Source organism: Delftia sp. WSY_10, assembly GCF_043104705.1.
Taxonomy (GTDB): Bacteria; Pseudomonadota; Gammaproteobacteria; order Burkholderiales; family Burkholderiaceae_C; genus Comamonas; species Comamonas tsuruhatensis.
In genome coordinates this window covers 57,672-246,428 of the sequence record NZ_JBICKY010000021.1, presented here as the reverse complement: position 1 = coordinate 246,428, position 188,757 = coordinate 57,672, and the positions used below count along the sequence as shown (strand labels likewise).

The 188,757-nt window shown below is 68.1% G+C and carries 154 protein-coding genes, 14 tRNA genes and 1 other RNA gene (1 of these 169 cut by a window edge); 70 read left to right on the top strand and 99 right to left on the bottom strand.

Annotated elements, in window-relative coordinates; translation table 11 throughout:
- From ACF8ML_RS12190 to folC, 30 genes are all read right to left on the bottom strand, one after another.
- Positions 1 to 5,192: amino acid adenylation domain-containing protein (locus ACF8ML_RS12190; protein WP_392408083.1), on the bottom strand; the 5,192-nt coding region annotated here is incomplete at its 3' end.
- 10 nt (positions 5,193 to 5,202) lie between these two features.
- A complete protein-coding gene (locus tag ACF8ML_RS12185) occupies positions 5,203 to 9,885 on the bottom strand; it encodes an SDR family NAD(P)-dependent oxidoreductase (RefSeq protein ID WP_392408082.1) in 4,683 nt (1,560 codons plus the stop codon).
- Positions 9,885 to 15,245 (bottom strand): amino acid adenylation domain-containing protein, encoded by a 5,361-nt coding sequence (locus ACF8ML_RS12180; protein WP_392408081.1) that lies wholly within the window; start codon positions 15,243 to 15,245, stop codon positions 9,885 to 9,887. Before ACF8ML_RS12180 ends, ACF8ML_RS12185 begins: the two co-directional genes overlap by 1 nt.
- Before the next feature lie 20 nt (positions 15,246 to 15,265).
- Complete coding sequence (locus ACF8ML_RS12175) at positions 15,266 to 16,255, bottom strand: TauD/TfdA family dioxygenase (protein WP_016450666.1); 990 nt, start codon at positions 16,253 to 16,255, stop codon at positions 15,266 to 15,268.
- Positions 16,252 to 16,941, bottom strand: coding sequence for a 4'-phosphopantetheinyl transferase family protein (locus tag ACF8ML_RS12170; protein ID WP_392408080.1), 690 nt, complete (start codon positions 16,939 to 16,941; stop codon positions 16,252 to 16,254). The genes ACF8ML_RS12175 and ACF8ML_RS12170 overlap by 4 nt, the downstream gene beginning before the upstream one ends.
- Positions 16,919 to 17,662: a thioesterase II family protein gene (locus ACF8ML_RS12165; protein WP_034363656.1), complete on the bottom strand. Its 744-nt coding sequence runs from the start codon at positions 17,660 to 17,662 to the stop codon at positions 16,919 to 16,921. The genes ACF8ML_RS12170 and ACF8ML_RS12165 overlap by 23 nt, the downstream gene beginning before the upstream one ends.
- A 5-nt stretch (positions 17,663 to 17,667) precedes the next feature.
- Positions 17,668 to 17,955, bottom strand: a complete 288-nt coding sequence (locus ACF8ML_RS12160; RefSeq protein WP_392408079.1) for an MbtH family protein — start codon at positions 17,953 to 17,955, stop codon at positions 17,668 to 17,670.
- A 150-nt stretch (positions 17,956 to 18,105) separates the two neighbouring features.
- The gene (locus tag ACF8ML_RS12155) at positions 18,106 to 18,630 is read right to left on the bottom strand and encodes a sigma-70 family RNA polymerase sigma factor (RefSeq protein WP_392408078.1); all 525 of its coding nucleotides are present in this window, start codon (positions 18,628 to 18,630) and stop codon (positions 18,106 to 18,108) included.
- 719 nt (positions 18,631 to 19,349) lie between these two features.
- A tRNA-Asp gene (locus ACF8ML_RS12150) sits at positions 19,350 to 19,426 on the bottom strand.
- Positions 19,427 to 19,470: 44 nt separating this feature from the next.
- A tRNA-Glu gene (locus tag ACF8ML_RS12145) sits at positions 19,471 to 19,546 on the bottom strand.
- A gap of 38 nt (positions 19,547 to 19,584) precedes the next feature.
- Positions 19,585 to 19,660 (bottom strand) — tRNA-Ala (locus tag ACF8ML_RS12140).
- A 126-nt stretch (positions 19,661 to 19,786) separates the two neighbouring features.
- A complete protein-coding gene (locus tag ACF8ML_RS12135; RefSeq protein WP_016450797.1) occupies positions 19,787 to 20,122 on the bottom strand; it encodes a P-II family nitrogen regulator in 336 nt (111 codons plus the stop codon).
- A gap of 16 nt (positions 20,123 to 20,138) precedes the next feature.
- The gene (locus tag ACF8ML_RS12130) at positions 20,139 to 23,228 is read right to left on the bottom strand and encodes an efflux RND transporter permease subunit (RefSeq protein WP_016450796.1); all 3,090 of its coding nucleotides are present in this window, start codon (positions 23,226 to 23,228) and stop codon (positions 20,139 to 20,141) included.
- A gap of 4 nt (positions 23,229 to 23,232) precedes the next feature.
- Positions 23,233 to 24,450: an efflux RND transporter periplasmic adaptor subunit gene (locus ACF8ML_RS12125; protein ID WP_016450795.1), complete on the bottom strand. Its 1,218-nt coding sequence runs from the start codon at positions 24,448 to 24,450 to the stop codon at positions 23,233 to 23,235.
- A gap of 41 nt (positions 24,451 to 24,491) precedes the next feature.
- Positions 24,492 to 25,946, bottom strand: coding sequence for a TolC family protein (locus ACF8ML_RS12120; protein ID WP_392408076.1), 1,455 nt, complete (start codon positions 25,944 to 25,946; stop codon positions 24,492 to 24,494).
- 226 nt (positions 25,947 to 26,172) lie between these two features.
- Complete coding sequence (locus tag ACF8ML_RS12115) at positions 26,173 to 26,541, bottom strand: hypothetical protein (protein ID WP_017407525.1); 369 nt, start codon at positions 26,539 to 26,541, stop codon at positions 26,173 to 26,175.
- 278 nt (positions 26,542 to 26,819) lie between these two features.
- Positions 26,820 to 26,896 (bottom strand) — tRNA-Asp (locus ACF8ML_RS12110).
- A 44-nt stretch (positions 26,897 to 26,940) separates the two neighbouring features.
- Positions 26,941 to 27,016, bottom strand: a tRNA-Glu gene (locus tag ACF8ML_RS12105).
- Between the two features lie 39 nt (positions 27,017 to 27,055).
- Positions 27,056 to 27,131, bottom strand: a tRNA-Ala gene (locus ACF8ML_RS12100).
- 13 nt (positions 27,132 to 27,144) lie between these two features.
- Positions 27,145 to 27,221, bottom strand: a tRNA-Asp gene (locus tag ACF8ML_RS12095).
- Positions 27,222 to 27,265: 44 nt separating this feature from the next.
- Positions 27,266 to 27,341 (bottom strand) — tRNA-Glu (locus ACF8ML_RS12090).
- 71 nt (positions 27,342 to 27,412) lie between these two features.
- Positions 27,413 to 27,489 (bottom strand) — tRNA-Asp (locus ACF8ML_RS12085).
- 44 nt (positions 27,490 to 27,533) lie between these two features.
- Positions 27,534 to 27,609, bottom strand: a tRNA-Glu gene (locus tag ACF8ML_RS12080).
- A 38-nt stretch (positions 27,610 to 27,647) separates the two neighbouring features.
- Positions 27,648 to 27,723 (bottom strand) — tRNA-Ala (locus tag ACF8ML_RS12075).
- A gap of 70 nt (positions 27,724 to 27,793) precedes the next feature.
- Positions 27,794 to 29,200, bottom strand: coding sequence for a glutamate--tRNA ligase (gltX, locus tag ACF8ML_RS12070; protein ID WP_047218421.1), 1,407 nt, complete (start codon positions 29,198 to 29,200; stop codon positions 27,794 to 27,796).
- A complete protein-coding gene (locus ACF8ML_RS12065; RefSeq protein WP_016449260.1) occupies positions 29,197 to 30,411 on the bottom strand; it encodes an O-succinylhomoserine sulfhydrylase in 1,215 nt (404 codons plus the stop codon). The genes gltX and ACF8ML_RS12065 overlap by 4 nt, the downstream gene beginning before the upstream one ends.
- Before the next feature lie 220 nt (positions 30,412 to 30,631).
- Positions 30,632 to 32,140: an amidophosphoribosyltransferase gene (gene purF / locus ACF8ML_RS12060; protein WP_074921434.1), complete on the bottom strand. Its 1,509-nt coding sequence runs from the start codon at positions 32,138 to 32,140 to the stop codon at positions 30,632 to 30,634.
- 133 nt (positions 32,141 to 32,273) lie between these two features.
- Positions 32,274 to 32,765, bottom strand: a complete 492-nt coding sequence (locus ACF8ML_RS12055) for a CvpA family protein (RefSeq protein WP_016451425.1) — start codon at positions 32,763 to 32,765, stop codon at positions 32,274 to 32,276.
- A 55-nt stretch (positions 32,766 to 32,820) separates the two neighbouring features.
- Entirely contained in the window at positions 32,821 to 33,744 is a 924-nt protein-coding gene (locus ACF8ML_RS12050) for an SPOR domain-containing protein (protein WP_026062261.1), read from the bottom strand.
- A 71-nt stretch (positions 33,745 to 33,815) separates the two neighbouring features.
- Complete coding sequence (gene folC, locus ACF8ML_RS12045) at positions 33,816 to 35,138, bottom strand: bifunctional tetrahydrofolate synthase/dihydrofolate synthase (protein ID WP_016449256.1); 1,323 nt, start codon at positions 35,136 to 35,138, stop codon at positions 33,816 to 33,818.
- Between the two features lie 79 nt (positions 35,139 to 35,217).
- On the opposite strand from folC, the gene ACF8ML_RS12040 reads away from it, so the two are divergent.
- The 4 genes from ACF8ML_RS12040 to argG all read left to right on the top strand — a co-directional run bounded on the left by ACF8ML_RS12040 (position 35,218) and on the right by argG (position 38,359).
- Entirely contained in the window at positions 35,218 to 35,595 is a 378-nt protein-coding gene (locus tag ACF8ML_RS12040) for an ArsC family reductase (RefSeq protein WP_392408075.1), read from the top strand.
- 127 nt (positions 35,596 to 35,722) lie between these two features.
- Positions 35,723 to 36,463 (top strand): glycine zipper 2TM domain-containing protein, encoded by a 741-nt coding sequence (locus ACF8ML_RS12035; protein WP_016449254.1) that lies wholly within the window; start codon positions 35,723 to 35,725, stop codon positions 36,461 to 36,463.
- A 123-nt stretch (positions 36,464 to 36,586) separates the two neighbouring features.
- Positions 36,587 to 36,904 (top strand): pyrimidine/purine nucleoside phosphorylase, encoded by a 318-nt coding sequence (locus ACF8ML_RS12030; protein ID WP_012206574.1) that lies wholly within the window; start codon positions 36,587 to 36,589, stop codon positions 36,902 to 36,904.
- A 120-nt stretch (positions 36,905 to 37,024) separates the two neighbouring features.
- Positions 37,025 to 38,359, top strand: a complete 1,335-nt coding sequence (gene argG, locus ACF8ML_RS12025) for an argininosuccinate synthase (RefSeq protein WP_016449252.1) — start codon at positions 37,025 to 37,027, stop codon at positions 38,357 to 38,359.
- A 232-nt stretch (positions 38,360 to 38,591) separates the two neighbouring features.
- On the opposite strand, the gene ACF8ML_RS12020 is transcribed toward argG, so the two are convergent.
- Positions 38,592 to 39,491: a LysR substrate-binding domain-containing protein gene (locus tag ACF8ML_RS12020; protein WP_392408074.1), complete on the bottom strand. Its 900-nt coding sequence runs from the start codon at positions 39,489 to 39,491 to the stop codon at positions 38,592 to 38,594.
- A gap of 137 nt (positions 39,492 to 39,628) precedes the next feature.
- Here ACF8ML_RS12020 and ACF8ML_RS12015 point away from each other — a divergent pair, with 137 nt between their 5' ends.
- Entirely contained in the window at positions 39,629 to 40,498 is an 870-nt protein-coding gene (locus ACF8ML_RS12015) for an MBL fold metallo-hydrolase (RefSeq protein ID WP_392408073.1), read from the top strand.
- A gap of 98 nt (positions 40,499 to 40,596) precedes the next feature.
- Positions 40,597 to 40,959 (top strand): SPW repeat protein, encoded by a 363-nt coding sequence (locus ACF8ML_RS12010; RefSeq protein WP_016451422.1) that lies wholly within the window; start codon positions 40,597 to 40,599, stop codon positions 40,957 to 40,959.
- A gap of 112 nt (positions 40,960 to 41,071) precedes the next feature.
- Here ACF8ML_RS12010 and murB read toward each other — a convergent pair whose 3' ends face one another.
- Positions 41,072 to 42,172 carry a UDP-N-acetylmuramate dehydrogenase gene (murB, locus tag ACF8ML_RS12005; RefSeq protein WP_151019342.1) on the bottom strand — a complete coding sequence of 367 codons (1,101 nt, stop codon included), beginning with the start codon at positions 42,170 to 42,172 and terminating at the stop codon, positions 41,072 to 41,074.
- Positions 42,173 to 42,276: 104 nt separating this feature from the next.
- Here murB and ACF8ML_RS12000 point away from each other — a divergent pair, with 104 nt between their 5' ends.
- From ACF8ML_RS12000 to ACF8ML_RS11990, 3 genes are read left to right on the top strand one after another with little or no spacing between them, the layout of a single operon-like run.
- Positions 42,277 to 42,762 (top strand): YajQ family cyclic di-GMP-binding protein, encoded by a 486-nt coding sequence (locus ACF8ML_RS12000; RefSeq protein WP_012206580.1) that lies wholly within the window; start codon positions 42,277 to 42,279, stop codon positions 42,760 to 42,762.
- Positions 42,763 to 42,798: 36 nt separating this feature from the next.
- Positions 42,799 to 43,464, top strand: a complete 666-nt coding sequence (locus ACF8ML_RS11995) for a TIGR02281 family clan AA aspartic protease (protein WP_016449247.1) — start codon at positions 42,799 to 42,801, stop codon at positions 43,462 to 43,464.
- 40 nt (positions 43,465 to 43,504) lie between these two features.
- Positions 43,505 to 44,494 (top strand): HD-GYP domain-containing protein, encoded by a 990-nt coding sequence (locus ACF8ML_RS11990; protein ID WP_016451420.1) that lies wholly within the window; start codon positions 43,505 to 43,507, stop codon positions 44,492 to 44,494.
- A gap of 45 nt (positions 44,495 to 44,539) precedes the next feature.
- Here ACF8ML_RS11990 and ACF8ML_RS11985 read toward each other — a convergent pair whose 3' ends face one another.
- From ACF8ML_RS11985 to ybaK, 7 genes are all read right to left on the bottom strand, one after another.
- On the bottom strand, positions 44,540 to 46,300 hold the full coding sequence (locus ACF8ML_RS11985; RefSeq protein ID WP_392408070.1) for an FAD-dependent oxidoreductase: 1,761 nt from the start codon (positions 46,298 to 46,300) through the stop codon (positions 44,540 to 44,542).
- The gene (locus ACF8ML_RS11980) at positions 46,279 to 47,823 is read right to left on the bottom strand and encodes a polyamine aminopropyltransferase (protein WP_034363641.1); all 1,545 of its coding nucleotides are present in this window, start codon (positions 47,821 to 47,823) and stop codon (positions 46,279 to 46,281) included. Before ACF8ML_RS11980 ends, ACF8ML_RS11985 begins: the two co-directional genes overlap by 22 nt.
- A gap of 87 nt (positions 47,824 to 47,910) precedes the next feature.
- On the bottom strand, positions 47,911 to 50,055 hold the full coding sequence (locus ACF8ML_RS11975) for a TonB-dependent receptor (RefSeq protein ID WP_392408068.1): 2,145 nt from the start codon (positions 50,053 to 50,055) through the stop codon (positions 47,911 to 47,913).
- 187 nt (positions 50,056 to 50,242) lie between these two features.
- The gene (locus ACF8ML_RS11970; RefSeq protein WP_016449242.1) at positions 50,243 to 50,461 is read right to left on the bottom strand and encodes a DUF350 domain-containing protein; all 219 of its coding nucleotides are present in this window, start codon (positions 50,459 to 50,461) and stop codon (positions 50,243 to 50,245) included.
- Positions 50,462 to 50,479: 18 nt separating this feature from the next.
- Positions 50,480 to 52,012 carry a DUF4178 domain-containing protein gene (locus tag ACF8ML_RS11965; RefSeq protein WP_016449241.1) on the bottom strand — a complete coding sequence of 511 codons (1,533 nt, stop codon included), beginning with the start codon at positions 52,010 to 52,012 and terminating at the stop codon, positions 50,480 to 50,482.
- A 98-nt stretch (positions 52,013 to 52,110) separates the two neighbouring features.
- A complete protein-coding gene (gene plsY, locus ACF8ML_RS11960; protein ID WP_392408066.1) occupies positions 52,111 to 52,794 on the bottom strand; it encodes a glycerol-3-phosphate 1-O-acyltransferase PlsY in 684 nt (227 codons plus the stop codon).
- A 168-nt stretch (positions 52,795 to 52,962) separates the two neighbouring features.
- Positions 52,963 to 53,457, bottom strand: coding sequence for a Cys-tRNA(Pro) deacylase (gene ybaK, locus ACF8ML_RS11955; protein ID WP_012206589.1), 495 nt, complete (start codon positions 53,455 to 53,457; stop codon positions 52,963 to 52,965).
- Between the two features lie 57 nt (positions 53,458 to 53,514).
- On the opposite strand from ybaK, the gene ACF8ML_RS11950 reads away from it, so the two are divergent.
- The 4 genes from ACF8ML_RS11950 to ACF8ML_RS11935 are packed head-to-tail and all read left to right on the top strand — an operon-like array spanning position 53,515 to position 55,054.
- The gene (locus ACF8ML_RS11950) at positions 53,515 to 54,063 is read left to right on the top strand and encodes a DUF2975 domain-containing protein (RefSeq protein WP_016449239.1); all 549 of its coding nucleotides are present in this window, start codon (positions 53,515 to 53,517) and stop codon (positions 54,061 to 54,063) included.
- Positions 54,060 to 54,218, top strand: coding sequence for a hypothetical protein (locus tag ACF8ML_RS11945; RefSeq protein ID WP_200903732.1), 159 nt, complete (start codon positions 54,060 to 54,062; stop codon positions 54,216 to 54,218). The genes ACF8ML_RS11950 and ACF8ML_RS11945 overlap by 4 nt, the downstream gene beginning before the upstream one ends.
- A 3-nt stretch (positions 54,219 to 54,221) precedes the next feature.
- Positions 54,222 to 54,437: a helix-turn-helix transcriptional regulator gene (locus tag ACF8ML_RS11940; RefSeq protein WP_013801570.1), complete on the top strand. Its 216-nt coding sequence runs from the start codon at positions 54,222 to 54,224 to the stop codon at positions 54,435 to 54,437.
- On the top strand, positions 54,434 to 55,054 hold the full coding sequence (locus ACF8ML_RS11935) for a hypothetical protein (protein ID WP_047326810.1): 621 nt from the start codon (positions 54,434 to 54,436) through the stop codon (positions 55,052 to 55,054). The genes ACF8ML_RS11940 and ACF8ML_RS11935 overlap by 4 nt, the downstream gene beginning before the upstream one ends.
- A gap of 37 nt (positions 55,055 to 55,091) precedes the next feature.
- Here ACF8ML_RS11935 and ACF8ML_RS11930 read toward each other — a convergent pair whose 3' ends face one another.
- The 3 genes from ACF8ML_RS11930 to ACF8ML_RS11920 form a co-directional block, all read right to left on the bottom strand.
- A complete protein-coding gene (locus ACF8ML_RS11930) occupies positions 55,092 to 56,153 on the bottom strand; it encodes an aldo/keto reductase (protein WP_047326809.1) in 1,062 nt (353 codons plus the stop codon).
- Between the two features lie 104 nt (positions 56,154 to 56,257).
- Complete coding sequence (gene hppD / locus ACF8ML_RS11925; RefSeq protein WP_133072531.1) at positions 56,258 to 57,352, bottom strand: 4-hydroxyphenylpyruvate dioxygenase; 1,095 nt, start codon at positions 57,350 to 57,352, stop codon at positions 56,258 to 56,260.
- Between the two features lie 21 nt (positions 57,353 to 57,373).
- The gene (locus tag ACF8ML_RS11920) at positions 57,374 to 58,798 is read right to left on the bottom strand and encodes an amino acid permease (protein WP_392408065.1); all 1,425 of its coding nucleotides are present in this window, start codon (positions 58,796 to 58,798) and stop codon (positions 57,374 to 57,376) included.
- Between the two features lie 320 nt (positions 58,799 to 59,118).
- Between ACF8ML_RS11920 and ACF8ML_RS11915 the strand changes: the two genes are divergently transcribed.
- Complete coding sequence (locus ACF8ML_RS11915) at positions 59,119 to 59,766, top strand: TetR/AcrR family transcriptional regulator (protein WP_016449233.1); 648 nt, start codon at positions 59,119 to 59,121, stop codon at positions 59,764 to 59,766.
- On the opposite strand, the gene ACF8ML_RS11910 is transcribed toward ACF8ML_RS11915, so the two are convergent.
- From ACF8ML_RS11910 to ACF8ML_RS11895, 4 genes are all read right to left on the bottom strand, one after another.
- The gene (locus tag ACF8ML_RS11910) at positions 59,739 to 60,650 is read right to left on the bottom strand and encodes a LysR family transcriptional regulator (RefSeq protein WP_016451411.1); all 912 of its coding nucleotides are present in this window, start codon (positions 60,648 to 60,650) and stop codon (positions 59,739 to 59,741) included. The genes ACF8ML_RS11915 and ACF8ML_RS11910 overlap by 28 nt on opposite strands.
- Before the next feature lie 83 nt (positions 60,651 to 60,733).
- Positions 60,734 to 61,825 carry an ABC transporter ATP-binding protein gene (locus ACF8ML_RS11905; protein ID WP_012206598.1) on the bottom strand — a complete coding sequence of 364 codons (1,092 nt, stop codon included), beginning with the start codon at positions 61,823 to 61,825 and terminating at the stop codon, positions 60,734 to 60,736.
- A gap of 6 nt (positions 61,826 to 61,831) precedes the next feature.
- Positions 61,832 to 63,571, bottom strand: coding sequence for an iron ABC transporter permease (locus tag ACF8ML_RS11900; RefSeq protein ID WP_012206599.1), 1,740 nt, complete (start codon positions 63,569 to 63,571; stop codon positions 61,832 to 61,834).
- 109 nt (positions 63,572 to 63,680) lie between these two features.
- Positions 63,681 to 65,009, bottom strand: a complete 1,329-nt coding sequence (locus tag ACF8ML_RS11895) for an ABC transporter substrate-binding protein (RefSeq protein ID WP_212645417.1) — start codon at positions 65,007 to 65,009, stop codon at positions 63,681 to 63,683.
- 209 nt (positions 65,010 to 65,218) lie between these two features.
- Between ACF8ML_RS11895 and ACF8ML_RS11890 the strand changes: the two genes are divergently transcribed.
- Positions 65,219 to 66,196, top strand: a complete 978-nt coding sequence (locus ACF8ML_RS11890) for an alpha/beta fold hydrolase (RefSeq protein WP_047326805.1) — start codon at positions 65,219 to 65,221, stop codon at positions 66,194 to 66,196.
- A 65-nt stretch (positions 66,197 to 66,261) separates the two neighbouring features.
- Here ACF8ML_RS11890 and ACF8ML_RS11885 read toward each other — a convergent pair whose 3' ends face one another.
- Positions 66,262 to 68,796, bottom strand: a complete 2,535-nt coding sequence (locus ACF8ML_RS11885; protein ID WP_047326804.1) for a penicillin acylase family protein — start codon at positions 68,794 to 68,796, stop codon at positions 66,262 to 66,264.
- A gap of 185 nt (positions 68,797 to 68,981) precedes the next feature.
- Between ACF8ML_RS11885 and ACF8ML_RS11880 the strand changes: the two genes are divergently transcribed.
- Positions 68,982 to 69,362: a hypothetical protein gene (locus ACF8ML_RS11880; protein ID WP_034363630.1), complete on the top strand. Its 381-nt coding sequence runs from the start codon at positions 68,982 to 68,984 to the stop codon at positions 69,360 to 69,362.
- A 130-nt stretch (positions 69,363 to 69,492) separates the two neighbouring features.
- On the opposite strand, the gene ACF8ML_RS11875 is transcribed toward ACF8ML_RS11880, so the two are convergent.
- The 4 genes from ACF8ML_RS11875 to ACF8ML_RS11860 all read right to left on the bottom strand — a co-directional run bounded on the left by ACF8ML_RS11875 (position 69,493) and on the right by ACF8ML_RS11860 (position 74,246).
- The gene (locus tag ACF8ML_RS11875; RefSeq protein WP_016449226.1) at positions 69,493 to 70,242 is read right to left on the bottom strand and encodes a sterol desaturase family protein; all 750 of its coding nucleotides are present in this window, start codon (positions 70,240 to 70,242) and stop codon (positions 69,493 to 69,495) included.
- Positions 70,243 to 70,261: 19 nt separating this feature from the next.
- Positions 70,262 to 71,254 carry an LD-carboxypeptidase gene (locus ACF8ML_RS11870; protein WP_392408064.1) on the bottom strand — a complete coding sequence of 331 codons (993 nt, stop codon included), beginning with the start codon at positions 71,252 to 71,254 and terminating at the stop codon, positions 70,262 to 70,264.
- Between the two features lie 352 nt (positions 71,255 to 71,606).
- Positions 71,607 to 72,926 (bottom strand): tRNA adenosine(34) deaminase TadA, encoded by a 1,320-nt coding sequence (gene tadA / locus ACF8ML_RS11865; protein ID WP_047326914.1) that lies wholly within the window; start codon positions 72,924 to 72,926, stop codon positions 71,607 to 71,609.
- Positions 72,927 to 72,986: 60 nt separating this feature from the next.
- Positions 72,987 to 74,246 carry a branched-chain amino acid ABC transporter substrate-binding protein gene (locus ACF8ML_RS11860; RefSeq protein WP_047218406.1) on the bottom strand — a complete coding sequence of 420 codons (1,260 nt, stop codon included), beginning with the start codon at positions 74,244 to 74,246 and terminating at the stop codon, positions 72,987 to 72,989.
- A gap of 465 nt (positions 74,247 to 74,711) precedes the next feature.
- On the opposite strand from ACF8ML_RS11860, the gene ACF8ML_RS11855 reads away from it, so the two are divergent.
- On the top strand, positions 74,712 to 76,718 hold the full coding sequence (locus ACF8ML_RS11855; RefSeq protein ID WP_016451402.1) for a U32 family peptidase: 2,007 nt from the start codon (positions 74,712 to 74,714) through the stop codon (positions 76,716 to 76,718).
- On the opposite strand, the gene ACF8ML_RS11850 is transcribed toward ACF8ML_RS11855, so the two are convergent.
- Together ACF8ML_RS11850 and ACF8ML_RS11845 are read right to left on the bottom strand one after the other, a co-directional pair.
- Positions 76,682 to 76,963, bottom strand: a complete 282-nt coding sequence (locus ACF8ML_RS11850; RefSeq protein ID WP_012206611.1) for a hypothetical protein — start codon at positions 76,961 to 76,963, stop codon at positions 76,682 to 76,684. The genes ACF8ML_RS11855 and ACF8ML_RS11850 overlap by 37 nt on opposite strands.
- A gap of 10 nt (positions 76,964 to 76,973) precedes the next feature.
- Positions 76,974 to 79,316, bottom strand: a complete 2,343-nt coding sequence (locus ACF8ML_RS11845; RefSeq protein ID WP_392408061.1) for an FdhF/YdeP family oxidoreductase — start codon at positions 79,314 to 79,316, stop codon at positions 76,974 to 76,976.
- A gap of 128 nt (positions 79,317 to 79,444) precedes the next feature.
- On the opposite strand from ACF8ML_RS11845, the gene ACF8ML_RS11840 reads away from it, so the two are divergent.
- On the top strand, positions 79,445 to 79,903 hold the full coding sequence (locus ACF8ML_RS11840; RefSeq protein ID WP_013801551.1) for a GNAT family N-acetyltransferase: 459 nt from the start codon (positions 79,445 to 79,447) through the stop codon (positions 79,901 to 79,903).
- A gap of 12 nt (positions 79,904 to 79,915) precedes the next feature.
- Here the strand turns inward: ACF8ML_RS11840 and ACF8ML_RS11835 are convergent, their stop codons facing one another.
- Positions 79,916 to 82,666 carry a LuxR C-terminal-related transcriptional regulator gene (locus tag ACF8ML_RS11835; RefSeq protein WP_392408060.1) on the bottom strand — a complete coding sequence of 917 codons (2,751 nt, stop codon included), beginning with the start codon at positions 82,664 to 82,666 and terminating at the stop codon, positions 79,916 to 79,918.
- Between the two features lie 177 nt (positions 82,667 to 82,843).
- Here ACF8ML_RS11835 and ACF8ML_RS11830 point away from each other — a divergent pair, with 177 nt between their 5' ends.
- From ACF8ML_RS11830 to ACF8ML_RS11760, 15 genes are all read left to right on the top strand, one after another.
- Complete coding sequence (locus ACF8ML_RS11830) at positions 82,844 to 83,626, top strand: SDR family NAD(P)-dependent oxidoreductase (protein ID WP_016451398.1); 783 nt, start codon at positions 82,844 to 82,846, stop codon at positions 83,624 to 83,626.
- Between the two features lie 134 nt (positions 83,627 to 83,760).
- Complete coding sequence (locus ACF8ML_RS11825; protein ID WP_392408059.1) at positions 83,761 to 84,945, top strand: acetyl-CoA C-acetyltransferase; 1,185 nt, start codon at positions 83,761 to 83,763, stop codon at positions 84,943 to 84,945.
- A 69-nt stretch (positions 84,946 to 85,014) separates the two neighbouring features.
- A complete protein-coding gene (locus tag ACF8ML_RS11820) occupies positions 85,015 to 85,839 on the top strand; it encodes an ABC transporter ATP-binding protein (protein ID WP_074921417.1) in 825 nt (274 codons plus the stop codon).
- A complete protein-coding gene (locus tag ACF8ML_RS11815) occupies positions 85,823 to 86,548 on the top strand; it encodes an ABC transporter ATP-binding protein (protein ID WP_012206618.1) in 726 nt (241 codons plus the stop codon). The genes ACF8ML_RS11820 and ACF8ML_RS11815 overlap by 17 nt, the downstream gene beginning before the upstream one ends.
- A 5-nt stretch (positions 86,549 to 86,553) precedes the next feature.
- Positions 86,554 to 87,426, top strand: a complete 873-nt coding sequence (locus ACF8ML_RS11810) for a branched-chain amino acid ABC transporter permease (RefSeq protein WP_392408058.1) — start codon at positions 86,554 to 86,556, stop codon at positions 87,424 to 87,426.
- A 130-nt stretch (positions 87,427 to 87,556) separates the two neighbouring features.
- Entirely contained in the window at positions 87,557 to 88,585 is a 1,029-nt protein-coding gene (locus ACF8ML_RS11805; RefSeq protein ID WP_238002196.1) for a branched-chain amino acid ABC transporter permease, read from the top strand.
- Positions 88,586 to 88,614: 29 nt separating this feature from the next.
- Positions 88,615 to 89,493, top strand: a complete 879-nt coding sequence (locus tag ACF8ML_RS11800) for an enoyl-CoA hydratase-related protein (protein ID WP_392408057.1) — start codon at positions 88,615 to 88,617, stop codon at positions 89,491 to 89,493.
- A gap of 156 nt (positions 89,494 to 89,649) precedes the next feature.
- Entirely contained in the window at positions 89,650 to 90,858 is a 1,209-nt protein-coding gene (locus ACF8ML_RS11795; protein WP_338500180.1) for an ABC transporter substrate-binding protein, read from the top strand.
- A 34-nt stretch (positions 90,859 to 90,892) separates the two neighbouring features.
- Positions 90,893 to 92,545: a long-chain-fatty-acid--CoA ligase gene (locus tag ACF8ML_RS11790; protein ID WP_392408055.1), complete on the top strand. Its 1,653-nt coding sequence runs from the start codon at positions 90,893 to 90,895 to the stop codon at positions 92,543 to 92,545.
- A 134-nt stretch (positions 92,546 to 92,679) separates the two neighbouring features.
- Positions 92,680 to 93,762: a CaiB/BaiF CoA-transferase family protein gene (locus tag ACF8ML_RS11785; protein ID WP_012206624.1), complete on the top strand. Its 1,083-nt coding sequence runs from the start codon at positions 92,680 to 92,682 to the stop codon at positions 93,760 to 93,762.
- Positions 93,763 to 93,771: 9 nt separating this feature from the next.
- Positions 93,772 to 95,334 carry a long-chain-fatty-acid--CoA ligase gene (locus ACF8ML_RS11780; RefSeq protein WP_017406340.1) on the top strand — a complete coding sequence of 521 codons (1,563 nt, stop codon included), beginning with the start codon at positions 93,772 to 93,774 and terminating at the stop codon, positions 95,332 to 95,334.
- A 25-nt stretch (positions 95,335 to 95,359) separates the two neighbouring features.
- Complete coding sequence (locus tag ACF8ML_RS11775) at positions 95,360 to 96,508, top strand: acyl-CoA dehydrogenase family protein (RefSeq protein WP_047218395.1); 1,149 nt, start codon at positions 95,360 to 95,362, stop codon at positions 96,506 to 96,508.
- A 77-nt stretch (positions 96,509 to 96,585) separates the two neighbouring features.
- The gene (locus ACF8ML_RS11770) at positions 96,586 to 97,476 is read left to right on the top strand and encodes an SDR family oxidoreductase (RefSeq protein WP_252652184.1); all 891 of its coding nucleotides are present in this window, start codon (positions 96,586 to 96,588) and stop codon (positions 97,474 to 97,476) included.
- A 17-nt stretch (positions 97,477 to 97,493) separates the two neighbouring features.
- Positions 97,494 to 98,306, top strand: coding sequence for a crotonase/enoyl-CoA hydratase family protein (locus ACF8ML_RS11765; protein WP_392408053.1), 813 nt, complete (start codon positions 97,494 to 97,496; stop codon positions 98,304 to 98,306).
- Between the two features lie 259 nt (positions 98,307 to 98,565).
- Positions 98,566 to 99,303 (top strand): 3'-5' exonuclease, encoded by a 738-nt coding sequence (locus tag ACF8ML_RS11760; protein ID WP_392408052.1) that lies wholly within the window; start codon positions 98,566 to 98,568, stop codon positions 99,301 to 99,303.
- On the opposite strand, the gene ACF8ML_RS11755 is transcribed toward ACF8ML_RS11760, so the two are convergent.
- The gene (locus ACF8ML_RS11755; protein ID WP_227472559.1) at positions 99,300 to 100,358 is read right to left on the bottom strand and encodes a diguanylate cyclase; all 1,059 of its coding nucleotides are present in this window, start codon (positions 100,356 to 100,358) and stop codon (positions 99,300 to 99,302) included. The two genes, ACF8ML_RS11760 and ACF8ML_RS11755, sit on opposite strands and share 4 nt — an antisense overlap.
- 435 nt (positions 100,359 to 100,793) lie before the next feature.
- Here ACF8ML_RS11755 and ACF8ML_RS11750 point away from each other — a divergent pair, with 435 nt between their 5' ends.
- Positions 100,794 to 102,083, top strand: coding sequence for an O-acetylhomoserine aminocarboxypropyltransferase/cysteine synthase family protein (locus ACF8ML_RS11750; protein ID WP_034395982.1), 1,290 nt, complete (start codon positions 100,794 to 100,796; stop codon positions 102,081 to 102,083).
- A gap of 63 nt (positions 102,084 to 102,146) precedes the next feature.
- Here the strand turns inward: ACF8ML_RS11750 and ACF8ML_RS11745 are convergent, their stop codons facing one another.
- The 4 genes from ACF8ML_RS11745 to ACF8ML_RS11730 form a co-directional block, all read right to left on the bottom strand.
- Entirely contained in the window at positions 102,147 to 103,211 is a 1,065-nt protein-coding gene (locus ACF8ML_RS11745) for a hypothetical protein (protein ID WP_392408051.1), read from the bottom strand.
- 86 nt (positions 103,212 to 103,297) lie between these two features.
- The gene (gene egtB / locus ACF8ML_RS11740) at positions 103,298 to 104,608 is read right to left on the bottom strand and encodes an ergothioneine biosynthesis protein EgtB (protein ID WP_046241878.1); all 1,311 of its coding nucleotides are present in this window, start codon (positions 104,606 to 104,608) and stop codon (positions 103,298 to 103,300) included.
- Positions 104,595 to 105,653, bottom strand: a complete 1,059-nt coding sequence (gene egtD, locus ACF8ML_RS11735; protein ID WP_046241879.1) for an L-histidine N(alpha)-methyltransferase — start codon at positions 105,651 to 105,653, stop codon at positions 104,595 to 104,597. The genes egtB and egtD overlap by 14 nt, the downstream gene beginning before the upstream one ends.
- Positions 105,654 to 106,015: 362 nt before the next feature.
- Positions 106,016 to 106,630, bottom strand: a complete 615-nt coding sequence (locus tag ACF8ML_RS11730; RefSeq protein WP_016449200.1) for an OmpW family protein — start codon at positions 106,628 to 106,630, stop codon at positions 106,016 to 106,018.
- 230 nt (positions 106,631 to 106,860) lie between these two features.
- Between ACF8ML_RS11730 and ACF8ML_RS11725 the strand changes: the two genes are divergently transcribed.
- The 5 genes from ACF8ML_RS11725 to ACF8ML_RS11705 all read left to right on the top strand — a co-directional run bounded on the left by ACF8ML_RS11725 (position 106,861) and on the right by ACF8ML_RS11705 (position 113,547).
- Positions 106,861 to 107,376 (top strand): sigma-70 family RNA polymerase sigma factor, encoded by a 516-nt coding sequence (locus ACF8ML_RS11725; RefSeq protein ID WP_016449199.1) that lies wholly within the window; start codon positions 106,861 to 106,863, stop codon positions 107,374 to 107,376.
- Complete coding sequence (locus tag ACF8ML_RS11720) at positions 107,373 to 108,410, top strand: FecR family protein (RefSeq protein WP_392408050.1); 1,038 nt, start codon at positions 107,373 to 107,375, stop codon at positions 108,408 to 108,410. Before ACF8ML_RS11725 ends, ACF8ML_RS11720 begins: the two co-directional genes overlap by 4 nt.
- A 102-nt stretch (positions 108,411 to 108,512) precedes the next feature.
- Positions 108,513 to 110,984 carry a TonB-dependent siderophore receptor gene (locus tag ACF8ML_RS11715; RefSeq protein ID WP_392408049.1) on the top strand — a complete coding sequence of 824 codons (2,472 nt, stop codon included), beginning with the start codon at positions 108,513 to 108,515 and terminating at the stop codon, positions 110,982 to 110,984.
- Between the two features lie 283 nt (positions 110,985 to 111,267).
- A complete protein-coding gene (locus ACF8ML_RS11710; RefSeq protein ID WP_392408047.1) occupies positions 111,268 to 112,809 on the top strand; it encodes a hypothetical protein in 1,542 nt (513 codons plus the stop codon).
- Between the two features lie 117 nt (positions 112,810 to 112,926).
- Positions 112,927 to 113,547 (top strand): glutathione S-transferase family protein, encoded by a 621-nt coding sequence (locus ACF8ML_RS11705; protein ID WP_016449195.1) that lies wholly within the window; start codon positions 112,927 to 112,929, stop codon positions 113,545 to 113,547.
- A 35-nt stretch (positions 113,548 to 113,582) separates the two neighbouring features.
- Here ACF8ML_RS11705 and ACF8ML_RS11700 read toward each other — a convergent pair whose 3' ends face one another.
- Complete coding sequence (locus tag ACF8ML_RS11700) at positions 113,583 to 113,918, bottom strand: type II toxin-antitoxin system YafQ family toxin (RefSeq protein ID WP_047326786.1); 336 nt, start codon at positions 113,916 to 113,918, stop codon at positions 113,583 to 113,585.
- On the bottom strand, positions 113,918 to 114,214 hold the full coding sequence (locus ACF8ML_RS11695) for a type II toxin-antitoxin system RelB/DinJ family antitoxin (protein WP_043790100.1): 297 nt from the start codon (positions 114,212 to 114,214) through the stop codon (positions 113,918 to 113,920). The genes ACF8ML_RS11700 and ACF8ML_RS11695 overlap by 1 nt, the downstream gene beginning before the upstream one ends.
- 262 nt (positions 114,215 to 114,476) lie before the next feature.
- Here ACF8ML_RS11695 and ACF8ML_RS11690 point away from each other — a divergent pair, with 262 nt between their 5' ends.
- Positions 114,477 to 114,731, top strand: a complete 255-nt coding sequence (locus tag ACF8ML_RS11690) for a hypothetical protein (RefSeq protein ID WP_016449192.1) — start codon at positions 114,477 to 114,479, stop codon at positions 114,729 to 114,731.
- A 33-nt stretch (positions 114,732 to 114,764) separates the two neighbouring features.
- On the opposite strand, the gene ACF8ML_RS11685 is transcribed toward ACF8ML_RS11690, so the two are convergent.
- The 8 genes from ACF8ML_RS11685 to ACF8ML_RS11650 form a co-directional block, all read right to left on the bottom strand.
- Complete coding sequence (locus ACF8ML_RS11685; protein WP_016449191.1) at positions 114,765 to 115,571, bottom strand: hypothetical protein; 807 nt, start codon at positions 115,569 to 115,571, stop codon at positions 114,765 to 114,767.
- Between the two features lie 32 nt (positions 115,572 to 115,603).
- A complete protein-coding gene (locus tag ACF8ML_RS11680; RefSeq protein ID WP_016449190.1) occupies positions 115,604 to 116,236 on the bottom strand; it encodes a hypothetical protein in 633 nt (210 codons plus the stop codon).
- A gap of 318 nt (positions 116,237 to 116,554) precedes the next feature.
- Positions 116,555 to 117,532, bottom strand: coding sequence for a DUF808 domain-containing protein (locus ACF8ML_RS11675; RefSeq protein WP_392408044.1), 978 nt, complete (start codon positions 117,530 to 117,532; stop codon positions 116,555 to 116,557).
- A 128-nt stretch (positions 117,533 to 117,660) separates the two neighbouring features.
- Positions 117,661 to 118,893, bottom strand: coding sequence for a VWA domain-containing protein (locus ACF8ML_RS11670; RefSeq protein WP_392408043.1), 1,233 nt, complete (start codon positions 118,891 to 118,893; stop codon positions 117,661 to 117,663).
- The gene (locus ACF8ML_RS11665; protein WP_392408041.1) at positions 118,890 to 121,475 is read right to left on the bottom strand and encodes a DUF5682 family protein; all 2,586 of its coding nucleotides are present in this window, start codon (positions 121,473 to 121,475) and stop codon (positions 118,890 to 118,892) included. The genes ACF8ML_RS11670 and ACF8ML_RS11665 overlap by 4 nt, the downstream gene beginning before the upstream one ends.
- Before the next feature lie 62 nt (positions 121,476 to 121,537).
- Positions 121,538 to 122,620 carry an AAA family ATPase gene (locus ACF8ML_RS11660; RefSeq protein WP_016449186.1) on the bottom strand — a complete coding sequence of 361 codons (1,083 nt, stop codon included), beginning with the start codon at positions 122,618 to 122,620 and terminating at the stop codon, positions 121,538 to 121,540.
- Between the two features lie 66 nt (positions 122,621 to 122,686).
- The gene (locus ACF8ML_RS11655) at positions 122,687 to 124,441 is read right to left on the bottom strand and encodes a DUF5691 domain-containing protein (RefSeq protein WP_392408040.1); all 1,755 of its coding nucleotides are present in this window, start codon (positions 124,439 to 124,441) and stop codon (positions 122,687 to 122,689) included.
- A complete protein-coding gene (locus ACF8ML_RS11650) occupies positions 124,438 to 125,898 on the bottom strand; it encodes an SWIM zinc finger family protein (protein ID WP_343739495.1) in 1,461 nt (486 codons plus the stop codon). The genes ACF8ML_RS11655 and ACF8ML_RS11650 overlap by 4 nt, the downstream gene beginning before the upstream one ends.
- A 481-nt stretch (positions 125,899 to 126,379) precedes the next feature.
- Here ACF8ML_RS11650 and ACF8ML_RS11645 point away from each other — a divergent pair, with 481 nt between their 5' ends.
- Entirely contained in the window at positions 126,380 to 127,699 is a 1,320-nt protein-coding gene (locus ACF8ML_RS11645) for a putative DNA modification/repair radical SAM protein (RefSeq protein ID WP_392408039.1), read from the top strand.
- A gap of 15 nt (positions 127,700 to 127,714) precedes the next feature.
- Positions 127,715 to 128,554: a TIGR03915 family putative DNA repair protein gene (locus ACF8ML_RS11640; RefSeq protein ID WP_392408037.1), complete on the top strand. Its 840-nt coding sequence runs from the start codon at positions 127,715 to 127,717 to the stop codon at positions 128,552 to 128,554.
- A gap of 78 nt (positions 128,555 to 128,632) precedes the next feature.
- Here ACF8ML_RS11640 and purL read toward each other — a convergent pair whose 3' ends face one another.
- A complete protein-coding gene (purL, locus tag ACF8ML_RS11635; protein ID WP_392408035.1) occupies positions 128,633 to 132,664 on the bottom strand; it encodes a phosphoribosylformylglycinamidine synthase in 4,032 nt (1,343 codons plus the stop codon).
- A 179-nt stretch (positions 132,665 to 132,843) separates the two neighbouring features.
- Between purL and map the strand changes: the two genes are divergently transcribed.
- Entirely contained in the window at positions 132,844 to 133,659 is an 816-nt protein-coding gene (map, locus tag ACF8ML_RS11630) for a type I methionyl aminopeptidase (RefSeq protein ID WP_016450769.1), read from the top strand.
- An 89-nt stretch (positions 133,660 to 133,748) separates the two neighbouring features.
- Positions 133,749 to 136,382, top strand: coding sequence for a [protein-PII] uridylyltransferase (locus ACF8ML_RS11625; RefSeq protein WP_279494809.1), 2,634 nt, complete (start codon positions 133,749 to 133,751; stop codon positions 136,380 to 136,382).
- An 80-nt stretch (positions 136,383 to 136,462) separates the two neighbouring features.
- Here the strand turns inward: ACF8ML_RS11625 and ACF8ML_RS11620 are convergent, their stop codons facing one another.
- Positions 136,463 to 137,956 carry a nucleobase:cation symporter-2 family protein gene (locus ACF8ML_RS11620; RefSeq protein ID WP_016450767.1) on the bottom strand — a complete coding sequence of 498 codons (1,494 nt, stop codon included), beginning with the start codon at positions 137,954 to 137,956 and terminating at the stop codon, positions 136,463 to 136,465.
- Positions 137,957 to 138,247: 291 nt separating this feature from the next.
- Positions 138,248 to 138,787: a peptide deformylase gene (gene def, locus ACF8ML_RS11615; RefSeq protein ID WP_034368832.1), complete on the bottom strand. Its 540-nt coding sequence runs from the start codon at positions 138,785 to 138,787 to the stop codon at positions 138,248 to 138,250.
- 262 nt (positions 138,788 to 139,049) lie between these two features.
- On the opposite strand from def, the gene ACF8ML_RS11610 reads away from it, so the two are divergent.
- The 4 genes from ACF8ML_RS11610 to ACF8ML_RS11595 all read left to right on the top strand — a co-directional run bounded on the left by ACF8ML_RS11610 (position 139,050) and on the right by ACF8ML_RS11595 (position 139,880).
- The gene (locus ACF8ML_RS11610; protein ID WP_016450765.1) at positions 139,050 to 139,469 is read left to right on the top strand and encodes a YbaN family protein; all 420 of its coding nucleotides are present in this window, start codon (positions 139,050 to 139,052) and stop codon (positions 139,467 to 139,469) included.
- An 86-nt stretch (positions 139,470 to 139,555) separates the two neighbouring features.
- Positions 139,556 to 139,631: transfer RNA gene (locus ACF8ML_RS11605), tRNA-Asn, on the top strand.
- A 52-nt stretch (positions 139,632 to 139,683) separates the two neighbouring features.
- A tRNA-Asn gene (locus tag ACF8ML_RS11600) sits at positions 139,684 to 139,759 on the top strand.
- Positions 139,760 to 139,804: 45 nt separating this feature from the next.
- Positions 139,805 to 139,880, top strand: a tRNA-Asn gene (locus ACF8ML_RS11595).
- Positions 139,881 to 139,924: 44 nt separating this feature from the next.
- Here ACF8ML_RS11595 and ACF8ML_RS11590 read toward each other — a convergent pair.
- Entirely contained in the window at positions 139,925 to 140,251 is a 327-nt protein-coding gene (locus tag ACF8ML_RS11590) for a hypothetical protein (protein ID WP_392408034.1), read from the bottom strand.
- Between the two features lie 237 nt (positions 140,252 to 140,488).
- Between ACF8ML_RS11590 and aat the strand changes: the two genes are divergently transcribed.
- The 3 genes from aat to ACF8ML_RS11575 all read left to right on the top strand — a co-directional run bounded on the left by aat (position 140,489) and on the right by ACF8ML_RS11575 (position 142,972).
- Complete coding sequence (aat, locus tag ACF8ML_RS11585) at positions 140,489 to 141,274, top strand: leucyl/phenylalanyl-tRNA--protein transferase (RefSeq protein WP_392408032.1); 786 nt, start codon at positions 140,489 to 140,491, stop codon at positions 141,272 to 141,274.
- On the top strand, positions 141,271 to 142,020 hold the full coding sequence (locus ACF8ML_RS11580) for an arginyltransferase (protein WP_016451368.1): 750 nt from the start codon (positions 141,271 to 141,273) through the stop codon (positions 142,018 to 142,020). Before aat ends, ACF8ML_RS11580 begins: the two co-directional genes overlap by 4 nt.
- A gap of 127 nt (positions 142,021 to 142,147) precedes the next feature.
- Positions 142,148 to 142,972 carry an IclR family transcriptional regulator gene (locus ACF8ML_RS11575; RefSeq protein WP_016447410.1) on the top strand — a complete coding sequence of 275 codons (825 nt, stop codon included), beginning with the start codon at positions 142,148 to 142,150 and terminating at the stop codon, positions 142,970 to 142,972.
- Between the two features lie 88 nt (positions 142,973 to 143,060).
- Here the strand turns inward: ACF8ML_RS11575 and ACF8ML_RS11570 are convergent, their stop codons facing one another.
- From ACF8ML_RS11570 to ACF8ML_RS11540, 7 genes are all read right to left on the bottom strand, one after another.
- Positions 143,061 to 144,158, bottom strand: coding sequence for a serine hydrolase (locus ACF8ML_RS11570; RefSeq protein WP_016447411.1), 1,098 nt, complete (start codon positions 144,156 to 144,158; stop codon positions 143,061 to 143,063).
- 119 nt (positions 144,159 to 144,277) lie between these two features.
- Positions 144,278 to 145,816 (bottom strand): 2-isopropylmalate synthase, encoded by a 1,539-nt coding sequence (locus tag ACF8ML_RS11565; RefSeq protein WP_016447412.1) that lies wholly within the window; start codon positions 145,814 to 145,816, stop codon positions 144,278 to 144,280.
- A gap of 98 nt (positions 145,817 to 145,914) precedes the next feature.
- On the bottom strand, positions 145,915 to 147,600 hold the full coding sequence (leuA, locus tag ACF8ML_RS11560) for a 2-isopropylmalate synthase (RefSeq protein ID WP_016451367.1): 1,686 nt from the start codon (positions 147,598 to 147,600) through the stop codon (positions 145,915 to 145,917).
- A gap of 226 nt (positions 147,601 to 147,826) precedes the next feature.
- Positions 147,827 to 148,660, bottom strand: coding sequence for a CDP-diacylglycerol--serine O-phosphatidyltransferase (gene pssA, locus ACF8ML_RS11555; RefSeq protein ID WP_012206663.1), 834 nt, complete (start codon positions 148,658 to 148,660; stop codon positions 147,827 to 147,829).
- Between the two features lie 210 nt (positions 148,661 to 148,870).
- Entirely contained in the window at positions 148,871 to 149,887 is a 1,017-nt protein-coding gene (ilvC, locus tag ACF8ML_RS11550; RefSeq protein WP_034365514.1) for a ketol-acid reductoisomerase, read from the bottom strand.
- A gap of 73 nt (positions 149,888 to 149,960) precedes the next feature.
- The gene (ilvN, locus tag ACF8ML_RS11545) at positions 149,961 to 150,452 is read right to left on the bottom strand and encodes an acetolactate synthase small subunit (RefSeq protein WP_012206665.1); all 492 of its coding nucleotides are present in this window, start codon (positions 150,450 to 150,452) and stop codon (positions 149,961 to 149,963) included.
- Between the two features lie 154 nt (positions 150,453 to 150,606).
- Positions 150,607 to 152,388, bottom strand: coding sequence for an acetolactate synthase 3 catalytic subunit (locus ACF8ML_RS11540; protein WP_016447415.1), 1,782 nt, complete (start codon positions 152,386 to 152,388; stop codon positions 150,607 to 150,609).
- Between the two features lie 277 nt (positions 152,389 to 152,665).
- Between ACF8ML_RS11540 and ACF8ML_RS11535 the strand changes: the two genes are divergently transcribed.
- From ACF8ML_RS11535 to ACF8ML_RS11510, 6 genes are read left to right on the top strand one after another with little or no spacing between them, the layout of a single operon-like run.
- Positions 152,666 to 153,238 carry an RNA polymerase sigma factor gene (locus ACF8ML_RS11535; protein WP_016447416.1) on the top strand — a complete coding sequence of 191 codons (573 nt, stop codon included), beginning with the start codon at positions 152,666 to 152,668 and terminating at the stop codon, positions 153,236 to 153,238.
- Positions 153,235 to 153,693, top strand: coding sequence for a DUF3619 family protein (locus ACF8ML_RS11530; protein ID WP_016451366.1), 459 nt, complete (start codon positions 153,235 to 153,237; stop codon positions 153,691 to 153,693). The genes ACF8ML_RS11535 and ACF8ML_RS11530 overlap by 4 nt, the downstream gene beginning before the upstream one ends.
- A 20-nt stretch (positions 153,694 to 153,713) precedes the next feature.
- Positions 153,714 to 154,565, top strand: a complete 852-nt coding sequence (locus ACF8ML_RS11525; RefSeq protein ID WP_016451365.1) for a DUF3106 domain-containing protein — start codon at positions 153,714 to 153,716, stop codon at positions 154,563 to 154,565.
- A gap of 22 nt (positions 154,566 to 154,587) precedes the next feature.
- Positions 154,588 to 155,130 (top strand): RDD family protein, encoded by a 543-nt coding sequence (locus tag ACF8ML_RS11520; protein ID WP_016447419.1) that lies wholly within the window; start codon positions 154,588 to 154,590, stop codon positions 155,128 to 155,130.
- Positions 155,131 to 155,168: 38 nt separating this feature from the next.
- Entirely contained in the window at positions 155,169 to 155,582 is a 414-nt protein-coding gene (locus tag ACF8ML_RS11515; RefSeq protein ID WP_047326777.1) for a diacylglycerol kinase, read from the top strand.
- Positions 155,579 to 156,172, top strand: a complete 594-nt coding sequence (locus ACF8ML_RS11510; RefSeq protein ID WP_016451364.1) for a TIGR00730 family Rossman fold protein — start codon at positions 155,579 to 155,581, stop codon at positions 156,170 to 156,172. The genes ACF8ML_RS11515 and ACF8ML_RS11510 overlap by 4 nt, the downstream gene beginning before the upstream one ends.
- A gap of 88 nt (positions 156,173 to 156,260) precedes the next feature.
- On the opposite strand, the gene ACF8ML_RS11505 is transcribed toward ACF8ML_RS11510, so the two are convergent.
- Positions 156,261 to 156,599: a P-II family nitrogen regulator gene (locus ACF8ML_RS11505; RefSeq protein WP_012206673.1), complete on the bottom strand. Its 339-nt coding sequence runs from the start codon at positions 156,597 to 156,599 to the stop codon at positions 156,261 to 156,263.
- 71 nt (positions 156,600 to 156,670) lie between these two features.
- Complete coding sequence (locus ACF8ML_RS11500; RefSeq protein WP_392408031.1) at positions 156,671 to 158,320, bottom strand: NAD+ synthase; 1,650 nt, start codon at positions 158,318 to 158,320, stop codon at positions 156,671 to 156,673.
- A gap of 86 nt (positions 158,321 to 158,406) precedes the next feature.
- Between ACF8ML_RS11500 and ACF8ML_RS11495 the strand changes: the two genes are divergently transcribed.
- Positions 158,407 to 159,633: a GNAT family N-acetyltransferase gene (locus ACF8ML_RS11495; protein WP_047326775.1), complete on the top strand. Its 1,227-nt coding sequence runs from the start codon at positions 158,407 to 158,409 to the stop codon at positions 159,631 to 159,633.
- 3 nt (positions 159,634 to 159,636) lie between these two features.
- On the opposite strand, the gene ACF8ML_RS11490 is transcribed toward ACF8ML_RS11495, so the two are convergent.
- The 4 genes from ACF8ML_RS11490 to ACF8ML_RS11475 form a co-directional block, all read right to left on the bottom strand.
- Positions 159,637 to 161,463, bottom strand: coding sequence for a methyl-accepting chemotaxis protein (locus ACF8ML_RS11490; protein ID WP_016447424.1), 1,827 nt, complete (start codon positions 161,461 to 161,463; stop codon positions 159,637 to 159,639).
- Positions 161,464 to 161,963: 500 nt separating this feature from the next.
- On the bottom strand, positions 161,964 to 163,733 hold the full coding sequence (locus ACF8ML_RS11485; RefSeq protein WP_047326774.1) for a methyl-accepting chemotaxis protein: 1,770 nt from the start codon (positions 163,731 to 163,733) through the stop codon (positions 161,964 to 161,966).
- A 180-nt stretch (positions 163,734 to 163,913) separates the two neighbouring features.
- Entirely contained in the window at positions 163,914 to 164,441 is a 528-nt protein-coding gene (ppa, locus tag ACF8ML_RS11480) for an inorganic diphosphatase (protein WP_013801496.1), read from the bottom strand.
- A 147-nt stretch (positions 164,442 to 164,588) separates the two neighbouring features.
- Positions 164,589 to 165,131, bottom strand: coding sequence for a DUF962 domain-containing protein (locus ACF8ML_RS11475; RefSeq protein ID WP_047326773.1), 543 nt, complete (start codon positions 165,129 to 165,131; stop codon positions 164,589 to 164,591).
- A gap of 62 nt (positions 165,132 to 165,193) precedes the next feature.
- On the opposite strand from ACF8ML_RS11475, the gene ACF8ML_RS11470 reads away from it, so the two are divergent.
- From ACF8ML_RS11470 to ACF8ML_RS11430, 9 genes are all read left to right on the top strand, one after another.
- Positions 165,194 to 166,033 (top strand): Crp/Fnr family transcriptional regulator, encoded by an 840-nt coding sequence (locus ACF8ML_RS11470; RefSeq protein WP_047326772.1) that lies wholly within the window; start codon positions 165,194 to 165,196, stop codon positions 166,031 to 166,033.
- Positions 166,034 to 166,094: 61 nt separating this feature from the next.
- On the top strand, positions 166,095 to 167,528 hold the full coding sequence (locus tag ACF8ML_RS11465; RefSeq protein ID WP_016447428.1) for an aldehyde dehydrogenase family protein: 1,434 nt from the start codon (positions 166,095 to 166,097) through the stop codon (positions 167,526 to 167,528).
- Positions 167,529 to 167,601: 73 nt separating this feature from the next.
- Entirely contained in the window at positions 167,602 to 168,201 is a 600-nt protein-coding gene (locus tag ACF8ML_RS11460) for a DUF2889 domain-containing protein (protein ID WP_016447429.1), read from the top strand.
- Between the two features lie 24 nt (positions 168,202 to 168,225).
- Complete coding sequence (locus ACF8ML_RS11455; protein WP_392408030.1) at positions 168,226 to 169,011, top strand: SDR family oxidoreductase; 786 nt, start codon at positions 168,226 to 168,228, stop codon at positions 169,009 to 169,011.
- A gap of 65 nt (positions 169,012 to 169,076) precedes the next feature.
- Entirely contained in the window at positions 169,077 to 170,213 is a 1,137-nt protein-coding gene (gene moaA / locus ACF8ML_RS11450; RefSeq protein ID WP_016447431.1) for a GTP 3',8-cyclase MoaA, read from the top strand.
- 62 nt (positions 170,214 to 170,275) lie between these two features.
- Positions 170,276 to 170,971 carry a molybdenum cofactor guanylyltransferase MobA gene (gene mobA / locus ACF8ML_RS11445; RefSeq protein WP_074921390.1) on the top strand — a complete coding sequence of 232 codons (696 nt, stop codon included), beginning with the start codon at positions 170,276 to 170,278 and terminating at the stop codon, positions 170,969 to 170,971.
- 29 nt (positions 170,972 to 171,000) lie between these two features.
- A complete protein-coding gene (gene glp, locus ACF8ML_RS11440) occupies positions 171,001 to 172,338 on the top strand; it encodes a gephyrin-like molybdotransferase Glp (protein ID WP_047326770.1) in 1,338 nt (445 codons plus the stop codon).
- Between the two features lie 14 nt (positions 172,339 to 172,352).
- Positions 172,353 to 172,685 (top strand): thioredoxin family protein, encoded by a 333-nt coding sequence (locus tag ACF8ML_RS11435; RefSeq protein WP_392408029.1) that lies wholly within the window; start codon positions 172,353 to 172,355, stop codon positions 172,683 to 172,685.
- A gap of 46 nt (positions 172,686 to 172,731) precedes the next feature.
- Positions 172,732 to 173,463, top strand: coding sequence for a TetR/AcrR family transcriptional regulator (locus ACF8ML_RS11430; protein WP_392408028.1), 732 nt, complete (start codon positions 172,732 to 172,734; stop codon positions 173,461 to 173,463).
- Positions 173,464 to 173,510: 47 nt separating this feature from the next.
- On the opposite strand, the gene ACF8ML_RS11425 is transcribed toward ACF8ML_RS11430, so the two are convergent.
- The 7 genes from ACF8ML_RS11425 to ACF8ML_RS11395 form a co-directional block, all read right to left on the bottom strand.
- Positions 173,511 to 174,488, bottom strand: a complete 978-nt coding sequence (locus ACF8ML_RS11425) for a tripartite tricarboxylate transporter substrate binding protein (protein WP_026062757.1) — start codon at positions 174,486 to 174,488, stop codon at positions 173,511 to 173,513.
- Positions 174,489 to 174,542: 54 nt separating this feature from the next.
- Positions 174,543 to 175,364, bottom strand: coding sequence for a TauD/TfdA family dioxygenase (locus ACF8ML_RS11420; RefSeq protein ID WP_016451352.1), 822 nt, complete (start codon positions 175,362 to 175,364; stop codon positions 174,543 to 174,545).
- A gap of 38 nt (positions 175,365 to 175,402) precedes the next feature.
- The gene (locus ACF8ML_RS11415) at positions 175,403 to 177,646 is read right to left on the bottom strand and encodes a molybdopterin cofactor-binding domain-containing protein (RefSeq protein WP_392408026.1); all 2,244 of its coding nucleotides are present in this window, start codon (positions 177,644 to 177,646) and stop codon (positions 175,403 to 175,405) included.
- On the bottom strand, positions 177,624 to 178,070 hold the full coding sequence (locus tag ACF8ML_RS11410) for a (2Fe-2S)-binding protein (RefSeq protein ID WP_017404538.1): 447 nt from the start codon (positions 178,068 to 178,070) through the stop codon (positions 177,624 to 177,626). The genes ACF8ML_RS11415 and ACF8ML_RS11410 overlap by 23 nt, the downstream gene beginning before the upstream one ends.
- 51 nt (positions 178,071 to 178,121) lie before the next feature.
- Entirely contained in the window at positions 178,122 to 179,207 is a 1,086-nt protein-coding gene (locus ACF8ML_RS11405) for a porin (protein ID WP_034365538.1), read from the bottom strand.
- A gap of 223 nt (positions 179,208 to 179,430) precedes the next feature.
- On the bottom strand, positions 179,431 to 179,877 hold the full coding sequence (gene rnhA, locus ACF8ML_RS11400) for a ribonuclease HI (protein WP_016447441.1): 447 nt from the start codon (positions 179,875 to 179,877) through the stop codon (positions 179,431 to 179,433).
- Positions 179,874 to 180,683: a class I SAM-dependent methyltransferase gene (locus tag ACF8ML_RS11395; RefSeq protein ID WP_017404536.1), complete on the bottom strand. Its 810-nt coding sequence runs from the start codon at positions 180,681 to 180,683 to the stop codon at positions 179,874 to 179,876. Before ACF8ML_RS11395 ends, rnhA begins: the two co-directional genes overlap by 4 nt.
- A 19-nt stretch (positions 180,684 to 180,702) precedes the next feature.
- Here ACF8ML_RS11395 and gloB point away from each other — a divergent pair, with 19 nt between their 5' ends.
- Together gloB and ACF8ML_RS11385 are read left to right on the top strand one after the other, a co-directional pair.
- Positions 180,703 to 181,476 carry a hydroxyacylglutathione hydrolase gene (gene gloB, locus ACF8ML_RS11390; protein ID WP_016447443.1) on the top strand — a complete coding sequence of 258 codons (774 nt, stop codon included), beginning with the start codon at positions 180,703 to 180,705 and terminating at the stop codon, positions 181,474 to 181,476.
- Positions 181,476 to 183,014: a transglycosylase SLT domain-containing protein gene (locus tag ACF8ML_RS11385; protein ID WP_016451348.1), complete on the top strand. Its 1,539-nt coding sequence runs from the start codon at positions 181,476 to 181,478 to the stop codon at positions 183,012 to 183,014. Before gloB ends, ACF8ML_RS11385 begins: the two co-directional genes overlap by 1 nt.
- 67 nt (positions 183,015 to 183,081) lie before the next feature.
- Here the strand turns inward: ACF8ML_RS11385 and ACF8ML_RS11380 are convergent, their stop codons facing one another.
- The 5 genes from ACF8ML_RS11380 to dnaX all read right to left on the bottom strand — a co-directional run bounded on the left by ACF8ML_RS11380 (position 183,082) and on the right by dnaX (position 188,020).
- Positions 183,082 to 184,167, bottom strand: coding sequence for an ABC transporter substrate-binding protein (locus ACF8ML_RS11380; RefSeq protein WP_016447445.1), 1,086 nt, complete (start codon positions 184,165 to 184,167; stop codon positions 183,082 to 183,084).
- A gap of 84 nt (positions 184,168 to 184,251) precedes the next feature.
- Positions 184,252 to 184,683, bottom strand: a complete 432-nt coding sequence (locus tag ACF8ML_RS11375) for an MAPEG family protein (protein WP_016447446.1) — start codon at positions 184,681 to 184,683, stop codon at positions 184,252 to 184,254.
- Between the two features lie 45 nt (positions 184,684 to 184,728).
- Positions 184,729 to 185,319 (bottom strand): recombination mediator RecR, encoded by a 591-nt coding sequence (gene recR / locus ACF8ML_RS11370; protein WP_017404532.1) that lies wholly within the window; start codon positions 185,317 to 185,319, stop codon positions 184,729 to 184,731.
- Positions 185,320 to 185,465: 146 nt separating this feature from the next.
- Positions 185,466 to 185,798 carry a YbaB/EbfC family nucleoid-associated protein gene (locus ACF8ML_RS11365; protein ID WP_012206701.1) on the bottom strand — a complete coding sequence of 111 codons (333 nt, stop codon included), beginning with the start codon at positions 185,796 to 185,798 and terminating at the stop codon, positions 185,466 to 185,468.
- Between the two features lie 47 nt (positions 185,799 to 185,845).
- Positions 185,846 to 188,020, bottom strand: a complete 2,175-nt coding sequence (gene dnaX / locus ACF8ML_RS11360) for a DNA polymerase III subunit gamma/tau (RefSeq protein ID WP_047326740.1) — start codon at positions 188,018 to 188,020, stop codon at positions 185,846 to 185,848.
- Between the two features lie 100 nt (positions 188,021 to 188,120).
- Here dnaX and ffs point away from each other — a divergent pair.
- An RNA gene (gene ffs / locus ACF8ML_RS11355) (signal recognition particle sRNA small type) lies at positions 188,121 to 188,217 on the top strand.
- Positions 188,218 to 188,282: 65 nt separating this feature from the next.
- Here ffs and ACF8ML_RS11350 read toward each other — a convergent pair.
- A protein-coding gene (locus tag ACF8ML_RS11350; protein ID WP_047326739.1) for a TIGR03862 family flavoprotein crosses the window boundary here: on the bottom strand, positions 188,283 to 188,757 show its final stretch. Its footprint extends 902 nt past the window's final position; only the last 475 of its 1,377 coding nucleotides appear in the window; the start codon falls outside the window, past its right edge; the stop codon is at positions 188,283 to 188,285.

The following is a 188,757-nucleotide window of genomic DNA, read 5'->3' as shown; positions in this document are numbered from 1 at the left end:
GCCGAGACTTCAACCTGCGGATCGGTATCGGGTTCGCCCGACAGGTCCAGCATGTCGATCTCCAGTACCTGCAGCGCAGCAGCGCCGGGAATGCGCTCGCGCACCGCCGCCTGCGTCAGCACCAGGGCAATGCCACTGTCCTCGACCATGTGCGCCAGCCGGTCGGCCGGGTAATCCGGGTCCAGCGGCACATAGGCGCCACCGGCCTTGAGGATGGCCAGCAGTCCCACCACCATCTCCACCGAGCGCTGCATGGCAATGCCCACGCGCGTCTCCGGCCGCACGCCCAGGGCGATCAGGCGGCGGGCCAGGCGGTTGGCCTGGGCGTCGAGTTCGGCGTAGCTGAGAACGTGGTGCTCGAAGGACAGCGCCTGCGCCCCGGCCCGCGCCAATGCCTGGCTGGCGAAGCGGCCGTGCAGCGTCTGCGCTGCGGCCGGCCGGCCGGCAGGCAGGGCAGCGGCGCGGCCCCATGCCTGCTGCCTGTGCAGTTCGGCCGCGCCCAGCAAGGCGACTTCGCCCACCTTGCGGGCCGGATCATCGGCCAGCGCCTGCAGCATGGCCACATAGTGGCCGGCCAGCGCGCCGATGGTGGCGGCCTCGAACAATTCGCGGGCATAGGTCAGGCGCAGATGCAGGCAGCCCTGCGCATCCTCGGTGGTGTCCACGGTCAGCTCGAACTGGGCGCCCTGGCCCTGCAGCGCATATTCCTGCAGCTCCAGCCCAGGCAGTTGCTGCAGCGCGCTGCGGTCCTGGCGCTGGTGGTTGAACAGCACCTGGAACAGCGGCTGGGTGCCGGCGTTGCGTTCGGGCTGCAGCGCCTCGACCAGTTGCTCGAAGGGCAGGTCCTGGTGGGCCTGCGCGCCCTGGGCGGCCTGCCGGGCCTGGTCCAGCAGCTGCGCCAGTCCCATGCGCCCGTCCAGCGTGGCGCGCAGAACCTGGGTGTTCACGAAAAAGCCCACCGTGCCCTGCGTTTCCACCCGGTGGCGGTTGGCAATGGGCACGCCCACGCGAATGTCTTCCTGGCCCGTGTAGCGGTGCAGCACGGCCTGCAGGCCCGCCAGCAGCAGCACGAACAGCGTTGCGTCCTGCGCCTGGGCGCGGCGGCGCAGGCTGCCGACCAGTTCGGCCGGCAGCTGCAGGCCATGGCTGGCGGCCACATGGTCCGCGCCGGGCCGGCGCGGGTGGTCGGTGGGCAGTTGCAGCACGGGGTGCGTGTCGCCCAGCTGGGCGCGCCAGTAGGCCAGTTGCCGCTGCCGCTCGCCGGCCTCCAGCCACTGGCGCTGCCAGGCCGCGTAGTCGGCGTACTGCAGCGGCAGGGGTGCGGCCTGCGGCACCTGTCCCTGGCACCGTGCGCGGTACTGCTGCACGAATTCATCCACGATGATCTGCATGGACCAACCGTCGGAGACGATGTGGTGCAGGGCCACGACCAGCAGATGCGCCTCGGCCGACTCCCGGATCAGGCCCACGCGCAGCAGCGGCCCGGCCTGCAGGTCGAAGGGCCGGCGGTGCACGGCGGCCGCCGCCTCGTGCAGTTGCTCCTGGCGCTGCGCAGCGGGGAGTTCGGACAGATCCGTTTGCTCGACCCGCACACCGCCCTGTGCGGCAATCACCTGCACCACCTGCCCGTCCCCGCCCATGCGGAACACCGTGCGCAGCGACTCGTGGCGCGCCACCAGCGCGTCGAAGCTTTGCTGCAGCGCCAGCACATCGAGCGTGCCCAGCAGACGCAGCGCGCCGCTGATGTGATAGGCCGTACCGGCCGGCTCCAGCTGCCACAGGAACCACTGGCGCAATTGCGCAAAGGACAGCGGCAGCGGGCCACTGCGGTCGGCCCTGGGCAGGGGCGCCGCGCCTTCGGTCTGCTCAGCCCCGGCGACCGACCCCTCCACCAGCCGTGCCACACCCGCGGGCGTCTTGCCCGTGAACAGCTGCTTGGGCGTGAGCTTGACGCCGCGCTTGCGGGCGCGCGCCACCAGCTTGAGCGCGAGGATGGAGTCCCCGCCCAGCGCGAAGAAGTCGTCATGCCGGCCCGCGCGCTCCAGGCCGAAGAGGTCGGCCCAGACGGCGGCCAGCGCCTGCTCGGCCTCGCCTTGGGGCGCCTCGAACAGGTCGGCGGCCGCCTGCTCCGGCACGGGCAGGGCCTTGCGGTCGATCTTGCCGTTGGCCGTCAGGGGCATGCCTTCCAGCACGGTGATGCTGGCGGGCACCATGTATTCGGGCAGCGCCTGCGCCAGCGCTGCGGCCCACCCCGGCCTGTCGGCGGGAACGCCCGCCTGGGGCACGGCATAGGCATGCAGCTGCATGCGCCCGTCCCCACCCGCATCCCCATTCCCGTCCAGCCGCGCCACGACTTCGGCCTGGGCCACGCCGGGCACGGCCTGCAGCGCCAGCGCCACCTCGCGCAGCTCCACGCGGTAGCCGCGCACCTTCACCTGGTCGTCCATGCGGCCCAGGAACTGCAGGCTGCCATCGGCCAGCATGGTCACGCGGTCGCCGGTGCGGTACAGGCGCTCGCCCGGCTGGAACGGGCTGGCCACGAAGCGCTCCGCCGTCTGCCCGGGCCGGAGCTGGTAGCCGCGCGCCAGGCCCGGCCCGCCCAGGTACAGCTCGCCGCTGGCGCCCAGGGGCACGGGCTGCAGGTCGGCATCCAGCACCAGGGCGCGGCTATTGGCCAGCGGCCTGCCCACGGGCAGGCTTTCGCCGCCGCGCAGCGCCTCGTCCGCCTCCTGGGTGAGGATGCCCACCGTGGTTTCGGTGGGGCCGTAATGGTTGAGCACGCGGCAGCCGGGCCTGAGCGCGGCGATGCGGTCGATCAGCGGCCAGCGCGTGGCCTCGCCGCCCAGCACCAGGCGGCTGGCAGGCAGCACGTCAGCGGGCATGCCGGCATTCAGCAGCCCCTGCAGATGGCTGGGCACGATCTTGAGCACGTCCACGCGGTGCTCCGCCATGTAGCGCGCGAAGCCGTCGGGGTCGAAGGCCAGTTCGGGCGCCATCAGATGCAGCGCGCGCCCCGAGCACAGCGCGCCGAACAGCACGGTGTGCCCCAGGTCCGCCGCCACGGTCGAGACCATGGCCATGCTGCGCGCCGCCTCGGGCAAGTCCAGCCGCTGCAGCACGGCCTGCACATAGTGGGCCAGCGCCCCGTGGCTGACGACCACGCCCTTGGGCTGCCCGGTCGAGCCCGAGGTGTAGATCACATAGGCGCCCTGTGCGGAATGCGGCGGCGCGGCCGGCGGCGCCTGCCCCGCAATGCACGGCTCCTGGCAGGCATTCAGGTCCAGGCTCAGCAGGGGAACGCCCGCGTCCCAGGCGGGCGCCTGCTGGCAGAGCATCAGCACCGCGCCGCTGTCGCGCAGCTGCCAGGCCAGCCGCTGCGCCGGCAGGCCGGGGTCCAGGGGCACACAGGTGCCACCGGCCTTGAGCACGGCAAGCAGGCCCAGCACAAAGGCGCAGCTGCGCTCGGCATGCAGGGCCACGCGCACATCGGCCCCCACGCCGCGCGCCACCAGGGCCCGGGCCAGCTGGTCGGACTGCCGGTCCAGCTGCGCGTAGCCCAGGGCCGAGCCTGCGTCCCTGACCGCCGTGCCATCGGGATGGGCCCGCACGGCGCGCGACCAGAGCTCCAGCACGCTGTCGGCGCCAAAGGCCTGCACCGGGCCTGCAGACTCCGACACGCGGCCTGGCAGCGACAGCTCGCACAGCCTGGGCTGCCTGTCGCTGATTGCGCCGGTGACCTGCCGCGCAAGGTCCTGGAACGCGGCGGCCATGTCACGCACCACGGCTTGGTCGAACAGTTCATGGGCGTAGATCAGCACGCAGTCGATGCCGTCCTGCCGGTCGGTGAAGTCCAGGCTCAGGTCGAAATGCGCCTGGCCGCTGGAGACGGCCTGCATGGCGATCTCCAGGCCGGCGATGTGGCGCGCGGCCGAGGCATCTTCCTGCTGGGTGCACTTGACCTGGAACAGCGGGTGAACGCCCGGCTGGCGGGCCGGCTGCAGCGCCTCGACCAGCAGGTGGAACGGCAGGTCCTGGTGGGCCTGCGCGCCCAGCACCGCCTCGCGCACCTGCGCCAGCAGCGCGCCGAAGTCCTGCGCGGGATCGATGTGCGTGCGCAGCACCAGCAGGTTCAGGAAGTAGCCGATCAGCCCATGCGTCTCGGCCTTCTGGCGGTTGGCCACCGGCGTGCCCACGCGCAGCTCGCGCGTGCCGCTGAAGCGGTACAACACCAGCTTGAGCAGGGCCAGCATCACCATGAACAGCGAGGCGCCATGCGCGCGGCCCAGGGCACGCACGCGGGTGGCCAGCGCGGCGGGCAGCGTGAACTCCAGGCGCTGCTCCTGTGCTTCCTGCACGGCCGCCCTGGCCTGCTTCATCGGCAGGGCCAGGGCCTCGTGCTCGGTGCCCAGCCGGGCGCGCCAGTAGGCCAGCTGCCGCTCGCGCTCACCGGCATCGAACCAGCGGCGCTGCCAGACGGCATAGTCGGCGAACTGCAGGGCCATGGCCGGCAGGCGCGATGGCTGCTGCGTGCGCAGGGCCTCGTACAGGTGGAACAGCTCCTCGACCACGATGCCGTTGGACCAGCCATCGCCCGCAATGTGGTGCAGCGACAGGCCCAGCACATGCTCCTGCGCGCCCAGCCGGCACAGGACGGCGCGCAATGGCGTTTCCATGTCCAGCGCAAAGGGCTGGCGGGCCAGCAGCAGCACCTGGCGCTGCGCCTCGGCCTGCGGATCGCCGTCCGTCCATGCACCCAGATCGACATGGCGCAGGGGCACGGGCGCGGCGGGCTGGATGGACTGCCGGGGCTCGCCGTCCTCGCCGGCCGGATAGCAGGTGCGCAGGATCTCGTGGCGCTCGGCCAGGGCCTGCAGCGCCTGCTCCAGCGCCCACGCATCCAGCGGCCCCTTGAGCGACAGCGATCCCACCATGTTGTAGGCGGGGCTGGCGGGCTCCAGCCGCCAGGTGAGCCAGAGGCTGCGCTGGGCGGGGGACAGGGCAATGGCCAGCGTGCGGTCGCAGCGGGTGATGGTGTGGGCCGTGTTGCGGGTGTCGCCGTTCGGCAGGCCACCTGCGCCACCTGCGTCGGATGCAGCGGGTGCGCCGGATGCACCCCGGAGCCTCAGGGCCAGTGCGGCACGCTGCGCATCGGACAGGCGGGACTTGCGGGAATCGAGATCGTTCAGGGACATGGTGGTCTTCTCACGCAGATGCGAAGGCGGCAAGGGCATCGCCTTCATCGGTAACGGTGGCCTCGATCTCCTCGATCAGCCGGGTCTCCACCAGCACGGCCAGCTCGCCGACGGTGGGGGCCTTGAAGAAGGCCGCAGGGTGCAGCTCGACACCAAAGCGCTTTTTCACGCGGCCCAGGATCTGCAGGGCCAGCAGCGAGTCGCCGCCCAGCTCGAACAGGTTGTCGTCCACGCCCACCGGGGCAATGCCCAGCATGTCGGTCCACAGCGCGGCCAGGGCCTGCTGCAGTTCGCCTTCGGCCGCGACGTAGGCGGTCTGCAGCGCCGGGCGCGGATGGCCGCCACGGGCCTGCGATCCGTTGGCAGGTTCGGCGACGGCTTCGGCGGCAGGTTCTGCCAGCGCATCCACCAGCCCGGCATCGATCTCGCCCAGGCGCTGCCGCAGGTCGGTGGTGGAGATGACCACCTGGTGCGGCACATCGCCGTTGACGATGCGCTCGAACACCGCTGCCGCTTCTGCGCCGCTCCAGCCTATGCCCTCAGGAATGCGCATGCCGGCGGCCATGCCCAGGTCACGCCAGGCGTCCCAGTCCACGGAGATGACGGGCCAGGCGCGCTGGCGGCTGGCCAGTGCCGCCAATGCATCCATGCAGGCATTGGCGGCGGCGTAGTCGCTCTTGCCCAGGCCTGCGGTGAGGCTGGAGATGGACGAGCACAGCAGCACGAAGTCCGGCGCCTGCACGTCCTGCGTGCCCAGCGTGCCCAGCAGGTCCAGCAGCAGCCGGGTGCCGCGCAGCTTGGGGGCGAATACGCGCTCCACGCTGTCCCGCGTGCGGGTGGCCAGCATGCCGCTGTCGGCATGGCCTGCGGCATGGACCACGCCATGCAGGGCGCCAAAGCGCTGGTGCGCCTGCGCCAGCGCCGCCTGCACCTGCGCGGCGTCGGCCACATCGGCGGCCAGGGTCAGCACCTGGGCGCCCTCGGCCTCCAGGGCCAGCAGCTGCAGCAGTTGCTGGCGCAGGGTGCTCGGCTGCCCGTCATCGGCGGCCAGTGCCTCCCATTGGCTGCGTGCTGGCAGCGCCGTGCGGCCCAGCAGCACCAGGCGGGCCTGCCAGTGCGCGGCCAGATGCCGGGCCAGCGCCAGGCCCACGCCGCCCAGGCCGCCCGTGATCAGGTACACGCCCTGCCTGCGCAGGCGCGGCGCCGCGGCGTCCTGCCATTGCAGGGGCTCGTAGGTCTTGCGCCAGCGGTGGGCACCGCGCAGGGCGATGGCCGTGTCGGCCGTGCGAAGCCCATGCGGCGCGCGGGCTTCGTCCAGCAGCTGGCGCGCCAGCCGGGCCTGCATTGCGGGCGAACCCGCCTGCACCACATCGACGAAACGGCAGTCGATGGACGGGCATTCCTGCCCTATCGCCTTGCAAAGCGGCAAGACGGCGGCCATCTCGGGGTTCAGCGCTTCCGCTCCGGTCACATCTTCCGAACCGCCTGCGGCCACCAGCAGCAGCCGCCGTGTGCGCGGGCCTCCAGCGCCGTGCGCACGGGCCTCCAGCGCCTGCGCCAGGGCCAGCACGCTGTGAAAGCCGCGCTCCAGCGGCGCAGGGGCGGCCGCGTCCATGGCCCACAGGTGGTAGATGGCGCCCACGGGGCCGAACTGCGCCTGCACCGCATCGAGCAAGTCCTCGCAATCGCGGCGCTCGCCGGGGCGCACGGCATGCCGGCCCGGGGCCAGGCAGGCGGGGGCGGCGCCCGCTTCCACGCAGACCACATCGGCGCCCTGCGCGCGCAATGCGTGCACCAGGGCCTCGGCCGTGGCACTGCCGTCGCCAAACACCAGGGCCACCTGGGCTGCGGCGGCAGCGGTGCCTGCCGCCAACTGCAGAGGACTGCGCTGCCAGGCGGCTGCGTAGAACGGACCCGCAGTCGCCGAGGGACCTGCCGTGCCTGCCGCTTTCGGTGCATCGCCACCCTGCCCCGCAGCCTGCACCCAGAAAGAGCGGCGCTGGAAGGCATAGGTCGGCAGCGGCACGCGCCGGCCTGGCAGCCCGCCCCGGCAGGCAGTCCAGTCGATGTCCACGCCCGCGCACCACAGTCCGGCTACGGCCTGCGCCAGCAGCTGCGCGCTGCGTGCGGTCTGCTGGGGATGGGCCTGGCTGGGCCAGATGCCGGCCGCCGTGGCGGCGCGCGCATGCTGGCGGGCCAGGGCGACAAGGGCCTGGCCGGGGCCCACCTCCAGCAGCACGCGGCCCGGCACGCTCAGCAGCTCGTCCAGCCCGTCCGCAAAGCGCACGGTATGGCGCAGGTGGCCGGCCCAGTAGGCGGGGCTCATGGCCTGCTCGGCCGTGATGGGCTTGCCGGTCACGCTGGAGATGAAGGCCAGGCGCGGCGCATGCCGGGGCACGCTGGCCACCACCTGCTCCAGCTGCGCCAGCAGGGGCTCGGTCATGGCCGAGTGCGAGGCCACGGCAATGTGCAGCCGGCGGGCGGTGATGTCGCGCGCGCGCAGCGCCCCTTCGGCCGCCTCGATGGCGGCCAGCGGGCCGGACAGCACGCACAGGCGTTCGCCGTTGACGGCACCCAGGTCGCAGCCCGCATCCAGCAGCGATTGCAGCTCGGCCTCAGCCAGGGGCACCGAGGTCATGGCGCCCTGAGGCAGCGACTGCAGCAGGCGGCCGCGCGCCGCGACGATGCGCAGGGCATGCGGCAGCTCGAACACGCCGGCCAGGCAGGCCGCCACATACTCGCCCAGGCTGTGGCCCAGCATGGACACGGGCTGCACGCCGCGTGCCATCCACATCCGGGCCAGCGCATAGCCGATCACGAACAGCGCCGGCTGGGCCTTGTCCATGGCGGACAGCGCCGCGTCGGCCTCCACCTCTTCACCCGGGGCGGGGAACAGCCACTGGCGCAGGTCCCAGCCTGTTTCGGCCTGCAGCAGCTCGCAGCAGCGGTCCACCTCCTGCCGGAATACACCGCCGTCGCGGTACAGGTCCAGGCCCATGTTGGCGTGCTGCACGCCCCCGCCCGGGAAAAGAAAGACCACGCCGGGCGGCTGTGCCGGCACCTCGGTGGCCTGGCCTGGCGGCGCAGCAGCAGCAGCAGCAGCAGCAGAGAGGTGCAGGCCCTCCACCGCCATGCCCATGCCGTCGGCCACCACGGCACGGCGATGGCCGAAGGCGCGGCGGCCCTGCTGCAGGGTGTGGGCCACATCGTCCAGCGACAGGCCGCTGCCGGCCTGCTGCAGATGGGCAGCCAGGCGGCGCGCCGACTCATCCAGCGCACGGGGGCTGCGAGCGGACAGCGGCAGCACCTGCCAGCCCCGGGCTGCATCCGCCTGTGTAAGGGAAGGGGCGGCAGAGGTGGCAGGGGCGGCAGCAGCCTCCTGCAGCACCACATGGACATTGGTGCCGCCAATGCCGAAGGCGCTCACGCCCGCGCGGCGCGGTGTGGCCGCCTGGGGCCAGGGCCTGGCCGCGGTGTTGACATGGAAGGGACTGCGCTCGAAGTCGATCTGCGGGTGCGGCCGCTCGAAATGCAGGCTGGGCGGCAAGGTGGCATGCCTGAGCGAGAGCACCGTCTTGATCAGGCCCGTGACACCGGCGGCCGCATCGAGATGGCCGATATTGGTCTTCACCGAGCCGATGGCGCAGTAGCCCCTGCGCTGCGTGCTGGCGCGAAAGGCCTGGGTCAGCGCCGCGATCTCGATGGGGTCGCCCAGCGCCGTGCCCGTGCCATGGGCTTCCACATAGCCGATGGTGTCGGCCGGCACGTCCGCCAGGGCCTGCGCCGCGCGCACCACGGCGGCCTGGCCGTTGACGCCGGGCGCCGTGAAGCCCACCTTGTCTGCGCCATCGTTGTTGGCGGCGCTGGCCAGGATGACGGCGTGGAGGGTGTCGCCGTCGCGCAGCGCATCGTCCAGGCGCTTGAGCACCACAATGCCCGCGCCGCTGCCCTGCAGCGTGCCTGCGGCCTGGGCATCGAAGGCGCGGCAATGCCCGTCCGGCGAGAAGATGGCGCCGGCCTGGTAGCGGTAGCCGCCGTTTTGCAGCAGGTTGAGCGAGACGCCCCCGGCCAGCGCCATGGCGCATTCATGGCCCAGCAGCGCCTGGCAGGCGGTGTGCACCGCCATCAGCGAGGTCGAGCAGGCCGTCTGCACGGTGACGGCCGGGCCGCGCAGGTCCAGCTTGTAGGCCACGCGCGTGGCCAGGGCATCGGCCATGTTGCCGCTCATCAGACCCAGCAGATCGGCGACGTGGGCGCCAGGGCCCGGCGCATGGCGGGGCAGCAGATGGCGCATCAGGTAGACGCTGGCGCCCGTGCCCGCATACACGCCGATGGCGCCGGGATAGCGCCGGCCCTCGTAGCCCGCATGCTCCAGCGCCTGCCACGCGCATTCCAGGAAAAGGCGGTGCTGCGGGTCCAGCTGCTCGGCATCGCGCGGGGTGTAGCCGAAGAAGTCGGCATCGAAGAGGTCCATGCCGGCCAGCGGCACGCCGGCCTTCACGTAGCCGGCATCGTCCAGCAGGGCCTGGGGCACGCCCAGGGCGCGCAGCTCATCGTCGCTGTAGCGCTTCACGGACTCGACGCCGTCACGGATGTTGGCCCAGAAGCTGTCGATGTCGTCGGCGCCCGGAAAGCGCCCGGCCATGCCGATGACGGCGATCTCCAGGCCGGTGGTTTCGGAGGAAGAAGACATCAGAGGGTCCTTTCGATGTGGCGCTTGCGCTGCAGCAGCGCCTCGCGGCGGCGCTGGGCCGCGTCCATGCCGTCCCGGGCGGCGGCCGCCTGCGCGGCGCCCTCGCCCTCGCCCTCGCCCTCGCTATCTGCGCCCTGCTCGATGCACCGCGCCAGGGCCGACACCGTGGGGTGCTTGAAGAGATCGACCAGGGACAGCTCCCGGCCCAGCCGCGCCTCCAGCAGGCCATGCACGCGGATGAGCTGCAGCGAATGCCCGCCCAGGTCGAAGAAGTTGTCGCTGGCGCCTATGCGCTCCACGCCCAGCACCTGGGCCCAGAGGGCGGCAATGGTCGCGGCCACGCCGCCTTCGGGCGGCTCGTAGGCCTGGTGCTCCAGGGCCGGCAGGGCGGGCGCCTCGGGCAGCGCCTTGCGGTCCACCTTGCCATTGGCGTTCAGGGGCAAGGCATCCAGCACGGTGATGGACGAGGGCAGCATGTAGTCGGGCAAGGCTGCGGCCAGCGCGCTGCGCAGCGCGGCCATGTCCAGGGTCTGCCCCTGCTGCACCGAGACAAAGGCGGCCAGCCGCGCGCCGTCGGCCGCCTGGCGGGCCACCACCACAGCCTCGCGCACGGCGGGGTGGGCCAGCAGTTGCGCCTCCACCTCGGCCAGCTCGATGCGAAAGCCGCGGATCTTCACCTGGTGGTCCACGCGGCCCAGGTAGTCGATCTGGCCGTCGCCGCGCCAGCGCACCAGGTCGCCCGTGCGGTACAGGCGCTCGCCCGTGCGGCTGGCGGGATCGGCGACAAAGCGCTCGGCGCTCAGGCCCGGCCGCCGCCAGTAGCCGCGCGCCAGGCCCACACCGCCCAGATACAGCTCGCCGGCCACGCCGCGCGGCACCTCGTTGAGCGCGGCATCCAGCACATGGGTGCGCAGCCCGGCCACGGGGCGGCCTATGGGCACGGACAACGCGCCCTCGTCCCGGCAGTCCCACCAGGTGACCTCGATGGCCGCCTCCGTGGGGCCGTAGAGATTGAGCAGGCGGGTGCCGGGGAAGGCCTGCAGCACGGCCGCCTGCAATTCGGCGGAAAGGGCCTCGCCGCTGCAGATGATGCGCTGCAGTCCCTGGCAGGTGGCGGCCGCCGGGTGCGCCATGAAGGCCTGCAGCATGGACGGCACGAAGTGGATGGTGCTGACCTGGTGGCGCGCTATCAGCTCGGCCAGGCGCCGGGGATCGCGGTGGTCGCCGGGGGCGGCCAGCGCCAGGCGTGCGCCGGTGGTCAGCGGCCAGAAGAACTCCCAGAAGGAGATGTCGAAGCCGAAGGGCGTTTTCTGCAGCACCGTGTCGCCCGGGCCCAGCGGCTGGTGCATCTGCCCCCACGCCAGGCGGTTGCACAGCGAACGGTGGCGGTTGGCCGCGCCCTTGGGCCGGCCCGTGGAGCCCGAGGTGTAGATGACATAGACCAGGCTGTCGCCATGCAGAGCAACGGCCGGGTTGTGGGCCGGCATGTCCTGCAGCCGGGACGCCAGGCCCGGCACATCGACCAGTCGGGCCCTGCAGCTGGCCGGCAGGCGGTCCCGCACCTGCGGCTGCACCAGCACCAGGGACACGCCGCTGTCCTCCAGCATGTAGGCGATGCGGTCGGCCGGGTGCTCGGGGTCGATGGGCACATAGGCCGCGCCGGCCTTCATGATGGCCAGCAGCCCCACGACCATCTCGATGGAGCGCTCCATGGCAATGCCCACCGGCACGCCGGGCCGCACGCCCGATGCGATCAGGTGATGCGCCAGTTGGTTGGCGCGCGCATTGAGCTCGGCGTAGCCCAGCGTGGCCTCACCCAGGCACAGGGCCGGGGCATCGGGGCTGCGCGCCACCTGCTGCTCGAAGCGGCGGTGCACGATGTCGCCGCCGTGCAGGACCTGGTCATTGCAGCTCCAGGCCGCCAGTTGCTGGCGTTCGTCGGGACCCAGCAGCGGCACCTCGTCCACGGCACATTGGGGCTGCCGGGCGAGGGCCTCCAGCATGGCCGCATAGTGGGCGGCCAGGCGCTGCATGCTGCCCGGCTCGAACAGCTCGCGGGCATAGACCAGGCTGATGCCCAGGCTGCCATCGGAGCGCTCGCGCACTTCCACGGTCAGCTCGAACTGCGCATCTGCGGCCGCCAGCGGCTGGCCGGCCACGGTCCAGCCCGGCACCTGCTGCAGCGCGTGCCAGTCCTCCACCAGATGATTGAAGAGCACCTGGAACAAGGGGCTGTGCGCCAGGCTGCGCTGCGGCTGCAGCGCCTCCACCAGCTGCTCGAACGGCAGCGCGTGGTGGGCCTGCGCGCCCTGCGCCGCCTCGCGGGCCTGCTGCAGCACGTCGGCCAGGCGCATGCGCCCGTCGATGCGGTTGCGCAGCACCAGGGTGTTGACGAAAAAGCCGACCACGCCCTGCAGGTCGGCATGCGCGCGGTTGGCCACGGGCACGCCGACGCGGATGTCCTCCTGCCCCGTGTAGCGGTACAGCAGCGCCTGCCATCCTGCCAGCAGCAGCGTGAAGAGCGTGTCTGCCTGCTGGCGGGCCTGCGCGCGCAGCGCCTGCAAGGTCGCGCCGGACAGCTCGAAGCCGTGCCGTCCCGCCCGATAGCGTGCCAGCGCCTGGCGCGGATGGTCGGTGGGCAGGGCCAGCACAGGCTGGGCCTCGCCTGGGGGCACCTGCAACCGTTCCAGCCAGTAGGCCAGCGAGGTCTGCTGGCCTTGCTGGGCCTGTTGAGCCTGCTCCCGCTGCCAGACGGCGTAGTCCACATACTGCAGCGCCGGGCCGCTGTTCGGGGCGCCGGAATACAGCGCCGCCAGATCGTCCAGCAGGATCTGCATGGAGGCGCCGTCGGAGACGATGTGGTGCATCACCAGCGCCAGGATGTGCTCATGGGCCTGCAGCCGCACCAGGCCAGCCCTGGCCAGCGGCCCCTGCTGCAGATCAAAGGGCTGGGCGCACAGCGCCTGCAGCCATTGGGCGGCGTGCTCCTCGCGCTGCGCGGGCTTGCCCTGCGCGGCCTGCGCGGCATCCAGCCACTGCGGCTCCAGCCTGCCCTGGGGGTCCAGGCGCTGCTCGACCTCCCCATCGGGCCGGGCGTTGAATACCGTGCGCAGCGAACCGTGCCGTTCGGCCAGGCCCTGCACGGCCGCACGCAGGGCGCCTGCATCCAGCGGCCCGGTGATGCGCAGGGCGCCCTGCACGTGGTAGGCCGTGCTGCGCGTATCCATCTTCCAGAGAAACCATTGGCGCTGCTGGGCCGGCGTCAGCGGCAGGGGCATGGCGCGACGGGCCTCGGCCAGCGGGGCAATGCGCTGCAGCGCCATGCCCGGCTGGCGCTGTTGGCGCAGCCGGTCGATGTCCTGCGCCTGGTCGCGCAGCCGCGGGTGCTCGAAGACCCGCCCGGCCGGATACTCCAGGGACCATTGCCGGCAGATGCGCGCGGCCAGCCGCACGGCGGCCAGGGAGTTGCCGCCTTGCGCGAAGAAGTTGGCCTCGCCGACCGGCCCGGGCTGCGCATCGCCACCGAGCACCTCGCGCCACAGGCCGGCCAGCGTGCCTGTGGTGGGATCTGCCGCGCCCGCCTCCTGTGGTGCCTGGCTGCCGCCGTCCGCGAAGCGGCCCGACTCGAACACGGCCCAGGCATCCAGCGTGCGCGCGGACCAGCCCTGGCGGCAGGCTGCGCGCTGCAGCTTGCCGCTGGAGGTGCGGGGCAAGGCGCCGGGGTTGAGCAGCACGACAACCGTGGGCGCCTCGCCGCACTGCGCGCCCACGGCGGTGCTCAGGGCATCGACCAGGGCCTGGGCCGGCACCAGTTTTTGCATGCCGAATGAGACTTCGGCAGCAATGCCTATGCCTTCCCGGCCATCGATGTCCACCGCAAACGCGGCCACGCGCCCCTTGCGCACGGCTTCGACCTCGGCCTCGACCACGCGCTCGATGTCCTGCGGGTAGAGGTTGTGCCCGCGCACGATGATCAGGTCCTTGATGCGGCCCGCCACATGGACCTGCCCGCCGTGCACGAAGCCCAGGTCGCCCGTGCGCAGCCAGCGCCGGCCTGCATGCTCGACAAAGGCCTGCTGCGTTTGCTGCGGCTTGCCCCAGTAGCCCTGGCTGATGCTGGGGCCGTGCGCCCAGATCTCGCCCACGCGGCCGGGCTCCAGCACCTGCAGGCTGTGCGGATCGACGATGTTCACCGCATGGCCGGGAACGGCGGGGCCGCAGCCCACCAGCGCGGTGGTCTGCGAGGCGCCGGGGCTTTCCTCGGCCCGGCCCTGGCCCAGGGCCCCGGTATCGAAGGACGTGATCGTGGCGCCCGCGCCGCAACTGCCGCCGGTGATGAACAGGGTGGCTTCGGCCAGGCCGTAGCAGGCATAGGCCGCGTCGGGCCGCAGGCCGCAGGCGGCAAAGCGCTGCGCGAAGGCCGTGACGGTATCGGCACGCACGGGCTCGGCGCCGGTGTAGGCCAGCCGCCAGCTCGACAGGTCCAGCTGCGCCAGCTGCGACGGCTTGATGCGCTCCAGGCACATGCGGTAGGCGAAGTCGGGGCCGCCGCTGATGGTGGCGCGGTGGCGCGAGATCAGCTCCAGCCAGCGCACGGGGCTTTCCAGGAAGAGGCGCGGCGAGGTCAGCACCAGCGGCAGCCCGCTGTACAGCGGCTGCAGCAGGCCGCCGATCAGGCCCATGTCGTGGTACAGCGGTGCCCAGGACATGAAGCGGTCGCCCGCACCGATGTCCATGCGCTGCTGGATGGCGGCCTCGTTGGCGATGAGGTTGCCGTGGCTGACCATCACGCCCTTGGGCGCCGAGGTGGAGCCCGAGGTGTATTGCAGGAAGGCGATGTCGTCGGCAGCCGGCGCATGGGGCCGCCAGGCGTCGGCATCGGCCAGGTCCACCTGGTCGGCGGCCACGGCGGCAATGCTGCCAAAGCGCGCATCGGCGCCGGGCAGGGCCTGCATCACTTCAGCCGTGCTGATCACGCAGGCCGCATCCGCGTCGCCCACGATGCCCAGCAGCCGCTCCAGGTGCTGCACGCGCAGCGATTCCAGCGGCGGCACCGGCACGGCGATCACGCCCGCGTAGAAGCAGGCCAGCATGCTGGCGGCGTAGTGCTCGTCGTTGTCCATCATCACCAGGGCGCGCGCGCCCACGGGGCACAGCTGCTGCAGCCGGGTGGCCAGCGCACGCACGCGGCGGTCGAACTCGCCATAGCTGTGGCTGCGCTCGACCACGCGGCCGTCCTGCACGGCGGCCACGGTGAGCCAGATGTCGTCGGGCCGCTGCTGCGCCAGGCCCCTCAGATGCTCGACCAGGCTGGCCGGCGCCCGGCCTGCTGCCGCGATTGCACTTTGTCCACTCAGCATGTCAGCTGCCTCCCGGGTTCTCAGAAACGGTCCAGATTGCTGCGCGGCTCGGCCATGGCGACGATGACCTTGCGCGGCCCCTTGAAGGGCGAGCGGGCATGGGCCACGAGCATGTTGTCCAGCATCAGCACGTCGCCCTGCTCCCAGGGGAAGCTGACGGTCTCGGCGTCCAGCGCGGCGCGCACCTCGGCGAAGATGTCGTCGCCGATGGTGGAGCCGTCGGCAAAGAAGGTGTTGCGCGGCAGGTTCTCGATGCCGTAGACCTCCTCCAGCACCTCGCGCTCCTCGGGCTCGCGCGCCGAGATGTGGAACAGGTGGGCCTGGTTGAACCAGACCATTTCGCCCGTGACGGGGTGGCTTTCCATGGCCTGGCAGAGCTGGCGCGTGCGCAGGCCGTCGTCTTCCTTCCACTCCCAGTCCATGCGCGCATGGCGGCAGAAGGCCTCGACCTCGGCGCGGCTTTCGGTGTTGAAGACCTTCTGCCAGGGCACGTCCATCTCGCCGAAGTTGCGCACGTACAGAATTCCGGGCTCGAACAGCTCGCGGATGCGCGCCGGAATGCGGCGGTAGACCGCACGGCTGTCGGCAATCGGCGTCTCGCCGCCCTCGGGCGATGCGGTGACGCAGTGGAACCAGATCTTCATGGGCCACTCGCGCGTGTAGGCCTGCTCGTTGTGCAGCGGAATGCTCTGGTGGGCCGGGTATTCGGTGGAGGTGTAGACGCCCGCGCCGCTGGAGGCCTCGACCGCGCTGCGCGGCGTGGAGGCGAATTCGTACTTGAGCAGCGGATGGCCGAAGGCCGAGGCAAAGCGCTGGAAGGTCTCCACATCGGGCACGCCAAAGCCGCGCAGCAGCACGCCGCCCGTGGTCAGCAGGGCTTCGTCGATGTCGCGACGCAGCGGCGGCAGCGCGGCCAGCAGGTCCTGGCCCGGCTGGGCGGGCGTGATGAGCTGGGGAAGCAGCGAGCCCGCGGGGGCCTTGCGCTCGAAGCGCTGGAGGGTTTCGTTCATGTCGATTCCTTGGTGCGCCACGCAAGAGCTGCCGCGTAGCCCGGCGGCGCTGGCAGCGCCATCGCTTGAAAACCATTCCAGTCGGGGACCGCGCAGGCGATGGCCAGCCGTCCGTCCCCTCCCGGGCTGATGCCGATGGAGCGCAGGTGCTCGGCCACGCCAATGCCGATGGCCTTGAGCACGGCCTCCTTGCCCACCCAGCGCTGGTAGAAGGCCGCCAGCCGATCAGGCGCACGGCGCACGCTGGCGCGTTCCTGGTCGGTGCAGACGGCGTCGAGCATGACCTCGGCATCGAGGTCGGGCTTGTGCTGCTCTATGTCCACGCCCAGGTGCAGCACGCCACCGGGATCGGCCAGCGCGATCAGCGCATGGCCGCCCGAATGCGAGACGTTGAACACAGGCGCCCTGTGCGGCTCGTCATCCACGAAGGGCTTGCCGTGCGTGCCGATGGCCAGCGGCACATCGGCCGGGCAGCAGCCCAGCCTGCGCCCCAGCAGCCGCCGCGTGGCAGCGCGCGTCTGTGCGAAGCGCAGCCGGTCGGCGGCCCGCACGAAGCGCGCGGCGCGACCGCGCTCCTCGGGGGTCAGGTACGGCAGGCTGTCGCTCAGTTCGGCCGACAGGTCCAGGTCCAGCCTGAAGACCTCGATGCCCTGGCTCATGGCCTCACGCACGGACACGAGCTGCATGGATTTCCCCCTGGAGTGACTGGGACCCGGCCAGGCGCTGCGCCAGCACGGCCAGCACATCGCCTTCGCGCTGCCTGATGAAGAAATGCCCGCCCTCGAACCAGTCCAGCGTGAAGGCCCCGGCGGCCTCCTGCGACCAGGCCTGGACGCGGGGCGCCTCGATGTCGTCCTGCCGCCCCGCAAAGACGTGCACCGGCAGCGGCAGGCCCGCAGCGGGCACATGGCCGAAGCTCTCGCAGACGCGGTAGTCGGACCCCAGCACATCCAGCGTGATGCGCATGAGCTCGGGGCTGGCAAACACCTCTTCGGGCGTGCCGCCCTGCCTGCGCAGATCGGCAATCAGCGCCGCATCGTCGCCCTTGCCCGCAAAGCGCTCGGGATCACGGCAGGCCGGTGCCGGGCTGCCCGAGGCAACCAGGGCCAGCGGCAGCTCCCTGCCTTGCTCGCGCAACTGCCGCGCCATGCCGAAGGCCAGCAGCGCGCCCATGCTGTGGCCCAGCAGCGCAAAGCGGCCGCGCATGGCCTGGCGCTGCTCGGCGCACAGCAGCGAGACCAGCTGCCCGAAGTCCTCGACCGCAGGCTCGCCCAGCCGGCTGCCCCGCCCCGGCAGCTCCACGGGCGCAATGCGGATCCAGTGGGGCAGCAGCCTGCGCCAGCGCAGGTACATGGTGGCGCTGGCGCCTGCGCACGGCAGGCACAGCAGGGTCAGCGGCGCGTGCATGCGCGTCAGCCCGCTGCGGTTTCGGTATCGGTATCGGTATCGGCCTTGTGCAGCGCGGCGCCGGAGCCCGCCTGCTCCTGCTGCTGCATCCACACGCGCAGCGACTTGGGCCGCATGTCGGTCCAGGTGGCGTCCACGTACTCAAGCACGGTTTTCTTGTCGCCCTTCACGCCCTCCACGGCGGTCCAGCCGCCGGGCACGGCCTTCCAGTGCGGCCAGATGGAATACTGTTCCTCGTGGTTGACCAGAACGATGAAGGTTTCGTCTTCGCGGTCGAAGCAGCTTGTAGACATGCAGGCGTCCTTGTGCAGTTGAACATCGGCGAAGCCAGTTCCGGATCGCGGCGATCCGGTACTGCGCCTCTGTTGAACATGACGTTCCAAACCCGAAACTGTTCACGCCGCGTGCGCGCCGGTTCCGGGTCGTGCGCGGGGCTGCACCGTTCAATGGTGGTCCAGCAGCGAGCGGTGGACATGGATGGCCTTGCAGGCGTCGGCAATCCTGGCATTCACCAGGCCCAGCGCGCACTCCATGTGCTCGGCGATCTGGCGCTGGGTGAGGCCCTTGATGCGGTACAGCTCGAAGGTCTCGCGGGTCTTGGGCGGCACCTCGTCCAGGGCCTGGTCGATCAGGCGTATGGCCTGGGACTCGAACAGGCTGCGCTCGGGCGAGCGGCCGTCCGGTATCTCCAGCGTCTCCACATTCACGCCGTGGGTGCGGTAGGTGTTCTCGCGCTCCTGGCGGCGCAGGTAGTCCAGCGCCATGTTGCAGACGGCGCGCGTCCAGTAGGCGGCGGGCTTGGCGATCTCGGCATCGCTGCGCATCTCGGCAACGCGCAGATAGGTGTCCTGCACGGCCTCGTCGGCCAGTTCGGGATTCCTGAGAATTCTTCGCGCGACCCTCACCAACTGTCCACGCGAAGCAATGAAGACCTCTTCCAGCGAAGAATGTGTGTGATTCAAGGACACGATGCAGTTCCTCTCGCAAGCTAGGCAAGAACATCAAGGGGAAATGTCGACCGCAGGTCGATGGACGGCCGGCGTGCCGCCCGTGCAATAGGGCGGAGCGGGCCTCGGCACAGGCGGCAAGCGGCGGCACAACCGCTGACCGCAGGGCATCAGTGCGCGCCGATGCGCATCGGCGTGACTTGGGAGGCAGGCCTAGATCGGCCTCGTGACGGCCTCAGGGCGGCGGCCGCCCTCGCCGGATCCATGCGTCCTGCAACAGGATCGGCAAGGGCTGTGCTGCCTTGCAGACGTGCTGAAACTTGAACCGGGACCATGGCATGCAGTGGCGCTCCTTTGACGTTTTCCAACATTGAAATGAGAAGCATTACAAGTTCCGGCGACAGGACCGGGCCTGGAATGGCTGCTCACACCTGCCTGGAAGACGTCCCGCCAGTGCAAACGGAGACACGGCTATCGGCTGTGGAAAATCGGCAGGCATCGCCTATGGCGCATCGCATCACCATGGCTTTCCCTCGCCGTGGATGATGGGCCTGGATCATGACGGACTGGTGATGCCCGATACATCGGGATGGAAGCAGGAACTGCCTGCAGCGCAGGCCCCTGCCATCGCACTGGGCAGGCCCCATCGAGACGCGGCCCGCAGCGAAACTGCAGACGAAAAAAAGCCACCTTGCGGTGGCTTCTTGTCTGCGCAAACGCTGCGGTTTGCACAAGGAATCTGGCGGAGTGGACGGGACTCGAACCCGCGACCCCCGGCGTGACAGGCCGGTATTCTAACCAACTGAACTACCACTCCTGGCAGGCAACTTTTGCGCTCTTGCGAGCCAAGTGCTGCAAACTTGGCGACCCTACGGGGATTCGAACCCCGGTACTCACCGTGAAAGGGTGATGTCCTAGGCCTCTAGACGATAGGGTCAATCCTAGAACTTGCGTAAATACTCAAGTCTCAATTTTTGGTGGAGGTAAACGGGATCGAACCGATGACCTCTTGCATGCCATGCAAGCGCTCTCCCAGCTGAGCTATACCCCCTTGCTGCAACGTTGCACTGCTTCGTTGCTGCGATTCAAAAATTGTAGCACAGCGTTTTTGGGGCAATTCCGGAATGCATGACTTTTTTATGTCGCCCTGCATTCCGGCGCCCTGCTGCAGCCCGGGTCAGGCCAGGCTTTGCCCATCGCGTATGCGGTGGATCTCGGCGATGTCCACCACCCAGACCAGGCCGTCGCCGACCTGGCCCGAGTGACAGGCCGAGGTGATGGCCGCGCGGATGGGCTCGACCATGGATGCCTCGGCCAGCACGCAGACCATGATCTTGTCGGAAAAGTCGGTCAACTCCTCCTTCACGCTGCGCTTGTCGATGGCCGCCGGGGCCGTGAAGCCCTCGGCACGGAACAGCGTCACGCCGGGGAAGTTGGGAATGGCGCGCAGCGCGTCGCGCAGGCGCTCCAGGCGGCTGGGGCGCACGATGGCCCGGATTTCCTTCATGGTCATTGCAGTGTCTCCTTCATCAGGCTTCCAGCGGTTTTTCGTCAAACCAGCGGTACAGGGTCGGCAACACCACCAGCGTGAGCAGGGTGGACGAGATCAGGCCACCGATCACCACGATGGCCAGCGGGCGTTGCACCTCCGAGCCGGGGCCGGTGGCGAACAGGAAGGGCACCAGGCCCAGCAGCGCGACGGTGGCCGTCATCATCACGGGGCGGAAGCGCTGCACGCAGCCTTCGCGCACGGCCTCGGCCACGTTCATGCCATCTTCGCGCAGCTTGCGGATGCAGGAGACCAGCACCACGCCGTTGAGCACCGCAATGCCCCACAGCGCGATGAAGCCCACCGAAGCCGGCACGCTCACGTATTCGCCCGTGACGAACAGGCCTATCAGTCCCCCGATGGAGGCGAAGGGCAGCACCAGGATGATCAGCCCGGCCAGCTTGACCGAGTTGAACAGCAGGAACAGCAGGAAGAAGATGGCCACGATGGTCAGCGGCACGATGATCTGCAGCGTGCCCATGGCGCGCTCCATGTTCTCGAACTGGCCACCGTACTTGAAGTAGTAGCCATCGGGCAACTGCACTTCACTGTCGATGCGCTGCTGCACTTCGGTCACGAAGCCGCCCAGGTCGCGCCCTTCCACGTTGGCTCCCACCACCACGCGGCGCTTGCCGCCTTCGCGGCTGATCTGCGCGGGGCCGTCCACCAGCTCGATGCGGGCCACGCTGCTCAGCGGCACCTGGGCGCCCGTGGCCGTGGTCAGCAAGGTGGCGCCGATGGCGGCGGGCGAGCCGCGGAACGGCTCGGGGAAGCGAACCACCACGTTGTAGCGGCGCTCGCCCTCGTAGACCGTGGTCACTTCCTTGCCGCCGATGGCCGACTCGATCACGCCCTGCACGTCGGTGACGTTCAGGCCGTGGCGGGCGATCGCCTTGCGGTCGATATCCACGGTCAGAGCCTGCTGGCCTGAGAGGCGCTCGACGCGGATGTCCGTGCTGCCCGGCACGCTCTTGAGGATGCGTGCGACCTGCTCGGACACGTCGCGCAGCTCGCTCAGCTCGTCGCCGAAGACCTTGATGGCCAGTTGCGAGCGCACGCCCGTGACCATTTCGTCCACGCGCTCGGAGATCGGCTGGGACAGCACGATCTGCACGCCCGGGATCGAGGACAGGCGCTGGCGGATGTCTTCGTCGATCTCGTCCTGGGTGCGGTCGGACTCGGGGTCCAGCAGCACGATGGGGTCGGACTCGTTGGGGCCTGCGGGATCGGCCGGCGATTCGCCGCGTCCGAGCTTGGAGACCACGCTGAGCACGCCGGGCACTTCGGCCACGGACTTCATCGCCGCCATTTCCATGCGGATGGACTCGTCCAGCGAGATGCTGGGCACGCGGTTGATCTGCGGCGTCAGCGCCCCCTCCTTCATGGTGGGCATGAAGGACTTGCCCAGCAGCGGGAACAGTCCCAGCGAGCCCAGCAGCAGCGCCACGGCCACGGCCAGCGTGGCGCGGTTGCGCGCGGTGGCCAGGTCCAGCAGGCGCAGGTAGTGGCGCTTGAGGAAGGCGATCAGGCGCGTGTCATGGTCCGCGCCGCCCTTGAGGAAGTACGAGCACAGCACGGGCGACAGGAACAGCGACACGGCCAGCGAGACGGCCAGCGAGATCGCGATGGTCAGCGCCAGCGGGCCGAACATCTTGCCTTCGATGCCTTGCAGCGTCATCAGCGGCAGGAACACCAGGATGATGATGGCGATGCCGAAGATGGTGGGCGTGGCCACCTCGGTGGTGGCCGACAGCACGGTGCGCACGCGTGCGCCCATGCTGTCGCCGGCCTGGCCGAGCTTGTGGAACACGTTCTCCACCACCACCACGGTGGCATCGACCATGAGGCCGATGGCGATCGCCAGCCCCCCCAGCGACATGAGGTTGGCCGAGATGCCCCAGCGGTTCATCATGATGAAGGTGGTCAGCGGCGTGATGATCAGCGTGGCCACCACGATCAGGCTGGAGCGCACGTCACCCAGGAAGATGAAGAGCACCACGACCACGAGCAGGATGCCCTCGATCAGCACCTTGCCCACGGTCCACAGCGCCGAGTCGACCAGGTCGGTACGGTCGTAGTAGGGAACGATCTGCAGGCCGCCGGGGAGCATGCCCTTGGAGTTGATCTCCTGCACGCGCTCCTTCACGCGGGTGACCACCTCCTTGGCATTGCCGCCGCGCATCATCAGCACGATGCCGGAGACGCCTTCGGTATAGCCGCCCTTGATGATGGCGCCCTGGCGCACTTCCTGGCCCAGCTGGACCTCGGCCACATCGCGCACGAAGACCGGCACGCCGCCTTCCTGCTTGAGAACGATGTTGCCGATGTCATCCAGCGACTGGACCAGGCCCACGGCGCGGATCAGGTACTGCTCGGTGACCTGGGGCAGGATGCCGCCGCTGGCATTGGCGTTGTTGTCGGCGATGGCCTGGACCACATGGCGCACGGACAGGCCGTAGTGGCGCAGCCGGCCGGGATCGACCTCCACCTGGTACTGCTTGACGTAGCCGCCCTGCGAGTTGATTTCGGCCACGCCGGGAATGGAGCGCAGCAGCGGGCGCGCCACCCAGTCCTGGATGGTGCGGCGCTCGGTCAGCTCCTCGGGCGTGAGGGCCCGCTTGCCGTCGTCGGGATGGTCCAGCGTGTACTGGTAGACCTCGCCCAGGCCCGTGGACACCGGCCCCAGCACGGGGATGATGCCTGCGGGCATGCGCGGCGTGACCTCCATCAGCCGCTCGGTGACGAGCTGGCGTGCAAAGTACACGTCGGTGGCATCGGTGAAGACCAGGGTGATGATGGACAGGCCGCTCTTGTTGAGCGAGCGCATCTCCACCAGGCCCGGCATGCCGGTCATGGCGATTTCCAGCGGCACGGTCACGAAGCGCTCGATTTCCTCGGGCGAACGGCCTGGCGCCTCGGTGGCCACCTGGACCTGGACGTTGGTCACGTCAGGAAAGGCATCCACCGACAGGTTCATGGCGGCGCGCAGGCCGAAGCCGCACAGCACCAGCGAGAGCACGATTACGATGAGCCGCTGGCTCAGTGCGGCCCGGATCATGGAAGCGATCATGGGCTTACTCCAGCTCTGCGCGCTTGCGCTCGTTGTTCAGGTGGAAGGCACCCGTGGTGACGATGACCGTGCCATCGGCCACGCCCTTGTTCACGGGGCGCATGCCGCCGCTGGCGGTGCCCAGCTCGACGGGCGTGAGGCGGTAGTGGTTCTCGCCCTTCTTGACGAAGACATGGTCGCGGTCGTTCTCGCGCACCACGGCCTCGGCCGGCACGGCCAGCAGCTGGCGCACCTCGCCCTGGATGCGCATGGTGGCCAGCATCTGGGGCTTGAGGTCGCGCTCGGGGTTGTCCACCTGGGTGCGGATGGTGACGGTGCGGGTCTCGGGCGTGACGGTGTCGCCCACATGCACGATTTGGCCGGACAGCACGCGCTCGCCCAGGGCGGGCACGGCGATCTCCACGGCCTGGCCGGCACGCACGCCGCTGGCCATCTGCTCGGGGATCGCGCCCACCACCCAGACGCTGCTCAGGTCGGCCACGGTGAACAGCGGATCGCCGGGCTGGGTCACCTGGCCGGAGCTGACCTTGCGCTCGATCACCACGCCGGCCCCTGTGGACAGCACGGCCGCATGCGACTGCAGCGTGCCCTTGTCGCGCAGCTGGGCGATGGCGCTGTCGGGAATGCCGATCAGGCGCAACTGGTCGCCGGCAGCGCGCTGCTCGGCGCGCGCAATCGACAGCTCGGACTCGCGGCGCTGCAGCTCGGCCGAGCCGATGACGTCGGCGGCTATCAGCTGGCGCGCGCGCTCCACGCCGCGCTCGGCCAGCGTGGCGGCGGAGTGTGCACGCAGATAGGCCAGCTGGGCGGTGGTCAGCTCGGGGCTGGCCACGCGGGCCAGCACCTGGCCCGCGCGCACGCGGTCGCCCACTTCGACCAGCACTTCGGTCACGCGTCCCGTGGCGGCCGCGCCAATGCGGGTGACCTGGCGCTCATTGGCCTCGATGCGGCCGGACACCTCCTGCAGCAACGCGATCTGCGCCTGCGCCACGGGCTTGACGGCGAAGTTGGGCGCCATCTCGGCGGTCACGCGGACCTCCATCGGGTCCTGCTCCTGCGCAGCGGCCGCTGCGGGCGCCGCCTTGGCTTCGGCCTCTTCGTTCTTGCCGCAGGCGCTCAGCGCCAGCGTTGCGGCCAGCAGGCCGGCCAGGGCCAGGGAGTTCACCAAGGTGCTGCTGCCTGCGCGGGCGGCGATGGGTTGCGGATGCATATTCAAGGACATGTTCGTTTCTGATTTCGGGTGTGAGGCAGGGACGGCGCGCTTCACGGCGCGGACGGATCGTCGTAGCGGCCCGCCAGGTATTCGAGCTGTATGCGCGCCGCCTGCAGCTGGTAGCGCGCGTCGAGCAGGTCTGCACGGATGGAGCGCAGCACGCGCTGCGCATCGAGCACATCGAGAATGCCGCGCTCGCCGAAGCGGTAGGCGGCCTCGGCCACGCGCAGGGCCGACTCGGCCTCGCGCACCGAACCCTGGCTCAGTGCCTGGGTGCGCAGTCGTGCCATCTCCAGCTCCTTCCAGGCCTGCAGCGTCTGCTGGCGCAGCTCGATCTGCCGGCCTTCCAGCTGCAGACGCGCGCGCTCCAGCTCGGAGGCCGCCTCGTCGATCGGGCCGCGGTGCTGGTCGAGCAAGGGGATCTGGATGCTCACGCCCACCGTGTTCAGGCGCACGTCGGGCTCGCGCGTCTGGCCGTAGCGCAGCTCCACGCCCGGCCAGCGCGAGGCCTTGGCACCGTCAAGCCGCGCCTGGGCACGCTCGACCTCCGCCTTGAGCTGGCGCAGTTCGGGATGCTCCATGGGATCGATCTCGCCCATGTCCTCGATGCGCAGCGGATCCTCCAGCGACACATCCAGGCGGAAGCGCACGGGCAGCTGGCCTGCGGCCAGGCGGCCCAGCGCCAGCTGCGCCTGCTCGGCACGCAGCCGCGCAGTCTGCTCCTGCTGGCGCGCCTGGATGATTTCGGCATCGGCCTTGATGATTTCGTAGCGGGCCGCCTCGCCGCTGTCCACGCGGACGCGGACGCGCTCATGGGCCTGCTCCAGAAGGCGCACCGCCTCCTTGGCGGCCTCGACCTCCGCCTCGCGCAGCACCATCTCGTAGGCGCGCAGCCGCACCTGGGCCACCAGCGCATTGCGCGTGGTCGCCACGAAGTGCACCGAGCCCTGCTCGCCTGCCCTCGCGGCCTCCACGCGCGCACCTCGCACGGCGGGGTTCTCGATGGGCAAGGCCACGGCCCAGCCCTGCACCGTGCCGGCTGCCGCGCCCGGAACGCGGGCGCTGTTGCGGCCCTGGTTCCATTCGAGCTTGGGATTGGGCAGCGCCGAGGCGCTGACCACGCCTGCGCGCGCCGTGGTCCGGGACTGCTCGACAGCGCGCAGATCGGGGTTGTGGTCCAGCACGGCGCGAACGACCTCGTTCAGGCTCAGCTGGGGCAGGCGCTGTGCGGCGGCCGAAGCCACCGAAGGCGCCTCTGCGGCCGAACCGGCCTTCGGCACGATCGGCGTACGGGACGCCGCGGCCTCGGCGGCCTCGGCGGCGGCCGGAGCCGCCTGCGTCAGGGGCGCCTGGGACGCCTGGGGCTTGCCAGGGGGGTGGGACTGCGCCGAAGCGCCAGCACCCCAGCCCACCAGCAGGCTGCAGATCGCGCCTTGCAGGACCTTGCGCGAACAGGATGGAAAACGGGCGGGGGCCATTCCCGCCAATACCGTTGGATTCACCATGGCATGCATCTGCCGCAAAGCGACAGTCGAGGGGTTGAGTAAGAGATGGGCCCTTCCCTGCGGACCACGCGGGAACGGGCATGGCCGCGCCGTGCGCAGTCAGCGCGCGGACGACGGCATGGCGTGCACGCCAGCAAGGCGCGCACGAGCAGTGATCAGGCAGTGGGATGCGTCAGCCGACAAGGGGCGCAAGGGGCACAAGGCATGCCTGCGCCGCAATATGCGGTCAGCCGAGCAGGGAAGGTCTTGGAGGGCGCAGCAGCTGGCCCGGGGCGGGCGACAGGTGCGCCTGGGAATAGGTCGAAGGCGGGGCCCACAGCGACACCACCTGCACGGCGATGGGCTCGGGCGGCCAGTACATCTCGGCGGAACGGTCCTCGCCGCAGGCCAGCAGGGCCAGCAGCTGGCGCTTGTTGCCGCTGTGTGCCGTCAGCTCGGCAAACTCGGTCTCGTCGTCTTCCTCCACTTCCGCGAGTTCCTCGAGGAATTCCTCATCGATGGTCACGACGGGATGGTGCGCCAGCAGGCCATCGCCTTCCAGTCCATCGGAAGATGCCGAAGCTGCCACCTGCCCGCAGAAAATGGACAGCAGCATCAGCAACGAAAAGACAAACGATGGCGCAAGGCGCATGGAGCGGGGCAGACGAGTCGGTGAAAGATGGACGCCCTGCAAACAGGACACCGTCTATTGTTACGAATGTTGAGGGAAAGTTCCGGGTTTGCCCTTAAAAAATCTGGGCAATAGATCGTGTTTTGTGCACAAAGGCTTTCCATGTGAAGAAGTCACACCAAAAACCGCAACAACCAGAAACAAAAAAGCCACCTTACGGTGGCTTCTTGTCTGCGCAAACACGAGGGTCTGCACAAGGAATCTGGCGGAGTGGACGGGACTCGAACCCGCGACCCCCGGCGTGACAGGCCGGTATTCTAACCAACTGAACTACCACTCCTGGCAGGCAACTTTTGCGCTCTTTCGAGCCAAGTGCTGCAAACTTGGCGACCCTACGGGGATTCGAACCCCGGTACTCACCGTGAAAGGGTGATGTCCTAGGCCTCTAGACGATAGGGTCAATCCTAGAACTTGCGTTACAAACTCAAGTCTCGATTTTTGGTGGAGGTAAACGGGATCGAACCGATGACCTCTTGCATGCCATGCAAGCGCTCTCCCAGCTGAGCTATACCCCCAAGAATCCGATACTGGCGGAGTGGACGGGACTCGAACCCGCGACCCCCGGCGTGACAGGCCGGTATTCTAACCAACTGAACTACCACTCCTGGCAGACAGCTTTTGTGCTCTTGCGAGCCAAGTGCTGCAAACTTGGCGACCCTACGGGGATTCGAACCCCGGTACTCACCGTGAAAGGGTGATGTCCTAGGCCTCTAGACGATAGGGTCACAGCCTGTGATCCGCCGATAAAAAAGCGCCTTCGTGTTTCAAAGGCGCTTACATACCAAGCGACAAATTTTGGCGGAGTGGACGGGACTCGAACCCGCGACCCCCGGCGTGACAGGCCGGTATTCTAACCAACTGAACTACCACTCCTGGCAGACAGCTTTTGCGCTCTTTCGAGCCAAGTGCTGCAAACTTGGCGACCCTACGGGGATTCGAACCCCGGTACTCACCGTGAAAGGGTGATGTCCTAGGCCTCTAGACGATAGGGTCAATCCTAGAACTTGCGTTACAAACTCAAGTCTCAATTTTGGTGGAGGTAAACGGGATCGAACCGATGACCTCTTGCATGCCATGCAAGCGCTCTCCCAGCTGAGCTATACCCCCTTCATGCTGCAATCGCTGCTTCTTGTTAGTTGCTGCGTTTGCATCAGAGACTCGAATTATAGACAGGTTTTCAGCGGTTTTTCAAACGCGCCAGAATTTTTTCACGACCCAGCAGCTCCAGCACCGCGTCCACCGAAGGCGTGTGCGCCGTGCCCAGCGTCAGCACGCGCACCGGCATGGCCAGTTGCGGCATCTTCAGGCCCTGGGCCTTGAGCACTTCCTTGATCAGGGCAGCAATGGCTTCCTTGCTCCACTCCACCGAGGCGATGCCTTCGGCGAAGGCGTCCAGGGCGGGCGCCACGGCGTCGGTCACGTGCTTTGCCAGGTCTTCGGCGTTGCGGTCGAAGGCGTCCACATAGAACAGGCGCACCCAGCCGGCCAGATCGACCAGGGTTTCGCAGCGGTCCTTGAACAGGGCGCAGATGCGCGGCAGGCGGTCGTCTGCGTCGAGCAGGGCCTGGTCCAGACCGGTCTTGAGCACGAAGGGGCGCACCAGCTCTGCCAGGGCCGCGTCGTCCAGGGCCTTCAGGTGCTGGGCGTTGACCCAGCGCAGCTTGGCCTCGTCGAACTGGCCAGCGCTGCGGCCCAGGTGGTCGAGGTTGAACCACTCCAGGAACTGGGCGCGGCTGAAGATTTCGTCATCGCCGTGGCTCCAGCCCAGGCGGGCCAGGTAGTTGACCATGGCGTCGGGCAGGTAGCCTTCGTCGCGGTACTGGGTGACGGCCTTGGCGCCGTTGCGCTTGCTCATCTTCTCGCCCTGCTCGTTGAGCACGGTGGGCAGATGGGCGAACACGGGCACGCTGGCGCCCAGGGCCTCGAAGATGTGGATCTGGCGCGGCGTGTTGTTGACGTGGTCGTCGCCACGGATGACATGGGTGATGGCCATGTCCATGTCGTCCACGCAGACGCAGAAGTTGTAGGTGGGCGTGCCATCGGGGCGCGCGATCACCAGGTCGTCCAGCTCGCTGTTCTGGAACTCGATGCGGCCCTTGCACTTGTCTTCCCAGGCCACGACGCCGCCCTTCGGCGTCTTGAAGCGCAGCACGGGACGCACGCCTTCGGGCACGGGCGGCAGCACCTTGCCTTCCTCAGGGCGCCAGGTGCCGTCGTAGCGCGGCTTTTCCTTGTTGGCCATCTGGCGCTCGCGCAGGGCGTCGAGTTCTTCCACGCTCATGTAGCAGGGGTAGACATGGCCCGAAGCCTGCAGGCCGGCCAGCACCTCCTTGTAGCGGTCCATGCGCTGCATTTGATAGAACGGACCTTCGTCATGGTCCAGCTGCAGCCAGGCCATGCCTTCGATGATCACGTCCACCGAGGCCTGGGTGGAGCGCTCCACGTCGGTGTCCTCGATGCGCAGGATGAAATCGCCGCCCGTGGCGCGCGCAAAGGCCCAGGGATACAGGGCCGAGCGGATGTTGCCCAGGTGGATGAAGCCCGTGGGAGACGGGGCAAAACGGGTACGTACTTTTTGTGTCATTGCAGGGTATCCAGTCCGCGGGAGAGATCGTTCTTGAGGTCGCCCAGGTATTCCAGTCCGACGGAGATGCGCAGCAGGCCCTGGCCGATGCCGGCGGCACGGCGCTGCTCTTCGCTCAGGCGGCCATGCGAGGTGCTGGCCGGATGGGTGATGGTGGTCTTGACGTCGCCCAGGTTGGCCGTGATCGAGCACACCCGGGTGCTGTCGGCCACATGGAAGGCGTTGGCGCGCAGCTGTTCGGCGCCCTCGCCCACCACGTCGAAGGACAGCACGCCACCGCCCATGCCGTTTTGCTGGCGCATGGCCAGCTCGTGCTGCGGGTGGCTGGCCAGGCCCGGGTAGTAGACGCGGGCGACCTTGGGATGGGCCTCCAGCCAGGTGGCCAGCTCCAGCGCGGAGGCGCTTTGCGCCTTCACGCGCAGGGACAGCGTCTCCAGCCCCTTGAGCACCACCCAGGCGTTGAACGGCGCCAGGTTCAGGCCGCCGCTGCGCAGGAAGGTGCCCATGACCTTGTCCACCAGTGCCGTCGTGCCGCAGACGGCGCCCGACATGACGCGGCCCTGGCCGTCCAGCAGCTTGGTGCCGGAGTGCACGACCAGGTCGGCGCCGAACTTGGCAGGCTGCTGCAGCACGGGCGAGGCAAAGCTGTTGTCCACGGCCAGCAGCGCGCCATGGGCGTGCGCCAGCTCGGCCAGCGCGGCGATGTCGCACAGGTCGGTCAGCGGGTTGGTCGGCGTCTCGGCGAACAGAAGGCGCGTGTTGGGACGGATGGCCGCCTTCCAGGCCTGCACATCGGTCTGCGAGACAAAGCTGGTCTCCACGCCGAAGCGCGCCATCTCGCCGCCCAGCAGCTTGATGGTGGAGCCGAACATGGACTGCGAGCAGATCACATGGTCGCCGGCCTTGAGCGTGGTCAGCGCCACGAGCAAGATGGCCGACATGCCCGTGGACGTGGCCACCGCGCATTCCGTGCCCTCCATGGCGGCCAGGCGCTGTTCGAAGCTGGTGACCGTGGGGTTGGAGGTGCGGCTGTAGGTGTAGCCGGGCTCTTCATTGGCGAAGCGGCGTGCGGCCGTTGCACAGTCGGGCTGCACGAAGCTGCTGGTCATGTACAGGGCTTCGCTGTGCTCACCCCACTGGCTTCGCTCCACGCCCACGCGCAGGGCCAGCGTATCGGGATGCAGGCCTTCGGGAAGTGTCTTGTTGGTCACGTTGATAGTCCTTGGGGATCGGGCGCAGACCGCCAGCGGTGGCGGTGCCCGGAAAAAAGGAGCTAGAAGCACTTGTCACCTGGGGACTTGCTGGGCGTTGCAGCCTGCAGTCCTCCAGCACCAGCGCTTTTAGCTCATTTGTCAAAAAAGGGCGGGCCTCAGGCCCGCCCCCGTATTGTCACTGAAGCCCAATCGCTCGGGCTCGGGCTCGGGCTCGGGCTCAGGCTTCCTGGGCGTTGGGCAGGGACAGGCGCGAGGCGTCGCTGGACTCTTCCTCGCCGCCGCGGTTGCGGCCTTCATTGAGTGCCGTGACTTCGTCCTCGGAGATGTCGCCCGTGATGTAGACGCCGTCGAAGCACGAGGCCTCGAAGCCCTGCACCTGCGGGTTGATCTTGCCCACGGTCTGCTTCATGGCGGCCACGTCCTGGTAGATCAGCGCGTCGGCACCGATGACCTGGCGGATTTCCTCGACCGTGCGGCCATGCGCCACCAGTTCGGCGCGCGTGGGCATGTCGATGCCGTAGACGTTGGGATGGCGCACCGGAGGAGCGGCCGAGGCCAGGTAGACCTTGACGGCGCCGGCGTCACGCGCCATCTGCACGATTTCCTTGGAGGTGGTGCCGCGCACGATGGAGTCGTCCACCAGCAGCACCTTGCGGCCCTTGAACTCGCTGCCGATGGCGTTGAGCTTCTGGCGCACGGATTTCTTGCGCGAGGCCTGGCCCGGCATGATGAAGGTGCGGCCCACGTAGCGATTCTTGACGAAGCCTTCGCGGTAGGGGATGCCCAGCAGCTGGGCCAGCTGCATGGCGCTGGGCCGGCTGGATTCCGGAATCGGGATGATGGCGTCGATCTCGTTGGGCGGCACGGTGGAGACCACGCGCTTGGCCAGCGTCTCGCCCATGTTCAGGCGCGCCTGGTAGACGGAGATGCCGTCGAGCACCGAGTCCGGACGGGCCAGGTACACGTACTCGAACACGCAGGGGTGCAGCTCGCTCTTTTCGGCGCACTGGCGGGTTTCGACCTGGCCGTCGCTGTGCACGAACACGGCTTCACCCGGAGCGACATCGCGCTCGAGCTGGTGCAGCGTGCCTTCCAGGGCCACGGATTCGCTGGCCAGCATCACCGTGCCGTCGGCGCTGCGGCCCATGCACAGGGGACGGATGCCGAAGGGGTCGCGGAAGGCCAGCAGGCCGTAGCCCGCAATCAGCGCGATCACGGCGTACGAGCCCTTGATGCGCTTGTGCACGGCGCTGACGGCCTGGAAGACGTCTTCGCTCTTGAGCGGTGCGCCGCTGCTGGCGCGGGCCAGCTCGTGGGCCAGCACGTTGAGCAGGACTTCGGAGTCGCTCTCGGTGTTGGTGTGGCGGTGGTCGGTGTCCGACAGTTCCTCGCGCAGCTGCTTGGCGTTGGTGAGGTTGCCGTTGTGCACCATGACGATGCCGAAGGGCGCGTTCACGTAGAAGGGCTGGGCCTCTTCCTCGCTTGTCGCGTTGCCGGCCGTCGGGTAGCGCACCTGGCCCAGGCCCACCGTGCCCGGCAGGGCGCGCATGTTGCGGGTGCGGAACACGTCGCGCACCATGCCCTTGGCCTTGTGCATGAAGAACTTGCGCTCCTGCTGGGTCACGATGCCGGCGGCATCCTGGCCACGGTGCTGCAGCAGCAGCAGGGCGTCATAGATCAGTTGATTCACGGGCGCGGTGCTGACTACACCAACGATTCCACACATAGTTGCGTTCCATCCGTTTGCGAAGGTCGCCCTTCGCTGTCTGGGCCGTAGCAGCCACCCATTGGCCACGCCTGCGCCCGATTTCTCTATCCAAACTGTTTCTGCCAGCCGACTCCTGCGCTGCAGCGCCTTGTCATGCAGCCGGCAGATAGCGTCCCCATTCCTGCGGCAGCTGCGGCAAAACCGCAGCCAGCGCCTGCATCAGCCACGGCGCCAGGGCTGAATCCTGCCACCACTGCCCCTGGTGCAGCGGCGTGTAGCTGATCACCATTGTTGCCACCAGGGCCAGCAGCGCCCCGCGCAGCACGCCGAACAGCGCGCCCAGCGTGCGGTCCACGGGCCTCAGGCCCACCGCCTCGATCAGCCGGCGCGACAGCCAGGACACCAGGCCCCAGCCGAACAGCGCCAGCACGAACAACAGCACAAAGCCTGCGGCATAGCGCAGCTGCATGTCCCAGTCCTGCATGGGCAGCCACAGCGCCACATCGGCAGCCCAGATGCGTGCCACAACGAAGGCCACCAGCCAGCCGAGCAGCGACAGCACCTCATACACCAGCCCGCGCCAGGCGCCTAGCAGCATCGATGCCAGCACGCAGGCCAGCAAAACCCAGTCCACCGTGGACATACGCTATCTCTGTGCGCCTGTGCTGCTTTGCAAGATCAAGATGTACGTCACCGCCTCAGAGCTTGAGCACCGACGCCGGCAGGCCCTGGCCCTTGACGCGCGCCGCCGCCTTGTCGGCTTCGGCACGGCCGTTGAACGGGCCCACACGCACACGCGTGCGCTTGCCGTCCTTGGTGTCCACCACCTGCGTGAAAGTCTTCAGGCCCGCCAGCTCCAGCTTGGCGCGGATTTCCTGGGCCTTGCCGGCATCGGAGAAGGCGCCGACCTGCACGATGAAGCGCTCGTCCGTCGCCGCAGCAGCCGCCGGTGCGCTGCGACCTTCCAGCAGGGCCCGGGCACGCGCGGCGTCGTCGCTCCTGGACGGCTCGGGCTTGGGTTCGGGCTTTGGCTTCGGCTCGGGTTTGGGTTCGGGCTTGGGCTCCGGCTTGTGTTCGGGTTTGGCCGGCTCGGGCTTGGGCCTGGGTTCCGGCTTGGGCTCGGGTTTGGTCTCAGGCTTGGCGGCGGGCTTGGGCTCAGGCTTTGCCTCCGGCCGGGTCTCGGGCTTTGCTTCCGGCTTGACCGGAGCCACCTGCGAGACGGCCGGCGCCACGGGCACGGAAGGCCTGCCCATGGGAACCTCTTCCTCGTCGGCGCCCAGCGAGGCCTGGGCCGGCACGCGGCCTGCCGGGGATGCGGCGCCCTGGTGCGGATGGGCGTCCACGGCATTGGCGCCGGGCACGACCAGAGGAGCGACCTTGTCGCGGTCGGGAATCTCGATGGGGATGTCCACGGGAATCGGACGCGGCTGGGTGTCGAACAGCAGGGGGAAACCCACCACGCCCGCCAGGACCAGCACGGCAGCGCCGATGAGGCGGTGGCGCGCCCGGCGGCGCATGACATCGACGCTTTCCGCCTGTCCCAGCCGTGTGGGCCGCCTCGATGCGGACGACGAATCACCGTCGTCTTTTTTGCCGGGCCAACGAAAATTGAAAAATGCCATGGAGTGCGGACTCGTTCAGATCGGCCACCACAGGCAGCCACGATGGCCGTTTGCGGTGCGGATCACTGGATTCAGGTGCCCAGATGCTTGGCGTTCAGCCGGGGCGGGCCGTCCTGCAGCACGCCGCCCACCGTGAAGAACGAGCCAAAGACCACGATTCTATCAGTGGGACCTGCTGCAAGAACCGCGGCATCCAGCGCCAGCTGCGGGTTTGCAAAGGTGGCCAGCGAGATCTCGCGCGGCACGCCCGGCGCGGGCGGCAGGGCTTCGATCTTCTGGCGCAGCACCTCGGCGCTCTCGGCGCGCGGCGTGGGCAGGTCGGTCAGATACCAGCGGTCGATCAACGGGGCAATCCTGGCCAGCATGGGCGCCAGGTCCTTGTCGTGCATGGCGCCGAAGACCGCATGCGTGCAGGGAAAGTAGCCCATGGCATCGAGGTTGGCCGTCAGCGCCGCCACCGAATGCGGGTTGTGCGCCACGTCCAGCACCAGCGTGGGCTGGCCCGGAATGATCTGGAAACGGCCCGGCAGCTCGACCATGGCCAGCCCCGTGCGCACGGCCTGGGCCGTGACCGGAAGGCGGCTGCGGATGGCCTCGAGCGCGGCCAGCGCACCCGATGCATTGACCAGCTGGTTGGCGCCGCGCAGCGCCGGATAGGCCAGACCGGCATAGCGCCGCCCGCGTCCGGCCCAGCCCCACTGCTGCTTGTCGCCCGAGAAATTGAAGTCCTGGCCCAGGCGCCAGAGATCGGCGCCAATGGCCTGTGCATGGTCCAGCACGCTTTGCGGCGGCATGGGATCGCTGACCACCACAGGCCGGCCGGCGCGCATGATGCCGGCCTTCTCGCGGCCGATGCTCTCGCGGTCCGGCCCCAGGAATTCCACATGGTCGATGTCGATGCTGGTGATGACGGCGCAATCGGCGTCGATCACATTGGTGGCATCCAGCCGCCCGCCCAGGCCCACCTCGAGAATCGCCACATCCAGCCTGGACTGGCTCATCAGCCGCAGGATGGCCAGCGTGGTGAATTCGAAATAGGTGAGCGCCACTTCCGTGCCCTGCACGCGCGCCTGCTCCACGGCCTCGAACTGCGGCAGCAGCTCGGCGGCCTTCACGATCTCGCCGCCCACGCGGCAGCGTTCCTCGAAATGCACCAGATGCGGCGATGTGTAGACGCCGGGGCGAAAGCCCGATTGCAGCGCCACGGCCTCCAGCATGGCGCAGGTCGAGCCCTTGCCGTTGGTGCCCGCCACCGTGATCACGGGGCAGTCGAAACGCAGGTCCAGGCGCTGGGCAACTTCGCGCACGCGATCCAGGCCCAGCGCAATATTCTTGGGGTGCAGGCGCTCGCAATAGGCGAGCCATGCATCCAATGTGGGAAATGAGGTGTGCATACTGCGCGCTATTGTTACCCAGGGACAGTGTCCTTATGGGGTCCTCGCCATCCATTGACTGCGGCAACTGCAACCAATCATGACCACTGCAAACACTGTGACGCTCTACGGCATTCCCAATTGCGACACCGTCAAGAAGGCCCGCGCCTGGCTCACCGACCAGGGCATCGCCTACGAATTCCACGACTTCAAGAAACAGGGTGTTCCCGCCGAGCAGTTGCCCGCCTGGATGCAGGCTGTCGGCTGGGAAAAGCTGCTCAACCGCCAAGGAACGACGTGGCGCAAGCTCGATGCCGACACCCAGGCCGGCGCCCAGGATGGGGCCGGTGCCGCAGCCCTCATGCAGCAGCAGCCCAGCGTCATCAAGCGCCCGGTCGTCCAATGGCCGCAGGGACGCATCACCGTGGGTTTTGCGCCCGACGCCTGGGCAGAGATGGCCCACGGGGGCAAGCGCTGACTCTGCCATCAGGCCTGGAACAGCTTATTACGTGGATTTACGCGACCGCAAACTGCTTTCCAGGCCCGAGGAATACACTTGCATGGAGCCTGGCAGGAAATACCGCCAGCGCAACAGGAGTGCAATCATGAAATCCCTGGTTCTTTTGACGCTGGCGGCCACGACCGCCACCGTGGCCCTGGCCCAGGAGCAAGGCCGGGTGCTGTCGGTGACCCCGGTGACCCAGCAGGTGGCCGTGCCCCAGCAGGTCTGCCGCGATGAAAACGTCTATACCGGCCAGCGCACCTCGGGCGCGGGCGCCGTTCTGGGTGCCCTGGCGGGCGGCGTGGTCGGCAACGCCATCGGCCATGGCGGCGGACGCGCGGCCGCCACGGCGGCCGGCGTGATCGGCGGCGCCATGCTGGGCAACCAGGCCGAGGCCACGGGCCAGCCCCAGTACCAGACGGTGCGCAACTGCACCACCCAGACCTACTACCAGAACCGCGCCGTGGCCTATGACGTGGTCTACGAGTACGCAGGCCGCAACTACACGACGCGCACCACCACGCCGCCCGGGGACTGGATCGCGCTGAGCGTGCAGCCCGCCGCCAACAGCGCGGCCTATGGCAGCAACGGCTACTACGGCACCAACCAGCCGCCCCAGGCCGCGTACTCCACCGCACCCGTGCCGCCGCCCGTGGTCTACCAGAACAACTACTACGACGGCGGTGGCTACTACGCCCCCCAGCCTGTGCAGCCCGTGTATTCGGCCGGTGACTATGTGGCTCCCGTGGTGATTGGAGCAGCCCTTGCTGCCGGCGTGTACTACGCCTCGCGCCCCAGCTATCACGGCTGGCGCGGCGGCTACCGCCACGGCTGGCGCCGCTGAGACGGACCTGCGCATGCAAAGCCCCGACAAGGGGCTTTTTGCATGGCGGCGGCCAGCACGTACGGGCAGCGGCCGGGTGCTGGCCTAAAATGGGCGGTTTAGTCCACCCTCTGCCCAGCTTCCATGACCACCGAAACCATCTCTGGCATCACCCTGACCACCAAGGCCAATGTCTATTTCGACGGCAAATGCATCAGCCATGGCTTCACGCTGGCCGATGGCACGAAGAAGTCTGCGGGCGTGGTGCTGCCCAGCCAGCTGACCTTCGGCACGGCCGCCGCCGAGATCATGGAATGCGTGGCCGGTTCCTGCGAGTACAAGCTCGACGGCTCGGACCAGTGGCTGACCTCCAAGGCCGGCGAGTCCTTCCAGGTGCCTGCGAACTCCAAGTTCGACATCCGCGTGACCGAGGCCTACCACTACATCTGCCACTACGCCTAAGAGCGCCTGAGCGCCTGGGCAGACCGACGCATTCGACCTGACGGCGCCCAGACGCCTTCCGTGTTTTCCGGCAGCCGCGTCCCGCACGCCAGCCGCCATCGTTATTGAGAGAAGCATCGTATGGAAACCATCCTGCAAAACGTCCCCGTCGGCCAGAAGGTCGGCATCGCCTTCTCGGGCGGCCTGGACACCAGCGCTGCCCTGCGCTGGATGAAGAACAAGGGCGCCCTGCCCTACGCCTACACGGCCAACCTGGGCCAGCCCGACGAGGCCGACTACGACGAAATCCCCCGCAAGGCCATGGAGTACGGCGCCGAGCAGGCCCGCCTGATCGACTGCCGCGCGCAGCTGGCCGGCGAAGGCATTGCCGCCATCCAGGCCGGCGCCTTCCACATCTCCACGGGCGGCATCACCTATTTCAACACCACGCCCCTGGGCCGTGCCGTGACCGGCACCATGCTGGTGGCCGCCATGAAGGAAGACGACGTCAACATCTGGGGTGACGGCTCGACCTTCAAGGGCAACGACATCGAGCGCTTCTACCGCTACGGCCTGCTGACCAACCCCGCTCTGAAGATCTACAAGCCCTGGCTGGACCAGACCTTCATCGACGAGCTGGGCGGCCGCGCCGAGATGTCGGCCTTCATGACCAAGGAGGGCTTCGGCTACAAGATGAGCGCCGAGAAGGCCTACTCGACCGACAGCAACATGCTGGGCGCCACGCACGAGGCCAAGGACCTGGAGTTCCTGAACAGCGGCATCCGCATCGTCAACCCCATCATGGGCGTGGCGTTCTGGAAGCCCGAGGTCGAGGTCAAGGCCGAGGAAGTGTCGGTGACCTTCGAAGAAGGCCGCCCCGTGGCCCTCAATGGCAAGGAAATCGCCGATCCCGTGGAGCTGTTCCTGGAAGCCAACCGCATCGGTGGCCGCCACGGCCTGGGCATGAGCGACCAGATCGAGAACCGCATCATCGAAGCCAAGAGCCGCGGCATCTACGAAGCCCCCGGCATGGCCCTGCTGCACATCGCCTACGAGCGCCTGGTGACCGGCATCCACAACGAGGACACCATCGAGCAGTACCGCATCAACGGCCTGCGCCTGGGCCGCCTGCTGTACCAGGGCCGCTGGTTCGACCCGCAGGCCATCATGCTGCGCGAAACCGCCCAGCGCTGGGTGGCCCGCGCCGTGACCGGCACCGTGACGCTGGAGCTGCGCCGCGGCAATGACTACTCCATCCTGAACACCGAATCGCCCAACCTGACCTACGCGCCCGAGCGCCTGTCGATGGAAAAGGTCGAGGACGCGCCCTTCAGCCCCGCCGACCGCATCGGCCAGCTGACCATGCGCAACCTGGACCTGATGGACACCCGCGACAAGCTGGCCATCTACGCCAAGGCCGGCCTGCTGTCCCTGGGCACCAGCACCGCCCTGCCCCAATTGGGCGGCAAGGAATGACCTACACCCCCTGAGCGGCTGACGCCGCTTCCCCCCGTTGCACGGCGCCTCTCTACTCGCTTCGCGAGGGAGGGGGACGACGCCCTCGCTGCGGGGCGGCGCGGCCGGCGTAGGCCCTTGCTCGGCGTCCCTGGCATAGAACGCGCCCGCCAAGCACGCGACGCCATGGGCCAGAAAATCGCACACTTGCATCCCACAAGCCGCCGCAAGGCGGCTTTTTTTTACGCCCTCGCTACCAGTGCGCGCCCTCGAAACGCTGCACGAGAAAATCCAGCAGCGCCCGCACGGCCACCGGCAGATGGCGGCGCGAGCTGTACAGCGCATGCACGGTCAGCGGCTGCGGGCGCCAGTCGGGCAGCACCAGCTCCAGCTGGCCGTTTTGCAGCATGGGCTGGACCAGGTAGGTTGGCTGCAAGGCAATGCCAGCGCCTTCGACGGCAGCGGCGGCCAGCACGGTGGCTTCGTTGGCGTTGAACCAGGTGGTGACGGCGATCTGCTGCTCATCGCTTTCATCGTCACGGCGAGTCAATTGCCAGACATTGCGCCCCACGCGCATGTGTCCCAGGCAGCGGTGCGCCTGCAGCTGGGCCGGTGCCTGCGGCCGGCCAGCCGCATCCAGATAGGCGGTCGAGGCCACCAGCACCGATTCGCAAACGGCCAGCGGCCGGCCGATGAGTGCGGCGCCCGGATCGGCGCTGATGCGTATGGCCAGGTCGATGCGCTGCTGCACCAGGTCCAGCGCGCCGTCGTCCACCAGCAGGTCGATCTTGAGGTGCGGGTGCAGCCGCATGAACTGCGTAATGGCCGGCGCCATCTGCGCATGGCCGAAGGACATGCTGCAGGTCACGCGCAGCAGGCCGCGCAACTGGCTGTCGCCGGCGCGCATCTCGCCTTGCACCTCATCGGCCAGGGCCAGCATCTGCTGGCTGTAGCGCAGGCACTGCGCACCGGCATCGGTAAGCGAGACACGGCGCGTGGTGCGGTGCAGCAGGCGCGCGCCCAGCCACTGCTCCAGCGACTCCACATGGCGCGTGGCCATGGCGCGCGACAGGTCCAGCCGCTCGGCCGCCGCCGTGAAGCTGCCGCATTCGGCCACCGTGGCAAACACCTGCATCGCCAGCAATCGGTCCATGGATATGCTCAATTTCTGCAACAAACAAGCGCATATTCTGCCGTTTATCTGCTCGATTTCAAAAACTAAAGTACCACCCATGGCAGCACGGCGCTGCCACCCGTTTCTGTCTTGTGCTTTTTTCAAAGGAAATCGACATGCTTCGCACCACCTTGCTTTCGCTCACCCTGGCCCTGTCGGCCGGCCTGTCCCACGCCCAGGCGCCCGCCCCGCTGCAGATGAAGGTCTACCAGGCCGACGAACACAGCTTTGCCGTGACCTCCACCCTGATCACCGGCGCCAAGGAGGCCGTGGTCGTGGACAGCGGCTTCACCCGCGCCGACGGCCTGCGCATTGCCGCCAATGTGCTGGACAGCGGCAAGCAGCTGACCACCATCCTCATCAGCAATGCCGACCCCGACTACTACTTCGGCGCCGAAGTGCTCAAGAGCCTGTTCCCGCAGGCCAAGGTGGTGGCCACGCCGGCCGTGCGCGAGAAGATCGAGTCCAAGCTGCAGGGCAAGCTGGCCTTCTGGGGCCCCAAGATGGGCGCCAACGCCCCCAGCCATCCCGTGCTGCCCGAGGCCCTGCAAGGCAATACGGTGATGGTGGACGGCCAGGCGCTGGAGCTGCGCGGCACCACCGGCCCGCTGGCCCACCGCCCCTATGTCTGGGTGCCTGCGCTGCAGGCCATCGTCGGCAACGTGGGCGTGTTCGGCAACCTGCATGTCTGGACGGCGGACACGCAAAAGAGCGCCGAGCGCAAGGCCTGGCTGGCGCAGCTGGACGAGATGCAGGCCCTCAAGCCCGCTGTCGTCGTGCCCGGCCACATGCAAGCCGGCACGGCCATGGACGCCAGCGCCATCGCCTATACACGCGACTATCTCCAGCATTTCGAGGCCGCCGCCGCCAAGGCCGCAAACAGTGCCGAGCTGATCGGCGCCATGAAGCAGGCCTACCCGCAGGCCGGCATGGCGCTGTCGCTGGACATCGGCGCCAAGGTGAACAAGGGCGAGATGCCATGGTAAGCATGCACTTTCGCAAAAATCCTCATGGAACCTGCATGCTGCGCCCTTGATCCAACCAGCTGCCGCCCTCATTCGTCGTGGCGGCAGGAGGTGCAGCCATGAAATACATGAAGCATTGGCAGGACCCGCTCAACGTCCTGCTGGGAGTCTGGTTGGCAGTCTCGCCCTGGGTGCTGGGGTTCCAGGACCAGATGGCGCCCACGGCCAACGGCGTGGTCATCGGACTGGCGCTGATTGCCGCTGCGCTGGGAGCCATCTTCATGCCCCGCGCGTGGGAGGAATGGACCGAAGGCCTGCTGGGTCTGTGGATGGTGATCTCGCCCTGGGTGCTGGGCTTTGCCGGCCAGATGGACGCCATGCGCAATGCCGTGGTGTCGGGCATCGTGGTGCTGGTGCTCGCGCTGTGGGTGCTGATGACCGACAAGGACTATATGGACTGGCGCAGTCACTCCGCCCACTGAGGCGCTGATGCGCAGCGGCCCGCAGGCGGCAATGCCCTGCGGGCCGCTGTTTTTTTGCCGCCGTGCCCCTCAAGAACCGCCCAAGGACCGCCCAAGGACCGCCCAAGGCCGCTCAGACTACGACGGGCTCGGGCTCCAGGCGGATGCCGAATCGCTCGTAGACGCTGGTCTGTATCGCTCCGGCCAGCGTCATGACCTCGCCGCCCGTGACGCTGCTGTCCACGCTGTGCCGGTCGCCCCGGTTGACCAGCACCAGGGCCTGCTTGTCATACACCCCGGCGCGGCCCATGGACTTGCCCTTCCAGCCGCAGGCATCGATCAGCCAGCCGGCGGCCAGCTTGATGGAGCCGTCGTCCATGGGGTAGTGCACGATGCGGGGCTCGCGCGCAATGATGTCGGCGCACTGCTCGGGCGTCACCGTCGGGTTCTTGAAGAAGCTGCCCGCGTTGCCGATGTGCTCCGGATCCGGCAGCTTGGCGCGGCGGATCTCGCACACCCAGTCGAAGATCTGGCGGGCCGTGGGCTCGGCCACGCCCGCCTCGGCCTGGCGGCGCTGCAGGTCCAGGTAGCCCAGGCCGGGCTTCCAGTCCTTGGGCAGGGCCAGGCGTACGCGCGTGATCACGGCGCGGCCCTTGAGGCCCATGCCGCGCGGCGGCACGCCCTTCATGCGCGCACGCGCCACGGGCGTGGGCTCGGCCGGCGCATGCTTGAACACCGAGTCGCGGTAGCCGAAGGCGCATTGCGCGGCATCCAGCGTGAAGGACTCCCCCGTGGCCAGGTCGATGGCATCCAGCGACTCGAAGCGGTCCTGCAGCTCCAATCCGTAGGCGCCGATGTTCTGCACCGGCGACGCGCCCACGGTGCCGGGAATCAGCGCCATGTTCTCCAGGCCGCCGTAGCCCTGCGACAGGGTCCAGGCCACCAGGTCGTGCCAGCGCTCGCCGGCACCGGCCTCGACGATCCAGTGGCGCTCGGTCTCGCGCAGCAGGCGCATGCCCGCTATCTCCATCTTGAGGACCACGGGATCGACGTCGCCCGTGATCACCACATTGCTGCCGCCGCCCAGCACGAACACGGGCTGGCGGCCCCACAGCGGATCGGCCAGGAAATGGCGCACGTCCTCGTCGCTGCGCACGCGCACCAGGGTGTGGGCACGGGCGGCGATGCCGAAGCTGTTGCAATGCTGCAGCGGAACATTTTTCTCGACTAACATCGACCGGATTGTCGCACCGCCTCCCTGCGCCGCCGGCCCCGCGTCCGCATCGCCCGGCCGCGCGCTGCGGTACTTTTTCAGAACATTTACAGGAAATATTTGCCATGCCTTCTTTTGACACCGTGTGCGAAGCCGACTTCGTCGAAGTGAAGAACGCCGTGGAGAACACCGCCAAGGAAATCGGCACACGCTTCGACTTCAAGGGCACCTCGGCCGCCATCGAGCTCAAGGACAAGGAAATCACGCTGTTCGGCGATGCCGACTTCCAGCTGCAGCAGGTCGAGGACATCCTGCGCAACAAGCTGACCAAGCGCAGCGTGGACGTGCGCTTCCTGGACATCCAGAAGGCCCAGAAGATCGGCGGCGACAAGCTCAAGCAGACCATCAAGGTCAAGAACGGCATCGAGGCCGAGCTGGGCAAGAAGCTGCAAAAGCTGATCAAGGACAGCAAGCTCAAGGTGCAGGCCGCCATCCAGGGCGACGCCGTGCGCGTCACCGGCGCCAAGCGCGACGACCTGCAGGCCGCCATGGCCCTGATCCGCAAGGACCTGGCCGACCATCCCCTGTCCTTCAACAACTTCCGCGACTGATCGCCTGGCACCCGCCTCTGCGCCACAAGCCACCCCATGCGCCACCTACGTGCCGTACTTCTGAGCCTGGCCGCAGCGGCCGCGCTGGCTCCACCATCGGCGACGGCGCAGTCCGTGGCGCTCAGCGGCGTGCTGGGCAGCAAGGCCTTGCTGGTCATAGACGGCGGCACGCCGCGCGCGCTGGCGGCGGGCGACAGCCTGCAGGACGTGCGCGTGCTGCAGGTATCGGGCGACACGGCCGAGGTGGAAATCAAGGGCCGCCGCCAGACATTGCGCCTGGGCGAGGCGCCCATCAGCCTGGGCGGCCGGGGCGCGGCGGCGGGCGATCCCGCGCTCGGCCGGCGCGTGGTGCTCAAGGCCGACAACCGGGGGCACTTCATCGAACGCGGCCAGATCAATGGCAAGACCATGGTCTACATGGTGGACACGGGCGCCAGCTCGGTCGCCATCGGCCGGTCCGACGCCGAACGCATGGGCCTGCCCTTTCTCAAGGGCCAGCCGGTGATGATGCGCACCGCCAACGGCGATGCCCAGGGCTGGCGCCTGCGGCTGGATTCGGTGCGCGTGGGCGATGTCGAGGTCTTCGGTGTGGACGCCGTGGTCGCCCCTCTTCCCATGCCCTATGTGCTGCTGGGCAACAGCTTTCTTGCCCACGTCCAGATGACCCGCCAGGGCAGCGAGATGGTGCTGGAGCGGCGCTGATGCGGCCTGCATGCGCCCCGCTTCCCGCACCCCGCCAACGATGAGCCGACGCCCCGACGATTCCTACGAAGACCTGCTGGGCCTGTGGTCCGACCTGGAGGCCGCACTGTCCGTGCTGCTGTCCGCGCCGCTGCAGGTGCAGGGCTTCCTGGTCAAGCTGCAGCAGATCGACCTGTGGCTGCAGGAGCTGATCGCCCACGACAGCGATGCCGCGCTGTACCTGATGTTCCAGCGCGCCTGCTCGTCCACCGTGGGCTACAGCGCCTCCCATGCCCTGGTCTGCGCCTGCCTGTGCCATGTGCTGGCGCGCGAGCTGCGCCTGGACGAGTCCGAACACCGCACCCTGGTGTATGGCGCACTGACCATGAACATCGGCATGAACGCGCTGCAGGACGAACTGGCGCTGCAGCGCGAGCCGCTGACCCCCGCCCAGCAGCAGGCCGTACAGCGCCACCCGCTGCACAGCCAGGCCCTGCTGGCGCGGCTGTTCGTCAACGATGCGCTGTGGCTGGAGCTGGTGGGCCACCACCACGAGGCCGTGCCGCAGCAGCCGCTGTCCACGCTGGCGCCCGTGCAGCGGCTGGTCCGCATCCTGGGCACGGTGGACCGCTACGCCGCCCTGATCAGCCCGCGCAAGTCACGCGAAGGCCGCAGCGCCGCCGAGTCGCTGCGCGCGCTCACCCAGCAGCAGCGCTACTCCGACGAGGTGGGCTTCGCGCTGGTGCGCGCCGTGGGCCTGTGCCCGCCGGGCACCTATGTGCGGCTGGACAACGGTGACATCGCCGTGGTGCTGCGCCGTGGCGAGCCGCCGCAGCCGCCGCTGGTGGCCAGCGTGATCGGCGCCGACGGCGCGAGCCTGTATCCGCCCGTCATCCATGAAGGCGAGGACGGCCCCCGCATCCGCTCGGCACTGGCGCGCGCCGCCATCACGCTGGAGCTGGACCCGCGCACGCTGGCCCAGCTGGGCGTGCTGGCCGCACGCGGCAGCCAGTCGCTGTACCGCATGGTGCAGATGCCCGGCCCTGTCTGAACGATCTGGCGCCTGAAGCGCGCGACACCGGCGCCGCGGCCCGTGTCAGGTCCGCGCGCCAGCCCACAGGCCCGCATGGTGGCCACGCGTGAAGGCCTCCTCCAGTACCGAGTAGCCGGCCCAGTCGGAATGTGCGAACCACAGGCGGCGCGTGCCCGGCGTGGGCAGCAGGGCCACGCGCTCGCCGGCGCACAGCGCGCTGCGCCCCCGGTGCAGCGACTGCAGCGCCACCTGGCTGAGCAGCTGCTGGTCACCGGGACGGGGTATGGCCATGGCGTGGCCGTAGCGCGTGATCTCCATGCGCGTGGCCTTGTGCAGCAGGTCGGGATGGGGAACGAGCAGGCTGCCGACGATGCGGTCCCGCCAGAAGCCGAAGGGCTGGCCCAGCAGTTGCGCGCGCCCGTCAGGCCAGTCGCCCAGCGCCTGGTAGTAACTGAGCACCGTGGGCCGGGGCGTGAGCCGGTCCAGGCCCTGGTGGCCCGCGTCCACGTAGCCCAGACCGCCCGCATTCGGATCGGCAAACAGCACGTTGTCCCAGGCCGGATCGGCGCCGGGCCGGTCGGCCAGCGGCCGCTGCAGATGGATGTTGGCCACCAGCCAGGGCGCCCAGTCCAGCCGGCCGGCCACCGCGCGCAGGAAGTCCGGCGCATCGCGCACCACGCGTGCCGCGATGAAGCTGGGCAGGGCCACGACGCAGCGCGCGGCCAGCCAGCGCTCGTGCTGCTGGCGACCGTGGTGGTAGACGTCGATCTCCACACCGTCGGCACCTTCGGCGATGGATAGCACGCTGCAATCCGTCTGCAGGTCGGTGGAGCCCAGCCCGGCCACCAGTTGCTGCGACAGCCAGCCATTGCCCTGGGGCCAGGTCAGCACGGCATCACCCGCGTCTTCGGGCATGCGCTCATCCTGGCGGCGCGGGGCCGAGAAGCCGTGGCGGCTGGCGAAATAGTGCAGGCCCGCCCAGGCCGACACCCGCGCCAGGCCCGCGCCGAAATCGTCGCGGCAGCAGTACTCCAGATACCAGATCAGCTGCGCATCATCGATGCCCTGCTGGACCAGCCAGGCCTGCATGGTCTGGCCGTCCAGCGCGGCATGGGCGGCGGGCAGCCGGCCCTGGCGCTGCCAGACGCGGATGGACGGCATGGCAAAGGGCGCCCTGTCCATCTCCTGGGCCACGCTGCGCGCAAAGAGTTCGTACTGCTCCAGCGTGCGCGGCGCCACGCCATCGACGGGCAGCAGGCCCTCATGCCAGGCGCCCTGCCAGAACAGGCGCTCCTGCGGACTGTGGCACAGATGGCGCTCGTCGTACTGCCAGCGGCCCGCGCGGCGCTGGCGCAGGCCCAGGGCCTCGAGCCAGTCCTGGACCTCGGCCGCATCGTCGCCGGGCAGGGGCAGATAGTGGGCACCCAGCGGACAGGGCAGGCCCGCAATGCTGCCGCCCTGGCTGTTGCCGCCCATGGCCTGCTGCGTGTCCAGCAGGGCCACGCCCTGCACCCCCGACAGCTCCAGCGCCCGCGCAGCCGCCAGGCCCGCCATGCCGCCACCGGCGATCACCACGTTGGCGCGGTGCACCACGGCCGGCGCCGGCAGCGCCAGGCCCTGGCCCAATCGCTGCCAGAACGCGCGCAAGGCATGGCCGCGCTCCAGCGCCACGCCGCTGAAGCCACCAGGCAGGTCTTCCAGACGAGGCGGCGTTGGCGTGCAGCCGGCCAGGCCTGCGGCCGCACCGCCGGCCAGGCCCTGCAGCCATTGGCGCCGGCTCCACAAAGACGGGCGGTCGGGGCTCAACGCTCCACCCTGCCCCATTCGCGTTCGTAGGTATTGACCAGCACCTGGTTGGACAGGCGGTTGACCTCGGCCGGCACACGCGCCATGTCCAGCGGAAAGTCGAACATCAGCGCCATGGTCTGCGCGCTCAGAAAGCGCAGGCCCGCAGGCAGCGCATCGGGCTCGCGCCAGGGCCGGTGGCTGGCGATGACGAAGCCCCACTCGCCAAAGCTGGGCACATGGGCGTGGTAGGGCGTGGCCTGCAGGCCGATGGATTCGATGGTCTGCACCACGGTCCAGTAGCTCTTGCGCGCGATCAGGGGCGACGTGGTCTGCACCACGGCGTAGCCGCTGGCGGCCAGGCGCTTGTCCAGCAAGGCATAGAAGCTGTTGGTGAACAGCTTGCCGATGGCGAAATTGGTCGGGTCGGGGAAATCGACGATGACGACGTCGAAGGTGTCCCCGCCCTGCTGCAGCCAGTGGAAGGCATCGGTGTTGACGATGCGCACGCGCGCATCGCTGAGCGCATCGCCGTTGAGCCGGCGCAGCATGGCGTTGTCCTTGAACAGGTCGGTCATGGCCGGGTCCAGTTCCACCAGGGTGACCGACTCCACCGAGGGGTACTTGAGCACCTCGCGCACGGCCATGCCGTCGCCGCCGCCCAGCACGGCCACGCGCTTGGGCGCGCCATGCGCGGCCATCACGGGATGGACCAGGGCCTCGTGGTAGCGGTACTCGTCGCCTTGCGCGAACTGCAGGTTGCCATTGAGGTACAGCCGCGCGCCCTGGCGTCCCTGCGTCACCACGATGCGCTGGTAGGGCGAGCTGCTGGAGAGCACGATGCGGTCCTGGTAGAAATGGTCGTCGGCCAGGCGCGTCAGATGGTCGGCGCCCCAGATGCCCGTGCCCAGCAGGGCCAGCACGGCCGCGCAGGCCAGGGCATGGGCGCGCGGGCGCCGCAGTTCATGCCGAAACAGCAGCAGCGCCCACACCGCCACCGCCGCATTCATGAAGCCGAACAGCAGCCCCGTGCGCACCAGGCCCAGCTTGGGCACCAGCAGCAGCGGAAATGCCAGCGACACGGCCAGCGCCCCCAGGTAGTCGAAGGTCAGCACCTGGGACACCAGGTCCTTGAGCGTCACATTGCGCTTGAGGATGCGCATCACCAGCGGAATCTCCAGCCCCACCAGCGTGCCCACCACCAGCACCATGCCGTACAGCAGGAACCGGAACGCGCCGGGCGCGTAGGCATTGGCAATGAACAGCGTGGCCGGCAACGCACCGCCGATCAGGGCCACCATCAGCTCGATGCGCAGAAAGTGCGCAGGCAGGTGGTCCTCGAAATAGCGCGACAGCCAGGAGCCTATGCCCATGGCGAACAGGTAGCTGCCGATGATGGTGGAGAACTGCAGGACGGAATCGCCCAGCAGATAGGAAGCCAGCGCGCCCGCAGCCAACTCATAGAGCAGGCCGCAGGCCGCGATCACGAAGACGCTGACCAGCAGGGCGATGTCGATGGGGCGCGCCGGCTGCGCGCCGGCAAGAGAGGCTGAGGTTTGCACGGCCGGTATTGTGCGCGATGCGCCCCCCGTGTGCGCGAGAAGCGCCGTGCAACGGGAGAAGGCGCCGCGCGCCTCCTGGGGGTTCCGTCAGAACTGGTAGTTGGCGCTGACCAGCACGCTGCGCGGTGCGCCCGGCATGGAGCCGGAGCGCCAGTACTGCTTGTCGAACAGGTTGGACAGCGCCACGGTCACCGTCCAGGCGTCCTGGCGCCAGCCCACCAGCGCATCCCAGCGCGAGTAGCCGGGCAGGATGGCCGTGTTGGCGGCGTTGGTGAAGCGGCTGCCCGTGTAGGTCACGCCGACTTCGCCATACCAGGGTCCCTTGGGCGCATAGCGCAGGAACAGGTTGCCGTTGCGCTTGGCCGTGTCACGCAGGTACAGGCCCACGTTGGCAGGGTTTTGCGCGTCTTCAGCCACCTTGGCCTGCATGAAGGCCACGCCGCCGCGCACATACCAGGAACCGGCCACGCGGCCGGCCGCGCTGAACTCGATGCCGCGCGAACGGTCCTTGCCCCGGATGGCCCAGGTGTAGGGATCATTCTCGGGATCGGGGCGGTAGCGGATGTTGTACTTCTCCAGCTGGTAGACGGAGACCTGGGTGGACAGCGCGCCGCCCAGCCAGTCGCTCTTGACGCCGACCTCGGACTGGCGCGAGTACTGGGGCTCGTCGTCCGGCACCGCGCCCACGGCGGTTTCCACGGTCAGGATGCCGCGCCCGCCATAGGGCGAGTAGCTCTTGTTCCAGGACGCATAGAAGCTGTGCTCGCGCACCGGCTGCCACACCACGCCCACGCGCGGGCTGAAGCCGTTGCCGTCGGTCTTGCGCGTGAGGTTGGCGATCTTGTTGGTGCTCTGGAAGTCATAGCTGTCGTAGCGCAGGCCCAGCAGCAGCTTCCACTGCTCGGTCAGGCTGACCAGGTCCTGCATGTACAGCGCCTGGCCTTTGCCCTTGTGATAGTTGTCCTGGGTCGGCTTGCCCTGCGCCGGACGGCTGGGCCAGACGATGGGCTGCAACGGGTCATAGGCGAAGGTGCTGCCGGGCTGGCCGACGCGCGGCGCGCGCTCTTCCTCGCTGGCCTCCAGGCCCACCAGCAGATCGTGCCGGATGCTGCCCGTGCTGAACTTGCCCGTCAGGTCCAGCGTGTTGGACAGCGTGGTGTTGCGGGTCTGCTGCCAGGCGTAGTTGGGCGTGATCTTGCCGGTCGCGGCACGGTAGGTGCCGGCGAAGTAGTGGTCGAAATCCTGGCTGGCCTCGCGCTTGCTGGCCACCCAGCGCAGACTCCAGCGGTTGTTGAAGTCGTAGGACAGGTCGGAGCGCAGCACGCGCAGGCGGTCTTCCACATAGTCGCCCGGCGCCGCAAAGCCCTTGCGGATGGAGACACCGGCCGGCAGCTGGTCATAGACCGGACCGCGATCGGGCACGCGCCAGACGTTGTCATAGGTGTACTGGCCGGTCCAGCGCCAGCCCGTGCGCGAGTCCACCAGGATGCTGGGCGAGACCATCTCGTTGCGGTTGCGTATGCCTTCGCGGAAGCTGTGGGCCTGCTCGCGGTCGGCCGTCAGTCGCACGGCCACGTTCTCGTTGAGCACGCGGTTGATGTCGATGGTGCCGCCCACGTTGTCCCAGGAGCCGCCGCGCAGCGTGATGCTGCTCTTGGCATCGAAACGCGCCTGCTTGCTCACCATGTTGACCACGCCGCCGCCTGCGCTGCGGCCATAGAGCACCGAGGCCGGGCCCTTGAGGATCTCGATGCGCTCCACATTGGCGGTGCTGCGGCGTACCTGGCCGCTCTCGCGCACGCCGTCGCGGTAGATGTCGCTCTCGTCGGCCTTGAAGCCTCGGATGTACACGCCTTCGCCGCGCATGTCGTAGCTGGTGTTCACGCCGGGAACGCCGTCCAGCATGGTGGCCAGGTCGTTGATGCCGTAGCTCTTGTACTTGTTGACCTCCAGCGTGTCGATGGTCTGCGGGATGTCCTTGGGCGCCAGGTAGGTCTTGGTCGCCGTGGTCACGCCTTCGGGCCGCACGTCGTCAGGGTCGTACTGGGAGGCGTTGACCTGCAGCGTAGGCAGGGTGTGGGCCTGTTGAGGCTGCGTCTGCGTCTGTGCCTGGGCCGGATCGGCTGGGGCGGCCTCCTGGGCATGGACCGCGCCCGCCAGCGCGGTGGTGATGATGCCAGCGGTCACACCCACTGAAATCCTTGCCCTGCGGGCAGCTTGATGGTCTGTCATGGAAACCCTCTCTTCGAATGAAGGGGGCGATTTTATTTAGAATGCAAACGAATATCATTTGCAAACTCACCATCGACAAGGAATTTGTTGCGACGCAGCAACGCCGCCATGCGCAGCGCAGCCGCACCTTTTCAGGCGGGCTGCGTATCGGCAGGAGATGGGGAATGCGGGGGCCAGGCGGCCCCGTTCAGTGGATGGCGGCAGCGACGATGATGCTGATGCCCAGGCACATGGCGGCCACCACCATGGCCAGCGCCTTGTTGTGCTTCTCGACGATCTCGGCCCACATGTCCACGGGTGTGATCTTGTCGATGATGAAGAAGCACAGCCAGAACACCACCACGCCCACCAGCGCATAGAGGATCGAGCCGAAGAAGGCGGCGGGGTTGAGCCAGTCGAAGTTCATGATCAGTTTCTCCGTTGTTTACTTGTGGCTGCCGCCCGAGGTGTAGCCACCCCAGGAGCCGCCGCTGCTGCGGGTGTAGCTGTTGCAGTTGGCGTCGGTATTGGGGTCGCAGTTGGGGCGCGATGCGCAGCCGCGCAAGGTGACGAACACCAGCCAGAGGATGAGCAGCCCGATGATGATGGTCCACAGCCCGAAGCGGCTGCCCGACATCACACCGACCTGCGAGCGGTCACGCAACTGCTTGAGGCCGAAGGCCATTGCCAGCGTGGTGGCCGAGACGGCGCTGCCATGCGACCAGGTGGTCTCGCCGCTCTCGGTCTCGCTGGCCAGGAAGGCCTTGTTCTGCGCGCCTGCGCTCACATAGTCCACATTGCGCGTGGTCTGGCCGCGCTGCACGGGCCAGTAGAACTCGCCCAGGGCGTAGGTGGTCTCGGCCGTGTAGCGCGATTCAAGCTGGTACTGCCGGCCCATGTACTTGGCCGTGCTGCGGTTCTTGGAGAGCTTGGGCACGCCCGTGGTCACGCGGGCCATGCTCCAGCCATCGGAGGAATCGACCAGGAATGCGAAGCCGGCCTTCTGGTTGAACAGCAGGTACTCCTCCCAGCCAAAGCTCTCGTCGTCGCCAGGCTCCTGGCCCATGCGGTGCTGAAAGCCCACCACCTGCCATTGCTGGCCTTCCAGCACACCCTTGCTGCCCAGCGGGATGGCCGGGCGCACGGGCTCGTTCTGTTCCGCATAGGCCAATTCCTTGCCAATGCCCTGGCTCAGGTCCACCAGCGATCCGCAGCTGGGGCAGCTCAGGCTCTTGGTGGTGGAAAAGCGCACGGGCACCACGGCGCCGCACTTGGGGCAGTTGAAGTGCCGGCCCTGCTCACCCTTGAGCGAGGCGCCGTCGCGCAGCCCCTGCATCCTGAGGTCGTCCAGCACCACGCGCTCGCCCAGGCTCAGCGCGGGCGGCTGGACGGAGAAGTCCACGGACAGCACCTGGCCCTGCTCGCTGCGCAGCTCCACCAGCCGGTACGGTGTGCCAGGCTCGGGCAGCTGCGCCAGCTCGCCCTGGGCCGATACCAGCCGCGCGTTCTGCACGCTGCTGACCGTGAAGCTCTTGCCGCCCAGCACACGCTGCGAACCCAGCAGCCAGTCGGAGGCCTTGAACGGCCCGTTGCGCAGGGCCTCGGCCTCCCAGGGCCAGGACCAGACGAACTGGCCGTTGTCCTCGCTCAGGAAGCCCAGCGCGCCATCGCTGAACGCGGCCACCCATTCGCTCCAGGCGCCCGCCTCGCTCTTGAGCTGCAGCCGCCCGACCAGAGTGAAGTGCTCGGGCTTGCCGTTGCGCAGCATCTGGCCCGTGGCGCCGATGCGCAGGGGGCTGTAGTCCTCGAAGACCTCGGCCATGGAGCCACGGCGCTGCAGCACATCGCCCTGGCGCACCACGGTGCTGCGGCAGAACTCGCAGACGGCATAGCTGGCCTGGGCGCTGGCAAATTCCACGGGCGCGCCGCAGCCGGGGCATGGTGCGCGGTATACGCGCTGCGATGGACTGGATGCCATGTGTGAAGGTCGTCAGTGAAGAGAGGGCCTGGAGCGTGACCGGCCGGCCACGCCCCGCACGCAAGCTGCGCCCGTGGTGCGCAGCGCGGCGGCGACGGTCAATGCGGCTTGCCTTTGGCCGTGCCGGGCTTGGCCGCGGCGGCTGCTGCCGGGTCGGCCTTCTTGCTGCCCAGCCTGGATTCCTTGCCGGCCATCAGGCGCTGGATGTTCTCGCGGTGGCGCCAGATCAGCAGGGCCGCCATGGCGACGATGGCGGCGGCAATCGGTGTCTCGGCATACCAGACCACGCCGCTGCACAGCAGGTAGTAGACGGGGGCGAACACGGAGGCCACCAGGGCCGCCAGCGAGGAATAGCGGAAGAACACGGCAATGATCAGCCAGGTCAGCGCCACCGCCAGGCCCAGCCAGACGCTGATGCCCAGCAGCACGCCCAGGGCCGTGGCCACGCCCTTGCCGCCCTTGAAGCGGAAGAACACCGGGTACAGGTGGCCCAGAAAGGCAGCCAGCGCCACCATGGCCACCGTGCCATCGCCCATGCCGAAGCGGCTGCCGAACCATTGCACCAGGGCCACGGGCAGCCAGCCCTTGGCGGCGTCCAGCAGCAGGGTGACGGCCGCTGCCGCCTTGCTGCCGGAGCGCAGCACATTGGTGGCGCCGGGGTTGCCGCTGCCATAGGTACGCGGATCATTCAGGCCCATGGCCCGGCTGACGATGACGGCGAACGACAGCGAGCCGATCAGGTAGGCCGCCACGGTGGCGAGAAGGGGGTAGAGCGCGTTCAATTGAAGTCCTTGGCCGGTCTGTGGAGCGCCGGCGCGCGATCCGGCCGGCCATGATGGCCCGCCCTCCCTGATCGCCGACACATGTTTTTCATCAGGACCTGCGCGAACCCGGTGGAGGCGGTGGCCGCCTTCCCGTGTGCGCAAGTCGTGTTCATTTCTTCAGGGCATCTATTCTGCCAGCGCGCAGTGCACGGGCCGTGCATCCAGCAGCTGCACGCAGACCTGCGGGTCCAGCTGCACCAGAAAGCCCCGGCGCCCGCCGTTGATGGCGATGCGCGGCAGCGCCAGGATGCTCTCTTCGATATAGACCGGCATGTCGCGGCGCGTGCCGAAGGGCGAGGTGCCGCCGACCAGGTAGCCGCTGTGGCGGTTGGCGACTTCGGGCTTGCAGGGCTCCACGCTCTTGGCGCCGATCTGCCGCGCCAGGTTCTTGGTGGAGACCTTGCAGTCGCCGTGCATGAGCACGATCAGCGGCCTGGCGTCCTGGTCCTGCATCACCAGGGTCTTGACCACCATGTGCTCGTCCAGGCCCAGGCTGGCCGCGCTGTGCTCGGTGCCGCCGTGTTCCAGGTACTCATAGGGGTGCTCGGTGAACTCCACCTTGTGGGCGCGCAGCAGTTGGGTGGCCGGTGTCTCGCTGACATGAGAGTTTTTCTTGGACATGAATTTTTTATCGTTTTACAATAATTTTTTATCGATTCATCAATACAAGGCTGTGCCATGAACTATACGCCCCACGCCGCAGGCAACGCCCTCAGGCGCCACTCCCAGGCGGCGCGCATCCTGATTGCGCTCGGTGCCGTCGCGCTGCTGGCCCTGCCGGCAGCCGCCCTGCTGTCGCCGCAAGATCTTTCGGGCCAGGCGCAAGGCCTGCTGGGCATGCCGCCCGGCCAGCCGCTGGACATGGCTGCGCGCTGGCGCACCGCACTGGTCAGCCTGCTGCCCGTGGGCTGCGGCCTGTATGCGCTGCGCCAGCTGTGGACACTGTTCGGCGAGTACCTGCAGGGCCGTGTCTTCGGCCAGCAGGCGCAGCACGCCCTGATGCGCTTTGCCTGGACGGTGCTGGCGGGCGCGCTGGCCCTGCCCTTCACGCGCGCGCTGATGTCGGTGGCGGCCAGCATGGGCAATCCGCCAGGGCAGCGCTTCGTCACGCTGGGCCTGTACTGGCACGATGGCCTGCTGGTCCTGCTCGGCGTGGTGCTGGTCTCCATCGCCCATGTGATGCTGCAGGCGCGGCGCATCGCCGACGAGAACGCGGGATTCGTATGAGCGGCGTTCCCATCACGATCCACCTCATGGTGCTCCCCGGCCAGCGCCAGCTCTCGCTGCACCTGTACGAGGCCGCATTGGTGCTGCTGGGCCTATTCCTGCTGACCCTGGTGATCTTCCTTCGCGACGCCAACCGATTCCGGGATGGCGACTGAACCATGCCCATCATCGTCCACCTCGATGTGATGCTGGCCCGCCGCAAGATGCGCTCGCGCGAACTGGCCGAGATGGTCGGCATCACCGAACAGAATATTTCCCTGCTCAAGAGCGGCAAGGTGCGCGGCGTGCGCTTCGACACGCTGGAGCGCATCTGCGAGGCGCTCCAGTGCCAGCCCGGTGACCTGCTGGAATGGGTGGCAGGGCCCGAGGCTTGAGCAGCGGGCGGCTGCGGCTGATCGCGGGCCTGCTGCTGTCGCTGCTGCTGCACGGGGCGCTGCTGTGGCAGGGTCTGGCCCCGGACATTGCGCGGCCCGGCACCGGGCAGGCCGAGGCGCACCGCCTTCAGGTGGTCTGGGTCGAGACGCCGACTTCGACGCCGACGCCGGCGCCGGCGCCATCTCCTGCTGCAGCGGCTGCCCGGCCCGGACCGGCGCCCGCGCCCGCGCCTACGCGACGGCCGGACACCGCCGCCGTCGCACCGCCTTCAATGCAAAGCGCAGGGGCTGCAAAGGCCACGGAGCAGGCCGCGACAGCCGCCGCGCAAGCGCCTGTGCTCGCCGACACCGAGGCCGCTCCGGACGCCGCGCGCAGCGCCAGGGCCATGGGCCGCCTGCTGGACTCGGCCGCAGGCCGCGAGGCCGTGCAGTCGGCGGCCCGGCAGGGCCTGGTCAGGCCCCAGATCCATGCGCAGCGCGAGGACCCGCTGGCCAGCGGCATGCGCCAGGCCGCCCAGGGCGACTGCATGAAGGGCGAGTTCAAGGGCGGCGGCATGGGCCTGCTGAGTCTGCCCATGCTGGCGGCCGCTGCGCTCAAGGGCGAGTGCAGCCGCTGAAGGCGCAGGGCCTAGGCCTATTGCGCAGGGCTGAGGCCTATTGCGCGGGGTCGCGCACTTCCCAGCGGATGGCGTCGATGGCCGACAGCAGTTCGGGCGACAGTTGCGTGCCCCAGGCGTTCAGGTCCTCATCGAGCTGGGCCACCGAGGTCACGCCGATGATGGTGCTGGCCACCTGCCACTTGGTGTAGCAAAACGCCAGCGCCAGCTGCGTGGGCGTCATGCCATGCTCGCGCGCCAGCGCGTTGTAGCGGCGCGCGGCGGCCAGGGCTTCGGGCCGGCCCCAGCGCTGCTTGCGCACAGACTCGTAGCGCGCAATGCGTGCGGCCTGCGGCGCAGCGGGATCGGTGGGCGCATGCACGTCGAACTTGCCCGTGAGCAGGCCGAAGGCCAGCGGCGAATAGGCCAGCAGCGACACGCCCAGGCGGTGGCAGCTTTCATCCATGCCGTTTTCCCAGCTGCGGTTGAGCAGGCAGTAGGCGTTCTGCACCGAGGCCACGCGCGGCAGGCCGTGCTGCTCGGCCAGGCGCACGAATTCGTGCACGCCCCAGGGCGTTTCGTTGGACAGGCCGATGTGGCGCACCTTGCCTTCACGGACCAGGCGGCCCAGCGCCTCGAGCTGCTCATGGATGCCGGTCTGCGAGCTTTCCTTGGACGGGTCGTAGTACAGCTGGCCGAAGGCCGGCACATTGCGCTCGGGCCAGTGGATCTGGTAGAGGTCGATCACGTCCGTGCCCAGGCGGCGCAGGCTGCCTTCGCAGGAGGCGGCGATGTCGGCCGCCGTCATGCCCTTGCCCTCGCGCACCCAGGGCATGCCCCGCGAAGGACCGGCCACCTTGGTGGCCAGCACGACCCTGGCGCGCGCGCCGGGGCGCTGGGCGAACCAGCGGCCGATGATGGTTTCGGTGGCGCCGCAGGTTTCGGAGCGTGCGGGCACGGCATACATCTCGGCCGTGTCGAAGAAGTCCACGCCGCGCTCCAGCGCGCGGTCCATGATGGCAAAGGCCTCGGCCTCGCCGACCTGCTCGCCGAACGTCATGGTGCCCAGGCAGATGGGGCTGACTTGCAATGCGCTTTGACCGAGCGCCACCGGTTGCATCGAGGGGGAATTCATGGGCACCGAGTGTAGGGCCGCCCGTGTTTACCCTGACGACAGCGCGCCCACCCGGCCAGGGCCGGGCGGGCGCGCTGCGTCCGTCGGGATCAGGCGCTCTGCGGTGCCTCGGCCTGCAGCACGCCGCGGTTGATCTGGTCGCGCTCCATGGACTCGAACAGGGCCTTGAAATTGCCTTCGCCGAAGCCTTCGCGGTAGTTGCCCTTGCGCTCGATGAACTCGAAGAACACGGGGCCCAGCATGGGCTGGGAGAAGATCTGCAGCAGCAGGCGCGGCTGGCCGCCCTCGGTCGTGCCGTCCAGCAGGATGCCGCGTGCCTGCAGCTCGCCCACGGGCTGGCCGTGGCCGGGCAGGCGGCCTTCCAGGTTCTGGTAGTAGATGTCGTTGGGCGCGGTCAGCAGCGGAATGCCGGCCATCTGCAGCTGGTCGATGGAGTCCAGCAGGTTGTCCGTCAGCAGCGCGATGTGCTGGATGCCCTCGCCGTTGAACTGCATGAGGAATTCCTCGATCTGGCCGCCGCCCTGGCGCGATTCCTCGTTCAGCGGAATGCGGATCAGGCCGTCGGGCGCCGTCATGGCCTTGGAAGCCAAGCCCGTGTATTCGCCGGAGATGTCGAAGTAGCGGATCTCGCGGAAATTGAACAGCTTGCTGTAGAAGTCCGCCCAGTAGGTCATGCGGCCGCGGTAGACGTTGTGCGTCAGGTGGTCCACCACCTGGAAGCCGTGGCCCTTGGGGTTGCGGTCCACGCCGGGCAGGAACTCGAAGTCGATGTCGTAGATGGACTTGCCTTCGTCGAAGCGGTCGATCAGGTACAGCGGCGCGCCGCCGATGCCCTTGATGGCCGGCAGGCGCAATTCCATGGGGCCGGTGGGAATTTCCACGGGCTGCGCGCCCAGCTCCAGCGCGCGCTTGTAGGCCTGGTGCGCATCCTTGACGCGGAAGGCCAGGCCGCAGGCCGAGGCGCCGTGCTCGGCCGCGAAATAGGCGGCCTGTCCCGGCTCATTGTTGATGATGAAGTTGATGCCTCCCTGGCGGTACAGCAGCACGTTCTTGGAACGGTGCCTGGCCACCAGGGTGAAGCCCAGCTTCTCGAACAGCGGCTCCAGCACGCCGGGCGTGGGCGATGCGAATTCCACGAATTCGAAGCCCATCAGGCCCATCGGGTTGTCGAACAGGTCTGCCATGGTTGGTTCTCCTTGAAGGTATCAACGGGGGATGTGCGCGGGTTCCAGTACGGATTCCAGCACAGGCGTGGGACGTTGGCGGAACACGAGGCGATAGGCCCCGTAGACCACCAGGACCCAGATCGGAATGGCCAGCGCGGAGGACCGCACCGACGGTGTCAGCAGCATCACGCCCACCACCAGGGCCATGGCGGCCAGGCAGATGGCATTGGTCAGCGGCGCGGCCGGTGCGGGAAAGCCCAGCACGGTCCCGCGTGCCGCATGGGCCCGGCGAAAGCGCCAGTGCGCCACGATGATGATGGTCCAGGTGATCACCAGGGCCGCCACGATCAGCGACATCAGCAGCTCCAGCACGCCGGCCGGCGCCACATAGTTCAGCACGATGGCCAGCGCCGTGAAGATGGCCGGATAGACGATGGCCCGCACCGGCACGCCGCGGCGGTTGACCTGCATCAGCGAGCGCGGTGCATTGCCTTCGCTGGCCATGCCGTACAGCAGGCGGCTGTTGCTGTAGACCATGCTGTTGTAGACCGACAGCGTGGCCGTGAGGATCACGAAGTTCAGCAGGTGGGCGGCCACGTTCTCGCCCAGGCCCGAGAACACCAGCACGAAGGGGCTGCTGCTGTAGGTGTCGCCGCCGGACTTGAGCTGGCCCAGCAGGTCGGTCCAGGGCATCAGCGACATCAGCACGGCCATGGAGCCGATGTAGAACACCAGCACGCGGTAGATCAGCTGGTTCACGGCCTTGGGGATGACGGTGCGCGGCTGGTCGGTCTCGGCCGCCGCGAAGCCCAGCATCTCCACGCCGCCGAAGGCGAACATGATGAAGGCGAAGGCCATCACCAGGCCTGAGAAGCCGTTGGGGAAGAAGCCGCCGTGCGTCCACAGGTTGCGCACGGTCTGCTCGGGCCGGTCGGCGCTGAACAGCAAATACAGGCCTGCGCCGATCATGGCCATCACGGCCACGATCTTGATCAGCGCGAACCAGAACTCGAACTCGCCATAGGCCTTGACGTTGATGAAGTTCACGCCGTTGATCAGCACGAAGAACACCGCCGCCGTCACCCAGGTGGGTATGCCGGGCCACCAGAACTGGATGAACTTGCCTGCGGCCGTCAGCTCCAGCATGCCCACGAGCACATACAGCGCCACACAGTTCCAGCCCGCCAGAAAGCCCGCGAAGCGGCCCAGGTAGCGGTTGGCGAAATAGCTGAACGAGCCCGCGTTGGGCTCCTCGACCAGCATCTCGCCCAGGAAACGCATGATGAAAAAGATGATCAGCCCGCCAATGGCGTAGCCGAGCAGCACGGACGGGCCGGCCAGCTCGATGATGCCGGCCGAGCCCAGGAACAGGCCCGTGCCGATGGTGCCGCCCAGCGCGATGAGCTGGATATGGCGGTTTTTGAGCCTGCGCTCCAGATGGCCCTGCGAGGAAGAACTGTGCATCAAGGGGGTGCTCCGGCTCTCAGCAAGGCGCGCGGCGGCGCAGGGGTTGGAACACTTCGGTGGTCTTCACGGCAATGTCTCCTCGTGGGGTGCCTGTTGGAATGCGGGGCCTTGTGCGCCCCTTGTTGATGGGTATCAACTATAAAAAACAATAAATTATTATTTCTTGTAATTTATCCCTATGGACAAGCCCAAAAAGAAGGAGTAGCGAAGGCCATCGACGCATTGCCGCCCGCCATGCCGCACTCCGGCAACGGTTGAACGCCCGCAACAAACAAAAACAATCTACTATTATTTTTTTGCCCTCTGGAGCCCAGAACATGACGACGTCCGCCACGCAGCGGCGCGCACGCACGCCGCAGACCGAGCGTGTGGAGACAACGCAACGCAAGATCATCGACTCCGCCCTGGCGCTGCTGCGCGAGGGCGGCTTCAAGAGCGCCACGCTGCAGGCCATCGCGCGCGGCGCCGATGTGTCGCTGGGCGCGCTGCAGCACCACTTCGAGAGCCGCGATGCGCTGATGGAGCGGCTGGTCATCGAGGTCATGGAGCCGCTGAGCGACCAGGGCACGGTCTGGCCCGACAAGGCCCTGCCCCTGCGCGAGCGTGCCGAGGCCTTCGTCACCCTGGCCTGGGACAACATCTTCGGCGCGGCCAACTACCAGGCGGCCTGGAGCATGTTCTTCGGCTGCAAGGCCTCCCCCTCGCTGTTCGACCGCGTGGACGCGCGCCGGGTACATGTGGACAGCGTGTTCTACACCCGCTTCCTGGACGTCTTCCCCGAGATCGCGGCCCACCATCCCCGCCCCCAGGGCTTTGCGGCCATGGCCTTCGCCATCCTGCGCGGCACCGGCGTGCTGGAGCTGTTCGAGGTGGGCGAGCAGGAACGCCAGGGCAGCCTCGATGCGCTGGTCGAGGCCATCGTCCAGGCAGGCACCCCTCAGGCCGGCGGCGGCGCCGCCGCCTGAACCTCGGTCAGCCCCCAGACCCTGCGCAGCTGCGACAGCGTGGCCACCAGGGCCGGGTCGTGCTCGGCCTCGCGCGGATGGATGAAGCCCAGCTGCGCCGACACGCGCGCATGCGGCCAGATGGCCACGCAGCCATGCTCGGCCGCGGCCAGGGCGCGGTCCTCGCGCAGCAGCGCCAGGCCCAGGCCGGCGCGCACCAGGCTCTCAGGCGCGGCGGCGGCATCGCTTTCCACGATCTGATTGGGGCTCAGCCCCTGGCGGGCGAACAGCGCCAGCAGCAGGGCCTGCTCATGGTGCTGCGCTGGCGCGCCGATCCAGGGCAGTTGCGCCAGGTCCTTCCAGCCCGATTGCAGGACGCGCTCGCGCAGCGCGGGCGGCGCCGCCACGCGGTAGTGCAGTGTCTGCAGCACCAGCGCGCCCAGGTCGCGCGGCATGTGGGCGCCGATGTAGAACGCGCCCTGCAGGCCGCCGGCCGCGACCTGCGCGCGCAGCTCCTCGGCCCAGCCCTGGCGTGTCTTGATGTCCAGCAGCGGCAGCGCCTCCACCAGGCCATGCAGCAGCGAGCCCAGGCGCAGCGCCTCGGGGTCGGCCACCGTGCCCAGCAGCAGCTGGCCGGTGACCTCGCCCTGCAGCTCGCGGGCCTGGCCCTGCAGCCGACCCGCTGCATCCAGCACCTGCCGGGCGGGCTCCATCAGGGCCTCGCCGGCCCGCGTGAGGCTGATGCGGCCCGGGCGCCGGTCGAACAGCGCCACGCCCAGCTCTTCCTCCAGCGCCTTGATCTGGGCCGTGATGGCGGGCTGCGTCAGATGCAGGGCCTCGGCCGTGCGCGTGACGCTGCCCAGCGTGGCCGCCGTGACGTAGGCGCGCAGCTGATACATCTCCATGGGCGGCCAGCCTAGCGCAGGCGCCAGGGCCTGCGGCCCGGGCAGGCCCGGGTTTCAGGGAACATCCCTAGCCGTCTCATCGTTCACTCATCGAGGTAGCGCAGCTGCGTGGGCTCGATGCCCAGGCGCACCGGCATGCCCATGGGGAACATGGCAATGCCTGCGTAGTGCGCCTGGTCGGCGACCACGGCCACCTCGCCCACGCGCACGCGGTAGCGCGAGAACTCGCCCAGGAATTCGGCGCTCTCGATCTGTCCTTCCACCCACACACGCGAGGCATCGCCCGCATCGTCGCGCACCGCAATCTGCACCTGGTGCGGCCGGAAGGCCAGCGCCGCGCGCCCCGGCACGGGCGGCTGGGCCGGGCGCGGCAGGGTCAGCGTGCCCAGGCCCGGCACCTTGAAGACCAGCGACTCGCCTATCGTCGGCAGCACCTCGCCCTCCAGCACATTGGCCGTGCCGACAAAGCCCGCCACGAAGCGGTTGGCCGGATAGTCGTACAGCCCCGCCGCCGAGCCCACCTGCTGCAGCACGCCCTTGTCCAGCACGGCCATGCGGTCGGCCGTGGTCATGGCCTCTTCCTGGTCGTGGGTGACGAAGATGGTGGTCAGGCCCAGCTTGCGCTGCAGGCTGCGCAGTTCCTCGCGCATCTGCACGCGCAGCTGCTTGTCGAGGTTGGACAGCGGCTCGTCCAGCAGCAGCAGCTTGGGCGCGATCACCACGGTGCGCGCCAGCGCCACGCGCTGCTGCTGCCCGCCCGACAGCTGGCCCGGGCGGCGCTGCGCGTACTGCGACAGGCCCACCAGCTCCAGCACTTCGCCCACCTTGCGGCGGATGGTGTCGCGGCTTTCGCGGCGCTCGACCAGGCCGAAGGCCACGTTGTCGTACACCGTCATGTGCGGCCACAGCGCGTAGTTCTGGAACACCATGCCGATGTTGCGCGCATGCGGCGGCACGCCCGTGATGTCCTGCCCGCCCACCAGCAGCTCGCCGCGCTGGTGCCGGTTGAAGCCCGCGATCAGCCGCAGCAGCGTGGACTTGCCCGAGCCCGAAGGCCCCAGCAGCGCGAAGAACTCGCCGGGCTCGATCTTGAGGTTGACGTCGCGCAGCACTTCGTTGCTGCCGTAGCTCAGGCTGATGTGCCTGCATTCGAGGGAGACAGGGTCCAGGTGCATGGCGGTTCACTCCGAAGTCGATTGCACGGTGGCGCGCGAGCGCTCCACGAAGCGGTGCGAGAAATACGTGCCCAGGCCGACCACGACCACGGCCAGCACGCCCAATGCCGCACCGGGCCCGCGCCCCGAGATGCTTTGCATGTACAGGTAGATGCCGTAGCTCATGGGCGCCTGGCTCTGGGCCGAGGCCAGCATGATGGTGGCCGACAGCTCCACCGCCGCCGTGATGAAGCTGGTGACGAAGCCGGCCAGGATGCCGCCGGCCATCAGCGGCACCATCACGCGCCGTATCACGCTGGTGCGGCCCGCGCCCAGGCTTTGCGCGGCCTCCTCCAGCGAGATGTGCACCTGCTGCAGCGCCGCCATGCACGAGCGCAGCGCATACGGCAGCCGCCGCACCGCATAGGCCAGCATGATCAGCACCCAGGTGGTGACGATGGGCGTATCGGTGAAGGGCAGGTTCACGCCCTTGAACAGCCGCAGGTAGCCGATGGCCAGCACCAGACCCGGAATCGCCAGCGCCACCGAGGCCAGGTAGTCCAGCCACTGCCGGGCAGGCAGCCGCGTGCGCAGGATCAGGTAGGCGATGGCGGTGCCGATCACCACGTCGATGCCCGCCGCCATCAGGCAGTACAGCAGCGTGTTGCCGATCATGTAGCCCGAGTCGGTGAACACCGTGGCGTAGTGCTCCAGCGTATAGCTGTCGGGCAGCACCGAGAAGCTCCAGACCTTGGAGAACGACATCAGCAAGATGCCGATATGCGGCGCCAGCACCACCAGCAGCACCAGGGCGATCCAGCCATAGGCCAGCAGCGCCTCCCAGGCCGACAGCCGGCGCTTTTGCAGCGCGCTGCCGCCCTTTTGCAGCGTGGCGTAGTCCTTGCCCTTCATTACCCGCGCGGCCAGCCACAGGGCGACGATGGAGAACGCGATCATGATCACGCTGATCACATAGCCCAGCGGATCATCGAGCCCCACCGAGGTGATGCGCAGATAGGCCTGGGGCGCCAGCATATTGGTCACGCCCATCACCAGCGGCGTGCCCAGGTCGTCGAACACCTTGACGAACACCAGGGCCGCGCCCGCCAGGTAGCCGGGCATGGCCAGCGGAAAGATCACGCGCCGAAACAGCCGGAAACCGCGCGAGCCCAGGTTCAGCGCCGACTCCTCCATGGCCCCGTCGATATTGCGCATGGCCGCCACGAGGTTGAGCAGGATGAACGGGAAGTAGTGGATGCTCTCCACGAAGATCACGCCCGTCAGCCCCTCCATGATGGGCACGGTGAAGCCGAACCAGTCGTCCAGCAGCAGGTTGACCGAGCCGCTGCGCCCGAAGATCAGCTGCAGCGCCACCGCCCCCACGAAGGGCGGCATGATCAGCGGCAGCACGCCCAGCGTCTGTATCAGCAGCGCGCCCCGGAACTCGAAGCGCACCGTCAGGTAGGCCAGCGGCACGGCGATCAGGCTGGCGAAGAACACGCTGGCCAGGGACACGCCCAGGCTGTTGAAGAACGACTCGCGGAAGACGGTCTGGCCGAAGAAATTGCCGAAGTGCCCCAGCGTGAGCCCGCCGCCTTCATTGACGAAGGCGGTGTAGACCACCATGCCCACGGGCACGATGAGAAAGGCCAGCAAAAAGGCCAGGATCAGCGCGAAGGCCAGCCACGGCCCCCAGCCCGACGGAATGCGCCGTGCGCGCGCAGCAAGGGGGGCGGCGCCGGGCGCCGCCATGGAATCGATGCTCATGCGAATGCTCCGCAGCGAAAGAGACTGCCAAGGGGAGTGCATGCAGGCGCCCGGTGCCGGGCCCCTGCGCCACCTACCACGCCACCTACCACGCCACCTACTGCGCCACCTACCGGGCCAGGCCGCGCGCCTCGGCCGCCAGCTTGGCCGCGCGCTCGTAGTTGGCACGCGCCTTGTCGGCCCACATCTGCTCCAGGCCCGTCAGCTCCTTGGACACGGCCACATCGCGCCGGCTCTTGCGGAACAGCTCCAGGAACTGCTCGTCCTTCACATTGGCTTCGCCCACCAGCGGCGAGTAGGCGATGTCGCGCGCCTGCGCCAGCAGCTCCTGCCCCCTGGCATTGGGCTTGGCCTGCAGGGCCTTGTGCGCCTCCTGGATGGCGCGCGTGGCCGCCTGCAGCTCCTTGAGGCGGAAGGTCACCATCTGGTCGAACAGGCTGATCACCACGGCATAGCGCGACTCGGACAGATTGGCATCGAACTGCACCTTGGCGCGCTGCGCCACCTCCTGCGGCACGGGGTAGCCGGCCGGCGCCTTCAGCTGGCTGTAGGGCAGGATGGGCAGGCGGCTGATCTTGGGGTCGAACAGCAGCTGCTGGCCCGGCACCGACATGGTGAAGGCCATGAACTTGCGCGCCTCGTCGGCATTCTTGGCGCCCGCGATCAGCGCGATGTTGGCCGGCACCACGGCCGTCATCGCCGGGTAGGCGAAGTCCACCGGGAAGCCCGAATACTTGCCCGCCAGCCCGAAGAAATCGATCACGATGCCTATGCCGTACTGGCCGTTGTTCACGCCATCGGGCACGGCAAAGCTGCGGTCGGTCACGGCGGCGGCGTTGCCCATCATGGACAGCAGCTGGCGCCAGCCCTTGTCCCAGCCCTCGCCCTGCAGGATGGTCTCCACCGTCAGCTGCGTGGTGCCCGAGCGCGAGGGCGAGGAGATGGCGATGTGGCCGAAGTACTCGGGCCGCGTCAGGTCGCTCCACTCCTTGGGCGCCGCCAGCTTGTGCGCCTTCAGGTAGCGCGTGTTCCACATGATTCCGTAGCCGGCCAGCGCCTGGCCGTAGTACAGGCCCTGCGGGTCGTTGAGCGGGTAGTTGCCGATCTTGGCGGGCGCGGCCGGATTGCGCGTCTCGGGCGCGGCGGTCAGCAGCTTGTTGCGCGCCAGCACCTCGAAGGCATCAGGGGCGCTGGCCCACATGATGTCGGGCCGCTGGCCCTCGGGCAGCTCGCGCACATAGGCCACGGCGGCCGTGGTGTTCTTGTTCAGGATCTCGATCTTGATCCCCGGATTGGCCGCCTCGAAGGCCTTCTGGTAGGCCGTGGTCAGCTCCTTGGGAAACGAGGTCAGCACCGTCACCGTGCCGGCCTGGGCCGCCATGGCGGCGCCCCACAATCCTGCGGCCATGGCGGCCGTCAGCCATCTGCGTTGCTGCATTGCTGTCTCCTTCGGGTTGTTGTGCGGTCGATCTGCAACCCACTGTAGGCAGCGCCGGCCCGGCCGGCCAATCATTGTTTCTGATGCCGTGCATCAGCGGCGGCGGCGCTCGGGTTACTACCTGCGGGTCTGCCGCCACAGGGAAATCCCGCGCCACCGCTGTCCCGCCCCTGACTGCTGCACAGCAGCAAACCGGAATAATCGGCGGGATGCTGCAAGCCCCCTCTTCCCTCCCCGCCACGGCCGCTGAAGAAGCGCCCATCTACGCTCCCACACGCCCCTGGCGCTCGCGCATGGTGCCGGTGCGCACCATGGAGTACCACGTGCGCGAGTGGGGACCTGTGGATGGCGATCCCGCGCTGGCGCCGCTGGTGCTGGTGCACGGCTGGATGGATGTGGCGGCCTCCTACCAGTTCGTGGTCGATGCCTTTGGCGAGGCCTTCATGGCGGGGCGCCGCATCATCGCGCCGGACTGGCGCGGCTTCGGCCTGAGCCGGCCGGCCTGGCCTGCCGACCGGCATGACTTTGCCGACTACCTGGGCGACCTGGACCATCTGCTGGACACCCTGGCGGGCGATACGCCCGTGGACCTGGTGGGCCACAGCATGGGCGGCAACGTGTCCATGATGTATGCGGGCGCGCGGCCTGCACGCATACGCCGGCTGGTCAACCTCGAAGGCTTCGGCATGCCGGCCACCCGGCCAGACCAGGCGCCTGCGCGCTATGCGCAGTGGATGGACGAGCTGCGCCAGCTGCGCAGCGGCGGCATGGAACTCAAGAGCTATGACAGCGTGCAGGACGTGGCGCGCAGGCTGATGAAGACCAACCGCCGCCTGCCCGAGGACAAGGCGCTGTGGCTGGCCCACCACTGGGCGGCGCCCAATGCGCAGGGCCGCTGGGAAATCCTGGGCGACACGGCGCACAAGCTCATCAGCGCCCAGCTGTTCCGCGTGGAAGAAATCCTGGCCCTGTACCGCGCCATCACGGCGCCGGTACTGGCCGTCGAGGCCAGCGACGACAGCCTGGGCATGTGGTGGAAGGACCGCTACACGCTGGCCGAGTACCACGAGCGCATCGGGCAGATTGCGGACTGCCGCACGGCCGTGGTTCAGGACGCCGGCCATATGCTGCACCACGACCAGCCGGCGGCCGTGGCCGGGCTGATCGAGCAATTCCTCAGCACCTGAGGCCTGCGCGCGCCGCTACTGCAGCCTATTGCAACCTACTGCAACCTACTGCAACCTACTGCAACCTACTGCGGCCGCAGCATCATCGAATGGCGCCAGCGCGCGGGCGCCATCTGCAGCGGCCGGTAGCGGCCGTCGGCCCATTCGGCAGACATGTCCGCATAGCGGCTGGACAGGGCCACGCCGCTTTGGCCGGTCTGGTAGATGAACAGCGAGCGCTCGGGCTCGGCCAGATCGTAGATGGCGCGCAGCGATGCCGCATGGCGGTTGGCGAACGGCGCCCTGGCATCGCCGGGCAGGTACTGGCCCACGTTGACGGTGTAGCTGTCACCGCCCGAAGGCACGCTGACATTGAAGATGCCCGCCAGCAGCCCCACGCTGCCCAGCGGCCGGTGGCTGCTCAGGGCCGCATGCGCCGTGCCCCAGCGCCAGCGGCCCAGATCGCTGCCCTGCATGGACTGCAGGCGCACCAGCGCCCGGTCCAGCGCCTGGCTGACCTGGGCACTGCAGCCTGCAGCCGCGCACCACCAGCCGTCGCGGCGTTCCAGCATGCCTTCGATGCCTGCGCGGTAGTCGCGCTTGCCATAGGTGGCCGCAAAGGTCTGTGCGCCAATGCGCGGGATCACCAGGCCGCGCGTGAGTTCGTCCACCCAGGCGGCAAAGATCAGGGGCGCGGCCTGCGCAGCATCCATGCGGCCGTCGAACTGCGCCATCACCCGGCGCGCCTGCCCGGCCAGCGGATGTGTGGCCGGCGCTTCGTCCAGGGCCTTGAGCATTTGCGGCAGCAGGGCACGGGCGGCCAGCGAGGTCTGGTCGTTCTGGATGGAGGCCATGCTGACCACGTCGTGCCTGTCCTTCGCATCGATGAGTTCGGTGATGCGCTGGTGCCGGTACGGCAGGCTCCAGTCCTGGGTGAGGAAGTGGGCATAGCCCTCGCGCGTGATGCGCTGGTTGGCGGTGGCCAGATAGCCCTGCGCCGTTCCATCGTCCTGCGGGGCCTGGTCGTAGGGCAGCCAGCCCTGCCAGTCGTAGCGTGCCTCCCAGCCCGGCGCGGGCGCCACGCCGCGCAGGTCGTTGTCGGCCGCGCGCAGCGGCACCCGGCCTGCGGCCTTGAAGCCGATGTCGCCATGGACATCGGCCGCGACGATGCTCTGCATGGGCGAGTGGTAGTCGGCAAAGGCCTCGAACAGCTGGGCCACGCTGCGCGCCTCGTTGGCGCGCAGGCCGGCCTGCACGGTGAGGTTGTCGGTGTCCAGCGCGGCCCAGCGCAGGGCCACGGCGTAGCGGCGCTTGTCGAGCACGGCCTCGTACTGGGGCTGCACATCGCTGATCACGGGACCGTGGCGCGTGCTGCGCAGCGTGAGCTGCACATCGGCCCGGCCCTTGACCCTGATGCGCTCGCTGCGCTCGGTGAAAGGCGCCCAGCCGTCCGGCGTGCGGTAGCGGCCCGGGTTGCCTGGATCGATCTGCTCCAGGTACAGATCCTGCACATCGGGATTGGTGTTGGTAAAGCCCCAGGCCACCTCGCGCGTGCGCCCCAGCACCACGAAGGGCAGGCCCGGCAGGGTGGCCCCCACCACATCGATGGGCGCCAGCGGCGTGCCGTCCTGCGCATGGCCGGCGGGCGACTGCAGGCGCGCGTAGTACCAGATGGCGGGCGCGCTCAGGCCCAGATGGGGATCGTTGGCCAACAGGGGCTTGCCGCTGACCGTGCGGCTGCCCGAGAGCACCCAGTTGTTGCTGCCCTTGCCGTCGTTGGTGCCCGCATCGCGCACCATGTCGCGGGACCAGCGGGCCCAGGCATCGCTCGCCTCGCCGGCGGCAGCCACCTTGGGCGCAGACGCCGCCTGTGCCTCCTGGCGGTACACGCCCAGCCCCCGGTAAAGCGCGGCCAGATCGGTGGCGGTGGCCGGCGCCTCGCCCGGATAGGGCGGCATCAGCTGCCACAGCTGCTGTGTGTCCAGTTGCGAGAGCGCGGCCAGCCGCGCGAACTCGTTGCCCCAGTTGCCGCCCAGGTCCAGCGCCATCATCAGCGCCCAGCCCACGCTGTCCTCGGGCGCCCAGGCCGAGCTGTCGCCTCCGCCCGGCGTGGTGCCCAGCAGCATGAATTCGGGCACCTGCGGATGCTGGCGCATGGGCAGGGCCGCATAGAAGGCCGCGATGCCCTCGCTGTAGGCCTGCAGCGCCTCGCGCGCGTTGGCGGGCAGGGATGCGTACTGGCGCCGCGCCGCGCCGCGTATGTCCAGCGCACGCATGAGCTTGTCGGTGTCCAGCGTGGCCGGCCCGAGGATCTCGGACAGCGTGCCGTGCATCAGGCGGCGGTTGAACTCCAGCTGCCAGCCGCGCTCCTGCGCATGCACATGGCCCAGCGCGCGCCACAGGTCCTGCGGCGTGAAGGCGCTGATGTGGGTGATGTCGGCCTCGTCGCGCCGCACGCGCACGGGCTGCTCCAGGCCGGCCAGCGTGAGCTGTCCGTCGAGCACCGGCTGCACGCGCACGGCATAGATGGCCACCGCGCTGCCGGCCAGCAAGGCCGAGCCGACCAACGCCACGGCGCCCACGCTCCACCATCGCGAGTTCAGGATTCGCATGATTCCCATTCTTCTCCCTTCCCCCTGCTTTTTTTCATATCGTAGTGTTGCAGTTTGTAGCATATGAACTGGTCCATTGCTCACATTGCTCACGACGAATCGTCAGCAAGTCTGGCCCCGCCTTCAGGCGACAATCAGCGCCCGCCCTGCGCAAATGGATGCAGGGCGCCAGACAGAAACAGGAAGTACCAGGAATGTGGCCTTTCAGCCTCTTGAAGAAGCTCAGCCAGGACCCGCCCGTGGGCCAGCCCCGTGGTGACTACATAGGCTGCTACCTGCTGGGAACCGAGGCGCCGGGCCAGGCCGGCGTCAGCTACGTCTCGCTGGCCACCACGCGCGAGCAGCTGCAGGCCGATGCCCGCGCCTACCTTGAAGGCTTCGTGCGCGACCACCCCGAAGCGGCCGACACCGACCTGTCCGCCATCCGCTCCCTGCTGGAGAACCTGCCCCAGCGCCTGGACGCCCACCTGTCCGGCGACACGCGCGCGCCGCTGGCCGAGCAAGGCGGCACCGTGCTCTTCCTGCGCACCGGCATGCGCGCCCGCCGCAAGGAAAACGGCCGGTATCTCGAATAGCAGTCAGCCCCCACCGCCACCGTACAGAACCTCAAAAACTGGCGCGGCCAAGAACAAGGGACAGCGAGCAAGGGCCTACGCCGGCCGCGCCGCCCCCCCGCGAAGCGAGAGGGGGAAGGCGCGCAGCGCCTCAGGGGGAGTTCTGCTTGTGCACGTCTTGCCAGCGCAGCATGTCGGTCACGCGCTCGGCCTTGTCGGCATCAAAGCCCAGGCGCTCCACCCGCTCGGCCGGATTGGCCCAGGTGCCGAACAGCAGATCCCAGACGGGCAGGCCGTAGTTCTGCGCATGGTGGCCGTACTGGTGGTGCACGGTGTGCATCTCGGGCCGCTGCACGATGTATCCCAGCCAGCGCGGCGTGCGGATGTCGGCATGCAGGAACAGGTCGAACGCCCCCGTGAGGCCGATGGCAAAGGCGGCAGCCAGCGGGCTGGCCCCCAGCACCCAGTAGCTGGACAGCGCGCTCAGCAGCACGGCGGCGGCCGTGTCCATGGGATGGGCGAAAAACGCCGTGAGCGCCTCCACGCGCGGCGCGCTGTGGTGCAGCTGGTGGAACAGGCGCCACAGCGTGTCCGACCGGTGCGTGGCGCGGTGCCACCAGTAAAAGACAAAGCTGGTGAGCACAAAGCTCAGTGCGCCCACGGCCCAGGCCGGCCATTGCCGGCCCACGTCCAGCAGCGCATGGCGGCGGATGCCGTCCGAGAACAGATGGCCTACCGCCAAGGTGGTGGCCAGCGTGCCCAGGCCCAGCAGCGTGGACAGGATCAGCCAGCGCCGGTCGCAGTGGTTGCGCGAGGCCGGCGCGATCACCTCGCGCGTGAAGATGCCGACGAACATCAGCGCCAGCAGCGGGTAGGCCGCGAACTCCCACATCTGCAGCATGCCGTCTGCTCCTTGCCGCTCAGTGCACGTGGCCCCAGTAGATCAGCGCATCGCGCCCTTCGACCGACAGCGACACGGGCGCGCCCACGGGCAGCATCACCTTGGTCGGCACATGGCCGTAGGGCAGGCCCTGCAGCACGGGGCACTTGACCTGGCTGCGCAGCCAGTCGATCACGGTCTGCAGCTTGAAGCCCTTGTCGTGCGAGCTGAGCTTGAACTCGCTGAACTGGCCGAACACGATGGCCTTTTGCTGGGCCAGCACACCGGCATGCAGCAGCTGGGTCAGCATGCGTTCCACGCGGTAGGGATGCTCGCCCACGTCTTCCAGGAACAGGATGCCGCCCTTGATCTGCGGGAAGTAAGGCGTGCCCAGCAGGGAGACCAGCACGGCCAGGTTGCCGCCCCACAGCGTGGCGCCGCCGCTGATGTAGAAGTCCTTGACGGCAGGCTTGCCGTCTTCGCGCAGGCCGATCTTCGGCATCTGCCAGCCCGCGCCCTCGCCCTGGCCGCTGAGCAGGTCGTTGAAGCAGTCCAGCATGATGTCGTCCACGCCGCCCTCGTCGTCGGGGCGGCCGAAGTCGTGCACCAGCAGCGGGCCGGCCCAGGTGGTGGCGCCGGTCTTGGCCAGCAGGGCCAGCGACAGCGCCGTGAAGTCGCTCAGGCCCACGAAGCGCGTGCCGCCTGCGATGGCCTTGGCCACGGCCTTGTACTTGATGCCCGGCAGGATACGCGTGAGGCCGTAGCCGCCGCGCGTGGGCAGCGCCAGGTCGGCACCGCTGGCCGCTGCGCGCTCGATGGCCGCCAGGCGCGTGCCGTCGTCGCCTGCAAAGCGCTGGTGGCTGCTCAACGCGTCGGCATCGATCTCCACCTGGTGGCCCATGGCCTCCAGGCGGCGCACGCCGCGCTTGAAGCCGGCCTTGTCGCGCACGGCACCGGCGGGCGAATAGATATAGATGTGGCGCGGACCCTGGTCAGGCGCATGGCCGCAGCAGCTGCCGTCGGCGGCATGCACATGGCCGTGATCGTGGCTGTGGGCAGCGCCATGGTCATGCGCCGCAGCATGCGAATGCTCCTGTGCACGGTCATGGCCATGTGGATGTTCGTGCCCGTGGGCACAGCAGGTGCCGTCGGCGGAATGCACATGTTCGTGCGCATGATCAACGGGTGCAGGCGCGGCAGCGGCTGCCTTTTTGCGGGGCGTGCCGGATGTGCTGGGCGTGCCGGGCGTGCTGGAAGAGCGGGAACTGCGCGAAGTGGCCAAGGTGGTTCCATGCCGGCCCTGGCCGGCATGCTCCATATTGCAAGGGGAGTGAAGACGGGGACCTGCCGCTGCGCAGCCCCGGCAAGGGGCCGGCGGCGCAGGCCTACGGGCGGAAGTATTCCACAGCGTCGGCCACCATGCCGGCAGCGCACAGGGGAACCCAATGGCCGCACGGGGATAGGCGCAGTTGCGCTGGCGGCAGCTGTGGCAGCGCCTGCAGCCAAGCCTGGCGCCATGCGGGCGCGGGCATCAGCGCATCGTGCTCGCCGCCCTGCACCCACAGGCGCTGCTGCTGGCTCCACGGCACCAGCAACGCCATCGGCAGCGGCGGCATTTCGGCCTGCACGCGGGGCCAGGCCTGCAGCGCGGCGCGGTGGCCGGGTTGGGAAAACGGCAGGTTCCAGGCCTGCGGCTGTGCGCCAGCCTCCTCACCCGCCTCGCGCATGGCGCGGCCCACGGGCCATGACGGCTTGCGCGCCGCCTGCGCAAACCATTGCACGCAGGCATCGGGCGCCGGGCCTGCAGGCCAGGCATTCATGAGCCAGGCGCCGCAAAAACGGGCGGGCTCGGCCTGCGCCACGGCCAGGCCCAGGTGCACGCCATCGTCATGGCCGACCAGCACGATGTTCCGCAGGTTCAGCGCCAGCACCAGCTCAAGCAGCACTTGCACATGCCAGGCCGCGCTGTGCGCCTTGTCCTTCTTGGGCTGGTCGCTGCGGCCAAAGCCCGGCAGGTCGGGAACGACCACGCGATGGCCGGCCTGGAGCCACCCGGGCAGCATGGGCTGGAACAGCTGGCCCCATGCCGGGCTGCCGTGCAGGCACAGCCAGGTCAGCGGTGCATCGTGCGGTCCTTCATCGACCACGGCCAGGCGCAGGCCTGCCAGCGCCGGCAGATCGCTGCGCCACTGCGGCTGGGCAAAGCCGCCGAAGGTGGAATCCGCATGGCGCAGTGCCGTGTCCTTGAGCGGATGCGGCTGGGCCGCGCGCTGCTCGGCGCGGCGCATGCGAAAGAAGTCCGACATCAGGGCCGCGCATTCGCCGGCCAGCACGCCGCGCGTCACCTGCGTGTGGTGGTTGATCTGCGGCAGCGCAAACACGTCCAGCACCGATCCGGCCGCGCCCGTGCGCGGCTCGGCCGCGCCATAGACCACGCGGCCCAGGCGCGCATGCAGCATGGCGCCGCTGCACATGGTGCACGGCTCCAGGGTCACGTAGAGCGTGCAGTCGTCCAGCCGGTAATTGCCCAGGTGCGCGGCCGCATCGCGCAGCGCCAGCACCTCGGCATGGGCCGTGGGATCGCCGTGGGCCACGGGCGCGTTGCGGCCCCGGCCGATGATGGCGCCGTCCTTGACGATGACGGCGCCCACGGGCACCTCGCCCGCCCCTGCAGCGGCGCGTGCCAGCTCCAGGGCGGCGCGCATCCAGGCCTCGTCGTCGGCCTGCGGCAAGAAAGGGGGTTCGGCAGCCACGTTGTCAGCGCGTCAGGGCAGCGCCTTGCGCACGCCCTGCGCGTAGTGGTACAGCGTGACCACCGGCGCCTGCAGCTCGCCCTGGGGCGTGAAGGCAATCGGCGCCGTCACGCCCTCATACCGGGTCTGGCGCAGATAGGGGATATAGGCATCGGGCCGGATGGAATCGGCCCGCACCATGGCCTGGGCCAGCACCATGGTGGCATCGTAGGCGTAGGGGCTGAAGACTTGGTACTGGTCGGCAAAGCGCTGGTCATAGCGCTGCTTCCAGGCAGCGCCGCCCGGCATGCGCTCCAGCGGGCTGCCGCCCACGGCGCAGGTCACGTTGCGCAGCGGCGCCGCGTTGCCGGCCAGCTCGGGCAGGCGCAGCGTGCACTGGCCGTCGCCGCCCAGAAAGCGCACCTTGTCCATGGCCAGCTGGGCCATCTGCCTGAGCATGGGGCCGGCCTGGGCATCCAGGCCGCCGAAGAAGATGGCGTCGGGCTTCTTGCCCTTGATGGCCGTGAGGATGGGGACGAAGTCCGTGGACTTGTCGCCGGTGTACTGCTTGTCCACGATCTCGATGCCCTGCTCGCGCGCCTGGGCCTCGAACAGCGCCACGATGCCCTGGCCGTAGGCCGAGCGGTCATCGATGATGGCCACGCGCTTGACGCCCAGCTTGCCCACGGCGTGGGACACCAGCGCATCGACCATGGCGCGGTCGTCGGCGATCACGCGGTACGTGGTGTCATAGCCCGACTGGGTGATGGCCGGGTTGCTGGCCGCAGGCGTGACCATGACGATGCCGCAGTCCTGATAGATGGACGTGGCCGGCAGCGTGGTGCCCGACTGCAGGTGGCCGACCACGGCCGCCACCTTCTTGTCGCACAGGCGCCGGGCCAGGGCCACGGCCTGGCCGGGGTCGCCGCCGTCGTCGCCGGCCTCCAGCTTCCAGTGCAGCTTGCGCCCGCCGATCTCCAGGCCCTTGGCATTGAGATCGTCCAGGGCCATGCGCACGCCGTTTTCCTCATCCTTGCCCAGGCTGGCAATGGGGCCGGACACAGGCCCGGCATGGGCAATGCGCACCACCAGGGGCGCATCGGCTGAACCCGGTGCAGCGGGCGCAGCGGGTGCAGCGGCCGTACCGGGTGCAGCCGCCGCAGCGGAAGCCCCTGCCGCCTGCCCGTTGGCCGGGCCGCTTCCCGGCAGCGCCCAGGCCAGGCCGCCGCTGCCCAGCATGGCGCACAGCAGGGCCGGGCCGGCCCACGGGAAATGGCGAATCGAGGCGTGCATGGCAACTCCTGGAAAAAACGGTCAATCAGTGAAACGGCGCCTTGGCCAGCGAAATCCGCTGCGGCGTGGCCAGTCTGGCGCTGCCCGGCCGGTCAAGGACTGGCGCAGCGAAAGCGCACCAGGCAGAGGGCGGAGCAGGCACGGGCCAGGGTGTCCGGCATGGCGGCCCGGCCCGTGCAGTGCGCATCCTAAAGGATAGGCAAAAACCGGCGCTGCGCGTCCGGGCATCGGGCGCATACCCCCTGGCGCGCGTTTTTTCGGGGCTGCGGCGATAATGCTGCGCCTCACCGCAAGCGGGCTGCGAGGTTTTCGTCGCCGGACCGCCCCAAGACAAAAAGCGGCCCCCTTGGGGGGCAGCGGACCTTGCGCAGCAAGGGTAGCGTGGGGGCCAGTTTCCCCCGCATTGCGCCCGACGCCCGGCCCCCACGCCGGTGCGGGTACGAACACAGAACACCACAAAGCCCCATGTCCCTCCTGCCCCACCAGCTCGAACTCCTGTCTCCCGCGCGCGATGCCGACATCGGCATCGAGGCCGTGAACCATGGCGCCGACGCCGTCTACATCGGCGGCCCGGCCTTCGGCGCGCGCGCCACGGCGGGCAACGACATCCGCGACCTGCAGCGCCTGATCAACCACGCGCACCGCTTCGGCAGCCGCATCTTCATCACGCTCAACACCATCCTGCGCGACGATGAACTGGAGGCCGCGCGCAAGATGGCCTGGCAGATCTACGAGGCCGGTGCCGACGCGCTGATCATCCAGGACATGGGCCTGCTGGAGCTGGACCTGCCGCCCATCCAGCTGCACGCCAGCACCCAGACCGACATCCGCACCCCCGAGAAGGCCCGCTTCCTGCAGGATGCCGGCCTGTCGCAGATCGTCGTTGCGCGCGAGCTGGACCTGCAGCAGATCGCCGCCGTGCGTGCGGCCACCGACCCGGCGCGCACCACCATCGAATTCTTCGTGCACGGCGCGCTGTGCGTGGCCTACTCGGGCCAGTGCTACATCACCCACGCCCACACGGGCCGCAGCGCCAACCGCGGCGACTGCAACCAGGCCTGCCGCCTGCCCTACGAGGTGCTGGACGCCAGCGGCCGCATCATTGCCCACGAAAAGCACGTGCTGTCCATGAAGGACAACAACCAGAGCGACAACCTGCGCGCACTGATCGACGCCGGCGTGCGCAGCTTCAAGATCGAGGGCCGCTACAAGGACATGGGCTATGTGAAGAACATCACGGCCCACTACCGCAAGCTGCTGGACGAAATCATCGAGGAGCGCGAATTCTCCGACACGCCGCTGGCGCGCTCGTCTTCAGGCAGCACCACGTTCAGCTTCACGCCAGACCCCGACCAGAACTTCAACCGCGAGTTCACCGACTACTTCGTCAACGGCCGCAAGGACGACATCGGCGCCTTCGACACGCCCAAGACACCGGGCCGCGCCATCGGCTGGGTCACCAAGGTGGGCGAGAACTTCGTGGAGATCGAGACCTCGAGCCGCGACACCGAACTGCACAACGGCGACGGCCTGTGCTACTACGACCTGCAAAAGGAACTGGTGGGCCTGCAGATCAACCGCGCCGAGTCGGTGGATGCGAAGAAGTCGCTGTGGCGCCTGTTCCCCAAGGACCCCATCGCCGGCTTCAAGGACCTGCGCAAGGGCCTGGAAGTCAACCGCAACCGCGACATGGCCTGGGTGCGCACGCTGGACAAGAAGTCCAGCGACCGCCGCATCGGCCTGTGGGCCGAACTCAAGGAAACGCCCGACGGCTTTGCGCTCACGCTGACCGACGAGGACGGCTTCACCGCCACCGCCGCCATCGTGCAGGAACACCAGGCCGCCACCGACGCAGCCCGTGCCGAGGCCACGCTGCGCGAGCAGCTGGGCCGCTTCGGTGCCACCATCTTCTCCGTGCATGACATCGGCCTGCAGCTGAGCCAGCCCTGGTTCGTGCCGGCCTCGGCCCTGAACCAGCTGCGCCGCGACGCCGTCGCCGCGCTGGAGGCCGCGCGCCAGGCCGGCTTCGTGCGCCTGCCGCGCGCCCTGCCCGTGGAGCCGCCCGTGCCCTTCCCCGAGGACACGCTGACCTACCTGGCCAACGTCTACAACCAGAAGGCGCACGACTTCTACATCAAGCACGGCGTCAAGGTCATCGACGCGGCCTACGAGAGCAAGGAAGAAGAAGGCGAAGTCAGCCTGATGATCACCAAGCATTGCGTGCGCTTTTCCATGAGCCTGTGCCCCAAGCAGGCCAAGGGCGTGATCGGCGTCAAGGGCACGATCAAGGCCGAGCCGCTGCAGCTGATCAACGGCAAGGAAAAACTCACGCTGCGCTTCGACTGCAAGCCCTGCGAAATGCACGTGGTGGGCAAGATGAAGCGCGCGGTGATCAACCAGCACGCCAAGGAAATGCAGGAGTTTCCGATGCAGTTCTACCGCACGCGTCCCGTGCCTTCGGCCAGCGCCTGACAGGCCTCGGCCTCCACCCACAAGCGCCCGCGCTCCGTCAGGGCCGCCAGCCACCGCCCCTCTTCCTGCTCCAGCCTGACCCAGCCCGGCCCCGGTGTGCCGGCAATGGGTGCATCGCCCATCAGCGCCAGGCAGCGCATGAGCACGCTGGCGCCCTGCCCCAGTCGCTTGCCCAGCCTGGGCAGGGACATGGGTGCGGGCTCGGTGGCCAATTCGCGCAGGATGGCGGCGGCCAGTTCTTCCATGCCTTGCACTTCAGGCCGCCATTTCTTCCAGCGCGGGAGACGGCACGGCAGGCAGCCGGTGCGCCACCAGCTGCACGGGAATGGACTTGGAGCTGGGCGTGCCCGCCACAATGGCCGTGGCCGACAGCGGCACCAGCGGATTGGTCTCGGGATAGTAGGCAGCGATGCAGCCGCGCGGAATGTCGTAGGCCACGAGCCTGAAGCGCTCGGCGCTGCGCTGCTGGCCGTCATCCCACACCGTCTGCAGGTCCACCCAGTCGCCATCCTTCATGCCCAGGGCGCGGATGTCCTCGGCATGGATGAAGACCACGCGGCGCTGTCCGAAGACGCCGCGGTAGCGGTCGTCCATGCCGTAGATGGTGGTGTTGTACTGGTCGTGCGAACGCGTGGTGAACAGCGTGAACACCGGCGATGCACCGGGGCTGCGCGCGGCGCGTGCACGGTGCACGGGCGTGTCGCGCGGCACGGCGTGCACGAAGAAGCCGGCCTTGCCCCGGGGCGTCTCCCAGATGCGCTCGCTTGCCGCATTGCGCAGCTTGAAGCCGCCCGGCACGGCCACGCGCGCGTTGAAGTCGTGGAAGTCGTCGAAGACCTGCTCGATCAGCTCGCGTATGCGCGCATAGTCGCCGGCCAGCTCCTGCCAGGGCACGGGCCGCTGCGCGCCCAGCGTGGCGGCAGCCAGGCGCGCGACGATGGCGATCTCGCTGAGCAGGTGCTCGGACGCAGGCGGGTTGATGCCGCTGGAGATATGGACCATGCCCATGGAGTCCTCCACCGTCACGCCCTGCGGCCCGGTGGCCTGCATGTCGATCTCGGTGCGGCCCAGGCAGGGCAGGATCAGCGCCTCGCGGCCGTGCACCAGGTGGCTGCGGTTGAGCTTGGTGGTCACATGCACGGTCAGGTCGCAGCGGCGCAGCGCCTGCCAGGTGGCATGCGTGTCGGGCGTGGCCGCCGCGAAGTTGCCGCCCAGCGCGAAGAAGATCTTGCCCCTGCCTTCGAGCATGAGGCGGATGGACTCGACCACGTCCACGCCGTGGGCGCGCGGCGGCTCGAAGCCGAAGACCTGCTGCAGCCGGTCCAGCAGCGCGGCCGGCGGCTTTTCCCAGATGCCCATGCTGCGGTCGCCCTGCACATTGCTGTGGCCGCGCACCGGGCAGGCGCCCGCACCCGGGCGGCCGATGTTGCCGCGCAGCAGCAGCAGGTTGACCAGCATCTGCACGGCGGCCAACGAATGCATGTGCTGCGTGATGCCCATGCCCCAGCAGACGATGGTGCTGCGGGCGGCGATGTAGACCTCGGCCGCCGTCTGCATCTGCGCGCGGCTCAGGCCGGACTCGGCCTCGAGAAGACCCCAGTCCTCGGCCCGCAGGTCCTCGGCCAGGGCCTCGAAGCCGGTCGTGTGTTCGGCGATGAAGGCATGGTCCAGCACGCCGCCGCACCCGTGCCCCAATGCATCGTCCTGCGCGATCACATGCTTCATGATGCCCTTGACGGCCGCGATATCGCCGCCCACGCGCAGCTGGAAGTAGTGCGTGCTGATGGGCGTGGCGCCCAGGGTGGCCATCTCCAGCTTGCTTTGCGGGTCCTGGAAGCGCTCCAGCCCGCGCTCGCGCAGCGGGTTGAAACTCAGGATGCGCGCGCCGCGCTTGTGGGCTGCGCGCAGTTCGCCCAGCATGCGCGGGTGGTTGGTGCCGGGGTTCTGGCCGAAGATGAAGATGGCATCGGCCTGCTCGAAATCGGCCAGCTGCACCGTGCCCTTGCCCACGCCGATCTGCGGCTTCATGCCGCTGCCGCTGGGCTCGTGGCACATGTTGGAGCAGTCGGGGAAATTGTTGGTGCCGTAGGCGCGCACGAACAGCTGGTACAGGAAGGCCGCCTCGTTGCTGGCGCGGCCCGAGGTGTAGAAGATGGCCTGGTTCGGGTCGGGCAGCGCGTTCAGGTGGCGGGCAATCAGCGCAAAGGCGTCGTCCCAGGCGATAGGCCGGTAGCGGTCGCTGGCCGCGTCGTACACCATGGGCTCGGTGAGCCGGCCCTGGTCTTCCAGCCAGAAATCGCTTTGCGCCATGAGCTCGGCCACCGTGTGCCGGGCAAAGAATTCGGGCGTCACGCGGCGCGCCGTGGCCTCGGCCGCCACGGCCTTGGCGCCGTTCTCGCAGAACTCGAAGGTGGAATGGTGGTTGCGGTCGGGCCAGGCGCAGCCCGGGCAGTCGAAGCCGTCGGGCTGGTTGGCCGACAGCAGGGTCTTGGCGCCCTTGACGGCGATATCCTGGCGCATCAGGGCCTGGCTCACGCTGCGCAGTGCGCCCCAGCCGCCGGCGGCCCCCTTGTAGAACTCGATCTTTTGTTCGGACATGGGCCGGGAGTGTTCCGCCTGTCCATGATCCAGGTCAAATCACATCTCCAAATGGAGAGATTCAGCAAAGATATGAGCACGGCATCCTTGCCCTGCGCCATGCTGGCAACCTCAGCCCCGGACCACCGATGAACTCCACAGCCATACACACCGCCATCCCCGAAGATGCCGCGCTGATCGCGCCGCTGTTCGATGCCTACCGCCAGTTCTACGAGCAACCTGCGGATGCCGACGCGGCGCTGGCCTTCATCACGGCGCGGCTGGAGCGCGGCGAATCCGTGATCCTGCTGGCCCGCCGACCGGACGGCAGCGCCCTGGGCTTTTGCCAGCTCTACCCCTCGTTCTGCTCGGTGCTGGCCGCGCCCATCTACGTGCTCTACGACCTCTTCGTGGTGCCCGATGCGCGCCGCCTGGGCGTGGGCCGCGCCCTGCTGCTGGCGGCCGAAGCCCATGCCCGCGCCACGGGCCATGCACGCATGGACCTGACCACGGCCCGCAACAACCTGCGCGCCCAGGCGCTGTACGAGTCGCTGGGCTGGGTGCGTGACGAAGTGTTCCTGACCTATGCGCGCCATCTGCAGGCTTGAGCCGCCAGCGGCCTAGCGCAGAACCCGCAGCTCCCGCGCCAGCGCCACGGCCTGGGTGCGGCTGCGCGCGCCCAGCTTGAGGTTGATGCTGCGCAGGTGGGTGCGCACCGTGCTGTCGGAGACGAAGAGCTTCTCGGCCATGGCCGCATTGGAGTAGCCCGAGGCCAGCAGTTCCAGCACGCGCAGCTCCTTGCGGGTCAGGGGCTCGGCAAGCGCCGTGGCCGGCGCCGGGTCCTGGGGCGCATCCGCTGCCTGCAGCTCGGGGGGATCGGCGGGCTCGGCAGGCTCGCCCAGGGCAGACAGCAGCCGCTGCGCATGGGCGGCCGCCTCTGGCTCCGCCGCTTCCGTGCGGCGCGACAGTGTAGGCGTCAGTGAGGGCGACAGCACACGCTGCAGCACGGGCGCGAGCAGCGGCCCCTCATCGAGCATCAGGCGCACAAAGCCTTCGCTGGCCCCGTGGCGCAGCGGCTGGGCCAGCATGGCGGCTGCGGCGTCCAAGTCGCCGCAGCCCGCCTCGGCCAGCGCGAACAGCACCTGCAGCTTGAGGCTGCGGTGGCGGCGCCCGCGCAGTTGCGCATCGGCCAGCAAGGGGGCGATGGCATCGCGCACGTCACGGCAGTCGCCAAAGTGCAGCCCCCAGCGCAGCCGGGCGATGGCGATGTCCTCCACCTCGTGCGGCGGCAGGCGCAGGCGTTCCACGCGCGGCCATACGCCAGGGTCGTCGGCACGCTCCAGCGCCTCGGACGCGGCCGCCCGGTTGCCCTGCAGCACGAAGATGCGCGCATGTTCCAGCCGCGCGCTGGCCGTCACGCGCGGCAGCTGGCGCTCGTGCCCCAGGTATTCCAGTTCGGTGAGCAGGCCCACGGCGGCATCCACGTCGCCGCGCAGGAAGGCGATGCGCGCGCGCATGCGGTAGCTGGCGATCACGTGGTCGGGCAGGCCCACATCGCGTGCCAGCGGCAGGTAGACCTGCAGCAGGTGATCGGCGCCGTCGATGTCATTGCCCTCGTAGAGCACCCCCGCGTACAGGACGCCTGCCCAGGCATTGCCGTTGGTGGGGTTGTAGGCCGCGCTGCGCGGCGTGGCAGCCAGCGCCACCCTGAAACGCGCTGCCGCCTGGCGCAGCCGGCCGGCGGACAGGTCCAGCACGCCTTCCATGGCCTCGGTGTACATGCGGCTGAACAGGCTGCCGGCCTGGGTGCTGCGTGCCGCATCCAGCAGGCGGCGGGCCTCGTCGGTATCGCCCAGCACCGATGCCACGTAGGCCATGGCATTGGTCAGCGAGCTGTCCGCAAAGGGCCGGCAGCTGGGCAGGCGCGCCAGCGCCTCGCGGCCCAGGGGCGCAGCCTCTTCCACGCGGTCCATCATGGCCAGCAGCAGCGGCCGCAGGGCGATGACCAGGGCCTGCGCGGCAGGGTCGGCGGCCATGCCGGGCTCCAGCGCATCCAGCCACAGCTGTGCCTGCACGGGACCGCGGGTGAAGCAGTCGGCATAGGCGGCGACGGCCTGCAGCAGCGGCTCGCGCGCCAGCAGCGGCGCCGGCAGGGCCGTGAACCAGCGCGACAGCAGGCGCATGCGGCCCTGCTCCATCAGCGCCTCGGCATGGCGCGCCAGCAGGGACAGGGCATGCGGCAGGTCGCCGCCTTCCAGCGCATGCTCGATGGCGGGCACGGGCCGGCCGCAGGATTCGTACCAGCCGCTGGCCGCCAGATGCAGGCGCTGCACCTCGCCAGGGCGCTCGCGCTGCAGCTGGGCGCGAAGGAAGTCGGCAAACATGCTGTGGTAGCGCCAGCTGCGCCTGCCCTGCCCTTCGTCGGCCAGCGGCAGCAAGAACAGATGGGCCTGCTCCAGCGCCTGCAGCATGGCGGCGCCATCGGCGCGCGGCACCAGGGCCTGGCAGACCTGGGCATCCAGCGTGCGCAGGATGCTGGTGCGCAGCAAAAAATCGCGCACGGGCGCGGCCTGCTGTGCCAGCACGTCCTCGGCCAGGTAGTCGGCCACGGCACGCTCCGAGCCCGAGAAGCGCTCGATGAAATCGCTGTGCGCCCCATGCCGCTCCAGCGCCAGCGAGGCCAGCCACAGCGCGCCTATCCAGCCTTCGGTCTTGTCCACCAGGCGCGCCACGGCCTCGCGCGGCAGCGCGCAGCCGCGCAGGCGAAAGAACTCCTCGGCCTCGGCCGCTGAAAAGCGCAGCAGCGCCGCATCGATCTCGAGCAGCTGGCCGCTGGTGCGCAGCCGCCCCAGCCCCAGGGCCGGCAGCGCGCGCGAGCCTATGACCAGCCGGCCGTGCACGGGCAACTGCTCCATCAGCTGGCGCACCAGGCCCAGCACGGCATCGTTGTGCAGCACCTCGAAATCGTCGATGAACAGCGCAAACGACCGGCCTTCGCCGGCCAGCGACTGCAGCGCCCGGGACAGCTCGCCCGGCCCGTCCGCCTCGCGCTCGGCCATGCCGCCCAGGCCGCGCACGGCCGCGCCCAGGCATTGCAGAAAGCGCGAGACATCGTTGTCGGCGGCATCCAGCGTGAGCCAGGCCGTGGCCTGCCCTTCGGCCTGCAGGCGCTCGCGCATCTGGCGCATGGCCGTGGTCTTGCCGAAGCCGGCCGGCGCACGCACCAGCACCACACGGGCGCGCAGCGCCTCGGGCCAGCGCGCGGCCACCGCCAGGCGCGCCACCTGGGCTGCGGCCGCGCGCGGCGGGCTCAGCTTGGCCTGGGGCACATAGCCGGAACCGGGAGCAGGAATGGGCACTGGGGACGGCATGCGGGCGAGGAGCACATGGCAGGAGTGAAGGAGCGGGCACTTTCGTCGGTTTCGACGATGGCGGCAATGCGGGGTGATTCCTAGACTGGCCTGCAGATCATAGGCAGCGCAGCGCGCCCTGTCGCGAGCCAAGGCGACAGGGCGCGCGGCAAAGACTCTCACAAAGGAGACCCACACATGAAGCTTGACGCAAGCATCAGCGCCGTCGTCACGGGCGGGGCATCGGGCCTGGGCGCGGCCACCGCGCGCCGCTTGGCCGCCAGGGGCGTGCGCGTCGCCCTGTTCGACCTCAACGAGACGGCCGGGCAGGCGCTGGCGCGCGAGACAGGCGGCCTGTTCTGCCGCGTGGACGTGACCGACGAGGCCAGCGTGGACGCGGGCTTTGCCCAGGCCCGCGCGGCCCACGGGCAGGAGCGCATCCTGGTCAACTGCGCGGGCACGGGCAATGCCGTCAAGACGGCCAGCCGCGACAAGGCCACGGGCGAGATCCGGCACCTGCCCGTGGCCAATTTCGACCGCATCATCCAGATCAACCTGGTGGGCACCTTCCGCTGCATCGCCAAGTCGGCGGCGGGCATGCTCACGCTGGAGCCGCTGGCCGACGGCGAGCGCGGCGCCATCGTCAACACGGCCTCGGTGGCGGCGCAGGACGGGCAGATGGGCCAGGCCAGCTACTCGGCCAGCAAGGCCGGCATCACGGGCATGACCCTGCCCATCGCGCGCGACCTCATGGGCGAGGGCATCCGCGTGAACACCATCCTGCCCGGCATCTTCGACACCCCGCTGCTGCAGGGCGCGCCCGACAACGTGAAGGCGGCGCTGGCCGCCTCCGTGCCCTTCCCCAAGCGGCTGGGCCAGCCCGACGAATACGCCCACCTGGCCGAGACCATGATCACCAACGGCTACTTCAACGGCGAGTGCGTGCGCCTGGACGGCGCCATCCGCATGGCGCCGCGCTAGGCGCACCGCCCAGTCACCACGGCAGGCACCGTCCCCGCGTTTTCCCTGGCCGGAATCGTCGATTGCGACGATGCCCGGCCCGCGCCGGCCGGGCCACCATCCCCCCCAGGAATACAGGAACAGGAGACATATCCATGGCACAGGCATACATCGTCGCCGCCACGCGCACGGCGGGCGGCAAGCGCGGCGGAAAGCTCTCGGGCTGGCATCCGGCCGATCTCGCGGCCCAGGTGCTGGACGAGCTGGTGCGCCGCAGCCAGGCCGACCCGGCCCAGGTCGAGGACGTGATCATGGGCTGCGTCAGCCAGGTCGGCCAGCAGGCGACGAACGTGGCGCGCAACGCGGTGCTGGCCTCGTCCCTGCCCGAGTCCGTGCCGGGCACCACGGTGGACCGGCAGTGCGGGTCGTCCCAGCAGGCCCTGCATTTCGCGGCCCAGGCCGTGATGTCGGGCAGCATGGACATGGTGATCGCCGCAGGCGTGGAGAGCATGTCGCGCGTGCCCATGGGCACGCCCAACGCCCTGCCCGCCAAGGCCGGCCTGGGCGTGTACATGAGCCCGGCCATGCAGCAGCGCTATCCGGGCGTGGAGTTCAGCCAGTTCATGGGCGCCGAGATGATGGCCGGCAAGTACGGCCTGGCCAAGGACCAGCTGGACGCCTATGCGCTGCAAAGCCATGAGCGCGCCGTGCAGGCCGCGCGCGAGGGCCGCTTCGACCGCGAGATCCTGGCCGTGCAGGCGCGCAGCGCCGAAGGCGGTGCCGAGGGCGAAGGCCAGCCGCACACGGTGGATGAAGGCATACGCTTCAACGCCACGCTGGAGGGCATTGCCGGCGTCAAGACCATCCGCGAGGGCGGCTGCGTGACCGCAGCCACGGCCAGCCAGATCTGCGATGGCGCCAGCGGCGTCATGGTGGTCAGCGAACGCGGCCTCAAGGTCCTGGGCGTGCAGCCGCTGGCGCGCATCCACCACATGAGCCTGCTCGGGCATGACCCCGTGATCATGCTGGAGGCCCCCATCCCCGCCACCCAGGCCGCGCTGAAGAAGGCCGGCATGCGCATCTCCGACATCGACCTGTACGAAGTCAACGAGGCCTTTGCCCCCGTGCCCCTGGCCTGGCTGCAGGCCACGGGCGCCGATCCGGCGCGGCTCAACGTCAACGGCGGCGCCATTGCGCTGGGCCATCCGCTGGGCGCCTCGGGCACCAAGCTCATGGCCACGCTGATCCACGCCCTGCATGCGCGCGGCGGGCGCTACGGCCTGCAGACCATGTGCGAGGGCGGCGGCATGGCCAACGTCACCATCATCGAGCGCCTGTAGGCGCCGCCATGCCACCGTGCGACCGGCGCGGCCCGCGCCGGTCACCCACCATCGGGGGGAGGGAAAGCCATGAGCCAGGACTCGCAGCCCCTGCTGCGCATTGAAGGCGTTTCGCTGCGCTTCGGCGGCATCGTCGCGCTGGACGGCGTGAGTTTCGATGTTGCGGCAGGCCAGATCTGCGGCCTCATCGGCCCCAACGGTGCGGGCAAGAGCAGCCTGTTCAACTGCCTGTCGCGGCTGTATGCCTGGCAGGCCGGCCACATCCGCTTTCGCGGCCATCCGCTGGCCACGCTGGCGCGCCACCGCATGGCCGCGCTGGGCATGGGCCGCACCTTCCAGAACCTGGCCCTGTTTTCCAGCATGACGGTGGCCGACAACGTGCGCCTGGGCACGCACAGCCACCAGCATGCCGGCTTTGTGCGCGATGCCCTGCGCCTGCCCGGCGTTCGCCGGCGCGAGGAAGAAGCCCGCGCCCAGGCGCAGTCTCTGATGGCCCTGCTGGAGCTGACGGGCGTGGCAGAGCGCCGCGTGGCCGACCTGCCCTTCGGCACGCAAAAGCGCGTGGAGCTGGCGCGCGCCCTGGCCTGCCGCCCGCAGTTGCTGCTGCTGGACGAGCCGGCCTGCGGCCTCAACCATGAGGAGCTGGCCGGCCTGGGCGACCTGATCCTGTCGCTGCGCGACCGGCTGGGCCTGACCGTGCTGCTGGTGGAGCACCACATGGGCCTGGTCATGCGCGTGAGCGACAAGGTCGTGGCGCTGAACTTCGGCCGCAAGATCGCCGAGGGCACGCCGGGCGAGGTCCGCGCCCATGCCGAAGTCATCCGTGCCTACCTGGGTTCGGACATGCAGCCGCAGGATCAGGACAGGGAGGTGGCGCATGCCGGCACTGCTTGAAATCCGCGGACTGCATGCGGCCTACGGGTCGGTGCGCGTGCTGGACGGCATCGACATGGACCTGGCCGAAGGCCGCGTCACGGCCCTGCTGGGCGCCAATGGCGCGGGCAAGACCACCACGCTGCGCGCCATCTGCCGCCACCTGGTGGACACGCGCGGCGAGGTGCGCCTGGCCGGCGAACGCATAGACCGGCACAGCACCGAGCGCATCGCGCGCCAGGGCGTGGGCCATGTGCCCGACGGGCGCGGCACCTTCGCCCAGCTCAGCGCCGAGGACAACCTGCGCCTGGGCGCGCAGGCCCGGCCCACGCGCGCTGCCCGTGCCGACGTGGGTGGCGATATGGAGCGCATGTTCGGCTACTTCCCCCGCCTGCGCGAGCGCCGCACGCAGCAGGCCGGCACGCTGTCAGGCGGCGAGCAGCAGATGCTGGCCATTGCCCGTGCCCTCATGGGCCGCCCGCGCCTGCTGCTGCTGGACGAGCCCTCCTTCGGCCTGGCGCCGCTGGTGGTGCGCGACATCTTCGGCATCCTGCGGCGCATCAACGCCGAGCAGGGCACGACCATCCTGCTGGTGGAGCAGAACGCGCGCCTGGCGCTGGAGCTGGCGCACAGCGCCTACCTGCTGGAGACCGGCCGCATCGTGCTGCACGGCCCCAGCGAAGCCATGCGCCGCAACGACGCGGTGCGCCAGGCCTATCTCGGGGAGTAGCGGCCATGGACGCCTTCATCCACCAGTTGCTGGCCGGCCTGGCCACGGGCGGCATCTATGCCACCGTGGCGCTGGCCCTGGTCATGATCTACCAGGCCACGCACCACATCAATTTCGCGCAGGGCGAGATGGCCATGTTCTCCACCTTCATCGCCTGGGCGCTGCTGCAGGCGGGGCTGCCGTACTGGTGGGCCTTCCTGGCCACGGTGGCGCTGTCCTTCGTGCTGGGCGCGGCCGTGGAGTTCGCCATCATCCGCCCCATGCACAAGGCGGCGGACCTGGCCCAGGTGGTGGTCTTCATCGGCCTGCTGATCGTCTTCCACAGCCTGGCCGGCTGGATCTTCGGCTACACCATCAAGGAGTTCCCAAGCCCGTTCCCGGCCGACGCCTGGTACGGCAGCGCCCTGATGTCGGCCCACGAGGTGGGCACCATCTTCGTGGCCCTGGCCATCGTGGCCCTGCTGTTTGCCTTCTTCCGGCTCACGCCGCTGGGGCTGGCCATGCGCGCGGCCGCGCAGAACCCGGCCTCCTCGCGCCTGGTGGGCATCTTCGTGGGGCGCATGCTGATGCTGGGCTGGGGCCTGGCCGGCGCCATCGGCGCGGTGGCCGGGATGATGGTGGCGCCCGTGGTCTTCCTCGATCCGCACATGATGAGCGGCGTGCTGCTGTATGCCTTTGCGGGCGCGCTGCTGGGCGGCATCGACAGCCCCGCGGGCGCCGTGCTGGGCGGCTTCATCGTGGGCGTGCTTGAAAACCTGGTGGGCAGCTACGTGGTCGGCACCGAACTCAAGCTCTCGGTGGCCCTGGTGCTGATCGTGGGCGTGCTCATCGTGCGGCCGGCCGGGCTGATAGGCCGCAAGGTCGTCAGGAGCGTTTGAACAATGTCCCCCCTGAGCGGCTACGCCGCTTCCCGTTGCACGGCGCCCCCTCTCTCGCTACGCGGGAGGGGGACGACACCCTCGCTTTTGGGCCACGCCAGTTTTGTGCCCAACGCCCTGGAGAACAATGATGTCCACACGATCCGCCTCCTCGTCTGACGCACTGGTCGCCGCCACCAGCGCGCCCCGCCCCCTGCCCCTGGGCACGGTACTGATCGCGGCGCTGGCGCTGGCGGCCTGCTCGCTGGTCTTCGTGGCCAAGGGCTACCAGCTGTTCCAGGCCACCATGGTGCTGGCCTATGCCGTGGCCCTGGTGGGGCTGAACATTCTCACGGGCTACAGCGGCCAGATCTCGCTGGGCCATGGCGCCTTCTTCGCCATAGGCGCCTATGCGGCCGGCATCCTGATGGACCGCGCAGGCCTGGCCTACTGGCTGGCCGTGCCTGCAGCGGGCCTGGTGAGCCTGGCGGCGGGCTACCTGTTCGGGCGGCCCGCGCTCAGGCTGGAAGGGCTGTACCTGGCGCTGGCCACCTTTGCGCTGGGCGTGGCCATGCCCCAGCTGCTCAAGTACCGCCACCTGGAGGCATGGACCGGCGGCGTGGGCGGCATCGTGCTGACCAAGCCCGAGGCGCCCTGGGGCCTGCCGCTGGATGCCGACCAGTGGTTCTACCTCTATGCATTGGCCGTGGCGGCCCTGCTGTTCTGGATGGCGCGCAACCTCATAGACAGCGGCAGCGGCCTGGCGCTGCGCGCCATCCGCGACCACGCCATGGCGGCCGAGGCCATGGGCGTGGACAACGCGCACTGCAAGTCCATGGCCTTTGCGATTTCGGCCGGCTACACGGGCGTGGGCGGCGCGCTGTCGGCCATTGCCGTGCAGTTCGTGGCGCCTGACTCCTTCACCATGTTCCTGTCCATTTCGCTGCTGGTGGGCGTGGTGGTGGGCGGCGTGGGAACGCTGTGGGGCGCGCTGTTCGGCGCCCTGTTCATCATGTTCATCCCGGGGCTGGCCGAGCAGGTGTCCAAGGCCGCGCCCTGGGCCGTCTACGGCACCGTGCTCATCGTCTTCATGTTCGCCATGCCCGGCGGCGTGATGGGCCTGCTGCACCGGCTGGGCCGACCGGGCCTGCACCTGCCCCGGCAGCGGCCGCGTGCCTGACTTTCCATCCCCACCCACAGGAGTCCCCCATGAATTCCAGTCCGGCCGTCCGCATGGAACGCCACGGCAACAACGGCGACAACGGCAACAACGGCGAGATCGCACTCATCGTCCTCCAGGACAGCGCCCGCATGAATCCGCTGGGCAGGCCCTTGCAGCTGCGGCTGCGCGAACTGCTGGCCGAGGTGCGCGAGGACAGCTCCCTCCGCGCCCTGGTGCTCACCGCCGAGGGCCGGGGCTTTTGCGTGGGCGCGGACCTGTCGTCCATGGGCGGCGCACAAGGCGGGGCACAAGGTGGGGCACAAGGCGGGGCCCAGGCCGATGGCCGCACGCTGGGCGAGCAGACGGCCGACAACATGCAGCAGCTGTCCAACCGCCTCATCCTGGACCTGCAGCAGTTGCCCGTGCCCGTGGTCTGCGCCATCAACGGCGCGGCAGCCGGGGCCGGCGTGGGCCTGGCACTGGCCGGCGACGTGGCGCTGGCGGCGCGCTCGGCCTACTTCTACCTGCCTTTCCTGCCGCGCCTGGGCATCGTGCCGGACCTGGGCACCACCTGGTTCATCGAGCGCCGGCTGGGCCGTGCGCGCGCCCTGGGCCTGTCCCTGCTGGGCGACAGGCTGGGCGCGCAGCAGGCTGCCGACTGGGGCCTGGTCTGGGCCTGCGTGGACGACGAGGCCCTGCGCGAGCAGGCCCTGGCCACGGCCGCCCGCCTGGCGCGGCTGCCGGCCGGTGCCGTGCTGGAAGCCCGCCGCGCGCTGGACCACGCAGCCGCTTCCACGCTGGAGCAGCAGCTTCACTACGAGGCCGAACGCCAGCGTGATCTGGTGGGCGCGCCGGCCTTCATGGAGGGCGTGCAGGCCTTCATGCAAAAGCGCGAGCCCGTGTTCGCGCCCCGCCAGCCGGGCTGACCGCCGCGCCTTCCCGCCACACCTTCCCGACGCACCTTGCTGCGCCCGCACATGCATTCGTCGGAATCGACGATGGGCGCGCGCCGGGCCGGTTCCTACCATGGACCGGCCACCACAAGAAAAGCGGGCACGGCGCCCGCAAGCCAGGAGACCACCATGCGCAACCCCTTCGCCCGCGGCCCCCGGGCCCTGATCGCCTGCCTGGCGCTGGTCCTGCCGGCCATCACCCCGGTGCCAGCCCAGGCCCAGAAGAAGTACGACACCGGCGCCAGCGACACCGAGATCCGCATCGGCAACTTCGTGCCCTACTCGGGCCCGGTGTCGGCCTACGGAACCATCGGCAAGGCCCATGCGGCCTACTTCGCCAAGATCAACGCCGAGGGCGGCATCAACGGCCGCAAGATCACCTACCTCTCGGCCGACGACGCCTACAACCCCGCCCAGAGCGTGGAGCAGACGCGCAAGCTGGTCGAGCGCGACGGCGTGCTGCTGATGTTCGGCGCGCTGGGCACCTCGCACAACCAGGCCGTGCATCGCTACATGAACCAGCGCAAGGTGCCCCAGCTGTTCGTCTCCACGGGTGCCACGCGCTGGGGCGATCCGAAGAACTTCCCCTGGACCATGGGCTGGCAGCCCACCTACCAGCTCGAAGGCCGCACCTTCGCCCAGCACATCCTGGCCACGCGGCCCCAGGCCAAGGTGGCCGTCCTGATGCAGAACGACGACTTCGGCAAGGACTACCTCAAGGGCGTGCTCGACGGATTCGGCGAGCAGGCCAAGCAGCGCATCGTCGTGCAGCAGACCTACGAGGTCGGCGACCCCACGGTGGACAGCCAGATGGTGGCGCTCAAGGGCTCGGGGGCGGACACCTTCATCAACATCAGCACGCCCAAGTTCGCGGCCCAGTCCATACGCAAGGCCGCCGACATCGGCTGGAAGCCTGCGCACTACCTGGTCAGCGTCTCGCTGTCCATCAGCTCGGTGCTCAAGCCCGCGGGCCTGGACAACGCGCGCGGCGTGATGACGGCCAGCTACCTGCGCGAGCCCTCGGACCCCACCAACCAGGGCACGCCCGAGCTGGCGGGCTACCTGGCCTTCATGAAGCAGTTCTACCCGGCTGGCGACCCCAACGATTCGCTCAACGTCATCGGCTACTCCCAGGCCCAGACCCTGGTGCAGGTGCTCAGGCAGGCCGGCGACGAGCTCACGCGCGCCAACATCATGAAGCAGGCCGCCAGCCTGAAGATGGACTTGCCCATGCTCTACCCGGGCATCAGCCTGCAGACCGGTGGGGACGATTTCTTCCCCATCAAGAAGATGCAGCTCGTGCGCTTCGACGGCAGCCGCTACGCGCCCGTGCAATGACCCCGGCCTTCAGGACAACGACAGGAGACACCCCATGCCCGCCTTGCAAGGACTGATGCAGGACCGCCCGCTCATGATCTCGTCGCTGATCGAGCATGCGGCGCGCTTTCATCCGCACACCGAGATCGTCTCGCGCCTGCCGGAAACACGGGACGGTGGCCTGCACCGCACCGACTGGGCCGGCATGCGCCGCGCCTCCTGCCAGGTGGCCAACGCCCTGCAGTCGCTGGGCGTGCAGCCCGGCGAACGCGTGGGCACGCTGGCCTGGAACAGCTGGCGCCACCTGGCGCTGTACTTCGGCGTCTCGGGCAGCGGCGCGGTGCTGCACACCATCAACCCGCGCCTGTTTCCCGAGCAGATCGAATACATCGCCAACCATGCCGAGGACCGGGTGCTGTTCTTCGATGTGACCTTCGCGCCGCTGGTGGAAAAGCTCGCACCGCATCTGAAGACCGTCACCACCTATGTCTGCATGAGTTCGCGCGAGCACATGCCCGCGCTGGACCTGCCCGACCTGCACTGCTGGGACGAGCTGGTGGGCAACCAGAGCGAGGACTTCGAGTGGCCCGAGTTCGACGAGCGCACGGCCTCGTCGCTGTGCTACACCTCGGGCACCACGGGCCACCCCAAGGGCGTGCTGTACTCGCACCGCTCCACCGTGCTGCACACGCTGATGGAGCTGGCGCCCGACACCTTCGGCCTGAACGCGAGCGAGACCGTGATGCTCATCGTGCCCATGTTCCATGCCAACGCCTGGGGCACGCCCTATGCGGCGGCCATGGCCGGCGCACGGCTGGTGCTGCCCGGCCCCCACCTGGACGGCCAGAGCGTCTACGAGCTCATGCGCGACGAGAAGGTCACCTTCTCGCAGGGCGTGCCCACCGTGTGGCTGATGCTGTTCCAGTACCTGGATGCGCATCCCGACATCGACCCGCGCGCGCTGGGCGTCAAGAGCATTGGCATCGGCGGCGCGGCCGTGCCGCGCGCCATGCTGGAGCGCTTCGAGAACCAGTTCGGCGCCCAGGTCGTGCAGGGATGGGGCATGACCGAGACCAGCCCCATCGGCGTGGTCAGCAAGCTGCTGCCCCGGCACGACGCGCTGTCGGGCGAGGAACTGGTCAAGGTCAAGCTCAAGCAGGGACGCGGCGTCTGGGGCGTGGACCTCAAGATCGTGGACGACGACGGCCGGCCCCAGCCCTGGGACGGCCAGGCCCGGGGACACCTGCGCGTGCGCGGCCCCTGGATCGCCAGCGGCTACTTCAAGGGCGAAGGCGGCTCGCCCGTCGATGAGGAAGGCTTCTTCACCACGGGTGACGTGGCCACCATCGATGCCGACGGCTTCCTGCAGTTGGTGGACCGCGCCAAGGACGTGATCAAGTCGGGCGGCGAGTGGATTTCCTCCATCGACGTGGAGAACGCCGCCATGGGCCATCCCGGCGTGGCCGAGGCCGCCATCATCGGCGTGGCCCATCCCAAGTGGCAGGAGCGGCCGCTGCTGCTGGTGGTGCCGCGCGCAGGCCACAGCGTCAGCCGCGAGTCCATGCTCGACTTCCTGTCCACGCGCATCGCCAAATGGTGGCTGCCCGACGATGTGCTGCAGGTGGCCGAGCTGCCGCACACGGCCACGGGAAAACTGCTAAAGACCAAGCTGCGCGAGGAGTACAGGAATTACCCCCTGAGCCGCTGAGCGGCTTCCCCCAATGGGGGACGACACCTTCGGTGCGGGGCGGCCCTTCCTCGGTGTCTCTCGCTTGGACAACGCCAGTTCCATAGCGCTCTGCTCTATGGTTCATTGAAGAAAAGAGAACAAAGGAGACCTCCATGCCAGGACCGCTTGAAGGCGTGCGCGTAGTCGAGTTCGCGGGCCTGGGCCCGGGGCCGTTCTGCGCCATGCTGCTGGCCGACATGGGTGCCGAGGTGCTGCGCATCGCGCGGCCCGGCACGCCGGTCGATGCACAGGACATCACCACGCGCAGCCGCAGCCAGGTCGAGATCGACCTGCGCGGCGAGGAAGGCCAGGCCTCGGCCCTGGCGCTGATCGCACGCGCCGATCTGCTGATCGAGGGCTTTCGGCCCGGCGTGATGGAGCGCCTGGGCCTGGGGCCCGAGCCCTGCCTGGCGCGCAACCCGCGCCTGGTCTACGGCCGCATGACGGGCTGGGGCCAGCACGGGCCGCTGGCGCATGCGGCGGGGCATGACATCAACTACATCGCCATCTCCGGCGCGCTGCACGCCATCGGCCGCGCGGGCGAGGCTCCCGTGCCGCCGCTCAACTATGTGGGCGACTTCGGCGGCGGCGGCATGCTGCTGGCCGTGGGCCTGCTGGCCGCCCTGCACGAGGCCGGGCGCAGCGGCCGGGGCCAGGTCATCGATGCGGCCATGACCGATGGCACGGCCCTGCTGTCGGCCTTCATGTACGGCTTCAAGGCCAAGGGCCAGTGGAGCAACCAGCGCGGAGAGAACCTGCTGGACGGCGGCGCGCACTTCTATGACACCTATGCCTGCGCCGACGGCAAATACATCGCCATAGGCGCCATCGAGCCGCAGTTCTACGCCGAGCTGCGCCAGCGCTGCGGCATACAGGACCCGCTGTTCGACGCGCAGCTGGACGCCGCGCGCTGGCCCCTGCTCAAGCTGCGCCTGGCCGACGTGTTCCGCACGCGCACGCGCCAGCAGTGGTGCGAGCTGCTGGAAGGCAGCGATGCCTGCTTCGCGCCCGTGCTCGACTGGGACGAGGCGCCCCAGCACGCCCACAACCGCGCGCGCGCCACGTTCACCGAGGCCGGCGGCGTGCTCCAGCCCGCGCCGGCGCCGCGCTTTTCGCGCAGCGTGCCCGAGCAGCCCCGCCCCCCGCGCGCCGCCAGCCTGCAGGACACGCTGGCCGCCTGGAATGCCCGCTCCTGAGGAAACCCCATGCCCATGTATCTCACCCAGGCCATCCACAAGGGCCGCCGCGAAAGGGCCGGCGCCACGGCAGCCATCTGCGGCGCAGAGCAGGCCAGCTGGTCGCAGCTTGCGCAGCGCATCGAACGCTGCGCCGGCCTGCTGCGGGCGCTGGACGTGGCGCCCGGCGACCGCGTCGGCATGATGGGCCTGAACTCCATCCGCTACCTTGAATACTTCTATGGCTGCTGGTGGGCAGGCGCCGCGGTCAACCCCGTCAACATCCGCTGGAGCGCGCACGAGGTGGCCTACTCGCTGGACGACTGCGACACGCGCGTGCTCTTCGTGGACGATGCCTTCGCGCCCCTGGTGCCCCGGCTGCGCGAGCTGTCCTCCAGCCTGCGCACCGTGGTGTTCTGCGGCACGGGCGCCGCGCCCGAAGGCGCGCTGCACTACGAGCAATTGCTGGCCGCCGCCACGCCCTGCGCCGACGCGCTGCGCAGCGGCAACGACCTGGCCGCCGTGATGTATACGGGCGGCACCACGGGCCGGCCCAAGGGGGTGATGCTCAGCCACGACAACCTGTTCATCAACGCCCTGTCCAATGCCAGCAACGTGCCGCGCCAGCATGTGAAGGTGGGCATGGTGGTCACGCCCATGTTCCATGTGGCCGGCTGCGGCCTGGCCCTGCTCATGGCCCAGCGCCTGGTACCCCAGGTCATCGTGCCGGCCTTCGACGAGCTGGCCATCCTGGACGGCATCCAGCAGCACGGCGTGAACGAGCTGTTCCTGGTGCCCACCATGATCCGCCGGCTGATCGAGCATCCGCGCATGGCCGAATTCGACCTGTCCAGCCTGCGCCTCATGCTCTATGGCGCGGCGCCCATAGACGCCAGCCTGCTGGAGCGCGCCATGCAGGCGCTGCCCGGCGCCGACTTCGCCCAGGCCTACGGCATGACCGAGCTGTCGCCCACCATCGTGTCCATGGGCCCGGCCGAGCACCGCCCCGGCCCGCAGCGCGAGCGCCTGCTGCGCGCGGCCGGCCGGCCCGTGACCATTGCCGAGGTGCGCATCGTCGATGGCGAGGGCCGCGAGCTGCCGCCCGGCGAGGTGGGCGAGATCACGGCACGCGGCCCCATGGTCATGCAGGGCTACTGGAACAGGCCCGCCGAGACGGCCGCCGCGCTCAAGGACGGCTGGATGCACACGGGCGACATGGGCCGGCTGGATGCCGACGGCTACCTCTTCGTCGTGGACCGGCTCAAGGACATGATCGTCAGCGGCGGCGAGAACGTGTATTCGGCCGAGGTCGAGAACGCCATCGCCCAGCTGCCCCAGGTCGCCATGTGCGCCGTCATCGGCGTGCCCGACGAACGCTGGGGCGAGCGCGTGCACGCCGTGATCGTCGCGCGCGAGGGCCAGCCGCTGACCGAGGCCGAGGTCATCGCCCACTGCCGCGAACGCATCGCGGGCTACAAGTGCCCACGCTCGGTGGAGTTCCGCAGCGAGCTGCCGCTGTCGGCCGCGGGCAAGCTGCAGAAATTCCAGCTGCGCGAGCCCTACTGGCAGGGCCGCGAACGCCGCATCAACTGAACCCCTCAATCCACCGGTCCAAGCCATGCCACTGCAACTGACACGCTCCTGGAGCACCCCCGAACTGGAAAGCCTGCGCGCCACCGCCGTGCGCTTTCTGGAAACCGAAATGCAGCCGCAGGACGAAGCCGCACGCCAGCGCGGCAACGTGGGCCATGCCATCTGGCGCCGCGCCGGCGAGCTGGGCCTGCTGTGCACCGACATCCCCGAGGACTACGGCGGCGGCGGCGGCGACTTCCGCCACGAGGCCGTGATCCACGAGGAGATGGCGCGCCGCGCCCTCTCGGGCATGAGCAACTCCGTGCATTCCATCGTGGCCCACTACCTGCTCAACCACGGCACCGAGGCGCAAAAGCGCAAGTACCTGCCCGCCATGGCGCGCGGCGAACTGGTGGGCGCCATCGCCATGACCGAGCCCGGCGCGGGCTCGGACCTGCAGGGCGTGCGCACGCGCGCAGAACTCAGGGACGGCCGCTACCGCATCAACGGCAGCAAGACCTTCATCACCAACGGCCTGCTGGCCGGCCTGATCCTCGTGGTCTGCAAGACCGACCCGGCCCAGGGCGCGCGCGGCACCTCCATCCTCATCGTGGAGACCCGGGACTGCGCGGGCTTTCGCGTGGGCCGCGTGCTCGACAAGATGGGCATGAAGGCCCAGGACACCTCGGAGCTTTTCTTCGACGACGTGACCGTGCCGCAGGACGCGCTGCTGGGCGGGCGCGAAGGCCAGGGCTTCTACCAGCTCATGGGCGACCTGCCCTACGAACGCCTGATCATCGGCCTGGCCGCCCTGGCCTGCATGGAAGGCGCCTATGAGGCCACGCTGGCCTACGTGCGCGAGCGCCGCGCCTTCGGCCAGGCCATTGCCGACATGCAGAACACCCGGTTCAAGCTCGCCGAGGTGGCCACCACGCTGACCGTGGGCCGCGCCTTCATCGACCGCTGCGTGGAGCAGCTGGTGGCCGGCACGCTGGACACGGCCACGGCCTCCATGGCCAAGCTGTGGGGCTCGGAAGCGCAGGGCCGCGTGCTCGACGAACTCGTGCAACTGCATGGCGGCTACGGCTACATGAACGAATACATGGTCACCCGCATGTACGCCGATGCGCGCGTGCAGCGCATCTACGGCGGCACCAGCGAAATCATGAAGGAAGTGATCTCGCGCGCGCTCTGACGCTCCGATCCCCTGGCGGCGCCAAGCGCTGCCGCAGTCCCCCTATTCCTTCCCCGGCAGCACAGGAGACAGCAGCCATGACCCTCGACGACCTCATCTATAAGCCCGGCCTGCTCAAGGGCGAACGCATCCTCGTCACCGGCGGCGGCACCGGCCTGGGCCGTGTCATGGCCGAGGCGTTTCTCATGCTGGGCGCCGACATCCACCTGTGCGGCCGGCGCGGCGCCGTGGTCGAGCAGACAGCGCAGGAGCTGATGCAGCAGCACGGCGGCCGGGCCACGGGCCATGCCTGCGACGTGCGCCAGCCCGAGGCCGTGGAGCAGATGATCGAGGCCATCTGGGCCGACGGCGGCGCGCTCACGGGCCTGGTCAACAACGCGGCCGGCAACTTCGTGAGCCGCACCGAGGACCTGTCCATGCGCGCCTTCGACGCCGTGGCCAACATCGTCATGCGCGGCAGCTTCAACCTCACGCTGGAGTGCGGCCGCCGCTGGCTGGCCGAGGGCCGCAAGGCCAGCGTGCTGTCCATCCTCACCACCTGGGTCTGGAACGGCTCGGCCTTCACCGTGCCCTCGGCCATGGCCAAGTCGGGCGTGCATGCCATGACGCAGTCGCTGGCCGTGGAATGGGGCAACCGGGGCATACGCTTCAACGCCATCGCGCCGGGCCTGTTTCCCACCGAAGGCATGAGCGCGCGGCTGAACCCACAGGGCGGCGAGCATGTGCGCGCCGACAACCCCATGGGCCGCAACGGCCGCATGCCCGAGCTGGCCAACCTGGCCGTCTTCCTCATGAGCCGCCAGGCCGAGTACCTGACGGGACAGACCATCGCCATAGACGGCGGACAATACCAGGCGACGGGCGGCAACTTCGCCGGGCTGGCCAGCTGGAGCGACCAGGACTGGGCGAATGCGCGCAGCGCCATCGAATCGCGCAACGCGGCCGACCGCCAGCAAAGAACCGCATAGACACAAGGAGACAAGCCATGAGCCAAGAACGCGTGCGCATATCGGTGGACCACGGCGTGGCCGAGGTGACCCTGGCCCGGCCCGACAAGATGAATGCGCTGGACCCCGCCATGTTCGACGCCCTGATCGACGCATTGGCGCGGCTGCGGGACACGTCCGGGTTGCGCGCCGTGGTGCTGCATGGCGAGGGGCGCGCCTTCTGCGCGGGCCTGGACATGGGCAGCATGGCCGGCATTGCCGACGGCCAGCAGACGGCAGACATGACGGACCTGGCCGCGCGCACGCACGGCATTGCCAACCGCTTCCAGCAGATCTGCTGGGGCTGGCGCGAACTGCCCGTGCCCGTGATCGCCGCCGTGCACGGCGTGGCCTACGGCGGCGGCCTGCAGCTGGCGCTGGGCGCGGACATCCGCCTGGTGGCCGAGGATGCGCGGCTGTCCATCATGGAAATCAAGTGGGGACTGGTGCCCGACATGGCCGGCTGCGCGCTGGCCGCGCCGCTGGTGCGCGGCGATGTGCTGCGCGAGCTGGTCTACACGGGCCGCATCGTGCCCGGCCCCGAGGCCGTGGCCCTGGGCCTGGCCACGCGCGTGAGCGCTGCGCCGCTGGAGGAAGCGCGCCACCTGGCCCGCCAGATCGCGGCCAGCAGCCCGCACGCCATGCGCGCGTCCAAGCGCCTGATGCAGCTCAGCGAAACGGCATCGCCCCAGGACATCCTGCTGGCCGAGGCGCGCGAGCAGCAGGCCCTGCTGGGCAGTGCCAACCAGGCCGAAGCCGTGCGCGCAGGCCTGGAAAAACGGGCCCCGGTGTTCAGCGACCAAGGCCTTTAGACACCTCTTGAAACAACCACCGGACCCTGCCCACGGGTCCGGCGCGGCCATCCGTAATTACCCTTAATCGACGCCCTTTCGCCACTGCGCTGATTTTTTAGGCATTCCGTGGAAAGCCTTGCAGGGCGCGGATTCGGCAAGTTACACCCGGAGTTTTCCACAACTCCGTCCACATGCATCGGGGATAAAAACCCGGGGCCGAAGGGACATGCAGGAGCAGGCATACTTGACGGCTCGCCTCGGCCTCCCCCCCTTTCCCATGCCCCGCCTGCACGCCCCCAGCAAGGAAGACAGCCGCCTGCTGCCGCCTTTTTCCGCCCTGCCGGAACGCTGCATCCACGTGCCCGCCACCGACGCCGAATTCGCGGCCGCCCGCGCCGCGCTGATGGCCGCGCCCGTGCTCGGCTTCGATACCGAGAGCAAGCCTCTTTTCCACGCCAGCCAGACCGACACCGGCCCCCATGTGGTGCAGTTGGCCACCTGCGACCAGGCCTGGCTGCTGCAGTTGCACCATGCGCAGGCACGCGCGCTTGCGGCCGACGTGATGGCCAGCGAGGCCATCTGCAAGGCCGGCTTCGGGCTGGACCATGACCGCAGTGCGCTGCCCGCGCGCCTGGGCGTGACGCTGAACAACGTGATCGACCTGGACCGCGTGTTCAAGCGCCATGGCTACGCCAGCTCGGTAGGCGTGCGCGCGGCCGTGGCCCTGGTGCTGGGGCAGAACTTCCAAAAGTCCAAGAAGATCTCCACCTCCAACTGGGCTGCACCGCAACTGAGCTTGGCCCAGCGCCACTACGCGGCCAACGACGCCCACGGCGCCGCCATGGTGCATGCCGCGCTGCCGGGCTGGGAGCTGCGCCAGCCGGCAGCGGCCCAGCGGCCTTCCAGGCCTGCGCTTGAACCGCGCGGGCCGCGCGAGTCCAGCGCCCCGCAGACACCGCGTCCGCCCCGCACCGCTCGCCTGCTGCAGGCTGCGGTCGCGCCGGCCAAGTCCTAGAGCGTTTCCTCTTCCTTCACCAGCCGCACCCGGTCCCGGCCTGCGCGCTTGGCCTCGTAGAGCATGGCGTCGGCACGCGCGAGCGCCTGCTCCAGCGTCTGGCCCGGCGCCATCCAGGCCACGCCGAAGCTGGCGGTGATGCGCACCTCGTCGGGCAGCCCGCTGAAGCCCATCAGGCGCAGCTGGGTCTGTATGCGCCGGGTGATCGACTGCACGGCCAGAGGGTCCGCACGCGGCAGCAAGGCCACGAACTCTTCCCCGCCAAAGCGGGCCACCAGGTCCTGCTGGCGCGTGCTGCGCAGCAGCAGTCGCGCAAAGCGCTGCAGCACTTCGTCCCCAGCCGCGTGGCCCCAGCCGTCGTTGACCCGCTTGAAATGGTCCAGATCACAGACCAGCACGGCGGCTGAAAGCTGAGGGTGCTCGGCCCGCCGGCGCTGCACCTCCTCCTTGAAGGCGCGCCGGTTCAGAAGCCCTGTCAGCGGATCGCGGTCGCGCTCCTCATGCAGCTCCTGCACGGTGTCGCGCACCGCCGCCGCCAGGAACACAATGGCGAACAGCAGGCCGAACACCAGCAGGCTCAGCTGCTTCGCCAGGCACGCGGAAGAAACGCCCAGCCATTCACTGGCCGCGTCGGCCGGTGGCGAGGCGCCAGGCGGTGTCAGCCACAGCGCACGAACGAAAAAGCTCAGCGCAAAGACCACGAACACCCCCAGCAGCAGCCGGTCCCAGTCCGTACCGGGATGCCTGCGCGGCAAACGCCACAGCGGCAGGGCCAGTTGCAGTCCCAGGCCGAAATTGAGCACATGCTGGCGCGCCTGCGCATCGGGAACGACCCAGGCGTAGTAGCCCAGCACCGCCAGCACTGCGCTGCCAAAGACAGCCGCCAGCGGCGCATCCGGTCGCACGCCCTGGCGCATGGCCATGGCCTCGGTGATGAACCAGGCCGCACACAGCTGCAGCGCGGCCGTGGCCAGCGCATTGACGGGCACGGCCGCAGGCCGCTCCAGGACCTGCAGCAGCAGCGCCAGGCTGAATCCGGTGAAGGCGAGGGACATGCTGCGCAATTCGCGCCGGGCACGCAGATGCCGCCAGCAGACATAGAAACAGCCGGCCAGCAGCGAGGTGCACAAGGGCACCGCCAGCGCCAGAAAATGTCTTGCTGTCAACGTCACCATCAACTCCCGAATGGAGTCTAGCGATCAGGTCACGTTACAACACGTTGTTAACAAAAATACACATTCACTCACGATCCTGGCAAAGCCAGGCCGGACATATCTGTGCGCGGCAGAGGAGCAACCGGTCTGCGGCGTATATGTTCGTAACCAACGCATCGTTGGGCACCGGAGGCCGGCACGCCACAATGCCAACCGTCCTCCGCTAGTAAAACCTCAGGACTTACGCAAACAGGATGCGGGAACGCGCCGCTCCCCATGGCAAATGGCCCGCCCCTGCCCTTCTTGCGTAAGCCGTCACCAGAAAGGCAATCTTCCATGCGCATCGAAACCCTGGCCGTCCACGCCGGCTACTCGCCCGACCCCACCACCAAGTCGGCCGCCGTGCCCATCTACCAGACCGTGGCCTACGCCTTCGACAGTGCCCAGCATGGCGCCGACCTGTTCGACCTCAAGGTGGCCGGCAACATCTACACGCGCATCATGAACCCCACCACCGACGTGCTGGAAAAGCGCGTCGCGGCGCTGGAAGGCGGCATTGCCGCCGTGGCCGTGGCCTCGGGCATGGCCGCCATCACCTATGCCATCCAGGCGATTGCCGAGGCCGGCGACAACATCGTCTCGGCCAGCACGCTCTACGGCGGCACCTACAACCTGTTCGCCCACACCTTCCCGCAGCAGGGGATCACGGTGCGCTTTGCCGATCCGCGCGACCCGGCCAGCTTTGCCCAGCACATCGATGAGAAGACCAAGGCCATCTTCATCGAGTCCATCGGCAACCCGCTGGGCAATGTCACCGACATCCGCGCGCTGGCCGATGTGGCCCATGCCCATGGCGTGCCGCTGATCGTGGACAACACCGTGCCCAGCCCCTATCTGCTGCGCCCCATCGAGCACGGCGCCGACATCGTCGTGCACTCGCTGACCAAGTACCTGGGCGGCCACGGCAACAGCGTGGGCGGCGCCGTCGTGGACAGCGGCAAGTTCCCCTGGGCCGAGCACAAGACACGCTTCAAGCGCCTGAACGAGCCCGATGTCAGCTACCACGGCGTGGTCTACACCGAGGCCCTGGGCGAGGCCGCCTACATCGGCCGCGTGCGCGTGGTGCCGCTGCGCAATACCGGCGCCGCGCTGTCGCCGCACAACGCCTTCCTCATCCTGCAGGGCATCGAGACGCTGGCCCTGCGCATGGACCGCATCTGCGAGAACACCCAGAAGATCGCCGAGACGCTGCAAAAGCATCCCAAGATCGAATGGGTGCGCTACGCCGGCCTGCAGGACCACCCCGACCACGCCCTGGTGAAGAAGCAGCTGGGCGGCCGCGCCTCGGGCATCCTCTCGTTCAGCCTCAAGAACGGCAGCGGCGACAGCGACACGCGCGCCGCAGGTGCGCGCTTCCTGGATGCGCTGCAGCTGTTCACGCGCCTGGTCAACATCGGCGACGCCAAGTCCCTGGCCACGCACCCGGCATCGACCACGCACCGCCAGCTGGACGCCGAGGAGCTTGCCAAGGCCGGCGTGACCGAAGGCATGGTGCGCCTGTCCGTGGGCATCGAGCACATCAGCGACCTGCTGGCCGACCTGGAGCAGGCGCTGGCCAAGGTCTGATTCCCGCGCAAGGGCGGGCCGGACTGCGCGGCGGCCCGGCCCTTGCAGGCAGGCCCTGGCCTGTCAGCGCCGCTTGGCGCGCTCCCGCACTTGCTGCGAGGAGTAGAAGATCAGCGGATCGGGCGTGCGTTGCGGGTTGGCGCAGGGCTCGATGGCATGGCCCTTGGGCGGGGCGCAGCGGGCCAGGTCGCGCAACTGGGCCTGGGTGCGTTCGGCGTGGCGCGCGGCGGTCTCTCCTTCGGAGGGGCGGCTGCCGGGCACGATCAGGCGCAGCTCCATCTTGCGGATGGCCGGCTCCACGGCGTAGGTGCCCTGGAACTGCAGCACCACGCGGCGCTCGGGCAGGTCCACCGTGGCCAGCACGGCACGCATGGGCACGGGAATCATCGCTCCCGACTGGTAGCGCACCAGCACGAAGGGCGCAAAGGGCTTGGGCAGCTTCAGCGCCAGCGTCTGGCCCTTGCCGTTTCCATTGCCGTTACGCGCATCGGCACGCACGCGCAGCTGTCCGCCATCGGGCAGATAGCGGTCCAGCCGCCAGCCGGTGGCCACGCGCTGCGCGCCCACACAGGGCGCGTAGTAGTACTCGGTGGGGTCGGCATCCTTGCCCGTGTACAGCATCTGGGCGCCTTCATGCTCGGTCAGCGTCTTGATGGCCGCATCGGCGCCATCCGCCTGGGCGCCGACCAGCGTGCCGCCGCGCACGAACACGCCCGTATACGGGAACCAGGTGGTGCGCTGGTTGGCCACGGCGCCATAGGGCTTGCATTCGGTGGACATGCTCTGGTCCTGCATGTCGGCATGCGGGGCGACGGGCTCGCCGCCCTGGCCGCCGCCCTGGTCGGCCAGGGTCAGGCGGCCATCGGACTCGATGGTGAAGGTGGCCTTGGCCACCATGGAGTAGTAGCGGCCGGCTGCGTCTTCGCCGATCAGCAGCAGGCTGGGCAGGGGCGTGAGATTGGCCACCTCGGGCTCGGCGCGCGGCGTGTCGGCCGGGGCCTGGGCAGGCACCTGGGGCCGGGGCTGCTCCTGTGGCTGGCTGGGCGCCGGAGCCTGGGGCGGCGCAGTGGCGCAGCCGGCAAGGACCAGGGACAGCGGCATGGCAAGAACAAGCGAACGCAACAACATGGAACTCCCTCGGATCATTGAGGCCGACGATGCTACTGCATGCACCGGCGGGCGGCGCAATGCATGGGGATGCGGCAGGGGCAGGCTCAAGCCGGATCCCGCGCCAGCCGCAGGCCGGTCATCTGCCAGCGCGCCTGCGTGGGAAAGAAATTGCGGTAGCTGGCGCGCGCATGGCCTGGCGGCGTGAGGCAGGAGCCGCCCCGCAGCACATACTGGTTGACCATGAACTTGCCGTTGTATTCACCCACGGCGCCCTCCGCGATCTGGAAGCCCGGGTAGGCGCCGTAGGCGGACTGGGTCCATTCCCAGACCTCGCCCAGCGCAAGGCTGCCGGGCTGCATGGCGCGCGGGTGCACGGGGCCGGGAGGCTCGTCGTGCTCGGGGCGCTGCGCCATGGGCGCGGCAAAGGCCGCCTCCCATTCCGCCTCGGTAGGCAAGCGCGCACCGGCCCAGCGCGCATAGGCGTCGGCCTCGAAATACGAGATGTGGCAGACGGGGCGGCGCCCGTCCAGCGCCAGCGCGCCATGCAGGCTGAACTCCTGCCACGTGCCGTCCGATGCGCCATCCAACGCGCCGCCTGCATTGCGCCGCCAGTACCAGGGATGCTCCAGTTGCTGCGCGCAGCGCCAGTCCCAGCCTTCGGCCAGCCACCACTGCGGCTGGGCATAGCCGCCGTCCTCGACGAAGCGCAGGAACTCGGCATTGCTCACGGGCCGCTGCGCGATCTCGCAGCCTTGCACAAACACCTCGTGGCGCGGGCGCTCGTTGTCGAACGCAAAGCCCTCGCCGCCATGGCCCACGGCATGCATGCCACGCGGCACGGTCTGCCACTGCAGCGGGGCAGGCGTTCCATCTGCCGGCCCAGGCGCAGGCATGCCCTCTTCCTGCTCTCGATAGGCAGGCCACAGCGGGTGGCACGACAGCAGGTGCTTGATGTCGGTCAGCAGCAGTTCCTGGTGCTGCTGCTCATGCTGCAGGCCCAGCTCCAGCAACGCGGCCAGACGCGCAGGCGGCTGCGTGCCCCAGTCCTCGAACATCTGCAGCATGCGCTGGTCCACCGCCTCGCGATAGGCCAGCACCCGTGCCAGCGAGGGCCGGGTCAGCAGCCCGCGCTGGGCACGCGGATGCCGCGCACCCACCTGCTGGTAGTAGGAGTTGAACAGCACGCGGAAGTCGGGATCGAAGGGCGGCACGCCGGGCGCGTGCTCGGCCAGGACAAAGGTCTCGAAGAACCAGGTGGTATGCGCCAGATGCCATTTGGCAGGGCTGGCATCGGGCATGGACTGTACGCAGGCATCCTCGGCGGACAAGGGGGCGGCCAGCAGCACGGTGGTCTGGCGCACGGCCTCGTAGCGCTGCACCCAGCGGAAGACGGCGGGCATTTCACGCATGGGCATGGATCACGGCAAACCACTGGCGCTCATCGGTCCAGACCTGGCAGGCCCCGAAGCCCGCACAGGCCAGCATGTCCAGGAAGTCGGGCAGCGGGTATTTGTAGCTGTTCTCGGTATGTATGGTCTCGCCGGCCGCGAAGTGCCGCAGCCCCTGGGGCCAGCCCACGATCAGCGGGCGCCGCGCGCGCAGGTGCATTTCGATGCGCGAGTGCTCGGTGTTGAAGAAGGCCACATGTTCCCAGTCGCCCTCGTTGAAGTCGCTGCCCAGCAGGTGGTTCACATGGCTGAGCAGGTTGAGGTTGAAGCGCGCCGTCACGCCCTGGGCATCGTCATAGGCAGGCTCCAGCCACTGTATGGGTTTGGGCAGGTCTATGCCGATCAGCAGCCCGCCGTCGTCGCTGAGCAGGGCCCGCATCTGGCCCAGCATGCGCTGGGCCTGTTCAGGGTCGAAGTTGCCTATGGACGAGCCCGGGTAGAACAGCAGCCGGCCGGCCTGCGGGATATAGGGCGGCAGGGCCAGCGGCTCGGTGATGTCGGCCGTGACGGCATGGGCCTGCAGCTGCGGAAACTCCTCGGCCAGGCGCCGCACGGACTGGCGCAGGAAGGCGCCCGCAATGTCCACGCCCACAAAGTGCCGTGGACGCAGGCTGCGGCACAGGCCGCGCACCTTTTCGCAGTTGCCGGCACCCAGCTCGATCAGCACCTCGCTGCCGCGCAGGGCCTCGGCCATGGCCGGACCGGAGTCGGCCAGGATGGCGGCCTCGGTGCGCGTGGGGTAGTACTCGGGCAGCCGCGTGATCTGCTCGAACAGGTCGCAGCCGCGTGAGTCATAGAGAAACTTGGGCGAGACCCGCGCCTGCGGCTGCATCAGCCCGTGCTGCAATTCGGCCAGGGTTGCTCGCAGGGCGCTGTCTGCCAGCTCCGGCGCAGCCTCTCTCCTGCCACCTTCGGCCGGTGTGCGCGGGGCCGAAGGCAGGGGCAGGGGCACGCGCTGGGCGCGCGACGCCAATGGAGGGGAAGACACGGAATGATCGTGGGCATACAGCATGGTGGGGGCCTCGCGTTGTGCGCCGACCGCCTCAGCATGGTGAATGCCGCGCCCCCGCCTTGTAGCGGGGAGCGGTCGCCAAGGGGGCGGGCAGCCAGAATGAAGCCTGCAAACTGGCGTCCCGCCTCGCAAGGCGCGCGCCGACAGGCCGAGGCACCAGCCTAGGCGCCCGCCCCGGGCACGCGGGTAGGACAGTTTCCAGCGAGCGTGTCTTTTTCATGACCTGCAGATCTGGTGCGCTGCAGCATGCCGGACGAAAAAAATCCGGTATGCCGCGAACGGCATACCGGACCAAGTACCCATCCTTGCCTCACTACGCGCTGCCGGATGAAGCAGCGCGTGCCTCGCTCATGATCCGAAGATCAGAAGCGATAGCCCAGTCCCACGCCAACCAGCACGGGGTTCACCTTGAAGGTGCCCACCTTGGTGCCGCCAGCGCGCACGTCCGTCTCGATGAAGACCTTCTTCACGTCGAAATTCAGCGACCAGTTCTTGTCCAGCGCATAGTCGAAGCCGATCTGCAGCGCGCCGCCGAAACTGTTCTTCTTGATGGAGGGGTTCAGCGCGGCCTGCACGGCGGGATCGAAGTTCACGCTGGAAAAGCGCGTGAAGTTGACACCGGCGCCCACGTAGGGCTTGAACGCGCCGAAATTGGTGAAGTGGTATTGCGCCAGCAGCGTGGGCGGCAGGTGCTTGAGGCTGCCGATCTGACCCAGGCCGTTGGCACGCAGGTCATGCTTTTGCGGGTAGGTCAGCACCAGCTCGGCCGCGATGTTGGGCGTGAAGAAGTAGGACACGTCCAGCTCGGGCATCCACTTGTCATTGATCGACAGGCCCAGGCCCGTGCTGTCCTTGTTGACGCTGTCCAGGTGGACGGCGCGCACGCGCACCATCCAGGGGCCTTCGGCCTGCTGCGCAAAGGCGGCACCCGACGACAGGGCGCAAACGGCAGCAACGGCGAGCAGAGTTCTTTTCATGATGGAGAGTCTTGGAGTAGCCCGGGGCAAATCCCGTAGCTGTATTGCAGCAGGGGCAGGCAAGGCCGGTCTTGTCCTAGCTCAAATCCGAAGGTGGGCGCCGTCGCATGGCCGGATCGCGTTGGATGCATGCAACGCCATGCGCGGCAGGCCAGTTGCGGCCAGGCTGCAGCCATTGCTCAAATAGAATGCGAATCATTATCAAATCCGCTTTCCCAGGAACCCGCTCCATGGCCGCCGCGCCTTCGCACCCCGATATCGCCCTGCTCTACAGCGACCACCACGGCTGGCTGGTGGGCTGGCTCAGGCGCAGGCTGGGCAATCCCTGCGATGCGGCCGACCTGGCCCAGGACACCTTCATTCGCGTGCTGGGCAAGCCCCAGTCCCTGCATGGCGTGCGCGAGCCGCGCGCCTGGCTCACCACCATCGCCCACGGCCTGGTCGTGGACCACACACGCCGCGCCGCGCTGGAGCGCGCCTGCCTGGACGCCATCGCCAGCCTGCCCGAGCCGCTGGCGCCCTCGGCCGAGGAGCGCCATCTGCTGATCGAATCCCTGGTGCGCATGGACAACCTGCTGGCCGGCCTGCCGCCCAAGGCCCGCAGCGCCTTTCTGCTCTCCCGCCTGGAAGGCCTGAGCTACCCGGAAATCGCCCTGCAGCTGGGCGTGTGCCTGAGCTCCGTCGAGAAATACATGGCCACCGCCATACGCCACTGCCTTGCCCTGCGCAGGGAACTGACGGCGTGAGCACAGACCAGGCCCCCCAGGCGCTGGAACAGGCCATTGCCTGGGCCGTGCGGCTGGCCTCCGGCACGGCCACCGATGCCGACCGCGCCGCCTGCCAGGCATGGCGCAGCAGCCACGCCGCGCACGAACAGGCCTGGCAACAGGTCCAGGCTGTCGAGGCCCAGTTCGCCCTGCCCGCCGGCCAGGCGGGACTGGCCCACGGCGTGCTGCGGTCCGCCGGCCCAGGGCCGGCGCGAGGCCGGCGCGCAAGCCTGCAGCGGCTGCTGTTCCTGGGCCCCGCTGCCCTGCTGCTGGGATCCATGGCTTGGCGCTGGGCTGCACCGCGCGAGCAGATCGCGCTGGAAACGGCCATCGGTGAGCGCCGCAGTACCCTGCTGGCCGACGGCAGCCGCCTGCACCTGGCACCGGACACGCTGGTGCAGGTGGATTTCACCTTGCTGCGCCGCGTGGTCCGCCTGGCACGCGGCGAGATCTTCATCGACACCGGCAGCGACCCGCGCTCCCTCGCGGGCCGACGCTCCTTCTGGGTGGAAACGCCGCTGGCCCGCTTCGAGGCCCTGGGCACCAGCTTCGGCGTGCGCCACGAAAAACACCCGGACACGGCCACGCGCCTGTACGTCACCGAGGGCCGCGTGGCCATCCATGTCAGGGCGCTGGACGGCACTGCGCCAGGCCCCCTGGACGCCATCGTCGCCACCTCCGGCGAAACCCATGTGCTGCACGCCGGCCAGCACCGCCCTGTGCGCCTGCCCGACGAAGGCCTGGTGCCCGACGCATGGACCGGCGGCGTACTGGTCGCCCGCCGCATGCGCCTGGACGCCTTCGTGACCGAGCTGTCACGCCAGACCGGCATGCCCATGGAATGCGCCGACGACGTGGCTGCCCTGCGTGTTTCAGGCGTATTCCAGCTCGACGGGCCGGATCCGGCGGGTCGTGCGCTGGCCGCCATTGCCCGCACGCTGCCTGTGCGTGTGGAGCGCGGACAAGGTGCGGCCAGCGGTGCCCGCAGCGCCAAGCGCCTGGTCAAAGCCTGAGCCGGAATTTTTTCAGGCAGTCATTACGGGTTTCACACCGCCCGTTCGGCATAGGAGCAAAGACATCGCTTTTTCCTTTGCCGCTTCTCAAGGACTGCCTCCATGCCCAGCCTGCCCAGCACCCGCCGCGCCGCCCATCCACCCTCGTGCACACGCCCCACGGCGCTGGCTGCACAGGCCTTGATGCTGGGCCTGTTGATCACGCTGGGCCTGCCCGTGACCGCCCTGGCCCAAAGCCCGAGCTCCGCCCCGGATGCCAGATCCATCCGGTTCGACCTGCCGGCCGGTGAACTGGAGACCAGCCTGCACAGCCTCGCGCGCCAGGCAGGCATCACCCTCTCGTTCGATCCAGCCCTGGTCCAGGGCCGACAGTCGGCGGCGCTGAGCGGTACGCGCGGCGTGCACGAAGGGCTTGCCGCCCTGCTCGCCCCGCACCAGCTGCAGGCCACGCGCACGGCCGAAGGCGGCTGGGCCGTGCACCGTGCGCGGCCCGGGGCCGCGGCCGAGCATGCGCTGCCCACCGTGAACGTGCTGGCCGATGCCGAGCATGAAAGCGCCTGGGGCGCCGTGCCCGGCTACGGGCCGCGCCGCAGCGCCTCGGCCATGAAGATGGATGTGCCGCTGCTGGAGACGCCGCAGCAGGTCAGCATCATCGGCGAGGCCCAGATCCGCGACCAGGCCATCTCCAGCGTGGCCGAAGCCGTGCGCTACAGCGCGGGCGTGCGCCCCATGGACTACGGCATCACCGATGACGACGTGGCCGTGCGCGGTTTCTATCTGACGGGCACGGGCCTGTACCGGGACGGCATGCGCATGGTCCACAACGGCTTCATGACCAACCTGGAGCCGTATGGACTGGAGCGGCTGGAAGTCGTGCACGGCCCGGCCTCGGTGCTGTACGGCCAGTCCGCGCCCGGCGGCCTGATCAATGCCGTCACCAAGCGCCCGCGCGCCGGCATGCAGCGCGAAGTGGGCGTGGAATTCGGCAGCCACGACCGGCGCCAGCTCACGGCCGACATCGGTGGCGCCATCAATGAACAGGGCACGGCGCTGGCACGGCTGACCGTGCTCAAGCGCGAATCGGGCACGCAGTGGAACGGCCTGCGCGCCGACCGCAGCTACATCGCCCCCTCCTTCACACTGCTGGGCGAGCGCACCAGCCTCACCCTGCTGGCGCAGTACCAGGAGGACGAAACCGGCTTCGTCATCCCCTACTACCGCCAGACGCCTGCGGGCTGGTCGGCCACGGACATCAACGTCAGCGGACCGGGATCTGGCCACCACAAGCGCAACGCCAGCGTGGGCTGGCTGCTGGAGCACCGGCTGAACGACCAGCTCACGCTGCGCAACAACCTGCGCTACCTGGACGGCCGCAACGACCGGCGCGAGATGCGCAACCGGGGCCTGACGGCCGACCAGCGCGGCATGGCACGCCTGGCCATGGTGCGGCCCGACGCCGAACAGACCTGGGTCATGGACACGCAGATCGAAGGCCGCCACCGGACGGGTGCCGTCTCGCACCAGTGGGCCGTGGGCTTCGACTACTACCGCTCCAGGCTCGACTGGCGCATCTACTCGCTCAACGGCGCCGTGGCGCCGCTGGACCTGGTCAACCCCATCCACATCGCGCCGAACTGGGATGACAACTACCTCAGCGACCGCGCGCTGGCACGCACGCACCAGGCGGGTCTGTACGTGCAGGACCAGATCAAGTTCGGCGAGCGCTGGGTGCTCAGCGCCGGCCTGCGCCGCGACAGCGCACGCATAGACACCGACTACGACGCGCGCGCCGCAGCCACCGCGCCCTTCGCCATCACCACCGTGCGCCGCACCGACAGCGCCGTCACCGGGCGGCTGGGCCTGATCTACCTGGCGCCCAGCGGCCTGGCGCCCTATGTGTCCTTCAACAACTCCTTCCAGCCGCCGCTGACCACGGTCACGGCCACCGACGCCAACGGCAGGCCCTACGAGCCCGAGACCGCGCGCCAGTTCGAGGCCGGCCTGCGCTACGCGCCGCCGTCGGCCGGCTACACACTCAGCGCCGCAGTGTTCGACCTGCGCAAGCGCAATGTGCGCACGCCATCCACACTCAACCCGCGCTTCGACGTGCAGACCGGCGAAGTGCGCAACCGGGGGCTGGAGCTGCAGGCCCAGGGCGAGATCGGCGGCGGCTTCTCGGCCATTGCGGCCTATACCTACCTCGACTCCAGGGTCACGCGCAGCAACAACGCCATCGAGATCGGCGCGCGCCCCGGCGCCACGCCGCGCCATGCCGCATCGCTGTGGGGCAAGTACCAGCGCGGCGCCCTGGAGCTGGGCCTGGGCCTGCGCGACATCAGCGCCACGCCTGGCGAGCTGCCCATGGACGGCGTGAAGACCCCCATGAACGACGCCTACACGCTGTGGGACGCCATGGCCGCCTACACCACCGGCCCGTGGCGCTTCTCGGTCAACCTAAGCAACCTCACCGACAGCCAGTACCGCACGCAATGCAACACCTTCCGTGGCGGCGCGCAATTCTGCGCGCTGGGCTTCGGGCGCGAGGTGCGTTTGGCGGCGGCCTATCGGTTCTGAGTGCCGCCATTGCTGCCCGCCAGGGGGAGCAATGCAGGCCCCCGCTCTTGGAACAACGCCCGGCGGAGAGCAACAGACAGCCCACTCGGCATGCATCTGCAGCACGCTCGGTGCAGCCTGCATCCAGCACAGCACAGCGCATCGCGGACCTGCTCGTCTGGATCGGATGGCGTTGCACCGCCGCAGCTGCATTGGTTCAGCCGCGCACCACGCCATCGACTTGACATTTCGCCCAGTCCACACCGCGCTCTGCTGGCGACAATCAGGTCTTTGAAAGGCGCGCATGCACTACGGCAAATCCCAGGCCATTGGAGACAAGAGCATCTTCATCATCGACACCGCCATGAGCGTGGTCGATGGCCGGCTCTACTACGAGTACTGCAACAAGGGGGACAGCACAACGTCCTTTCTGCGCGCCGTTGATGTGGCCACCGGCAACGTGCTCTGGGACCACCGCATGCGCGAGAGCGAGGGCATGTCGTGGTTCGTGGACGAGCGGCATCTGATGCTCTGCGACCAGGTGCTTGATGCCCGCACCGGCGAATGCCTGTTCGACTTCCATGCCGTGCCGGGCATGCAGGCCAGGCATTGGCCCGTTCCCGTGGAGCTGGACGCGCATCGCTGGCTCGTCGCGATGGAGGAGAGCAGTCCCGAGGGCCGCTATCTGCTGCTGGACCGTCGCACCTGGCAGGGCAGCACGCTGGCGCTGGGCCTGCAGGGTGCGTTTGTGCTGGAGGGGGCGGTCTACGGCTGGATCGTCCACCCTGAGCGCTCGGAGCTGCGGCGCTGGCATGAAACCGACGGGCACACCGAGCATGTGCTGTGGGTGGACAGTGCCCGCGACCTGTACTCGCCCGCCATTGCAGGCGCGTGGGCCGTGTTCGGCCCCGGCAGCAGAGACCACGTGGACATTGATGCACCCTGGCTTCGCATCCATCCTTGCAGCGGCGAAGTCCTGGCCATCACACCTCCCGTTCAACCTGACGATGAGCGCCGGCATGTGCATGCCCAGCGGGCAGCGCATCGTGACGGCGTGGTCTATTTCTGCTTTGCACGCCAGGGCATGTATGGCTATGACATTCGCAGCAACCGTTTCGGACCGTGCCTGTCGCCTACCCATGTCAGCGCGCCGCAATGCCATGCCGGCGTCCTTTATGGAATACAGGACAGGCACGAGGACGGCATGGAGCGGGCCTATCTTGTCGCCGTGGACCCGGACACCGGCGCCCCGCTTTGGGAAACCCCGTGCAGCAGCCGCAACTACAGGCATCTGAGCGTGAGCGAATGCGGTGTCTTTCTAGGCATTGCGGGCGGCAAAATCCAGCACCTTCCGCCAGCGGGCCGCAGGCGCAGCACCCCAACGGCAGAGCCTGCCAAACGCGCCAAACGCGCCAAACGCGCCGAAAGCGCCAAAAGCGCCAAGGCCGCCACCCGGCCAGTACGCACCGTGCCGCCCGAGTCTCCCTATGCACACATGCTGGACGACATGCCCACGCTGCTCGATGCCCTGCAGGCGCGCGCCTGCGCGCAGAGCCCGAATAGCACCCTCACGGCCGTGGCCGTCTCCAAGCCCTGGGCCATGGTGGCCTGCATCGAATATGGCGAGGACCCCGACTTCCCCCATCTGCGTCTGCTGGATCTGCAAACCGATGCCTGGATCGCGCTCGACTGCAACGACCTGATCGACGCACCCATGATTGAAGGCATCACGTTCGTGGATGGCCAGGACGGGAAGCTGGACCTGCTACTGCATGACGGCGGCCGCCACACCATCCACATTGACCTGCCCGCACGCACCGTGCGCTGGAATGCCGAGCAGGCATAGGACAAGACAACGATGCCGCTTGCACGACCGTGCAATCCGCACTAAGTTGGAGGGCCGGTCCGGCCATCGGCGCCGACGGCAGAATCTGCCCGTATCCCACCCCTACCCGTCTCTTTCATGACCACCCTCAAGCTCTACTACGCTCCCGGCACCTGCGCCCTGGCCGCCCGCATCGCCCTGATCGAGGCCAATGCGCCCCATGAAGTCGTCAAGCTCGATTTCTCCAAGGGCGAGCAGCGCAGCCCCGAATACCTGGCCATCAATCCCAAGGGCCGCGTGCCCGCCCTGGTGACCGAGCGCGGCGTGCTCACCGAAACGCCGGCCCTGCTCGCCTATATTGCCCGGCGCTTTCCCGAAGCCCGGCTTGCCCCGCTGGACGATGCCTATGCCTTCGCCCACATGCAGGAGTTCCACGGCTACCTGTCCTCCACCGTGCACGTGGCCCACGCCCACGGCCGGCGCGCAGGCCGCTGGGCCGATGACGAAGCGGCCATTGCCTCCATGCAGCGCAAGGTGGCAGCCAACATGGCCGAATGCTTTGGCGTGATAGAGCGCCATTACCTGGGCGACGCGCCCTGGGTGCTGGGCTCCGACTATTCCGTGGCCGACGCCTATCTGTTCACCATTGCCGGCTGGCTGGAGGGCGACGGCGTGGACATCGCCGGCTTCCCCAAGGTGCAGGCGCACTTCAAGCGCATGGGCGAGCGCGCTGCCGTGCGCGGGGCGCTGGGGAGCTGAGGGGGGAGGCTGCCCGCGGCCTGCGATGGCCGCGCTCAGCCAAACAGATCGCTGTGGGTTCCAAGGCGCTTGAAGATAACGATCTCCATGTCCTTGGCTTCGGGATGCGGATCAATGCGGTAGATCAGCAGGAAGTCGCCCCCCAGATGAATATCCCGATCGCCCGCGTCCCATTCATCGTCGGCGATCAAGGCGTGATCGCTCCACTGCGCCGACAGCACCTGCTGCGCCGTGTGGGCGATGAGCAGGCCGCCGACCTGGTTCACCAGCGCCATGTCGTAGCGGCCTGATGCCGCCATGCGCTGGTAGTCCTTCTTGAAGGTCTTGGTGTACGCGATGGTGCGCAGCCTGTAGCCCTTCTTGCCGGCCATCAGGCTTCATCCCTTTCCATGGCCTGCAGCATGGCTTCAACAGAGGCATGTCCAGGTTCACCGCCTCTGGCGATTTCTCTCGCCTCCAAAGTGGCCTGCCGGTTTGTCTCGCGACGCAGCCGCATCGCCTGCACCTGCTCCGCAGTCAGCCGCAGGTCAAAGGGAATGCCGTTGTGCAGCACAACGCCCTGCAGAAACATGCGCACGGCGGCGTTCACGTCCATGCCCAGCGTAGAAAGTATGTCGGCAGCGCTGTCGTAGATCTTGTCATCTACGGTAGTACGGATGATGGTCATTTTTTGCTCCTTTGATGTCACTTGACGACATATTTTAGGCAATCTCAAATCAACTGTTGCTGCAACCTTCCACACGCATTCACTTGCAAAAACAAAAAAACAGACAGCCATTCGTAAATTTCCCTTGGCAGTCCACCAAGCCCCGGGCCTCTACCGCCGCCCCCAAGCCTTGCCTACAGTCGCCAGGACAGGCAGGGGCGTTGCACAAGGCGGCGCCTTTTCGCCATTCCAGAAACGACGGATTCAGACGACAGGGTGGAGCATGCAGAGACAAGCCAGGGTGATTGCCATCAACAACCAGACGGGGCTCATCGGCCTGCAGCCGGAGGGAGAGGACAGCTGCGTGCTGGTGCAGCAGCTCGACACCCGCCCCGTGAATACGGGCCAGATGCTGTCAGGGGAGATGGACAGCGTGGGCATGGAGACGTTTGTGAACGCGCAGACGCAGGACCGCATCGAGGTCTTTGTCGAGGCCTACGGGCTTTCTGCGGAGGCCGTGGAGCTGGCGATGCGCTGAGTGGGCCGGCCAGCGAAGGTGCGGGTGCCGGTCTCAAGGCCGCGCCCACTGCGCCAGCGTGTGCCGCGCCAGCGCCTCGACATCCAGCGGAGACCGGGGGTCCACCGCCAGCTCTCCCAGCATCACCATGGCCTCGGGAATCTGGTTGCGCTCGCGCAGCAGCAGGGCCTTGTTCAGCAGCAGAAAGCCGCGGGTCTGGGCATCGGGGCCGGCCTTCAGGCCGCTGTCCAGCAGGGCAAGGCATTGGTCGGGGTCGTCCTCCATCAGGGCGGCTGTCTTCCAGGCGGGGGCGAAGCCAGGGGTTTCGCGGGTCATGGCCAGGGCGGCCTGGCGCACCTTGCTCCTGTCGGTCTCCCACTCCAGGGCGAGGTAGCGCAGATAGGTGCCTTGCGGGAGCTTGCCATCGCGCTCCATGCGCAGGCTGTGCACGGCCGTCTTGGCCGTGAAGAAACCCCTGGGAGCCATTGCATCCACGCGCCGGTAGTGGCGATAGGCCGCATCGAAGTCCTTTTGCAGGAGGTAGGTGAATGCGGCGTCGTAGACGGGATAAGGCCAGTCCGGCGCCAGCTTCGAGGCGGTCTCGAAATGCGCCAGCGCAGCCCGGTTGTCACCGCGCTGCCCTGCGGCGCGGCCCAGGGCATGGGCATCGCGCGCCGCCTGGCTGACGGGTGTGGCGCGGGGCAGTTCCCAGCTGAAACGGCCATCGGCCTTGTCCAGGTCGCTGCGCTTGAGCACGCGGCCGGCACTGTCCTTGAAGACGATGTCGTCGGCTGCCATGGCGGGCGCTGGCGCCAGCAGCTGCAGTGCCAGGGCCATGGCGGCAAGCAAGGGGAGCTTCATGGTGTGCTGAGCTTGGTTCGGGAAAGCCGATATTAGGGCGCAGACGCAGACGCAGGAGCGGAGCCGGCAGAAGGGGATTCGCCTGCAGGCCTGCCAGTTGAGGGGGCCGTGGCGGCGGCACGCCTTCCCCTGCCCCTGGCGCGCGGGCGGGCAAGGTGATTCATTTGCCACTCCAGCGATTCGGTATCGAAGTCGAAGGCATCCAGCAGGGCAATGGCTTTCCTGGCCTCCCTGAAGTCCACTTCCGTGACGGGCGGACTGTGCCGCAGCGACAGATCGTGCTTGAGCAGCCATTGCTGCAGATCGGCCAGCGCGACGATGGAGATGCCCTGGTTGATGAGCTGTGACGCGGTGACTTGCGCCAGCATGGCCGGCGTCAGTTGCCTGCAGGAGCGCAGGCCCAGGACCTGCCTGAGCTTGGCCACCAGGGGAGTGCGCAGCTCGAACTGGGGCAGGCTCTCGAAATGGGCCAGGGATTCGAGGTACAGGTCCGGCTCCGCATGTATGGCGTCCAGGTCGTTGGGCAGATTCAGCAGTTCGCAGATGCGATTGAGGGCGGTGCGTGCGCGTTCGGTGCCGAGTTTCTCGGCCTTGCCCGCTTGCGCGACCGAGCAGCCGGCGATGACGGAGCGCAGCACATTGGCCTTGGTGAGATTGGAAATCATGGAATCCCCCTGATGAAAATCCAGGGACCCGCGCGGAATCAGCTTCAGCCGCCCGGTCCCGACAATGGCTCTGGCGCGGCGATGGGCCGTTCACGGAACCTCGGAGGCCGGCAGGCGCAAGTGCATTGCGCCGCCGCCAAGGGACAGGAGGACGCCAGGCCTTGCAGAGTTCCAGGGGAAATGCACGTGCTTGCGCCCACAGTCAAATGCAATGCGCTGAGGTGCAAATTCCATGCAGATTCCATCGAAAAGGGGGCCTGACGGCCCCCCTGGTGTGCTCTGCCGGCTGCAGCCCCGGCAGGCCTTGCTTGCGGCGACTCAGCGGCGGCGCAGGCGCTTGATGCCTTCGACAGCCGCCAGCACGATGGCGCCGGCCACGATGCCGGCCACCGCGTTGAGCACATTCACCGCCAGCACGCGCCACAGGCCGCCCAGCGCGCCCTGGGCCACGGCATCGCCCAGGCCCTCCACGGCGTGGTGCAGCGCAGGCACGCCGTGTACGAGGATGCCGCCACCCACCAGGAACATGGCGGCCGTGCCCGCAACGGACAGCCCCTTCATCAGCCAGGGCGCGGCGGCGACGATGCCCCGGCCCAGCGCGCGGGCCGCAGCGCTGGCACGCTGGCCCAGCCACAGTCCCAGGTCATCGAGCTTGACGATGCCGGCCACCAGGCCATAGACGCCCACGGTCATGATGAGGGCAATGCCCGCCAGCACGGCCACCTGCTGCCCGAACGGCGCCGAGGCCACGGTGCCCAGCGTGATGGCGATGATCTCGGCCGAGAGGATGAAGTCGGTGCGCACGGCGCCCTTGATCTTGTCCTTTTCCATGGCGACGAGATCGACGCCCGCATCGGCATTGGCCTGGGTGAGGCGCTCGCGCTCCACGGCATCTTCCTCGGGCGAATGCAGGAATTTGTGGGCCAGCTTCTCGCAACCCTCAAAGCACAGAAAGGCGCCGCCGACCATGAGCAGCGGCGTGACAGCCCAGGGAATGAAGGCGCTGATCAGCAGCGCCGCAGGCACCAGGATGGCCTTGTTGATCAGCGAGCCCTTGGCCACGGCCCAGACCACGGGAATCTCGCGCTCGGCACGCACGCCCGTGACCTGCTGGGCGTTGAGGGCCAGGTCATCGCCCAGCACGCCGGCCGTCTTCTGTGCAGCCACCTTGGTCATGACGGACACATCGTCGGCCATGGCCACGCTCTTGCGTGCCGCCACCTTGGTCATGAGGGCCACGTCGTCCAGGATCGCTGCAATATCGTCCAGCAGCATCAGCAAACCAGCACCAGCCATCGCATTACTCCAGTGAATTGTTCGGGGAACTTCTTTTTGCCTGGGCGCCATCATGGGGCCTGGGCATGTCCTGCCCATGTAGGAGATGCCCGGCGGCCAGCCCGGTCACGGGGCCGACCGGCCGTGCCTCACTTGCTGGTCTTGAAGCCCTGCCCTGCCGCCCAGGCCGCCACGTCGTCGCGGCGGATGGCGGCGGCCATGAGCTGCGGGAAGGCATCCGGCGTGCAGGCGAACGAGGGCACGCCCAGCGCGGCCAGCTTGGCGGCCAGTTGCGCATCGTAGGCAGGGGCGCCTTCGTCGCTGAGTGCCAGCAGGGTGATGAACTGCACGCCCGACTCCACCAGTTCGGAGGCGCGGCGCAGCAGGCCGCTTTCCACACCGCCTTCATAGAGGTCGGAGATGAGCACGACGATGGCGTTGCGCGGCTCGCTGATCAGGCCCTGGCAGTAGCCCACGGCACGGTTGATGTCGGTGCCGCCGCCCAACTGCACGCCAAAGAGCACGTCCACCGGGTCGGAGAGCTTGTCGGTCAGGTCCACCACCGCCGTGTCGAAGACCACCAGCTTGGTACTGACGGCCGGCAGGCTGGCCATGACGGCACCGAAGATGCTGGAGTAGACGACGGAGTTGGCCATGGAGCCGCTCTGGTCTATGCACAGGATGACTTCGCGCTGCGGGCGGCGCACCTTGCGGCCGTAGCCGACCAGGGTCTCGGGCACGATGGTGCGGTAGTCGGGCTGCCAGTGGCGCAGGTTGGCGCGGATGGTGCGGTTCCAGTCGATCTCGGAATGGCGCGGACGGCGGTTGCGCTGGCTGCGGTCCAGCGCGCCCGAGACGGCGCTGCGCATGGGCTCTTCCAGGCGGCGCATGAGGTCGTCCACCACCTTGCGCACGACGATGCGCGCGGTCTCCTTGGTGTTCTGCGGGATGACGGAGCCCAGGGAGATGAGGTCGGCCACCATGTGCACGTCGGGCTGCACATGCTCCAGCATTTCGGGCTGGAGCATGAGTTCGCGCAGGTTCAGGCGCTCCATGGCGTCGCGCTGCATGACCTGCACGACCTGGCTGGGAAAGTACTTGCGGATGTCGCCCAGCCAGCGCGCCACGCTGGGCGAGGAATTGCCCCGGCCGCCCCGGCGCGAGAGGCTGCCGTCCTTGTTGTCTTCTTCGTAGAGCGCGGCCAGGGCCTTGTCCATCTCATCGAGGGAGCCGCCCTTGGCGCCCAGCCCGCCGCAGCTGCCCTCGGCCGGCTGGCCCAGCACCAGGCGCCAGCGCTGCAGCCGGTTGGTGGGCTGGACGGCGGGGTCCTGCGGATCGGCGTCGGCAAGGGATGCATCGTTCACGGTGGCAGCGGTGTTCATGGCTGGGCCTCCTGCGGGCTGGACAGCAGTTGCGCGGGCAGGTTCAGGCCCAGCAGTTGATCGAGTACGGGAAGGGCAAGCACGGCGCGCGCCTCGTTCCAGGCGCCGTCGTCACCGCCGCCTGCCGCGCCTGCGGCACCTGCGGATGCAGCCGCCACGACGGCCGCACTGCCCTGCCCTCGCCGGGCCTTTTCGCCCAGGCTCTGGCGGTCATGGTTGGAGAAGGCCGAGAAGCTGCGGCGCACCAGCGGCAGGATCTGGGTGAACTGGGTCTCGCCCAGCTGGGCCAGCCAGGCATCGACGGCGCCCCAGATGGCGTCGTCGTGCAGCAGCACCAGGGCCTGGCGGTTGAGAAAGCCGTCCAGCCAGGCGGCAGCGTCCAGCGGCGGCACGCCCAGCGAGAGATTGCGGCCCAGTTGCGTGGCCACGGCCTCGCTGTCCAGGCGGTGGGCATCCAGCAGCAGGCGGCAGGACGTGCCGCGCAGCAGGGCAGCGCCGGCGTCGCCCAGGGCAATGCTGCGCAGGGCGCCGAACCAGACCTCGCGCGGCTCCTCGGCATCGCGCAGGCGCAGGGCTTCATGGGCCTGCAGCACCGTGGCCTGCATGTGCCTTGCGGCGTCTTCATCCAGCGCCATGCAGGCCAGGGGCAGGCCGATGGCGGCACGCAGCGCCATGCTGTCGATCACCGTGGCCAGCGCCTGGGTGTCGGTCTGGCGCACGCTGCCGTAGCGCAGCACATTGGCCAGCGGCGGCAGCGCCTGCATGAGCTGGGAAACGTCGCCGGTGCTGGCAGAGCGGTCTGCCAGGTCGTGCATGAGGGCATCGACCAGGTGCGGCAGGTCGGCCAGCAGGGCGTCGTCGATGGTCCTGGCCAGCTCGGGCAGCGGTGTCTCGGGCGTCAGCGCCTGGCGCACCTTGGCGGCTGCAGCCTGCACCAGGGTGCCGCCGTAGCGGCTGGCCTCGATGACGCGCACGGCCAGCTCGGGCTCCCACTGCAGCTGCCAGCTTTCGCGGAAGGTGCCCCGGTTGCGCTGCTGGTCGGTGGTGACGCTGCCCCACTCTATGCCCAGCAGGCGCAGCCGGTGCAGGAAGTGGCTGCGGTCGCGGTCCGTGTCCTTGCGCAGGTCCAGGGCCAGGACCTTGGCGGCCGCCTCGGGCTTGAGGCGCAGGCTTTTTTGCTGCTGCTCGATGTCGCGCTGCAGCGGCACCTGGGGCACGTCGGCGGGCACGCCGCCGATGCGGTCGCCCACGCTGAGTTCGCGCTCGATCAGGCGCAGCGGAGCGCGCTCGCCCATGCTGATGACGGTGACGATGGCCTCGTCCAGCTCGGGCAGGCCCGGGCTGGCGTGGCCGCGCAGGGCGGCCAGGCTTTCGGCCAGGCGCGTGGCCTCGATGATGTGGGCGCTGGAGCAGTCCAGGTCCTTGGAACGCAGCAGATGGGCCACGCGCGCCAGCCAGCCGACGGTGCGCCGGGTGCTGGCGCGTGCCGGGTCGGCAGCAGGTGCGGACTGGAGCAAGGACTCGGGCGCAGGCTCGGAGCAGCGCCACAGGTGTTCATACCAGCCCGGCGAATCCACGCCCGCTCCATAGCCGCTGGACGAGCACAGGTTGCGGTAGGTCCAGGGCGCCCAGGTGGCCTGGACCTTGGCCTTGGGCAGGCCCTTGAGCGTGGCGGCATCGGCCTTGGCGGTGACCTGGGCCTGCAGGGCCGGCACATGCCATGCGCCGCAGACCACGGCAATGCGCTGGTGGCCGGCCTTGACGGCCTCGCGCATGCACTGGCGCATCCAGGCTTCGCGCAGCGCCTCGCGCCGGGCGTGGCGTTCTCCGCGCACTTCGTTGGGCAGCTCGGCGCGCACCACGGCCATGGCTTCGGCAATGCCCTCGAACAGGGTGGCGCCGTCGCCGCGCTCCTCGACCATGCGGTTCCACCAGCTTTCGCCGTCGGGGTAGCCTGCGGCCTCGGCCAGCAGGTCCAGCGGATCGCGCCAGTCCCGCCTGCCGGGGTCCGAGGGATCGACGGCGAGGTCGGCAGCCGGCACGGACTGCGTGGTGTCGTCGCGGTCCAGGGCCTCGGCGGCATTGCTCTGGAGCTGGCCGCCGTCTGCCGCAGCGACGCCGGAATCGGAGCCGGTGTCGGCATCTGCATCCTGGCCTTCATCGCCCGCATCCTCGCCCGCATCCTCGCCTGCATCACCTGCATCTGCTGCCGCCGCCTCGGCCCGGCGCCGCTCCTGCTCGGCCATGTCCAGCGCCATGCGGTGGGTCTGGGGCAGGTCGATGAAGCGCGTGGCCACGCCCTGGCGCGCCGCCCATTGCAGGGCCTGCCATTCGGGCGAGAACTCGGCGTAGGGATAGAAGGCGGCATGGGCCGGGCTGTCCTGCACATAGACCAGCATGGCCACGGGCGGCTGCAGGTCGGCATGCTGCAGCATGGGCAGCAGGGACTCGCCCTCGGGCGGGCCTTCGACCAGCAGGCAGTCGGGCTGCAGCTGCTCCAGGGCCTGCAGCAGGCTGCGCGCGCAGCCCGGGCCATGGTGGCGGATGCCGAAGAAATGAAGCGGATTGGCAGAGGTGGCCATACGGGAAGTGCGCAGGAGATGCGCAGAAGATGCGGTCGGTCAGCGGTGCGGGAGTGCGGGCTTCAGAGCTGTTCGCGGCAGGCGCGGTACAGGTCCTTCCAGTCGCTGCGCTCCTTGACCACGGTCTCCAGGTATTCCTTCCAGACCACGCTGTCCTGCACCGGGTCCTTGATCACGGCGCCCAGCAGGCCCGAGGCCACATCGCCCGCGCGCAGCACGCCGTCGCCGAAATGCCCGGCCAGCGCCATGCCGCTGTTGATGACCGAGATGGCCTCGGCCGTGGACAGCGTGCTGCTGGGCGACTTCACGCGCACGGTCTTGCCGTCCTCGGTCTGGCCGTTGCGCAGCTCGCGGAAGATCTGCACCACCCGGCGCACTTCCTGCAGGGCCGGCGGCTCGGCGGGCAGGGCCAGGGCGCGGCCCTGCTCGGCCACGCGCTTGGTGACGATCTGCACTTCCTCGTCCTGCGATGCCGGCACGGGCAGGACCACGGTGTTGAAGCGGCGCTTGAGCGCGCTGGACAGCTCGTTCACGCCCTTGTCGCGGTTGTTGGCCGTGGCGATGACCGAGAAGCCCTGCACGGCCTGCACCTCGGTGCCCAGCTCGGGCACGGGCAGTGTCTTTTCGGACAGCACGGTGATCAGCGTGTCCTGCACGTCGGCCGGGATGCGGGTCAGCTCTTCGATGCGGGCGATCTTGCCCAGCTTCATGGCGTTGACCAGGGGGCTGGGAATCAGCGCCTTCTCGGACGGGCCGTGGGCCAGCAGCTGCGCGTAGTTCCAGCCGTAGCGCAGCTGCTCCTCGCTGGTGCCGGCCGTGCCCTGCACCAGCATGGTGGAGTCGCCGCTGACGGCGGCCGACAGGTGCTCGGACACCCAGGACTTGGCCGTGCCGGGCACGCCGTACAGCAGCAGGGCGCGGTCGGTGGCCAGGGTGGAGACGGCGATTTCCATCAGGCGCGGATTGCCGATGTACTTGGGGCTGACCTCGAAGCCGTTGCCGAGCTTGCCGCCCATCAGGTACTGGAGCACGGCCCAGGGCGACAGCTTCCAGTTGGGCGGACGCGGACGGTCGTCCACCTTGCGCAGGGCTTCGAGTTCTTCGGCGAATTGCTGTTCGGCATGCTGGCGCAGGACTTGGCTCATGGTGTGCTTCCGGAAAGGGATGGGGATGGGATTCGGTAGGGGGTGGGTGGCAAAGCGGGCCCGGCCTCAGGCCTGGCCGCGCAGTGCGATGAAGGCCTGGTGCAGGCCCAGGCGCAGCTCGACGATGCGCTCCAGGTGGCCGCGCATGCGCTCCTCGTCCCAGGGCCGCGCGCGGCTGCGTTCGAGGCGCGCCTGCTGCTGGGGCGTGAGGGCAATGGCCGGGGCGGCTGTTGCTGCAGATGCCGAAGCGGCTGCGGTCTCTGCAACAGGCTCGGCCGGGGGCTCCGGCGCGGGCTCGACCTGTGCATCCAGCACCGAGGGCTTGCGCCACAGCTCGGCAAAGCGCTCCAGCGCGGTCACGTCCAGCATGCGCGCGCAGGACAGCAGGGCCTGGTCGGCGCGGTAGCTGTGCCAGTTGCCCGTGATCTGCTTGCCGCCCACGGCCACATGCAGTGCCTCGGTCAGCCGCACCGACAGCGCGGGCGAGAGCAGTTCGGCACCGCCCAGCGACTGGGACATGCCCTCGATGGCGTCGATGAGCTTGTGCCTGTCGCGCTCGAACTGGGCAATCCAGCGGGACTCGCGTTCTTCGGGGGACAGCCGGGCCATGAGGGCGGGCAGCAGCGCATCGTGGCGCATGTCGCGGCCCAGGGCCTGGGCGGCATCGATCCATTCCACGTCCAGCTGGTACTGCAAGGCCCGCACCCAGCCCTGGCGCAGCGAGGATTTCCAGTCGCTGCGCCGGCTCCACTCCATCACTTCCAGGGGCGTCAGGCCCAGGGCCCGGGTCCAGAAGGACACCGGGGTGAGCTGCACCATCTGCTCCAGCAGCCAGGCCTTCTTGCCGCCACGGAAGTAGGCATCGGGCTTGAGCGTGATGCCGTCGCGCTCCCATTCCTTGAGGCCTTCCTCGGGAGGCTCCACAATCCACTGGCCCTTGTCGTCCTGCTGAAGCATGGACTGCATCCAGCCCATGACGCGCTGGCTGTGCGCGCTGTCCGGCAGGCACGAGAGCATTTGCGCGGCGTTCTCGCGGATTTCCTTGCTGCGGTCGGACAGCAGTTTTTCGAGCAGCGGCTCGTCGTCCATGCCCAGCCCCACGGTCAGTGCCTGGACCATGGGCAGGCGCTCCTTGGCGCCCAGCTCCTTCAGGCTGCCTTCCAGCCGCGCACGGGCCTGGGCGGCATCGGCCGCGCGCTCGCTGCGCAGCAGGGCCACGCGCTGCTCGACCGAGCCCTCCTGCCAGACCAGTTCGGGGTCGGCGGTTTCCTCCACGCCGCTGGCATAGCTCCATTGCGGATTGAGCGCGCCCAGCCAGCGCCCGCGCTCGCCCAGCACCGGGGCCAGCCACTGGCGCAGCTCCACGGACTGGCGGCCCTGCTCCAGCGCAGGCACCAGCAGGTCATGGGGCAGGCGCTGGCCCGCCTGGTCCAGGGTGCGCAGCATCGAGGCCTGCAGCTCGAACGGCCCGTCCTTGAGCACGTCGCCCATCAAGGTCTGCAGGCGAGCATCGGCAGGCGCGGGGCGCGATTCTGCAGGCGCCGCGGCCGGCACGGCCAGCGGTGCCGGCAGGCGCACCTGCGCGCCGGGCTGCCAGCCTGCGCGCTCGAACACGGCCGCCACGGCGCTGGCGCGCAGCAGTTGCTGGGCGGGCGAGTCGCCGGGCAGGTCCGCCCGGGGCAGCAGCGCGGCCTGCACGGCCTGCTGCGACCACGGGGCAGACGGATCAACGCCCGAAGCCAGCGCAGGCGGCACGGCCAGCCGGTCCGAGCCGACCATGGCCGATTGCTGCAGCGCAGTCCAAAGTTGTGTGTTGCTCATACCGGTTCACCCTGGTTCTGCCAGATACATTGCCGGGCGCTTTCGCCCTCGCGGGCCTGCCAGGCGCTCAGCAGGCGCCAGCGGCCCACGGCCGGGCCGGGCTCCCATTCGCCAAACAGCTGCATGGGCGCGCCGCCGCTGAGCGCCAGCAGGCGCCAGGCTTCGGCATCGTCAATGGCCACGGGAACGGGTTGCACAGGCGCGGCAGTGCCGTCAGCAGACACGCCGGGCGCAGCCGCCGATGCGCCCGGCGCATCGGGCCAGGCCGCAAACCATTGGCCCTGGGCAGGCACCAGGCGCAACCCGTCCTGGCACAACGGCTGCGTGGCCTGCAGCGGGTTGGCGGCAATGCGCCGGCCCATCTGCTGCAGGACGTCGCCCACGGCCGAGGTGTCCAGCGGGCTGGCGCCCTCGGCAGGCAGCGCAGGCCCGTTGCCGTTGGCGGCAATGGCGCGCAGCGGCGCATGGCCCGGGTAGAAATTCAGCGCGCATCCGTAGCGATGGCCAGGCACCCAGGCCGATTCGAAGCCGCGCCCGCCCTGCGCATAGTCCAGCACCAGGGCCATGCGGCCCGTGCGCTGCCCGTGCAGCCAGACGCGGCGCTCCATGAGCCGGCCTTCGCGCTCGATCATGCGCAGGCCGGCCACCAGCCATTCGTCCTCGACCAGCTGGCCCCTGGCCTGCACTTCGGCCTTGTCCATGGGCCAGCCCAGCGCGGCCATCACGTCGGCCTTGACCTCGGGGCTCAGCGATTCACGGCGGCGCACGGCGTCGATGATCAGCTGCCAGTGGCCCAGCTGCACCAGCATGTCGCGCGGCCAGTCGCGGTGGCTGTCCACCAGATCCCGGCAGTCCTTGATGCGTGCCGCCATGCCCGTGGCCTGCGCATCAACCATGCGCGCGGCCATGGTGTTCCAGCGCTGGCGCATCTGGGAGTCGCCGGCCTGGTTGGCCAGGCCCGCGCGCACCATGTCCTGCATCCACAGCGACAGTTCCTGCAGGCCCGCCTCGACCTTGTCCCAGCGCTTGTCTTCGCGCCTGGCCTGCTGCCTGGCCGCAACCTCGGGATCGGGTGGCGGCTCGGCCGCCGCGGCGGCAGCCTTGGCCTCCTTCTTCTCGGCCTTTTCCTGGCGGCTGTCCAGCCAGCTCTGCACCCAGGCCGGTGGATCGCCGCCCTCGGTGACCTGGCCGCCCGCGCGCATCAGCATCAGCGCCAGCCCATGCTTGCAGGGGAACTTGCGGCTGGGGCAAGAGCATTTGAAGGAGGGGCCCGACAGGTCCACCTGGGTCTGGTAGGGCTTGCTGCCGCTGCCCTGGCACTCGCCCCACACCGCCACATCGTTGGCACCCATGGTGGGCCATTTGGCGGGCGATTGCAGCCCCTTGGCGGCCTTGCTGGAGGAAGCGTCCGGCGATAGCGCCAGCACTTCGCTCTCTGTTCCTAATACACGCGACACCGAAGCTCCCTCTCCAAGTGTTTGTCATCGCCAGGCGCATTGAATGAAGAAACGACCGCGCCCGGCAAGCCCGAAAGCCTATCAGCAATAGTTATCGGCAATTTGAAACAAATCACAACAACGTCAAACCTCTCTCCCATGAACCGGGAACCCCATGGCGCGCAGCCAGCTGCGCTATATCAGCGCATGCATTGATGGCACCAAGCCGTACCAGCCTTCAGGCATTGCAAAAAGACGCAGGAAACACGCATTCACCATTTCCTGCGATGCACATCGCCACCCATTGAAAGCAAGCACTCATTCCGCACTGAAAACGGTTTCATTCCATTGCACTGGCAACCATTGCAATCCGCTGGCCATTGCGATAGCCCGACAGTGCGTTCAAACCGGAGCCAGGCAAGGCCGGACCAGACCCTGGCTGGGGGATGGGCTCTCGAAAAACCGGATGTGCCAGGCAAATATACTGTATATTCATACAGCCATGGAGCTGCAACGCAAACTTTTCATCCTCGCCGACGCCGCCAAGTACGACGCCAGCTGCGCCTCCAGCGGATCGCAGGGGCGCGACTCGCTGGACGGCAAGGGCATGGGCTCGGTCACCGGCATGGGCATCTGCCACAGCTATGCGCCCGACGGGCGCTGCATCTCGCTGCTCAAGATCCTGCTGACCAATGTCTGCATCTTCGACTGCCGCTACTGCATCAACCGCAAGAGCTCCAACGTGCAGCGCGCCCGCTTCACGGTGGCCGAGGTGGTGCAGCTGACGCTGGACTTCTACCGGCGCAACTGCATCGAGGGGCTGTTCCTGTCCAGCGGCATCATCCGCTCCAGCGACTACACCATGGAGCAGTTGGTGGAAGTGGCCCGCCGCCTGCGCGAGGAGCATGACTTTCGCGGCTACATCCATCTGAAGACCATCCCGGATGCCGCCCCTGAATTGCTGGCCCAGGCAGGCCGCCATGCCGACCGCCTGAGCATCAATGTGGAACTGCCCACGGCCAGCGGCCTGGCGCAGTTCGCGCCTGAAAAGGACGGCCGGCGCATACGCCAGGCCATGCAGGGCGTGGACCGGCATGTGCAGGCCTGGCGCGCGGCCACGCGCGAGCAGCGCCAGGCGCAGTCCCTGCCCGGCGCGCCCGCGCAGCGCGCCGCCGTGCCGCGCTTTGCGCCGGGCGGGCAGAGCACGCAGATGATCGTGGGCGCCGACCACGCAACCGATGCCGACATCCTCGAATCCAGCCATACGCTGTATGCGGGCTACGGCCTGCGCCGCGTGTACTACTCGGCCTTCAGCCCCATTCCCGATGCCTCGCGCGACCTGCCGCCGCAGGCGCCGCCCCTCATGCGCGAGCACCGGCTCTACCAGGCCGACTGGCTGATGCGCTTTTACGGCTACGGGGCGGGCGAGATCGCGGCGGCCAGCCGCCACGGCATGCTGGACCTGGAGATCGACCCCAAGCTGGCCTGGGCACTGGCCAACCGCCAGCAGTTCCCCGTGGACCTCAACCGTGCTCCGCGCAGCCTGCTGCTGCGCGTGCCGGGCCTGGGCACGCAGACGGTGGACCGCCTGCTGGCGGCGCGCCGCGTGCGCAGGCTGCGGCTGGACGATCTGCTGCGGCTGCGCGCCCCCGTGCAAAAGGCCCTGCCCTTCGTGCTGATCGACGGCCACCGGCCCCTGCTGGGCGAGACCGACTCGGCCGCGCTGCGCACGCGGCTGATCGCGCAGTCGCAGGCCAGCCAGGCCCAGGCGCGGCACAGCGGCATGCGCGTGCAAAGCGCACTGCAGGCCAGCCTGTTCTAGAACCTGGAGCACGCCATGCACGGACAGGCCCTCACCATCGAACTCGACAGCCCTGACGACTGGCCCGGCTTTCGCGCAGCCTGCCGGGCGCTGCTGGCCCACGGCGCCGACCCCGCTCTGGTGCGCTGGCGGTGGCCCGACACGCGGGGTGCGCAGCCACTCGGCGCGGGGGTGGATCTGTTTTCCAGCGCGCCGCAGCAGGCCATGCCCGCCTCGGCACTCGCAGGGCTAGCCGGCCCCGGCGAGGCAGGGCTGTCCCTGTCGGACACCCAGATGTCCGCCCTGCGCCATGCCTGCATGCACCGCGCGGCAGGCCGCTTCGAGCTGTGCCACCGCTGGCTGGCGCGCATGCAGGCCCGGCCCGAACTGCGGCTGGATGCGCTGGATGCGGACTGGCGCGCCATCGAGGCCCTGGCCCGCCCCGTCTCGCGCGAGATCCACAAGATGCACGCCTTTGTGCGCTTTCGGACGACGCAGCGGCAGAACCTGCCCGAGCTGCACATCGCCTGGTTCGAGCCCGAGCACCACATCGTGCGCGCGGCGGCACCCTTCTTCTGCAAGCGCTTTGCCAACATGCACTGGGCCATCCTCACGCCGCAATGCAGCGTGCACTGGGACGGCCATGCGCTGCGCCTGGCGCCCGGCGCGCGCCGCAGCGATGCCCCGCCAGCCGACGCGGGCGAGGCCCTGTGGCTGACCTACTACGCCAGCACCTTCAACCCCTCGCGCCTGAAGGAGCAGGCCATGCTGCGCGAGATGCCGCGCCGCTACTGGCACAACCTGCCCGAGACGGTGCTGATCTCCACCCTGGTCCAGCAGGCCCGCGCGCGCACGGCGCAGATGCTGGCGCCGTAACGGCAGCCGCCAAAAAGAAACAGAAAAAAGAAAAGGCCCCAAAGGGCCTTTGTCTGCTTTGCAGCGTCGCTCAGTGCATCAGCCCAGCCACTTGCGGGCGTTGCGCCACACGCGCATCCAGGGGCTGAATTCCGACTTGTCGCCGTTGGTCCAGCTCATCTGCACGTTGCGGAACACGCGCTCGGGGTGGGGCATCATGGCCGTGAATCGGCCATCGGCCGTGGTCACTGCCGTCAGGCCGCCGGCCGATCCGTTGGGATTGAACGGGTACTGCTCGGTGGCCTTGCCGTGGTTGTCCACATAGCGCATGGAGGCGATGGCCTTGTCCGCATTGCCGCGGAAGCGGAAGTTGGCAAAGCCTTCGCCGTGGGCCACGGCGATGGGCAGGCGGCTGCCGGCCATGCCCTGCAGGAACAGGCTGGGCGACTCCAGCACTTCCACCATGGACAGGCGCGCCTCGAAGCGGTTGCTCTGGTTCTGCGTGAAACGCGGCCAGTCCTGGGCACCGGGAATGATGTCGGCCAGCTCGGCAAACATCTGGCAGCCGTTGCACACGCCCAGGCCGAAAGTGTCGCTGCGGCCGAAGAACTGCTGGAACTGCGCGGACAGGCTGTCGTTGAAGGTGATGGAGCGCGCCCAGCCGATGCCGGCGCCCAGCGTGTCGCCGTAGCTGAAGCCGCCGCAGGCCACCACGCCGGCGAAGTCCTGCAGCTGCGCGCGGCCGCTTTGCAGGTCGGTCATGTGCACGTCCACGGCGTCGAAGCCGGCCTCGGTGAAGGCGTAGGCCATTTCCACATGGGAGTTCACGCCCTGCTCGCGCAGCACGGCCACGCGGGGCCGCGCGCCCAGGTTCAGGAAGGGTGCGGCCGGGTTCTCGGCCGGGTCGAACGTCAGGTGCAGGTGCATGCCGGGGTCGGCAGGCTCGCCGGCTGCGGCGTGCTCGCTGTCGGCGCAGGCCGGGTTGTCGCGCTGCTGGGCAATCTTCCAGCTGACGGCATCCCAGACCTGGTGCAGGTCGCTGAGCGAGGCGCCGAAGACGGACTTGGCATCGCGCCAGACCTGCAGCTCGCCCTTGCCCGCATCGACCTTGGAGGAGGCAGGACGCGTCTTGCCGATGATGTGGCTGCAGGTGGACAGGCCATGCTCGCGCAGGGTCTGCAGCACGGCGGCGCGGTCGGCCGTGCGGATCTGCAGCACGGCGCCCAGCTCTTCGTTGAACAGCGCGCGCAGCGTCATGTCGTCGCGGCGGCCGCTGATCTGGGAGGCCCAGTTCTTGCCTTCGCCCGAGTCCATGCGGCTGTCGCTGATGCCGTCGCCTTCGGTGACCAGCATGTCCACGTTGATGGCCACGCCCACATGGCCGGCAAAGGCCATCTCGGCCACGGTGGCCAGCAGGCCGCCGTCGCCCTTGTCGTGGTAGGCCAGGATCTGGCCCTTGGCGCGCAGGTCGTTGACGGCATCGACCAGGGCAATCAGGTCCTTGGCGTCATCGAGGTCGGGCGTCTCGTTGCCGGTCTGGCCCAGCACCTGGCCCAGGATGGAGCCGCCCATGCGCATCTTGCCGCGGCCCAGGTCCACCAGCACCAGGGTGCTGTCGTCTTCCGAGGCGTCCAGCTGGGGCGTGAGCGTGCCGCGCACATCGTCGATGGAGGCAAAGCCCGTGATGATCAGGCTGACCGGCGAGGTCACCTTCTTGACCTGGCCGCCCTCGTTCCACTGGGTGCGCATGGACAGGCTGTCCTTGCCCACGGGGATCGAGATGTCCAGCTGCGGGCACAGCTCCATGCCCACGGCCTTGACGGTGGCGTAGAGCGCCGCGTCTTCGCCGGGCTCCCCGCAGGCCGCCATCCAGTTGGCCGACATCTTGACCCTGGACAGTTCGATGGGCGCGGCCAGCATGTTGGTGATGGCCTCGGCCACGGCCATGCGGCCCGACGCCGGCGCGTTGATGGCCGCCAGCGGCGTGCGCTCGCCCATGGCCATGGCCTCGCCCTTGAAGCCCTGGAAATCGGCCAGCGTGACGGCCACGTCGGCCACGGGCACCTGCCAGGGGCCGACCATCTGGTCGCGGTGGGTCAGGCCGCCCACGGCGCGGTCGCCGATGGTGATCAGGAAGCGCTTGGAGGCCACGGTGGGGTGGGCCAGCACGTCGATCACGGCCTTTTCCAGGGGCACGCCGGTCAGGTCCATGGGGGGCAGCTCCCGCTGCACGGTGGCTACGTCGCGGTGCATCTTGGGCGGCTTGCCCAGCAGCACGTTCATGGGCATGTCCACGGGGAACTTCTGGTCGCCCGAGGCCACGGCCGTGTCCTCCAGCACCAGCTGGCGCTCCTCGGTGGCCGTGCCGATCACGGCAAACGGGCAGCGCTCGCGCTCGCAGAAGGCCGTGAATTCGGCCAGCGATTCGGGCGCGATGGCCAGTACATAGCGCTCCTGGCTTTCGTTGGACCAGATTTCCTTGGGCGCCAGGCCGGATTCCTCCAGGTTGACGGCGCGCAGGTCGAAGCGCGCGCCACGGCCCGCATCGTTGGTCAGCTCGGGGAAGGCATTGGACAGGCCGCCGGCACCCACGTCGTGGATGGCCAGGATGGGGTTCTTGTCACCCTGGGCCCAGCAGTGGTTGATGACTTCCTGGGCGCGGCGCTCGATCTCGGGGTTGCCGCGCTGCACGGAGTCGAAGTCCAGCTCGGCCGCGTTCGTGCCGCTGGCCATGGAGCTGGCAGCGCCGCCGCCCATGCCGATGCGCATGCCGGGGCCGCCCAGCTGGATCAGCAGGGTGCCGGCGGGGAACTCGATCTTGCGCGTCAGCTCGGAGTCGATCACGCCCAGGCCGCCCGCGATCATGATGGGCTTGTGGTAGCCACGCATCACGGCATCGGCACCCACGCCGACCTGCTGCTCGTACTCGCGGAAATAGCCGGTCAGGTTGGGACGGCCGAACTCGTTGTTGAAGGCCGCGCCACCGAGCGGGCCCTCGATCATGATCTGCAGCGGGCTGGCGATGTGCTCGGGCTTGCCCACTTCGCTGCCCCACAGCTTGGAGACCGTGAAGCCCGACAGGCCGGCCTTGGGCTTGGAGCCGCGGCCCGTGGCGCCCTCGTCGCGGATCTCGCCGCCCGCGCCGGTCGATGCGCCGGGGAAGGGAGAGATGGCCGTGGGGTGGTTGTGCGTCTCCACCTTCATGAGGACGTGGTTGACGGCCTTCTTCTTCTGGTAGCTGGGCGCCTTGATCTTGTCCAGGGCTGCCTCGAAGGTGGCGACGAAGCGCTCGACCTCATGGCCTTCCATGATGGAGGCGTTGTCCGAATAAGCCACCACCGTGTGCTGGGGCGAGACCTGGTGCGTGTGGCGGATCATGCCGAACAGGCTCTTGTCCTGGGCCACGCCGTCGATGGTGAACTGGGCGTTGAAGATCTTGTGGCGGCAGTGCTCGCTGTTGGCCTGCGCGAACATCATCAGTTCCACGTCCGTGGGATTGCGCTTGAGGCCCTTGAAGGCGTCGACCAGGTAGTCGATCTCGTCGTCGGCCAGGGCCAGGCCCCATTGGCGGTTGGCAGTCTCCAGCGCCGCGCGGCCGCCGCCCAGCACATCGACGAACTCCATGGGAGCGGCTTCCAGGGCGGAGAACAGCTGCTCGGCCTCGGCGCGCGTGGCGAAGACCGATTCGGTCATGCGGTCGTGCAGCAAGGCGGCGATCCGTGCAGTCTGCTCGGCCGACAGCTCGGGCTTGCCACCGAGCAGGCCGCTCTTGAGGACCACGCGGTACTCGGTGATGCGCTCGACGCGGAAGACTTCAAGGCCGCAGTTGCGCGCGATATCGGTGGCCTTGGAGGCCCAGGGCGAGATCGTGCCCAGGCGCGGGGTGACCACCAGGGCGGTGCCATCGGCCGGGCCTTGCGGGCCTTCGTAGGGATCTCCATAGGTCAAGAGCGCCTGGAGGCGCTCTTGCAATGCGGGCGTGGGTGCGGCGTCCGTGGCCACCAGGTGCACGAAGCGCGCGGCAATGCCGGTGATTTTGGGATGGATGGCGACCAGGTCGGTCAGAAGCTGCTGGGCGCGGAACGAGCTGAGAGCGTTTCCACCCTCGAACTGTGTCAGATGCAAGGTCACGTGGCGGCCTGTTGGGTGAGGAGGCTTGTGAAAAGCGCCCTGCGGCCCCGCCCGGCTGGGGGGCAGGCCGCAAGGCGCTGAATCGGTGAGGCCGCCATTTTACCGGGCTGCGCCGTCCCGGTGGCGACAGCCGCCCTTTACCCCTGCACGTCCAAAGGCGCAATGGGATAATTGCGGGCATGAGCATCACCATCAAGAGCGCCGAAGACATCGCAGCCATGCGCGTGGCATGCCGCCTGGCTTCGGAAGTGCTGGACTACATCACCCCCCACATCAAGCCCGGCATCACCACGGCCGAGATCGACCGGCTGGGCGCCGAATGCATGGCGCAGCAGGGCACGGTCTCCGCCACCATCGGCTACCAGCCGCCTGGCTACCCGCCCTATCCCGGGCACCTGTGCACCTCGGTCAACCATGTGGTCTGCCACGGCATCCCCAATGACAAGCCGCTCAAGAAGGGCGACATCGTCAATGTGGATGTCACGGTCATCACCAAGGACGGCTGGTACGGCGACAACAGCCGCATGTTCCTGATCGGCGAGTGCTCCATCGCGGCCAAGCGCCTGTCGGCGCTGACCTTCGACGCCATGTGGCTGGGCATCCAGCAGGTCAGGCCCGGCGCCACGCTGGGCGACATCGGCAACGCCATCCAGACCTTTGCCGAAGGCCACGGCCTGTCGGTGGTGCGCGAGTTCTGCGGCCACGGCATCGGCCAGAAGTTCCACGAAGAGCCCCAGATCCTGCACTATGGCCGCCCCGGCACGGGCACCGTTCTCGAAGAGGGCATGGTCTTCACCGTCGAGCCCATGCTCAACCTGGGCAGGCGCGAGATCAAGGAACTGGGCAAGGACGGCTGGACCATCGTGACCAAGGACCACAGCCTCTCGGCCCAGTGGGAACACACCCTGGTGGTGACCAAGACGGGCTACGAAGTCATGACCCTGTCGGCCGGCTCGCCCGCGCTCCCGCCCTTCGTGACCGCCACGAGCTGCTGAGGCTCGGCATGTTTCTTGCGTGATGCGCAGGCAAAATGGCACTGCGCCCGGGGCACCCGCTCCAGGCGCCTCCCCTGCCCTGGCCGCGCATGAAACAGATCACTGACCACACTCCTTCCAACTCTGCGCCCGCAGCCCCGGATTCGCTGGAGCAGTTGCGCGCGCAGTACGCCCTCGATCGCGGACGCTGGATAGGCTCGCTGCTGGCGCCCACCATGGGCCGGCGCGGCGTGCGCCTGGTGCTGCAGCACCTGAGCGATCTGGCCGACACGCTGCTGCGCGCGCTGTGGCACCGCGCCGGCATGCCTGCCGAGGCCTGCCTGGCCGCCGTGGGAGGCTATGGCCGCGCCCAGTTGTTTCCCTACTCCGACATCGACGTGCTGGTGCTGCTGCCGGCCACCGGCACGGCAGACCCGGAGCTGACCTCGCGCATAGAAAAGTTCATCGGCAGCTGCTGGGACGCGGGCCTGGAGATCGGCTCCAGCGTGCGCACGCTGGCCGAATGCCTGCAAGAGTCCGGGCGCGACCTCACCGTGCAGACCGCCTTGCTGGAGTCGCGCCGCATCTGCGGAAACGAGCCGCTGTTCGGCGAGTTCCAGCAGCTCTACCAGGCACAGATGAATGCGCGCGCCTTTCTGTCCGGCAAGCTGCTGGAAATGCGCCAGCGCCACAACAAGTACGAGAGCACGCCCTACTCGCTGGAGCCCAACTGCAAGGAATCGCCCGGCGGCCTGCGCGATCTGCACACCATGATCTGGCTGGCCCGCGCCGCAGGCCTGGGCCACAGCTGGCAGGCCCTGGCGGAAAAGGGACTGATCACCGATTTCGAGCGCCAGCAGCTCGAAGACAACGAGGCCATGCTCAGCCTGATACGCGCGCGCCTGCACGCCGTGGCGGGCCGGCACGAGGACCGCCTGGTCTTCGACCAGCAGACCGCCGTGGCCGAGGCCTTTGGCTACCGCTCCACCTCGGCCGAGGGCCGCAAGCTGGCCATGCGCGCCAGCGAGACGCTGATGCGCCACTACTACTGGGCAGCCAAGGCCGTGACCCAGCTGTGCCAGATCCTGCGCCTGAACATCGAGGAGCGCCTGAACCCGCGCCCCACGCCGCGGATCCGGCTGAACTCCCGCTTCTACGAGAAGGCAGGCACCATCGAAGTGGCCAGCGACGATCTGTACGAGCGCGAGCCGCATGCCATCCTCGAAACCTTCCTGATGTACGAGACCCATGTGGGCCTCACCGACCTGTCGGCACGCACGCTGCGCGCGCTGTACGGCGCGCGGGACCTGATGGATGCGGCCTTCCGGCGCGACCCGGTCAACCGCGCCACGTTCATGAAGATCCTGCAGCAGCCCAGCGGCATCACGCATGCCATGCGGCTGATGAACCAGACCTCGGTGCTGGGGCGCTACCTGTGGCCCTTCCGGCGCATCGTGGGCCAGATGCAGCACGACCTGTTCCACGTCTACACGGTGGACCAGCACATTCTCATGGTGCTGCGCAATGTGCGGCGCTTTTTCATGGCCGAGCATGCGCATGAGTACCCGTTCTGCTCCCAGCTGGCCAGCGGCTGGGACAAGCCCTGGCTGCTGTACGTGGCCGCGCTGTTCCACGACATCGGCAAGGGCCGCGGCGGCGACCACTCCATCATCGGCGCCGTGGAGGCCAAGCGCTTTTGCCGTGCCCACGGCATTGCGCGCGCCGACGCCGAGCTGATCGAGTTCCTCGTGCGCGAGCACCTGACCATGAGCCAGGTCGCACAAAAGCAGGATCTGTCGGACCCCGAGGTGATCCAGGCCTTTGCCGAGCGCGTGGGCAACGAGCGCAACCTTACGGCGCTGTACCTGCTCACCGTGGCCGACATCCGTGGCACCAGCCCCAAGGTGTGGAGCGCCTGGAAGGGCAAGCTGCTGGAGGACACCTATCGCCTGACCCTGCGCGTGATGGGTGGCCGCGCGCCCGACGCGGCCGCCGAGATCGAGGCGCGCCGGCGCGAGGCGCTGGTGCAGCTGGCGCTGACGGCCCAGCCCTTCGAGTCCCACAAGAAGCTCTGGGACACGCTGGGCGTGGACTACTTCATGCGCCACGAGGCGGCCGACATCGCCTGGCACACACGCCACCTGTCGCGCCACGTGGGCACCACCCGCCCCGTGGTGCGTGCGCGCCGCTCACTGGCGGGCGAGGGCCTGCAGGTGCTGGTCTACGCACCCGACCAGCCCGATCTGTTCGCGCGCATCTGCGGCTACTTCGACCGCGCAGCGTTTTCCATCCTGGATGCGCGCGTGCACACGGCCCACAACAGCTATGCGCTGGACACCTTCCAGGTGGTGGCGCCCGCCATGCAGGAGCAGTACCGCGAACTCATGCACATGGTCGAGAACGACCTGGTCGCCGCCCTGATGGAGGGCGGGCCGCTGCGCGAGCCCTCGCCCCGGCGCCTGTCGCGCCGCGTCAAGAGCTTCCCCTTCGCGCCGCGCGTCACGCTGCGACCCGACGACAAGGCCCAGCACTGGCTGCTGTCCATCTCGGCCACGGACCGCGCCGGCCTGCTCTACACCGTGGCGCGCATCCTGGCACAGCACCACCTGAGCGTGCAGTTGGCCAAGGTCAGCACGCTGGGCGAGCGCGTGGAGGACAGCTTCCTCATCGAGGGTGCCGAGCTGCAGAACAACCAGCGCCAGCTGCTCATAGAGACCGAGCTTTTGCAGGCCCTGGCAGTCTGAGCCGATTGCGAAAAAAAGCCCGCCCTGTTGTGCAGGGCGGGCTCGTCTGGTTCATGCGCTGGCAGGCGGGGATGCAGCCATCAGTGCATGGCGGACGCAGGCGCCGACACCGTGGCCACTTGCTTGCCCTCGCGGTCATAGAGCTTGCCATCGACCACCCGGTCGCCATCGGCCAGGGCAGACAGCACGGCCTCGCTGAGCACGCGCTCCGATCCGGCGCCGAACACCGATGGCTCTTCGGGGTTGCCCTGCTTGAAATGGTTGAAGACCAGGTTCAGCAGCAGCACGGTCACCGCAGTGGAGCTGATGCCCGAATGGAACATGGTGGCGAACCAGTCCGGGAAGTGGTGATAGAAGTCCGGCTTGACCATGGGCAGCACGCCCATGCCGATGGACGCCGCCACGATGATCAGGTTCATGTTGTTGTGATAGTCCACCTTGGCCAGCGTGCGGATGCCGCTGGCTGCCACCGTGCCAAAGAGCACCAGGCCCGCGCCTCCCAGCACCGAGGGCGGCACGCAGGCCACGATGCGCCCCATGATGGGCAGCAGTCCGAAGGCGATCAGGATCAGCCCGCTGAAGGCCACCACATAGCGGCTCTTGATGCCCGTGACCGCGACCAGACCCACGTTCTGGGCAAAGGCGCTCTGCGTGAACGAACCGAAGAACGGGGCCACCACGCTGGACAGCATGTCGGCACGCAGGCCGTCGGCCAGGCGGCGCGAATCCACGCGGGTGCCCACGATGTCGCCCACGGCCAGGATGTCGGCCGAGGTCTCCACCAAGGTCACCAGGATCACGATGGACATGGAAAGCGTCGCCGCCAGGCTGAAGGTCGGCCAGCCGAAGTGCAGCGGCATGGGCACGGCGAACCACGCACCGCTGCCCACCTCGGAAAAGTCGGACTTGCCGATCATGGCCGCCACCGCCGTGCCGATGACGATGGCCAGCAGGATGGACAGGCGCGAGATCATGGCGTTGCCCAGCTTGCTCAGCGCCAGCACGATGACCAGGGACAGCCCGGCCAAGCCGATGTTGCCCATGCTTCCGTAGTCGGCCGCCTGGGGATTGCCACCCATGGCCCAGTGGGCGGCCACCGGCATCAGCGACAGGCCGATGATGGTGATCACGCAGCCATTGACCAGCGGAGGAAAAAAGCGCGTGAGCTTGGAGAAGATGGGCGCAATGATCAGGCCGAACACCGAGGCAAAGAGCACGGCGCCCAGCACCCCCTGCATGCCGCCGCCCGTATGCAGGATGCTGACCATGGTGGCCACGCCCGAGAAGGACACGCCCTGCACCAGCGGCAGGCGCGAGCCGAAGAACGGAATGCCCAGCGTCTGCAGCAGCGTGGCCAGCCCGCCCATGAAAAGGCAGGCCGTGATCAGCAGGCCCGTGTCGGCCGCCGACATGCCCGCCGCATTGGCCATGACCAGGGGCACGGCCACGATGCCGCCGTACATGGTCAGCACATGCTGCAAACCATAGAGGGTGTTGGCCGTGAGGCCGAGTTGCTCGTCCTCCGGGCGGATGTCTGCGCCCAGGGCCGGCGCATTGCCAGAACTTTTTTCCATCGCTGTCTCCTTGTCCTCTTGTTCACAGAACGCCGGACAAGTACGCGGCAGCCGGATGGCGGCAGGCGCGCCCCCGCGCACCCTTTGCCGCCGACCCGATAGGCCGCGCTCTCCTGCATCCTGCATCGCGAAGCCCGGTGGCTGCTTGGCAGCTCTTGGCGGGCGCACGCACACAATCCCCGCCTTCGCGGGAAGTGCCACTGTACGGCGCCAGCATGGAAAAATTGTCTACCGATTTGTATACAAAGACCTGACCGCAGATCCTGGAATTACAGCGGCAAGCAAGTCCGCTCAGTCATCCTCGGCAGCGCTGATGCCGGGGAACAGCACATCGGTGAAGCCGAACTGGCGGAAGTCGCGCATGCGCATGGGATAGAGCTTTCCCCAGAGGTGGTCGCACTCATGCTGGACCACCCGAGCATGAAAGCCATCCACCGTGCGATCGATCGCATCGCCAAAGACATCGAAGCCCGTGTAGCGGATACGGCTCCAGCGCGGCACCATGCCACGCATGCCGGGTACGGACAGGCAGCCTTCCCAATCCAGTTGCTCGTCCTCGCCCATGGGCGTGATGACCGGGTTGATGAGCACGGTGCGCGGCACCACCGGTGCATCGGGGTAGCGCGGATTGGGCAGGCCGGAGCCGAACACCACCATCTGCAGGTCCACGCCAATCTGCGGCGCGGCCAGCCCCGCGCCATTGGCTGCATGCATGGTGTCCAGCAGGTCGCTGAGCAGCAGGTGCAGTTCGTCGGTGTCGAATTCGGTCACGGGCTGGGCGACGCGCAGCAGGCGCGGATCACCCATTTTCAATATGGTGCGTACAGTCATGGCAGTGCACGGTGATGCAGGAAATGCGGGTCGCCAAGCATAGCGGGCGCACCGCGCACCGTGACCACACCCACCTGCTTCGCCCCCCGATCCCCCCCTCTCGCCCCCCTTGGCCGCCATGGCTACACCGCGCTGGCACAATCGCAGCATGCCCAGCACCGCCAGAGAGTCATCCGCCGCGTCCTCAGAGGACCGTGACACAGGCGCGCAGCAAACACCCGCGGCACAGGCCAGGCAGCCGGATGCCACTGCGCAGGCACGCATGGCGCAGGCGCAGGCCTTCAATGATGATGATCCCCCTCCCCTGCACCGCATGCCGGCCGCGCCGTTGCGCTGGGCGCTGCAGCTGTTTGCCTGCCTGAGCCTGGCGACGGGCATTGCCGGCATTTTCATTCCAGGATTGCCCACCACGGTGTTCGTGCTCATGGCCGGATGGGCCGCGGCGCGCAGCTCGCAGCGCATGCACACCTGGCTGTGGCGCCATCGCCTGTTCGGGCCCATGCTGCGCAATTGGGCGCGAGGTGGCTGCGTGAGCCGGCGCGCCAAATGGAGCGCCAGCGCCATGATGAGCCTGTGCGCCGTCATCCTGCTGTGGACACGCCCGCCCGCCTGGGTACAGGCCGTGGCGCTGACGTCCATGGGCTGCGTGCTGGTGTGGCTGTGGTTCAGGCCAGAGCCCTGAGAATGAAGGCTTGCGGCAGGCCTGCTGAAAAAAATTCCCCGAGTTTTCTGTGACGTGTTTTTTACGTCATATAATCTAGGTCTTGTTCCTCAATAGCTCAGTTGGTAGAGCGCCGGACTGTTAATCCGTAGGTCCCTGGTTCGAGCCCAGGTTGAGGAGCCAAAGAATTTCAAGATCCTGCAATCGCACAGGATCTTTGTCGATAGACACGTATTCCTCAATAGCTCAGTTGGTAGAGCGCCGGACTGTTAATCCGTAGGTCCCTGGTTCGAGCCCAGGTTGAGGAGCCAAATTTCAGCGGCCTTGCAATCGCACAGGGCCCAGCACCAACATATTCCTCAATAGCTCAGTTGGTAGAGCGCCGGACTGTTAATCCGTAGGTCCCTGGTTCGAGCCCAGGTTGAGGAGCCAGATGAAAAGCCCGCATGCCAGCGCATGCGGGCTTTTTTATTTGCTCAGGCTGCGCGCACCATGCCAACAGTCGGCGTGCTCGGCGCTGCGGCAGGGGCGGCCGACTCCACGGTGACAGGCTTGCCGTGCTTGGCATGTGCGCGACGCGCACCTTGCGCAGCGCGCGCTTGCTCCACGCCCTCTTCCCATGCACGCAGCTCTTCCTCCAGCCGCGCAGCCCGCTCCGCATACATGTCCGCGGAGGACTTGTAGTACTCGGCAGCAATGGTGTGCTCCAGCATCGCCATGCGCGCCTCCTGCAGGTAGGCCCGGGTGCGACGGATATAGCGCGGCTCGGCAAGGCTTGCGCCAAAGATTTTGCTGAAAAACATCGCTCATCCTCCTTCGATGTCTTCGCAGCGAAAGCCATGCATCCGCAAGAAGACAAGCCCAGGATAGCCAACCCAGCCTGGCGGCGCTGTCCCCTGGCGGGACAAGGCCGCGTAGGAGGTTCACTTACCCCGGCCAGGCGATGCTCTCGCATCCACGCAACCCTCTTCACCATGGTTTGTGCAAGACTGCGGCTGCAGAGAAGCACGAATCCATTATTTTTCAGTCCGCACCCGATCATGTCCCACCCCCTCCCATGGCTCATTCCCCACCAGGCCTTCCCTCCTGTGGAAACGGCATGGGGCCCCAACGACCCGATTCCGGGCCTGCTGGCCGCAGGCGGCACGCTGGATGCGGCACACCTGCGCATCGCCTACAGCCAGGGCATTTTTCCCTGGTTCAGCGAAGGCCAGCCCACGCTATGGTGGTCGCCCGATCCACGCATGGTGCTGCAGACATCGCAGTTCCGGCTGCACCGCAGCCTGCGCAAGACATTGCAGCGCTTTCGCTCCACCGCCGGCTGCGAGATCCGCATCGACAGCGCTTTCGAGGCCGTGATGCGGCACTGCGCCCAAACGGTGCGCCGTGATCAGGATGGCACCTGGATCGTGCAGGAAATTCTCGACGCCTATACCGAACTGCACCGCCAGGGTGCAGCCCACAGCGTGGAAACCTGGATCGACGGGCGCCTGGTGGGCGGCCTGTACTGCGTGGCGCTGGGCCGCGCCGTATTCGGCGAGTCCATGTTCGCGCATGCCACAGACGCATCCAAGATCGCACTGTCGGCACTGGTGGCGCTGTGCCGGCACCAAGGCGCCGCGCAAATCGATTGCCAGCAGGCCACGCAGCACCTGGCTTCGCTGGGCGCGCGCGAGATGCCCCGCTCCCAGTTCCTGCGCACCGTGGCAGAGCAAAGCCAGCTGCCGCCCATGCACTGGCAATTCGAAAACGTATACTGGAACGAGTTGCTGCCGCCGTCCGGTGACGCCGGCAGCATATCACCGGCTGCCGCCAGCACACCATGACGCACCCGAACGATCTTCCGCTGCAGGCCCTGCAGTTCTACGCCACAGCCGCCTATCCCTGCAGCTACCTGGATGGCCGGCTGGCGCGTTCGCAAGTGGCCACGCCCAGCCACCTGATCCAGAACAGCGCCTATTCGGAGCTGGTCTCCCTGGGGTTTCGCCGCAGCGGAATGTTCACCTACCGGCCGTATTGCGATGGTTGCCGGGCCTGCGTGCCCATGCGCATCCTGGTCCACGATTTCCGCCCGGACCGCAGCCAGCGCCGCGCCGCCGTGCGCCACGCCGATCTCACGGCATCGATCCAGCGCCTGCATTACTCGAACGAGCATTACCAGCTGTACCTGCGCTACCAGCAAAGCCGTCACAGCGGCGGCGGCATGGACCACGACAGCGTGGACCAGTACACGCAGTTCCTGCTGCAAAGCCGCGTCAACTCACGGCTTGTGGAGTTCCGCGCACCGGCGGCCGACGGCGCAGTCGGCAGGCTGAAGATGGTCTCCATCCTCGATGTGCTGGAAGACGGGCTGTCCGCCGTCTACACCTTCTACGAGCCCGATGACCAGGCCAGCTACGGCACGTTCAACGTGCTGTGGCAGATCGATCAGGCACGCTCCATGAGCCTGCCCTACGTCTATCTGGGCTACTGGATCGCCGACAGCCAGAAGATGAATTACAAGGCGCGCTTTCTTCCCCATGAAGTGCGCGTGGACGAGCGCTGGCAGCGCGTGGATCAGCTGCCACGCTGATATGGCGCCACCGCGCCCTTTTCAGCGACATTTCTTATGCACATGGCCGCTGTTTGCAGGCGGCACATATGCCGCCAAGCCATGCCCGCCGCTAGAATGACCGAATCCCGAAATCCCCTTGCGCCTCATGAAAAAAGACGATAACGCGGCCTCGCCCAAGCCCAGCGTCCAGGTCCTGGAACGCATGTTCACGTTGATCGACGTGTTGGCCTCGCGTGAGGAAGCGGTATCGCTCAAGGAGATCAGCGAGCGCACCGGCCTGCACCCCTCCACCACGCACCGCATTCTCAACGACCTGGCCATCGGCCGCTTTGTCGACCGCCCCGAATCGGGCAGCTACCGGCTGGGCATGCGTTTCCTGGAGCTGGGCAACCTGGTCAAGGCCCGCCTGAGCGTGCGCGAAGCGGCCCTGATTCCCATGCGCCAGCTGCACAAGCAGATCCAGCAGCCGGTCAGCCTCAGCGTGCGCCAGGGCGATGAAATCGTCTATGTGGAACGCGCCTACAGCGAGCGCTCGGGCATGCAGGTGGTGCGCGCCATCGGCGGCCATGCGCCGCTGCACCTCACATCCAATGGCAAGCTGTTTCTGGCGGCCGATGATGCGCAGCAGGTGCGCGCCTACGCCACACGAACCGGCCTTCCCGGCAAGACGCACTTCAGCATCACGCGGCTTGCCGACATGGAAAACGAGCTGGACAAGGTACGCCACCATGGCGTCGCCCGCGACAACGAGGAGCTGGAGCTGGGTGTGCGCTGCATGGCCGCCGGCATCTATGACGACCAGGGCAAGCTGGTGGCCGGCCTATCCATCTCCGCTCCCGCCGACCGGCTGGACGAAAGCTGGTTGTCCAAGCTCCAGGCCACCGCGCAGGAGATCTCGGGCGCCCTGGGCTTCAATGCGGTCCGCCCTGCAGCCCCGCCCCCCAATCCCTACGCGCGCAGCAGCCACTGATCTGCAAGCAGCCATCCGCAAGCAGCAAGACCGGTCATCAAAAACAACAAAGGCGCCCAGGGCGCCTTTGTTGTTGAGGGGAAGAAACTCAGCCCTTGACCTTGTGGATCATGGAATCGCCGGCCACCTGCCCCATGGATTCCACCCAGTGGCGTACGCGCTCGGCATCGCCCAGGCGGCTGAACTTTCCGGCAGAGTCCAGGAAGACCATGATGATCTTGCGGCCAGCCACCTGCGCCTGCATGACCAGGCAGCGACCCGCTTCGGAGATGTAGCCGGTCTTTTGCAGGCCGATATCCCAGGTCGGGCTCAGCACCAGGCGGTTGGTGTTGTTGTACTGCAGCGTGCGGCGGCCCACGGCCACTTCATAGCCGGGCGAAGTGGTGTACTCGCGTACCAGCGGATCACTGTGCGCCACATTCACGAGCACGGCCAGATCACGGGCGCTGGACTGGTTGCGGCTGGACAGCCCGGTGGGCTCCACGTAACGGGTATCGGTCATGCCCAGCAGGCGCGCCTTGGCATTCATCTGCTGGACGAAGGCATCCAGGCCACCTGGGAAGGTGCGACCCAGCGCATGGGCAGCACGGTTTTCGCTGGACATCAGGGCCAGGTGCAGCATTTCGGCACGGGTGAGCGTGGTGCCCACGGCCAGGCGCGAACTGCTGCCCTTTTCGGTATCCACATCATCCTGCGTGATGGTGATGGATTCATCCATGGGCAGATGGGCCTGGGAAATCAGCAGACCCGTCATCAGCTTGGTCAGCGAGGCGATGGGCAGCACGGCATGGTCGTTCTTGCTGAGCAGCACTTCGTGGGTGTCCTGGTCCATGACCAGGGCCACGCTGCTCTTGAGATCAAGAGGATCGGCCACTGCATGCAGCCCGGCCATCTGCCCGAACGACAGGCGTGGCTCGTAGGCAACAGCACGAATGGGGCTGGCAGCGCTGCGGGCGGCCACGCGGCTGGGCTGGCGCGCGCTCTTGGCAACGCGCTTGCCCTGGGGAGCCGCCGTGGCGCGCTCCTTCACGGCCTTCTTCTTGACAGGGGCCACGGCCACCTGTTTCTTAGCAACTTTCTTGGCCGGTGCGGCATGCGCGCCCGGGGCAGTGAGAGCACAACTCAGGGCCAGCAACGAGAGAACCTGAGCAAATCGACCGAGGCGGGCACGGCGTAGGGTGGGCATGAGAAATGCTCCAAGCAGCAAGAATTTGTGACTAGACCTTACATTAATCGAAAAAGTCGCACTGTGACAATAACTTGTGCGACTTTTCGATAATTTAAATGAAATTATAAGGCGAGTGCTCACCCCTGCGCAGCCACGACCTCTGCATTGCTGTGTAATTTGTTCAACGCGCTCAGATAGGCCTTGGCCGAGGCCACGACGATGTCCGGGTCCGCTCCCACGCCGTTGACCACGCGCCCGCTGCGCTGCAGGCGAACGGTCACTTCGCCCTGGCTCTCGGTGGAGCCGCTGATGGCGTTGACCGAGTACAGCAGCATCTCGGCACCGCTCTTCACCTCGGACTCGATGGCCTTGAACGACGCATCGACCGGGCCATTGCCGTCGGACTGGGCCTTGATCTCACGACCATCGCGGCTGAACACCACCGACGCGTGTGGGCGCTCACCCGTTTCGCTTTGCTGGGCCAGCGAGATGAACTGGAAGGGATCGGCCTGCTGATGCGCATCCTGCTCGGTCACCAGGGCCAGGATGTCCTCGTCGAAGATTTCACTCTTGCGGTCGGCCAGTTCCTTGAAGGCCGCAAAGGCAGTGTTGATCGCGGCTTCGCTGTCGAGTTCCACGCCCAGCTCCTGCAGGCGCTGCTTGAAGGCATTGCGGCCGCTGAGCTTGCCCAGCACGATCTTGTTGGCGCTCCAGCCCACATCCTCGGCACGCATGATTTCGTAGGTGTCGCGCGCCTTGAGCACGCCATCCTGATGGATGCCCGAGGCGTGGGCGAAGGCGTTGGCGCCCACGACGGCCTTGTTGGGCTGCACCACGAAGCCCGTGGTCTGGCTGACCATGCGGCTGGCGGCCACGATGTGCTGGGCGTCGATGTTGACGTCAAGGCCGAAGTAGTCCTTGCGCGTCTTGATGGCCATCACCACCTCCTCGAGCGAGCAGTTGCCCGCGCGTTCGCCCAGGCCGTTGATGGTGCACTCGATCTGGCGCGCCCCGCCGAGCTTGACGCCGGCCAGCGAGTTGGCCACGGCCATGCCCAGGTCGTTGTGGCAATGCACGCTCCAGACGGCCTTGTCGCTGTTGGGCACGCGCTCGCGCAGGTTCTTGATGAAGGCGCCGTACAGCTCCGGAATGGCGTAGCCCACGGTGTCGGGCACGTTGATGGTGGTCGCGCCTTCGGCAATCACCGTCTCGATGACGCGGCACAGAAAGTCCGGGTCGCTGCGGTAGCCGTCTTCGGGGCTGAATTCGATGTCGGCGATCAGGTTGCGCGCAAATCGCACCGACTGGCGCGCCTGCTCCAGCACCTGCTCGGGCGTCATGCGCAGCTTTTTCTCCATGTGCAGCGCACTGGTGGCGATGAAGGTGTGGATGCGCGCGCGGCTGGCGTCCTTCAGAGCCTCGGCCGCACGGGCGATGTCGCGGTCATTGGCACGGGCCAGCGAGCAGATGGTGGAGTCCTTGATGGCGCGCGCAATGGCCTGCACCGACTCGAAGTCGCCATTGGAACTCGCCGCAAAACCGGCCTCGATCACATCGACCTTCAGCCGCTCGAGCTGGCGCGCGATGCGCAGCTTTTCGTCGCGGGTCATGGAGGCACCGGGCGACTGCTCGCCGTCACGCAAGGTGGTGTCGAAAATGATCAATTGGTCGGTCATGGGAGTCTCGTCTTTCTTGTGGATGCGAATCTCCTGCCCACGGGCAGGTGATGAAAAAAGCCGGTGCGCTTGTGGCTGCACCGGCTAGGCAATGGAATTTAAGCGGCAACTGCCTCCTGCACCGTCACCTTCTCGGCAGAGGGCACGCGCTGCAAGCCCGACATGATGGCCCGGAACGAAGCGGAGACGATATTCGCATCAACCCCGACGCCGTAGCACACGTGCAACTCGTCCACGCGCAGTTCCACGTAGGCAATGGCCTTGGCATTGGCACCCTCGCCGATGGCATGCTCGTTGTAGTCCAGCACGCGCACGGCCCGGCCGCTGTGCTCGCTCAGCGCCTGCACGAAGGCATCGATGGGCCCCGTGCCTTGCGCCTCGACCGTGCGCTTGCCGCCGTCAACAGACAGATCGGCCGACAGGCTGACCACGCCGTCGTTCTCGCTCAGGCGGTAATGCGGCGCCTGCACGGATTGCAGGCCGTACTCGCGCTGGAACAGCGACCACAGGTCGGCCGCGGCCAGCTCCTTGCCGCTGGCGTCCATCTCGCGCTGCACCACCTGGCTGAACTCGATCTGCAGGCGACGCGGCAATTGGAGGCCATACTCGCTTTCAAGCAGATAGGCGATGCCGCCCTTGCCGGACTGGCTGTTGACGCGGATCACGGCCTCGTAGCTGCGGCCCAGGTCCTTGGGGTCGATGGGCAGATAGGGCATGTCCCAGATGTCGCCGTCCTTGCGATCGGCGAAGGCCTTCTTGATGGCATCCTGGTGCGAGCCCGAGAACGAGGTGTAGACCAGATCGCCCACATAGGGATGGCGCGGATGCACGGGCAGCTGGTTGCAATGCTCGACCGTGCTGCGGATGCCGTCGATATCGGAGAAATCCAGGCCAGGCGACACGCCCTGGATGTACATGTTCAACGCCACGTTGACCACATCGAGGTTGCCCGTGCGCTCGCCATTGCCGAACAGGCAGCCTTCAAGGCGGTCCGCACCGGCCATCAACGCCAGCTCGGCCGTGGCCGTGCCCGTGCCGCGGTCATTGTGCGGATGCACGGACAGCACGATGGAGTCGCGGCGCTGGATGTGGCGATGCGTCCACTCCACCATGTCGGCGAAGATGTTGGGCGTGGAGTGCTCCACGGTGGTGGGCAGGTTGATGATGCACTTGCGCTCGGGCGTGGGCTGCCATACATCGGTGACGGCATCGATGACGCGCTTGGAAAACTCCAGCTCGGTGTCCGAATACATCTCGGGCGAGTACTGGAAGGTCCACTGCGTCTGGGGATAGCCGGCAGCGATCTCGTTGAACATGCGGGCATTGGTGGTGGCCAGCTCGACGATCTCGTCCTCGCTCATGTTCAATACCACGCGGCGCATCACGGGCGCGGTGGCGTTGTAGAGGTGGACGATGGCCCGGGGCACGCCTTCGAGCGCCTCGAAGGTACGGCGGATGAGGTGCTCACGGGCCTGGGTCAGCACTTGGACGGTCACGTCATCGGGAATGCGGTTTTCCTCGATGAGTTTGCGCATGAAGTCGAACTCGACCTGGGACGCGGAAGGAAAGCCGACCTCGATTTCCTTGAAGCCGATCTTCACCAGTTGCTCGAACATGCGCATCTTGCGATCGATGTCCATGGGCTCGATCAGCGCCTGGTTGCCATCGCGCAGGTCCACGCTGCACCAGACCGGGGCCTGAGTGATCACCGCATCGGGCCAGCGGCGGTCTTGCAGGCGGACCGGAGCGAACGGACGGTACTTGGTCGAAGGGTTTTGCAACATGGCTGAAGTGCTTTCTATCGTCTAGGTAAAAACAAGACCCACCTGCTCCAGCGACCCCACAAACGCAAAACGGCCCGTCGCTGGTGCAAACGGGCCGTGAAAGTAGGAATGTACGCGCGCGCTACTGTCTCTGCCCGTGGGACATCAGTAGTAGAGCTAGCGACAGGTATTGCATGCGGGTCACTTTAGCACAGGTTCTCAGGCGCTGTGAAGATGCTGCGGCGCATCATTTGTGCAGGCCGCGCTCTTCAGGCTCATCGGTCGAGGTGCTGATGACGCTGGTGCGCTGGCCCTTGGCCTTGCGCCATGCATAGACGCCGTAGCCCGAGAAACCGTAGAGCAGGAACACGCCGAACAGCACGATGGGCGGATGGATATTGATGATGGCGATGCCCAGGGCGATCAGCACGATGGCCGCAAAGGGCACGCTCTTCTTGAAATGCACGTCCTTGAAGCTGTAGAAAGGCACGTTGGTGACCATGGTCAGGCCCGCGTACAGCGTCAGGAAGAACATGATCCAGGTGATCTGCGTCCAGCTCAGCCAGGCATCCTGGCCGCGCAGCAGGCCCGCCTCGTCCAGCAGCCAGATGAAGCCGGTGACCAGCGCTGCAGCGGCGGGCGAAGGCAGGCCCTGGAACCAGCGCTTGTCCACGGTGCCGGTGTTGACGTTGAAGCGCGCCAGCCGCAGCGCAGCGCAGGCGCAATAGACGAAGGCTGCAATCCAGCCCCAGCGGCCAATGCCCTTGAGCGCCCACTCATAGGCGATCAAGGCGGGAGCGGCGCCGAAGGACACCATGTCCGACAGCGAATCCATCTGCTCCCCGAAAGCGCTCTGCGTATTGGTCATGCGTGCCACACGGCCGTCAAGGCTGTCGAGCACCATGGCGCAGAACACGCCTGCAGCAGCCAGTTCGAAGCGGCCGTTCATGGCCATCACGATGGCGTAGAAGCCACCGAACAGCGCAGCCAGCGTGAACAGGTTGGGCAGGATGTAGATACCCTTGCGGCGCTTGCGCACCACCACGCCTTCGATTTCGTTGGACTCATTGTGGTTTTGCATCAATCCGGCCTCCAGCACAGCGCACGCAAGCGTGAGCAGCTATTAAAACGATAGTATTCTAAGGGAGCGGACAGTGCCGCCCCGAAAGGGGCAGTGTACCTGCGCGCTGCCCTCCTTCTGTGCACGAAAAAGGCCACCCGTCGGGGTGGCCTTGTCCTGCACCTTGCGTAGGCCGCATGCGCGACCCATGCAAGATGGAATGCAGCAATCTCAGTTGCGGCTTTGGTCAACCAGCTTGTTCTTGGAGATCCAGGGCATCATGGCGCGCAGCTGGCCGCCCACCTTTTCGATGGCGTGTTCGGCGTTCATGCGGCGGCGGGCCGTCATGCTCGGGTAGTTGGTGCGGCCTTCCTGGATGAACATCTTGGCGTATTCGCCGGTCTGGATGCGCTTGAGGGCAGCACGCATGGCTTCGCGCGACTTGTCGTTGATGACTTCTGTACCCGTCACGTACTCGCCGTATTCGGCGTTGTTCGAGATCGAGTAGTTCATGTTGGCGATGCCGCCTTCGTACATCAGGTCCACGATGAGCTTGAGCTCATGCAGGCACTCGAAGTAGGCCATTTCGGGAGCGTAGCCGGCTTCGGTCAGGGTCTCGAAGCCCATCTTCACCAGTTCCACCGCGCCGCCGCACAGAACGGCCTGCTCGCCGAACAGGTCGGTCTCGGTTTCTTCCTTGAAGTTGGTTTCGATGATGCCGCCCTTGCCGCCACCGTTGGCCATGGCATAGGACAGGGCCAGGTCACGGGCCTTGCCGGACTTGTCCTGGTATACGGCGATCAGCGAAGGCACGCCGCCGCCCTTGAGGTATTCGGAGCGCACGGTGTGGCCAGGGCCCTTGGGGGCGACCATGATCACGTCCAGATCGGCGCGCGGCACAACCTGGTTGTAGTGGATGTTGAAGCCGTGGGCAAAGGCCAGCGTGGCGCCTTGCTTGATGTTGGGGGCCACGTTGTTGTTGTAGACCTCGGGGATGTTCTCATCCGGCAGCAGGATCATGACCAGATCGGCGGCCTTCACGGCGTCGTCGACTTCAGCGACGGTCAGGCCAGCCTTGGCGACCTTGTCCCAGGAAGCGCCGCCCTTGCGCAGGCCGACCACGACCTTCACGCCGCTTTCGTTCAGGTTTTGAGCGTGTGCGTGGCCCTGGCTGCCGTAGCCGATGATGGCAACGGTCTTGCCCTTGATCAGGCTCAGGTCACAGTCCTTGTCGTAGAAAACTTTCATGTTGGCTCCAGGCTTCGTGTGTGTGTAGGGGTTGAAAGGGGAAGGGGACAGGTTTCAGGTGCGTTGCAGCGCATCAAACGCGCAGAATGCGTTCGCCGCGGCCGATGCCGCAGGAGCCGGTACGCACGGTTTCCAGAATGGCCGTGCGGTCCAGCGCCTGCAGGAAGGCGTCGTTCTTGGATTGGTCGCCGGTCAGCTCGACCGTGTAGCTCTTTTCGGTCACGTCGATGATGCGGCCGCGGAAGATGTCGGCCATGCGCTTCATCTCCTCGCGTTCCTTGCCCACGGCGCGGACCTTGACCATCATGAGCTCGCGCTCGGTATAGGAGCCTTCCGTCAGGTCCACGACCTTGACGACCTCGATCAGGCGGTTCAGGTGCTTGGTGATCTGCTCGATCACGTCTTCGGAGCCATTCGTCTGAATGGTCATGCGCGACAGCGATGCGTCTTCCGTGGGAGCCACGGTCAGCGATTCGATGTTGTAGCCGCGGGCCGAGAACAGGCCCACCACGCGCGACAAGGCTCCCGGCTCGTTTTCGAGCAGCACGGCAATGATGTGTTTCATGAAAGAAAGATTCCTCTTTTCGCTGCCCTCCCCCGGCGCCGGTAAACGTCGGGCTTGGCAGGCAATAGATTCGTCAAGGGGTTGCCGCCTTGAGGGCGGCTACTGAAGAAGATGCGGCAGGAACAGGCCCTGGCGACCCCGACCAAGGGTTCGCTCAGAGGTCGTCAGCTCCCAGCAGCATCTCGGTGATCCCGCGGCCGGCCTGCACCATGGGGAACACATTCTCGGTGGGATCGGTGCGGAAGTCCATGAACACCGTCCGATCCTTGAGCTTGCGGGCCTCGCGCAGGGCGGGCTCCACGTCCTCGGGGCGCTCGATCAGCATGCCCACGTGGCCATAGGCCTCGGCCAGCTTCACGAAGTTGGGCAGCGAGTCCATGTAGCTGCTGCTGTAGCGGCCCGAGTACTCGATCTCCTGCCACTGGCGCACCATGCCCAGGTAGCGGTTGTTCAGCGACACCACCTTGACCGGCGTGTTGTACTGCAGGCAGGTGGCCAGCTCCTGGATGTTCATCTGGATGGAGCCTTCGCCCGTGATGCAGAACACCTCGGATTCAGGCTTGGCCAGCTTGATGCCCATGGCGTAGGGCAGGCCCACGCCCATGGTGCCCAGGCCGCCGGAGTTGATCCAGCGGCGCGGCTCGTCAAAGCGGTAGTACTGCGCAGCCCACATCTGGTGCTGGCCCACGTCGGACGTGATGTAGGCATCGGCGTCGCGGGTCATGTTCCACAGCGTCTCCACCACGTACTGGGGCTTGATGACCGAGCCGTCGCCACGGCTGTACTGCAGGCAGTCGCGGCTGCGCCAGCCTTCGATGGTCTCCCACCACTGGCCCAGGGCCGCAGCGTCGGGACGGGCGCTGGCCTCGCGGATCATGGAGATCAGCTCGGTCAGCACTTCCTTGACGTCGCCGACGATGGGCACGTCCACCTTCACGCGCTTGGAGATGGAGGAGGGATCGATGTCGATATGGATGATCTTGCGCTCCACCGACATGAAATGCTTGGGGTTGCCGATCACCCGGTCGTCGAAGCGCGCACCCACGGCCAGCAGCACATCGCAGTTCTGCATGGCGTTGTTGGCTTCGATGGTGCCGTGCATGCCCAGCATGCCCAGGAACTTGCGGTCGCTGGCCGGATAGGCACCCAGGCCCAGCAGCGTATGCGTGACCGGGTAGCCCAGCATGTCCACCAGGGTGCGCAGCTCGTTGCAGGCATTGCCCAGCAGCACGCCGCCACCCGTGTAGATATAGGGACGCTTGGCAGCCAGCAGCAACTGCAGCGCCTTGCGGATCTGGCCGGCATGGCCCTTGCGCACCGGGTTGTAGGAGCGCATCTCCACCTTTTCGGGGTAACCGGTGTAGAGAGCCTTCTTGAAGGACACATCCTTGGGGATGTCCACCACCACGGGGCCGGGGCGGCCGGTGCGCGCGATGTGGAAGGCCTTCTTCATGGTGTCCGCCAGCTCGCGCACATCCTTGACCAGGAAGTTGTGCTTGACGATGGGGCGGGTAATGCCGACGGTGTCGCACTCCTGGAATGCATCGGTGCCGATGTAGGCCGTCGAGGTCTGGCCGCTGATCACGACCAGGGGAATGGAATCGGTGTAGGCGGTGGCAATGCCGGTGACGGCGTTGGTCAGGCCGGGACCCGAGGTCACCAGGGCCACGCCGACTTCACCCGTGGCACGTGCAAAGCCGTCTGCCGCATGCACAGCCGCCTGCTCGTGGCGCACCAGCACATGCTGAATGGTGTCTTGCTTGTAGAGGGCGTCGTAGATGTACAGGACCGCACCGCCCGGATAGCCCCAAAGCTGCTTGACGCCTTCGGCCTGCAGGGACTTGACGAGGATCTCGGAGCCCATCAGCTCCTGGGATGCATGGGACTGCGACGCCGCTGCTGCCGCGCTGGAGTACTCGGCTTTGGAAATTTCCATGATCAACCTTTGTGAATTTCTCTAACGAAAAACCTTGGGTGCCCCTTGCCTGAAGCCCTTGTGAGGCCGGTGCGGGACTTAGGACCAACAGACATGGGCGAGTGAGTAAACGCCGGACCGTGACCCGTTTGCCTTTTTGAATTGCAGCAGACATTATCGCACTGCAACAAGCCTGTGCGCCATCGTGCGAAAAAAATTGACACTGCGGTGCGATAATCGGGTCCCGCGTCCGTTCAGCCCCCCCTCAACGAGCCCCTCATCCGGGCCTGCGTTCCTTTTGGCAACCGAGCAAGAACTATCCGACTTCCTCAAAAGCGTAGAAAAGCGTGCCTTCAAGCGCAGCTTTTTCCACGTCCGGGACGAGGAGGCGGCGCTGGACATCGTGCAGGACAGCATGCTCAAGCTGGCGCAGCACTATGGCGACAAGCCCATCACCGAGCTGCCCATGCTCTTCCAGCGCATCCTGTCCAACAGCACCCTGGACTGGTTTCGCAGGCAAAAGACGCAGAACGCCCTCTTCACCCGCATGAGCGATCTGGAGGCCTCGGCCGGCGACGATGCGGACTTCGACTGGCTCGAGACCTACGCCGACTCCGCACAGAACGGCGAAACCGCCCGCAGCGCCGAGGATCTGACCGAGCGGGCGCAGATTTTGCAAAGCATTGAAAAAGAGATACAGGAGCTGCCGGCGCGTCAACGCGAAGCATTCCTGATGCGTTATTGGGAAGAGATGGACGTTGCGGAGACCGCTGCCGCGATGGGGTGTTCCGAAGGAAGTGTAAAAACACATTGTTTCCGCGCCATCCAGACATTGAGCAAGGCACTGAAGGCCAAAGGAATCGAGCTATGAAGACTGCGCCCACTCTCACTCTCCACAGCGAAATGGCGGCCGACCGCATCGCACGCCGGATCACCGCGCGCCTGGGTGACAGCGAGGCGTTGCTGCCATACGACATCACCGAGCGGCTGCGCGCTGGGCGCGAGCGCGCCCTGTCCGTTCGCCGGCGCGAACTGCGCGCTGCGCCCGTGCAGGCTGCCAGCGCAACCCAGGCTCAGGGTGCCACCATGACGCTGGGCTCTGGCGACGAAGGCGGCACCTGGTGGCGCGCGCTGATCTCTGCCGTGCCGGTGCTGGCCCTCATCATTGGCCTGGTGGTCGTCAACGTGCAGACCGATCAGATTGGCCTGACCGAGGTTGCCGAGGTCGATACGGCCCTGCTGACCGATGACCTGCCCCCTGCCGCCTATGCCGACCCCGGTTTCATCCAGTACCTGAAGACTTCGGCCACCAACACGGAACGCTGATACCCGCCTTGCCTGCCTGCATGCCCACTGATTCACGCGCCGCGTTCCACCGATCACCCGCCGCCATCCTGGCGGCGGTGCTGTTGATGGCGCTGGCCTGGACCGGCTGGCGCGTCGTGCAACAGGTGCGGCTGGCGCCCAGCACGGTGTCGCCGGCCACCATTGCGGCCTCCAAGACCCTGCATGGCGACGCAGCCACGCGCCAGCGCGCCACGGCCCTGGCCTCCGGCCCACGCTGGGCCGAGCTGACGCCTGCGCAAAGCAGGGTGCTCGAGCCCCTTTCCGAGCGCTGGTCCATGATGGACGCGCTGCAAAAGCGCCGCTGGATGGCATTGGCCGAAGGCTGGGACAAGCTCAGCGAAAAGGAGCAGGAAAAGCTGCGCGACCGCATGCAGACCTGGTCCAGCCTCAGCGCCCAGCAGCGCAGCCAGGCCCGCCTGAATTTCGCCCTGACCAACCGCCTTGCCACGGACAAGCGAGCCCAGTGGGAGGCCTACCAGGCGCTCAGCGACGAAGAAAAACGCCTTCTGGCTGCACGCGCCGCGCCCAAGGTCAAGGGCGCCGCCAACGCCATACAGCCCGTGGCGCCCAAGCGTCTGGCGCGGATTCCTGCGGCCTCGGTGGCACCGGCCACCATTCCGAATCCCCCCAAGATTCCACCAGCCACCATCTACAATCCGCCGCCTCCGGTTCCACCGGTCGCGCCGCCTTCGGCCGTGGAAACCCATCCCGTGCGCCCGCCTGCGCTGGTGGAGACAGCCCCGGTGGAAGTGCCTTCGGCCACACCCATGCCCTTGCCGCCCATGGAACTGCATGACGGCGCCGAGGCCACCCCACAGCCCTCGCACGGCGAAGCAGCCCCTTCGCATTGATGCAGCGCCCCGACACGCCCGCATGACGAACGCCACCTCCCCCGCCTCCACGGCAGCCGGCTCCGCCGCCGATCCACGGATGGCCCCGCGCCTGGCCCGGCGCATGGCCTGCTGGCTATATGAGGGCATGCTGCTGTTCGGCGTGGTCTTCATCGCCGGATATCTGTTTGGCACCTTGTCTCAGACGCGCAACGCCATGGACAACCGCCATGCGCTGCAGGCCTTCATGTTCGTGGTGCTGGGCATCTATTTCGTCTGGTTCTGGTCCAAGGGGCAGACATTGGCCATGAAGACCTGGCACATCCGCCTGGTGGATGCTGCAGGCCAGCCCGTCAGCCAGCTGCGCGCACTGCGGCGCTATGTGCTGAGCTGGATCTGGCTGCTGCCACCGCTGGCGGCCTACTCCACCGGCGTGCCGGCCTTGACCACCTTGGTGCTGCTGGTGCTGTGGGTGGCACTTTGGGCCCTGCTCAGCCGCCTTCATCCGCGCCGCCAGTTCTGGCATGACGCCTGGGCCGGCACACAGCTGATCCACCAGGCCCCGCCGCCCAGGAAAAAACGCTGAGCGGCAAAGGCAGCATCGCATCTCCTACACTCCCCAGCATGCCCGCCGCTTCACCCAAGTCCAACGACAGCACGCCTGTCAATCCCCAGAAAAGCCGCACGGGCCTGAACCGTGTCTGGCACGCTGCGGGTTATTCGCTGTCCGGCCTTCGTGCCGGATGGAATGAGAAAGCCTTCCGCCAGGAAGCGCTGGCCGCCATCGTGCTGATCCCTGCCGCTTTCTGGCTGGGACGCAGCTGGATCGAGGTCTCGCTGCTGGCGGGCACGGTCTTGCTGGTGCTGATCGTGGAATTGCTCAACAGCGGCATCGAGGCCGTGGTCGATCGCATAGGCCCCGAATGGCACGACCTGTCCAAGCAGGCCAAGGACATGGGCAGCGCCGCCGTGCTGCTGGCGCTGCTGCTGTGCACGGGCGTCTGGCTGGCGGCTCTCTATCAACGGTTCATTGCATGACAAATCCCACGTTTTCCATTTGTGTGTATTGCGGCTCGCGCCCCGGCGACCAGCCCGGATTCATCGAGGCCGCCCGCGCCACCGGCCGCTGGATTGGCGAGCACGGCGGCCAGTTGGTCTACGGCGGCGGGCGCAGCGGCCTGATGGGCGAGGTGGCCGAGGCCACGCGGCAGGCCGGTGGCCGCGTCGTGGGAGTGATCCCGCAGGCGCTGGTGGACAAGGAGCTGGCCAACCATGCCTGCGACGAACTGCACATCGTCCAGACCATGCACGAGCGCAAGGCCATGATGGCCGAGCGCAGCGATGCCTTCGTCGCCCTGCCCGGCGGCATAGGCACCTTCGAGGAATTGTTCGAGGTCTGGACCTGGCGCCAGCTGCGCTACCACGACAAGCCCATCGGCCTGCTCAATGTGGACGGCTACTACGACAGCATGCTGCAGTTCCTGCAGACCTGCGTGGGCCATGGCTTCATGGGCGAGTGGCAGATGGGACTGATAGAAAGCGGCAGCGACATCCCCTCACTGCTGCAATCCCTGGTGCAGAACGCCGGCACGGGCCTGGAAACGGCCCCCTTGCGCGCCGTGATCTGAAACGGAAACGGCCACCCGTTCAGGGGTGGCCGCTGGAATCCGGATGTCGAGCCCAGGGCGCCGCGTGCGCCCTGCACTGCTGCCGGGTTCAGATGGCTCCGTCGTCGAGTTCGCCAGTACGGATGCGCACCACGCGCTCCACGGCGGTGACGAAGATCTTCCCGTCACCGATCTTGCCCGTGCGGGCCACGTTGACGATGGCATCCACGCAGCGGTCCACGTCTTCCGTGCGGACCACCACCTCGATCTTCACCTTGGGCAGGAAGTCCACCACGTACTCGGCGCCACGGTAGAGCTCGGTATGGCCCTTCTGGCGACCAAAGCCCTTGACCTCGGTGACGGTCAGGCCGTTGACGCCGCAGTCGGCCAGTGCCTCGCGGACCTCTTCCAGCTTGAACGGCTTGATGATGGCGGTGATCATTTTCATGGGGTGAACTCCTCAGTGCATGCAATACGGGGCAAGACGGCTGGCCAGGAAACCCCGCCGCCTCAGGTGCTTCAAGCGCGAAAGCGGTTGGTGATCGGGTAGCGCCAGTCCTTGCCGAAGCTGCGGCGCGTCAGCCGCGGCCCCACGGGCGCCTGGCGGCGTTTGTATTCGTTGATCTGGATGAGGCGCGTCACTCGCTCCACATCGGCGCCGGCATATCCGTCGGCCACGATGGAGGCGATGCTTTCGTTATTTTCCATGTATCGGCGCACGATGGCGTCGAGCACCTCATAAGCGGGCAGGCTGTCCTGGTCTTTCTGGTCCGGGCGCAGTTCGGCGCTGGGCGGGCGCGTGATGATGCGATCCGGAATGGGGTCCAGCCCCGTGCCGAACGGATCGTTGGCATTGCGCCAGCGCGCCAGCGCAAAAACCTCGGTCTTGAGCACGTCCTTGATCACGGCAAAGCCGCCGGCCATGTCGCCATAGAGCGTGCAGTAGCCGGTGGACATCTCGCTCTTGTTGCCGGTGGTCAGCACCACGGAGCCGAACTTGTTGGACAGGCCCATCAGCAAGGTGCCGCGGATGCGGGCCTGCAGGTTCTCTTCGGTCGTGTCCTCGGCGCGGCCCGCGAAGGCCGGGGCCAGGGCAGCCTTGAAGGCCTCGAACTGGGGCGCGATGGAGATTTCGTCATAGCGCACGCCCGCACGCTCGGCCATATCGCGCGCATCGATCCAGCTGATGTCCGCCGTATAGGGCGAAGGCATCATCACCGTGTGCACCTTGTCCGCGCCCAGCGCATCGACCGCAATCGCCAGCACCAGGGCCGAGTCGATCCCGCCCGACAGGCCCAGCAGCGCGCCGGGGAAACGGTTCTTGCCCACGTAGTCGCGCACGGCCAGCACCAGGGCGGACCACAGCGCCGGCAGGTGCTCCACCGGTGGCTGCACATCGGCGGCCAGCGTCAATTCCTGCGCGCCGGCACGCACTTCCACCAACGGCAGCGCCTCGGCAAAGGCCGCCGCGCGTGCGGCAATGCTGCCGTCGGCGTGCACGGCAAAAGAGCTGCCATCGAAGACAATTTCATCCTGGCCACCGACCAGATGTGCGTAGACCAGGGGCAGGCCGGTCTCACGCGCACGTGCAGCCAGCGTGGCTTCACGTTCGGCCTGCTTGCCCTCATGAAAGGGCGAAGCATTGATCACGGCCAGCAATTGCGCACCCGCCGCGGCAGCCGCGCTTGCCGGCCCGGGATGCCAGGCGTCCTCGCAGATCAGCAAGCCCACGCGAACTGCCTGGACCTCGACCACGCAAGGCGACTGGCCGGCCACAAAGTAGCGCTGCTCGTCGAACACGCCGTAGTTGGGCAGGCATTGCTTGGCGTAGCTGCATTCCACGCGCCCGTCGCGCAGCACGCTGGCTGCATTGCGCAACGCGCCACCAGCGCCGGGGTCGCGCCAGGGATGGCCCAGCACCAGCGCCAGGCCCGGCCATTGCGCGGTCTCCAGCGCCAGCTGCTGCACGGCCTGATCGCAGGCGTCCAGAAAGGCGGGACGCAGATAGAGGTCTTCGGCCGCATAGCCGCACAGGGCAAGCTCGGGAGTCAGCAGCAAGCGCGCTCCCGTGGCATAAGCTTCACGGGCTGCGGCAATGATTTTCTGGACATTGCCGGGCAGATCGCCCACGACAAAGTTGAGCTGGGCAGTGCAGATGGAGAGCGTCATGGAATGCAATGGAGCCAACAGGGCCGACAAGGCCACCCCACAGCGCAAGGCGGCAGCGCGCGTCACACGGGCCTGCAAGGAATGGCATGGCTGAAACCGCAATTATCACCCGCGTGCTGGACAGCGTGCAGCAGCTCGATGCCCAGGCCTGGAATGCGCTGCTGGCATCGCAGGCTGCGCCCACCCCCTTCATGCGCCACGAGTACCTGAGCGCGCTGGAATCCAGCGGCAGCGCCGTGCCGCAAACCGGCTGGGCCGCCCGCGTGGTCACGCTCTGGCAGGGCGGCGAGCTGGTCGCCGCCTGCTCGGTCTACGCCAAGGCGCATTCCTATGGCGAGTACGTGTTCGACTTTGCCTGGGCGCGCGCCTACGCCCAGCATGGGCTGGATTACTACCCCAAGGGCGTGCTCGCCGTGCCTTTCACGCCTGTGCCGGGCAGCCGGCTGCTGGCACGCACGCCGCTGCTGCGTGCGGCCCTGGTGCGCGCCGTGCGCGAATGGGCCCAGGCGCAGCAGCTGTCTTCCCTGCATTTGCTGTTCAGCGATGCCGAGGATCTGGCAGCCTGCGACGCCGACGGCTGGATGCAGCGCAGCACCGTGCAGTTCCACTGGAGAAACCAGAACGCCGGGGGCGCGGGCCACCGGGACTTCGACCACTTTCTTTCCACGCTGAACCAGGAAAAGCGCAAGAAGATTCGCCAGGAACGGCGCAAGGTGCACGAGGCCGGCGTGCGCTTTCGAGCAGTGCACGGCCCCGACATGAGCGCCCAGGACTGGGCCTTCTTCTACCGCTGCCACGAACGCACCTATCTGGAACACGGCAACGCCCCGTACCTCCAGCCGGCCTTCTTCGAGGCCATGGCGCACCAGATGCCCGAGAACTGGCTGATGTTCGTCGCCGAGCGCGACGGCCAACCCATGGCCTGCAGCCTGATCGCACTCGATGCGGCAGCCGCACGGCTTTCGGCCGGCAGTTGCGACCGCGACACGCCGCAGATCCCGCACATCCCGCAGGGCACGGCCTACGGCCGCTACTGGGGCGCGCTGGAGCGCGTGGACTGCCTGCATTTCGAGGCCTGCTACTACCAGCCTATCGCCTGGTGCATAGAACGCGGGATTGCGCACTTCGAGGGAGGCGCCCAGGGCGAACACAAGATGGCGCGGGCGCTGCTGCCCGTGGTGACGCCCAGCGCCCACTGGATTGCCCACCCGTCCTTCGCCGACGCCATCTCGCGCTTTCTGGACCGCGAGGGCGAAGGCATGGCCGGCTACCTGCAGGAGCTGCAGGCGCACAGCCCGCTGCGCCAGGACTGAGGCTCAGAAGGTTTCCCAGTCGTCATCGCCCTGACCGGGCTGGCGCGGAGCCGGCTTGCCTGTTGCTGCGGGCCCAGGGCGTGGCTGGATGGGAGGCGTGGCATCGCGCTCAAGCCGGCGGGCCAGTGTCTCGCCACCCGCTGCAGCACCGCCGCCCCCCAAGGCCGCAGGCCGTGCGGGGCTGGCCGGCGGGTTCGGCCGGACAGGCTGCGCTGCGGCGCGTGGCGCGGCGCTGGCCTGCGCCACCATCCTGTTGGGCACATGCGCATGGCTGTCCATGGCACCGCGCGGCAGCTGGAACACGGCCACGGCCTCGACCAGGTCCTGCGCCTGCTTGCGCAGCGAGGCAGCGGCGGCCGCGCTTTCCTCGACCAGGGCAGCGTTTTGCTGCGTGGTCTGGTCCATTTGCGTGACGGCTTCGCTGACCTGGGCGACGCCGGAGCTCTGCTCGGTACTGGCCGCGCTGATCTCGCCCATGATGTCGGTGACCTGGCCGATGGCAGCCACCACTTCGGTCATGGTCGTGCCTGCGCGGTCCACCAGTTGCGAGCCCTGCTCCACACGCTCCACGCTGGCCGTGATCAGCGCCTTGATTTCCTTGGCCGCCTCGGCGCTGCGCTGCGCCAGCGAGCGCACCTCGCCCGCGACCACGGCAAAGCCCCGGCCCTGCTCACCGGCACGCGCAGCCTCCACCGCGGCATTGAGCGCGAGGATGTTGGTCTGAAAGGCAATGCCGTCGATCACGCCGATGATGTCGCCGATGCGCCGGCTGCTGTCATTGATGCCCTTCATGGTTTCCACGGCCTCGGCCACCACGTCGCCGCCGCGGCGCGCAACGCTCGATGCATTGAGCGCCAGCTGATTGGCCTGGCGTGCGTTGTCGGCGTTCTGGCGCACGGTGGAGCCCAGCTCTTCCATGGATGCCGCCGTCTGCTCCAGCGCGCTGGCCTGCTCCTCCGTGCGGCTGGACAGGTCGGCATTGCCGGAGGCAATCTGCGCACTGGCCGAGGCCACGCCTTCGGCGTTCTGGCGCACGCTGCGCACGGTCTGCACCAGGCTCGATTGCATGCGCTGCAGCGCGCCCAGCAGCAGGCCGGTTTCGTCATGGCGGTCGATGTGAATGGTCCCGCCCAGATCGCCATTGGCCACGCGGTCTGCGGCATCGACCGCATGGGCCAGCGGCGTGCGGATGGAGCGCGTCAGCCACAGCCCGGCCAGCACGGCCAGCAGCACGGCGGCCAGCGCCGCCACGCTGAGGACGACGACCGAGCGCCCATAGACAGCCTCGGCATTGCGGCTTTCCTGCACGGCCGCATCGCTGTTGAGCTTGACCAGCAGATCCAGCGTGTTCGACGAATCGTTGTAGAGCTTCAGCGACTCGCCGCCCAGCACGGCCTGGGCCTTTTCCTTTTCGCCCTGGCGTGACAGCGCCAGCACCTGCTGGCTCAGTTGCTGGTAGCGCTCGCGTTCCTGGAGCAGTTGGGCGTAGAGCCTTCGCTCTTCGTCGGAAGACAGCAGCGGCTCGTAGGCCTTCTTGCGCTCGGCCAGGCGGCGCTGCAGTTGCTCCAGCTGCTTTTCCGAATCGGTCTTGTAGGCGACATCATCATTGTTGACGTGGCGCACCTCCAGCAAGCGGGTACGCACGACATCGGTGCCTATCTGGTTGATCACTTCCACGCTGGGCATGGCATTGCCGGTGATGACTTCCATGCTGGTGCGCATGGAGCGCAGTTGCACCAGGGCCGCGGCCACCACGGCCAGCAGCAGCAGCACCAGCAGGCCGAAGGTGCCCAGCATGCGCGTTGAAATCTTGAGGTTTTTCACATTCATCTCTCTTGTAGAGGTCCCGTCATCTTGTTGCGTCTTGCTCTGTCTCGCGCCATGGGCAGGCTATCAGCCAGGCCCGGCGCGAACCTTGCAGAAACAGGCCAGCCGCACCGGCCGATGGCAGCTGGCAGGCAAGGCTTGGAGAGGGGGAGGACGGGACCCCGCGGGAGCGCGGTCTGCTGGATGGCCGATGGCCGCCAGGCCAGGCGGCCATGAGAACAAGGTAATCATGGGATATCCCTTCGTTCCGAGCGAACGAGGCCAGGAGCGGCCGTTCCTCAATCTGTAAGAATAGGACTACATCTATTTACATTCTGCCAGTATCCAAGCATTGTTCAGGACAAGTTCAGGTACTTGCAGTAGGCAGAAACCTTCACTGGAGGATTTGCGCCACAGCCTCCTGCCACCCGGCGTGCGCAAGCTCAACGCAGCACGCAAAAAGAAAGCGGCCCCATGCAGGGCATGGGGCCGCCAGAGGATGGGGCACAGCTGCGGGCAAGGCCTCAGAACGCGGCCCACTCCTCGTCGTCGGCGGTCGCGGTCCTGCTGACCTGGGCTGGCGTGGCAGTTTTCGCTGGCCGGGCTGCAATGGGCGCCAGGACCGGCGGTGATGCCAAAGGGGCGGCCGCCGTTGCGCTCGGCACCGCCACGGCCGCCTTGGCGGTCTCAGCCACCTCGGGGACCGCTGTCGAGTCTCCCGGCGCCGTGCGAAACACCGATACCGATGCCACCATGGCCCGCGCCTGCTGCTGCAGCGACTGGGCAGCGGCCGCACTTTGCTCGACCAGGGCGGCGTTCTGCTGGGTGGCCTGGTCCATTTGCGTGATGGCATCGCCCACCTGGGCCACGCCCGCGCTCTGCTCGCTGCTGGCGGCGCTGATCTCGCCCATGATGTCGGTCACGCGCCGGATGGCGGCGACGATTTCGGACATGGTCTCGCCGGCCTTGTCCACCAGCTGCGTGCCCTGCTCCACACGCTGCTCGCTGGCCTGGATCAAGGCCTTGATCTCCTTGGCCGCCTCGGCACTGCGCTGGGCCAGCGTGCGCACCTCGCCGGCCACCACGGCAAAGCCCCGGCCCTGCTCGCCAGCGCGGGCCGCCTCCACGGCGGCGTTCAGCGCCAGGATATTGGTCTGGAAGGCAATGCCGTCGATCACGCCGATGATGTCGGCGATCTGGCGGCTGCTGTCGTTGATGCCCTTCATGGTGTCCACCACCTGGGCCACAACCTCGCCGCCACGCGCGGCAATGCCCGAGGCGGAGGCAGCCATCTGGTTGGCCTGGCGCGCGTTGTCCGCGTTCTGGCGCACGGTGGCGCCCAACTGCTCCATGGAGGCTGCGGTTTCTTCCAGAGCACTGGCCTGGCTTTCGGTGCGCGCCGACAGGTCCGCATTGCCCTGGGCGATCTCGCCAGCGGCCAGCGCCACGCCGTGCGCATTGCCGCGCACATCGCCCACCAGCTCGGCGAGCTTGCGGCGCATGTCCTCCTGTGCGTTGATGAGCTGGCCCATTTCATCCCGGCGCCGGCTGGTGACCGGCTTTTCCAGATGGCCGGCCGCCACATTGCGCGCCACGGCCACGGCCTGGGCCACCGGGCCGGTGACAGCACGCGTGATGGCCCAGCCCACCAGGGCCGCAATCGCCACCACCGCGGCCAGCGTGCCCAGCACCCAGATGCGGGCCAGGTCAAAGCCTGCCTGCGCCTGCTGTCGCGCCCGCTCACCCGCCTCGCGCTGCAGGGTCAGCAGGCGGCCGGCGCTTTCGGCCAGCTTGCCGAATTGCGCCTCGGACTCGCCGGCGAACATCAACCCCATCTCGTCGGCCATGAAGGCCTGCTCCTCGGTGGTGGAATAGTTGCCGGCGCGCGCACGCTCCAGCAATCGCGCATGCATGGCCAGGAACTGTTGCTTGAAGCCGAGGTAGTCGTCGAAGGCCGCGCGCAAGGCCTGCTGGTCGATCAGCGAACGCAGGGCCGTCTCATGCTCGCCAATGGTCTGCAGCCGGTCCTGCACCTGCTTGGCAAAGCCATCGACCTCGGCCAGGCTGCGCGCGGAGGCAATGCCGGCCTCGTGACGGCGCAGGCGGTTGTATTCGGATCGCATGGCGCCCGCATGGAACATGCTGGGCAGGGCCACATCCGACAAATGCAATGCGTTGCGGTGCATCTGCGCCAGTTGCAACCAGGCTACCGCCCCCAGAACCGCCGAGAACAGGACCATGACGAGGAATCCCATGCCCAGCTTCGTGCCCATGCGCCAATCTGCCACCTTCATTTGCTCGCTCCCGGGCCGATGTCCCCATCAGCGCCTGATTGATCTGTCCAAACCCTGATCCATGACAAAACAAAAAACGCACCCGGCGCCTAGGCACCGGGTGCGTTTCAAATTGTATCAACTGCGAAGCGGGCATTTACCTCAGCGCAGTTGAGACTCCCTCGACGGGAGTGAAAGGGATCAGCCCTTGTAGTTGGCGATGCCGTCCACGACTTCCTTCTTGGCCTCGTCCACGCCCTTCCAGCCCAGAACCTTGACCCACTTGCCCTTTTCCAGGTCCTTGTAGTGCTCGAAGAAATGCTGGATCTGCTTGAGGGTGATCTCGTGGATGTCTTCCAGCGTGTTGATCTTGTCGTAGGCGGGCAGCAGCTTTTGCGTGGGCACGGCCAGGACCTTGCCATCCACGCCGGACTCGTCTTCCATGAGCAGGATGCCGATGGGGCGGCAGGCCACGACCACGCCCGGGGGCAGCGGGAAGGGCGTCATCACCAGCACGTCCACCGGATCGCCGTCGCCGGACAGCGTCTGGGGCACATAGCCGTAGTTGGCCGGGTAGTGCATGGCCGTACCCATGAAGCGGTCCACGAAGACGGCGCCGCTTTCCTTGTCCACTTCGTACTTGATGGGATCGGAGTTGGCCGAGATCTCGATCACGACGTTGAAGGATTCAGGAGCGTTCTTGCCCGGTGTGACTTTGTCGAAAGACATGATGGATAAGCAGAGTTGAAACGAAAGAGCCCCCGCAGGGGATAGCAGCGTGATTTTAGGCGCAGGCACACGCCCCCACGGATGGCTCCGCAGGAACGCCCGCCATGCTAAGGGCGCAAGCCTGCGCCAAGCTTGCAGCGCCCGGTCTCAGGCGTGTGCCCCGCCCGCGCGCCGGCGCACGGGGCCGCTGCGCTGCTCCACCGCATACTGCACTTCGCGGCGCAGGCCCAGTGCAAAGCCCAGCTCGGCCAGCACGAACAGGGGTCCGATGACCAGGCCCAGGATGTCGTCCAGGAAGGCTGGCTTGCGGCCCTCGTAGTAGTGGCCCACGAACTGGATCACCCAGCCCACGGCAAAGATGCCCAGCCCCCATCCCAGCCAAGCCCCCAACGGCAGCATGGCGATGGGCTGTGCCAAGGCCAGCATCAGGGCAAGCACCACAGCCATGGCAATGCCGTAGCGCAGGTCCAGCAAACAGTAGTAGATGCCTGCCGCCAGCGCCGCCAGCAAGGCCAGGCTCAGCGGCAGGGCAGGCAGGCCGTCGCCCAATGGCATCGCCCATTGCAGACGTGCCAGCAGGATCACCACGGCCCACATGATCAGCGGCACGCCAAAGAAGTGCGTGAGGATGTTGCGTGGATCACGGTGATAGTCCGCGTACTGGGACAGTTGGTCGATGAGGGTTTTCATAGGCTGCACCGGCAGTGGATGTTGCGCAACCATGGTGGTGTCATCAAGGATTGGCGTCTGTCATGGATCCGACACAAGCCTCATCGCACACCTCGGGCTTACCCGCACCGGCAGCTCCGGCAGCCACGGCAACTGCCGCCGCCACGCGCGGCGTACGGCGCCGCGCAGTGGCCGGTCCGCCGGGCATGGCCGATCTCTGGGCCACCGTCGAGGCAGGCCGCTGGTTCCACGCCCTGCCGCCAGAGCTGGCCGCGCAGCTCAAGGCACTGGCCCAGCCCCGCACGCTGGCCGCAGGCGACTGGCTGTTTCGCCGGGGCGACCCGCCCTGCGGCCTGTACGCGGTGGCGCGTGGCGCCCTCAGCATCTCGGGCACGGCCGCCTGCGGCGAGCAGGCCCGCACGGCGCTGCTGGCCCTGGTGGAGCCGCCGATGTGGCTGGGAGAGATTGCCCTGTTCGATGGCACACAACGCACGCACGACGCCCAGGCCGCCACGGCCTGCATCGTGCTTCACGTGCCCCAGGCACCGCTGATGGAGTGGCTGGCCGCCCACCCCGGACACTGGCAAGCGCTGGCGTTGCTGCTGACGGACAAGCTGCGCGTGTGCCTGGTGGCGCTGGAAGAGCACACGCTGCTGCCGGCCCCCCAGCGCCTGGCGCGGCGCCTGGTGCGCATGGCCGAAGGCTTTGACCAATGGCAGCCCGACGGCCAGGGCCGCCAGCGCTGGCGGCGCGAGTTGGATGTGTCCCAGGAGCAGCTGGCGCGCATGCTGGGCCTGTCACGCCAGACCACCAACCAGATCCTGCAAGAGCTGCAACTGGCCGGCTGCCTGCAGTTGCGGCGCGGCAAGATGGAGGTGCTGGACCGCCAAGGCCTGCGCGACGCGGGCTGGCCTGCGCAGTAGGCAGGCGCGCTGCAACGCCCGGGACTGGACAAGCGTCCCGGGCGCCCCACAATCGGGCTCCATGCAATACCACCACATCGGCAATGCGTCCGTGCCTACGGAATCGGGACGCACGATCCCCGTGCTGGACCCGTCGGACGGGCAGGCTTTCGACGAGCTCCAACGCGGCTCGCCCCAGGACATCGACCTGGCCGTGCGCTCTGCGCGCGAATGCCAGGACAGCGTCTGGAGCAAGCTCTCGGCCGCCGAACGCGGGCGCCTGCTGATGCGCCTGTCGGGCAGCGTGCTGCAGCATGCCGATGAACTCACGGCCATCGAGCAGCGCGACTGCGGCAAGCCCACGCGCCAGGCCCGCGCCGATGCGCTGGCGCTGGCGCGCTACTTCGAGTTCTATGCAGGCGCCTGCGACAAGCTGCACGGCGAGACCCTGCCCTACCAGCAAGGCTACAGCGCCCTGACCTGGCGCGAACCCCACGGAGTGACCGGCCATATCGTCCCCTGGAACTACCCCATGCAAATCCTGGGCCGCAGCGTGGGCGCGGCGCTGGCCGCGGGCAATACCTGCGTGGTCAAGCCCTCGGAAGACGCCTGCCTGTCCGTGCTGCGCGTGGCGCGGCTGGCCACCGAGGTCGGCTTTCCGGCAGGCGCCTTCAACGTGGTCACCGGCCTGGGGCACGAGGTGGGCGAGGCCCTGGCGCGCCATCCAGGAGTGGACCACCTGAGCTTCACGGGCAGCCCCGGCGTGGGCACGCTGATCCAGCAGGCTGCGGCCGAACGGCACTGCCCCGTCACGCTGGAGCTGGGCGGCAAGAGTCCGCAGATCGTGTTCGCGGATGCGGACCTGGACGCCGCCGTGCCCGCCATCGTCAACGCCATCGTGCAGAACGCCGGCCAGACCTGCTCGGCAGGCTCGCGCGTGCTGATCGACTCGCTGATCTACGAGCCGCTGCTCGAACGCCTGGGCCAGGCCTTCGAGGCGCTGCGCGTGGGTCCGGCCGCCATGGACCTGGACCTGGGTCCGCTGATCCGCGCCAGCCAGCAGCAGCGTGTCTGGGATTTCCTGTCCGACGCCCAGGTGGCAGGCATTGCCGTGGTGGCGCAGGGCCAGATCGTGGAGCATGCGCCCGACAGCGGCTTCTACCAGGCGCCCACCCTGCTGCGCGACGTGCCACCCGAGCACCGGCTGGCGCAGGAAGAGATCTTCGGCCCCGTGCTCTGCGCCATGCCCTTCCATGACGAGGACCATGCCGTGCAACTGGCCAACGGCACGGCCTACGGCCTGGTGGCCGGCCTGTGGACCCGTGACGGCGCGCGCCAGCTGCGCCTGGCGCGGCGCCTGCGCTGCGGCCAGGTCTTCGTCAACAACTACGGGGCGGGTGGCGGCGTGGAGCTGCCCTTCGGCGGCGTCAAGTCCAGCGGCCATGGCCGCGAAAAGGGCTTCGAGGCGCTCTATGGCTTCACCACGCTGAAGACCGTCGCCATACGGCATGGCTGATCCTGGCGCATGACGGAAAATCGCAAGGTGCCCGGCGCCAGCCGGCCGCACGCGACAGAAAGAAGAATTCCCCATGCCCTTGTCTCCCGTTCCCGACCGCACGCCCCAGCATGAACGCGACGTGCGCTACCGCAGCTACGCCCGCGCCGATGGCCTCTGGGACATCGAAGGCGAGCTGCGCGACAGCAAGACCCATGACATCGAACTGAGCGGCGGCCGCCACATGCCGGCCGGCACGGCCATACACCACATGTGGATACGCACCACGGTCGATGCCCGCCTGGCGGTGCAGGCCATCGAGGTCGTCATGGACTCCCATCCGCTGGGCCACTGCCCCGAGGCCACGCGGGCCCTGCAGAAAATGGTCGGCTGCAGCATGGCGCGCGGATGGCGCAAGGCCATCAACGAGAACCTGGGCGGCGTGGCCAGCTGCACGCATCTGCGCGAGCTGCTGTTCAACATGGCCACGGCCGCCTTCCAGTCCGTACCCGGCGTCTTTGGCGATGCCGACCCCAGCCAGCCGCCACGCCACCTGGGCCAGTGCCTGGGCTGGGACTTCAATGGCCCCGGCGTGGCGCGCTACTACCCGCAGTTCGTGGGCTGGCAGCCCGGCACAGGCGGCGTGGCCCCGACCCCGGCGACCACAGCCACCACCGAAACCCAGGGGGCCTGACCCCCGACCGAGGAGCAAAGCCCGATGCGTGTCCAGGACAAATCCATCATCGTCACAGGCGCCGGCAGCGGCATAGGAGCCGGCATCGCCATGCGGCTGGCCGCCGAAGGCGCGCATATCGTCGTCAACGACATCGACCGCGAGGCCGGCACGCGCGTGGCACAGGCCATCAACGCCGTGGGCGGCCGCGCGCTCTATGTGCAGGCGGACATGACGCAGGGCGAACAGGTCAAGGCCCTGGTGGCCGCCACGCTGCAGGCCCACGGCCGGCTCGATGTCTTCGTCAACAACGCGGGCTGGACGCACCGCAACCGTCCCATGCTCGAAGTCAGCGAGGCCGAGTTCGACCGGGTCTATGCCGTCAACGTCAAGAGCATTTATCTCTCGGCCATCCACGGCGTGCCGGCCATGCGCGCCAATCCGCCGATGGCCGATGGCCGCCCCGGCGGCGGCAGCTTCATCAACATCGCCTCCACGGCAGGCCTGCGCCCGCGCCCGGGGCTGACCTGGTACAACGGCTCCAAGGGCGCCGTCATCGTGACCAGCAAGTCCATGGCCGCGGAACTGGGCCCGGAGAACATCCGCGTCAACTGCATCAACCCCGTCTTCAACCCCGACACCGGCCTGGCCGCCGAGTTTGCCGGCGGCCCCGTGGACGAGGAGCGCCGCGCGCGCTTTCGGGCGACGATTCCGCTGGGCCGCTTTTCCACGGCGCTGGACGTGGCCAATGCCGCGCTGTATCTGGCCAGCGACGAGGCGGCCTTCATCAGCGGCACCTGCATCGAGGTGGACGGAGCGCGCTGCGTCTAGACGCAGATCAAGATCTGCAGGCTTGCGCAGAGCCTGGACATAGGCATTCGGGCAAAATCGCGGGCATGGCAGAACGAGTGATCCCCCTGGTCGACGAGCGCGCCCCGACTCGCCCGGCCACCGTGCCAAGACTGCTGCAGGCGCCCACCGGCGATCTGCGTGACAGGCTTGGCCGGCCGCTGCGCGACCTGCGCATCAGCATCACCGACCGCTGCAACTTCCGCTGCAGCTACTGCATGCCCAAGGAAGTCTTCGACAAGAACTACCGCTACCTGCCGCACGGCTCGCTGCTGAGCTTCGAGGAGATCACGCGCACGGCCCGCCTGTTCGTGCAGCATGGCGTGCGCAAGATCCGCCTGACCGGCGGCGAGCCGCTGCTGCGCAAGAACGTGGAAACGCTGGTGGAGCAGCTGTCTGCCCTGCGCACGCCCGACGGCCATCCGCTGGACCTGACGCTGACCACCAACGGCTCGCTGCTGGCGCGCAAGGCCCGGGCGCTCAAGGCGGCCGGCCTGAACCGCGTTACCGTCAGCCTGGACGGGCTGGACGACGCGGTGTTCCGCAGCATGAACGACGTGGACTTTCCGGTCTCCGACGTGCTGGCCGGCATCGAGGCGGCCCAGGCGGCAGGCCTGGGCAACATCAAGGTCAACATGGTGGTCAAGCGCGGCACCAACGAGGACCAGATCCTGCCTATGGCGCGCCACTTCCAGGGTACCGGCGTGACCTTGCGCTTCATCGAATACATGGACGTGGGCGCGACCAACGGCTGGCGCATGAACGAGGTCCTGCCCTCCGACGAAGTCATCGCCCGGCTGCGCGCCGAGCTGCCCCTGGTGCCGCTGCAGGCCAGCAGCCTGGGCGAGACCGCCGTGCGCTGGGGATATGCCGATGCGCAGGGCCTGCACGATCCCTCGCTGGGCGAGGTCGGCGTGATCAGCAGCGTCACCCACGCCTTTTGCGGCGACTGCAACCGTGCGCGCCTGTCCACCGAGGGCCGGCTGTACCTGTGCCTGTTCGCCTCCGAAGGCTGGGACCTGCGCAGCCTGCTGCGCAGCGGCGCCAGCGACGAGGAAGTGGCAGCCGCGCTGGCCCCCATCTGGCAGCAGCGCACCGACCGCTATTCCGAACTGCGCGCCAGCCTGCCGTCCAGCACGGACACGCAGCGCAGGCGCATAGAGATGAGCTACATCGGCGGCTGAGCCCGCGCGGCGCGCGCGGCTCCCTTTCCCCTTCCCCTCGGTTTCTCCATCACAAGCCACACATGCCCGTTTCCTCCCTGCCCGACACCCTGCCCTTGAGCGACATCACGGGCTGCGTGCTGGCAGGCGGGCGCGGCATGCGCATGGGCGGCATCGACAAGGGCCTGCAGCCCTTTCTGGGCCAGCCGCTGGCGGGCCACGCGCTCAGCCGCCTTGCGCCCCAGGTCGGGCATCTGATGCTCAACGCCAATCGCCATACCGAGGCCTATGCGCAACTGGGCGCCCCCTATGGTGCCCCGGTCTGGCCCGATGCCGAACCCGACTACCCCGGCCCGCTGGCCGGCTTTCTGAGCGGCCTCACCCATTGCCAGACACCCTGGCTGGTCTGCGTGCCCTGCGACACGCCGCTGTTCCCCCAGGACCTTGTACAGCGGCTCGCGCAGGCTGCGCTGGCGCAGCAGCCTGCGGCCGACATCGTCGTCGCCCATGGCTGGGAACGCTCGCTTGATACAGATCAATCCAGGCTGCGGGCCCAGCCCGTGTTCTGCCTGATGCGGTCATCGCTGCGTGATAGCCTGCAGTCCTTCATACGTTCGGGCGGCCGCAAGATCGATGCCTGGACGGGCCAGCACCGCTGCGCCACCGCCCTCTTCGATCGCGCGGACGACAGCCCGCTGGCCTTTGCCAACGCCAACACGCAGCAGGAGCTGCAGGCCCTGGCGCAGGCCGCGGCCTGTGTGCCCGTGACGCCGCCGTGACCGGCCTTGCCCCACCGGATTCCGTTCTGATGACCGCCACCTTCCAGCCCGCCTCCGCCCCCATCGCCTCCGCCCAGGACCTGAGCGTTGATCAGGCACTGTCCCAGCTGGCCAGCCTGCTGCAGCCCCTGGGCCCGGTGGCGGATGTGGAAACACTGGCGCTGGCCGACGCGCTGGACCGCATGCTGGCCGAAGACATCGTCTCCCCCATCGACGTGCCCGCACATGACAACGCCGCCATGGATGGCTATGCCTTCGACGGCAGCCAGCTGCAGGCCGGCGCCCCGCTGGTGCTGCGCGTGGTCGGCCAGGCCCTGGCCGGCAAGCCCTGGCATGGCACGGTGCGGGCGGGCGAGTGCATCAAGATCATGACGGGCGCCGTGCTGCCGCCCGGTCTGGACACGGTGATCGCGCACGAACGCACCGAGCCCGCCGATGCGGCCTCGCCCGACCATGTACGCATCCCCGCCGGCAGCGTGCGCACCGGAGACAACCGCCGCAGGCGCGGCGAGGATCTGAGCCAGGGCTGCGTGGCGCTGGCGGCGGGCCAGCGCCTGCATCCGGCGGCCCTGGGCCTGATCGCCAGCCTGGGCCAGTCTCAGGTGCATGTTCGCAGGCGGCTGCGCGTGGCCTATTTCTCCACGGGCGATGAAATCCTGCACCCCGGCACGGCGCTGCGCGAAGGGGCGGTCTACGACAGCAACCGCTTCAGCCTCATCGGCCTGCTGCAGCGCATGGGCGTCAAGGTGCTGGACCTGGGCGTGGTGGCCGACCAGCCCGAAGCCTTGCAGGAGCGCCTGCGCGAAGCCGCCTCCCTGGCCGACGTGGTGCTGACCAGCGGCGGCATCAGTGCGGGCGAGGCCGACCATACGCGCGCCATGCTGCAACGCATGGGCAGCGTTCATTTCTGGCGACTGGCCATGCGGCCCGGCCGGCCGCTGGCCGTGGGGCTGTTGCAACCCGATGCGGGCACGCCATTTGCCGCCAGCCGGCCACCGGCACGCACCACGGTACTGATCGGCCTGCCCGGCAATCCCGTGGCTGCCATGGTGAGCTTTCTGGTCTTTGTACGGCCGGCGCTGCTGCAGCTCATGGGCGCCGCCGCCGTGGACGGTGAATCGGCCGCCCTGCCCCAGGCTGTGGCTGCGCAGGCCCTGTCCAAGCGGCCCGGCCGCACCGAGTACCAGCGCGGCATTCTGTCCAAGGGCGCCGATGGCCGCTGCATGGTGCGCACCACGGGGCCGCAGGGCTCGGGCGTACTCAGTTCCATGGCCGAGGCCGACTGCCTCATCGTGCTCGAACATGAGCGCGCTGCCGTGCAAGCCGGCGAAACCGTGTCCATCCTGCCGCTGCAGGCCTTTCCCTGACAGGAGATTGCCCCATGCCCTTCCAGTCCAAGCACCTGACCGACGCCCCCGATCGCAGCACCGTCGATACGCTGCCCGGCGCTACCTTGCTGGAGTTCGGCACCGCCTGGTGCGGCCACTGCCAGCGCGCGCAACCGCTGATTGCCCAGGCGCTGGATGCCGCCCCGCAGGTGGCCCACATCAAGGTGGAAGACGGCCCCGGCAGGGCCCTGGGACGCAGCTACCGCGTCAAGCTCTGGCCCACCCTGGTCTTTCTGCGTGACGGGCAGGAGATGCAAAGGCTGGTGCGGCCCCAGCAGGCCCGCGAGATCGAGGACGCGCTGGCCCGCATCACCGCCCAACCCTGACACTTGCGGCGCAGCCGCTGCCTGTGTATCGCCGACAATGGCCCGCATGCCGTCCCAAAAGAAGCCTGCCGATTCCGCGCCCAAGAAGCCCCGCCGCAACAGCGGCCGCCCGCTGGCTGACGATGCCGTCGGCCGGGACATCATCCTGCAGACCACGGTCAACCTGCTCAAGACCCGCACGCCGGAGCAACTGAGCATTCTGGAAATCGCGGCGGCGGCCGGCGTCACGCGGGCGCTGGTGCGCTACTACTTCAGCAGCCTCAAGGGACTGCTGCAGGAAGTGACGGAGTCCCTGATGCGCGAGTTGCAAAACCGCATGGAAGTGGCGCTCAGGACGCAGGGCACGGTGGAAGAGCGCGTCTACCAGCGCCTGCTGCTGCGGCTGGATTTCATGCGCGAGCACCCGCAGTTCGAGCGGCTGGCGCTGTCCGAGATCTACCACTATGAAAGCGAAGAAGAGCCTCCGCCCTCGGGCACGCCGCTGCAGCGCATCACGCGGCGCGGGCTGGAGCTGACCTCGACCATGCTGATGGACGGAGCGCAGGCCAGCCACCCGGCACAGGTGGACCCGCGCTTCATCCACCTGGCCATCCTCAGCATTTCGGCCTTCCTGCCCACGGCACGGCCGCTGCTGGCCGAACTGTTCGGGGAAGGGCCGCAGGCAGACCAGCAGGTCGAGCACTATCTGCACTTCATGTCCCACCTGCTGGCCGAGCGCATCAGGCAGGATGCGCCGGCGCAAGACCACCCACCACACCCGGGCCACCACCCGGATTGACTTGCGCCGGCGCTCGCTGCTCCCTCCTTTCGTCCGGTGCGCTGCCCTCAGTCGGACTGTATGCCCAGCTCCTTGACCAGCCGCCCGAAGCGCTCGAAGTCGCTGGCGTTGGTCTTGCCCAGGCGCTGCGGCGGGCCGCCCACAGGGACGGTTCCCAGCGTGGCCATGCGTGCCACCACGTCGGGCATCTTGAGGACCTCGTTCAGGTGCGTATTCAGCAGCCTGACCACGTCGGCAGGCATGTTCCTGGGGCCGAACAGGCCATACCAGGCCGTCAGCTCCACGTCCTTGTAGCCCAGCTCGGCCAGCGTGGGCACGTCAGGCGCAAGCGGCGAGCGCTGGGCGTCGGCCACGGCCAGCGCCACCAGCTTGCCGCCGGGCAGGTAGGGCGCGATGGAGCCCAGCGTGCTGTAGGTGAAGGGCACATGGCCGCCCACCACGTCCGTGACCGCAGGCGCCACGCCCTTGTAGGGAATGGACTCGAAGCGGGCGCCCGTGGCGCGCCGGACCATCTCGCCCAGAAAGTGCATGGGCGAGCCATTGCCCGGGGTGGCGTAGCCCAGCGAACGGCCCTGGCTCGCGGACACGGCCTCCTTGAGCGTGCGCACGCCCGCGCCGGGTCCGGCGACAAGGAACAGCGATGTGGAGCCGACCTCGATCACGGGCGTGAATCCGTTGAGCACGTCATATCCGTGGCCTGCGCCCAGCTTGAGCACCAGCTGGGCCATGGCAAAGGTATTGGGCGCCAGCAGCAGCGTATAGCCATCGGCCGGCGCCTTGGCCACATAGCTGCTGCCGATGGTGCCGCTGGCGCCTGCGCGGTTGTCCACAAGCACCGACTGTCCGATGCGGGCCGACAGCTTCTCGCCCAGCAGGCGCGCCAGCGCATCGGTGTCACCGCCTGCGGGATAGGCCACGACGATGGTGACGGGCTTGTGGGGATAGGCCTGCGCCTGGGCAGGACCGGCCAGCAGGGCCATGGCCAGGGCCATGCCTAGGGCAAGCGTTTTGCGTTTCGCTTTCATGGGATGGGCTTTCATCGTGGGTTTTGTCATTTTCAGCAAAGGCCGGGGCCGGGCTCACGCCTGGCGTATCGCCACGCGGTGCATGCGCCGCGCTGCGGGGTGGTAGTCGTTGACCGCGTAATGCTGGGTGGCCAGGTTGTCCCAGATGGCCACCGAGCCCTTGCGCCAGCGAAAGCGCACCTGCCATTCAGGCACCTTGGCCAGGCCGCTGAGCATGGCGATCAGGGCCGCGCTCTCGTCGCTGGTCACGCCCTCGATGTGCGTGGTGTAGAGCGAGTTCACAAAGGCCACGGGCAGGCAGGTCACCGGGTGCACCAGGACCACGGGCTGCTCCAGCGGCGGATGCTTGAGGCGCGTGGCCCGATAGGCCTCGCCCGAGGGATCGCGGCGCATCAGGCTTTGCCTCAGGGCCGGCGCCTCCCAGTTGTGGGTGGCGCGCAGCGTGCGCAGATAGGCCTGCAGCTCGGGCGCCAGCGAGGCGAAGGCCGTGGTCATGCTGGCCCACATGGTGTCGCCGCCCGTGGGCGGCACGTCCACGGCGTAGAGGCAGGCACCGGCGGGCGGCTTGGTCTGCCAGGTCAGGTCGGCATGCCAGATGTCGGTGCCGGTGCGCGTGCCCTGGCTGATCAGCAGCTCGACATGGGGATCGTCCGGGTGCGAGGGAAAGGTGGAGGACACGGGCTCGACCTTGCCGAACACCTGGGCCACGCGCACCTGCTGCGCAGGGTCCAGCGTCTGGTCGCGGAAGAAGATGACCTGGCGCTCGGCCAGCAGCTTGCGCAGCGCGTCCGCATGGTCATGCACCTGCGCCGGGTCCGAGAGATCGATGCCGTATATCTCCGATCCTATGCACGGGGTGATGTGTTCGACTTGCATGAAATTCCTTTTCTCAAAAAAAGCGGGTTGGGGGGTGATCAGGTGGACGCGATGTCCTGCGGCAGCGGCATGGAGCGGAACCGCCGGCCCGTGGCATGGAACATGGCCGTGGCCACGGCAGGCGCCGTGGGGCCCAGGGCCACTTCGCCGCAGCCCTGGGGCGGCCGGTCGCTTTCGACCAGGACCACCTCCACGCGGGGCATTTCGGACAGTTGCAGCAGCGGGTAGTCGTGGAAGTTGCTTTGCTGTACCGCGCCCTTGTCGAAGTCCAGCCGGCTCTTGAAGGTGTTGGTCAGCGCAAAGCCGATGCCGCCTTCCACATTGGCCTTGACCAGGCCCGGATTGACCACGCGGCCCGCATCAATCGCGCAGATGGCACGCTCCAGCCGCACGCGGCCTTGCACAACACGCAATTCCATGACCAGTGCGACGAAGGTCTGGAAGCTCTCGCCCCGCCCCGTGTAGACGTTGAAGGTCATGGCGCGGTGCAGGCCTGCCGGCGCGGGCTGCTCCCAGCGCGCGGCGCGCGCCGCCGCATCCAGCACGCCCAGCGCCAGCGGCTGGCCGGCCAGCAGGCGGCGCCGGTACTGGTAGTCGTCCACGCCTGCGGTGTGGGCCAGCTCGCTGATGAAGCTTTCCAGGAAGAACACGCTGGACGTGGTGCCCACGCTGCGCAGATAGCTCAGCGGTATGGGCTGCTGCACGTCCACGGCATCCACCAGCAGGTTGGGCACGCCGTAGATCAGGTCGTAGATGGACTCGACCATGGTCTCGTCCCAGCCGCCTGCATCGGCCATCTTCTTGGGGTTGATGGCCCCGTACAGCGACTGGCCCGAGATGCGTGCATGCAGCGCGGCAGGCAGGCCGTCGGCGCCCAGCACGGCACTCAGCCGCCCCGAGGCACCGGGCCGGTAGTAGGAATGCCGTATGTCGTCCTCACGCGAGCGGATGACCTTGACGGGCCGGCCCACGGCCTTGGATGCCGCTGCCGCATGCAAGGCGAAGTCGGGCATGTACTTGCGCCCGAAGCTGCCGCCCAGGAACGTGGTGTGCACGATCACCTTGTCTGCAGGCACGCCGCAGGCCTTGCCGAGTTCGCCGCGCAGGAAGTCCTGGCCCTGGTAGGGGCCCCAGGTCTCGACCTCGGCGTCGCGCACATGGACAGTGGCGGCCAGCGGCTCCATGGTGGCGTGCGTGATGTAGGGCGAGTGGTAGTCGGCCGTGATGGTCTTGCCGGCCGCCAGCACTTCACGCGGCTTGCCCAGGCTGCGGGCAACGACGGCCTTGTCGTTCGACAAGCCTGCGACGAACTGCGCATGGATGCGCTCGCTGTCCACGCCGGCCGCCGCGCCGGCGTCGAATTCGATGTCCAGCGCATCGGCAGCCTGCTTGGCAATCCAGTACGAATCGGCCACCACGACCACGGTGCTGGGCTCGGGGTCGGGCCACTGCGTGGTGCGCACGACGGCATGCACGCCGGGGCGCGCGCGCACCTCTGCCTCGTTGCGGATGCGCACGATGCGCCCCGTCACGCTGGGCGCCATGCGCACGGCGCCGATCAGCATGCCGGGCACCTCGACATCGATGCCGAACACCGCGCTGCCGTCGACCTTGGAAGGCGTATCCACACGGCGCAGGTTGCGGCCGATCAGGCCCTGCTCGGAAGCCGACTTCATGCGCGGCCGCGCGGCCAGGGGCAGCCTGGAGGCATCAGCCACGATCTCGCCATACCCCACGCTGCGGCCCGTCGCGGGGTGCAGCACGCGGCCGGCACGCGTCATGCACTGGGAGGCACGCACACCCAGGCGGCTTGCGCCGGCGCGCAGCAGCACATCGCGCGCCTGGGCGCCGGCCAGGCGCATGCGTTCATAGAAATAGTTCATCGACATCGACGCACCCACGAACTGCTGGAACGGCATCTCGCCCGCATCGTTGCGGTAGGCGTCGCGCCCCGTGACGAAGCGCACGGTCACGCTGGCCCAGTCGGCATCCAGTTCATCGGCCAGCACCTGGGGCAGGCCTGTGTAGATACCCTGGCCGACCTCGCACTGCGAAACGCCGATCACCACCTGGCCCGAAGGCTCGATCCAGACCCAGTCGCCGATGGCTGCTGCCGCCGCCGCACCGGCTGCCGGCGGCGCGGCCTGCGCCAGCGGAATCAGCAGGCTGCCTGCAGCAGGCGCCACCAGCAGCGCAGCGGCGCTCTGGAGCAGGTGCCTGCGCCGCAGCGAGATGGCCGAATCGGCCACGCGGCCCCGTTCATTGCTTGGACGCTGCGGCATGGATGGCCTCCCGGATGCGGTGGTAGGTGGCGCAGCGGCACAGATTGGTCATGGCCTCGTCGATCTGCGCATCGGTGGGCTGCGGATGGGCCTTGAGCAGTGCTGCAGCGGCCATGACCATGCCGGACTGGCAGTAGCCGCACTGCGGCACGTCCTTGTCCATCCAGGCCTTCTGGATGGGGTGGGAGCGGTTGCTGGACAGTCCTTCGATGGTCGTTACCGCCTTGCCGCCCACCGTCGAGACGGGCAGCACGCAGGAACGCACGGGCTCGCCATCGACATGGACCGTGCAGGCCCCGCACATGCTGATGCCGCAGCCGAACTTGGTGCCCGGCAGCTTGAAGTGGTCACGCAGCACCCACAGCAAGGGGGTCTGCCCGTCGCCGTCAAAGGCCACGCTTCGGGAATTGAGGGTGAATTTCATCGTGGGGTCTCCAATGCGCCCGCATCGACCGGGCTGCATGTCTCATGCCTCTCAGAACGAGTGGTGTATGCCTGCCGCAATCACGGTCTGCGTGCGCCCGCTGGCAACGCCCACGGAATTCATCGCCGCCACGCCATCGGAGGCGCGCTGGTGCGTGACCGAGGCATGCAGCTGCGTGCGCTTGGAGAAGGCGTAGCGCGCGCCCAGGTGGACCTGGTTCCACTTCGTCTGCTCGAAACGGCTGAAGGAGTAGCCGGTGTTGATGGTCACCGCCTGGCTGGTCTGCCAGGCCAGGCCCAGGTCGAGCGCGCTCATGTGGCTGGAGGCTGCGCCATACTTGAGCGTGGAGCGCGTGAGCAGCGCGTTGAGCCGGACCGGAAGCGCATCGAGCTGGTAGCCGCCGCCGATGCCCAGCACCTGGAAGGTATCGAGCACCAGCGGCCGGCCCGCCACCAGGTCCTGGCCCAGCGCGTTCGCCAGGCCCGTGCGCCCGGCGATATCGAAGGCACGGCCACGCGCATCGGTGTAGGCCACGGCCAGATTGAGCTTGGCACTGGAATAGCTGCCCATGACGCTGTAGGTACGGTTGGCCTGCGAGCGGCCCGGCACCTCGCCAAATCCATACTGCGCGCCGAACTGCATACCGCCCATGCGCGGCGTCAGGTAGACCACGGAGTTGTCCACGGGGAACTGGCTGGACAGGCCGTCCAGGTTGCCCGGGTGGTACAGATAGAAGTTGTAGAGCTGGTAGCCATTGCCCCATTGGCTCAGCGTGCCGGCCGTGAAATCGACCTGGCGCCCCAGCCGCAGCGTGCCCAGCGAAGCACTGTCCAGGCCCACCCAGGAAGCCCGGTTGAAGTAGCTGGTGGGCGAGATCGGCGAGCCGATGTCCGTGAGGAATCCGTTTTCCAGCTGGAACGAGGCCTTCAGGCCGCCCCCCAGGTCCTCGGAGCCGCGCAGGCCCCAAAGGTCAGGCTGGGAGATGGCCGAATCCATGCGCGTCAGCCGGCTCCCTCGCACATCGCTGATCCAGGGCATGGTCAGGTCCATGCTGCCGTACAGCGTCACCGAACTCTGGGCCAGCGCCGCTCCCGCGCCGCCCAGCATCGCCAATGCGGCAATTGCTTTGTATTTCATCGCAAGGCTCTTTCATCGTGAGATGGTTTAAAAATTCCACAAGTGGCAATTTCAAACACCACGCCACGGAAGATGCCTGGCAGGGCGCGCATTAATTTCCACTTATGGAAATATTAGCTGCACCCATCGAGTCCTGTGTCTGGGGTTTTCATCTACCGCGTTTGAGGTAGTCCTCGGGAAGAGGAGCAAGGGACAGGCATTGCACCTGTCCCGCACAAGGCGTTCAGCGTCCCAGCGCCTGATCCACGCCCATGTTGGCCAGCGCGTCGGCGCGCTCGTTGCCGGGATCGCCCGCATGGCCCTTGACCCAGCGCCAGTCGATGCGGTGCCCGCCCCCCTGCACCAGGGCGTCCAGCCGCTGCCACAGCTCCACGTTCTTGACGGGCTCCTTGGAGGCCGTCTTCCAGCCCTTGGCCTTCCAGCCGTGGATCCACTCGGTGATGCCCTTGAGCACGTACTGGCTGTCGATGTAGAGCACCACGTCGCAGGGCCGCCTGAGCGCAGACAGCGCCTCGATCACGGCCATCATCTCCATGCGATTGTTGGTGGTGTTCAGCTCGCCGCCGAACAGCTCCTTCCTGGCGCTGCCAGCCTCCAGCACCACGCCCCAGCCGCCAGGACCCGGATTGCCCTTGCAGGCACCGTCCGTATAGATAACAACTTGATTCAAAAAAAATCCTTGATATGAATGGCCCGGCCGTCAGGCCGGTTGGAATGCAGATCACCGTCCGGCGCGGCCTGTGCCGGCATGCGACGGGCGACCGGCACCGTGGCGCCCGACACGACCGCGCGGCCGCGCCAGGCAGGCTCCAGCATGCGCGCACCCGGCACACGCTTGACGGCCACCACGCAGTACACGCCGCCCAGCATGGGCCAGCCCAGCCGTCCCACGCGGTCCATGAACTGCCAGCGGCGCAGCCAGCGATCCGTCTGCACGGCGGGACGATAACAGCCGAATTGCACGGCCTCGATCTCGAAGGCCAGCAATCGCAGCCAGTCGCGCAGCCGCCAGTAACCCACGCCCCAGCCCACATCGGGCAGGTACACGCCACGCTCGGCACGCCGCTGCACGCCCAGCAAACTGGCAGGGTTGAGTCCGCACACCACGATGCGGCCTTCAGGCATCAGCACCCTGGCCGCCTCGCGCAGCACGGCATGCGGGTCCGGCGAGGTCTCCAGCGTATGGGGCATCACGACCAGGTCGAGGCTGGCCTCGGGAAATGGCAGCGCGGCGGGATCGGCCAGCAGCGCCACGGGAACCTCCAGCGGGGCGGCGCCGTCCGCTGGCGCCGCATCCTGCGTGGAATCCAGCGCCAGCCAGCGGTGCGGCATGCGGTTGGCACGCAGCCCCTGGAGCATGGGCATGCCCAGCTGCAGGCTGTGATAGCCGAAAATATCGGCCACCGCCTCGTCGCAGCGCTGCTGCTCCCATTCCAGCAGGTAGTGGCCGAGGGCAGATTGCGTCCAGTGATGCATCCCTATAATTTTGCTGCTCATGAACCTGTTGCCCATTCCTGCTTTTTCCGACAACTACATCTGGCTGCTGCATGACGCCGGGCAGGCCCTGGTCGTCGATCCCGGCGATGCAGCGCCCGTGCTCGCCACGTTGCACCGGCTGGGCCTGCAGCTGCAGGGCATTTTAGTCACCCACCACCATGCCGATCATGTCGGTGGCGTGGCCCAGCTGCACCAGGCCACGGGCGCCCAGGTCTGGGGTCCTGCCTACGAGCAGTTGCCCGAACCCGTTCAGCGCGTGCAGGGAGGCGATGCCGTGCAGGCGCTGGGCGGCCCCTGGCAGGTCATCGATGTGCCAGGCCATACCAGCGGCCACATTGCCTTCTACAGCACGGCGGCACAGGCACAGCCCGTGCTGTTTTGCGGCGACACGCTGTTTTCCGGGGGATGCGGCCGCCTGTTCGAGGGCACTGCGCAGCAGATGCAGCAATCGCTGGACGATCTGGCCTCGCTGCCGGGCAATACACTGGTGTGCTGCGCACATGAGTACACAATGTCCAACCTGCGCTTTGCTCAGGCCGTGGAACCAAACAACGAAACCCTGGCTCACTACCAGCGGCATTGTCAGGCGTTGCGCGAGGCCGGTCGGCCCACGCTGCCATCCCTGATGGAGACCGAGCGCTCCATCAATCCCTTTCTGAGAACGCGCGAATCCGCGGTGGCCGCGGCCGCCGCAGGCTTCGACGCACAGGTGAGACAGCAGGACCCTGCCAGCGTGCTGGCCGGCCTGCGCCAATGGAAAAACGTCTTCTGATGAAACTGCTACACACCCTGCTGCTGGGCAGCCTGCTGGTTCTTGCCGGCTGCGCCACCACCAGCGGCCCGGACTTGGCCGGTACGACGGATCCCTCCCCCAGCCCCGCACCCCACTCCCCCATGTATCCCAAAGGGCCGCTGAGCCCGCTGGGCACAGGCAGTGCCAGCAACGGCGACGTGGCCTCGCTGGAGACCACGGGCGATCTGTGGGTACGCATCCGCCAGGGCTTTGCCATGCCCGACCTGGACCAGGATCTGGTCAAGGACCGCGAGCAGTGGTACGCCAGCCGTCCCGACTACATACAGCGCATGACCGAGCGCTCCAGCAAATACCTGTTCCACATCGTCGAGGAACTGGAGCGGCGCAACATGCCCACCGAGCTGGCGCTGCTGCCCTATATCGAGAGTGCCTTCAACCCGCAGGCCGTCTCCACCGCCAAGGCGGCCGGCATGTGGCAGTTCATGCCGGCCACCGGCACCTATTTCGACCTCAAGCAGAACGCCTTCCGCGACGACCGCCGCGACGTGCTGGCCTCCACGCGCGCCGCGCTGGACTACCTGCAAAAGCTCTATGACATGTTCGGCGACTGGCACCTGGCCCTGGCCGCGTACAACTGGGGCGAAGGCAGCGTGGGCCGCGCCATCAAGCGCAACGAGAAGCTGGGGCTGCCCACGGGCTACACCGACCTGCAGATGCCGGCCGAGACCCGCATGTACGTGCCCAAGCTGCAGGCCGTCAAGAACATCGTGGCCAACCCCGATGCGTTCAACACCGAGCTGCCGGTGATCGAAAACCACCCCTACTTCCAGACCGTCACCATCACCCGCGACATCGACGTGGAACTGGTGGCCAAGCTGGCCGACGTATCGACCGAGGACTTCAAGGCGCTGAATCCCAGCTTTCGCAAGCCGGTGATCTTTGCGGCCGGCACGCCGGAGATCCTGCTGCCCTGGGACAACGCCAAGGTGTTTCGCCGCAACATGCAGGCCTTCGACGAAGGCCAGTACGCGAGCTGGACCGTCTGGACCGTGCCCTCCACCATCAGCGTGGCCGAGGCGGCCCAGCGCGTGGGCCTGGGCGAGTCCGACCTGCGCGCCCTCAACAACATTCCGCCGCGCATGCTGATCAAGGCCGGCTCCGCGCTCATGGTGCCGCGCGGCGCCAACGTGCGTGCCGACGTGGCCGGCCACGTGGCCGACAACGGCCAGATCAGCTTTGCCCCCGAGATCATCACGCGCCGCACCACCATCAAGGCACGCAAGCGCGACACGCTGATCAGCGTGGCCAACCGCTACGGCGTCAGCGTGTCCAACCTGGCGGACTGGAATGACCTGAAGTCCTCGGCCACGCTGCATGCAGGCCAGTCGCTGGTGGCCTATCTGCCGGTACGCGCCAGCAGCGGCGGCAACGCCCGCGCAGCCAAGTCCACGGGAACCGCACGCAAGGTGGCCGTTCAGCCGCAAAGCCGCAACGCCAAGACGGCCGTCACCACGGCACAGCGCGGCGGCAAGCCATCCAAGGTGAAAAAGCGCTGAGGAATCCCTCTGGCACCCGCTTCACGGAGCCCGCTTTCGCGGGCTTTTTTGCGTGCGGCCGCCGGGCTCAGGTGTGAAAGCGCTGGCGGGACTGGCGCACGAATTCGTTGGTGTACGAGCGCTCCAGGTCAATGCCGCCGCGCGCCAGCGCAGGGTCGAGCCGGACCAGCGCACGCAGGGCCGTGGCGGGCCCGTCATCGGGCATCATCCCATCGGGCGAAATCGTGGTGCGCATGTGCTCGAATGCCGACAGATAGGCGCGCCGGGAGCCCAGCAGATAGGGCGCAGGCACGGCCCGCAGCACGTCCATGGGCGCGGCAGTCTGCAGCCACTTGAGCGAGCGCACCATGGCGTTGCTGAGCGCCTGCGCCTTGGCCGGGTTCCTGCGCAAGAAGGCCTGTGTCGCATACAGCGTGCCCGAGGGCATGGAGCCGCCGTACAACTGCGCGCTGCTGCGCAGATCACGCAGGTCCCGCACGATGCGCACGGCGCCCTTGTCCTCCAGCACGCTCATCAGCGGGTCCGCATGGCACAGCGCATGCACACGCCCGGTGCGCAGCGCCTCCATGGCATCGGGCCCCGAGCCCACGCCCACCAGTTGCACCGCAGCGGGATCCAGGCCATCGCCCAGCAGCATCAGCTGCATGGCCCGGGCCGTGGATGCGCCCAGCGAGGAAACACCCACGCGCCGCCCGCGCAGATCGGCCAGCGTCTGGTAGCGCGGCATCCAGCGCGCAGCCACGCCCAGCGCGATCTGGGGTGCACGCCCCTGCACGACGAAGGCCCGCAGTTGGCTGCCGCGCTGCTGGGCAAGAAGCGTGTGTTCATAGGCGCCCGCGCAGACATCGGCGGCGCCCGACTCCAGGGCCTGCAGCGACTGCGATCCGCCTGGATAGTCCTCAATGCGCACGGCCAGGCCTTCGGCCTCGAAATAACCCAGCTGCTGCGCAATCACCAGCGGCAGGTAGTACAGCAGGCCCTGGCCGCCCACGGCAATCGTCAGCAGCTCGGCCGAGCCGAGCACAGGGAGCGACCAAAGAGGAGCCAGCCCCAGAAGGCTCAACAAGGTTCGGCGATCAAGCACGTGGGAAGACATGATGGTTATTTTGCTGCAGTGCAACACGATCATGCCCAGAGCCCGCATACGCAGCATCGGTGCTTGCCCGTACGTGAAACACCGCAGGGCCTGTGGTGCAGGCCCTGCGCGGGACGAGGGCGCCGGATGCGGCCGCAGGCCTCAGCGGTAGCCTGCGAAAAACAGCAGCAGATTCACCACCAGGGCCAGGGCCCAGGCCAGACTGCGCAGCGTGGCGCGGTCCATCACATAGAAGGCGATGTAGGCGATGCGCAACACCACGAAGGCCACGGCAAGGCCATCGACCCGCGCAGCTGGCGCGCCCAGTTGCCAGGCAACCAGCAAGGCGCCAATGAAGAACGGCAGGCACTCGAAACTGTTGGCCTGCGCCGCATTCGCCCGCGCCTGGTAGCCGGTCTGCTGGGCGAGCCAGGCGCGGGGGTCGTGGTTGTCGAAGCCGCGCTGCCCCGGCCGGTGCTTCATTCCGGGCGCCTTGGCGATGTAGGCGCAGACCAGCGGCAGCAGGGCCGCCACCAGCAGGCACCAATGGGCAAGGGAAAAACCGCCGGGCGGCAGGACGACAGAGGTCGGCATACGGGCTCCTGATGAAAAGACAAGGAATGCTGGCCGCCTCCACCACTACCGGCGATCCACCAGCGCATGGGCGATCGTACCCAGGTCCACGTACTCGAGTTCGCTGCCGATGGGCACGCCGCGCGCCAGCCGCGTCACATGGATGCCGCGCGCTTTCAGCGCCTCGCTGATCGCATGGGCCGTGGCCTCGCCCTCGGCCGTGAAACTGGTGGCCAGGATCACCTCCTGCACCTTGCCGTCGCCGGCGCGCTCCAGCAGGGATGACAGATTCAGGTCGCGCGGACCTATGCCGTCGAGCGGAGACAGCCGCCCCATCAGCACGTAGTAGTAGCCGTTGTAGGCGCCCGTGCGTTCCATGGCCCCCATGTCGGCAGGCGCCTCCACCACGCACAGCCGGGCCGCGTCGCGCCCTTCGTCCTGGCAGATGGAGCAGATGCGGCCTTCGGTGAAGGTATGGCAGCGCTCGCAATGGCTTACCGACTCCACGGCCGTGGTCAGGGCACGGGCCAGCTGCCGCGCGCCGTCCTGGTCACGCTGCAGCAGGTGAAAGGCCATGCGCTGCGCAGACTTGATGCCCACGCCCGGGAGCCTGCGCAGGGCTTCGATCAGACCATCGAGCGATTGCACATCCGACATGGCGGCTTCCTTTCAATGAAGAAGATTCTCAGAAAAAAAGCGACCTGCAAGGGCAGATCGCTCGATGGCCTCTCAACGCAATTGAGTGGCAGGGGAAACCGTCACGGCCTCTCCCGGCTGTTCGGCACAACCTCTCGGGGCCAGCCTCAGAAGGGGAACTTCATGCCGCCCGGCAGGCCGGGCATGCCGGCCGTGAGCTTGCCCATCTTTTCGTTGGAGGTTTCTTCTGCCTTGCGCACGGCAGCGTTGAAGGCGGCAGCCACCAGGTCTTCCAGCATGTCCTTGTCTTCGGCCAGCAGGCTGGGGTCGATGGTGATGCGCTTGACGTCGTGCTTGCAGGTCATTACCACCTTCACCAGGCCCGCGCCGGACTCGCCTTCCACCTCGATGTTGCCCAGTTCATCCTGGGCCTTCTTGAGGTTGTCCTGCATGGCCTGGGCTTGCTTCATCAGGCCGGCCAGTTGTCCTTTGTTGAACATGTGAGTTCCTTCTTCTGTAGGGTAAAAACGAAACGCTCTAGAGCGTGTCAGGGCTGAATGGATACGGGCTTGATACTGCCAGGCACGATTTTCGCGCCATGGCTGCGGATCAGGGTCTGCACCAGAGAATGATTCATCACGATGTCTTCGGCAATGCGCTGGCGCTCATGGCTGGCCACCGCATTGCGCCGCGCGGGGCTGTCCACCACGGCGCCCTGCTCGACATGCAGTTGCCGGGCCAGGCCGGCAGCCTCCAGCGCCGCACGCAGGCGCTCGCGCGTGGCGGGCTGGGCCAGCGAGCTGCTTTCCACACGCAGCGTCCAAGTATCGCCCTCGCGCGCCACCAGCTGCGACTGCAGCGCCAGCTGGCGCGCCAGCGCAGTGACGGCCTCGGCCTGCACCAGTTGCTGGACGGCAGCGTGCCAGACATCGCCCTCGGCCGTGCGCTCCACGGTCGGCGCGGGAGGCGCATCCGGGGACTGGCGGCCACGTTCGGGAGCGAAATCCTGCACATCGATCTGAGTGTCGATCTGCGGTTCGGACTGCCGTGCCACGGCAGCGGCAGGCGGCTCCAGGGCCAGATCTCCGTCATCGCTCCAGCGGCCTTCGTCGGCCCAGCCTTCATCGGGCATCCCGGCCCAGGCACCCTCGTCCGGCGCATCGGCATCCTGCACCGGCGGCGCCTCATCGGCAGAAGAGTCTTCGTCTTCCTGCACATCGTCCACAGGCTCGTCCAGGGGCTCTTGGGCGACACCGGCGGCCGGCTTCAGCTCTGGAGCAGCGGAAGGCCTGGCCTCCTGGACAGGCGCAAGCACAGGTTCCGGCCTGGCAACTGCGGCCACGGCCACGGGCGCCTGAACAGGCGCTGGAGCCGCAACGGCTTGCACCACGGGAGCGACCACGGCGGGCGCAGCGGTCACGGGAGATACGACAGGCGCGACAGGAGCAGGAGGCGCGACCGGGACGGGCATGGCCGCCTTGGCTGGGACAACGGGGGCCTCGGGCACAGCGGGCTGTGCGGGCCGCGTCTGCGCAACGGTCGCGGGAGATTCAGGCTTCGCCGTGGAGGGGGTCAGCGCTGGAGTTTTTTTTTCAGCCGCGCCCGGGGCGGGCTCTGCAGATTGCGGCTTGAACGCCAGCAGCCGCAGCAGCGCCATGGTCAGCGCCGCGTACTCGTCGGGTGCCAGGCCCAGTTCGGCCCGACCATGCAGGCAGATGCTGTAGAGCAGCTGGGTTTCGTCGCGCGGCATCAGCAGCGCAAGACGGGCAATTTCAGCGGCCTCCGGATCGCTGGCGTCGGCGGCCATCTGTGGCACAGCCTGCGCCACAGCCATGCGTTGCAGCACGGCGCACATCTCCTCCAGCGTGGAGGCTGCAGACAGGCCATTGCGGCGCAGCGCCTCGGAGGTTTCCACCACCACCTGGCCATCGGCCTGGGCGAGCGCCTCGATCAGGCGGAACACATGGCTGCGGTCCACGCTGCCCAGCATCTGGCGCACCATGGACTCCTGCAGCTGGCCGCTGCCAAAGGCAATGGCCTGGTCGGTCAGCGACAGCGCATCGCGCATGGAGCCGCGCGCGGCGCGAGACAGCAGGCGCAGGGCCTGGGGTTCGGAAGCCACGCCTTCTTGGCCGAGCACCTGGCCCAGATGCTCCAACACGGTCTCGGGCGCCATGGGCCGCAGGTTGAACTGCAGGCAGCGGCTGAGCACGGTCACGGGCACCTTCTGCGGATCGGTGGTGGCCAGCACGAACTTCAGGTACTCGGGTGGCTCTTCCAGCGTCTTGAGCATGGCGTTGAAGGCCGTGTTCGTGAGCATGTGCACTTCGTCGATCATGAAGACCTTGAAGCGTCCCTGCACCGGCTTGTAGACGGCCTGCTCCAGCAGGCTTTGCACCTCGTCCACCCCGCGGTTGGAGGCGGCGTCCAGCTCGGTGTAATCGGGAAAGCGGCCGCTGTCGATTTCGGTACAGGCCGCACAGACGCCGCAGGGCGTTGCCGTGATGCCGCCCTGGCCATCGGCGCCCTGGCAGTTGAGCGACTTGGCCAGAATGCGCGAGACCGTGGTCTTGCCCACGCCGCGCGTGCCGGTGAACAGATAGGCATGGTGCAGGCGCTGCTGCGTCAGGGCATTGGTGAGCGCCTGAACGACATGCTCCTGCCCCACCATTTCGGAGAAATTGCGGGGGCGGTATTTGCGGGCCAGCACAAGATAAGACATCCCGCGATTCTACGGGGCTGAGCACCCTCGCCCGGTGCGCCCCGGGTTTGGCCGGCCTTGTCGCCCGGGCAGCCCGGTGTTTGCCCCTATAATCGAGAGTGACGGGCCTCCTCGCATGGGGAAGCGGCCAACCGGGTCAGGTGGGGAACCAAGCAGCCCTAACCGTGAAACCAGTGCCGAGGGCAAGGCTCGTCACCTTCCATTGAACAGCAGGCCTTGCGGGCGCCTGCCCCGTCCACGCCCGCAGCGGCCCCTTCTCTCCTCAACGCGTCTCGCCATCCACCTTCAGATAGCGGGCAACGCCCTGTGCCGCGTGCACGCCGCTGGCCATGCATGCCGTCAGCAGGTAGCCACCCGTGGGAGCCTCCCAGTCCAGCATTTCGCCGGCACAGAAAACGCCGGGCGCAGCCACGCACATGCCATTAGCATCCAGCGCCTGCAGCCGCACGCCACCTGCGGTGCTGATGGCCTCGTCGATGGGCCGGGCCGCCACCAAGGTGATGGGCAGGGCCTTGATGGCCTGGGCCAGCCGCGCGGGATCGGCCACGCCGTCCTTGCCCAGCACCTCATGCAGCACGGCGGCCTTGATGCCGTCCAGGCCCAGGCGCCCCTTCAGATGGCTGGCCAGGCTGCGTGAGCCACGCGGATGGCGCACCTCCGCCAGCACGCGCTCGGGTGTCAACTGGGGCAGCAGGTCGAGATGGACGGTGGCATGCCCGTCGCGCGCAATGGCTTCG

Excerpts from the sequence above, each read along its gene's own strand:
- ACF8ML_RS11795 (WP_338500180.1), top strand. The coding sequence starts at position 89,650 with ATGCGCAACCCCTTCGCCCGCGGCCCCCGGGCCCTGATCGCCTGCCTG.
- ACF8ML_RS12175 (WP_016450666.1), bottom strand. The coding sequence starts at position 16,255 with ATGAACGAAACCCTCCAGCGCTTCGAGCGCAAGGCCCCCGCGGGCTCG.
- ACF8ML_RS11820 (WP_074921417.1), top strand. The coding sequence starts at position 85,015 with ATGAGCCAGGACTCGCAGCCCCTGCTGCGCATTGAAGGCGTTTCGCTG.
- ACF8ML_RS11970 (WP_016449242.1), bottom strand. The coding sequence starts at position 50,461 with ATGAACTTCGACTGGCTCAACCCCGCCGCCTTCTTCGGCTCGATCCTC.
- ACF8ML_RS11375 (WP_016447446.1), bottom strand. The coding sequence starts at position 184,683 with ATGCCGACCTCTGTCGTCCTGCCGCCCGGCGGTTTTTCCCTTGCCCAT.
- ACF8ML_RS12135 (WP_016450797.1), bottom strand. The coding sequence starts at position 20,122 with ATGACCATGAAGGAAATCCGGGCCATCGTGCGCCCCAGCCGCCTGGAG.
- ACF8ML_RS11700 (WP_047326786.1), bottom strand. The coding sequence starts at position 113,918 with ATGGCCGGCAAGAAGGGCTACAGGCTGCGCACCATCGCGTACACCAAG.
- ACF8ML_RS11575 (WP_016447410.1), top strand. The coding sequence starts at position 142,148 with ATGAAAAAAGACGATAACGCGGCCTCGCCCAAGCCCAGCGTCCAGGTC.
- recR (WP_017404532.1), bottom strand. The coding sequence starts at position 185,319 with ATGTCGGATGTGCAATCGCTCGATGGTCTGATCGAAGCCCTGCGCAGG.
- ACF8ML_RS11395 (WP_017404536.1), bottom strand. The coding sequence starts at position 180,683 with ATGCATCACTGGACGCAATCTGCCCTCGGCCACTACCTGCTGGAATGG.
- ACF8ML_RS11825 (WP_392408059.1), top strand. The coding sequence starts at position 83,761 with ATGGCACAGGCATACATCGTCGCCGCCACGCGCACGGCGGGCGGCAAG.
- ACF8ML_RS11405 (WP_034365538.1), bottom strand. The coding sequence starts at position 179,207 with ATGAAATACAAAGCAATTGCCGCATTGGCGATGCTGGGCGGCGCGGGA.
- ACF8ML_RS11800 (WP_392408057.1), top strand. The coding sequence starts at position 88,615 with ATGAATTCCAGTCCGGCCGTCCGCATGGAACGCCACGGCAACAACGGC.
- tadA (WP_047326914.1), bottom strand. The coding sequence starts at position 72,926 with ATGCGCGCCGCCCTGGAGCTGGCACGCGCCGCTGCAGGGGCGGGCGAG.
- ACF8ML_RS11645 (WP_392408039.1), top strand. The coding sequence starts at position 126,380 with ATGGAGCTGCAACGCAAACTTTTCATCCTCGCCGACGCCGCCAAGTAC.
- ACF8ML_RS11590 (WP_392408034.1), bottom strand. The coding sequence starts at position 140,251 with ATGTTTTTCAGCAAAATCTTTGGCGCAAGCCTTGCCGAGCCGCGCTAT.
- murB (WP_151019342.1), bottom strand. The coding sequence starts at position 42,172 with ATGTTAGTCGAGAAAAATGTTCCGCTGCAGCATTGCAACAGCTTCGGC.
- ACF8ML_RS11860 (WP_047218406.1), bottom strand. The coding sequence starts at position 74,246 with ATGCACGCCTCGATTCGCCATTTCCCGTGGGCCGGCCCGGCCCTGCTG.
- ACF8ML_RS12160 (WP_392408079.1), bottom strand. The coding sequence starts at position 17,955 with ATGTCTACAAGCTGCTTCGACCGCGAAGACGAAACCTTCATCGTTCTG.
- ACF8ML_RS11730 (WP_016449200.1), bottom strand. The coding sequence starts at position 106,630 with ATGAAAAGAACTCTGCTCGCCGTTGCTGCCGTTTGCGCCCTGTCGTCG.
- mobA (WP_074921390.1), top strand. The coding sequence starts at position 170,276 with ATGCCCGTTTCCTCCCTGCCCGACACCCTGCCCTTGAGCGACATCACG.
- ACF8ML_RS11380 (WP_016447445.1), bottom strand. The coding sequence starts at position 184,167 with ATGCTGCGTATGCGGGCTCTGGGCATGATCGTGTTGCACTGCAGCAAA.
- ACF8ML_RS11945 (WP_200903732.1), top strand. The coding sequence starts at position 54,060 with ATGAGCGGCGTTCCCATCACGATCCACCTCATGGTGCTCCCCGGCCAG.
- ACF8ML_RS11835 (WP_392408060.1), bottom strand. The coding sequence starts at position 82,666 with ATGCCGTCCCCAGTGCCCATTCCTGCTCCCGGTTCCGGCTATGTGCCC.
- ACF8ML_RS11780 (WP_017406340.1), top strand. The coding sequence starts at position 93,772 with ATGCCCATGTATCTCACCCAGGCCATCCACAAGGGCCGCCGCGAAAGG.
- ilvN (WP_012206665.1), bottom strand. The coding sequence starts at position 150,452 with ATGAAACACATCATTGCCGTGCTGCTCGAAAACGAGCCGGGAGCCTTG.
- ACF8ML_RS11460 (WP_016447429.1), top strand. The coding sequence starts at position 167,602 with ATGCCCTTGTCTCCCGTTCCCGACCGCACGCCCCAGCATGAACGCGAC.
- ACF8ML_RS12120 (WP_392408076.1), bottom strand. The coding sequence starts at position 25,946 with ATGGTGAATCCAACGGTATTGGCGGGAATGGCCCCCGCCCGTTTTCCA.
- ACF8ML_RS11470 (WP_047326772.1), top strand. The coding sequence starts at position 165,194 with ATGGATCCGACACAAGCCTCATCGCACACCTCGGGCTTACCCGCACCG.
- ACF8ML_RS11915 (WP_016449233.1), top strand. The coding sequence starts at position 59,119 with ATGACGACGTCCGCCACGCAGCGGCGCGCACGCACGCCGCAGACCGAG.
- ACF8ML_RS11505 (WP_012206673.1), bottom strand. The coding sequence starts at position 156,599 with ATGAAAATGATCACCGCCATCATCAAGCCGTTCAAGCTGGAAGAGGTC.
- ACF8ML_RS11760 (WP_392408052.1), top strand. The coding sequence starts at position 98,566 with ATGCCCCGCCTGCACGCCCCCAGCAAGGAAGACAGCCGCCTGCTGCCG.
- ACF8ML_RS11425 (WP_026062757.1), bottom strand. The coding sequence starts at position 174,488 with ATGAAAGCGAAACGCAAAACGCTTGCCCTAGGCATGGCCCTGGCCATG.
- map (WP_016450769.1), top strand. The coding sequence starts at position 132,844 with ATGAGCATCACCATCAAGAGCGCCGAAGACATCGCAGCCATGCGCGTG.
- egtB (WP_046241878.1), bottom strand. The coding sequence starts at position 104,608 with ATGCCCATGCGTGAAATGCCCGCCGTCTTCCGCTGGGTGCAGCGCTAC.
- ACF8ML_RS11620 (WP_016450767.1), bottom strand. The coding sequence starts at position 137,956 with ATGGAAAAAAGTTCTGGCAATGCGCCGGCCCTGGGCGCAGACATCCGC.
- ACF8ML_RS11495 (WP_047326775.1), top strand. The coding sequence starts at position 158,407 with ATGGCTGAAACCGCAATTATCACCCGCGTGCTGGACAGCGTGCAGCAG.
- dnaX (WP_047326740.1), bottom strand. The coding sequence starts at position 188,020 with ATGTCTTATCTTGTGCTGGCCCGCAAATACCGCCCCCGCAATTTCTCC.
- ACF8ML_RS11675 (WP_392408044.1), bottom strand. The coding sequence starts at position 117,532 with ATGGCTGGTGCTGGTTTGCTGATGCTGCTGGACGATATTGCAGCGATC.
- ACF8ML_RS11705 (WP_016449195.1), top strand. The coding sequence starts at position 112,927 with ATGACCACCCTCAAGCTCTACTACGCTCCCGGCACCTGCGCCCTGGCC.
- ACF8ML_RS12125 (WP_016450795.1), bottom strand. The coding sequence starts at position 24,450 with ATGTCCTTGAATATGCATCCGCAACCCATCGCCGCCCGCGCAGGCAGC.
- ACF8ML_RS11995 (WP_016449247.1), top strand. The coding sequence starts at position 42,799 with ATGCGCCACCTACGTGCCGTACTTCTGAGCCTGGCCGCAGCGGCCGCG.
- ACF8ML_RS11770 (WP_252652184.1), top strand. The coding sequence starts at position 96,586 with ATGACCCTCGACGACCTCATCTATAAGCCCGGCCTGCTCAAGGGCGAA.
- ACF8ML_RS11810 (WP_392408058.1), top strand. The coding sequence starts at position 86,554 with ATGGACGCCTTCATCCACCAGTTGCTGGCCGGCCTGGCCACGGGCGGC.
- ACF8ML_RS11540 (WP_016447415.1), bottom strand. The coding sequence starts at position 152,388 with ATGGAAATTTCCAAAGCCGAGTACTCCAGCGCGGCAGCAGCGGCGTCG.
- glp (WP_047326770.1), top strand. The coding sequence starts at position 171,001 with ATGACCGCCACCTTCCAGCCCGCCTCCGCCCCCATCGCCTCCGCCCAG.
- ACF8ML_RS11500 (WP_392408031.1), bottom strand. The coding sequence starts at position 158,320 with ATGACGCTCTCCATCTGCACTGCCCAGCTCAACTTTGTCGTGGGCGAT.
- ACF8ML_RS11610 (WP_016450765.1), top strand. The coding sequence starts at position 139,050 with ATGGCGCAGGCGCAGGCCTTCAATGATGATGATCCCCCTCCCCTGCAC.
- ACF8ML_RS11570 (WP_016447411.1), bottom strand. The coding sequence starts at position 144,158 with ATGCCCACCCTACGCCGTGCCCGCCTCGGTCGATTTGCTCAGGTTCTC.
- pssA (WP_012206663.1), bottom strand. The coding sequence starts at position 148,660 with ATGCAAAACCACAATGAGTCCAACGAAATCGAAGGCGTGGTGGTGCGC.
- ACF8ML_RS11520 (WP_016447419.1), top strand. The coding sequence starts at position 154,588 with ATGACGAACGCCACCTCCCCCGCCTCCACGGCAGCCGGCTCCGCCGCC.
- ACF8ML_RS11670 (WP_392408043.1), bottom strand. The coding sequence starts at position 118,893 with ATGAACACCGCTGCCACCGTGAACGATGCATCCCTTGCCGACGCCGAT.
- ACF8ML_RS11680 (WP_016449190.1), bottom strand. The coding sequence starts at position 116,236 with ATGATTTCCAATCTCACCAAGGCCAATGTGCTGCGCTCCGTCATCGCC.
- leuA (WP_016451367.1), bottom strand. The coding sequence starts at position 147,600 with ATGTTGCAAAACCCTTCGACCAAGTACCGTCCGTTCGCTCCGGTCCGC.
- ACF8ML_RS11725 (WP_016449199.1), top strand. The coding sequence starts at position 106,861 with ATGGCCGCCGCGCCTTCGCACCCCGATATCGCCCTGCTCTACAGCGAC.
- ACF8ML_RS11465 (WP_016447428.1), top strand. The coding sequence starts at position 166,095 with ATGCAATACCACCACATCGGCAATGCGTCCGTGCCTACGGAATCGGGA.
- ACF8ML_RS11710 (WP_392408047.1), top strand. The coding sequence starts at position 111,268 with ATGCACTACGGCAAATCCCAGGCCATTGGAGACAAGAGCATCTTCATC.
- aat (WP_392408032.1), top strand. The coding sequence starts at position 140,489 with ATGTCCCACCCCCTCCCATGGCTCATTCCCCACCAGGCCTTCCCTCCT.
- ACF8ML_RS11830 (WP_016451398.1), top strand. The coding sequence starts at position 82,844 with ATGAAGCTTGACGCAAGCATCAGCGCCGTCGTCACGGGCGGGGCATCG.
- ACF8ML_RS11625 (WP_279494809.1), top strand. The coding sequence starts at position 133,749 with ATGAAACAGATCACTGACCACACTCCTTCCAACTCTGCGCCCGCAGCC.
- ACF8ML_RS11815 (WP_012206618.1), top strand. The coding sequence starts at position 85,823 with ATGCCGGCACTGCTTGAAATCCGCGGACTGCATGCGGCCTACGGGTCG.
- ACF8ML_RS12000 (WP_012206580.1), top strand. The coding sequence starts at position 42,277 with ATGCCTTCTTTTGACACCGTGTGCGAAGCCGACTTCGTCGAAGTGAAG.
- ACF8ML_RS11490 (WP_016447424.1), bottom strand. The coding sequence starts at position 161,463 with ATGAATGTGAAAAACCTCAAGATTTCAACGCGCATGCTGGGCACCTTC.
- ACF8ML_RS12170 (WP_392408080.1), bottom strand. The coding sequence starts at position 16,941 with ATGCAGCTCGTGTCCGTGCGTGAGGCCATGAGCCAGGGCATCGAGGTC.
- ACF8ML_RS11975 (WP_392408068.1), bottom strand. The coding sequence starts at position 50,055 with ATGACAGACCATCAAGCTGCCCGCAGGGCAAGGATTTCAGTGGGTGTG.
- ACF8ML_RS11530 (WP_016451366.1), top strand. The coding sequence starts at position 153,235 with ATGAAGACTGCGCCCACTCTCACTCTCCACAGCGAAATGGCGGCCGAC.
- ACF8ML_RS11755 (WP_227472559.1), bottom strand. The coding sequence starts at position 100,358 with ATGTCCCTCGCCTTCACCGGATTCAGCCTGGCGCTGCTGCTGCAGGTC.
- ACF8ML_RS11655 (WP_392408040.1), bottom strand. The coding sequence starts at position 124,441 with ATGAGCAACACACAACTTTGGACTGCGCTGCAGCAATCGGCCATGGTC.
- ACF8ML_RS11455 (WP_392408030.1), top strand. The coding sequence starts at position 168,226 with ATGCGTGTCCAGGACAAATCCATCATCGTCACAGGCGCCGGCAGCGGC.
- ACF8ML_RS11890 (WP_047326805.1), top strand. The coding sequence starts at position 65,219 with ATGCTGCAAGCCCCCTCTTCCCTCCCCGCCACGGCCGCTGAAGAAGCG.
- ACF8ML_RS11565 (WP_016447412.1), bottom strand. The coding sequence starts at position 145,816 with ATGACCGACCAATTGATCATTTTCGACACCACCTTGCGTGACGGCGAG.
- ACF8ML_RS11510 (WP_016451364.1), top strand. The coding sequence starts at position 155,579 with ATGACAAATCCCACGTTTTCCATTTGTGTGTATTGCGGCTCGCGCCCC.
- ACF8ML_RS11745 (WP_392408051.1), bottom strand. The coding sequence starts at position 103,211 with ATGTTGTTGCGTTCGCTTGTTCTTGCCATGCCGCTGTCCCTGGTCCTT.
- ilvC (WP_034365514.1), bottom strand. The coding sequence starts at position 149,887 with ATGAAAGTTTTCTACGACAAGGACTGTGACCTGAGCCTGATCAAGGGC.
- ACF8ML_RS11685 (WP_016449191.1), bottom strand. The coding sequence starts at position 115,571 with ATGAAGCTCCCCTTGCTTGCCGCCATGGCCCTGGCACTGCAGCTGCTG.
- ACF8ML_RS11985 (WP_392408070.1), bottom strand. The coding sequence starts at position 46,300 with ATGGGGCAGGGTGGAGCGTTGAGCCCCGACCGCCCGTCTTTGTGGAGC.
- gltX (WP_047218421.1), bottom strand. The coding sequence starts at position 29,200 with ATGACACAAAAAGTACGTACCCGTTTTGCCCCGTCTCCCACGGGCTTC.
- ACF8ML_RS11920 (WP_392408065.1), bottom strand. The coding sequence starts at position 58,798 with ATGCACAGTTCTTCCTCGCAGGGCCATCTGGAGCGCAGGCTCAAAAAC.
- ACF8ML_RS11525 (WP_016451365.1), top strand. The coding sequence starts at position 153,714 with ATGCCCACTGATTCACGCGCCGCGTTCCACCGATCACCCGCCGCCATC.
- gloB (WP_016447443.1), top strand. The coding sequence starts at position 180,703 with ATGAACCTGTTGCCCATTCCTGCTTTTTCCGACAACTACATCTGGCTG.
- ACF8ML_RS11765 (WP_392408053.1), top strand. The coding sequence starts at position 97,494 with ATGAGCCAAGAACGCGTGCGCATATCGGTGGACCACGGCGTGGCCGAG.
- argG (WP_016449252.1), top strand. The coding sequence starts at position 37,025 with ATGGAAACCATCCTGCAAAACGTCCCCGTCGGCCAGAAGGTCGGCATC.
- purF (WP_074921434.1), bottom strand. The coding sequence starts at position 32,140 with ATGTGTGGAATCGTTGGTGTAGTCAGCACCGCGCCCGTGAATCAACTG.
- ACF8ML_RS11850 (WP_012206611.1), bottom strand. The coding sequence starts at position 76,963 with ATGGAAGAACTGGCCGCCGCCATCCTGCGCGAATTGGCCACCGAGCCC.
- ACF8ML_RS11950 (WP_016449239.1), top strand. The coding sequence starts at position 53,515 with ATGAACTATACGCCCCACGCCGCAGGCAACGCCCTCAGGCGCCACTCC.
- ACF8ML_RS12130 (WP_016450796.1), bottom strand. The coding sequence starts at position 23,228 with ATGATCGCTTCCATGATCCGGGCCGCACTGAGCCAGCGGCTCATCGTA.
- ACF8ML_RS11805 (WP_238002196.1), top strand. The coding sequence starts at position 87,557 with ATGTCCACACGATCCGCCTCCTCGTCTGACGCACTGGTCGCCGCCACC.
- ACF8ML_RS11900 (WP_012206599.1), bottom strand. The coding sequence starts at position 63,571 with ATGAGCATCGATTCCATGGCGGCGCCCGGCGCCGCCCCCCTTGCTGCG.
- ACF8ML_RS12055 (WP_016451425.1), bottom strand. The coding sequence starts at position 32,765 with ATGTCCACGGTGGACTGGGTTTTGCTGGCCTGCGTGCTGGCATCGATG.
- moaA (WP_016447431.1), top strand. The coding sequence starts at position 169,077 with ATGGCAGAACGAGTGATCCCCCTGGTCGACGAGCGCGCCCCGACTCGC.
- ACF8ML_RS11695 (WP_043790100.1), bottom strand. The coding sequence starts at position 114,214 with ATGACCATCATCCGTACTACCGTAGATGACAAGATCTACGACAGCGCT.
- ACF8ML_RS12010 (WP_016451422.1), top strand. The coding sequence starts at position 40,597 with ATGAAATACATGAAGCATTGGCAGGACCCGCTCAACGTCCTGCTGGGA.
- ACF8ML_RS11910 (WP_016451411.1), bottom strand. The coding sequence starts at position 60,650 with ATGGAGATGTATCAGCTGCGCGCCTACGTCACGGCGGCCACGCTGGGC.
- ACF8ML_RS11690 (WP_016449192.1), top strand. The coding sequence starts at position 114,477 with ATGCAGAGACAAGCCAGGGTGATTGCCATCAACAACCAGACGGGGCTC.
- ACF8ML_RS12165 (WP_034363656.1), bottom strand. The coding sequence starts at position 17,662 with ATGCACGCGCCGCTGACCCTGCTGTGCCTGCCGTGCGCAGGCGCCAGC.
- ACF8ML_RS11580 (WP_016451368.1), top strand. The coding sequence starts at position 141,271 with ATGACGCACCCGAACGATCTTCCGCTGCAGGCCCTGCAGTTCTACGCC.
- ACF8ML_RS11790 (WP_392408055.1), top strand. The coding sequence starts at position 90,893 with ATGCCCGCCTTGCAAGGACTGATGCAGGACCGCCCGCTCATGATCTCG.
- ACF8ML_RS12180 (WP_392408081.1), bottom strand. The coding sequence starts at position 15,245 with ATGCTGAGTGGACAAAGTGCAATCGCGGCAGCAGGCCGGGCGCCGGCC.
- ACF8ML_RS11785 (WP_012206624.1), top strand. The coding sequence starts at position 92,680 with ATGCCAGGACCGCTTGAAGGCGTGCGCGTAGTCGAGTTCGCGGGCCTG.
- ACF8ML_RS12030 (WP_012206574.1), top strand. The coding sequence starts at position 36,587 with ATGACCACCGAAACCATCTCTGGCATCACCCTGACCACCAAGGCCAAT.
- ACF8ML_RS12020 (WP_392408074.1), bottom strand. The coding sequence starts at position 39,491 with ATGGACCGATTGCTGGCGATGCAGGTGTTTGCCACGGTGGCCGAATGC.
- ACF8ML_RS11885 (WP_047326804.1), bottom strand. The coding sequence starts at position 68,796 with ATGGGAATCATGCGAATCCTGAACTCGCGATGGTGGAGCGTGGGCGCC.
- ACF8ML_RS11880 (WP_034363630.1), top strand. The coding sequence starts at position 68,982 with ATGTGGCCTTTCAGCCTCTTGAAGAAGCTCAGCCAGGACCCGCCCGTG.
- ACF8ML_RS11930 (WP_047326809.1), bottom strand. The coding sequence starts at position 56,153 with ATGCAACCGGTGGCGCTCGGTCAAAGCGCATTGCAAGTCAGCCCCATC.
- ACF8ML_RS11845 (WP_392408061.1), bottom strand. The coding sequence starts at position 79,316 with ATGTCCGAACAAAAGATCGAGTTCTACAAGGGGGCCGCCGGCGGCTGG.
- ACF8ML_RS11410 (WP_017404538.1), bottom strand. The coding sequence starts at position 178,070 with ATGAAATTCACCCTCAATTCCCGAAGCGTGGCCTTTGACGGCGACGGG.
- ACF8ML_RS11430 (WP_392408028.1), top strand. The coding sequence starts at position 172,732 with ATGCCGTCCCAAAAGAAGCCTGCCGATTCCGCGCCCAAGAAGCCCCGC.
- ACF8ML_RS11875 (WP_016449226.1), bottom strand. The coding sequence starts at position 70,242 with ATGCTGCAGATGTGGGAGTTCGCGGCCTACCCGCTGCTGGCGCTGATG.
- ACF8ML_RS11715 (WP_392408049.1), top strand. The coding sequence starts at position 108,513 with ATGCCCAGCCTGCCCAGCACCCGCCGCGCCGCCCATCCACCCTCGTGC.
- ACF8ML_RS11660 (WP_016449186.1), bottom strand. The coding sequence starts at position 122,620 with ATGAGCCAAGTCCTGCGCCAGCATGCCGAACAGCAATTCGCCGAAGAA.
- ACF8ML_RS11665 (WP_392408041.1), bottom strand. The coding sequence starts at position 121,475 with ATGGCCACCTCTGCCAATCCGCTTCATTTCTTCGGCATCCGCCACCAT.
- ACF8ML_RS11420 (WP_016451352.1), bottom strand. The coding sequence starts at position 175,364 with ATGCAAGTCGAACACATCACCCCGTGCATAGGATCGGAGATATACGGC.
- ACF8ML_RS12050 (WP_026062261.1), bottom strand. The coding sequence starts at position 33,744 with ATGGCATTTTTCAATTTTCGTTGGCCCGGCAAAAAAGACGACGGTGAT.
- ACF8ML_RS12040 (WP_392408075.1), top strand. The coding sequence starts at position 35,218 with ATGACCACTGCAAACACTGTGACGCTCTACGGCATTCCCAATTGCGAC.
- ACF8ML_RS11385 (WP_016451348.1), top strand. The coding sequence starts at position 181,476 with ATGAAACTGCTACACACCCTGCTGCTGGGCAGCCTGCTGGTTCTTGCC.
- ACF8ML_RS12185 (WP_392408082.1), bottom strand. The coding sequence starts at position 9,885 with ATGTCTTCTTCCTCCGAAACCACCGGCCTGGAGATCGCCGTCATCGGC.
- hppD (WP_133072531.1), bottom strand. The coding sequence starts at position 57,352 with ATGGCAGACCTGTTCGACAACCCGATGGGCCTGATGGGCTTCGAATTC.
- ACF8ML_RS12115 (WP_017407525.1), bottom strand. The coding sequence starts at position 26,541 with ATGCTGCTGTCCATTTTCTGCGGGCAGGTGGCAGCTTCGGCATCTTCC.
- ACF8ML_RS11365 (WP_012206701.1), bottom strand. The coding sequence starts at position 185,798 with ATGTTCAACAAAGGACAACTGGCCGGCCTGATGAAGCAAGCCCAGGCC.
- ACF8ML_RS11515 (WP_047326777.1), top strand. The coding sequence starts at position 155,169 with ATGCCCGCCGCTTCACCCAAGTCCAACGACAGCACGCCTGTCAATCCC.
- ybaK (WP_012206589.1), bottom strand. The coding sequence starts at position 53,457 with ATGTCCAAGAAAAACTCTCATGTCAGCGAGACACCGGCCACCCAACTG.
- ACF8ML_RS11435 (WP_392408029.1), top strand. The coding sequence starts at position 172,353 with ATGCCCTTCCAGTCCAAGCACCTGACCGACGCCCCCGATCGCAGCACC.
- ACF8ML_RS11905 (WP_012206598.1), bottom strand. The coding sequence starts at position 61,825 with ATGCACCTGGACCCTGTCTCCCTCGAATGCAGGCACATCAGCCTGAGC.
- ACF8ML_RS11855 (WP_016451402.1), top strand. The coding sequence starts at position 74,712 with ATGTCCCTCCTGCCCCACCAGCTCGAACTCCTGTCTCCCGCGCGCGAT.
- ACF8ML_RS11965 (WP_016449241.1), bottom strand. The coding sequence starts at position 52,012 with ATGGCATCCAGTCCATCGCAGCGCGTATACCGCGCACCATGCCCCGGC.
- ACF8ML_RS11895 (WP_212645417.1), bottom strand. The coding sequence starts at position 65,009 with ATGCAGCAACGCAGATGGCTGACGGCCGCCATGGCCGCAGGATTGTGG.
- ACF8ML_RS11750 (WP_034395982.1), top strand. The coding sequence starts at position 100,794 with ATGCGCATCGAAACCCTGGCCGTCCACGCCGGCTACTCGCCCGACCCC.
- ACF8ML_RS11990 (WP_016451420.1), top strand. The coding sequence starts at position 43,505 with ATGAGCCGACGCCCCGACGATTCCTACGAAGACCTGCTGGGCCTGTGG.
- ACF8ML_RS11485 (WP_047326774.1), bottom strand. The coding sequence starts at position 163,733 with ATGAAGGTGGCAGATTGGCGCATGGGCACGAAGCTGGGCATGGGATTC.
- ACF8ML_RS11840 (WP_013801551.1), top strand. The coding sequence starts at position 79,445 with ATGAACTCCACAGCCATACACACCGCCATCCCCGAAGATGCCGCGCTG.
- folC (WP_016449256.1), bottom strand. The coding sequence starts at position 35,138 with ATGCACACCTCATTTCCCACATTGGATGCATGGCTCGCCTATTGCGAG.
- ACF8ML_RS11775 (WP_047218395.1), top strand. The coding sequence starts at position 95,360 with ATGCCACTGCAACTGACACGCTCCTGGAGCACCCCCGAACTGGAAAGC.
- ACF8ML_RS11475 (WP_047326773.1), bottom strand. The coding sequence starts at position 165,131 with ATGAAAACCCTCATCGACCAACTGTCCCAGTACGCGGACTATCACCGT.
- ACF8ML_RS12015 (WP_392408073.1), top strand. The coding sequence starts at position 39,629 with ATGCTTCGCACCACCTTGCTTTCGCTCACCCTGGCCCTGTCGGCCGGC.
- ACF8ML_RS11640 (WP_392408037.1), top strand. The coding sequence starts at position 127,715 with ATGCACGGACAGGCCCTCACCATCGAACTCGACAGCCCTGACGACTGG.
- egtD (WP_046241879.1), bottom strand. The coding sequence starts at position 105,653 with ATGCTGTATGCCCACGATCATTCCGTGTCTTCCCCTCCATTGGCGTCG.
- ACF8ML_RS11415 (WP_392408026.1), bottom strand. The coding sequence starts at position 177,646 with ATGCCGCAGCGTCCAAGCAATGAACGGGGCCGCGTGGCCGATTCGGCC.
- ACF8ML_RS12035 (WP_016449254.1), top strand. The coding sequence starts at position 35,723 with ATGAAATCCCTGGTTCTTTTGACGCTGGCGGCCACGACCGCCACCGTG.
- def (WP_034368832.1), bottom strand. The coding sequence starts at position 138,787 with ATGACTGTACGCACCATATTGAAAATGGGTGATCCGCGCCTGCTGCGC.
- ACF8ML_RS11940 (WP_013801570.1), top strand. The coding sequence starts at position 54,222 with ATGCCCATCATCGTCCACCTCGATGTGATGCTGGCCCGCCGCAAGATG.
- ppa (WP_013801496.1), bottom strand. The coding sequence starts at position 164,441 with ATGTCTTTCGACAAAGTCACACCGGGCAAGAACGCTCCTGAATCCTTC.